General features: G+C 72.3%; 153 protein-coding genes, 4 pseudogenes and 1 riboswitch. Of the genes and pseudogenes, 89 read left to right on the top strand and 68 right to left on the bottom strand.

Annotated elements, in window-relative coordinates; all coding sequences use genetic code 11:
• The 7 genes from ABZ919_RS27730 to ABZ919_RS27700 form a co-directional block, all read left to right on the top strand.
• A partial coding sequence (locus ABZ919_RS27730; RefSeq protein WP_361252906.1) for a YibE/F family protein occupies positions 1 to 204 on the top strand: 204 nt, incomplete at its 5' end.
• Between the two features lie 512 nt (positions 205 to 716).
• Complete coding sequence (locus ABZ919_RS27725) at positions 717 to 848, top strand: hypothetical protein (protein ID WP_361252904.1); 132 nt, start codon at positions 717 to 719, stop codon at positions 846 to 848.
• Between the two features lie 513 nt (positions 849 to 1,361).
• Positions 1,362 to 2,591: an acyl-CoA dehydrogenase family protein gene (locus ABZ919_RS27720; protein ID WP_361252902.1), complete on the top strand. Its 1,230-nt coding sequence runs from the start codon at positions 1,362 to 1,364 to the stop codon at positions 2,589 to 2,591.
• A gap of 415 nt (positions 2,592 to 3,006) precedes the next feature.
• Entirely contained in the window at positions 3,007 to 3,465 is a 459-nt protein-coding gene (locus ABZ919_RS27715) for an Rrf2 family transcriptional regulator (protein ID WP_361252914.1), read from the top strand.
• Between the two features lie 533 nt (positions 3,466 to 3,998).
• Positions 3,999 to 5,105 carry an aliphatic sulfonate ABC transporter substrate-binding protein gene (locus tag ABZ919_RS27710; RefSeq protein WP_361252900.1) on the top strand — a complete coding sequence of 369 codons (1,107 nt, stop codon included), beginning with the start codon at positions 3,999 to 4,001 and terminating at the stop codon, positions 5,103 to 5,105.
• 172 nt (positions 5,106 to 5,277) lie between these two features.
• On the top strand, positions 5,278 to 5,775 hold the full coding sequence (locus ABZ919_RS27705; RefSeq protein ID WP_361252898.1) for a hypothetical protein: 498 nt from the start codon (positions 5,278 to 5,280) through the stop codon (positions 5,773 to 5,775).
• Between the two features lie 334 nt (positions 5,776 to 6,109).
• Positions 6,110 to 6,757 carry a DedA family protein gene (locus tag ABZ919_RS27700; RefSeq protein WP_361252912.1) on the top strand — a complete coding sequence of 216 codons (648 nt, stop codon included), beginning with the start codon at positions 6,110 to 6,112 and terminating at the stop codon, positions 6,755 to 6,757.
• A gap of 171 nt (positions 6,758 to 6,928) precedes the next feature.
• Here ABZ919_RS27700 and ABZ919_RS27695 read toward each other — a convergent pair whose 3' ends face one another.
• A complete protein-coding gene (locus tag ABZ919_RS27695) occupies positions 6,929 to 7,417 on the bottom strand; it encodes a hypothetical protein (protein ID WP_361252896.1) in 489 nt (162 codons plus the stop codon).
• A gap of 76 nt (positions 7,418 to 7,493) precedes the next feature.
• Between ABZ919_RS27695 and ABZ919_RS27690 the strand changes: the two genes are divergently transcribed.
• From ABZ919_RS27690 to ABZ919_RS27680, 3 genes are all read left to right on the top strand, one after another.
• Positions 7,494 to 7,841, top strand: coding sequence for a VOC family protein (locus ABZ919_RS27690; protein ID WP_361252895.1), 348 nt, complete (start codon positions 7,494 to 7,496; stop codon positions 7,839 to 7,841).
• Positions 7,842 to 7,954: 113 nt separating this feature from the next.
• Complete coding sequence (locus tag ABZ919_RS27685) at positions 7,955 to 8,314, top strand: DUF779 domain-containing protein (protein ID WP_361252893.1); 360 nt, start codon at positions 7,955 to 7,957, stop codon at positions 8,312 to 8,314.
• A gap of 84 nt (positions 8,315 to 8,398) precedes the next feature.
• Positions 8,399 to 9,637, top strand: coding sequence for a phosphodiester glycosidase family protein (locus tag ABZ919_RS27680; RefSeq protein ID WP_361252891.1), 1,239 nt, complete (start codon positions 8,399 to 8,401; stop codon positions 9,635 to 9,637).
• 2 nt (positions 9,638 to 9,639) lie between these two features.
• Here the strand turns inward: ABZ919_RS27680 and ABZ919_RS27675 are convergent, their stop codons facing one another.
• The 6 genes from ABZ919_RS27675 to ABZ919_RS27650 form a co-directional block, all read right to left on the bottom strand.
• On the bottom strand, positions 9,640 to 9,834 hold the full coding sequence (locus ABZ919_RS27675; protein WP_361252889.1) for a hypothetical protein: 195 nt from the start codon (positions 9,832 to 9,834) through the stop codon (positions 9,640 to 9,642).
• Positions 9,835 to 9,937: 103 nt separating this feature from the next.
• On the bottom strand, positions 9,938 to 10,801 hold the full coding sequence (locus tag ABZ919_RS27670; protein ID WP_361252887.1) for a phosphatidylinositol-specific phospholipase C/glycerophosphodiester phosphodiesterase family protein: 864 nt from the start codon (positions 10,799 to 10,801) through the stop codon (positions 9,938 to 9,940).
• 176 nt (positions 10,802 to 10,977) lie between these two features.
• Positions 10,978 to 12,060: an acyl-CoA dehydrogenase family protein gene (locus tag ABZ919_RS27665; RefSeq protein ID WP_361252885.1), complete on the bottom strand. Its 1,083-nt coding sequence runs from the start codon at positions 12,058 to 12,060 to the stop codon at positions 10,978 to 10,980.
• A complete protein-coding gene (locus tag ABZ919_RS27660) occupies positions 12,057 to 13,238 on the bottom strand; it encodes an acyl-CoA dehydrogenase family protein (RefSeq protein ID WP_361252884.1) in 1,182 nt (393 codons plus the stop codon). The genes ABZ919_RS27665 and ABZ919_RS27660 overlap by 4 nt, the downstream gene beginning before the upstream one ends.
• A complete protein-coding gene (locus ABZ919_RS27655) occupies positions 13,235 to 14,200 on the bottom strand; it encodes an NADPH:quinone oxidoreductase family protein (protein WP_361252882.1) in 966 nt (321 codons plus the stop codon). The genes ABZ919_RS27660 and ABZ919_RS27655 overlap by 4 nt, the downstream gene beginning before the upstream one ends.
• 149 nt (positions 14,201 to 14,349) lie before the next feature.
• On the bottom strand, positions 14,350 to 14,925 hold the full coding sequence (locus ABZ919_RS27650; RefSeq protein ID WP_361252880.1) for an XRE family transcriptional regulator: 576 nt from the start codon (positions 14,923 to 14,925) through the stop codon (positions 14,350 to 14,352).
• A gap of 173 nt (positions 14,926 to 15,098) precedes the next feature.
• Between ABZ919_RS27650 and ABZ919_RS27645 the strand changes: the two are divergent.
• The 5 genes and pseudogenes from ABZ919_RS27645 to ABZ919_RS27625 form a co-directional block, all read left to right on the top strand.
• Positions 15,099 to 15,269: pseudogene (locus ABZ919_RS27645) on the top strand (thioredoxin reductase); the annotation flags it as partial.
• A gap of 4 nt (positions 15,270 to 15,273) precedes the next feature.
• Entirely contained in the window at positions 15,274 to 16,812 is a 1,539-nt protein-coding gene (locus ABZ919_RS27640) for an ATP-dependent DNA ligase (protein WP_361252878.1), read from the top strand.
• Positions 16,809 to 17,282: an NUDIX domain-containing protein gene (locus ABZ919_RS27635; RefSeq protein ID WP_361252876.1), complete on the top strand. Its 474-nt coding sequence runs from the start codon at positions 16,809 to 16,811 to the stop codon at positions 17,280 to 17,282. Before ABZ919_RS27640 ends, ABZ919_RS27635 begins: the two co-directional genes overlap by 4 nt.
• Positions 17,283 to 17,357: 75 nt before the next feature.
• Positions 17,358 to 18,743: an NADP-dependent succinic semialdehyde dehydrogenase gene (locus ABZ919_RS27630; protein ID WP_361252874.1), complete on the top strand. Its 1,386-nt coding sequence runs from the start codon at positions 17,358 to 17,360 to the stop codon at positions 18,741 to 18,743.
• Between the two features lie 25 nt (positions 18,744 to 18,768).
• On the top strand, positions 18,769 to 19,002 hold the full coding sequence (locus tag ABZ919_RS27625) for a DUF6213 family protein (RefSeq protein ID WP_079048970.1): 234 nt from the start codon (positions 18,769 to 18,771) through the stop codon (positions 19,000 to 19,002).
• On the opposite strand, the gene ABZ919_RS27620 is transcribed toward ABZ919_RS27625, so the two are convergent.
• Positions 18,999 to 19,646, bottom strand: a complete 648-nt coding sequence (locus ABZ919_RS27620; protein ID WP_361252871.1) for a transcriptional regulator — start codon at positions 19,644 to 19,646, stop codon at positions 18,999 to 19,001. The two genes, ABZ919_RS27625 and ABZ919_RS27620, sit on opposite strands and share 4 nt — an antisense overlap.
• Positions 19,647 to 19,830: 184 nt before the next feature.
• On the opposite strand from ABZ919_RS27620, the gene ABZ919_RS27615 reads away from it, so the two are divergent.
• From ABZ919_RS27615 to ABZ919_RS27605, 3 genes are read left to right on the top strand one after another with little or no spacing between them, the layout of a single operon-like run.
• Positions 19,831 to 20,895, top strand: a complete 1,065-nt coding sequence (locus ABZ919_RS27615; protein WP_361252869.1) for a type III polyketide synthase — start codon at positions 19,831 to 19,833, stop codon at positions 20,893 to 20,895.
• 7 nt (positions 20,896 to 20,902) lie between these two features.
• Positions 20,903 to 22,117: a cytochrome P450 gene (locus ABZ919_RS27610; RefSeq protein WP_361252867.1), complete on the top strand. Its 1,215-nt coding sequence runs from the start codon at positions 20,903 to 20,905 to the stop codon at positions 22,115 to 22,117.
• Positions 22,118 to 22,124: 7 nt separating this feature from the next.
• A complete protein-coding gene (locus ABZ919_RS27605) occupies positions 22,125 to 22,646 on the top strand; it encodes a cupin domain-containing protein (protein ID WP_361252863.1) in 522 nt (173 codons plus the stop codon).
• On the opposite strand, the gene ABZ919_RS27600 is transcribed toward ABZ919_RS27605, so the two are convergent.
• On the bottom strand, positions 22,643 to 23,869 hold the full coding sequence (locus ABZ919_RS27600) for an acyl-CoA dehydrogenase family protein (RefSeq protein ID WP_361252861.1): 1,227 nt from the start codon (positions 23,867 to 23,869) through the stop codon (positions 22,643 to 22,645). The genes ABZ919_RS27605 and ABZ919_RS27600 overlap by 4 nt on opposite strands.
• A gap of 170 nt (positions 23,870 to 24,039) precedes the next feature.
• On the opposite strand from ABZ919_RS27600, the gene ABZ919_RS27595 reads away from it, so the two are divergent.
• Positions 24,040 to 24,684 carry a TetR family transcriptional regulator gene (locus ABZ919_RS27595; protein WP_361252859.1) on the top strand — a complete coding sequence of 215 codons (645 nt, stop codon included), beginning with the start codon at positions 24,040 to 24,042 and terminating at the stop codon, positions 24,682 to 24,684.
• A gap of 13 nt (positions 24,685 to 24,697) precedes the next feature.
• Here the strand turns inward: ABZ919_RS27595 and def are convergent, their stop codons facing one another.
• Positions 24,698 to 25,237, bottom strand: a complete 540-nt coding sequence (gene def, locus ABZ919_RS27590; protein ID WP_361252857.1) for a peptide deformylase — start codon at positions 25,235 to 25,237, stop codon at positions 24,698 to 24,700.
• Positions 25,238 to 25,389: 152 nt separating this feature from the next.
• Here def and ABZ919_RS27585 point away from each other — a divergent pair, with 152 nt between their 5' ends.
• From ABZ919_RS27585 to ABZ919_RS27540, 10 genes are all read left to right on the top strand, one after another.
• On the top strand, positions 25,390 to 26,628 hold the full coding sequence (locus tag ABZ919_RS27585) for a MurT ligase domain-containing protein (RefSeq protein WP_361252855.1): 1,239 nt from the start codon (positions 25,390 to 25,392) through the stop codon (positions 26,626 to 26,628).
• Between the two features lie 21 nt (positions 26,629 to 26,649).
• Positions 26,650 to 27,378 (top strand): glutamine amidotransferase, encoded by a 729-nt coding sequence (locus tag ABZ919_RS27580; RefSeq protein WP_361252853.1) that lies wholly within the window; start codon positions 26,650 to 26,652, stop codon positions 27,376 to 27,378.
• Between the two features lie 201 nt (positions 27,379 to 27,579).
• Positions 27,580 to 28,605, top strand: coding sequence for a 6-phosphofructokinase (locus tag ABZ919_RS27575; protein WP_361252851.1), 1,026 nt, complete (start codon positions 27,580 to 27,582; stop codon positions 28,603 to 28,605).
• 136 nt (positions 28,606 to 28,741) lie between these two features.
• Positions 28,742 to 29,692, top strand: coding sequence for a cytochrome c oxidase assembly protein (locus ABZ919_RS27570; RefSeq protein ID WP_361252849.1), 951 nt, complete (start codon positions 28,742 to 28,744; stop codon positions 29,690 to 29,692).
• Positions 29,693 to 29,770: 78 nt separating this feature from the next.
• On the top strand, positions 29,771 to 29,938 hold the full coding sequence (locus tag ABZ919_RS27565; protein WP_107093214.1) for a hypothetical protein: 168 nt from the start codon (positions 29,771 to 29,773) through the stop codon (positions 29,936 to 29,938).
• Positions 29,939 to 29,975: 37 nt separating this feature from the next.
• On the top strand, positions 29,976 to 30,461 hold the full coding sequence (locus tag ABZ919_RS27560; protein ID WP_361252847.1) for an Lrp/AsnC family transcriptional regulator: 486 nt from the start codon (positions 29,976 to 29,978) through the stop codon (positions 30,459 to 30,461).
• Positions 30,462 to 30,614: 153 nt separating this feature from the next.
• Entirely contained in the window at positions 30,615 to 31,424 is an 810-nt protein-coding gene (gene ddaH / locus ABZ919_RS27555) for a dimethylargininase (RefSeq protein WP_361252845.1), read from the top strand.
• Complete coding sequence (rocD, locus tag ABZ919_RS27550; protein ID WP_361252843.1) at positions 31,424 to 32,644, top strand: ornithine--oxo-acid transaminase; 1,221 nt, start codon at positions 31,424 to 31,426, stop codon at positions 32,642 to 32,644. Before ddaH ends, rocD begins: the two co-directional genes overlap by 1 nt.
• 133 nt (positions 32,645 to 32,777) lie before the next feature.
• Positions 32,778 to 35,240: a SpoIIE family protein phosphatase gene (locus tag ABZ919_RS27545; RefSeq protein ID WP_361252841.1), complete on the top strand. Its 2,463-nt coding sequence runs from the start codon at positions 32,778 to 32,780 to the stop codon at positions 35,238 to 35,240.
• Between the two features lie 503 nt (positions 35,241 to 35,743).
• Entirely contained in the window at positions 35,744 to 37,312 is a 1,569-nt protein-coding gene (locus tag ABZ919_RS27540; protein WP_361252839.1) for an amino acid permease, read from the top strand.
• Between the two features lie 26 nt (positions 37,313 to 37,338).
• Here the strand turns inward: ABZ919_RS27540 and ABZ919_RS27535 are convergent, their stop codons facing one another.
• Entirely contained in the window at positions 37,339 to 38,025 is a 687-nt protein-coding gene (locus ABZ919_RS27535) for a helix-turn-helix domain-containing protein (RefSeq protein WP_361252837.1), read from the bottom strand.
• Positions 38,026 to 38,263: 238 nt separating this feature from the next.
• Here ABZ919_RS27535 and ABZ919_RS27530 point away from each other — a divergent pair, with 238 nt between their 5' ends.
• The 6 genes from ABZ919_RS27530 (at position 38,264) to ABZ919_RS27505 (ending at position 46,994) form a co-directional block, all read left to right on the top strand.
• Positions 38,264 to 39,025: an urea amidolyase associated protein UAAP1 gene (locus ABZ919_RS27530; protein ID WP_361252835.1), complete on the top strand. Its 762-nt coding sequence runs from the start codon at positions 38,264 to 38,266 to the stop codon at positions 39,023 to 39,025.
• Positions 39,022 to 39,663, top strand: a complete 642-nt coding sequence (locus ABZ919_RS27525; protein ID WP_361252833.1) for an urea amidolyase associated protein UAAP2 — start codon at positions 39,022 to 39,024, stop codon at positions 39,661 to 39,663. The genes ABZ919_RS27530 and ABZ919_RS27525 overlap by 4 nt, the downstream gene beginning before the upstream one ends.
• Entirely contained in the window at positions 39,660 to 43,247 is a 3,588-nt protein-coding gene (gene uca / locus ABZ919_RS27520; protein ID WP_361252831.1) for an urea carboxylase, read from the top strand. Before ABZ919_RS27525 ends, uca begins: the two co-directional genes overlap by 4 nt.
• Positions 43,244 to 44,896: an allophanate hydrolase gene (gene atzF / locus ABZ919_RS27515; RefSeq protein WP_361252829.1), complete on the top strand. Its 1,653-nt coding sequence runs from the start codon at positions 43,244 to 43,246 to the stop codon at positions 44,894 to 44,896. Before uca ends, atzF begins: the two co-directional genes overlap by 4 nt.
• A gap of 285 nt (positions 44,897 to 45,181) precedes the next feature.
• Positions 45,182 to 45,907: a lysophospholipid acyltransferase family protein gene (locus ABZ919_RS27510; RefSeq protein ID WP_361252828.1), complete on the top strand. Its 726-nt coding sequence runs from the start codon at positions 45,182 to 45,184 to the stop codon at positions 45,905 to 45,907.
• A 61-nt stretch (positions 45,908 to 45,968) separates the two neighbouring features.
• Complete coding sequence (locus ABZ919_RS27505; RefSeq protein WP_361252826.1) at positions 45,969 to 46,994, top strand: NAD(P)-dependent oxidoreductase; 1,026 nt, start codon at positions 45,969 to 45,971, stop codon at positions 46,992 to 46,994.
• Positions 46,995 to 47,045: 51 nt separating this feature from the next.
• On the opposite strand, the gene ABZ919_RS27500 is transcribed toward ABZ919_RS27505, so the two are convergent.
• Positions 47,046 to 48,644 (bottom strand): alpha/beta hydrolase, encoded by a 1,599-nt coding sequence (locus tag ABZ919_RS27500; protein WP_361252824.1) that lies wholly within the window; start codon positions 48,642 to 48,644, stop codon positions 47,046 to 47,048.
• A 568-nt stretch (positions 48,645 to 49,212) separates the two neighbouring features.
• Here ABZ919_RS27500 and ABZ919_RS27495 point away from each other — a divergent pair.
• Complete coding sequence (locus tag ABZ919_RS27495) at positions 49,213 to 49,932, top strand: hypothetical protein (RefSeq protein ID WP_361252822.1); 720 nt, start codon at positions 49,213 to 49,215, stop codon at positions 49,930 to 49,932.
• A gap of 556 nt (positions 49,933 to 50,488) precedes the next feature.
• Here the strand turns inward: ABZ919_RS27495 and ABZ919_RS27490 are convergent.
• From ABZ919_RS27490 to ABZ919_RS27455, 8 genes are all read right to left on the bottom strand, one after another.
• Positions 50,489 to 51,079, bottom strand: coding sequence for a hypothetical protein (locus ABZ919_RS27490; RefSeq protein WP_361252820.1), 591 nt, complete (start codon positions 51,077 to 51,079; stop codon positions 50,489 to 50,491).
• An 809-nt stretch (positions 51,080 to 51,888) separates the two neighbouring features.
• Positions 51,889 to 52,647, bottom strand: a complete 759-nt coding sequence (locus tag ABZ919_RS27485) for an urease accessory protein UreD (RefSeq protein ID WP_361252818.1) — start codon at positions 52,645 to 52,647, stop codon at positions 51,889 to 51,891.
• Entirely contained in the window at positions 52,644 to 53,321 is a 678-nt protein-coding gene (gene ureG / locus ABZ919_RS27480) for an urease accessory protein UreG (protein ID WP_361252816.1), read from the bottom strand. The genes ABZ919_RS27485 and ureG overlap by 4 nt, the downstream gene beginning before the upstream one ends.
• A gap of 102 nt (positions 53,322 to 53,423) precedes the next feature.
• On the bottom strand, positions 53,424 to 54,098 hold the full coding sequence (locus ABZ919_RS27475) for an urease accessory UreF family protein (protein ID WP_361252814.1): 675 nt from the start codon (positions 54,096 to 54,098) through the stop codon (positions 53,424 to 53,426).
• Positions 54,098 to 55,819, bottom strand: coding sequence for an urease subunit alpha (locus ABZ919_RS27470; RefSeq protein ID WP_361252812.1), 1,722 nt, complete (start codon positions 55,817 to 55,819; stop codon positions 54,098 to 54,100). The genes ABZ919_RS27475 and ABZ919_RS27470 overlap by 1 nt, the downstream gene beginning before the upstream one ends.
• A complete protein-coding gene (locus ABZ919_RS27465; RefSeq protein ID WP_361252810.1) occupies positions 55,812 to 56,123 on the bottom strand; it encodes an urease subunit beta in 312 nt (103 codons plus the stop codon). The genes ABZ919_RS27470 and ABZ919_RS27465 overlap by 8 nt, the downstream gene beginning before the upstream one ends.
• Positions 56,124 to 56,131: 8 nt before the next feature.
• The gene (locus ABZ919_RS27460) at positions 56,132 to 56,434 is read right to left on the bottom strand and encodes an urease subunit gamma (RefSeq protein ID WP_361252808.1); all 303 of its coding nucleotides are present in this window, start codon (positions 56,432 to 56,434) and stop codon (positions 56,132 to 56,134) included.
• Between the two features lie 231 nt (positions 56,435 to 56,665).
• Complete coding sequence (locus ABZ919_RS27455; protein ID WP_361252806.1) at positions 56,666 to 56,944, bottom strand: type II toxin-antitoxin system Phd/YefM family antitoxin; 279 nt, start codon at positions 56,942 to 56,944, stop codon at positions 56,666 to 56,668.
• 86 nt (positions 56,945 to 57,030) lie between these two features.
• Between ABZ919_RS27455 and ABZ919_RS27450 the strand changes: the two genes are divergently transcribed.
• The 3 genes from ABZ919_RS27450 to ABZ919_RS27440 all read left to right on the top strand — a co-directional run bounded on the left by ABZ919_RS27450 (position 57,031) and on the right by ABZ919_RS27440 (position 59,029).
• Positions 57,031 to 57,666 carry an ATP-dependent Clp protease proteolytic subunit gene (locus tag ABZ919_RS27450; protein WP_361252804.1) on the top strand — a complete coding sequence of 212 codons (636 nt, stop codon included), beginning with the start codon at positions 57,031 to 57,033 and terminating at the stop codon, positions 57,664 to 57,666.
• A 7-nt stretch (positions 57,667 to 57,673) separates the two neighbouring features.
• On the top strand, positions 57,674 to 57,979 hold the full coding sequence (locus ABZ919_RS27445; protein ID WP_361252802.1) for a hypothetical protein: 306 nt from the start codon (positions 57,674 to 57,676) through the stop codon (positions 57,977 to 57,979).
• Between the two features lie 419 nt (positions 57,980 to 58,398).
• Positions 58,399 to 58,552: riboswitch (cyclic di-AMP (ydaO/yuaA leader) on the top strand.
• Positions 58,553 to 58,555: 3 nt separating this feature from the next.
• Entirely contained in the window at positions 58,556 to 59,029 is a 474-nt protein-coding gene (locus ABZ919_RS27440) for a C40 family peptidase (protein ID WP_361252800.1), read from the top strand.
• A 642-nt stretch (positions 59,030 to 59,671) separates the two neighbouring features.
• Here the strand turns inward: ABZ919_RS27440 and ABZ919_RS27435 are convergent.
• Positions 59,672 to 60,130: an ATP-binding protein gene (locus tag ABZ919_RS27435; protein WP_361252798.1), complete on the bottom strand. Its 459-nt coding sequence runs from the start codon at positions 60,128 to 60,130 to the stop codon at positions 59,672 to 59,674.
• A gap of 213 nt (positions 60,131 to 60,343) precedes the next feature.
• Here ABZ919_RS27435 and ABZ919_RS27430 point away from each other — a divergent pair, with 213 nt between their 5' ends.
• Together ABZ919_RS27430 and ABZ919_RS27425 are read left to right on the top strand one after the other, a co-directional pair.
• Positions 60,344 to 61,204 carry a helix-turn-helix transcriptional regulator gene (locus tag ABZ919_RS27430; RefSeq protein ID WP_361252796.1) on the top strand — a complete coding sequence of 287 codons (861 nt, stop codon included), beginning with the start codon at positions 60,344 to 60,346 and terminating at the stop codon, positions 61,202 to 61,204.
• A gap of 9 nt (positions 61,205 to 61,213) precedes the next feature.
• Positions 61,214 to 61,435 carry a DUF397 domain-containing protein gene (locus tag ABZ919_RS27425; protein ID WP_361252794.1) on the top strand — a complete coding sequence of 74 codons (222 nt, stop codon included), beginning with the start codon at positions 61,214 to 61,216 and terminating at the stop codon, positions 61,433 to 61,435.
• A 116-nt stretch (positions 61,436 to 61,551) separates the two neighbouring features.
• Here ABZ919_RS27425 and ABZ919_RS27420 read toward each other — a convergent pair whose 3' ends face one another.
• Positions 61,552 to 62,679 carry an 8-amino-7-oxononanoate synthase gene (locus ABZ919_RS27420; protein WP_361252792.1) on the bottom strand — a complete coding sequence of 376 codons (1,128 nt, stop codon included), beginning with the start codon at positions 62,677 to 62,679 and terminating at the stop codon, positions 61,552 to 61,554.
• A 147-nt stretch (positions 62,680 to 62,826) separates the two neighbouring features.
• Between ABZ919_RS27420 and bioB the strand changes: the two genes are divergently transcribed.
• From bioB to ABZ919_RS27400, 4 genes are all read left to right on the top strand, one after another.
• A complete protein-coding gene (gene bioB / locus ABZ919_RS27415; RefSeq protein ID WP_361252790.1) occupies positions 62,827 to 64,089 on the top strand; it encodes a biotin synthase BioB in 1,263 nt (420 codons plus the stop codon).
• Positions 64,090 to 64,093: 4 nt separating this feature from the next.
• Positions 64,094 to 65,374 carry an adenosylmethionine--8-amino-7-oxononanoate transaminase gene (locus tag ABZ919_RS27410; protein ID WP_361252910.1) on the top strand — a complete coding sequence of 427 codons (1,281 nt, stop codon included), beginning with the start codon at positions 64,094 to 64,096 and terminating at the stop codon, positions 65,372 to 65,374.
• 1 nt (position 65,375) lies between these two features.
• Entirely contained in the window at positions 65,376 to 66,092 is a 717-nt protein-coding gene (gene bioD / locus ABZ919_RS27405) for a dethiobiotin synthase (protein ID WP_361252789.1), read from the top strand.
• A gap of 183 nt (positions 66,093 to 66,275) precedes the next feature.
• Positions 66,276 to 66,968: a class I SAM-dependent methyltransferase gene (locus tag ABZ919_RS27400; RefSeq protein WP_361252787.1), complete on the top strand. Its 693-nt coding sequence runs from the start codon at positions 66,276 to 66,278 to the stop codon at positions 66,966 to 66,968.
• On the opposite strand, the gene ABZ919_RS27395 is transcribed toward ABZ919_RS27400, so the two are convergent.
• Together ABZ919_RS27395 and ABZ919_RS27390 are read right to left on the bottom strand one after the other, a co-directional pair.
• Positions 66,969 to 67,343: a fic family toxin-antitoxin system, toxin component gene (locus tag ABZ919_RS27395; protein ID WP_361252785.1), complete on the bottom strand. Its 375-nt coding sequence runs from the start codon at positions 67,341 to 67,343 to the stop codon at positions 66,969 to 66,971.
• A 4-nt stretch (positions 67,344 to 67,347) separates the two neighbouring features.
• Entirely contained in the window at positions 67,348 to 67,587 is a 240-nt protein-coding gene (locus ABZ919_RS27390) for a toxin-antitoxin system HicB family antitoxin (RefSeq protein ID WP_361252783.1), read from the bottom strand.
• Positions 67,588 to 67,704: 117 nt separating this feature from the next.
• Here ABZ919_RS27390 and ABZ919_RS27385 point away from each other — a divergent pair, with 117 nt between their 5' ends.
• The 8 genes from ABZ919_RS27385 (at position 67,705) to purB (ending at position 77,523) form a co-directional block, all read left to right on the top strand.
• On the top strand, positions 67,705 to 68,523 hold the full coding sequence (locus ABZ919_RS27385; RefSeq protein WP_361252781.1) for an ABC transporter ATP-binding protein: 819 nt from the start codon (positions 67,705 to 67,707) through the stop codon (positions 68,521 to 68,523).
• Positions 68,524 to 68,527: 4 nt separating this feature from the next.
• A complete protein-coding gene (locus tag ABZ919_RS27380; protein ID WP_361252779.1) occupies positions 68,528 to 71,098 on the top strand; it encodes an FtsX-like permease family protein in 2,571 nt (856 codons plus the stop codon).
• Positions 71,099 to 71,176: 78 nt separating this feature from the next.
• The gene (locus tag ABZ919_RS27375; RefSeq protein WP_361252777.1) at positions 71,177 to 72,061 is read left to right on the top strand and encodes an LLM class F420-dependent oxidoreductase; all 885 of its coding nucleotides are present in this window, start codon (positions 71,177 to 71,179) and stop codon (positions 72,059 to 72,061) included.
• Positions 72,062 to 72,106: 45 nt separating this feature from the next.
• Positions 72,107 to 72,532, top strand: a complete 426-nt coding sequence (locus tag ABZ919_RS27370) for a GNAT family N-acetyltransferase (protein WP_361252775.1) — start codon at positions 72,107 to 72,109, stop codon at positions 72,530 to 72,532.
• Positions 72,533 to 72,684: 152 nt separating this feature from the next.
• Positions 72,685 to 74,028: a hemolysin family protein gene (locus ABZ919_RS27365; protein ID WP_361252773.1), complete on the top strand. Its 1,344-nt coding sequence runs from the start codon at positions 72,685 to 72,687 to the stop codon at positions 74,026 to 74,028.
• On the top strand, positions 74,025 to 75,044 hold the full coding sequence (locus ABZ919_RS27360) for a hemolysin family protein (RefSeq protein ID WP_361252771.1): 1,020 nt from the start codon (positions 74,025 to 74,027) through the stop codon (positions 75,042 to 75,044). Before ABZ919_RS27365 ends, ABZ919_RS27360 begins: the two co-directional genes overlap by 4 nt.
• A gap of 98 nt (positions 75,045 to 75,142) precedes the next feature.
• The gene (locus tag ABZ919_RS27355; RefSeq protein WP_361252769.1) at positions 75,143 to 76,018 is read left to right on the top strand and encodes an SGNH/GDSL hydrolase family protein; all 876 of its coding nucleotides are present in this window, start codon (positions 75,143 to 75,145) and stop codon (positions 76,016 to 76,018) included.
• A gap of 59 nt (positions 76,019 to 76,077) precedes the next feature.
• Positions 76,078 to 77,523, top strand: a complete 1,446-nt coding sequence (gene purB, locus ABZ919_RS27350) for an adenylosuccinate lyase (protein ID WP_361252767.1) — start codon at positions 76,078 to 76,080, stop codon at positions 77,521 to 77,523.
• A gap of 185 nt (positions 77,524 to 77,708) precedes the next feature.
• Here the strand turns inward: purB and ABZ919_RS27345 are convergent, their stop codons facing one another.
• Entirely contained in the window at positions 77,709 to 77,963 is a 255-nt protein-coding gene (locus ABZ919_RS27345) for a hypothetical protein (protein ID WP_361252765.1), read from the bottom strand.
• Between the two features lie 30 nt (positions 77,964 to 77,993).
• Between ABZ919_RS27345 and ABZ919_RS27340 the strand changes: the two genes are divergently transcribed.
• Together ABZ919_RS27340 and ABZ919_RS27335 are read left to right on the top strand one after the other, a co-directional pair.
• Positions 77,994 to 78,293: a hypothetical protein gene (locus tag ABZ919_RS27340; protein WP_361252763.1), complete on the top strand. Its 300-nt coding sequence runs from the start codon at positions 77,994 to 77,996 to the stop codon at positions 78,291 to 78,293.
• Positions 78,294 to 78,413: 120 nt separating this feature from the next.
• The gene (locus ABZ919_RS27335; protein WP_361252762.1) at positions 78,414 to 78,563 is read left to right on the top strand and encodes a hypothetical protein; all 150 of its coding nucleotides are present in this window, start codon (positions 78,414 to 78,416) and stop codon (positions 78,561 to 78,563) included.
• Between the two features lie 177 nt (positions 78,564 to 78,740).
• Here ABZ919_RS27335 and ABZ919_RS27330 read toward each other — a convergent pair whose 3' ends face one another.
• Positions 78,741 to 79,184: a hypothetical protein gene (locus ABZ919_RS27330; RefSeq protein ID WP_361252760.1), complete on the bottom strand. Its 444-nt coding sequence runs from the start codon at positions 79,182 to 79,184 to the stop codon at positions 78,741 to 78,743.
• 30 nt (positions 79,185 to 79,214) lie between these two features.
• Here ABZ919_RS27330 and ABZ919_RS27325 point away from each other — a divergent pair.
• Both ABZ919_RS27325 and ABZ919_RS27320 read left to right on the top strand, forming a co-directional pair.
• Positions 79,215 to 79,853: pseudogene (locus ABZ919_RS27325) on the top strand (response regulator transcription factor).
• Positions 79,854 to 79,944: 91 nt separating this feature from the next.
• Positions 79,945 to 81,102 (top strand): ROK family transcriptional regulator, encoded by a 1,158-nt coding sequence (locus ABZ919_RS27320; RefSeq protein ID WP_361252759.1) that lies wholly within the window; start codon positions 79,945 to 79,947, stop codon positions 81,100 to 81,102.
• A gap of 374 nt (positions 81,103 to 81,476) precedes the next feature.
• Here the strand turns inward: ABZ919_RS27320 and ABZ919_RS27315 are convergent, their stop codons facing one another.
• Together ABZ919_RS27315 and sigJ are read right to left on the bottom strand one after the other, a co-directional pair.
• Positions 81,477 to 82,238, bottom strand: coding sequence for a GntR family transcriptional regulator (locus tag ABZ919_RS27315; protein ID WP_361252757.1), 762 nt, complete (start codon positions 82,236 to 82,238; stop codon positions 81,477 to 81,479).
• A gap of 237 nt (positions 82,239 to 82,475) precedes the next feature.
• Positions 82,476 to 83,360, bottom strand: a complete 885-nt coding sequence (sigJ, locus tag ABZ919_RS27310) for an RNA polymerase sigma factor SigJ (RefSeq protein WP_361252755.1) — start codon at positions 83,358 to 83,360, stop codon at positions 82,476 to 82,478.
• Positions 83,361 to 83,482: 122 nt separating this feature from the next.
• On the opposite strand from sigJ, the gene ABZ919_RS27305 reads away from it, so the two are divergent.
• From ABZ919_RS27305 to ABZ919_RS27290, 4 genes are all read left to right on the top strand, one after another.
• Complete coding sequence (locus ABZ919_RS27305; protein ID WP_361252753.1) at positions 83,483 to 84,136, top strand: NAD(P)-binding domain-containing protein; 654 nt, start codon at positions 83,483 to 83,485, stop codon at positions 84,134 to 84,136.
• A 105-nt stretch (positions 84,137 to 84,241) separates the two neighbouring features.
• On the top strand, positions 84,242 to 85,072 hold the full coding sequence (locus ABZ919_RS27300) for an alpha/beta fold hydrolase (RefSeq protein ID WP_361252751.1): 831 nt from the start codon (positions 84,242 to 84,244) through the stop codon (positions 85,070 to 85,072).
• Between the two features lie 364 nt (positions 85,073 to 85,436).
• Entirely contained in the window at positions 85,437 to 87,020 is a 1,584-nt protein-coding gene (locus ABZ919_RS27295) for an alkaline phosphatase D family protein (protein WP_361252749.1), read from the top strand.
• Between the two features lie 241 nt (positions 87,021 to 87,261).
• Entirely contained in the window at positions 87,262 to 88,710 is a 1,449-nt protein-coding gene (locus ABZ919_RS27290; RefSeq protein WP_361252747.1) for a GNAT family N-acetyltransferase, read from the top strand.
• A gap of 141 nt (positions 88,711 to 88,851) precedes the next feature.
• Here ABZ919_RS27290 and ABZ919_RS27285 read toward each other — a convergent pair whose 3' ends face one another.
• Positions 88,852 to 90,051, bottom strand: coding sequence for a PLP-dependent transferase (locus ABZ919_RS27285; RefSeq protein WP_361252745.1), 1,200 nt, complete (start codon positions 90,049 to 90,051; stop codon positions 88,852 to 88,854).
• A gap of 60 nt (positions 90,052 to 90,111) precedes the next feature.
• Here ABZ919_RS27285 and ABZ919_RS27280 point away from each other — a divergent pair, with 60 nt between their 5' ends.
• Both ABZ919_RS27280 and ABZ919_RS27275 read left to right on the top strand, forming a co-directional pair.
• Positions 90,112 to 90,606: an Lrp/AsnC family transcriptional regulator gene (locus ABZ919_RS27280; protein ID WP_361252743.1), complete on the top strand. Its 495-nt coding sequence runs from the start codon at positions 90,112 to 90,114 to the stop codon at positions 90,604 to 90,606.
• A gap of 52 nt (positions 90,607 to 90,658) precedes the next feature.
• On the top strand, positions 90,659 to 92,350 hold the full coding sequence (locus tag ABZ919_RS27275) for a DUF885 domain-containing protein (protein ID WP_361252741.1): 1,692 nt from the start codon (positions 90,659 to 90,661) through the stop codon (positions 92,348 to 92,350).
• 10 nt (positions 92,351 to 92,360) lie between these two features.
• On the opposite strand, the gene ABZ919_RS27270 is transcribed toward ABZ919_RS27275, so the two are convergent.
• A complete protein-coding gene (locus ABZ919_RS27270; RefSeq protein WP_361252739.1) occupies positions 92,361 to 93,203 on the bottom strand; it encodes an SDR family oxidoreductase in 843 nt (280 codons plus the stop codon).
• Between the two features lie 341 nt (positions 93,204 to 93,544).
• On the opposite strand from ABZ919_RS27270, the gene ABZ919_RS27265 reads away from it, so the two are divergent.
• The 4 genes from ABZ919_RS27265 (at position 93,545) to ABZ919_RS27250 (ending at position 97,291) form a co-directional block, all read left to right on the top strand.
• A complete protein-coding gene (locus tag ABZ919_RS27265) occupies positions 93,545 to 94,222 on the top strand; it encodes a hypothetical protein (protein WP_361252737.1) in 678 nt (225 codons plus the stop codon).
• Positions 94,223 to 94,392: 170 nt separating this feature from the next.
• Positions 94,393 to 94,638 (top strand): ferredoxin, encoded by a 246-nt coding sequence (locus tag ABZ919_RS27260; protein WP_361252735.1) that lies wholly within the window; start codon positions 94,393 to 94,395, stop codon positions 94,636 to 94,638.
• The gene (locus ABZ919_RS27255; protein ID WP_361252733.1) at positions 94,628 to 96,019 is read left to right on the top strand and encodes an FAD/NAD(P)-binding oxidoreductase; all 1,392 of its coding nucleotides are present in this window, start codon (positions 94,628 to 94,630) and stop codon (positions 96,017 to 96,019) included. Before ABZ919_RS27260 ends, ABZ919_RS27255 begins: the two co-directional genes overlap by 11 nt.
• 33 nt (positions 96,020 to 96,052) lie before the next feature.
• A complete protein-coding gene (locus ABZ919_RS27250) occupies positions 96,053 to 97,291 on the top strand; it encodes a cytochrome P450 (RefSeq protein WP_361252731.1) in 1,239 nt (412 codons plus the stop codon).
• 18 nt (positions 97,292 to 97,309) lie between these two features.
• Here the strand turns inward: ABZ919_RS27250 and ABZ919_RS27245 are convergent, their stop codons facing one another.
• Both ABZ919_RS27245 and ABZ919_RS27240 read right to left on the bottom strand, forming a co-directional pair.
• The gene (locus ABZ919_RS27245; RefSeq protein ID WP_361252729.1) at positions 97,310 to 97,825 is read right to left on the bottom strand and encodes an immunity 21 family protein; all 516 of its coding nucleotides are present in this window, start codon (positions 97,823 to 97,825) and stop codon (positions 97,310 to 97,312) included.
• Positions 97,826 to 97,851: 26 nt separating this feature from the next.
• Positions 97,852 to 98,328 carry a rhodanese-like domain-containing protein gene (locus tag ABZ919_RS27240; protein WP_361252727.1) on the bottom strand — a complete coding sequence of 159 codons (477 nt, stop codon included), beginning with the start codon at positions 98,326 to 98,328 and terminating at the stop codon, positions 97,852 to 97,854.
• Between the two features lie 94 nt (positions 98,329 to 98,422).
• On the opposite strand from ABZ919_RS27240, the gene ABZ919_RS27235 reads away from it, so the two are divergent.
• Positions 98,423 to 98,869, top strand: a complete 447-nt coding sequence (locus ABZ919_RS27235) for an Lrp/AsnC family transcriptional regulator (RefSeq protein WP_361252726.1) — start codon at positions 98,423 to 98,425, stop codon at positions 98,867 to 98,869.
• A gap of 5 nt (positions 98,870 to 98,874) precedes the next feature.
• On the opposite strand, the gene ABZ919_RS27230 is transcribed toward ABZ919_RS27235, so the two are convergent.
• The 5 genes from ABZ919_RS27230 to ABZ919_RS27210 all read right to left on the bottom strand — a co-directional run bounded on the left by ABZ919_RS27230 (position 98,875) and on the right by ABZ919_RS27210 (position 105,246).
• The gene (locus tag ABZ919_RS27230) at positions 98,875 to 101,865 is read right to left on the bottom strand and encodes an SMC family ATPase (RefSeq protein WP_361252724.1); all 2,991 of its coding nucleotides are present in this window, start codon (positions 101,863 to 101,865) and stop codon (positions 98,875 to 98,877) included.
• A complete protein-coding gene (locus ABZ919_RS27225; protein WP_361252722.1) occupies positions 101,862 to 103,025 on the bottom strand; it encodes an exonuclease SbcCD subunit D in 1,164 nt (387 codons plus the stop codon). Before ABZ919_RS27225 ends, ABZ919_RS27230 begins: the two co-directional genes overlap by 4 nt.
• Before the next feature lie 107 nt (positions 103,026 to 103,132).
• Entirely contained in the window at positions 103,133 to 103,759 is a 627-nt protein-coding gene (locus tag ABZ919_RS27220; RefSeq protein WP_361252720.1) for a YigZ family protein, read from the bottom strand.
• Between the two features lie 138 nt (positions 103,760 to 103,897).
• On the bottom strand, positions 103,898 to 104,440 hold the full coding sequence (locus ABZ919_RS27215) for a histidine phosphatase family protein (protein ID WP_361252718.1): 543 nt from the start codon (positions 104,438 to 104,440) through the stop codon (positions 103,898 to 103,900).
• A complete protein-coding gene (locus ABZ919_RS27210; RefSeq protein ID WP_361252716.1) occupies positions 104,437 to 105,246 on the bottom strand; it encodes a hypothetical protein in 810 nt (269 codons plus the stop codon). The genes ABZ919_RS27215 and ABZ919_RS27210 overlap by 4 nt, the downstream gene beginning before the upstream one ends.
• A 120-nt stretch (positions 105,247 to 105,366) precedes the next feature.
• Here ABZ919_RS27210 and ABZ919_RS27205 point away from each other — a divergent pair, with 120 nt between their 5' ends.
• The 3 genes from ABZ919_RS27205 to ABZ919_RS27195 all read left to right on the top strand — a co-directional run bounded on the left by ABZ919_RS27205 (position 105,367) and on the right by ABZ919_RS27195 (position 108,917).
• Positions 105,367 to 105,774 carry a CoA-binding protein gene (locus ABZ919_RS27205; protein ID WP_361252714.1) on the top strand — a complete coding sequence of 136 codons (408 nt, stop codon included), beginning with the start codon at positions 105,367 to 105,369 and terminating at the stop codon, positions 105,772 to 105,774.
• A 214-nt stretch (positions 105,775 to 105,988) separates the two neighbouring features.
• Positions 105,989 to 107,629 carry an APC family permease gene (locus ABZ919_RS27200; RefSeq protein WP_361252712.1) on the top strand — a complete coding sequence of 547 codons (1,641 nt, stop codon included), beginning with the start codon at positions 105,989 to 105,991 and terminating at the stop codon, positions 107,627 to 107,629.
• 64 nt (positions 107,630 to 107,693) lie between these two features.
• On the top strand, positions 107,694 to 108,917 hold the full coding sequence (locus ABZ919_RS27195) for a 4-hydroxybenzoate 3-monooxygenase (RefSeq protein ID WP_361252710.1): 1,224 nt from the start codon (positions 107,694 to 107,696) through the stop codon (positions 108,915 to 108,917).
• Here the strand turns inward: ABZ919_RS27195 and ABZ919_RS27190 are convergent.
• Positions 108,911 to 109,273 (bottom strand): metalloregulator ArsR/SmtB family transcription factor, encoded by a 363-nt coding sequence (locus tag ABZ919_RS27190; protein WP_361252708.1) that lies wholly within the window; start codon positions 109,271 to 109,273, stop codon positions 108,911 to 108,913. The two genes, ABZ919_RS27195 and ABZ919_RS27190, sit on opposite strands and share 7 nt — an antisense overlap.
• Positions 109,274 to 109,336: 63 nt before the next feature.
• Here ABZ919_RS27190 and ABZ919_RS27185 point away from each other — a divergent pair, with 63 nt between their 5' ends.
• Positions 109,337 to 110,440, top strand: a complete 1,104-nt coding sequence (locus tag ABZ919_RS27185; protein WP_361252706.1) for a cation diffusion facilitator family transporter — start codon at positions 109,337 to 109,339, stop codon at positions 110,438 to 110,440.
• A 2-nt stretch (positions 110,441 to 110,442) separates the two neighbouring features.
• Here the strand turns inward: ABZ919_RS27185 and ABZ919_RS27180 are convergent, their stop codons facing one another.
• Complete coding sequence (locus ABZ919_RS27180) at positions 110,443 to 111,000, bottom strand: YbaK/EbsC family protein (RefSeq protein WP_361252705.1); 558 nt, start codon at positions 110,998 to 111,000, stop codon at positions 110,443 to 110,445.
• Between the two features lie 32 nt (positions 111,001 to 111,032).
• Entirely contained in the window at positions 111,033 to 111,605 is a 573-nt protein-coding gene (locus ABZ919_RS27175; protein WP_361252703.1) for an XRE family transcriptional regulator, read from the bottom strand.
• 107 nt (positions 111,606 to 111,712) lie between these two features.
• On the opposite strand from ABZ919_RS27175, the gene ABZ919_RS27170 reads away from it, so the two are divergent.
• Complete coding sequence (locus tag ABZ919_RS27170; RefSeq protein ID WP_361252701.1) at positions 111,713 to 112,570, top strand: EamA family transporter; 858 nt, start codon at positions 111,713 to 111,715, stop codon at positions 112,568 to 112,570.
• 1 nt (position 112,571) lies between these two features.
• Here ABZ919_RS27170 and ABZ919_RS27165 read toward each other — a convergent pair whose 3' ends face one another.
• Positions 112,572 to 113,345, bottom strand: coding sequence for an acyltransferase (locus tag ABZ919_RS27165; protein ID WP_361252699.1), 774 nt, complete (start codon positions 113,343 to 113,345; stop codon positions 112,572 to 112,574).
• Between the two features lie 112 nt (positions 113,346 to 113,457).
• On the opposite strand from ABZ919_RS27165, the gene ABZ919_RS27160 reads away from it, so the two are divergent.
• Positions 113,458 to 113,985 (top strand): gamma carbonic anhydrase family protein, encoded by a 528-nt coding sequence (locus ABZ919_RS27160; RefSeq protein ID WP_361252697.1) that lies wholly within the window; start codon positions 113,458 to 113,460, stop codon positions 113,983 to 113,985.
• 65 nt (positions 113,986 to 114,050) lie between these two features.
• Here the strand turns inward: ABZ919_RS27160 and ABZ919_RS27155 are convergent, their stop codons facing one another.
• The gene (locus ABZ919_RS27155; protein WP_361252695.1) at positions 114,051 to 114,698 is read right to left on the bottom strand and encodes a DedA family protein; all 648 of its coding nucleotides are present in this window, start codon (positions 114,696 to 114,698) and stop codon (positions 114,051 to 114,053) included.
• Between the two features lie 252 nt (positions 114,699 to 114,950).
• On the opposite strand from ABZ919_RS27155, the gene ABZ919_RS27150 reads away from it, so the two are divergent.
• On the top strand, positions 114,951 to 116,030 hold the full coding sequence (locus ABZ919_RS27150) for a lysylphosphatidylglycerol synthase transmembrane domain-containing protein (protein WP_361252693.1): 1,080 nt from the start codon (positions 114,951 to 114,953) through the stop codon (positions 116,028 to 116,030).
• 7 nt (positions 116,031 to 116,037) lie between these two features.
• On the opposite strand, the gene ABZ919_RS27145 is transcribed toward ABZ919_RS27150, so the two are convergent.
• From ABZ919_RS27145 to ABZ919_RS27110, 8 genes are all read right to left on the bottom strand, one after another.
• Positions 116,038 to 117,123, bottom strand: coding sequence for a class I SAM-dependent methyltransferase (locus ABZ919_RS27145; RefSeq protein ID WP_361252691.1), 1,086 nt, complete (start codon positions 117,121 to 117,123; stop codon positions 116,038 to 116,040).
• Positions 117,120 to 118,301 (bottom strand): glycosyltransferase, encoded by a 1,182-nt coding sequence (locus ABZ919_RS27140; RefSeq protein WP_361252689.1) that lies wholly within the window; start codon positions 118,299 to 118,301, stop codon positions 117,120 to 117,122. Before ABZ919_RS27140 ends, ABZ919_RS27145 begins: the two co-directional genes overlap by 4 nt.
• The gene (locus ABZ919_RS27135; protein WP_361252687.1) at positions 118,298 to 119,098 is read right to left on the bottom strand and encodes an alpha/beta hydrolase; all 801 of its coding nucleotides are present in this window, start codon (positions 119,096 to 119,098) and stop codon (positions 118,298 to 118,300) included. Before ABZ919_RS27135 ends, ABZ919_RS27140 begins: the two co-directional genes overlap by 4 nt.
• A 3-nt stretch (positions 119,099 to 119,101) precedes the next feature.
• A complete protein-coding gene (locus tag ABZ919_RS27130; protein ID WP_361252685.1) occupies positions 119,102 to 119,422 on the bottom strand; it encodes an acyl carrier protein in 321 nt (106 codons plus the stop codon).
• Positions 119,419 to 124,461 carry a beta-ketoacyl synthase N-terminal-like domain-containing protein gene (locus tag ABZ919_RS27125; RefSeq protein ID WP_361252683.1) on the bottom strand — a complete coding sequence of 1,681 codons (5,043 nt, stop codon included), beginning with the start codon at positions 124,459 to 124,461 and terminating at the stop codon, positions 119,419 to 119,421. Before ABZ919_RS27125 ends, ABZ919_RS27130 begins: the two co-directional genes overlap by 4 nt.
• A gap of 1 nt (position 124,462) precedes the next feature.
• On the bottom strand, positions 124,463 to 131,458 hold the full coding sequence (locus ABZ919_RS27120) for an SDR family NAD(P)-dependent oxidoreductase (RefSeq protein ID WP_361252681.1): 6,996 nt from the start codon (positions 131,456 to 131,458) through the stop codon (positions 124,463 to 124,465).
• A gap of 275 nt (positions 131,459 to 131,733) precedes the next feature.
• Complete coding sequence (locus ABZ919_RS27115) at positions 131,734 to 133,776, bottom strand: RICIN domain-containing protein (protein ID WP_361252679.1); 2,043 nt, start codon at positions 133,774 to 133,776, stop codon at positions 131,734 to 131,736.
• Between the two features lie 488 nt (positions 133,777 to 134,264).
• Entirely contained in the window at positions 134,265 to 134,717 is a 453-nt protein-coding gene (locus tag ABZ919_RS27110; protein ID WP_361252677.1) for a DUF4442 domain-containing protein, read from the bottom strand.
• Between the two features lie 124 nt (positions 134,718 to 134,841).
• Between ABZ919_RS27110 and ABZ919_RS27105 the strand changes: the two genes are divergently transcribed.
• Positions 134,842 to 135,873 (top strand): hypothetical protein, encoded by a 1,032-nt coding sequence (locus ABZ919_RS27105; protein WP_361252675.1) that lies wholly within the window; start codon positions 134,842 to 134,844, stop codon positions 135,871 to 135,873.
• A gap of 141 nt (positions 135,874 to 136,014) precedes the next feature.
• Positions 136,015 to 136,560, top strand: a complete 546-nt coding sequence (locus ABZ919_RS27100) for a hypothetical protein (RefSeq protein WP_361252673.1) — start codon at positions 136,015 to 136,017, stop codon at positions 136,558 to 136,560.
• A gap of 122 nt (positions 136,561 to 136,682) precedes the next feature.
• Here ABZ919_RS27100 and ABZ919_RS27095 read toward each other — a convergent pair whose 3' ends face one another.
• The 4 genes from ABZ919_RS27095 to ABZ919_RS27080 all read right to left on the bottom strand — a co-directional run bounded on the left by ABZ919_RS27095 (position 136,683) and on the right by ABZ919_RS27080 (position 140,272).
• Positions 136,683 to 137,369: an alpha/beta hydrolase gene (locus ABZ919_RS27095; protein WP_361252671.1), complete on the bottom strand. Its 687-nt coding sequence runs from the start codon at positions 137,367 to 137,369 to the stop codon at positions 136,683 to 136,685.
• A gap of 511 nt (positions 137,370 to 137,880) precedes the next feature.
• Entirely contained in the window at positions 137,881 to 138,549 is a 669-nt protein-coding gene (locus tag ABZ919_RS27090) for a nitroreductase (protein WP_361252908.1), read from the bottom strand.
• Between the two features lie 228 nt (positions 138,550 to 138,777).
• Positions 138,778 to 139,506 carry an NAD(P)H-binding protein gene (locus ABZ919_RS27085; RefSeq protein ID WP_361252669.1) on the bottom strand — a complete coding sequence of 243 codons (729 nt, stop codon included), beginning with the start codon at positions 139,504 to 139,506 and terminating at the stop codon, positions 138,778 to 138,780.
• Positions 139,507 to 139,579: 73 nt separating this feature from the next.
• The gene (locus tag ABZ919_RS27080) at positions 139,580 to 140,272 is read right to left on the bottom strand and encodes a nitroreductase (protein WP_361252667.1); all 693 of its coding nucleotides are present in this window, start codon (positions 140,270 to 140,272) and stop codon (positions 139,580 to 139,582) included.
• Between the two features lie 106 nt (positions 140,273 to 140,378).
• Here ABZ919_RS27080 and ABZ919_RS27075 point away from each other — a divergent pair, with 106 nt between their 5' ends.
• The gene (locus ABZ919_RS27075) at positions 140,379 to 141,074 is read left to right on the top strand and encodes an NAD(P)H-dependent oxidoreductase (RefSeq protein WP_361252665.1); all 696 of its coding nucleotides are present in this window, start codon (positions 140,379 to 140,381) and stop codon (positions 141,072 to 141,074) included.
• Positions 141,075 to 141,314: 240 nt separating this feature from the next.
• Here ABZ919_RS27075 and ABZ919_RS27070 read toward each other — a convergent pair whose 3' ends face one another.
• Entirely contained in the window at positions 141,315 to 141,797 is a 483-nt protein-coding gene (locus ABZ919_RS27070; protein WP_361252663.1) for a MarR family winged helix-turn-helix transcriptional regulator, read from the bottom strand.
• 77 nt (positions 141,798 to 141,874) lie between these two features.
• On the opposite strand from ABZ919_RS27070, the pseudogene ABZ919_RS27065 reads away from it, so the two are divergent.
• A pseudogene (locus tag ABZ919_RS27065) lies at positions 141,875 to 142,072 on the top strand (SpoIIE family protein phosphatase); the annotation flags it as partial.
• Between the two features lie 139 nt (positions 142,073 to 142,211).
• Here the strand turns inward: ABZ919_RS27065 and ABZ919_RS27060 are convergent.
• The 3 genes from ABZ919_RS27060 to ABZ919_RS27050 all read right to left on the bottom strand — a co-directional run bounded on the left by ABZ919_RS27060 (position 142,212) and on the right by ABZ919_RS27050 (position 145,306).
• Positions 142,212 to 143,057, bottom strand: a complete 846-nt coding sequence (locus ABZ919_RS27060; protein ID WP_361252661.1) for a fused MFS/spermidine synthase — start codon at positions 143,055 to 143,057, stop codon at positions 142,212 to 142,214.
• 85 nt (positions 143,058 to 143,142) lie between these two features.
• A complete protein-coding gene (gene tuf / locus ABZ919_RS27055) occupies positions 143,143 to 144,315 on the bottom strand; it encodes an elongation factor Tu (RefSeq protein ID WP_361252659.1) in 1,173 nt (390 codons plus the stop codon).
• A gap of 268 nt (positions 144,316 to 144,583) precedes the next feature.
• Positions 144,584 to 145,306 (bottom strand): DNA alkylation repair protein, encoded by a 723-nt coding sequence (locus ABZ919_RS27050; RefSeq protein WP_361252657.1) that lies wholly within the window; start codon positions 145,304 to 145,306, stop codon positions 144,584 to 144,586.
• A gap of 141 nt (positions 145,307 to 145,447) precedes the next feature.
• On the opposite strand from ABZ919_RS27050, the gene ABZ919_RS27045 reads away from it, so the two are divergent.
• Positions 145,448 to 146,599: a glutathione-independent formaldehyde dehydrogenase gene (locus ABZ919_RS27045; RefSeq protein WP_361252655.1), complete on the top strand. Its 1,152-nt coding sequence runs from the start codon at positions 145,448 to 145,450 to the stop codon at positions 146,597 to 146,599.
• 201 nt (positions 146,600 to 146,800) lie between these two features.
• Positions 146,801 to 147,568: a TVP38/TMEM64 family protein gene (locus ABZ919_RS27040; RefSeq protein WP_361252654.1), complete on the top strand. Its 768-nt coding sequence runs from the start codon at positions 146,801 to 146,803 to the stop codon at positions 147,566 to 147,568.
• 3 nt (positions 147,569 to 147,571) lie between these two features.
• Here ABZ919_RS27040 and ABZ919_RS27035 read toward each other — a convergent pair whose 3' ends face one another.
• Entirely contained in the window at positions 147,572 to 148,741 is a 1,170-nt protein-coding gene (locus tag ABZ919_RS27035) for a thiolase family protein (RefSeq protein ID WP_361252652.1), read from the bottom strand.
• 124 nt (positions 148,742 to 148,865) lie between these two features.
• Here ABZ919_RS27035 and ABZ919_RS27030 point away from each other — a divergent pair, with 124 nt between their 5' ends.
• On the top strand, positions 148,866 to 149,330 hold the full coding sequence (locus ABZ919_RS27030) for a helix-turn-helix domain-containing protein (protein WP_361252650.1): 465 nt from the start codon (positions 148,866 to 148,868) through the stop codon (positions 149,328 to 149,330).
• Positions 149,331 to 149,348: 18 nt separating this feature from the next.
• Here the strand turns inward: ABZ919_RS27030 and ABZ919_RS27025 are convergent, their stop codons facing one another.
• From ABZ919_RS27025 to ABZ919_RS27015, 3 genes are read right to left on the bottom strand one after another with little or no spacing between them, the layout of a single operon-like run.
• Entirely contained in the window at positions 149,349 to 150,128 is a 780-nt protein-coding gene (locus ABZ919_RS27025; protein ID WP_361252649.1) for a cupin, read from the bottom strand.
• Positions 150,122 to 151,051 (bottom strand): PmoA family protein, encoded by a 930-nt coding sequence (locus tag ABZ919_RS27020; protein ID WP_361252647.1) that lies wholly within the window; start codon positions 151,049 to 151,051, stop codon positions 150,122 to 150,124. Before ABZ919_RS27020 ends, ABZ919_RS27025 begins: the two co-directional genes overlap by 7 nt.
• Positions 151,048 to 152,205, bottom strand: coding sequence for a Gfo/Idh/MocA family oxidoreductase (locus ABZ919_RS27015; RefSeq protein ID WP_361252645.1), 1,158 nt, complete (start codon positions 152,203 to 152,205; stop codon positions 151,048 to 151,050). The genes ABZ919_RS27020 and ABZ919_RS27015 overlap by 4 nt, the downstream gene beginning before the upstream one ends.
• Positions 152,206 to 152,334: 129 nt before the next feature.
• Between ABZ919_RS27015 and ABZ919_RS27010 the strand changes: the two are divergent.
• Both ABZ919_RS27010 and ABZ919_RS27005 read left to right on the top strand, forming a co-directional pair.
• A pseudogene (locus ABZ919_RS27010) lies at positions 152,335 to 152,472 on the top strand (undecaprenyl-diphosphatase); the annotation flags it as partial.
• A gap of 166 nt (positions 152,473 to 152,638) precedes the next feature.
• Positions 152,639 to 152,818, top strand: a complete 180-nt coding sequence (locus tag ABZ919_RS27005) for a hypothetical protein (protein WP_361252643.1) — start codon at positions 152,639 to 152,641, stop codon at positions 152,816 to 152,818.
• Positions 152,819 to 152,865: 47 nt separating this feature from the next.
• Here ABZ919_RS27005 and ABZ919_RS27000 read toward each other — a convergent pair whose 3' ends face one another.
• The 5 genes from ABZ919_RS27000 to ABZ919_RS26980 form a co-directional block, all read right to left on the bottom strand.
• Entirely contained in the window at positions 152,866 to 153,660 is a 795-nt protein-coding gene (locus tag ABZ919_RS27000) for a WecB/TagA/CpsF family glycosyltransferase (protein WP_361252641.1), read from the bottom strand.
• Positions 153,657 to 154,730 (bottom strand): NAD-dependent epimerase/dehydratase family protein, encoded by a 1,074-nt coding sequence (locus ABZ919_RS26995; protein WP_361252639.1) that lies wholly within the window; start codon positions 154,728 to 154,730, stop codon positions 153,657 to 153,659. Before ABZ919_RS26995 ends, ABZ919_RS27000 begins: the two co-directional genes overlap by 4 nt.
• A complete protein-coding gene (locus ABZ919_RS26990; protein ID WP_361252637.1) occupies positions 154,727 to 156,109 on the bottom strand; it encodes an O-antigen ligase family protein in 1,383 nt (460 codons plus the stop codon). The genes ABZ919_RS26995 and ABZ919_RS26990 overlap by 4 nt, the downstream gene beginning before the upstream one ends.
• A 14-nt stretch (positions 156,110 to 156,123) precedes the next feature.
• Positions 156,124 to 157,323 (bottom strand): glycosyltransferase family 4 protein, encoded by a 1,200-nt coding sequence (locus ABZ919_RS26985; RefSeq protein ID WP_361252635.1) that lies wholly within the window; start codon positions 157,321 to 157,323, stop codon positions 156,124 to 156,126.
• Between the two features lie 268 nt (positions 157,324 to 157,591).
• Entirely contained in the window at positions 157,592 to 159,133 is a 1,542-nt protein-coding gene (locus ABZ919_RS26980; protein ID WP_361252633.1) for a lipopolysaccharide biosynthesis protein, read from the bottom strand.
• A 286-nt stretch (positions 159,134 to 159,419) separates the two neighbouring features.
• On the opposite strand from ABZ919_RS26980, the gene ABZ919_RS26975 reads away from it, so the two are divergent.
• From ABZ919_RS26975 to ABZ919_RS26965, 3 genes are read left to right on the top strand one after another with little or no spacing between them, the layout of a single operon-like run.
• Entirely contained in the window at positions 159,420 to 160,427 is a 1,008-nt protein-coding gene (locus tag ABZ919_RS26975) for a UDP-glucuronic acid decarboxylase family protein (protein WP_361252631.1), read from the top strand.
• A 10-nt stretch (positions 160,428 to 160,437) separates the two neighbouring features.
• Positions 160,438 to 161,466 (top strand): UDP-glucose 4-epimerase GalE, encoded by a 1,029-nt coding sequence (galE, locus tag ABZ919_RS26970; protein WP_361252629.1) that lies wholly within the window; start codon positions 160,438 to 160,440, stop codon positions 161,464 to 161,466.
• A gap of 20 nt (positions 161,467 to 161,486) precedes the next feature.
• Entirely contained in the window at positions 161,487 to 162,905 is a 1,419-nt protein-coding gene (locus ABZ919_RS26965) for a UDP-glucose/GDP-mannose dehydrogenase family protein (protein WP_361252627.1), read from the top strand.
• Here ABZ919_RS26965 and ABZ919_RS26960 read toward each other — a convergent pair.
• Positions 162,878 to 164,131, bottom strand: coding sequence for a glycosyltransferase (locus tag ABZ919_RS26960; protein ID WP_361252625.1), 1,254 nt, complete (start codon positions 164,129 to 164,131; stop codon positions 162,878 to 162,880). The genes ABZ919_RS26965 and ABZ919_RS26960 overlap by 28 nt on opposite strands.
• Positions 164,132 to 164,453: 322 nt before the next feature.
• Between ABZ919_RS26960 and ABZ919_RS26955 the strand changes: the two genes are divergently transcribed.
• Both ABZ919_RS26955 and ABZ919_RS26950 read left to right on the top strand, forming a co-directional pair.
• Positions 164,454 to 165,917, top strand: a complete 1,464-nt coding sequence (locus ABZ919_RS26955) for a polysaccharide biosynthesis tyrosine autokinase (RefSeq protein WP_361252623.1) — start codon at positions 164,454 to 164,456, stop codon at positions 165,915 to 165,917.
• A 49-nt stretch (positions 165,918 to 165,966) separates the two neighbouring features.
• On the top strand, positions 165,967 to 166,497 hold the full coding sequence (locus tag ABZ919_RS26950; protein ID WP_361252621.1) for a low molecular weight phosphatase family protein: 531 nt from the start codon (positions 165,967 to 165,969) through the stop codon (positions 166,495 to 166,497).
• The last annotated feature ends 30 nt before the right edge of the window (positions 166,498 to 166,527 follow it).

Genomic DNA, 166,527 nt, shown 5'->3' with positions numbered 1-166,527 from the left:
AACAGCGAACTGGTCGCCGAAGAGATCGTACGCACCCTGGTCGGATCCATCGGACTGGTCGCCTCCGTACCGGTCACCACACTCCTCGCCGCCCTGGTCGTCTCGGCCGACCGCCCCGGTCCGCAGGCGGAATCGCCAACCGGGGGCGCGGCGGCGGCCGGCCGGGCGACGGCGGGCCGGGGCGGGCGTAGGCGGAAGCGTTGAGAGACGTCCCTTCGGGGACGGACCCAGGCCATGTCATCCATTGCCTGGTCCGCGCGCTGCACCGCACTCCACACGATGTACCCGCGCGGGACTCCTCCGCGAGGTCGACCGCCGGCCGGGCTCGGGCGCAGACGCGGGCCCGGACGGCGTCCTTGCCTTCGCCCGGGCCGGCCTCGACCACCGGCAGTGCGGTGGATGGCGGTCGTCCGCCGGTCACGCCGCACGCTCGGGTCGTGCGGGCGCCGCGGGCCCCGGGACAGCCGCAATTGACACCGCGAAGCCGCGCAAGTTGTCATGAACAGCAGCGGCCACAAGATCGCGCTGCTCGGCCTGGTCCGGCGGCGGTGGCGGCAAGTCCTCGGGCTTCAAGAGGTTCCTGGAGCACGGTCGGCGGCACCAGCGCCGCCGCACCCGAGTGGGCGGCGTTCGCCGCCCTGTACAACCAGCAGGCCCCGGCGGCCGGCAAGGCGGCAAGGCCAACCTCGGCTTCGCCAACCCCGCCCTGTACTTCCGTGAGCGGCACCGGTGTCCACAACATGACCAGCGGCAGCAACGGCGCCCACTTCGCGGCCACCGGCTGGGACTTCACCACCGGCTGGGGCTCGTACAACGCCGCGACGCCGGCGGGCAAGTTGCTCCGGTGAGCCGGAACGAACCGCCTGTGGGCCGGACATCGCACCCCGTCCGGTTCTCGCCGCTCCCCGCGCCGGGCGCGTACGCGACCAGCCGCTCCCACGGTGTGGCGTTCCCTACATTTCCTATCGGTTTACTAGGGAAACATTGACGTTCCCCAGCGCGGTGCGCAGGATGATGCACATGTCCCCCGCGCAGCAACGACTCGTTCGTCGTAGGCATGTCGACTTTGGTCACGTCGCCAGCGCCGCCTGCTGTCGTGCGTAAGGCACACGGCTGACACGTAGCAGCGCGCCGCTCCGCTCCCTCCCGCCCACCCCGGGCGATCAGGCGGGCCCCTTTCCGCTGCACCTGATGTCCCGGCGTACTTCCGAAGGACGACCGCCATGACCACGGCGCTTCCACCCCTATGAGCGCGGCGCACCGACACCGGATCGTCACCGTACGGCGAGTGGGCTCCAGGCACGTGCCCGGCCGGCACCCCAACACCCCTTCGTGTCACTGACCTTGAGGAGGCCTCCGCCATGGGCGTTGCCACTGCGCCGTCCGGCTCCGCTTCGGAGTCCGGCCGGAACGGGCCAGGCCGGGCGCACTGGCTGCGCGTGGCCCGCGAGACGGCGGACGACCTGGCCACGGACGCAGCGGCCCGGGAGCAGGCGGGCAAGGTCCCGTTCGACGAGGTGTGCCGCCTGCGCGAGGCGGGACTGCTGACGCTCCTCGTACCGGCCGAGTCGGGAGGAGGCGGCGCGGACTGGCCCACGGCCTACGCCGTGGTCCGGGAGATCGCCGCAGCCGACGGCGCGATCGGTCAACTGCTCGGCTGTCACTGTTTCCTGTCGTGGAGCGCCCGGTTCCTCACTGATCGCTCTCGCGCCGCTCGACTGGAGCGGCAGTGCGCGACGGAGCAGTGGTGCTGGGGTGGCGGTCTGGCCCGTCAGGAATCGCCTCTGACGTTGAGCAGAGCTCGCGGCGGCCATGTGCTCAACGGCCGGCAGAGCTACTCCACGGGAGTCCTGGTCGCCGACCGCCTCGCCGTACGGGCCGTGCGGGCCGGCAGCGGCGAACCACTCGCCGTCGTCCTCGACCCCGCCCACCCCGGCGTCAGTGTCGATGGCGACGCCGACACCTTCGGCCAGCGCCTCGCGGCCGGTGCGAGCGTGGAGTTCGACGCCGTACCGGTGGCCGCCGACGACGTAGTCGGTTCCCTCTCCGCGGACGAGGACGTCCTGTCTCCCCCGACTGCCCTGGCCTCTCCGGTCGGGCGGCTCCTCTCCGTCCAGCTCCGCCTCGGCATGGCCGAGGGAGTACTCGACGAAGCCCGGGAGTACAGCCGGGCGGGTCACTCGCCCCGGCACCCCGCCCGGACGGGCGACTCCGCCCAGGACCCGCAGGTCCTGGCCGCCTACGGGGAACTCACCGTCCTCACCCGTTCCGCGTCCGCACTCGCCGATCAGGCGCTGGACGCCGTGCGCCACGGGCTGACCCGCGGCGAAGACCTCACCTACGAGGAGTACGCGGACATCTCCGTCCTCGTGGCCATGGCCGAAGCCGCCGCCTCCCGGGCCGCGCAGGAGTCCACCGCCCGCGCCCTCGACATCGTCGGCGCCCGCTCCGCGTCCTCACGGCTCGGCTTCGACCGCTTCTGGCGCAACGCCCGCACCCACACCCTGTATGAGCCGGTCGCTCACCGGCTCCGCGATGTGGGGGACTACTACCTCAACGGCGCGCATCCGCCGTTCGTCCTGCCAGTCTGACCGTTACTGGCCACGTCGTGCTGGTCGGCCGCGCCTTCGCGGCCATGTGGGCTGTGCTCGAGCCGGCGCGACACGGGGCGGACGGGGCCCTCGGCGGCAAGGGCCGCTGCGGCCGGCACCAGCGGCACCACCGCCTCAGCCGGAACCGGCGTCCGGTACGTCCACCGGAGTCCGCCGCGCGGGAGGTAGGCGGCCATGGAGAGCGGGGAAGCCCCGGGCGGACAGACGGCCGACCGGCGCCCGGCCTCACCGGTGTCGACGGCAGCGCCCTCGGCCAGGTCATCAAGGGCGACGACGCCTCCCACTGCACCTCCGCCGCGGCCTGCGGTCCCAGGGCGGACCGGCGGCGGGATCCGCCCGCCCGGCGGCCTGCCCACGGCGGATGCCGACCGAGGCGGTACGGGACAATGGGCACATGCGGATCTCAGCCAGGGCGGATTACGCGGTACGTGCCGCGCTGCAGCTCGCCGCGTCACGGGACGACGGGCCGATGAAGGCCGAGGCCATCGCCGGCGCTCAGGACATACCGCACAAGTTTCTCGAGAGCATCCTGAACGACATGCGCCGGGGCGGTCTCGTCCTCAGCCGGCGCGGTGGCAACGGCGGCTACCGGCCGGCCAGGCCCGCCGAGTCCATCAGCATCGCCGACGTCATCCGCGTCGTGGACGGACCGCTCGTCTCGGTGCGTGGGGTCCGCCCTCCGGAGCTGTCCTACACCGGCCCGGCCGAGTCGCTGCTCCCCTTGTGGATCGCATTGCGGTCCCATGTGCGCGAGATCCTCGATGGCGTGTCACTGGCCGACGTCGCAGACGCCCGACTACCCGCTGAACTGTCGGCGTTGAGCGACGTTCCAGGTGCGTGGGTGAACCCCTGACCCGCTGAGCCGTTCACCCGAATCCCAGAACGCGAGACGCGGTCGTCCATCATGCGAACACCCTCTTGGGGAGGGCGCCGCCTTCTGCCACGATCCCTACCAACCAGCTAGGGAAACCAGGGAATGCGGGGTGAGGTCATGAGAGCACCGGACCGCACACTCCTGTTGCTGCCCCTGCTGACGTCGCGTCGCCACATCGACTTCGGCCGCACGTCCAGTGCCATGTGTCAGCCCGTCTGAGCCGTCCGCACACCTCGCCGGCACCGCACAGAAACCCGGTGCATTCCACCGTCGCGCCGGCTTCGGCGGGTGGGTCACCGTCGCCTGGCAGCGCCGCCCGCATTCCCCACCCGCACGGTCGTGGCGCGGCACGGCCGTGACGGAGGCGCATCACACGCCCCCCACGATCCGCTCCCCGACCCGAGACGGCCTTCCTGCTGCCGCGGGTCGGCGAGTCGAGCACAGGTGCCGCCCACCCGCCGCCTCGCTTTGCCGTATGTCCCTGATGACCCGATCCCTGAGAGGACACCCACGTGTCTGCCCCGAGACCGCTCACCGCCCTGCGCACCATCGCTGTCATGGCGGCGCTCCCCGTCCTGCTGACCGCCTGCGGGTACGGCTCCAAGTCCACTGACGACGGGAAGAAGACCGCAGTCGCGGCGGGTGCCCGGAAGCTCTCCGCCGACGAGGTGAAGATCGGCTACTTCCCCAACCTCACGCACGCCACCGCTCTCGTGGGCGTACAGGAGGGCCTGTTCCAGAAGGAGCTCGGCGGCACCACGGTCAAGACCGCCACCTTCAACGCCGGCCCCTCCGAGATCGAGGCGCTCAACGCCGGGTCCATCGACATCGGCTGGATCGGCCCCTCCCCCGCCATCAACGGCTACACCAAGTCCCTCGGCAAGAACCTGCGGATCATCGGCGGTTCCGCCTCCGGCGGCGTGAAGCTGGTCGTGAACCCGAAGAAGATCAAGTCCCTGAAGGACGTCAAGGGCAAGAAGATCGCCACCCCTCAGCTCGGCAACACCCAGGACGTGGCGTTCCTCAACTGGATCGCCGGCCAGGGCTGGAAGGTCGACGCGCAGAGCGGCAAGGGTGACGTCTCCGTCGTCCGCACCGACAACAAGATCACCCCGGACGCCTACAAGTCCGGCTCCATCGACGGCGCCTGGGTGCCCGAGCCGACCGCGTCCAAGCTGGTCGCCGAGGGCGCGAAGGTACTGCTCGACGAGTCGGCACTGTGGCCCGCGAAGAAGTTCGTGATCACGAACATCGTGGTGCGGCAGGACTTCCTCAAGAAGCACCCGGACGTCGTCGAGGCCGTACTGCGCGGCTCGGTGAAGACGAACGAGTGGATCAACGCCAACCCGGCGAAGGCGAAGGCGTCCGCCAACACGGCGCTGGAGAAGCTGTCGGGCAAGGCACTGCCCGCGGACGTCATCGATCCGGCCTGGAAGTCCATCACCTTCCTCGACGACCCCCTGGCCTCCACTCTCAACACCGAGGCCGAGCACGCGGTGACGGCCGGCCTGCTGGACAAGCCCGATCTGAAGGGCATCTACGACCTCACTCTGCTCAACAAGGTCCTCAAGGCCGAGGGCAAGAGCGAGGTCGACGACGCCGGTCTCGGCACCAAGTAGCGACAGCCCGACCGACGAGTTCCCAGGAGGTGACGACCATGGCCGCCCCTGCCGGCCGCCCCTCGCCCGGCAGGGGCGTGTGCGGCAGGGTCGACCGGCGTGGCTCGCCGAGGTCTGCGCCGGCGGCCACCCCGGAAGCGGTGCTGTCCGTATCGGCTGGGACACTCCCATCATGGACACGACACCCGAGCAGATAAGCTCCCGGACAGCGATCGGATGGACCTTCGCGCTCGCGGTCCTCGGAGGGTTCACCGGCTTCGCCTGGGGCGGACCGTTCCTGGCCGTCGCCTGCGCCCTCTCCCTGGGAGGCGGCGCGGCCCTGGGTACGGCCCTGTCCCGCCGTCGCATGGTCGTGACCATGCGGAAAGGCTGGGGGGAGGCCGTCGCGCTCGGGTACACCGACGGAATCACGGACATGATGCTGCTGGGCATATACGCGTACCGGGCCGCCGTCTTTCCGCTGTCCGGCCCCGGCGCAGTGGATTCCGCCGAGCGCATGGCCCGCCGCAAGGCCGCTTACCACGTCGCGGCCGCGGAAGGACTTCCCCACCACATCCGTGAGGCCGCGGCCGTCGTTCTCGAGGCGATCGACGACGCGCGTGACAAGGACGCCCAGTCCGCCATCGAGGACCTGATGAAGGCCGTCCAGGAGCAGCGCCGCGGCGCATGACCGCAGCCGGAGTGGCACGAAGGTCTTTTTGCCCTCATGGAGACGGACGGATCCGTGGAATCCCCCGGCGCCCCCGCGGTCCAGGTCGGCTGCCGCGCCCGCACCGAAGTCGGCGCCACCTGCGCGTTCACGTCGCCACCGCTTTCGGCTCACCGCCGTCACCGCCCTCGCCGTGCCGCACCGCCGGTCCCCGCCCCGCCGGCCACCACCCCGCCGTTCTCCGCCCGCGCCGGCTCCGCGCCCGTCTCTCCGCCCCCGAGGCGGGCGTTTCACGGTCGGCCGGGTGATGCTGGTGAGCGAGTACCCCTGCGAGGAGGCCAGGAGGCGCGGCGAGGTGATAGCCGTCAACCCGATGAACAGCGCCTCGGTGCTGGCCGCCTTCGGCGCGCTCGGCGTCCTGGTGGTGATCTTCGCGGAGTCCGGTCTGCTGGTCTTCGGCTTCTTCCTGCCCGGTGACACGCTGCTCTTCCCGGCCGGTGTGCTGTGCGCCGGCAGTGCGGACCAGCCGCCCAAGCTGGCGCTGTGGCAGGTGCTGCTGTGCGCGGCGGTGGGAGCGGTGGTCGGCGGGCAGGTCGGCTATCTGATCGGGCGGCACGGCGGACGGGCGCTGCTGTCCCGTACCTCCAACCGGCGGCTGAAGAGGGCGGCCGCCCGGGCCGAGGATCTCCTGGCCCGGTACGGCTACGGGAAGGCGCTGGTCATCGGCCGGTTCGTGCCGTTGCTGCGGACGGTCCTGCACCCCGTGGCCGGTGCGCTGAAGGTGCCCGGGCGAACCTTCACGATCTGGCAGACGGTCGGCGGGGTGCTGTGGTCGCAGGTGCTCGTCCTCGCCGGCTACAGCCTCGGTTCCTCCGTCCCGCACCTCGAGGACTATCTGCTGCCGCTGGTCGCCGTGGTGGTCGTCCTGTCGATGCTGCCCCTTCTGTTCGAGGCCCGCCGGGCCCGCCGCGAACGGCGCCGGTCCTCGGACCGCACTTCCTAGTGCTGCGACCGGGCCCGCCCGCGCCCGCCGTCCACGCACGCCGAGCGACACCCCGGGCCGCAACCGCGACGAGGGCGGCCTCGCCGGCGTCGGCGGGCAGGACCCGAACGGCCGGGGCGCTCGCGGCCGGCGCCTGCTGGAGTCCAGCCACGCAGGACGGCACCGGTCGGGTCAGCGCAGCCTGCGCTCCTTGCGGCGCTTGCGGTTCGGGCGTCGGGGACGGTGGACCGTCTCCAGTTCGCCCACCGCCGCGCGGACGTGGGCCGGGTCAGCGGGCCGGGAGCCGCCGGCGCACCACCAGGACGGCCGTCCGCCCACGTCCCGTGGGTGCATGCCGAGGTCGTGGACGGTGCAGACCGGCCACACCCGCCAAAGACACTCCGTGACCGTCTCCTGGGCAGCGTCGGCCACGGACATCAGGGCTTCGGCGGCGGAGTCCGTCGGTGTCAGGGGATTCCCGTGCGCGTCGCCGTTGGAGAGGGCCACGTAGACCTGCTCGTCCAGGTCACCGGAGTCCGGGTGGGCCATCAGACGCAGGGGAGGCTGGTCGGGCACGGTGGCCGCCAGATCCCGGTTGACGGTCGCCAGCGCCTCGTCCCACAGCGGGTGTTCCCCGTCGGGGACGAAGCGCGGCTCGGGCCGGCCGGACGAAGCGAACATGGACACATCCTCGCAGGCCCGCTGCCGACTACCCTTTCCCGCGTCCACGACAGCCGCCACCCCTCGGAGCCGCGAGATGTCCGTACGCCGCATCGTGCCCAACGTCCGGTCGGCCGCCCTGCCGCAGAGCAGGGAGTTCTACGGAGCGCTGGGGCTGGAGGAGGTCATGAACCACGGCTGGATCGTGACGCTGGCCCCCGCCGGGAACCCGACCGCGCAGCTCAGCCTGATGACCGAGGACCGCACCGCGCCCGTCGCCCCGGACCTGAGCATCGAGGTCGAGGACGTCGACGCGGCGTACGCGGCGATGCGCGAGCGCGGCGCGGAGATCGTGCATCCGCTGACGGACGAGGAGTGGGGTGTGCGACGGTTCTTCGTGCGGGACCCCAACGGCCGGGTGGTGAACGTGCTGGGCCATCGCTGAACCCGTCCCGGCGGGCCGACGACGCGTTCTGGACGGGCCGGTGACGATCCGTGAGACTGGATCGGCGTCTCAGGTCCGACGCACCGCGCCCCGGCACATCAGGACGGTGACCCATGGATGAGAAAATCCCGCGCGTCGAACTCACCCCCCGGGCCGCGGACCTGGTACGGCGGCTGCACGCCGAGCACGGTCCGCTGATGTTCCACCAGTCCGGCGGCTGCTGCGACGGCAGCGCACCCATGTGCTACCCGGACGGCGAATTCCGCACCGGCGGCTCGGACGTACTGCTGGCCGAGCTGGACGTGGACGGCGTGGCCGAGCCCGTCACCTTCTGGATGTCCCGGAGCCAGTACCAGGCGTGGAGCCACACCCGGCTGATCGTGGACGTCGTTCCGGGACGGGGTAGCGGCTTCTCCCTGGAAGCACCCGAGGGGGTGCGTTTTCTCACTCGTTCTCGCGTAGTCGACGGCTAGTCGGCCCGGCGGTCGTCGCGCTCTGGTGCACTGCCCCGTAAAACCCGTACGACAGGGACAGTTGACGAGACATCAGGGGGCACGGTGACCAGACGTCGCAGGCGTTCGGCAGCGGGCAGAGCGGTTCTCACGGTTGTCACGGCGTTCGGCGTGCTGTCCGGTGCGGCCCTGGCGGGGGCCGCGCCGGCCGGTGCGGTACCGGTCGGCAGGCACATCGCGCCGGGTGTCACCTACCGGCAGTTCGACGTCGACGCCGCCGCGGGCACGGCGCACGCCCATCTCCTCACGATCGACCTGGCCGATCCGCACGTCCGTGTGGACCTGCTGTACCCGGGTGCGGTGGCGGCCCGGGCCACCGTCTCCCACATGGCGGACTCCGCGGGGGCTGTCGCGGGGGTCAACGGTGACTTCTTCAACATCACCGAGACCCAGCACCCCGGCGTGGAGGCCACCGGCGCGAGCGTGGGACCGGCGATCGCGGACGGTCAGGTACTCAAGGCGGCGGTGCCCGACGGCCAGCGGTTCGGACCCGCGCTGCCGCCGGGCACCGGCACGCAGGACGTCTTCGGCGTGGGCACCGACCGGCGGGCCCGGCTGGACCGCCTCTCCCTCGCCGGCAGCGTGGACACGCCGGACGGCGCGTTCCCCCTGAAGGGCCTCAACCAGTACGCACTCGCGGAGAACTCCGTCGGCGCCTTCACCGCACGGTGGGGCAGCGCGTCCCGGATGCGTGCCGTCTGCGGCAGCGACACCCAGCGGTCGGCGCCGTGCAGCACCGACACCTACGAGGTGAAGGTGCGGGACGGCCGGGTGGTCTCCGCGTCCGACACGCCGGGCAGCGGCTCGATCCCGGCGGGCACCACGGTTCTGGTGGGACGCGAGGAGGGCGCGCAGCGGCTGCGCAAGCTGGCCGTCGGCGACGCGGTGACCGTGAGGCACTCCCTGGTGGCGGCCTCGTCCGGGGTGCCGTACGCGTTCGCGATCGGCGGCTTCCCGGTCCTCAAGGGCGGCAAGGAGCTGTCCGGTCTGGACAACGGGACCTCGGCGGTGCGCACGGTGGTGGGCTTCAAGGGCGGCGGACGGCAGCTGCTGATCCTGGCTCTGGACGGGGCCGCCGAGTACCGGACCGGGATGACCGTCGCGGAGGAGGCGGGCACCATGCGCTCGCTGGGCGCGTCCGACGCGTTCAACCTCGACGGCGGCGGCTCCACCGAGCTGGTCACCCGTAACGACGGTGCGAGCGCGGTGGCGGTCCGCAACCACCCGAGTGGTGGCGCCGAGCGTCCCGTCGCGAACGGCATCGGGGTGTTCTCGGCCGGCTGAGCTCAGGGCCGCAGGCTGCTCACCAGGTCGGCGGTCGTGGTGAGCCCGCTGCTGATGGTGGGCGCCATGCTGGTACCGGCCAGGAAGAAGCCGAGCAGCATGCAGACCAGGGCGTGGGAGATCTTCAGCGAGCAGTTGCGAATGAAGATCACGGCCAGGATCAGGAGCAGCAGCACCACAGAGATGGAAACGGCCATCGGGAACCTCCTCCGCCACGCCCCTTGAGTGGCGTTTCGGCCGCAAGTGTGGCGTAGCGGAGGGTCCGTCCGGGCGGCTGACGTGTCCCCCAAACGTGTGGTGTTACGGGGTGGGGTGGGCGTCCAGGAAGGTTTCCAGGCCGGCCAGGTCGTCGGTGTTGAGGTAGTCGACACCGGCGGCGAGCAGTTCCGTCCACAGGGCGTCGCGGGCCGGGCCCGCGGCGTCCGGGGTGGCCCAGAACCGCACCTGCTGCGCCCGCGCGTGCGCGGCGGCCGTGATGCTCCGCAGCTTCTGCCGCTCGGCGTCGGGGAACGCGCCCTCGCCCGTCCAGGTGAAGTTCTGCGTCCAGTTGTCGCTGATCAGCGAGATGAAGGTGGCCGGCGCGGTACTTGCGAGGTCGGTGAGCCGACCGTCGTAGAAGGCGCGGCGCTCTTCCTGCGCCTCCATGGGGATGCGGGCGGCGCGGTCGCCGGAGACGACGGCGGTGACCGGCCCGGGGTGCACCCGCCCGTGCGCGCAGCGGGTGAACAGGTGCGGGTAGCGGCGCAGATGGCGGTCGAGTTCCAGGTACGTCGACGAGCCCTCGGTCTTGATGTCGATCAGGAGTTGCAGCGGCCTGCGCCGGCCCCGGTACACCGAGCCGTGCCCGGCGCGGACGCGGGCGGCGAGCGGGTCCAGGTAGAGGGATTCCAGAGTCCGGTTCGGGTCCAGCTCGGAGGAGTCGTGACCGATGAGAAGCTGGTCGCCGACGAGGAAGATGTCGGCCTCGACGCTGCCGAAGCGGTGGTCGAGAGCGTCGAACAGCGGCCGGGGGTGCTCGTAGTCGTTGTGGGCGTGCGCGTTCCACAGCGGGCGCGGACCGCGGTGGGAGCCGGCCGCCCGGGCCTGCGACGCGGGCAGTACGACCGCGCCGGCGAGCGCGGCGCCGAGGGCGCTGAGGGCTCTGCGACGGGTGGTGAGGGCCATGCTCTGCCTCCCTTGAGGTGCCGGATGGGACCGGGGAGAGTATGCGTGGCCTGGCCACTCAACGCGCCTGGTCTCGCGGGGAGTTGGCGCGTTGTTCACCTCGGGGGAGCAGTGCGTGGCGAAGCGGGCGCACGAAGAAGCCCGCCCCGTGCGGGGCGGGCTTCCACGGGCTTGTGTCAGGGCGCCCGGAGGTCGATCAGTTCGGCCAGTGCCGCGCGGTGGGCGCCCGCCGTGCCGTAGGCGATCGAGTCCGCCTTGGCGCGCTTGAGGTACAGGTGGACCGGGTGCTCCCAGGTCATGCCGATGCCGCCGTGCAGTTGCAGTGCCTCCTCGGCGGCGTGGACGGCCACGGGCGCCGCGTAGGCCTGCGCGACGGCGACCGAGACGTCGGCGTCCGTGCCGGAGGCGAGCGCGTCCGCGGCTGCGCGGGCGGCCGCCCGGAGGTTGACGACCTCGAGCCACAGCTGGGCGAGCCGGTGCTTGAGCGCCTGGAAGCCGCCGACCGGCCGGTTGAACTGCTTGCGCTCCTTCAGGTAGCGGACCGTCTCGGTCAACGTCCAGTCGGCGACGCCGAGTTGTTCCGAGGCGAGTAGTCCGGCGGCGGCGCGCAGCGCCCGGCGCACCGCGGGTTCCGCGTCGCCGACGCGGCGGCCGGCGGCACCCTCGAGTCGTACCGTCGCCAGCGGGCGGGTGAGGTCCAGGGAGGTCTGCGGGGTGACCGTCGCGGCGTGGGCGGGGACGGCGTAGAGACCGCCGTCGTCGGCCGGGACGAGCAGGACGTCGGCCACGGCCGCGTCGGCGATGCCGGTCAACTCACCGTGCAGGCCGCCGTTCTCCAGCCGAACCGCCGTGACGGCGGCGTCCGGGGCCGAGTGCAGGGCGACCGCGAGCGCGCCGATGGTGCGACCGGAGGCCAGCTGCCCCAGCAGTTCCTGGTCGCCGCAGGCCAGCAGGGCCTCGGTGGCCACCACCGCGCTGGTGAGGTAGGGCACGGGCGCGACCGCCCGGCCCAGTTCCTCCAGCACGACGGCCACTTCCCGGGCCGAGGCGCCCTGGCCGCCCTGCTCCTCGGGCACCAGGAGACCGGCCAGGCCCATGCCCTCGGCGAGGGACTTCCACAGGGCGAGGTCGTGCGGGGCGTCGGACTCGACGCGGCCGATCACGTCCGCCGGCGCGCAGTGGTCCGTGAGAAGGTCGCGCACGGCGGCGCGCAGCGCCTCTTCCTCCTCGGAGTACAGCAGGTCCGGCGCTTTAGTCATCGGGCCAGGTCCTTCCATGCGACGTCCTTGTCGGTGCGCGGCTCGGCGGGCAGGCCGAGGACCCGCTCGGCGACGATGTTGAGCAGCACCTCACTGGTCCCGCCCTCGATGCTGTTGCCCTTGGAGCGCAGATAGCGGTAGCCGGCGTCACGGCCGGTGAAGTCGACCAGCTCGGGGCGGCGCATGGTCCAGTCGTCGTACAACAGGCCTTCCTCGCCGCGGAGTTCGACCTCGAGGCCGCTGATCTCCTGGTTGAGCCGGGCGAAGGCGAGCTTCATGCCGGAGCCCTCGTAGCCGGGCTGGCCGGCGACGAGCTGCTGGCGCAGGCGTTCGGCGGTGAGGCGGGAGACCTCGGCCTCGACCCACAGCCTGAGCAGGCGCTGGTGCAGTTCGTGGGTGCGCAGCTCGGGGCGTTCGCGCCAGGTCGTGGACACGGGGCCGATCATGCCGCCCTCGCGGGGCAGGGCCATGCCGCCGATGGAGACGCGCTCGTTCATCAGCGTGGTCTGGGCGACCCGCCAGCCGTCGCCGACCTCGCCGAGGCGGCGGGAGTCGGGGATGCGGACGTCGGTGAGGAAGACCTCGTTGAACTCGGCCTCGCCGGTGATCTGGCGCAGCGGCCGGACCTCGACGCCCGGGTCGGTCATGTCGCAGATGAAGTACGTGATGCCCGCGTGCTTGGGCACGTCCGGCTCGGTGCGGGCGATGAGGATGGCCCAGCGGGCGAGGTGCGCGCTGGAGGTCCACACCTTCTGTCCGTTGACGACCCAGTCCTCGCCCTCGCGGACGGCCCGGGTGCCGAGCGCGGCCAGGTCGGAGCCGGCGCCGGGCTCGCTGAACAGCTGGCACCAGACCTCCTCCCCGGTCCACAGCGGCCGCAGAAGGCTCCGCTTCTGCTCCTCGGTGCCGTACTTGAGGATCGTCGGCGCGGCCATGCCGAGGCCGATGCCGAGGCGCCGGGGGTCGTTGTCGGGGGCGCCGGCGGCCTCCAGTTCGGCGTCCACGACGCCCTGCAGGGAGCGCGGGGCACCCAGTCCGCCGAGGCCCTCGGGGTAGTGCACCCAGGCGAGTCCGGCGTCGAAACGGGCGCGCAGGAATTCCAGGCGGCCGGTCCGAGCCGGTGGGTGCGCTGCCAGCAACTCCCGTGTCCGGCGGCGGAGTTCTTCGGCGTCGGTCATGCTGCTCCCTCCATCACGACGGCGATGCGGCCGGTGGACCGGCCGTCCGCCACCTTCTGCACGGCCGCGGCGGCCTCGCCGAGCGGCACCCGCTCGCTCACCAGCGGCTTGATCGCGCCCCGGGCGGCCAGGTCGGTCAGTTCCTCGTGGCAGCGCAGGATGAGCTTGGGGTTCTTGGTGGCGTACAGGCCCCAGTGCAGGCCGAGGATCGAGTAGTTCTTCACCAGGGCGTGGTTGAGGGCCGGGCTGGGGATGGTGCCGCTCGCGAAGCCGACGACGACGATCCGGCCCTCGAAGGCGACGAGCTTGGCGGACTGGGCGTAGGCCTCGCCGCCGACCGGGTCGTAGATCACGTCGGCGCCCCGGCCGCCGGTGGCCTCCTTGACGGCCGCGATCACGTCCTCGGAGCGCCGGTCGACCACCACGTCACAGCCCATTTCGCGGGCCACGGCGGCCTTGTCCGCGCCGCCGACGACGCCGATCACGGTGGCGCCGGCCGCCTTGCCGAGCTGGACGGCGGCGCTGCCGACGCCTCCCGCGGCGGCGTGTACGAGCAGGGTCTCACCGGCCTCCAGCCGGGCACGCCGGTGCAGGGCGAACCACCCCGTCTGGTAGCCGATGTGCAGGGCGGCGGCCTCGGCGTCGTCCAGCGACTCCGGCGCCGGCAGCAGGGCACGGGTGTCGGCGACGGCGTACTCGGCGAAGCCGCCGTACGGCAGAGCGGGGTTGGCGAGCACCCGGCGGCCGTCCTCGGTCTCGCCGCAGATCTCCACACCGGGCGTGAACGGCAGCGGCGGGCGCACCTGGTACTGCCCGCGGCACAGCAGCGCGTCCGGGAAGTTGATGTTGGCGGCGCGCACGCGCAGGAGCACCTGGCCGTCACCGGGCGTGGGCCGCTCCACCTCCGCCAGGCGCATCACCGCGCTCGGCTCGCCGTTCTCGTGCACTTGCCATGCCTGCATGCGGGGCCTCCACGGAACTGCTTCGTCTCTGACCGGGTCCGTCGACATACTAAGCGGTCGCTTGCCGATCAGGGAACAGCCGACCGCGTCACGGTCCGGGTCGGCCGTGTCACTGCCGCGCCGCAGGGTCCCTGCCGGCGGCCGCCGCGTCACTTGCGGGCCGGCCGCGCCCGCACGTGCATCCGCTCGCCCTGCGGCCCGAACAGGCTGAGGAACTCCACCGGCCCCTGCCCCGTCGACCCGAACCAGTGGGGCACGCGCGTGTCGAACTCGGCGGCCTCCCCCGGGGCCAGCACCACGTCGTGCTCGCCGAGGACCAGCCGCAGCCGCCCCGACAGCACATACAGCCACTCGTACCCCTCGTGGGTGCGCGGATCGGGCTCCTGCACGCGCTGCGGCTCCAGGACCTTGAAGGCCTGGAGGCCGCCGGGCCGGCGGGTGAGCGGCCAGTGGGTGCGTCCGCCGCGCACGATCGGCTCGGCCCGCACCCGCGGGTCCCCCACCGGCGGCGCGCCGACCAGCTCGTCCAGCGGCACCCGGTGGACCTGGGCGATCGGCAGCAGCAGCTCGAGGCTGGGCCTGCGCAGGCCGGACTCCAGCCGGGACAGGGTGCTGACCGAGATGCCGGTGGCCTCGGAGAGCGCGGCCAGGGTCACCTCCCGCTCCTTGCGGATGCGGCGCAGCCGGGCGCCCACCTCCGCCAGTACGTCGTCCGTCGTGTTCATGGCCACCATTGCAGAACCGGCAACTATGTTTGTCAATCCGGCATGCTCCGGGCGACCGTCGCGTCATGACCGGCGCCACGGCGTGGAACTGGTCCGGGACCGGGTGGCCGACGCGAGCAGGGAGGGCTCCCCCACAGGGGGTGCCCCCAGCGAGCCGGAGCCCGGTGTGGCCATCCGCCGTGCCCGGCCCGTGGGCGGCGGGCAACGGCGGCGGCTCCGCGGAGCAGGTGATCAACGCGGCGAGTCGGGGCTACCGGGCAGGGGCGGCGATCGACGGGGAGTCGCTGATCGCGGACCGGACCACGCAGCCCGGGTGTGGACCACGCTCCCCCGGTGCACCCTGAGGGCATGTTGCTGACCCGGCTCGCCCAGGTGTCACGGGAGGTCGCCGCGACGGCGGCGCGGTCCCGCAAGACGGAGCTGCTCGCGGAGCTGTTCCAGGAGGCCGGGGCGGACGACGTGCCGATCGTCATCCCGTACCTGGCCGGGCGGCTGCCGCAGGGCCGGATCGGCGTCGGCTGGAAGGTGCTGGGCCGCCCGGTGCCCCCGGCCGCCGAGCCCTCCCTCACCGTCCGCGAGGTCGACGTCCAGTTCAGCGAGCTGGGCAAGGTGTCCGGTCCGGGCTCGCAGGCCGAGCGGGCCCGGCTCGTCGGGGAGCTGATGGGCGCGGCCACCGAGGAGGAGCAGCGGTTCCTGCGAGGCCTGCTCACCGGCGAGGTGCGGCAGGGCGCCCTGGACGCGGTCGCGGTGGAGGGCCTGGCCCGGGCGACCGGCGCCGATCCGGCCGCCGTACGGCGGGCCGTGATGCTCGCCGGGTCGCTGCAGACGGTCGCCCAGGCCCTGCTCGGCGAGGGGCCCGTCACGCTCGACCGGTTCCGCCTCACGGTGGGCCGTCCGGTGCTGCCGATGCTGGCGCACAGTGCGTCCTCCGTCGCCGAGGCGGTGGAGAAGCTGGGTGCCTGCGCGGTGGAGGAGAAGCTGGACGGCATCCGGGTGCAGGTCCACCGGGACGGCGACACGGTCCGGGTGCACACCCGGACCCTGGACGACATCACCGACCGGCTGCCCGAAGTGACCGCTGCAGCACGGGAGTTGCCGGGCGAGCGGTTCATCCTGGACGGCGAGGTGATCTCCTTCGACGCGGCCGGGCGGCCCCGGTCCTTCCAGGAGACGGCGGGCCGGGTCGGATCCCGCACGGACGTCGCGAGGGCGGCCGAGGAGACCCCCGTCTCCCCCGTCTTCTTCGACGCCCTGTCGGTGGACGGCAACGACCTGCTGGACCTGCCCTTCGGCGAGCGGCACGCGGAGCTGGCCCGGCTGGTTCCCGAGCCGATGCGGGTGCGCCGCACGGTCGCCCGGGGGCCGCAGGACATCGCGGAGGCGGAGCGCTTCCTCGCGGACACCCTGACCCGCGGCCACGAGGGTGTGGTGGTCAAGGCGCTGGACGCGCCCTACAGCGCGGGCCGGCGCGGCGCCGCCTGGCTGAAGGTCAAGCCCGTCCACACCCTCGACCTGGTCGTGCTGGCCGCCGAGTGGGGGCACGGCCGCCGCACCGGCAAGCTGTCCAACCTGCACCTCGGGGCCCGCGACCCGGACGGCGGCTTCGCGATGCTCGGCAAGACCTTCAAGGGCATGACCGACGCGATGCTCACGTGGCAGACCGAGCGGCTGCGGCAGCTGGCCGTCCAGGACGACGGCTGGGTGGTCCGGGTCCGCCCCGAACTCGTCGTGGAGATCGCCTACGACGGCCTCCAGCGCTCCTCCCGCTACCCGGCCGGCGTCACCCTGCGCTTCGCCCGCGTGGTCCGCTACCGCGAGGACAAACGGCCCGAGGAGGCCGATACCGTGGAGGCCCTGCTGGCAGCCCACCCGGAGGTCGAGCCGTGACGGCGCGTACGACGAGGCGCAGCGCGGGACTGCTGTTGTTCCGGCACACCGACGAGGGACTCCAGGTACTGCTCGGCCATATGGGCGGTCCCCTCTGGGCGAAGAAGGAGGCCGGGGCGTGGACGGTTCCCAAGGGCGAGTACGAACCCGGCGAGCCGGCCCGGGAGGCCGCCCGGCGCGAGTTCCAGGAGGAACTGGGGCTGGTGCCGCCCGACGGGGAAGCCGTACCGCTGGGCGAGGTCACGCAGAAGAACGGCAAGATCGTCACGGCGTGGGCCGTGCGGGCCGACCCTGACCTGAGCGGCTTCACCCCCGGCACCTTCGCCATGGAGTGGCCCCCGCGGTCCGGCCGGGTGCAGGAGTTCCCGGAGCTGGACCGCGTGGCGTGGCTCGGCCTGGAGCGGGCCCGTGAGGTGATCATCGCGGCACAGACCGCGTTTCTCGACCGGCTGGCGGAGCACTCGGGCTGAAGCGGACCTCACGCGTTGCGGACGGACGTACCGCGCGCGAAGGTCGAAGCAAGCCCGCTCCCAGGGAGGTCAGCCATGCCCATCGCGACGGTGAACCCGGCGAACGGCGAGACGCTCAAGACGTACGAGCCCATGGGCGAGGAGGAGCTGGAGCGCCGGCTCCAGCTCGCCGAGGCCACGTTCCGCACCTACCGGACGACCGCGTTCGCCGACCGCGCCCGGCTGATGAACAAGGCCGCCGACCTGCTGGACGAGGATCAGCAGGAGGTGGCCCGGATGATGACCACCGAGATGGGCAAGCCGATCAGGCAGGCCCGCGCGGAGGCCGCGAAGTGCGCCAAGGCGATGCGCTGGTACGCCGAACGCGCCGAGGGCCTGCTGGCCGAGGAGGAGCCCGCCGAGTCGGACGTGAAGGACTCCGGCGCCCTGCGGGTCCGGGTGCGGTACCGGCCCCTGGGCCCCGTGCTGGCGGTGATGCCGTGGAACTTCCCGCTGTGGCAGGTGATCCGGTTCGCCGCGCCCGCGCTGATGGCGGGCAACGTGGGCCTGCTCAAGCACGCCTCCAACGTCCCCCAGACGGCCCTGTACCTGGAGGACCTGTTCCACCGTGCGGGCTTCACGGAGGGCTGCTTCCAGACGCTGCTGATCGGTTCTGCGGCGGTGGACGACATCCTGCGCGACGAGCGGGTCAAGGCGGCCACCCTGACGGGCAGCGAGCCGGCGGGCCGGGCGGTCGCCTCCACCGCCGGCGAGATGATCAAGAAGACGGTGCTGGAGCTGGGCGGCAGCGACCCGTACGTCGTGATGCCCTCCGCCGACCTGGACCGGGCGGCCGGGATCGCGGTGACCGCACGGACGCAGAACACGGGACAGTCCTGCATCGCCGCCAAACGGTTCATCGTGCACTCCGACGTCTACGACGCATTCGCCGAGAAGTTCGTCGCGGGCATGAAGGCGCTCAGGACCGGTGACCCGATGGACGAGGGCACGGACATCGGGCCGCTCGCGAGCGAGCGCGGCCGGGCCGACCTCGAGGAGCTGGTCGACGACGCCAGGCGGTCCGGTGCCGAGGTGCTGTGCGGCGGGAAACGCCCCGACGGCCCGGGCTGGTTCTACCCGCCCACCGTGATCGCCGGCGTGACCCGGGAGATGCGCATCCACCGTGAGGAGGCGTTCGGCCCGGTGGCCACGCTGTACCGGGCCGGTGACCTGGACGAGGCGCTGCTCATCGCGAACGACAGCCCGTTCGGACTGAGTTCGAACGTTTGGACGCGGGAGGAGAGTGAGATCGAGCGGTTCGCGCGCGATCTGGAGGCCGGGTCCGTGTACGTCAACGGGATGACCGCCTCCCATCCGGCCTTCCCCTTCGGCGGGATCAAGCGGTCCGGATACGGCCGTGAGCTGTCCGGGCACGGTATCCGGGAGTTCTGCAACATCACCACGGTTTGGCAGGGTGCGTGAGCACTGCACGGCTACCATCCCCTTTGTGAACCGCGAAGTGACCCTGCCTCTGATCGTCGACGACCGCGGTACCTTGCAGGTGGCTGCGGCCGACGTGAGTAAGTTGCTGCGGACCGTGGGCGGGCGATGGCTGCGGCTTGTCGAGGCCGGGGAGCAGGGGCTGGACGAGGACACGGTGGCGGCTCTGACCATCGAACTGGCCAAGCTCGCGGATCGCATCGACGTGGCGTGCATCGCGCACAGCAGCGGCGCGCCCTAACCCAGCGACGTCCAGAACATCCCCTCGTAAACCTGGAGCAGACTTCCGTAGGTGCAGGCCCTGTCCGGGTCCAGTGTGCCCGTGTCCAGGCCCTCCTGGACCGCTATCGTCGCCTGCCGGTCGAGGTCCGGCGCCGGTTCGGCGAAGGTGTCGAAGAACCCGCAGGCCTCCGCCGTGAAGCCGTAGGGGGTGCGCAGGCCCTCGGCGACACGGGCGCAGTAGCCGCCCCAGGCGGAGAAGTTGGCCGTGAGGGCCAGGACGACGTCCGCCGGGGAGGCGTTGAGGGCCGGCCAGGAGACGTAGGCGGGGCAGGCCTGGCAGCCGGCCAGGGGGGCGTGGGCGCGCGAGCGGTCCTCCGTCACCCCGCAGGCCCGCGCGAAGGCCTCCAGACGGGTGGCCGCCAGTTCCTCGCCCGCCGCCAGGGTGGTGAAGAAGGCAGCGGACCCGGGGGCGGCACGGTTCGCCAGGCGCTCGAAGGAACGGCGGTCGGCGGGGATCACCCCTTGCTGTTCCAGGGCGAGCCTCGCCAGGCCCTCCACGGGCGCCTCACCGCGCTCCACGCGCGCGACGAAGGCGTTGGCCCCCGGGTCCGGGGCAAGTGCGCCGGTGGTCGTCCGCAGCGGATCCGTGGCCGTCACGGTCATGGTGTTCTCCCTCCCGCCGACGTGCGGCTTCCCGTCCGAGCCTGGCACGGGGGTCCCCGGTCTGGAGTAGTTCGGCGAGAGATCGTCGCCGGCCCGGGTGATCGTGGGTGGACCACCTCTTGAGGTGGACGACTCTCTGACCGGCGGGCTCCGGCCTTCCGAAAGGTGAAAGCAGGCACGGTTCATGGCGACTTTGTGCAGACCCTCGGTGTCGGTTCCGGAACACGTGATCACGATGGAGGAGACGCTGGAGCTGGCGCGCTCCCGCCACGCGGACCACCCTCAACTGCCGCTCGCACTGCGGCTGATAGAGAACACGGGTGTCAAGACGCGGCACATCGTGCAGCCCATCGAGGAGACCCTCAGGCATCCCGGCTTCGAGGAGCGGAACAAGCTCTACGAAGCCGAGGCGAAGGCCCGGGTCCCCGCGGTGATCCAGCGGGCTCTCGACGACGCGGAACTCCTCACCACCGACATCGACGTGATCGTCTACGTCTCGTGCACGGGCTTCATGATGCCCTCGCTCACGGCGTGGCTGATCAACGAAATGGACTTCGACCCCACCACCCGACAGCTCCCCATAGCCCAGCTGGGCTGCGCGGCCGGCGGCGCGGCGATCAACCGCGCCCACGACTTCTGCTCGGCCTACCCGGAGGCCAACGCGCTGATCGTGGCCTGCGAGTTCTGCTCGCTGTGCTACCAGCCGACGGACCTCGGCGTCGGCTCGCTGCTCTCCAACGGCCTGTTCGGTGACGGCATAGCCGCCGCCGTGGTCCGCGGCAAGGGCGGCACCGGCATCGAGCTGGAGCGCAACGGCTCGTACCTGATCCCCAAGACCGAAGAGTGGATCATGTACGACGTCCGGGCGACCGGCTTCCACTTCCTGCTGGACAAGCGGGTGCCGGCCACCATGGAGCCGCTGGCACCGGCGCTGCAGGACCTGGCCGGCATGCACGGCTGGGACGCCTCCGACCTGGATTTCTACATCGTCCACGCCGGCGGCCCCCGCATCCTCGACGACCTGAGCAAGTTCCTCCAGGTCGACCCGCACGCCTTCCGGTTCAGCCGGGCCACCCTCACGGAGTACGGCAACATCGCCTCCGGAGTCGTGCTGGACGCGCTGCGCCGGCTGTTCGACGAGGGCGGCGCCGAGAACCGGGCGCGCGGGCTGCTCGCCGGGTTCGGACCCGGCATCACCGCGGAAATGGCGCTGGGCCGCTGGCGCAGCGCCGACCGAGAAACGGCATGAGTACGGCATGACCGAAGAGACGATCACCGAGACCCTGCCCCCGATCCGGCACTGGCCGGCGCTCGACCTGACCGGGACGGACTTCGACCCGGTGCTGACCGAGCTGATGCGCGAGGGACCGGTCACCCGTATCCAGCTGCCGAACGGCGAGGGCTGGGCCTGGCTGGTGACCCGGTACGACGACGTGCGCATGGTGACCAACGACCCCCGGTTCAGCCGCGAGGCGGTCATGGAGAAGCCGGTCACCCGGCTGGCTCCGCACTTCATCCCGGACCCGGGCGCGGTCGGCTTCCTCGACCCGCCCGACCACACCCGGCTGCGCCGCTCGGTGGCGGCCGCGTTCACCGCGAAGGGTGTGGAACGGGTGCGGGAGAAGGCGCGCGCCATGCTGGAGGAGCTGGTCGACGAGCTCCTCCAGGACGGCCCGCCCGCCGATCTCACGGCCACGATCCTCAGCCCGTTCCCGATCGCGGTGATCTGCGAGCTGATGGGGGTCCCGGCCGCCGACCGGCACACCATGCACACCTGGACCCAGCTCATCCTGTCCTCCTCCAACGGGAAGGAGGTCAGCGAGAAGGCCAAACGGGAGATGGCCGCCTACTTCTCCGACCTCATCGGGCTGCGCGAGAACAGCACGGCCGAGGACGTCACCTCACTGCTCGGCGCCGCGGTGGGCCGGGGCGAGGTGACGCTCGGGGAAGCCGTCGGGCTCGCCGGTCTGCTGCAGATCGGCGGCGAGGCGGTCACCAACAACAGCGGGCAGATGTTCTACCTGCTGCTGACCCGCCCCGACCTGGTGCAGCGACTGCGCGCGGAGCCGGAGATCCGCCCCAGGGCGATCGACGAGCTCCTGCGCTACATCCCGCACCGCAACGCGGTCGGCCTGTCCCGGATCGCCTTGGAGGACGTGGAGATCCGGGGCGTGCGGATCCGCGCGGGCGACGCGGTGTACAACTCCTACCTGGCCGCCAACCGTGACCCGGACGTCTTCCCCGACCCGGAGACCATCGATTTCTCCCGCAGCCCGAACCCGCACGTCTCCTTCGGTTTCGGCCCGCACTACTGCCCCGGCGGCCAGCTCGCCCGGCTGGAGTCGGAGCTGCTGGTGGACACCCTGCTGGACCGGGTGCCGGGTCTGAAGCTGGCCGTGCCGCCGGAGAGGGTGCCCTTCAAGAAGGGCGCGCTGATCCGGGGCCCCGAGGCCCTGCCGGTGACCTGGTGAACGGCCGATGACGGAGACCGAGGGACTGTACGTACCGCCGGGCCACGGCCGTGTCGTCGAAACACCGGCCCAGCGGGTGACGTTCAAGGTCACCGGCACCCATTCGCGGATGGCCTCCACCTTCGAGGTGGAGGTCCCGCCGGGCTTCGACGTGGGTGCCCATGTGCACACGCGCAGCGAGGAGCTGTTCTACGTCCTGGAGGGCGAACTGGACGTCCTCGCCTTCGAGCCACGCATCCGGACCCCCGACAACTGGAAGACGTGGGAGTCGAGTTCGGGCAGCCGGGTGGTGCGGGCGACCCCGGGCACGGTCATCGTCGTACCGCCGGGGTGCCCGCACGCGTTCGCGAACCCGACGGACACACCGGCGAAGATGTTCTTCCAGGCCTCTCCCCCACCCGACCACGAGCGCTACTTCGAGGAGCTGCTGGAGATCCTGGGGAACGGTGGCCCGCCCGATCAGGAGGCCATCGAGGCGCTGCGGGCCAAGTACGACATCGAGCAGCTGACGCCGCTCAGGCATCGTTAGCGAAGGGGCATCCCCGAGAGGGTACGGGCGATCACCAGACGCTGGATCTCGCTCGTGCCCTCGAAGATCGTGTAGATCGCGCTGTCCCGGTGCATCCGCTCGACCGGGTACTCCCGGGTGTACCCGTTGCCTCCGAGGATCTGAACGGCCTGCGCCGTGACCTTCTTGGCGGTCTCGCTGGCGAACAGCTTGGACATCGACCCCTCGGCCGCCGTGAACGGCTTGCCGTTGACCGCCATCCAGGAGGCCCGCCAGACCAGCAGCCGCGCGGCGTCGATCTGCGTCCGCATGTCGGCGAGCTGGAAGGCCACACCCTGGTTGTCGATGATCGGCCGGCCGAACTGCTCGCGGGTCTTGGCGTAGTCGAGGGCGACCTCGTACGCGGCCCGGGCGGTGCCGACCGCCATCGCGCCGACGGCCGGGCGGGACGCCTCGAACGTGGCCATCGCCGCGTTCTTCACGCGCTCCCCGCCCTTGGCGGCCCTCTCCCGGGCGCGGGCGAGACGCTCGTCCAGTTTCTCCTTGCCCCCCAGCAGGCAGGAACCGGGGACGCGGACGTCGTCGAGGATCACCTCGGCGGTGTGCGAGGCGCGGATGCCGTGCTTCTTGAACTTCTGGCCCTGGGCCAGGCCGGGCGTGCCCGGCGGGACGATGAAGGACGCGTGGCCCTTGGAGCCCAGCTCCGGGTCGACGCTGGCGACGACGACGTGGACGTTGGCGATGCCGCCGTTGGTCGCCCAGGTCTTCGTGCCGTTGATCACCCACTCGTCCGTCGCCTCGTCGTACACGGCGCGTGTGCGCATGGAGGCCACGTCGGAGCCGGCGTCGGGCTCGGAGGAGCAGAACGCGGCGACCTTGACGTCGTGGACGTCGCCGTACATCTGCGGGATCCAGGTGCCGATCTGTTCCTCGGTTCCGTTGGCGAGGACGCCCACGGCCGCGAGACCGGTGCCGACGATGGACAGGGCGATGCCCGCGTCGCCCCAGAACAGCTCCTCCATGGCCATCGGGATGCCGAGGCCCGTGGCGTCGAAGTACTGCTGCGCGTAGAAGTCGAGGGAGTAGATGCCGACCTTCGCGGCCTCCTGGATGACCGGCCAGGGGGTCTCCTCGCGCTCGTCCCACTCGGCGGCCGCGGGGCGGATCACGTCGGCGGCGAAGCCATGGAGCCAGTCCCGGACTTCCTTCTGTTCGTCGTTCAGCTCCATGGTGAACTCGGCCATGTCCCCTCCAGCGGCGGCAGTACAGTGTTACTAGCGGTAACACAAGTCTGTTACCGACCGGTAGGAAAAGTCAACCTCCGATGACGCCTCGGTATCCCGTTCGATGTCAGTGGCACAGTCAGTGTTAGTTTGCGCTGGCGTCACCGAATCAGCACGGGTGGGGAGAGCACATGGACACCACACAGCGGACCGATCAGCAGCGGTCCGCCGACCGCCGACGGCGCGAGCTGCTGGAGGCCGCCGACCGGGTGGTGCTCCGCGACGGCCCGCAGGCGTCGATGAACGCGATCGCGGCCGAGGCGGGAATCACCAAGCCGATCCTGTACCGGCACTTCGGCGACAAGGGCGGTCTTTACGCGGCCCTGGCCAAACGGCACACGGATGCGCTGCTCGATTCACTGCGGGCGGCGCTGGACGCTCCGGCGGACCGGCGGGAGCGGGTGGAGTCGACGCTGGACACGTATCTCGCCGCGATCGAGGCACGGCCCCAGGTGTACCGGTTCCTGATGCATCCGGCAGAGGGAAGCGCCGGGGGCGACCAGGGGTTCGACGTCGGCAAGCACTCCGCCCCGCTCCTGCGACGGATGGGCGAGGAGCTGGCCCAGGTGATCGAGGAGCGGGTCGACCTCGGGCCGGAGAGCCAGCAGCTCGCCCGGGTGTGGGGGCACGGGATCGTCGGGATGATGCACGCCGCCGGCGACTGGTGGCTCGGCGAACGGCCCTGCTCCCGGGCCGAGTTGGTGCGCTCGCTCGCGGATCTGCTGTGGGGTCGCCTCGCCGCTGCGGGGGACAGGATGGGAGGTCCGGGGTTCTGACGGCCGGGCCGCTTCACCGGTGCCAGGAAGCTCGCCCGATCTGCCTCAGCAATCTCCGTTTCCGCCACCCCGTGAGGTGGTCCGCGTACACCCGGCCCTCCAGGTGGTCGTTCTCGTGCTGCAGGCACCGGGCGAAGAAGCCCGTGCCGTGCACGGTCACCGGCTCCCCCTCCGCCGTGAAACCCTCGACCACCGCATGGTCGTAGCGCTCGGTCCCCGCCTCCAGGTCCGGCAGGGACAGACAGCCCTCCGGGCCCCGGATCACCACCCCGTCCGTCTCCACCAGACGCGGATTCACCACATGTCCCAGATGCCGCACATCATCGTCATCCGGGCAGTCATAGACGAACACCCGCAAAGGGACCCCCACTTGATTCGCGGCCAGTCCGACTCCCCGCGCCGCGTACATCGTGGCGAAGAGGTCCTCCACGAGGGCCGCCAGTTCGGGGCCGAATTCGGTGACTTCCCGGCATTGCTCGCGCAGCGCCGGGTCGCCGAGCAGGGTGAGAGGCCGGACGCGCCCGTGGGCGCCCGCAATGGAACCGTGTCGCATGGCGGCAAGGGTACGGTTCGTTCAGGTCGCGCCCGCCGCTCAAGGCGTGGGCCGGGATTCGGGTGTGCGAACGGATCTCGATAGGCTGAGGTCCACACCACGTTGCCGGATGGCCCCAGGCGCGGCGCGTACGCAAGGAGGATCGAGAACTGATGGCAGGGAACTCGGACCCGCTCTCGCCGCGGGCCAAGCTGGCCGTGACCGCGGGCAAGGCGGTCGCTGCGGCATCGCGCGCCGCGGGGCGCGGCAGCGGGTCGGTGATCGGTGGCCGGGTCGCGCTGAGACTCGACCCCGACCTGCTCGCGCGGCTCGCGCAGAACCTGGACGTCGTCCTGGTGTCCGCCACCAACGGCAAGACCACGACCACCCGGCTCATCGCCGAGGCGCTGCGCGCCGCGGGTCCGGTCGTGTCGAACGCGCTGGGCGCCAACATGCCGGCCGGTATCACCTCCGCCCTCGCGGGCGGCTCGGACGCGAAGTTCGGCGTCATCGAGGTGGACGAGAAGTACCTGGCCGGTGTGGCGCGGGACACGGACCCCAAGTGCATCGCGCTGCTGAACCTCTCCCGCGACCAGCTCGACCGCGCCGCCGAGACCCGGATGCTCGCCGAGAACTGGCGCGAGGGCCTCGCCGGCTCGAAGGCCGTCGTCGTCGCCAACTGCGACGACCCGCTGGTGGTGTGGGCCGCGTCCTCGTCGCCGAACGTGATGTGGGTGGCGGCCGGGCAGATGTGGAAGGACGACGCCTGGTCCTGCCCGTCCTGCGGTGGCGTGATGCAGCGCCCGGGCGACGACTGGTTCTGCGGTGAGTGCGGGTTCCGTCGGCCGACGCCGACCTGGGCGCTCTCCGGCGACCACGTGCTCGACCCGCACGGCTCCGCCTGGCCCATCCATCTGCAGCTTCCGGGCCGGGCCAACAAGGCGAACGCCGCCTCCTCCGCGGCCGTCGCCGCCGTCTTCGGGGTGCCGCCACAGGTCGCCCTGGAGCGGATGTACCAGGTGCAGGCGGTCGCGGGCCGTTATGACGTCGTGCAGTTCCAGAACCGGGATCTGCGCCTGCTGCTGGCCAAGAACCCGGCCGGCTGGCTGGAGACGTTCTCGCTGATCGACCCGCCGCCCGCGCCGGTGATCCTGTCCGTGAACGCCCGCGGCGCCGACGGCACCGACACCTCCTGGCTGTGGGACGTCGACTACACCCGGCTGACCGGTCACCCGATCTTCGTGATCGGCGACCGGAAGCTGGACCTCGCCGTCCGCCTGGAGGTCGCGAACCAGCACTTCCAGGTCTGCGACGACCTCGACGAGGCCGTGCAGATGTGCCCGCCGGGCCGGATCGAGGTCATCGCGAACTACACCGCGTTCCAGGACCTGCGCCGCCGCGTCGGCAACTGATCTTCGAAGGGCGATCACCTCATGAGCGACAACCAACTGCGGCTGGTGTGGATCTACCCGGACCTGCTGAGCACCTACGGCGACCAGGGCAACGCGCTCGTCGTGGAGCGGCGGGCCCGGCAGCGCGGCCTGGACGTGGCCCGGCTCGACGTGCGCAGCGACCAGCCGATCCCGACCTCCGGCGACATCTACCTGATCGGCGGCGGCGAGGACCGTCCGCAGCGGCTCGCGGCCGAGCGGCTGCGCCGCGACGGGCATCTGCAGCGGGCCGTGCAGAACGGCGCGATCGTCTTCTCCGTCTGCGCCGGCTACCAGATCCTCGGCCACGAGTTCATCAACGACCTCGGTCAGCGTGAGCCGGGCCTCGGCCTGCTCGACGTGGTCTCGGTGCGCGGCGAGGGCGAGCGGTGCGTCGGTGACGTGCTGGCCGACATCGACCCGCAGCTGGGACTGCCCCAGCTGACCGGTTTCGAGAACCACCAGGGCGTCACCCACCTCGGCCCGACCGCCCGCCCGCTCGCCCAGGTGAAGATCGGCCGGGGAAACGGCACCGGGGACGGCACGGAAGGGGCGTACAACGGGACCGTCTTCGGTACCTACATGCACGGCCCGGTCCTCGCCCGCAACCCGCAGATCGCCGACCTGCTGCTGAAGCTGGCACTCGACGTCAACGCGCTGCCTCCGATCGACGACCGCTGGTACGACGCGCTCCGCAACGAGCGCATCGCCGCTGCTCAGCAGCCCGCCTAGGCCTGCCTTCAGCGATATTCCAGCGTGCTGCGGCAGCTTCGCAGCGGGCCCGCCTGACGGCCCGTCCGCTCACATGTGCGGGCGCGTCCAGCAGGCGGACGCCCGCTACGGAGCCACCCCCTCACGCCGGTAGGGTGACCGGGAAACCGCCGGACAACGTGGTCCGGTCTCCCGGCCCACGTTGAGAAGGTATTTCGGGCTATGCGCATTGGTGTCCTCACGTCCGGCGGCGACTGCCCCGGCCTGAACGCCGTCATCCGGTCCGTCGTGCACCGTGCCGTCGCCGACCACGGCGACGAGGTCATCGGTTTCCGGGACGGCTGGAAAGGCCTCCTGGAGTGCGACTATCTGAAGCTCGACCTCGACGCCGTCGGCGGCATCCTGGCGCGCGGCGGCACCATCCTCGGCTCTTCCCGGGTCCGCCCCGAGCATCTGCGGGACGGTGTGGAGCGGGCCAAGGGCCATGTCGCGGAACTCGGTCTGGACGCGATCATCCCGATCGGTGGTGAGGGCACACTGAAGGCGGCCCGGCTGCTGTCGGACAACGGCCTGCCGATCGTGGGTGTGCCCAAGACCATCGACAACGACATCGCCGTCACCGATGTCACCTTCGGCTTCGACACGGCCGTCACCGTGGCGACGGAGGCCCTGGACCGGCTGAAGACCACCGCCGAGTCGCACCAGCGCGTGCTGATCGTGGAGGTCATGGGCCGGCACACCGGCTGGATCGCGCTGCACTCCGGCATGGCGGCCGGCGCCCACGCCATCGTCGTCCCCGAACGGCCCTTCGACATCGAGGAGTTGACGAAGAAGGTCGGCGAGCGGTTCGAGGCGGGCAAGCGGTTCGCCATCGTGGTCGCCGCGGAGGGCGCCAAGCCGAAGGCCGGCTCGATGGACTTCGACGAGGGCGGCAAGGACATCTACGGCCACGAGCGCTTCGCCGGCATCGCCCGGCAGCTGTCAATCGAGCTGGAGCAGCGGCTCGGCAAGGAGGCCCGGCCGGTGATCCTCGGGCATGTCCAGCGGGGCGGGACGCCGACGGCGTACGACCGGGTGCTGGCGACCCGCTTCGGCTGGCACGCGGTGGAGGCCGTGCACCGGGGCGAGTTCGGGATGATGACGGCGCTGCGCGGGACCGACATCGTGATGGTGCCCCTGGCGCAGGCCGTCGAGACCCTGAAGACCGTTCCGGTGGAGCGGTACGACGAGGCGGAGTGCGTCCTGTGATGCGGTAGTCCGGGTAGTTCGGACGAGAACAAACCGCCCCCGGTCACCGTCGTGACCGGGGGCGGTTCTACTCTTGGTGCGGACACAGACAGCTGTGGACAGACACCGCACAACCGCACGAATCAGGAGCCGCCGGATGGATCACAGCGGGCACGGCATGATGATGGATCTGCCGCCGTTCACGCTGGGGCGGGGACTCCAGTGGTCGGCGGATCGGTTCTTCCTCGTGGCCTGCCTCGCCGGGCTCGCCCTGTACGGCTGGGGTGTGGTGCGGCTGCGTCGGCGCGGGGACGCCTGGCCCGTCGGCCGTACGGCGTCGTACGTCGTCGGTGTACTGACCGTCGCCCTGGTGATGTGCACCGAGCTGAACGACTACGGCATGGTGATGTTCAGCGTGCACATGGTGCAGCACATGGTCATCAGCATGCTGTCGCCGATCCTGATCCTGCTCGGCGCGCCGGTCACCCTGGCCCTGCGGGCGCTGCCGGCCGCCGGCAAGGGCCGCAAGGGGCCGCGCGAGCTGCTGCTGGCGCTGCTGCACAGCCGGTACATGCGGATCATCACCCACCCGGCGTTCACGATCCCGCTGTTCATCGCGAGCCTGTACGCCCTGTACTTCACCTCGCTGTTCGACTTCCTGATGGGGTCCAAGGCGGGGCACGTCGCGATGATGGTGCACTTCCTGGCGGTCGGTGTGGTGTTCTTCTGGCCGATCATGGGCGTCGACCCGGGCCCGCGCCGGCCCGGTTACGTGATGCGGATGCTGGAGCTTTTCGCGGGCATGCCGTTCCACGCGTTCTTCGGCATCGCGCTGATGATGGCGTCGACGCCGATGGTGGAGACGTTCAAGAACCCGCCGGCCTCGCTCGGCATCGACGCGCTGGCCGACCAGACCGCGGCCGGCGGCATCGCCTGGGCGTTCAGCGAGATCCCGTCCGTGCTGGTGCTGATCGCGCTGCTGTTCCAGTGGTACCGCTCGGAACAGCGGCAGGCCAAGCGCACGGACCGGGCCGCCGACCGGGACGGCGACAAGGAGCTGGAGGCGTACAACGCCTACCTGGCCTCGCTGAACGCACGCGAGAGCTAGTGCTGCGACCGGAGCCGTCCCGTCCGGGGGGAAATCGGGGCACCATGGTCATGGACGGACCAAGAGGAGGGTGTCGCGATGCCCGGTTCCACGAACGGTTCCACCAAGGCGATGGGGGCTCTCACGGTCGGCGGGCTCGTCGTCGTGACCGCCTACACGGTCGCGCTCGGCAGCAACGGCTGGCTGTGGTTCGGATGGGTGGTCCTGGGCCTGCTGACGCTCGCCATGGTCGTCACGCAGTCGTAGGGACGGCCTTCCGGCGCGGGCTGACTACAGTGCCCGCATGAACAGCAGGACACCCTCCTTCGACGACCTCGACCGCAAGATCGTCACCGCGCTGATGGCGAACGCCCGGACCAGTTTCGCCGAGATCGGCGCGGGCATCGGGCTGTCCGCGACCGCGGTGAAGCGGCGCGTGGACCGGCTGCGGGAGACCGGGGTGATCACCGGGTTCACGGCAACGGTGAAGCCCTCGGCGCTCGGCTGGCGCACGGAGGCGTACGTCGAGGTGTACTGCGAGGGCGCCGCCCCGCCCCGGCGGCTGGCGGAGGTCGTGCGCAACCATCCGGAGATCACCGCGGCCATGACGGTCACCGGAGGCGCCGACGCACTGCTCCACGTGCGGGCACGGGACGTGGAGCACTTCGAGGAGGTGCTGGAGCGGATCCGGGTCGAGCCGTTCATCCGGAAGACGATCAGCGTGATGGTGCTGTCCCACCTTCTGCCGGAAAGCCTGGAAGCGGGCGCCACCCACCCCGCGCCCGAGTGACACGGAGCAGCCGCAGGAACAGTGCGCGCATGCCGCAAGAAACGCAGCGATGCTGCGCATCTACGCAGCTTTTTTTGCTTGTCGGCCGTCTGCCTCCCTTTCTACCGTGGTGTGCACCCCCAGTGACATACCGCAAAGCGGAGGAAACCCTCTGTGTCCGAAAGCCGTGTACAGCGCCCTCGGCGCTTTCTCGTCTGTGAACCCAGACATTTCGCCGTGCAGTACGCGATCAATCCGTGGATGCACCCGGACAAGCCCGTCGACGTGGACCTCGCCCGGGACCAGTGGCAGACGCTGATCCGCACCTACCGCTCCCACGGCCACACCGTCGAGTCGCTCGAGCCGGTGCCCGGCCTGCCCGACATGGTCTTCGCCGCCAACGCGGCGTTCGTGGTCGGCGGCCGGGTGTTCGGCTCCCTGTTCCACGCACCGGAGCGCCGCCCGGAGTCGCTGCACTACGACACCTGGTTCAAGGCAGCCGGTTACGACGTCTACCGCCCGGAAGCGGTGACCGAGGGCGAGGGCGACCTGGTGTGGACGGGCCGGTACGTGCTCGCCGGCACCGGGTTCCGCACCACCCGGGAGGCGCATCGCGAGGCGCAGGAGTTCCTCGGCCATCCGGTGATCGGCCTGACCCTGGTGGACCCGTACTTCTACCACCTGGACACGGCGCTGTTCGTGCTGGACGACGACAACATCTGCTACTACCCGGAGGCGTTCTCCGCGGGCAGCCGCGAGGTGCTGCGGCGCCTGTACCCGGACGCGGTGCTCGCCACCCGCGAGGACGCGATGGCGTTCGGCCTGAACTCCGTCTCCGACGGCCGCCACGTCTTCATCGCCCCCCAGGCCGAGGCGCTCGCCGAACGCCTCGCCGGCCACGGTTACGCCCCCGTCCCCGTCGACCTGTCGGAGTTCCACAAGGCCGGCGGTGGCATCAAGTGCTGCACCCAGGAGATCCGCTGATGACCGCACCCACGCGCACGCGTACGTCCGCCGACCTGATCCGTGCCGAGGAGCCGGTCCTCGCGCACAACTACCACCCGCTGCCGGTGGTCGTCGCCCGCGCCGAGGGCACCTGGGTGGAGGACGTCGAGGGCCGCCGCTACCTCGACATGCTCGCCGGCTACTCGGCGCTGAACTTCGGCCACCGGCACCCGGCGCTGATCGAGGCCGCGCACCGCCAGCTCGACCAGCTGACGCTGACCTCCCGCGCATTCCACAACGACCGGCTCGCGGAGTTCGCCGAGCGGCTCGCGGAGCTGACCGGACTGGACATGGTGCTGCCGATGAACACCGGCGCGGAGGCGGTGGAGAGCGGCATCAAGGTGGCCCGCAAGTGGGCCTACGACGTGAAGGGCGTCCCCGCGGACCGGGCGACCGTCGTGGTCGCGGCGGAGAACTTCCACGGGCGTACCACGACCATCGTCAGCTTCTCCACGGACGAGACGGCCCGGGCGGGTTTCGGCCCCTTCACGCCCGGCTTCCGGATCGTGCCGTACAACGACCTGGCCGCGCTGGAGGAGGCCGTCGACGAGACCACGGCGGCGGTGCTGCTCGAGCCCGTCCAGGGCGAGGCCGGGGTTGTCGTCCCCGACGACGGCTATCTCGCCGGGGTGCGGGAGCTGACCCGCCGCAAGGGCTGTCTGTTCGTCGCCGACGAGATCCAGTCGGGCCTCGGCCGCACCGGACGCACCTTCGCCGTCGAGCACGAGGACGTCGTCCCGGACGTGCTGCTGCTCGGCAAGGCACTGGGCGGCGGGATCGTACCGGTGTCGGCGGTGGTGGCCCGGCGTGAGGTGCTGGGTGTGCTGCACCCGGGCGAGCACGGCTCGACGTTCGGCGGCAACCCGCTCGCGGCAGCGGTCGGCACGGCCGTGGTCGAGCTGCTGGAGACCGGTGAGTTCCAGCGCCGGGCCGCCGAGCTGGGCGTGGTCCTGCGGGACGGGCTGACCGAGCTGGTCGGCCGGGGCGTGGTCGGCTTCCGGTCGCGCGGGCTGTGGGCGGGCGTCGACGTCGACCCGGCGATCGGCACCGGGCGTGAGGTCAGCGAGCGGCTGATGCGCGAGGGAGTCCTGGTGAAGGACACCCACGGTTCCACGATCCGCCTCGCGCCACCGCTGACCATCACGGCCGAGGAACTGCGGTCCGCGCTGGCGGCACTGGAGACGGTGCTGGGCTCGTGACCTCCGGGGGGGCCACAGGCCGCCCCCCCCACTCGGCGGTACGGTGCCCGGTTGTACGCCTCCACCCGATGCCCTGAGGGTGAAGATTGAGCCAAGAGGGGGTAGACCACTCTCAGCTACAGAGAGGTCGGCCGTGAGTGCGTACGAGGAGCAGGACGCCGCCCGGCAGCGGTACGACGTGGCCGATGCCGCTCCTTTGCTGCTCGACGAACAGGGCGTGGTGACGAGCTGGACGGAGGGCGCCCAGCGGCTGCTCGGGTACACGGCCGCCGAGGTGGTGGGCGCCAGGGCGACCCGCCTGCTGTCCGCCGAGGACGCGGCACGGGTGCCCGAGCTGGCCGAGCGGTGCCGCAGGGACGACGGCTGGGCGGGGCTGCTGAACGTACGGCACAAGGACGGGCAGCCGGTCCGGGTGATGGTGCGGATCACACCGGCGACGGATCCCGGTGGCGCGCCGCAGTGGCTGGTTCTGATCTCCGACCTCGCCGAGTCGCGCGGCTGGGACATGAGCCGTGCGGTGCTGGAGCAGATGGTCACCGAGTCCCCCGTCGGCATCGCGATCGTGGACACCGATCTGCGGTGCGTCTGGTCGAACGCAGCCCTGGAGCGGTACGGCGGCGGTTCCGCGCGCGAGCGGCTGGGGCGACGGCTGGCGGAGATCCAGCCGGGCATCGACTCCGAGGGCATCGAGGCGCAGATGCGGCGCGTGCTGAAGACCGGCCGGCCGGTGGTGGGGTACGAGCACGTGGGCCAGGTGAGATCCGCGCCGCACCGCGAGACGGCCCACATGATGTCGTTCACCCGCCTGGACGACGACCAGGGCCACCCGATGGGCGTCTACTACACGGTCGTCGACATCAGCGACCGGCACCGTGCGCGCCGGCGACTGGCCCTGCTCGACCGGGCCGGCGAGCAGATCGGCCGCACGCTGGACATCGTGCGGACCGCGCAGGAGCTGGCCGACGTCTGCGTGCAGGACTTCGCCGACTTCGTCAGCGTGGACCTGCTGGAGTCCGTGCTGCGGGGCGCCGAGCCCGAGCCGGGGCCGGCGCGCGGCACGGACCCGGTACCGCTGCGGCGGGCCGGGCACCAGTCGGTGGACCCGGGGGTCCCCGAGGCCGTCGTGGAGATCGGTGAAGTGGCGACCTACCTCGCCGGATCGCCCCCGGTCCGCTCCCTGGCCACGGGCCGGTCATGGCGCGAGGAGCGGCTCGACCCGCTGGCCGTGGACTGGGCCACGGACGTCCCGGACGGCCGGGCGGCCACCTTCCTGGAGCTGGGTCTGCACAGCGTGATGATCGTGCCCCTCCGCGCGCGGGGCGTCTCGATGGGGGTCACCACCTTCTTCCGGCGCCGGCGCCAGGACCCGTTCGACGAGGACGACCTGAACCTCGCCGAGGACCTGGTGTCCCGGGCGGCGGTCTGCGTGGACAACGCCCGCCGCTACACCCGGGAGCGGGACGCGGCCCTGGTCCTGCAGCGCAGCCTGCTGCCGCACCGGCTGCCCGAGCAGGACGCGGTGGAGGTGGCCGCCTGCTACCGGCCCGCCGACGAACTGACCGGCCTCGGCGGCGACTGGTACGACGTCATCCCGCTGTCCGGCGCGCGCGTGGCCCTGGTCGTGGGCGAGGTGCCGGGGCACGGCATCGACGCCGCGGCGGCCATGGGGCGGTTGCGTACCGGCGTGCGTACCCTCGCGGCGCTCGATCTGCCGCCGGAGGAGGTCCTCGCGCACCTCGACGACCTGGTCACGCGCACGGCCCGCGAGGAAGGGGTGGTCCCCGGCGCCTCGGCGACCGCCGGTGAGCAGGCGGTGGGCTCCGGGTGCGTGTACGTCGTCTACGACCCCGTCGACGGGCAGTGCACGATGGCCGCCGCGGGCCATCCCGCGCCGGCCGTGGTCCGGCCCGACGGCATCGCAGGCTTCGTCGACCTGCCGCAGGGGCCGCCGCTGGGGGCGGGCGGTCCGCCCTTCGAAGCGGTCGAGCTGGCTCTGGCCGAGGGCAGCACGCTGGCCCTGCACACCGACGGGCTGCTGATCCACGGGGACGAGGACGGGACGCTCGCAGCGGGCCGCGAACGGCTGCGCCGCGCGCTGGAACGGCCGGGCGCCACGCTGGACATGCGCTGCCGGGCCGTGGTCGACGCTCTGGTCCCGGACCGGCCGCACGACGACGTGGCCCTGCTGATGGCCCGGACCAGGCTGCTCGGCGCCGATCGGGTCGCCGCGTGGGACCTGCCCGCCGATCCGGCCGTGGTCGCCGACGCCCGCAAGGAGGCCACCCGGCAGCTGACCGAGTGGGGGCTGGGCGAGCTGGCATTCATCACCGAACTGGTCGTCAGTGAGCTGGTCACCAACGCCATCCGGCACGCGGCGGCTCCCGTCCGGCTCCGGCTGATCAGGGGCCGCACCCTGGTGTGCGAGGTGTCCGACGGCAGCGCTACCGCTCCCCATCTGGGCCATCCGCGCGCCATGGACGAGGGCGGCCGCGGGCTGTTGCTGGTCTCCCAGTTCACCGACCGCTGGGGGACCCGCTTCGCACCCGGCGGGAAGGTCATCTGGGCGGAGCAGTCCCTGACCGGCCCGCCGGACTGAGGGACGCGGCGCGTACGCGGACGCCCGGATCGGGCGACCTTCGCCGAGCTCCTGCAGTCCGCGGGCGCGGGTGTACAGCCCGGCCTCCAGGACGCGGACCGGCTGCCGGTGGGGCCGTCGCTTCGAGCGGCCGTGCGCCACCGGCCCGCGGCCGGCGCGCTGGACGTGTGCGGGGAGGGGTACCACCTCGTCGACCTGGCCGGCGGTCACCGCACCGGCGTGGCCGTCGGCGATGAGGACGTCGAGACCGGTCTGGCCCGCCTCGCGGACGCCCGTCCCGCCGGCGCCGGCGGGACGGGCGTGGCGGTGCGCGTCCGCCGTGTCCGCCTGCTCAACCAGTGGGCGGCGGCGCATGCTTGGCGAGGCCGATCGGGTCCGGCAGGCGAAGAGAAGTCACTAACGGCGCGGACACGGTCGCGACACCCGGCGGAAACGGCGCGTTCCTAATTTCTGTCACACGACAGGAACGTTGCAGGACCACGCCTCCGCGACAGGGGACCGACATGACCGTGACCACCGATCCCGCACCGCCGCCGCCTCCGTCCGCCGGCGCCACGGACGACGGCACCCTCGCCACCTTCGGCTACCGCCAGGAGCTGCGGCGGCAGATGGGGCGGTACGCCTCCTTCGCCGCCGGGTTCTCCTTCATCTCCGTCCTCACCACGGTCTTCCAGTTCTTCTCCTTCGGTTACTCCTTCGGCGGCCCGCGGTTCCTGTGGACCTGGCCGGCCGTGCTCATCGGCCAGCTCCTCGTCGCCGCCTGTTTCGCCGAACTCGCCGCCCGTTACCCCATCTCCGGGGCGATCTACCAGTGGTCGACCCGGATGAGCAGCCCGGCCTTCGGCTGGTTCACGGGCTGGGTCATGGTCGTCGGCCAAGTGGTCGTGGTCGCCGCCGCGGCGCTCGCGCTGCAGGTCGTGCTGCCCCCGATCTGGTCCGGTCTCCAGCTCGTCGGCGGCGACGCTGCGCCCACCACCCCGACCGGGGCGGCCAACGCCGCCCTCCTGGCCCTGGTCCTCCTGGTGCTGAGCACGGTCGTGAACGTCCTCGACAACCGCATCATGTCCGCCGTCAACAGGGTCGGCGTCACCGCCGAGATCGTCGGCGCGATCCTCATCGTCGCGCTGCTGTTCACTCACGCCGAGCGTGGTGCCGGCGTCACACTGCGGACGGGCGGCCAGGGCGGCCCGGTGGGGGCGCTGCTAGTTGGCTCGTTCACCGCGGCATACGTGCTCATCGGCTTCGACAGCGCGGGCGAGATGAGCGAGGAGACCCTCAACCCGCGCCGCACTGCTCCGCGCACCATCCTCGGCGCCCTCGCCGCGGCGGGCGCTCTGGGCGGCCTGCTGCTGCTCGGCGGCCTCCTCGCCGCGCCCAGCCTCTCCGACGGCCGCCTCGCCACCGAGGGGCTCAGTTACGTCCTCACCAGCAGCCTGGGCAGCGTCGTGGGCAAGGTGCTCCTCGCCGACGTGGCGGTCGCCATCTGTGTGGCCACGCTCGCCATCCAGACCGCGGGCACCCGGATGCTGTTCTCGATGGCGCGCGACGGAATGCTGCCCTTCTCCTCCCGGCTGGCGAAGGTCTCGCCGCGCACGGGCATGCCCTTCCTGCCCGCCCTGGTGGTCGGCGGCCTGGCCGCGGCGCTCGCGCTGCTCAGCCTCGCATCCCCGGAGGCGTTCGTGGCCATCGGCACCACATGCATCGCGATGCTGTATCTCGCGTACGCCGGGGTCACGGCGCCCATGCTGGTCCGGCGGCTGAAGGGCCGGTGGCCGACGGCGGACGCCGGCGACCGGGACGAGCTCGGCCGGCCGCTGTTCTCCCTCGGCCGCTGGGGCCTGCCCGTCAACGCGCTCGCGGTCGTCTACGGACTGTTCATGACGGTCAATCTGTCCTGGCCCCGCCCCGCGGTGTACGACCCGGCGGGTGGCCACTGGTACTTCCAGTGGTTCACCGTCCTGTTCGTCGCCGCCACCATCGCCGCCGGTGCGGTCCACCGCCGTCGCGGAGGGGCTGCCCCGGCGGCGGAGGGACCTGGCGGCAGGGACCCGGCCGAAGCCGTACGGATCTGACGGGGACACACGCCCCGAGGGCGTCGTCAGCCCAGCGCCGCGAGGAGCCCCTCCCCCTCGCGGCGCAGTCGTGCCAGGGAGCGCTGCGGCACGCCCGCGATCCGCAGCGCCGCGTCGGCCGTCGCCACCGCGAGGGTCAGCGGGGCGCGGGCGGGGTCGGCCCGCCGAACGAGGATCACGCTTTCGGTGAGGCCGAAGACGAGGTCCGTACGGAGCCCGAGCTCCGCCGCACCGAGCGTCCCGCCCGGCTCCGTACCCGCCAGCAACTCGCCGTAGACCGCCTTCAGTTCGGTCCGGATCCGGTGGAAGACGGCGAAACGCTCCGTCTGCGCCTCGGGGAGGAGATAGAGGGCTCCCAGGTTGTGCGGGCCGCGGCACAGCAGCATGACGTCCGAGCGGCACAGGGCCCACAGCCGCGCCTCCGCGGCCGCCGCGGTACGGGCCACCAGCTCGCGCGCGACCTCCAGGGAGGGGCGGACGGTCCCCTCGAGGAGGGCCGCGAGGATCGCTTCCTTGCCGTCGAAGTAGTGGTAGAGCGAGGCCTGGCGCAGACCGGCCCGCTCGGCGACCGCACGGGTGGAGGTCGCGGTGTAGCCCTGCGTGGTGAACAGTTCGGCCGCGACGGCCAGCACCTCTTCCCGCGGCTCCAGCCCACTGGCGGGACGCTCCTGGGCACGTGGGCGGCCGACTCTTCTGCTCGTGGACGGGCTCACCCCGTGATCCTCGCACAGGCCCGCGAGGTCCCCGCACGGCGAGCTGCCCGGGTGAGGTGCCGGTTACCGCGCCGTAACGCCCGGGCAACGGCCGGGACTCGCCGCGCCTCTAGTTTCTGTCGTACGACAGAAATAGCGCCGAGCCGGAGGTTCAGCAGTGACGACACCGTCAGCGACAGCGTCGGCCCGTGGTGCCAGGGACCATGCCCGCGCCCAGGAGGGCACGAGGTCCGCGACCATGCCCGTACTGCCCGCGAGCAGTTGGCCGGCGCCCCCGGAGGGCATCGCCGCCGAGGACCTCGTGTGGGCCGAGACCGTGGCGGGCGGCAACTACACCCACAAGGTCCTCGCGCGGGGCACCGAACTGCGGCTGACCGACCTCACCGGCGACGCGTGCGCTCACGTCCTGCTGTACAGCGCCGACCGCCCCTGGGAACGGCTGAACGTGGCCGACACGGTCAAGGTGCTCTGGAACGCGTACCTCGGCGAGGGGCGGCTGCTCCTGTCCGACCAGGGCCGTGTCCTCGCCTCCGTCACCGAGGACACCTCAGGCCGGCACGACGCCCTCACCGGCACCTCCACCCTCGTCCGCAACACCGTGCGCTACGGGGACGGGTCCTGCCGGTCCTCCTCCCCGGCCGGGCGTGAGCTGTTCAAGCTCGCGGCCCTCAAGAACGGCCTCGGCCCGCGGGACATCCCGCCGTCCGTCTCCTTCTTCCAGGGGGTACGGATCGCCGAGGACGGCACCACCGGGTTCACGGGCTCCGCGGGCGCCGGCACGTACGTGACACTGCGCGCCGAGCAGCCGCTGACCGTGCTGATCGCCAACGTGCCGCATCCACTGGACCCGCGCCCCACGTACGTCTGCGGGCCTCTGGAGGTCCTCGCGTACCGGTCCCGGCCGACCGGCCCCGGCGACGCGCTGTGGGACGCGACGCCCGAGGGCCGCCGCGCCTTCCTCAACACCGCCGAGCACCTCACCGCCAGGGGGATCGCATGACCAGCGCCGCCGCCGGACGCATTCTCGCCGACCGTACCGTCCCCGCCCGCGCCGCCTGGTCCGCCGTCGTCCGCAAGGGCCAACTGCTGGCCATCACCGACCTGTACGGCAACCAGGCCGCGGACTTCCTCGCCTACGACGCGCACGACACCTCCGTGCGCTACAGCGCCCCCGACACCATCCAGGCCCAGGGCGGCATCTTCCTGACCACCGGCTCGGTGCTGCTGTCCAGCGAGCACACCCCGCTGATGACCGTCGTCGAGGACACCTGCGGTCGGCACGACACCGTCGGCGGCGCCTGCTCCAAGGAGTCCAACACCCTCCGCTACGGACACCACACCTGGTCGCAGCACGCCTGCGTGGAGAACTTCCTCGCCGAGGGCGGCAAGCACGGCCTGGGCAAGCGCGACCTGGTGTCCAACGTCAACTGGTACATGAACGTGCCGGTCGAGGCGGACGGCACCCTCGGCATCGTCGACGGCATCTCGGCCCCGGGCCTGCGAGTCGTGCTGCGTGCCGAGACCGACGTGCTCGTGCTGCTCTCCAACTGCCCGCAGATCAACAACCCCTGCAACGGTTTCGACCCGAGCGCCCTGCAGACGACCATCACGGAGCCGGACGGGAGCCGCACCCCATGACGTTCGACACCCTGCTGGTCGCCAACCGCGGAGAGATCGCCTCGCGCATCATCCGCACCGCCCGCCGGCTCGGCCTGCGCACCGTCGCGGTGTACTCCGACCCGGACCGCGGGGCCGAACACGTCCGGCTGGCCGACGAGGCCGTACGGCTCGGCCCGGCACCCGCCAAGGACTCCTACCTCGACGCCGGCCTGGTCCTGCGGGCCGCAAAGGACACCGGAGCGGGCGCCGTCCACCCCGGTTACGGCTTTCTTTCCGAGGACGCCGGCTTCGCCCGCCGCTGCGCCGAAGCGGGCCTGGTCTTCGTCGGCCCCACCCCCGAACAGCTGGAGCTGTTCGGCGCCAAGCACACCGCGCGCGCCGCCGCCCACGCGGCGGGCGTGCCCCTCGCCCCCGGCACCGGGCTGCTGCCCGACGTGGACGCGGCTCTCGCGGCGGCCGAGGAGATCGGCTACCCGGTGATGCTCAAGGCGACCGGCGGCGGTGGCGGTATCGGCATGCAGGCGTGCCACGGCGCCGACGACCTCGCCGGCGCCTGGGAGCGGGTGCAGCGCCTGGCAGCCGCCTCCTTCTCCTCCGCCGGCGTCTTCCTGGAACGGCTCGTCGAGTCCGCCCGCCACGTCGAGGTGCAGGTGTTCGGCGACGGCGAGGGCCGCGTCGTCACCTTCGGCGACCGCGACTGCACGCTGCAGCGCCGCAACCAGAAGGTCCTGGAGGAGGCCCCCGCGCCGAGTCTTCCGGACCCGGTTCGCGAGCAACTGAGCACCGCGGCCCGCGATCTGTGCGCCTCCGTGCGCTACCGCTCCGCAGGCACGGTCGAGTTCGTGTACGACGCCGGCGAGGAAGAGGCGTACTTCCTTGAGGTCAACACCCGCCTCCAGGTGGAACATCCGGTCACCGAGGAGATCCACGGTATCGACCTCGTCGAGTGGATGCTGCGCCTCGCGCAGGGCGACACCGCGGTCGTCACCGCACCCCCGGCGCCGAAGGGCCACGCCGTCGAGGCACGCATCTACGCCGAGGACCCGTCCCGCGACCACCGCCCGAGCGCGGGCCTGCTGACCCACGTCGCCTTCCCCTCCGATGTCCGCGTCGACACCTGGGTGGAGACCGGCACCGAGGTCACGACCTCGTACGACCCGCTGCTCGCCAAGGTCGTCGCGTACGGCGCCGACCGCGCCGAGGCGCTCGACCGGCTGGAAGCCGCGCTCGCCGCGACCCGCCTCGACGGCATCGAGACCAACCTCGGCCTGGTGCGGGCCGCGCTCGGGGACGCCGATGTGCGCCGGGCGGTCCACTCCACCGCCTCGCTCGCCGGGATCAGCGACCCGACGCCGCGCATCGAGGTCGTCGCGCCGGGCACCCTGACCACGGTCCAGGACTGGCCGGGACGCACCGGTCACTGGCAGGTCGGCGTCCCGCCGTGCGGACCGATGGACGACCTGTCCTTCCGGCTCGGCAACACCGCGCTCGGCAACGCCGAGGGCGCGCCCGGCCTCGAGTGCACCCTGCAGGGCCCCTCCCTCCGCTTCACCCACCCGACGACGGTCTGCGTCACGGGCGCTCCCGCACCGGTGACGATCGACGGCGTCGCCGCACAGCAGTGGAAGCCGGTCACCGTGGAGGCCGGGCAGACCCTGGCCGTCGGGGCGCCCGGCGAGCACGGTCTGCGCACCTACCTGCTGTTCGCCGGCGGCCTGGACGTACCGGAATTCCTGGGCAGCGCGGCCACCTTCACCCTCGGCCGGTTCGGTGGGCACGGCGGCCGTGCCCTGCGCGCGGGCGACGTCCTGCACGGCGGCGAACAGCGCCCGGGCACCCGGGCCGTTCCCCTCGACCGGCGCCCGGCCTTCACCGGCGAGTGGCACATCGGCGCGGTCGAAGGCCCGCACGCCGCCCCCGAGTTCTTCACCGACGACGACATCCGCGACTTCTACACCGCGGACTGGAAAGTGCACTTCAACTCGGCGCGCACCGGTGTACGCCTCGTCGGCCCCAAGCCGCGGTGGGCCCGCTCGGACGGCGGCGAGGCCGGCCTGCACCCGTCCAACATCCACGACACGCCGTACTCCGTCGGTGCCGTCGACTACACCGGCGACATGCCCGTCCTGCTCGGACCCGACGGGCCCTCCCTGGGCGGCTTCGTCTGCCCGGCGACGGTCGTGACCGGACAGCGCTGGAAGCTCGGCCAGCTCCGCCCCGGCGACTCGGTCCGCTTCGTCCCCGTCACCACCGAGGCGGCCGCCGTGCTGCGGCGGAACCCGGCCGCGGCACCGCGCGCCGATCGCGGGGCCATCGTCGACGGCGGCATCCTCGCCCGACTGGCGCGCACGGGGACCCGCCCGTCGGTCACGTACCGGCGCAGCGGCGACGACAACCTCCTCATCGAGTACGGGCCGATGCAGCTGGACCTGGCGCTGCGCATGCGGATCCACGCGCTCGCGGAGGCGCTGGCCGGGGAGCGGCTCGACGGCATCGTCGACCTGACCCCCGGCATCCGCTCCCTCCAGGTGCAGGCGGACCCCGACGTCCTGCCGCAGCACGAACTCCTCGAGACGGCCCGGCGGGTGGAGGCGGAACTCCCCGCCACCGACGAGCTGGTGGTACCCAGCAGGATCGTCCATCTGCCCCTGTCCTGGGACGACCCGGCGACCCGGGAGGCCATCGCCCGCTACATGGCGGGCGTGCGCGGCGACGCCCCGTGGTGCCCCTGGAACATCGAGTTCATCCGCCGCGTCAACGGCCTGGAGACGGTCGACGACGTGTACCGCACCGTCTTCGACGCCGAGTACCTGGTCATGGGCCTGGGGGACGTGTACCTGGGCGCGCCGGTCGCCACGCCGCTGGACCCGCGGCACCGGCTGGTCACCACCAAGTACAACCCGGCCCGCACCTGGACCGCCGAGAACTCGGTCGGCATCGGCGGCGCGTACCTGTGCGTCTACGGCATGGAGGGCCCCGGCGGCTACCAGTTCGTCGGCCGCACCACGCAGGTGTGGTCGGGCTGGCAGCAGCGCGGCGCCTTCGAGCCGGGCAGGCCCTGGCTGCTGCGGTTCTTCGACCGGATCAGGTGGTACCCCGTCGAGGCGGACGAACTCCTCGAACTGCGTGCGGACATCACGTCCGGCCGGTTCGTACCGAGAATCGAGGAGGGTTCCTTCTCGCTCGCCGAGTACCAGCGGTTCCTCGCCGAGAACGCCGGGCCGATCGCCGAGTTCCGGGCCCGGCAGAGGGCGGCCTTCGGCGCCGAACGCGACGCCTGGGAGGCGGCGGGCGAGTTCGCCCGTGCCGAGACGGCCGCGGAGGTCGTCCCGCCGGTCACCGATGTCGAGACCCCCGCGGGCGGCCACCTGGTCGAGGCCGAGTTCACCGCCTCCGTCTGGCAGGTCGACGTGGAGGTCGGCGACCGCGTGTCGGCCGGACAGCCTCTCCTCGCGCTCGAGGCGATGAAAATGGAGTCCCGTGTGACCTCCCCCGCCGACGGCATCGTCGCGGAGATCCTGACCAGGCCGGGCAGCCAGGTGGAGGCGGGCGCCGCGCTCGTCGTCCTCGCTCCCGTCGAGACCGTGGAGGCAGCCGCGTGATCTCCGCAGTGGAACGGGTGCGCGCCGCCTACGCGCGCATCGCGCAGGTGGACCGGCCCGAGGTGTGGATCGGCCTGCGCCCGCAGGCCGAGACGGAGGCGGACGCCGCCGCGGTCGACGCGAAGGCCGCCGCCGGTGACCGGCTGCCGCTGGCCGGGACGGTGTTCGCGGTCAAGGGCAACATCGACGTGGCCGGGTTGCCGACCACTGCCGGCTGCCCCGCCTACGCGTACCGGCCGGACGCCGACGCCCCGGCCGTGGCCCGTCTGAAGGCCGCGGGCGCCGTGGTCCTCGGCACCACGAACCTCGACCAGTTCGCGACCGGCCTGGTCGGCACCCGCAGCCCGTACGGCGCTGTCCGCAACGCCGTCGACCCCCAGCGCGTGTCCGGCGGCTCCTCGTCCGGCTCGGCGGTCTCCGTGGCGCTCGGCATCGCCGACATCGCGCTCGGCACGGACACCGCGGGCTCGGGGCGGGTCCCGGCGGCCTTCAACGGCATCGTCGGCCTCAAACCGACCATCGGGCTGGTCCCGGCCGAGGGCGTCGTCCCGGCCTGTGCCTCGCTCGACTGCGTCACGGTCTTCGCCCGCACGCTCCCGGAGGCCGAGCTGGCGCTGTCCCTCGTCTCGGCGCCGTCCGCGCCGGCCCGTCCGGCGCCGGCGCCCCGGCATCCGGGGCCGTGGCGGATCGCCGTTCCCGGGCCCGAGCAGCTCGGCCGGATGGACACGGGCTGGACCGAGGCGTTCGAGACGGCGGCAGGCCGGCTCGCCGACGCGGGCGCCGAACTGCTCCCGGTCGACCTGGCACCGTTCACCGAGGCGGCGGCCATGCTGTACGAAGGCGCGTTCGTCGCCGAGCGCTACACCGCCGTCGGCGCCTTCGTCGACGCGCACGCGGGCTCGGCGGACCTCGATCCGACCGTGGCCGGGATCATCTCCCGGGCCGGGGAGATCCGGGCCCACCAGCTCTACGCCGACCGGGCGAAGCTCGCGTCCCTGCGCACCCGGGCCCTTGCCTCCCTGGGCGGCGCGGACGCCCTGCTCCTGCCGACCGCCCCGGGCCACCCGACGATCGCGGAGGTCGCCGCCGATCCGCTGGGCGCCAATGCCCGGCTGGGCCGCTTCACCAACTCGACCAACCTCTTCGACATGGCGGCGGTGGCCGTTCCCGCGGGCGAGGTGAACGGGCTGCCGTTCGGTGTCATGCTGATCGGCCGGGCCTTCACGGACGAGCGGCTCGTGCGCATCGCCGGGCTGCTCAGCGCCCCGCCGGTGCGGCTCGCGGTGATCGGTGCCCACTTGTCCGGGCAGCCGCTGAACGGACAACTGCTCGCCGTGGGAGGACGGCTGGTCCGTGCCACCACGACCGCTGCCGCCTACCGGCTGTACGCGCTGGACACCCTGCCTGCGAAGCCGGGTCTGGTCCGGGTCGGCGAAGGCGGTGGCGCGATCGAGTCCGAGGTCTGGCAACTGCCCGCCGAGGGACTGGGCGCGCTCCTCGCGGCGCTGCCCCGTCCGATGGCGCTCGGCAGCGTGGAACTCGCGGACGGCAGCTTCGTCACCGGCTTCCTCTGCGAGCCCGAGGCCGTCGAGGGTGCCCGTGACATCACCTCGTTCGGCGGCTGGCGCGCGTACCTGGCGGTTCCCTGAACGCCCTGCTGCGAAGTCCCGTCCCGCTCTGGGCCCGGCGCAGTGACTTCTGTAGGCTCACGCCACCGCTTGTGTGCGGTCGCCACCCCCGGTCTTTGGCCGTCAAGAGTCCAGGGCGGCGCCGGTGCCTGACCGGCCGTCAGTCCACTCGGGAAGGGTCAGCATGAGACCGACCGAACATGGCTACAGATGACCAAGGGTGCGATCGAGCCCCTTTCCGTGATCGCTGCGCTGACCTGGGAGACGTCGGTCTCAAGGGGTGGCTGGTGATGTGAGGAGCGAGCCGTGTTCTACTACCTGCTCAAGTACGTGCTGCTGGGCCCCCTGCTGAGACTCGTCTTCCGGCCCCGCATCGAGGGTCTGGAGCACGTGCCGGCCTCCGGACCCGCGATCGTCGCCGGGAACCATCTGTCCTTCTCCGACCACTTCCTGATGCCGGCGATGCTCAAGCGCCGCATCACCTTCCTCGCCAAGGCGGAGTACTTCACCGGTCCGGGGCTCAAGGGCCGGCTCACCGCGTTCTTCTTCCGCAGCGCCGGGCAGATCCCCGTGGACCGCTCGGGCAAGGATGCGGGGCAGGCGGCGATCCGCGAGGGCCTGAAGGTGCTGGGCAGGGGCGAGTTGCTCGGGATCTACCCGGAGGGCACCCGTTCGCACGACGGCAGGCTCTACAAGGGCAAGGTCGGTGTCGCCGTGATGGCGCTGAGGGCCGGGGTGCCGGTGGTTCCGTGCGCCATGATCGGCACCTTCGAGGCGCAGCCGCCCGGGAAGGTCATCCCGAGCATCCGCCCCGTCACCATTCGCTTCGGCAAGCCCCTCGACTTCTCCCGCTATGCCGGCATGGAGGGGGAGAAGGCGGTCCTGCGGGCCGTCACCGACGAGATCATCTACGCCATTCTGACGCTGTCCGGTCAGGAGTACGTCGACGAGTACGCCGCCGTCGTCAAGGAGCAGCAGGCCGCGCAGAAGGGTGGCAGGGAGCGCAGGTTCCCGCGGACACCGCTGAGCTGACCGCCTCTGCCGTCGGCAGAAGATCCTCGGCTCGGGCGGCCCGCTTGCGTAGGCTCGCCGCATGAAGAGGGCTGTGGTGATCGGGGCGAGCGGGCAGATCGGCCGTCCGACGGTGAACGCGCTGGTGCGGGACGGCTGGGAGGTGACGGCGGCCTCGCGCAGCGGCGGCCGGGACGAGGCGTGGGACGACGGGGTGCGGACGGTCCGGCTGGACCGCACCGACGACGCGGCCCTGGCCCGAGTGATCGGCGACGGCTGCGAGCTGGTGGTCGACGTGGTCGCCTACGACGCGTCCCACGCCCGGCAGTTGACGTCTCTCGGGGGCCGTGTCGGCTCGGCGGTCGTGATCTCCAGTGTGTCCGTCTACGACGACGGCAAGGGCCGGAACTTCGACACGCTGCACGAGCCGGACGGCGTGCCCGCCTATCCGGTGCCGATCCCCGAGAGCCAGCCGACGGTGGCTCCGGGCGAGATGTCGTACAGCACCCGGAAGGCCGCGCTGGAACGTGAACTCCTCGCGGACGGCGCGAGCTTGCCGGTCACCGTGCTGCGGCCGGGCGCGGTGCACGGGCGGCACAGTCCGCTCCCCCGTGAGCTGTACTTCGTGAAGCGGAATCTGGACGGCAGGCGCATGCGGGTGCTCGCCCACCGGGGTGAGAGCCGGTTCCATCCGGCGAGCACCCGGAACATCGCCGAGTTGGTGCGGCTGGCGGCGGCCCGGCCCGGTTCCCGGGTGCTCAACGCCTGCGACGGCGAGGCGCCGACGGTCGCCCAGATCGGCGCGGCGGTCGACGCGGTGATGGGCGTGGAGACGGAGACGACGTTCCTCGACGGTCCGCCCGAGGGTTCCGTGGGCGGGACCCCGTGGACGTCGGCGCTTCCGATCGTCGCCGACATGTCCGCCGCCGAACGTGAGCTGGGCCACCGGCCGGTGGTGTCGTACGCCGGGAGCCTGCCGGAGACGGTGCAGTGGCTGACCGAGGTACTGGCCTCCGGGCGGGACTGGCGGGAGTGCTTCCCGCTCCTCGCCCAGGTGAGTCCGGATCTGTTCGACTACGCCGCGGAGGACGCCTGGCTCGCGGCATGAGTGAGGGGCGGCCGGGTTCTCCGGCCGCCCCTCGTCACCGCACGGGCCCGGTTACGGCTTGGGCGTGGCGTGCGGGCCGCAGGTCACGTCCGCGCCGTCCAGCTTGCCGTCGAGCAGATAGGCCTCGACACGCTGGTTGATGCAGGGGTTGACCAGGCCGGTCACACCGTGCGAGCCGGCGTCCTTCTCGGTGATCAGCCGGGAGCCCTGGAACCGCTTGTGCAGTTCGACGGCACCCTCGTACGGGGTGGCGGCGTCCCGCGTGGACTGCACGATCAGCACCTGCGGCAGACCCTTGTGGGTCTTCACGTCGACCGGGGTCCGCTGCTTGACGGGCCAGGTGGCGCAGGGCAGGTTCATCCAGGCGTTGGCCCAGGTCATGAACGGGTAGTCCTTGTTGAGCCGGGTGTTGTCCCGGTCCCACTTCGTCCAGCTGGTGGGCCACTTGGCGTCGGTGCACTCGACGGCCGTGTAGACGGCGTTGCCGTTCTCCGCGGAGATGTTGCCGGCGGTGTTCGACAGGTCGGGGGCGGCGGCGTCGACCAGCGCCTTGGTGTCACCGGCGACGTACTTGCTGAACACCGTGGCGACCGGCACCCACGAGGAGTCGTAGTACGGCGCGCTCTGGAAGAAGGAGATCAGCTCGGCCGGGCCGACGACCCCGCCGATGGGGCTCTTCTTGGCGGTGGCGCGCAGCTGCAGCCACTTGGCCTGGACGGCGTCGCGGGTGGTGCCGAGGTGGAAGGCGGCGTCGTTGGCGGCGACCCAGTCCTCCCAGTCCTTCCAGCGGCCCTCGAAGGCGATGTCCTGGTTCAGGTTGGCCTGGTACCAGATGTTCTCGCGGGCGGGGTTGACCACGCTGTCCACGATCATGCGGCGCAGGTGGCCCGGGAAGAGGGTGCCGTACACGGCGCCGAGGTAGGTGCCGTAGGACACGCCGAGGTAGTTGAGCTTCTTCTCGCCCAGGGCGGCACGGATGACGTCCAGGTCGCGGGCGGTGTTCGGCGTGGTCATCTGCTGGAGCATCGCGTGGCCGGTGCGCTCCAGGCAGCCGTCCGCGTATTCACGGGCCAGCTTGCGCTGGGCGGTCTTGTCCGCCTCCGTGTCCGGCACCGGGTCCATCTTCGGCGCCTTCACGAACTCCTGCGGGTCCTCGCAGGAGATGGGCGCCGAGTGGCCGACGCCGCGCGGGTCGAAGCCCACGAAGTCATAGGCCTTGGCGACGTTCGCCCAGACGGGGTTCTTGTTGGTCACCCGGGTCGGGAAACGCAGACCCGAACCGCCGGGGCCGCCCGGGTTGTAGACGAGCGAGCCCTGACGCTCACCCTTGGTGCCGGTGTTGCCGATACGGTCGACGGCAAGCTTGACCTGCTTGCCGTACGGGTGGGCGTAGTCGACGGGCACGCTGACCCAGCCGCACTGGATGGGCTTCGCGAACCCCCAGTCGGCGGGGCAGTCCTGCCAGTCGATGCCCGCCTTGGCGGCGCGGGCGGCGGCGATGGCGGCGCCCTGTGCCTCCCGGTCCTGGCCGGTCCGGCCGGCGGCGCTGGCCGCGGGAGCCGAGACGGCGCCGGCGATCAGGGTGGCGGTGACGAGCGCTCCGGCCGAACCGAGCGCCAGCAGGCGGCTCTTCGGTCTGTTGTCCCTCAAGTGGGCCCTCCCCCTACATCAGGATCACTGCGAGTGGTCAGCCCGGGGATCCTCTCCGCTGTGAGCCGTCCGAGAACAGGGGTCGCGGCCCATCTTTACCAATCCGATAACCGGATGATCATGTTCGTGTCGGGAAGTCCGGTCGCCATGGGATGCGCTGCGGGTACCGCGACCGCACCGCCACCGGTTGTGTGAGGCAATTGTCGCTGCGGCAACGGCCGGTGACGTGTCGTCTGCTCCGCCTCGAGGACTTGACGGCCTCGCCGCTGAAGCCGCGTGGGGAGACCTGCACGTGGACCTGGCGGGCAACCGGAGTCGGCGGTGTTCCACACCACGGCCCGCCCTCGGGAAGGCGGCCGCCCCACGGTCCGCCGCCCACCGTGGCGCGCACCCGGAGCCGCCCACGACCCACCAGCGACGCCGACACTGCTGCGGTTGAGTGACAAGGATCGCGGCTCCCCGAAGACGCTCACGGTCTGACGAGCTGATTTCTCTTACCTTCTTGTGAGATTCGGATGTGTCACCCAGCAGGCGGCCGCCTGCGTCCGCCACCCATGGAGGTCATCGGATGAATCTTCGAGCCTGGGTTGCAGCGCCGCTGGCGGGTGCGGTTTTCGCCCTCGTGTCGCCGTCGCCATGCGTCGCCGCGCAGGCCTCTGCTCCGCACGCGTACACCTCCCTGCGGCTCCAGGAAGACGATGACGACGACGGGCCCCACGGCCCATGGCGTCCCTGCCACAGTCCCCGCGGCGTCGTGCTCATCGACAAGACCCTGAGGGCGATTCTGACCAATGGCCGGCGCGGGCCGGAGGCCACCGTCCTCCAAGGGGACACGGGATCGGCCTCGTCACCGGTGGCGCCGTGGACCACCTTTTCCGTCTCGACGTACCTGAACGTCAATTACCCCACCCAGACCACAAGTCAGTACGAGTTCAGGATCCGTGCCTTCTACAGGGTGCACCCGCTCTTCGAGGTGAAGGCCTTCGACAATCACCGGCGGCTCTTTCCCTTCCCGGCCGCCCACTGCGACAGCGGGAAGGACGACGCAGAACGCGGGAACGGCGCTCCTCCGCATGGCGGTGCGACTCCGAACGGGAGGGGCTCGTCCGGCTCCCCGCTGCCCGGGGCGGGCGCCCTTTCCCCAGTTCCCCGTGACAGCACGGCCGCCGGCTGGAGCACCGGCCTGCTGAGCGCGAAGAACATCGCGATCGGGGTCGGCACTCTGCTGGTCCTTCTGGGAACGCTGGCCACGGCCTGGCTTCGCCGACGTCGTTCATCTGCCGACTGATACTCGACCGACACAAGCGGAACCGGCAAGGGGAACCAGCAGCGCCCCGGGCCCCTGACGTCACGTCAGGGGCCGCCCTGACGTGCGCGAAGCCCTCGGCGCCGGTGGGGCGCGCCTGTCACCCGAGCCAGGTCCTGGCCGGTCCGGCTCTTTCGCTCGCCCAGATGCGCGGCCGGGTTGACGAAGGTCCACGTTCCCCTGGCAGGACGTTGCTGCCCGCCGACCGCATCGCGGGGCGACCGTCCTCCACTGCTCCGGCAGGTACGGACGGCACAGCGTGAACGCGCAGCATCTCGCCGCCCTGCCGGGCCGCCTGCTGGTGGCTGCCGCCCACGCCGCCCCCGCCGCCCACACTGCCCGGCGCTGTCCACGACCCCCGTGCCCCCCCGGGAGAGCGGTATCACCCACGCTCTCGTGCAGGCCCGCGCCACCTGCCGGCCGGACAAGGGTTACCGGAGCGCCGGCGGTCCCGTCCGGCCGGCATGGCGACTCCTGCGCCGGCTCCGATGCTGACTTCTGGCCTGACCAGCCGGTTCAATCGGCCTCGCCAGCCGGTTCAATCGTCCTCGTCGTCCGCCTGGCCGGCGACATTCGGCTCGTCGTCCGGTGCCGGCCGGCCGACCCCGGTGTGGCCATCGGAGGGCGAGCCGGGCGGGTTCTCCGCCGACGGCAGCCCCTGTGGGCCGACCGCCGCGGGCGGCTGCGCCTCGTCGCTGCCACTGGTCGCCGGAGGTGTCTCGGAAGGCCCGGCCGGGAGCGAGTGCGGCTTGCGGTGGTGGCGCACGTGGCCCCCGTGGCTGGACGTCACCGTGGGACTGGCCTGCACCATGGGGCTGGGCTCGGCCGTGGCGCTGGGCCTGGCCGAGTGGTGGTGCTTGGACGAGTGCGGGGGTCCGGCCAAACGGCCGAGCGCGACCGAGCCGTCGCTGCTTCCCTCGTTGCTTCCCTCGTTGCTTCCCGCGTTGTTTCCCTGGTTGCCTCCAGAGGAGGCCGAGGGCGACGCGGAGGCGGAGGCGGAAGCGGAGGCGGAGGAACTGGCGCTGGCCGAGGCGCTCGGAAGCGGGTCATGGGGACAGAGCCAATTGGGGTCCTTGACCCCGTAGCTCAGGCCCCACTCCTTGTCGCAGCCGCCCCAGTACGTTCTCACCCAGCCGCAGTAAGGGCCGCCGTAGCTCCAGCAGGGAAGCGCTGATTGCTGCGGGACCGGTTCCGGGGGTGACTGGGACGATTCGGCTCTGCCCCACGAGAGGCCGGCGGCGCTGACCATGCGGACCTGCGTGGCATCGGCACTCCGTGGTGTCCAGTCCGCGAAGAAGAAGGGCACGCCGATGGCTGAGGCGGAAGCCGCCACCGTTGCGGCAGCGAGAACGCCGCGGATCAGGTGCATGACTGTTCCTCTCGGCTTTGTGGTCTGTGGCAGATGCGGACGAAACTCTGTGCGCGGGCGCCCCCGCTGTGAGCGCTGGAGCCGAACGTATGGTTTGCGGACCTTCCCAACAATCAGCGAACCGCCGGTCAGGTGGGCTTGCTCCGCTTTTTTCACTCGAAGAGTCCCGCCAGCTCCACCGTCATGCGACAGTGGCAGGGCCTGCCGGTAGTGCTGGGCCGGGTGCTGGTTGCACCGGCCGGCAGGGATCGACCGCCGGTGGCGGCTGTCGTGCCGAGGTCGTCGTGCCCTTGCTGTCCTGCAGAGGCTCCACGGGCGCAGGCCCGGTGGCGGTCTTCCGGCGCGAGCCGGAACGAGACGCCGCGGCCATGACCGGCATCTGCCACGATCACCGACACCCCCAGCCCCCGGTCAGCCGTCCAGCGGCCCCAGGGCCAGGCGGCTCCCACCCCGCAGGCACGATGCCGCGTCGGTGCCCGCCTGCCCGCCGGCCACGACCCGGCGACCCGGCGAACCCATGCGGTCAGAGCACTGGCTCCGCGCCGTTCCCACGCCCCTCCACGGGCGCTTCAGCTGAGCCCTGCCAGTGCTTCGTCCAAGAGCCGTCGTAGCCTCAGCGCGTCCGGTGCCACGGCGCTCACCAGGGCCGCCGGGCCGGCCAGCGGTGTCAGGGCAGCGCACTCGTCCAGCATCCGAGTCTCGACCGGTCGGTCCTCGTACTCGGGCCGCACGACCACGAGTTGCCCCACCGCCCGGTGCCCCGCCAGCACCGCCGGACCGTCCCAGCCACCCGGCGCCCCAGGCCCACAGGCCAGCTCCTGGTCCAGCACCGTCCGGCCGGCGACCCGCACGGTCAGGCGGCTGGTGAGGCGCCCGGGTTCCTCTCCCACCCGCCCGAGCACCTGCTCCTCGCGCAGCACCAGCCGCGCCCCCGCGGCGAGTTCGGCCCGGGTGGTGACGTGCAGGTCGCTGCCGCGGGCCGCGATCAACTGTTCCGGCAGCCAGCGCAGTTCGCCGCCCTCGGCCACGTCGAGCCGTACGTCGTAGCGGGCCTCGCCCCCGGCCTGGCCGGGCAGGGCGAGGGTGGCGGCGGCCGAGCCGACGTGCAGCCGGGCGCTCTGCGCCACGCTGGCCGTGAGCGCGAGGCGGTCGCCACCGAGCGGGCCGCTCATCGCACCGACGACCATGACCCTCGCCTCGGCACCGCCGGACCGGACGCGGCGCAGGGCCAGCGGGCCCTCGCCCGCCAGCACCGGCAGCGCGGTGCCGCCGCGGCCGTCGGCGCGGGCGACGATCCGGGCGTGCGCCCGCACCCCGGTGGCCGTCATGCCGTCCACGCGGCGAGCCGCCCGCGCACCCAGGCGGCCACTTCCGCGACACCGTCCTCGCTGCGCAAGGACTGCAGGACCACGGGAAGTTCGGCGCGCTGGGCCTTGGCGTCGGCGGCCATCCGGGAGAGGTCGGAGCCGACGTGCGGCGCGAGGTCGGTCTTGTTGACGACGAGCAGGTCGGCGGTGGTGACACCGGGGCCGCCCTTGCGCGGGATGTCGTCCCCGCCGGCCACGTCGATCACGAAGATCTGCGCGTCCACCAGCCCCTTGGAGAAGGTGGCGGTGAGGTTGTCGCCGCCGGACTCGACGAGGATCAGATCCAGGGGGCCGACCGCGTCCTCCAGGTCCTCCACGGCTTCGAGGTTGGCGGAGATGTCGTCGCGGATCGCGGTGTGAGGGCAGGCGCCCGTCTCCACGGCCGTGATCCGCTCCGGCGGCAGTACCGCCTCCCGCAGCAGGAACTCGGCGTCCTCGCGGGTGTAGATGTCATTGGTGACGACGGCGAGCGACAGCTCGTCGCGCAGGGCCCGGCAGAGCGCGGCGACGGTCGCGGTCTTCCCGGAGCCGACGGGGCCGCCGAGGCCGATGCGCAGCGCGCGGGGCGAGCCGTCGGGGCGGTGCGCGTCCGCGCTGAGGGCGGCGGGGCCGTCGTGGGTGTGGTCGAGGTGCATGTACGGCTCCTGGGGTGCGAGAGGCCGGGCCACTCGTTCGGTGGCCCGGGTGGGGCGGTCGCCCGTCGCCCGGGCGAGCGAGTACGGCGACGGGGTGGAAGGTCAGGAGGCGAACAGCCGTACCGGCCAAGCGGCGTGCCCTTCGGCCATGACCTCCAGCAGCGGCGCCGAGGCCGCGGGGAGCGCGTCGACGCCCTCGTCGCGCACGGCGTGTGCCGCCGCCACGGCCCGGTCCACGACACGGTCCAGCTCGGCGGCCAGCCGTGCCAGAACCGCCGTGGCGTCGAAGGGGTCCAGGCTCAGCAGGCGCACGGTCGCCGTCGCCGGCCCGCTCACGCTCTCGTACGCCGCGCAGTACGCCGCGTCCTGCGGGGCGAGGCCGGCCGCCCGCGCGGCGAGCCCGAGGACCACCGGCTGGTGTGCGCCCTTGGGGAACTGCTGGGCCAGCGCGTCGAGTTCGCCCGAGGGCCAGGCCGCCCGGGCGGCCCGCAGCAGCTGCCTCCCGAGCCGGCGAGCGGCGGTCCGCAGGGCCGGAGAGGGCGTGCGGGCGTCCGCCGCCGCGTCCATCTCGCCGGGATCCGCGCCGAGAACGACGGCGGCCGCCAGTGCCGCCGCGACGAGACCGGCGGTGTGCAGCCGGCCCCGGCAGAAGTCCTCCAGGCTCGCGGCGGAGCTGATCCGGCCCGCCCTGACGGCGGCCTCCGCCCCGCCGGAGTGCGCGTGCCCTCCGGCGGGGAAGCGGCCGTCGGCCAGGACGAGGAGTGCTGCCCTGCCCATCAGAAGAGGAAGTAGCGCTGGGCCATGGGCAGTTCTGCGGCAGGCGTCGCCTCGACCAGCTCGCCGTCGATGTGCACGGCGAAGCTGTCGGGGTCGATCCGGACGTCGGGCCGGGCGTCGTTCTCCCGCATGTCGGCCTTGGTCACCGCACGCGTGGACCCGATCGCCCGGAACCGCTTGCCGAGGCCCAGCCGCTCCGGCAGGCCGTCCTCGATCGCCAACTGGCTGACGAAGTTGACCGAGTTGGCGGCCGGGGCCCGGCCGATCGCGCCGTACATCGGGCGGGGCAGGATCGGCTGCGGGGTGGGGATGGAGGCGTTGGCGTCGCCCATCTGCGCGTACGCGATCTGTCCGCCCTTGATGACGAGCAGCGGCTTGACGCCGAAGAAGGCGGGCTCCCACAGCACGAGGTCGGCGAGCTTGCCGGTCTCCACGGAGCCGATCTCGGCGTCGAGGCCCTGGGCGAGGGCGGGGTTGATCGTGTACTTGGCGACATAACGCCGTACCCGGTGGTTGTCCGCCCGTCCGTCCCCCGGCAGTGCGCCGCGCCTTCGCTTCATGACATGGGCCGTCTGCCAGGTGCGCAGGATCACCTCGCCGACGCGGCCCATGGCCTGGGAGTCGGAGGAGATGATGGAGATCGCGCCGAGGTCGTGGAGGACGTCCTCCGCGCCGATGGTGGACGGCCGGATCCGGGACTCGGCGAACGCCAGGTCCTCCGGGACCGCCGGGTTGAGGTGGTGGCACACCATCAGCATGTCGAGGTGTTCCTCGGCGGTGTTGACGGTGAACGGGCGGGTCGGGTTGGTGGAGCTGGGCAGCACGTTGGGCTGCGAGACCACCGTCATGATGTCCGGCGCGTGCCCGCCGCCGGCGCCCTCGGTGTGGTACGAGTGGATGCCGCGGCCCGCGATCGCGGCCAGGGTGTCGCCGACGAAACCGGCTTCGTTCAACGTGTCGGTGTGGATGGCGACCTGGATGCCCGTGCGGTCGGCGACGGTGAGCGCGGCGTCGATGACGGCCGGGGTCGAGCCCCAGTCCTCGTGCAGCTTCAGGCCCGCGGCGCCGCCCCTGATCTGGGAGAGCATCGCCTCGTGCGAGACGGTGTTGCCCTTGCCGAGGAAGCCGACGTTGACCGGGTAGGCCTCCATCGCCTCGAACATCCGGGCCAGGTGCCAGGGGCCGGGGGTGACGGTGGTGGCCTTGGAGCCCTCGGCGGGACCGGTGCCGCCGCCGACCAGGGTGGTGATGCCGCAGGCCAGCGCCTCGTCGGCGATCTGGGGGCAGATGAAGTGCACGTGCGCGTCGATGGCACCGGCGGTGAGGATCCGTCCGTTGCCCGCGATGATCTCGGTCTCGGGCCCGATGACCAGGTCGGGGTGGACGCCGTCCATGGTGTCCGGGTTGCCGGCCTTGCCGATCCCGGTGATCCGGCCGTCGCGGACGCCGACGTCGGCCTTGACGACGCCCCAGTGGTCGACGACGACGGCGCCGGTGATCACGGTGTCCGGGGTGCCGTCGGCGCGGGTCGCGCGGGACTGGCCCATGGACTCGCGGATGACCTTGCCACCGCCGAAGACCGCCTCGTCGCCGGAGCTGCCGGGTCCGCCGGAGCGGTCCTCCTCGATCTCGATCAGCAGGTCGGTGTCGGCGAGCCGGATGCGGTCACCGGTGGTGGGGCCGAACAGGTCGGCGTAGGCGCCGCGGGAGATCTCAGGCATCGAGCGCACCCCCCGTTTCCCCGCGCAGACCGGGCACGACCCGGGCGCCGGCGAGGGGTACGAGTTCGACGTCGGCGGGGATGCCGGGCTCGAAGCGCACGGCGGTGCCGGCGGCGATGTTCAGCCGCTTGCCGCGGGCCGCGGCACGGTCGAACTCCAGGCCGGGGTTGGCCTCGGCGAAGTGGTAGTGGGAGCCGACCTGGACCGGCCGGTCGGCGGCGTTGAGGACGGTCAGACGAGTGACCTCGCGACCGGCGTTGAAGCTGACGGGGTCGTCCGCGAACAGAATCTCTCCGGGAATCATCGCGCCCCTCAGATGATCGGCTCGTGGACGGTGACGAGCTTGGTGCCGTCCGGGAAGGTGGCCTCCACCTGAACGTCGTGGATCATCTCGGCAACCCCGTCCATGACGTCGTCCCTCGTGAGGAGCTTGCGGCCGGAGGACATCAGCTCGGCGACCGTACGGCCGTCACGCGCTCCCTCGAGGATGTGCGACGTGATGAGGGCGACCGCTTCCGGGTGGTTGAGCCTGAGCCCGCGGGCCCGGCGCTTCTCGGCGACGTCGGCCGCCACGTGGATCAGCAGCCTCTCTTGCTCGTGCGGGGTCAGTTGCACGTCCCACCTCACAGTCCTTGCTCCGGACCGTGCGGGGTCCGGTTGCCGCAGCCATCACGACGGGGATAGGTGTAAAAAAAACACGCAGACAAACCCCGGGATCGCCCTCGATCCGGGCAGAAAACCCCTGATGACGTGGATCTGCAGGCTAGTTCGCCGGAGTTTCAGCGACGTTAACCAGACCTTGATCCGCCGATGACCGCGCGATGGGGCCCCCGATACCGGCGCGCATCAGGAGGTGCCGGGACCGCGATGCTCGGCGGCGATCCCGAACCGCTGCTGTTCGCGCCCGGCGGAACGGGCCTCACGGACGCCCGACACCGAGCTGATGACCTGCTCCTCCGCCGGCTCGTCGAGCGCGTCCAGCCGCTCCAGATCGGCGGCCGAGACCAGCGCGACCAGCGGCTTGCCGTGCCGTGTCACGACGACGCGCTCACCGCCGTACACGACGCGGTTGATCAGGTCGGCGAGCTCAGCCCTGGCTTGCGTCACCGGAATTTCGTAGGCCATACCCCCATCATACCGTCACGTACGTCCTGTACATTTTTTACAGACGCCGAGCCGATAGCGGCTGGGCGATGAGAAGGGGTGTGCCCATGTCCCGAGCGTTCGCCCGTCATGTCCTGCCCGAGTTCACCGAGCGCACCGGCGGCGGCGTGCGCACGCTCGACCCCTACGGCAAGCTCTTCGAGGACCGGATCGTCTTCCTGGGAACGCCGCTGGACGACGCGGCCGCGAACGACGTGATGGCGCAGTTCATGTACCTGGAACACGCGGCCCCGGAACGGGACATCACGCTGTACGTCAACTCTCCGGGCGGTTCGTCCAGCGCGCTGACAGCCGTCTACGACACGATGCGCTACGTCAGTTGCGACGTGGCGACCTACTGCCTGGGCCAGGCCGCCTCCCAGGCCGCGCTGCTGCTCGCGGCCGGCACACCCGGCAAGCGGTTCACCCTGCCCGGCGCGCGCGTGGTGATCGCACAGCCCCGGCTCCCCGAGCCCGTTCAGGGCCAGCCGAGCGACCTGCTGATCCAGGCGGACGAATTGGCCCGGGTCCGCGCACTGACGGAGGAGATGCTGGTCCGGCACACGGGGCGCACGGACGAACAGGTGCACCGCGACCTGGAACGGGACTTGGTCCTCGACGCCCCGGCAGCCGTGGCCTACGGCCTGGTCGACGCGATCGTGCCCAGCCGGCGGAGCATCCCCGGCGCACCGGACCCGAGGTGAGCCGACGATGCTGCCGGACCTGCCGCCGCTGCCCGCGCTGACGCGCGCCGAGGGCGAACTGATCGACCGTTACCTGGAGGCGGCCGACCTGCTGGGCCGCGTCAATCCCGCGCACGGCGGGGACACGTATCGCGGGCTGCGCGCGGCCCAGGCGCTGGTGCGCAAGGCCGCAGAGCTGCGTGACGCCCTCGCGTTGATGCACCAGCGGGGCGAGACGGAGGTCCACGGGGACACGCTGGCACGGGCCTTGCGGGTGCTGGACGGTGAACGCCGTACCGCGCGCGTCGCGCTCCCGCCCGACGGCGTCGGCTGAGCCGGACGTCCGACCGGCCGGACCGGACCCGAGTGTCGACACGCTCCGCCCGAACGGGACGTGAAACGACCCGAACGACCTACCGCCGACCGGTGGACGTCGAGATCGTTCTCGCGGCCTTTCGGGTTGCGCACCGTGCACGTCGGACACTCGGAAGCAGGGGCTTCGTCCCAGGTCCGGGGCTACGCCCGGGTTCTGACGTCGTCTCGAACACGGCACTGTCCACCCGAACGGGTGAGTGGTGAGTAATGCCACAAATCCCCGTTTCCATTGGGATTTTCAGACTGCCGTGAGCCAAGATCCCTGTCTGACGACAAGCCCCCGCCACCGCGGCGGGGCGGTCCGGGCGGACGCCGAGTCCTGCCGCCGCCCGGATGACCGGTCGACAGGAGTGGATCGGCAGGAGTGGAGGACCCGAGCAAGACGGGTCGCCGGAGCGGACGTTCGTCTGGCAGTCACAGACGGGCCGAGGTTCCGAGCAGCCCTTGGGGTGAAGCCGCGGCAACGCGGCCGGGCAACTTCGCCAGCCCGAATCCGACAGGTCATCCTTCACAGGCGGCTGACGAAGGGTTGCGCATGACTGCGCTCAATCGTGTCCCGTCGCTCATGGCCCGGGCCGGCACGGCCTCGGCCCTCACCCTTGCCGCCGTCGGTGGCTCGATCGCGGTCCCGGGTCTCGCCACCGATGCCTCGGCCGCGACACTCGCGACGAAAGCACTGCAGGTCGCGGCCTCCAAGAAGGGCTCGCCGTACCAGTACGGAGCCACCGGGCCGCGCCGTTTCGACTGCTCGGGGCTGACGCTCTACTCGTTCAAGAAGGCGGGCAAGACCCTGCCGCGCACCGCCGCCCAGCAGTACAACAAGACGCACCACATCTCCGCCGGCAGCCGCAGGGCCGGCGACCTGGTGTTCTTCCACTCGGGCTCCAGCGTCTACCACGTCGGCATCTACGCCGGCCACGGGAAGATCTGGCACGCGCCGAAGACCGGGTCCGTGGTGAGGCTCGAGAAGATCTGGACCAGGAGCGTCTGGTACGGCCGGGTCAGCTGACTCGCCAGAGGGTGGGAGCAGCTCCGGTCAGAGGGCCGCTCCCGCCCGTCAGCGCCACCCCGGTACCCGCCCGGAGCCCGTGGGCGGCCCCGTGGGCGGCCCGCGGCGCCGCGACCGCCTGCCCGGCGTCGCGGCGGCACGCCGTCCCCTAGGGGCACCGTCTCGCTGGGGCGCCGATCCTCGGGCGCCGTCGACCAGTCACCGCCCCGAACGCCACCAGGCCACTCGTCCTCATGTCCGGCGTCACCGCAGGGACACGACCGCCGGCGCGCCACTCCCCCGGCCCCTTCTCGCCAAGCAGCCGTCACCCCGGCTCCGGCGACCGGCCCCTCACCCGACGACACCCTTCGTACCCGTACCCCATCGCCACCAGCCCGTCGCGACCGGCGTCACCGCGGGCCCCGCGTTCCGATGCCCGACGCTCCGAACCCGCCCGCCCCCACACCCCTCACCGACAGCCCGTCACCCCGCCGCCGCCACCGGCCCTCGCCCCCTGGGCCCCATACCACTCGCCGACGACCCCACACCGACCGCCACGCACCGCCCCGCACGGACCCTCATCCCCGGCGCCGCCGCCCGACACAGGCAGACGGCCCGGAGAGAGCAGCACCGGTCCAGCGCCGCGCCCGCCCCGCCGGGGGGCTACGGCTCCTGGGGGCCAGCTGCCGGGACCGGTTCGGCCGGGGTGGCCCAGGGGAGCTCGATGGAGACCGTCTTGCCGCCCTCCCGGGTGGGGCGGACGCGGAGTTTGCCGCCGCACTCGGCGGTGAGCCAGCGGATGATGACCATGCCGCGGCCGTTGTCCTGCTGGACGGCGGCAGGCAGTCTCTTCGGAAAGCGCGGATGACTGTCCGTGACGCCGATGCGTAGATGTTCGTCACGGTCCAGCGCGATGTCGACCGTGAAGGTGGGTGACTGACCGAAGGTGTGCTGTACGGCGTTCGTGGCGAGTTCGGAGACGATGAGCCGAACCGTGTCGGCCACGTCGGTGTCCGACGGCAGGCCCCACTCCGCGAGCGTGCCCACGACGTAGGTGCGGGCGGCGGACACCGAGGCGGGATCGCTCGGCAGAGTGACGGATGCTTCCAAATGGTCTGCCATGGCGACGTCGTCCCTTTCCCACGGGACCGCAGTCCGACACGGAGCGGATGGTTCGAGTACGGTCCCGGACTGGTGCTTGCTCGTCAGACTGCCATCACCGGGCCGGTGACGGGGAGCGATCCACCAAGATATGCATATATCTGTCGCCCGAAGCGGTGAACTCTACGACGGGAGACCGTATTTGGGCGGCCCGGAAGGAGTAAGGAGGAGCCCATGCAGAACGGGCCGGCAGTGCGCCGCCGCAAACTGGGCGCCGAACTGCGCACGCTGCGTACCAGTGCTGGGCTCACCAGCGGTGAGGCGGCCCGGCTGGTCGGCTGGCACCAGTCGAAGGTCAGCCGAATCGAGACGGGCGCCAGCGGGGTGAAACCAGCCGATGTGCGGTTACTGCTCGACGCCTACGAGGTGCGGGACGGGCAGCTGCGCGAGTTGCTGCTGATGCTGGCGGGGTCCGAGGAGACGGGCGACCGGGACCGCTGGTGGCACGCCTACCGCGGAGTGCTGCCCCCCACCTACCGGGACTTCATCAGCCTGGAGTCGCAGGCGAGCGCGATGCGCACGCTGGAGACCACGGTCGTACCCGGTCTGCTGCAGACGCCCGAGTACGCCCGCGCGGTGACCCGGGCGGCCGTGAAGGACCTGGACGACGAACGCCTGGACACGCTGGTGGAGGTGCGCCTGGCCAGGCAGGACGTGCTCCGCACGAATCCGCCGCTGAGGCTGAGCGCGGTGCTGGACGAGGCGGTGCTGCGGCGCGAGGTCGGCGGCCCCGAGGTGATGGCCCGGCAGCTGGAGCGCCTTACGGAGGCCGCCCGGCTGCCCCAAGTCCGGCTCCAGGTGCTGCCGTTCGGCGCCGGGGCGCATGTCGGCCTCACCGGACCTTTCGTTATCTTCTCATTTCCGAGCACTTCTGATCTGGATGTAGTTGTTCTCGACCAGTTGACGAGTAGCCTCTACCTGGAACGGAAAGAAGACCTCATGGCCTACTCAGAGGCCTTCGACACCCTTCGCATGCACGCCCTTTCACCCGAGGAAACGTTGGATTACATCGCCGGGATAGGTGACGGCGCGTAAGGAGGCACCATGTCAGCTCTGCCTCGGAACGTCCCTGCCAGTACCGACCTGCACGACGTGCGCTGGCTGCGCAGCAGCTACAGCACGGGAGCCAACAACTGCGTGGAGACGGCCCGGCCGCGCTCCGGCCCCTGGGCCGGGCTGCTCGCCGTGCGCGACTCCAAGAGCCCCACCGGACCCGCACTGCTCTTCTCCACCGCGGCCTGGGCCGGATTCGTCACCCTTCTCTGATCAGCGCCCGATCAACGACCGACAACGACCGACAACCGACGGCTATCGATCATCATCCGATCAGAATCGGTCACTCATCATCGTTCTGTTGCGGAGCACGGCCGTGTCACGCCGACTCATGGTCGCGTTTCGCAGATCACCCGTACAGCGCGTTCGATCTCGGCCCCGGACAGGTCGGCCCGGGCGGTCAGCCGCAGCCGTGAGATGCCGTCGGGCACGGAGGGTGGGCGGAAGCAGCCCACGGCCAGCCCGGCGGCGCGGCAGTCGGCCGCCCAGCGCACCGCCTGCTCCGGGGACGGGGCCCGCACGGAGACCACCGCGGCGTCCGGCCGCACCGCTTCCAGACTCGCGGCGGTCAGCCGTGCGTGCAGTTCGGCGGCCACCTCACGGGCGCGCGCCGCGCGTTCCGGTTCGCGGATCAGCAGCTGCAGTGCAGCGAGCGCGGCGCCCGCCGCCGCCGGGGCCAGGCCCGTGTCGAAGATGAAGGTCCGGGCCGCGTTGACCAGATGGTCGATCACCCGCCCCGGGCCGAGCACCACGCCGCCCTGACTGCCCAGCGACTTGGACAGGGTCGCCGTGACGACCACATCCGCGGCACCGGCCAGCCCCGCCGCATACGGCGCGCCCCGGCCGCCGTCCCCCAGCACCCCGAGACCGTGCGCGTCGTCCACCACCAGCCCCGCGCCGTGCTCCCGGCACGCCCCGGCCAGCGCGGCCAGCGGAGCCCGGTCGCCGTCGACCGAGAACACGGTGTCGGAGACCACGATCGCCGCCCCCCGGTGCGTGGCCAGCGCCTTGCGCACGGCCTCCGGGTCGGCGTGCCCGACGACCTGCCGCTCGCCGCGGGCGAGCCGGCAGCCGTCGATGAGGGAGGCGTGGTTGCCGGCGTCGGAGACGATCAGCGAGCCGTGCGGGCCGAGCGCGGTGACCGCGGCCAGGTTGGCGGCGTAACCGGAGGAGAAGACCAGCGCCGCCTCGAAGCCGCAGAAGGCGGCCAGCTCGCGCTCCAGCTCGGTGTGCAGCTCGGTGGTGCCGGTGACCAGACGGGACCCGGTCGAGCCGCCGCCCCAGGTCCGTGCGGCCCGGGCGGCTCCCTCGGTGACCTCGGGGTGGTGGGCGAGGCCCAGGTAGTCGTTGCTCGCCAGATCCAGCAGCGGCGATTCGGCGGGGCGCGGGCGCAGGGTGCGTACGAGCCCGGCGCGGCGGCGCGCCTCGGCCTGCTCGTCGATCCAGCCGAACGCCATGGGTCCTCCGGGGCTTTTGTAGGTAGCGGACAGACACTAGCGGCACGAACGGCCACCCGAGGTGTGGCAATACCCACACGGTGAACCGTCTCCGTTGTGCAAACTCTCCTTGGCCCAGGGCGGTCCGGTAGGACAGGATCAGGCCTCATGGACCTGCTGAACACGCTGGTGGACAAGGGGCTTCGGCGCGAGCTGCCGACCCGCGAGCAAGCGCTCGCCGTTCTGGCCACCTCCGACGACGACCTGCTCGATGTGGTGGCCGCGGCCGGAAAGGTGCGCCGGCACTGGTTCGGGCGACGGGTGAAACTCAACTATCTGGTGAACCTCAAGTCCGGCCTGTGCCCGGAGGACTGCTCCTACTGTTCGCAGCGGCTCGGCTCGAAGGCCGACATCCTGAAGTACACGTGGCTCAAGCCCGACGAGGCCTCCGAGGCGGCCGCGGCCGGCCTCGCGGGAGGCGCCAAGCGGGTGTGCCTGGTGGCCAGCGGACGCGGCCCGACGGACCGGGACGTGGACCGGGTCTCGGAGACCATCAAGGCGATCAAGGAACAGAACGAGCAGGTCGAGGTGTGCGCCTGCCTCGGTCTGCTCTCCGACGGCCAGGCCGAACGGCTGCGCGAGGCGGGTGCGGACGCCTACAACCACAACCTCAACACCTCGGAGTCCACGTACGGGGACATCACCACCACCCACACCTACGCCGATCGGGTGGACACGGTGAACAAGGCGCACGCGGCCGGCCTGTCCGCGTGCTCCGGTCTGATCGCGGGCATGGGCGAGAGCGACGAGGACCTGGTGGACGTGGTCTTCTCGCTGCGTGAACTGGACCCCGACTCGGTGCCGGTGAACTTCCTGATCCCGTTCGAGGGCACCCCGCTGGCCAAGGAGTGGAACCTCACCCCGCAGCGCTGCCTGCGGATCCTGGCGATGGTCCGGTTCGTCTGCCCGGACGTGGAGGTCCGTATCGCGGGCGGCCGCGAGGTCCACCTCCGTTCGATGCAGCCGCTCGCGCTGCACCTGGCCAACTCCGTCTTCCTCGGGGACTACCTGACCAGCGAGGGCCAGGCCGGCAAGGCCGACCTGGAGATGATCGCGGACGCCGGTTTCGAGGTGGAGGGCGCCGGCGAGGTGACGCTGCCGGAACACCGGGCGGCGGCCTCGGGAGGCTGCGGCTCCGTGTGCGGCTCGCACGAGGGCTGCGGCTCGCACGAGGGCTGCGGCTCGCACGAGGGCTGCGGCTCGCACGAGGGTGGCGGCTCGCACGAGGGTGGCGGCTCGCACGAGGGCGCGTGCGGTACGACGGCCGACGCGTGCGGTACGGCCGTGGCGCCGTCCACGCAGGAGCCGCGCACCGACCTCGTGGCCGTACGCCGCCGGGGCGCCGGAACGGATCTCGCGCCCAATGCCTGAGCGGCTGCCCGCTCTGAGGGTGGGCGAGCTGCTGGAGCTGGACCGGCGGCATGTCTGGCACCCGTACGGCCCGATGCCCGGCCGCGGCGAACCGCTGGTCGTGGAGTCGGCGAGCGGGGTCCGGCTGCGGCTCGCCGACGGCTCGGGCGAGCTGGTGGACGGCATGTCCTCGTGGTGGTCGGCGATCCACGGCTACAACCACCCGGTCCTCAACGAGGCGGCGCACGAACAGCTCGGGCGGATGAGCCATGTGATGTTCGGCGGGCTCACGCACGAGCCCGCGGTACGGCTGGCGAAGCATCTTGTCGACATGTCGCCGGAAGGACTCGAGCACGTCTTCCTCGCCGACTCCGGTTCGGTGTCGGTCGAGGTGGCGGTGAAGATGTGCCTGCAGTACTGGCGCTCGACCGGCCGGACCGGGAAGCAGCGGCTGCTGACCTGGCGGGGCGGCTACCACGGGGACACCTGGCAGCCGATGTCGGTGTGCGACCCCGAGGGCGGGATGCACGAGCTGTGGACCGGGGTGCTGCCGCGCCAGGTGTTCGCGGACCCGCCGCCCGCCGCGTACGAGGAGTCGTACGCGGAGCGTCTGCGCGAGCTGATCGCCCGCCACGCGGACGAGCTGGCCGCGGTCATCGTCGAGCCGGTGGTGCAGGGCGCGGGCGGGATGCGCTTCCACTCCCCCGCGTATCTGCGGGTGCTGCGCGAGGCCTGCGACGCGCACCACGTGCTCCTCGTGTTCGACGAGATCGCCACCGGTTTCGGCCGCACCGGCGCGCTGTTCGCGGCGGAGCACGCGGGCGTCACCCCGGATGTGATGTGCGTCGGCAAGGCACTGACCGGCGGCTATCTGACGCTGGCGGCCACGCTGTGCACCGCGCGGATCGCCGACGGCATCTCACGGGGCGAGGTGCCGGTGCTCGCGCACGGACCCACGTTCATGGGCAACCCGCTGGCGGCTGCCGTGGCGTGCGCGTCCATCGAGCTGCTCCTGGGCCAGGACTGGCGGGCGCAGGTCAAGCGGATCGAGGCGGGTCTGTGGGAAGGCCTCGCGCCGGCTCGTGAGCTGCCGGGCGTACGGGACGTCCGCGTCCTCGGGGCGATCGGCGTGGTCCAGCTCGACCACGGGGTGGACATGGCCGCGGCCACCGCGGCCGCCGTGCGGGAGGGCGTCTGGCTTCGCCCGTTCCGCGACCTGATCTACACGATGCCGCCGTACATCACCTCGGACGAGGACGTGGCGAGGATCGCGCGCGCGGTGTGCGCTGCGGCGCGGGAGGGATGACATGCCGGTACTGGTGATCACGGGAACGGGCACGGAGGTCGGCAAGACCGTCACCACCGCCGCCGTCGCCGCCGCCGCGCTCGCGGCGGGGCGCTCGGTGGCCGTGCTGAAGGCCGCGCAGACCGGCGTACGGCCGGACGAACGCGGGGACGCCGACGAGGTCGCGCGGCTCGCGGGCCCGGTCACGGCCACCGAACTGGCCCGCTTCCCCGAGCCGTTGGCGCCCGGCACGGCGGCCCGGCGGGCGGGCATGGCGCCCGTGCACCCGCACGAGGTGGCCGACCGGGCGGCCAAACTGGCCGCCGAGCACGATCTGGTGCTGGTCGAGGGGGCGGGCGGCCTGCTCGTGCGCTTCGACGCGGCGGGCGGCACGCTGGCGGACGCGGCCGGGCTGCTCGGCGCACCGGTGCTGGTCGTCGCCCAGGCGGGTCTGGGCACGCTCAACACCACCGAGTTGACGGCGCTCGAACTGCGGCGCCGGAAGCTGGAGTTGGCGGGTGTGGTCATCGGCAGCTGGCCCGGCTCCCCCGACCTCGCGACCCGCTGCAACGTGACCGACCTTCCGGAGGTCGCGGGCGCACCCCTGCTCGGCGCGATCCCCGCCGGGGCGGGCACCCTGCCCCCGGCCGACTTCCGCACGAAGGCACCGGGATGGCTGGCGCCCCGCCTGGACGGAACGTGGGACGCGGAGGCGTTCCGGGTACGGGAGACGCGGTAGCCCGGGGCGAAGCCGCCCCGCCGGCCGACCGCTTCGCCCGCCTTCCGGCCGGCCGAGCCGGGTGGCGGGTGGGCGAGGCCGGGGGCCGGGGGCGGAAAGTGCGGCGGGCGGCTGACGCGGAGGGTGCGGCGGCGGTGTACGGGGGAGACTGCTCCTAGGCCGTCCTGCCCAGGGAGGTTCGCCATGCGGCTGCTGTCCTCCGGCTCCGACAAGGTGGCGCGGGGTCCCGTCCACCACCCGTTGTTCGCCCGCTGCTACGCCCGCTGCAGCGTGAGCGCCGAGGCCCGGTTCGGCATGGCCGGGGTGCGGGAGCGGCTGCTCGCCGGGCTGTCGGGGCGGGTGATCGAGATCGGCGCGGGCAACGGGCTGAACTTCGCGCGCTATCCGGGCACCGTCGCGGAGGTCGTCGCGATCGAACCGGAGCCGCTGCTCAGGAAGTTGGCGCTCGACTCGGCGCAGCGTGCCCAGGTGCCGGTCGACGTGGTGCCGGGCGCCGCGGAGGCGCTCCCGGTCAAGAGCGAGGCCTTCGACGCGGCCGTACTGTCGCTGGTGCTGTGCAGCGTACGCGACGTGCCCCGGGCGCTGAGCGAGGTGCGGCGTGTGCTCAAACCGGGCGGCCAGGTGCGCTTCTTCGAGCATGGCGCGGGCGGCGGCCCGGTGATGAGGCTGACCCAGCGCGCCCTGGACCGGACCCTGTGGCCCCCGCTGACCGGTGGCTGCCACCTGTCCCGGCAGCCGGTGGCCGCGCTGCGGGCGGCCGGGTTCACCCTCGGCCCGCACCGGCCGGTGATGATGCCGCAGAACGGTCCGGCACTGCCGTCCTCGTACTGCGCGCTCGGGGTCGCCTGGCGGCCGGACGAGCCGAACGCCCGCTGATCACAGGCCCCAGCTGCGCAGTTCGCGCGCGATGTCGTCCACGCCGGCCGCCCCCTCCTTCACCAGGCGGGCGAGGTCCCGCACCTGCTCGGGTGTGGTGACCACTTTCACCCCGCTGGCGACCAGATAGGCGTAGGCGACCGCCGAGGCGAACAGCGCGTTCGACCGCTCCAGCGCCGGCAGGTGGATCAGCAGCTGGAGCAGGGAGGCGGCGCGGGTGTGCGGGTCGTCGTACACGGGCATGCCGAATATCTCGGCGCGGTGCCGTGCGACGGCGGCGACCAGCGCGCCCCAGTCGGTGACCTGCGGGTCCCCGGGCGTCTTCTGTTCCGCGAGCATGAGGAGCCAGGCGAGGTCGATGCTGAGCTCGTTCAAGGGATCAGCGGCCGTCCCCGGTACCGGCGCCGCGGTTCTCGGCGAACTCCTCGGCGAAGACGGACTCGTACTGCTTCATGAAGTCGGCGGCGGCATCGACGAACGTGCGCCCGGCTTCCCCGGTGTCCTGTCTGACCAGCTCCTCGATATAGCGGTTGACGCTGATTCCGCGGGCCAGGGCGCGTTCGCGGGCCGCACGGGCGGTGCCCTCGTCCACGCGCACGTTCAGCTGGGTCTTCGCCATGCCTCGACGCTAGCGCCGCAACGCTAGCAAGGCAAGGGCGTGCTGAACCGCTGCGCCCGGGCCGCCCGTCCCTTACGCTCGCCCGGGACGGGCGGTTCAGGCGACCGGGAGGCGGTCTTGTCCACACCTGCTGCGCAGAACGTACGCGGTCGCGCGCCGAACGACGGGAGCGCGGCCCGCGCCCGCGAACTGACCAAGGCGTACGGCTCCGGCGAGACGGCCGTCATCGCCCTGGACTCGGTCGACGTGGACATCGCGCGGGGCCGTTTCACCGCCGTGATGGGCCCCTCCGGTTCCGGGAAGTCCACACTCATGCACTGTCTGGCGGGGCTAGACACGGTGTCGGCCGGCCAGGTGTGGCTGGGCGACACGGAGATCACCGGGCTGAGGGAACGGGAGCTGACCCGGCTGAGGCGGGACCGGATCGGGTTCATGTTCCAGTCGTTCAACCTCATCCCCACGCTGACGGCGGCCGAGAACATCACCCTCCCCCTGGACATCGCGGGCCGCAGGCCGGACGCGGGGTGGCTGGACCGCGTCATCGACACCCTCGGCCTGCGCGAGCGCCTCTCGCACCGGCCCGCCCAGCTCTCCGGCGGTCAGCAGCAGCGGGTGGCGTGCGCGCGGGCGCTGGCCTCCAGGCCGGAGCTGATCTTCGCCGACGAGCCGACCGGCAACCTCGACTCGCGGGCGGGTCTGGAGGTGCTGGGCTTTCTGCGCGGCGCGGTGGACGATCTCGGGCAGACGGTCGTCATGGTCACGCACGACCCGGGCGCCGCCGCCCACTCCGACCTGGTGCTGTTCCTGGCCGACGGGCGGATCGTGGACGAGATGGAACGGCCCACGGCGGAGAGCGTACTGGAACGGATGAAGAGATTCGACGTGGTCCGGGGCCGGCTCGGCGAAGGCGACGACGGCACCGCCCGAGAGGACTGACCGGGTGCTCAAGGCGACCCTGAGGAGTTTCCTCGCGCACAAGGGGCGGCTCGCGCTGTCCGCGCTGGCCGTGATCCTGTCCGTGGCGTTCGTCGCGGGCAGTCTGATCTTCTCCGACACCGTCACCCGCACGTTCGACCGGCTGTTCGCCTCCACCGCCGCCGATGTGACGGTCCTGCCGAAGCAGCAGGACCTGAGGGCGGCCCGGCTCAGCGGCGCGGTGCAGACCGTGCCCGCCGCACTGCGGGACCGCGTGGCGCAGACCGACGGGGTGGCGGCGGCCCGCGCCGAGGTGTCGGTGCAGAACGCCGTCGTCATCGACAGCCACAACAGGTCCGTCGGCCCGACCACCGGCGCCCCGACCATCGCCCAGGCCTGGTACGTCACCCGTCGCACTCCGGTACGGCTGACCTCCGGGCACGCCCCGCACGGTCCGGGTGAGGCGCTGCTGGACGCCGACACGGCCGGCAAGAGGCACGTACGGATCGGCGACATGCTGACGGTGCAGGCGCAGCCGGGCATGTTCCGCGTGCGGGTCGTCGGCATCGCCACGTTCACCACCACCAATCCCGGCGCGGCCCTGGTCTATCTGGACCCGGCGGTGGCGGGCCGCGAACTGCTCGGGTCGGCCGCGAAGGCGACCAGCATCGCGGTGGACGCGGCCACAGGCGTGTCCGACGCGGAGCTCAAGCTGCGCGTCGGCCGGGCGATCGGCACCGGCGGTTACGACCTGAAGACCGCGAACGAACAGGCCAAGTCGGCGGCGGCCGGCCTCGGCACGTTCCTGGACGTGATCAAGTACGTGATGCTCGGCTTCGCCGGTGTCGCGCTCCTCGTCGGCGTGTTCCTGATCGTCAACACCTTCTCCATGCTGATCGCCCAGCGCACCCGTGAACTGGGCCTGCTGCGGGCCCTCGGTGCGGACCGGCGGCAGGTGCGGCGGTCGGTGCTCACCGAGGCGCTGCTGCTCGGGCTGGTCGGTTCGACACTCGGCCTCGCGGCCGGGATCGGGCTGGCGCTGGGCCTGATCCGGCTGATGACCGCGTTCGGGATGAACCTGAAGGCCACGGAGATGGTCATCGGCTGGGGCACGCCGGTCGCGGCCTATGTGGTCGGTCTCGGCGTCACGTTCGTGGCTGCCTATCTGCCCGCACGGCGGGCGGCCGCCGTCTCGCCCATGGCGGCGCTCGCGGACGCCGAGGTCGCCGGGGTGGGCAAGCCGTTGAAGGTGCGGGCGGCCGTCGGGGCGGTGGTCGGGGCGGTCGGCGTGGCGGCCCTGGCCGGGTGCGCGGCGGCCACGAAGACGGCCGAGGCGGCCTCGCTGCTCGGGGTCGGCGTGGCGCTGACGCTGATCGCGACCGTGGTCGCCGGTCCGCTGCTGGTGCGCCCGGTGATCCGGGTGCTCGGCGCGGCCTTCCCCGTACTGTTCGGCCCGGTCGGCCTGCTGAGCCAGCGCAACGCCCTGCGCAATCCGCGCCGTACGGGCGCCACGGCCGCCGCGCTGATGGTCGGGCTGGCCCTGGTCGGCGGCATGTCGGTGGCGAGCGCCTCGATGTCCGCGTCGTTCGACCGGCAGATCGACAAGAACCTGGGTGCCGACTTCGTCGTCCAGAACGCGAATTTCACCCCGTTCACCCGGCAGGTGCGGAACACCGTGGCCGCGACGCACGGCGTGGGGCTCGTCGTGCCGCAGCGGCTCAGCCAGATCGCCGTTCGGCTGCCGAACGGACAGCGCGTCCAGACGTCCGCCGTCGCCTACGGCCCGGGACTGGACGACGTGGTGCACCTGACGTACGCACAGGGCGGTACGGCGGCCGCGCTGGCGGACGGCCGTCTGGCCATGGACGCCGACTTCGCCAAGGACCACGGCGTGCGCGTCGGCAGCGTCCTCCCGGTCGAGTTCCCCGGCGGGCGGCACGCCGAGCTGACCGTGGCGGCACTCACCGAGCAGGAGACGGCGGAGGGGTTCGGCGCTCAGGGAGGCCTGTACTTCGGCCTCGCGACTCTGCAGAAGTACGTGCCGGACGCGCAGGACTCCGTGCTCTACGTCAACGCGGCCGCCGGCACGAAGCCCCAGGACCTGCGCTCTCGCCTGGACACCGCGCTCAAGCCGTTCCCGCAGGTTCAGGTGCGCAACCAGACCGACTACAAGAAGCTGGTCCACGACCAGATCGCGGTCCTGCTCTACCTGGTGTACGCGCTGCTCGGACTGGCGATCGTCATCGCCGTGCTCGGTGTGGTCAACACCCTGGCCCTGTCGGTGGTGGAGCGCACCCGCGAGATCGGGCTGCTGCGCGCGATCGGGCTGGAGCGGCGGCAGTTGCGCCGGATGATCCGCCTGGAGTCGGTGGTGATCGCGGTGTTCGGCGCGGTCCTCGGGCTGGGGCTGGGGCTCGTGTGGGGCGTGTGCATGCAACAGGTGCTGGCCCTGCGCGGGCTGACCGCGCTGGCCATCCCCTGGAGCACGATCGTCGCCGTCGTGGTCGGATCGGCGGTGGTGGGGGTGGTGGCCGCCTGGCTGCCGGCGCTGCGGGCTGCGCGGATGAACGTGCTGGCCGCGATCGCCCACGAGTGACGGCCCCTGGCCGCGCGCTGCGCCGGCGTGATGCGATCGCGCTGGCGTCTCCAAGTCACCGCCCCGCGAGGAGAGTTCATGTCACGTCCGTTCCGCTTCGGGGTCAGTCTGCTCACGCCCGCGCCCGCCGCCGAGTGGCGAGCGACGTGCAGACGCGCCGAGGAACTGGGGTACGACGTGATCCTCGTCCCCGATCACCTGGGCATGGTCGCCCCGTTCCCCGCGCTGGTCGCGGCGGCCGAGGCGACGCGGCGGCCACGGCTCGGCACGTTCGTGCTCAACGCGGGTTTCTGGAACCCGGCCCTGCTGGCCCGGGAAGTGGCGACGACGGACGCGCTCACCGGCGGACGCCTCGAACTGGGGCTGGGCACCGGGTACGTGCCGGCCGAGCACGAGGCGGCCGGGCTGCCGTTCGGGTCGCCGCGCGAGCGGGTGGATCATCTCCGGCGGACGGTCGAGGAATTGGACCGGCTGCTGGGCTCCACCGGACGCCCTCGCCCCGCCCGGTCCCGGGTTCCGCTGCTGATCGGCGCCAACGGCGACCGGATGCTGCGGCTGACCGCCGAGCACGCGGACATCGCGGCCTTCACGGGAGCCCGGCCGGGTTCTGCTCCGGGGGCGCTGGAGCCGCTCACCGCCGAGGAGCTGGACGAACGGGTGGCGCGGTACCGGGACCTTGCTGCGGGCCGGGCGGAACCGGCGGAGCTGAATCTGCTCCTTCAACTCGTGGCCGTCACGGACGACCCGCAGCCGGTGCTGAAGCCGCTGCTGGAACGGCAGCCGCAGCTCACCCTCGATGGTGCGCTGACCTTGCCCGTCGTGCTGGCCGGTCCGCTCGAGGACGTCGTCGCGCGGGTCCGGGCGCAGCGCGAGCGGTTCGGGTTCTCGTACCTGACCGTCCTGGAGCCGTACATGGAGGCCTTCGCACCGGTGATGGAGCGGTTGCGCGACGAGTCCGCATGACGGAAATCCCCGCACCCCGCACCCCGCACGTGCTCCGATGAGCACATGACTGAACTGCGCATACGCGTCGCGACCCGCGCCGACCTCGACGCCGTCCTGGCCTTCTGGAAGACGGCCGCCGAGGGCACCAGCATCAGCGACGACCGGGACGGGGTCGAGCGGCTGGTCGTCCGTGACCCGGAGGCGCTGATCCTCGCCGAGCTGGGCGGCGAGCCGGTCGGCACGGTGATCGCGGGGTTCGACGGCTGGCGCTGCCATCTGTACCGGCTCGCGGTCCACCCGGAACGGCGTCGGCAGGGCATCGGCTCGGCGCTGCTGGCCGCCGCCGAGGAGCGGTTCCTCCGGCTCGGCGGGCGGCGCGCGGACGCGATGGTGCTGGTCCGCAACGAGCGGGCGCATCACGCCTGGAGCGCGGCCGGTTACGGTGCGGAGGAACACTGGCGGCGCTGGGTGAAACCGCTCAGTCATTGAGACAACGAACGGTCTTTGCCCATCCTTTACCATTGAGGGAGCACTCGGCCCTCTATGAAAGGTTGTGAGCGACCGCCCATGGGCGAGCCTCCCCGTGCGCGCCACCGCGCGTCCCGTCCTGCGCTGTCCGATCATGGGACGGGGGTGACCCGATGACCGAAGTGCTTCTCCTTCTGGTGGCGATCCTGCTGTCGCTCGCCTGCGGCGCCTTCGTGGCGGCCGAGTTCTCGCTGACCACGGTGGAGCGGGGGGAGCTGGAGCGGGCCGCCGAGCGTGGCGAGCACGGTGCCGCGGGCGCCTTGAAGGCCGTACGGAACCTGACCTTCCAGCTCTCCGGGGCCCAGCTGGGGATCACCGTGACCAACCTGGTCGTCGGCATGCTCGCCGAGCCGTCCATCGCCAAGCTGCTCGCCGGGCCGTGCCGGGCGATGGGCCTGTCGAGCGCCACGGCGAATTCGGTGGCCCTGGTGCTCGGTACGGCGCTGTCGACGGTGTTCCTGATGGTCGTCGGCGAGCTGGTGCCGAAGAACTGGGCGATCTCCTCGCCGCTGGCCGTGGCCAAGCGGGTCGGCACGCCACAGCGCTTGTTCAGTGCGGCCTTCCGGCCCTTCATCAGGCACCTGAACAACACCGCCAACCGTGTGGTGCGCAGGATCGGCATCGAACCCGCCGAGGAGCTGGCCTCCGCGCGCGGCCCGCAGGAGCTGGCCGCGCTCGCCCGGCACTCCGCCAAGCAGGGCGCGCTGGAGCCGGACACCGCCGAGCTGTTCGTGCGGACACTGAACCTGGCCGACCTGACGGCGGAGAACGTGATGACTCCGCGCGTCCAGGTCATCGCCCTCGACACGCAGGCGACCTGCGAGGACGTGGCGAACGCCACCCGGGCCACCGGCCTGTCCCGGTTCCCCGTGTACCAGGGCGGGCTCGACTCGGTTGTCGGTGTCGCCCACGTCAAGGACGTCCTGGCCGTGCCGGCCGAGCAGCGGCGCCACCGCCGTGTCTCCCAGGTGATGCGCGAGCCGCTGCTGGTCCCCGAGTCCCTGACCGTGGACCGGCTGCTGGACCGGCTCGGCGGCCGGCGCACCATGGCCGTGGTCATCGACGAGTACGGCGGCACGGCGGGCGTGGCGACCCTGGAGGACATCGTCGAGGAGGTCGTCGGCGAGGTCCGGGACGAGCACGACCCGCACGAGACGCCCGACCTCGCCCCCGCCGGCGCGGACGAGCACGGCCGGGCCCTGTACTCGGCCGACGGCGCCGCCCGCACCGACCAGCTCGCGCGCGTGGGCCTGCGGGTGCCCGAGGGGCCGTACGAGACCCTGGCCGGCCTGGTCGCGACCCTGCTGGGCCGGATACCGGTGACCGGGGACACGGTCGAGGTCGCGGGCTGGCGGCTGGACGTGGTGGACGCCACCGGCCGCCGCGCGGCACGGGTGCTTCTGCACGCGCCGCTGGACGACGAGCAGACCCGCCAGGCCGCGGAGGGGACGCGATGACCGCCGTACAGCTGCTGATCGGCCTGGCGACCCTGGTCGTCAACGCCTTCTTCGTCGGCGCCGAGTTCGCGCTGATCTCCGTTCGCCGCTCGCAGGTCGAGCCGCTGGCCCAGGAGGGCGACCGGCGGGCGAAGGCCGTGGTGTGGGGTCTGGAGCACGTCTCCGTGCTGCTGGCCGCCGCCCAGCTCGGCATCACGCTGTGCACGCTGGTCCTGGGTGTGGTCGCGGAGCCTGCGATCGCGCATCTCCTGGAGCCGGTGTTCCACGCCGTCGGGGTGCCCGTCGGCGCGGGCCACGCCGTGTCCTTCGTGATCGCGCTCGCCCTCGCGACCTATCTGCACATGCTGATGGGCGAGATGGTCCCGAAGAACATCGCGCTGGCGGAACCGGTGCCCAGCGCCCTGCTGCTCGGGCCGCCGCTGGTCACCCTGTCCCGGGCGCTGCGCCCGGTGATCTTCACGGTCAACGCCTTCGCCAACGGGTTGCTGAAGCTGCTCAGGGTGGAGGCGAAGAACGAGGTCGGGGCGACCTTCACGGACGCCGAACTCGCCGAGATCGTCAAGGACGCCAGCGAAGCGGGGCTGATCGACGACCGTGCGCAGGAGCGGCTGCACGACGCCCTGGAGCTGGGCCGCCGGCCCGTGCGCGATGTCGTGGTACCGCTGAAACGGGTGGTGTACGCGCACATGGGGGTCACCCCGGAACAGCTGGAGCGGCTGTCGGCCGACTCGGGCTTCTCCCGGTTCCCGGTCGTCGACGTAGGCCGCCGGATCGTGGGCTATCTGCACGTCAAGGACGCGCTGGACGCCTCTCCGCGGGACGTGCCGTTCCGGCTTCGGGACATGCGGCCCATCGCACGGGTGCGGGAGCGGACCCCGCTGGACGACGTGCTCACCGCGATGCGCGGCAGCCGTACGCATCTCGCGGCGGTCCTCGGAGACGACGGCCGCCTGGCCGGTCTGGTGACCATGGAGGATGTGCTGCGGCAGCTGTTCGGGCAGCCCGCGGGAGCCTGACGGCGGCGCGGCAGGGCCGGCCGGCCCAGGGGGTGATGGCGGGCGATCCCAGGGCGACCGACCGACGGGTATGGAGCCGGGATACCATCGCTCACGCCATGCAGACGAATCCCTCATCTCCCCCGTACAGCAGCCTGGTCACGGTCGGCGACTCGTTCACCGAGGGCATGTCGGACCTGCTGTCCGACGGCTCCTACCGTGGCTGGGCCGACCTGCTCGCCGCGCGGATGGCCGCACGTACGCCGGGCTTCCGGTACGCCAACCTGGCCGTACGCGGCAAGCTGATCGGACAGATCGTCGACGAGCAGGTGGACACGGCGGCGGCCATGAACGCCGATGTGATCACGCTGGTCGGCGGCCTCAACGACACCCTGCGGCCCAAGTGCGACATGGCCCGCGTCAAGGGCCTGCTGACCGAGGCCGTGGAGCGGCTGGCGCCCTCCTGCAGACAGCTCGTGCTGATGCGCAGCCCGGGCCGCCAGGGCCCGGTGCTGGAGCGGTTCCGGCCACGCATGGAGGAGCTGTTCGCCTGCGTGGACGAGCTGGCCGGCCGGCACGGCGCGCTCGTCGTCGACCTGTACGGGGCGCCCGCGCTGAGCGACCCCCGGCTGTGGGACGTGGACCGGCTGCACCTGACGGCCGAGGGACACCGCCGGGTCGCCGAGGCGGCGTGGCAGACGCTCGGGTACGAGCCCGAGGACACCGACTGGCACGTGCCGATGCCGGCCACGCTGCCGCCGGGCTGGATGACGCGCCGGGTGGCGGACGTCCGGTTCGCCCGGCAGCACCTGCTGCCCTGGATAGGCCGTCGCCTGACCGGCCGCTCCTCGGGGGACGGCCGCCCGCCCAAGCGTCCCGAACTGCTGCCGTACGAGGGGCCCGCCGTAGCCGCGCCGCCGGACCGCAGGCACCTTCGCCCGAACTTTCCCGGACAGACCGCACGGGACACGGACGACGTGACGGGCGTCTCGTAGCTTCAGCTGAACCGGAGCATGGCGCTGGCCTGCACAAAGCACCAGTAGAATCCGTACACGTGACTTCCGCCGCGCCCGCCAAGCCCCGCATCCCGAACGTCCTCGCCGGACGCTACGCCTCCGCCGAGCTCGCCACGCTCTGGTCGCCCGAGCAGAAGGTGAGGCTGGAGCGGCAGCTCTGGCTCGCCGTGCTGCGCGCCCAGAAGGATCTCGGCATCGAGGTGCCGGACGGGGCGATCGCCGACTACGAGCGTGTCCTCGACACCGTCGACCTGGCCTCGATCGCCGAGCGCGAGAAGGTCACCCGGCACGACGTGAAGGCGCGGATCGAGGAGTTCAACGACCTCGCCGGGCACGAGCACGTGCACAAGGGCATGACCTCCCGCGACCTGACGGAGAACGTCGAGCAGCTGCAGATCCGGCTCTCGCTGGAGCTGATGCGCGACCGCACGGTGGCCGTGCTGGCGCGCCTGGGCAAGCTGGCGGGCGAGTACGCCGAGCTGGTCATGGCCGGCCGCTCGCACAACGTGGCCGCGCAGGCCACCACGCTCGGCAAGCGTTTCGCGACCGCCGCCGACGAGCTGCTGGTCGCCTACGGCCGCGTCGAGGAGCTGCTGGGCCGCTACCCGCTGCGCGGCATCAAGGGCCCGGTCGGCACCGCGCAGGACATGCTGGACCTGCTCGGCGGTGACGCGGCGAAGCTGGCCGAGCTGGAGAACCGGATCGCCGGACACCTGGGCTTCTCGCAGGCCTTCACCTCGGTCGGCCAGGTCTACCCGCGCTCGCTGGACTACGAGGTCGTCACCGCCCTGGTGCAGCTGGCGGCCGCGCCGTCCTCGCTGGCCAGGACGATCCGGCTGATGGCGGGGCACGAGCTGGTCACCGAGGGCTTCAAGCCCGGCCAGGTCGGCTCCTCGGCGATGCCGCACAAGATGAACACCCGCTCCTGCGAGCGCGTCAACGGCCTCATGGTCGTCCTGCGCGGCTACGCCTCGATGACCGGCGAGCTGGCGGGCGACCAGTGGAACGAGGGCGACGTGTCCTGCTCGGTGGTGCGCCGGGTCGCGCTGCCGGACGCCTTCTTCGCGCTCGACGGTCTGCTGGAGACCTTCCTGACGGTCCTCGACGAGTTCGGTGCCTTCCCGGCCGTCGTCGCCCGTGAACTCGACCGCTACCTGCCGTTCCTGGCCACCACCAAGGTGCTCATGGGCGCGGTGCGCGGCGGCGTGGGCCGCGAGGTCGCGCACGAGGCGATCAAGGAGAACGCCGTGGCCACCGCGCTCGCCATGCGCGAGCAGGGCGCCGAGCGCAACGACCTCCTCGACAAGCTCGCCACCGACGAGCGCCTGCCGCTCGACCGTGAGCAGCTCACCGCGCTGATGGCCGACAAGCTGTCCTTCACCGGTGCCGCCGCCGACCAGGTCGCAGCGGTCGTCGGACGGATCGAGGAGATCGTCAAGCAGCGCCCCGAAGCCGCCGGTTACACCCCCGGGGCGATTCTCTGACCGGCGCTGCCCGCTCACCCTGCCTCACCCCGACGGACTTCGGATGCTGTTCTGGCGGACCGAGTCCCTGAGGGGCGGGGTCGCAGAACATGGCACCGGACCCGCTCGGGATTCAGGCACAAGTTCGAATTGCGCCGCACCTGACTGCGCCCGCCGCCCGGCGAGCGCAGCCGGCTGCCCCCCTGTCACCCGGCCCCGGCGACCCCTTCTGACGCCAGCTGCTTCGCGGCGGCCAGGATGCAGTCGCGCGGCACCAGGACCAGGGATTCGTTCTCGCCGATCGAGGCGCCCAGCTCGTTCATCCGCTCCGCCTCCGGCGCGGTCAGGAGGTGGAGCTTCCCGATCACGAGGAAGTCGCCGTCGTCCAGCTCCAGGACGTCGGGGCAGTTGTTCGCTCCGACGGACCCGCGCTCGGCGGGCGTCGATCCGATGCGGCGCATGAGGCTCCTTGCGGTGACAGGATCGGTGTTATGAACACCAATACGGACTGGGCGTACCGGGTGTTCGAGCCGCACGGCTCTGAGGGCTGGCGCCCCTACGGCACCGACCCCGAACGGTGGCACGGCGCGATCACCGCCCCCGACTCGGCCGAGGGCGCCAAGCACGCCATCGGCCGCATAGTCGCCGACCTGATGACCGAGTGGGAGAAGACCGGCCTGCACCACGCGATGCACGTGCGGGTCTTCCTCTGGCACGACGAGGAGGGCGGCATGAAGGATGCGGACTTCGTCGTGGAGGTCCGGCCCCGGTCGGACTTCGACGCAGAGTGACGGAACGGGACGGACTACGCGCAGGCCGGGATACCGGCCCGCGGATTCGAGACAGACGGATCGAGGAGCGGCAGGGGAATTCTCAGGGGTCCGGGCACGACGCCGGCTCCGATGGCACCCGTGACCGGATCCGCCGTGTCCGGGTTCGCCCCGCCGGAGGCGCGCGGCGTGCTCCCTGTCCAGGTAGGCGTGTGGGACCAGCAGCGGCGCCCGGCGGCTGAGGGCGAAGCCGACCGGGCCGAGACCGCCGTGGCGGCCGTGGTCGGGTGACCGTGCACCGGGCGGCCTGCGGCGACCGGGCGGCCCGGGTCGGGCCTCAGGAGCGGCGCATCGGGGACACGTGAGTGTGGCTGCTGCCCCGTCCGAGCGGCCTGGACGCGCGTCGGCCGACGGCGCCGATGGCGGACGAGTTCGCCCGGCCCAGGGACGCGGCACACGACTGGACGGTCACGGCGGAGGTATCTCCGTGACGGCGAGCAGCAGCCGTATATCGTCCGCCGGGTCCCGGTCGGCGACGCCCAGTGCGACCCAGCGGCCGGCCGGCTCCGCCCGCCAGACGTCCAGGACGTCAGTGCGCAGCCCGAGGCCGGCCCAGGGCTCCGGTATCTCCTCTCCCCTGCCCATGCGGACCCGGACGGTCAGCTGGCCCCACGGCGGCTGCCGGCCCCAGCGGTCGCCGATCCGCTCGGCGAGTGCCTCCCGGTGCGCGTGGAAGTCCGCCGCCGTCCGCTCCCGGAGCTCCGGGTACCCCGCGGCCAGGTCCTGGCCGGCCATTAACTCCACCGTGAAGTAACCCGGTCCCTCCGCGCCCCCGTCGTACCCGCTGTGGTCCGCCGGGAACTCCCGGGCGCACAGCAGGTCGACGAGGGTCAGGCACGTCGCGATGTCCATGTGGTCCAGTAAAGCGGGCGGCACTGACAATTGGCGGACCGTCAGGCGTCCCTGCGGAGGAAGCCGGCGAGAGTCGAGGTGGTGGGCGAGGCCGCCGGCGGCGCAGCCGTCGTCCCGCTGGTGCGGCAACTGCGGCCGGACGTCGTCGTCATGGACGTCCGCATGCCGTTGCTGGACGGCATCGAGGCCACACGCGTGGCGCTGCGCACGGTGGCCGACCCGCCGAAGATCCCGGTGGTGACCACCTTCGAGGACGACGAGTACGTGTACGAGGCGCTGCGCGCGGGCGCCGACGGGTCCTGCTGAAACGGGCCCGGCCGGCCGAGAGCGTGCAATGCGGTGCGGCTGGTGGCGGAGGGGGAGTCGCTGCTGTTCCCGGCGTCCGTACGACGCCTCGCCGCCCGCTACGGCGACGGTGGCCCCCGGCACGTCCCGCGCTGGACCGGGCCCGGCTGACCGACCGTGCGGCGGAGGTGCCGCGGCTCATGGCGCGGGGGCTGTCCGACGCGGAGATCGCCGCAGGGCTGGTCAAGGGCACGGAGACGGTCAACTCGCATGTGCCCGCCGAGCGCCGAGCCGGCCAAGCTCTGCGCGCGTGACCGCACCCAGGCGTTGATCGCGGCGTACGAGCCGGAGTTCGCCGAGCCGGAGTTCGTCGAGCCGGGGTGAGCCGGGCGGTGTCGCGGAACCCGGCACTCGCCGGGGTGCGCCGGGCCGAGTACGATCCGCCCAACACGCCCGCGAGCTGGAAGGACGGACGGTGGGGCAGCTGACCGGCGGCGACCCCTCACTGCTGCGAAGGATCAACTCCGCGGTGGTGCTGCACGCGCTGCGTGCCACGGACTGCGCGACACTCACCGAGATCACCAGGGTCACCGGACTGTCCCGGCCGACCGTCGAGGGTGTCGTCGAAGGGCTCATCGAGGGCGGGCTCGTCGTGGAGACGGCGGCCGACGAGGGCACCGCGCGCCGTCAGGGGCGGCCCGCGCGCCGGTTCCGGTTCCGGGCCGAGGCGGGGCATCTGCTGGGCCTGGAGATCGGGCCGCACCGGGTCGCCGCGCTGCTGTCCGACCTGGACGGACGGGTGCTGGGCGCGCAGGCCAAGGAGGTCGACGAGGCGGCCCCCGCGGACGAGCGGCTGGACCGGCTGCGCGGCGCGGTCGCCGAGTTGCTGCGCCGGGCCGGGGTCGCGCGCAGCTCACTGCGGGCCGTGGGCGTGGGCACGCCGGGCATCGTCGAGGCCGACGGCACGGTGCGGCTGAGCACGGCGCTGCCGCAGTGGACGGGGCTGAAGCTGGGTGAGCGGCTCAGCCGGTCCTTCAAGTGCCCGGTGCTGGTGGAGAACGACGCCAACGCCGCGGCCGTCGCCGAGCACTGGAAGGGCGCGGCGACCGAATCGGACGACGTGGTGTTCGTGCTGGCCGGGCTGAGCCCGGGCGCGGGTTCCCTGATCGGCGGACGGCTGCACCGCGGCTACGGCGGGGCGGCCGGGGAGATCGGCGCGCTGCATCTGCTGGGCCGCGAGGAGACTCCGGAGACGCTGCTGTCCACCACCGACGAGCCGCTGCACCCGCTGGACGAGCAGGCGGTCGCCGAGGTGTTCGCGCTGGCCCGGGAGGGTGACCAGCGGGCACGGGCGGCCGTGGACCGGTTCATCCAGCGGCTGGTGCACGACGTGGCCGCGCTGGTGCTGGCGCTCGACCCCGAGCTGGTCGTGATCGGCGGCTGGGCGGCCGGTCTCGACGGCGTCCTGGAACCCCTGCACCGGGAGCTGGCCCGCTACTGTCTGCGCCCGCCCGAGGTGGCGCTGTCCCTGCTGGGGGAGGCGGCGGTCGCCACGGGGGCGCTGCGCTTGGCCTTGGACCATGTGGAGGAGCAGCTGTTCGCCGTGGACGCCGCGGGGGCTGCTCGACGGTGACGGGGCGCGCGTGGTCATGCCGGCGCGGCCCCATTGTGGTCGGTCGCGCAGTTCCCCGCGCCCCTGGGTCGGCTGCCCCACCCGGCGTCAAGGACTGAGCCCGTCGCGGGCCGGATGCGGCCGTCATGCCGGCGCGGCGCCGTTGCGGCCGGGCCGGTCGCGCAGTTCCCCGCGCCCCTCGGTCAGTCGGCCCGCCCCGAGCCAAAAGCCGAGCCCCCATGGCCCGTGGGCGCGGCCGTCATGCCGGCGCGGCCCCATTGTGGTCGGTCGCGCAGTTCCCCGCGCCCCTCGGTCAGTCGGCCCGCCCGGAGCCGGAAGCCGAGCCCCCGTGGCCGGTCGGCGTGGTCGTTTCGTGAGTTCCGTGTTCCAGGGGGTCAGGAGGCCTGGCGTTCGGGGTCGTGGTGTATTTCCACGTCGGGCGTGTCGCCGAAGGTCAGACGGCAGGTGTCGGCGCGGTAGGTCGCGACGGACAGGGCGGCGGTGCGGCCGGCTGCGAAGAAGCGGGTGGTGACGACGAGGACGGGCGAGCCGGGGAGCCGGTCGAGGTCCTTGGCGTCGTCGGCGCGGGCGGAGCCCAGCTCGACGGCGCGGTCCTGGCCCTCGAGGGTCAGGTGCTGGAGTTCGCGCAGCACCGCACGCGAGCGTGCCGGGGCGGAGGGGGCGTCGATCGCGGTGAGGTCGGGCACCGAGGCCGCCGGGATGTAGAGCAGTTCGGTGGCGACCCGCTGGCCGTGGGACATACGGGAGCGGCGCACGATGTGCACGGGCTCGTCCGCGCCGGTCTGCAGGGCCGTGGCGACGGCGGCGGGCGGCACCGTCCGGTCACAGTCGACGGGCTGCCAGGCGTCCGAGGCGGCGCCCGGCCAGACGTGCTGCTCGGTGCCGACGGCCACACCCACACGCGGGGGCGCGACGGTCGTACCGACGCCGCGGCGGCGCTGCAGCCGGCCTTCCAGCTCCAGCTGTTCGAGGGCCTGGCGGAGCGTGGCGCGGGCCACGCCGAAGCGGGCGGCGAGGTCGCGTTCGTTGGGCAGGATCTCGCCTACCGAGAACTCGGAGTCCAGTGCCTCGCTCAGCACGGTCTTGAGATGCCAGTACTTCGGTTCCGGCACCGATTCCAGCTGCGTGGTCCCCACCCTGTCCTCCGCAAGAGCCGTGGTCCGGCGGTTTTTAGCGCCCTTGTTTATTAAAGGTTGTTGCACTTCTCTGCGACCATAGGGCGGCCTTCACCCTTGGTCAAGACCAATCCTCGATCCCTTGGGCGCCGCACAGCCGGTCCGCCGTGGAGCGTTCACGAGGCGTTCGTGCGCGGCGGAGTGTGTGACATTGCGGCAAAGCCCCCATCGCAGGACGGGGGCTCGTGGCGGAGGGGGTCAGCACTCCGCGAGATGCCCCAGTTTGTCCGGGTTGCGCACGACGTACACGGTGGCGACGCGGCCGTCGGCGATGTCCAGCTGGAGCAGGCTGTCGGGCTTGTCGCCGGACAGGAGCAGCACCGCAGGACCGCCGTTGGCCTCTATGAAGCGATAGGACGGCGCCGCCGGGGGCTTCCGCGCGACACCGAGGAGGAAACGGCCGACCTTGTCGGCGGTGTACAGGATCCGCGCCGGCGCCTTCGCCTTGCCGCCGCTGTCGCCGACCAGCCGGACGTCCGGTGCCAGCAGGGACATGAGCCCGTCCAGGTCGCCGTCGGCCGCTGCGGCGAGGAAACGTTCTGTCAGCTCCCTGCGCTGGACCGCGTCGACCTCGTACCGCGGCCGCCGCTCGTCGACGTGCCGGCGCGCCCGTCCGGCCAGTTGCCGTACCGCCGCCTCGCCGCGGTCGAACAGGGCCGCGATCTCGGCGTATGGGTAGCCGAACGCCTCCCTGAGCACGAAGACGGCCCGCTCCAGCGGCGACAGCGACTCCAGGACGACCAGCACGGCGAGGGAGACGCTGTCGACGAGCACGGCGCGGTCCGCCGCGTCCGGGACGGCGTCACCGAACTCGGTGACGTACGGCTCCGGCAACCACGGACCGACGTACGTCTCGCCGCGGGTCTGCACCTGGCGCAGACGGTCGATGGCCAGACGCGTGGTGACACGTACCAGATAGGCGCGGGGTTCGCGGACCTCCGCGCGGTCGGCGCGGGACCAGCGCAACCAGGCGTCCTGGACCACGTCCTCCGCGTCGGCCACCCGGCCCAGCATGCGGTAGGCGACGCCCATGAGCAGGGTGCGGTGCTCTTCGAAGACATGGGCCGCGGTCTCTGTGGTCACCGCCCCATCCCATCCGACACGCGCGTGGACTGTCCACCCGGAATCGGGCCGACCGCCCTGGGCCGGTATCACAATGACCGCGGACCGCCGGGGGCCGGCGGCCGGTGACCTGGAGGTGGCCGATGCGGTACGCGGTGCTGGGCACGGGCGAGGTGGGCCGCACCCTGGGCGGCAGGCTGGTGGAGCTGGGGCACGAGGTCACCCTCGGCTCGCGCGTCAAGGACAACCCGGTGGCCCTGGAGTGGGCCACGGCCGCGGCCGAGCGGGCCAGAGCGGGCACGTTCGCCGAGGCGGCCGCATCGGCCGAGGTGGTCGTCAACGCGGTGGGCGGCCGGGTGGCGCTCGACGCCCTGCGGGCGGCCGGCGCCGAGCACCTCGACGGCAAGGTCCTGGTGGACGTCTGCAATCCGCTGGCGTTCGAGGACGGTCAACCGCGGCTGGACCCGGTGGAGTCGGACAGTGTGGGAGAGCAGATCCAGCGGGCCTTCCCGCACACGCGCGTGGTGAAGACGCTGAACACGGTCAACTGTCAGGTGATGGTGGATCCGGGCCGGGTGCCCGGCGCGCACCACCTGTTCGTGTGCGGCGAGGACGCCGGGGCCAAGGCGCAGGTCACGGGTCTGCTCGGGGAGTTGGGGTGGCCGGCCGAGCGGGTGCTGGACCTGGGCGGGATCCAGGCGGCGCGGGCGACCGAGATGTATCTGCCCTTGTGGCTGGCTCTGATGCGGCAGTCCGGGAGCGCGGACTTCAACATCGAGGTGCGCCGGGCGGACTGACCGCCACGGCGGCGCGGGACGCGCTCCCACCGGGGGCTACCGGCCGGTAGCAATTGCTGACAAGCTGTCTACGGCGTCCGTCAGCACCCAGACGAGGAGCACCCCATGTCCGCCACCGTCTCCTTCAAAGTCCCCACTCCGCACGGCCGGAAGGACGTGACCGTCTCCTACGCGCGCGTGGGACGCGGCGAACCGCTGGTCCTGCTGCACGGCATCGGCCACCACCGGCAGGCCTGGGACCCGGTCGTGGACATCCTCGCCACCGAACGCGACGTGATAGCCGTCGACCTGCCCGGCTTCGGCGCCTCCCCGGCCCTGCCGGACGGCCTCGCCTACGACCTGCCCACCACCAACGCCGTGCTCGGTGCCCTCTTCGAGGCGCTGGAGCTGGACCGCCCGCACATCGCGGGCAACTCGCTGGGCGGGCTGCTCGCCCTGGAGCTGGGCCGGGAGAAGCTCGTACGGTCCGTCACCGCCCTCTCCCCCGCCGGGTTCTGGACGGAGGGCGAGCGCCGGTACGCCTTCGCGGTGCTCCTCACGATGCGCGGCATCGCCCAGCGGCTCCCGCTGCCGCTGGTGGAGCGGCTGTCGCGGACCTCGGCGGGCCGTACCGCGCTGACGAGCACCATCTACGCACGCCCCGCGCTCCGCGCCCCGAAGGCCGTGGTCGCCGAGACGCTCGCGCTGGTGGGCGCCACCGGGTTCGAGGCGACGCTGAAGGCGGGCACGGCCGTCCAGTTCGCCGACGATCTGCCGGGGCTGCCGGTCACGGTGGCCTGGGGCACCCAGGACCGGCTCCTGCTGCGCCGTCAGGGCGTGCGCGCCAAGCAGCTGATCCCGCACGCCCGCCTGGTGCGGCTGCCCGGCTGCGGCCACTGCCCGATGAACGACGACCCGGCCCTGGTCGCGCGGGTCATCCTGGACGGCAGCCGCTGACACAGGAAGCCGCTGCCACAGGTGGACGTGGGCGGCGAAGCCGACACTGTCCGCGAAGCCGGCGCCGGCCGCGAAGCCCGCACCCGTGGCACACCCCCGCCGGCCGGGCTCGCCGGAGACGGGCCGCCCGGTCGCCGGGGCGCCGCTTCGCCGAAGGGCTGGACAGCCGCCCGTATCGCCCTGCCACTCGGTGCCGGACCGCTCGGCAGGCGGGTCGCGGTCGCCGGTGCCGGGCCGCACGCGCGCGTGGGGGCTCGGCGGTTCCCCAAGGACCGTTGTTCACTTGCGGTTTGCGCGCGCGCCGCAGCGCCCCAGTAGGTGTGGCTCTGCACACTGGCCGGATCCCTTCCCTGGAGGCGCAGCCATGTCACACCGTCCGTCCCCCGGCCGCCGCAGCGTTCTGCGCGGCTCCCTGGCCGCGTCGGCGGCCCTCACCCTGCCCGCCGGACTCGGCGCGGCCCCGGCGTTCGCCCGCTCCGGGCGCCCCCAGGCGAGCTGGGGTGTGCAGGCGGGCGATGTGACGACCGACTCCGGTCTGGTGTGGGTGCGGGCGGACCGGCCGGCCCGGATGATCGTGGAGACCTCGGCCACCGAGTCGTTCCGCAACCCGCACCGATGGTACGGTCCGCTGCTCGGCTCCGGCACGGACTACACCGGCACCACCCGGCTGCACGGCCTGCCGTCGGGCGAGCAGATCCACTACCGCGTGCTGCTCGCCGACCCGGACGACCCGCGCCGCACGAGCGAGCCGGTGACCGGCACCTTCCGGACCGCGCCGGCCCGGCGACGCCAGGGCGTGCGGTTCGTGTGGTCCGGCGACCTGGCCGGACAGGGCTGGGGCATCAACGAGTCCATCGGCGGCTACCGCATCTTCGACGCCATGGCGAAGGTCGATCCGGACTTCTTCCTGTGCAGCGGCGACAACATCTACGCCGACGGCGTGATCCCGGCGGCGCAGGCGCTGCCCGACGGCAGCGCGTACCGGAACGTCACCACCGAGGAGAAGTCGCACGTCGCGATCACGCTGGACGACTTCCGCGGCAACTTCCGCTACAACCTGCTGGACCAGGCGCTGCGCCGGTTCAACGCCCAGGTGCCGAACATCATCCAGTGGGACGACCACGAGGTCCGCAACAACTGGTACCCGGGCGAGGTCATCGGCACCGGCACCCCGTACCCGGCCGGCACGAAGCTGGACGACCTGGCCCCGCGCTCGCGCCGGGCGTTCTCCGAGTACTTCCCCGTCTCCACCATCAGCGGGCGTCCGGACGGGCGCATCTACCGGGTCGTCCACCACGGTCCGCTGCTGGATGTGTTCGTGCTCGACATGCGCACCTACCGCAACGCCAACTCCCCCGACGACCAGACCGTGGATCCTCAGGGCATCCTCGGCCGCGAGCAGCTCGAGTGGCTCGAGCGCGAGCTGGCGAAGTCCCGCGCGGTGTGGAAGGTCATCGCCAACGACATGCCGCTCGGCCTCGTGGTGCCCGACCCGGTCGAGGGCAAGCCGAACTTCGAGGCCGTGGCGCAGGGCGACCCGGGTGCTCCCCTCGGACGTGAGCTGCAGATCGCGGAGCTGCTGCGGTTCATCAAGCACCGGCGGATCACCGGCACGGTGTGGCTGACGGCCGACGTCCACCACACCTCCGCCCAGCACTACGACCCCTCGCGGGCCGCGTTCAAGGACTTCGAGCCGTTCTGGGAGTTCGTCTCGGGCCCGCTGAACGCCGGTGCCTTCCCGGCCGGCGCGCTGGACGGCACCTTCGGCCCGGACCGGGTGTTCGTCAAGGCGCCCACCGCCTCCAACGTCTCGCCGGCCCAGGGCTACCAGTTCTTCGGCGAGGTCGACATCGACGGTGACAGCGGCGAACTGACGGTCCGGCTGCGCGAGTACGACGGCACCGTGCTGTTCACGCAGACCCTGCAGCCGGGCCGGGTCGGCCAGTAGGCACGGGCGGGCCCGCGGGCCGCGTACCCTGGAGCGTGCCGCGCACCGGTGTCATCCCACGGAGCGCGGCACCGCCAACTCCTCCGTTCCACGGTTCTGTGGCGCGCTCCCCGATCATGGTGTCGCCGTCGGCGGACGGCCGACAGGACGTAGAAAATCCAATAAAAGGGACGGAGCATGCTTTACCCATCGGTCACAAACCGTTCGTGATCACGCAACACCCTTCCTTCACAGTGGCTGCATGACTGCAAACATGTCGGATGTGACCCGGGCGAAGCACGGACGCCCCGTGCACCACTGGCGGCGCGACCTCGTGGAGCTCGCCGCCCTCTTCACGGCCGTGGCGGTCGCCGACGGAGTGGCGAATCTGATCGGGCACGGTCCCGGCGGTCCCGCTCTGCTGGTGATCTCGGCGCTGACGCTGGCCGCGACGGCCGGCTTCCACACCTGGTGGGCCCGCCGCCACGGACACGCACCGCCGGCCGGCCATACCGGCGCCCGGCCCGCCGCCGAGACGCGGCCGGCCGGGCCCGCCAGGCAACCGGACGGCACCGCGGAGGACGTGACGGACAGCCGTACGCTGTGGCGGATGCGGACGACGGTGAAGGACGAGCCGGGCACGCTTGCGGCGCTGTGCGGGGCACTGGCCGACCGGCGGGTCGACATCCTGAGCCTGCAGACGCACCCGCTCGCCGACGGCACGGTGGACGAGTTCCTGCTGCGGGCGCCGGGCACGCTGGGGGCGGCCGAGATCACCCGCGCGGCCGCGCAGGCCGGCGGCACGTCCACCTGGATCGAGCGGGCCGACGCCCACGATCTGGTCGACGCCCCCACCCGGGTGCTCGGGCTGGCCGCGCGCACGGCGCTGGACGCGGCCGAACTGCCGCTGACCCTGCGGCAGTTGCTGGGCCGGTGCACGATCCGCTCACTGCCCGGTGCACCGGTCGGCGGAGGCCGCGGGCCCGAGCCGGTGCCGGTCGAGGGCGTGCTGGAGGACACCGTCATGCGGCTGCGGGCGCCGGAGGGCGGAGTGCTCACCGTGGAGCGGCCTTATCTGCCGTTCACGCCCACCGAGTTCGCCCGGGCCCGGGCACTGGTGGAGCTCGACAACCGGCTCGGTCCGCGGATCCCGCGCGGCACGGACGTCCTGACGCTGCCCGAGGGCAACGACATCATCGTCCGCCGGGCCGACACCTCGGACCTGGCCGCCGCCAAGGCGATGCACGAGCGGTGCTCGGCGCGCACCCTGGGCCTGCGCTACCACGGCCCGGTCGGTGACGCGGACCGCTATCTGAACCATCTGCTCAGCCCCCGTTTCGGCCGGACGCTGGCCGCGCAGACCGCCTCCGGCCGCATCGTCGGGCTCGGGCATCTGCTGTGGGACGGCGACGAGACCGAGGTCGCGCTGCTGGTCGAGGACGACTGGCAGCAGCGCGGCATCGGCGGTGAGCTGCTCGGCCGGCTGGTGGCGATGGCCGTGGAGGCCGGCTGCGACAGCGTGTACGCCGTGACCCAGGCGTCCAACACCGGCATGGTCACCGCGATGCGCGGCCTCGGTCTTCCCCTGGACTACCAGATCGAGGAGGGCACGCTCGTCATCACCGCCCGCCTGGACGCCGCGCCGGCCGTCGCCCGGTCGTCGTACGCCACCGGCCACCACCGGCTCGGCGACCCGGCCGGCCGGAACTGACACACCTCCGGCCGCGGCCGGCCCCCACCTCATCACCGCGCGCGTACCGGCCCGGCCCCCACCGCCGGGCCGATACGTCGGTCGATGCGCGGTGGTGTCCGCGGTGCCCATCCCCGCGCCGCCGCGGCCGGCCGGTACGGCTCAGCGCACCGCTTCCCTCAGCGGTACCGGCGTCCGGACAGGCTCCCCCAGGGCCTGGTCCAGATCGGCCCACAGGTCGTCCACGTCCTCCAGGCCCACCGACAGCCGCAGCAACCGGTCGCTCACCCCCGCACCGCGCCGGTCGTCGGCGTCCACGATGCGGTGGCTGATGGAGGCAGGGTGCTGGATGAGCGTGTCGACGCTGCCGAGGCTCACCGCCGGGGTGACGAGCCGGACGCGGGAGATGACCTCGTGCGGATCGCCGTGCACCTCGAAGGCGATCATGGCGCCACCCAGCCGCGGGTAGTGGACGCGGGCCACGCGCGGGTCCGCGGCGAGCCGGCCTGCCAGTTCGGCGGCGCTCGCGGAGGCGGCTCGGACCCGCACCGGGAGCGTGGACAGTCCCCTCAGCAGCAGATAGCCCGCCAGCGGATGCAGGACCCCGCCGGTGGCGAAACGTATCTGCCGCAGCCGGCCCGCGAACTCCTCGTCGCAGGCGACCACTCCGGCCAGTACGTCGCCATGGCCACCGAGGTACTTGGTGGCGCTGTGCAGCACCAGACGGGCGCCGTGCTCGGCCGGGCGCTGCAGCACGGGCGTGGCGAAGGTGTTGTCGGCGAGCAGGGGAACCGAACCGCAGGCGTGGGCGACGGCCCTCAGGTCGACTTCGGCGAGGGTCGGGTTGGCCGGGGACTCCACCAGCACCAGACCGGTGTCCGGGCGCAGCGCGTCGGTGATGCCGGCCGGGTCGGTCCAGGTCACCTCGGAGCCGAGCAGCCCGGCCGTGAGCAGATGGTCGCTGCAGCCGTACAGGGGCCGTACCGCCACCACATGCCGCAGGCCCATGGCGGCGCGGGCCAGGAGGACCGCGCTCAGTGCGGCCATGCCACTGGCGAAGGCGACCGAGGACTCGGTGCCCTCCAGGCGGGCCAGGGCCGTCTCGAAGCGGGCGACGGTCGGGTTGCCGAGACGGCCGTACACGGGCGGTCCCACCGGGTCGGCGCCGTCGGTGGCGAAGGCGTCGATGCGCGCCGCCTCCCCGCGGCTGTCGTACGACGGGTAGGTCGTGGACAGGTCAATCGGCGGGGCGTGCAGACCCTGGCGGGCGAGATCGTCGCGGCCGGCGTGCACGGCCTCGGTGGCAAGGGCTCTCGATGCGGTGCGTACGCCGTCGTAGGCACCGGTGCTCGCTGTGTCCATGCGCGGAAGGGTGAACAGTGAACGGTTCACCGGAAGCGAATGCCGTGCTACGTTCGCCGCATGGCCGAATCTGTCGTACTGGATCCGGTGGATCTCCATCTGCTGCGGCTGCTGCAGAACGACGCCCGGACCACCTACCGCGATCTCGCCTCGCAGGTGGGCGTGGCACCGTCGACCTGTCTGGACCGGGTGACCAGGCTGCGTCGCTCCGGGGTGATCCTCGGGCACCAGCTGCGGCTCGATCCGGCCAAACTGGGGCGCGGGCTGCAGGCCCTGCTGTCGGTGCAGGTGCGCCCGCACCGCCGGGAGCTCGTCGGACCGTTCGTGGAACGGATCCGGGCGCTGGCGGAGGCGCGGACGGTGTTCCATCTGACGGGGCCGGACGACTATCTGGTGCATGTGGCCGTCGCGGACATGGCCGACCTGCAGCGGCTGGTGCTCGACGAGTTCACCTCCCGGCGCGAGGTGGCCCGGGTGGAGACCCGGTTGATCTTCCAGCAGTGGGACTGCGGACCGCTGCTGCCGCCCGGCCACGCCGGCCACGCCCAGAGCTGAATCCCGCGAAACGCGGGTGACGCGCTGATCCTTCTCGTACGAGGATGGGCGCATGTCTGAGACGAAGAGCCCGCTGCCCCGTGAGGTGGCCGACGCGTACGTGGACGGCCTCATCGCCCTCGATCCGGTCACCGGTACCTACCTCGGTGTGAAGGAGAGTTCGAGCCGCCTGCCCGACTACTCGCCCGCGGGCCAGAAGGCCCTCGCGGAGCTGACACGGACGACACTCGCGAGGCTGGACGAGGCGGAGCGCCGGCCCGGGGCGGACACCGACGCCGAGCGGCGCTGCGGTCGGCTGCTGCGGGAGCGGCTGACCGCCGAACTCGCCGTGCACGAGGCGGACGAGTACCTGCGCGCGGTCGGCAACATGGCCACGCCGGGCCACTCGGTGCGGGACATCTTCACCGTCACGCCGGCGCAGACGGAGGAGGACTGGGCGGCGATCGCCGAGCGGCTGCGCGCGGTCCCGGGCGCGCTCGCGGGCTACCGTGAGTCGCTGCAACTGGGCCTCGACCGCAAGCTGTTCGCGGCACCGCGGCCGACCGCGACGTACATCCAGCAGCTCACCGAGTGGACGGACACCGACGGCAAGGGCCGTGGCTGGTACGAGGACTTCGCCGCCGCCGGGCCCGAGGCGCTGCGCGCCGAGCTGGACCAGGCGGCCCGCGCGGCGACCGGTGCCCTGGTGGAGCTGCGGGACTGGCTGCGGGACGTGTACGCGCCGGCGATCGAGGGCGCCCCGAACACGGTGGGCCGCGAGCGGTACGCGCGCTGGTCCCGCTACTTCAACGGCACCGACCTGGATCTGGACGAGGCGTACGCGTACGGATGGTCGGAGTTCCACCGGCTCCTCGGCGAGATGAAGCGGGAGGCGGAGAAGATCCTGCCCGGCGCCGAGACCCCGTGGGTGGCGCTCGCCCACCTCGACGAGCACGGCCGGCACATCGACGGCGTGGAGGAGGTGCGGGAGTGGCTGCAGGGCCTGATGGACAAGGCCATCGAGGGCCTGGACGGCACGCACTTCGAACTCGCCGAGCGGGTGCGCCGGGTGGAGTCGTGCATCGCGCCGCCCGGCGGCGCGGCGGCCCCCTACTACACGCCTCCCTCCGAGGACTTCTCCCGGCCCGGCCGCACCTGGCTGCCGACCATGGGGCAGACCCGCTTCCCCGTCTACGACCTCGTCTCCACCTGGTACCACGAGGGTGTGCCCGGGCATCACCTCCAGCTCGCGCAGTGGGTGCACGTGGCCGAGAACCTCTCGCGCTACCAGGCGACGGTCGGCATCGTCAGCGCCAACGCCGAGGGCTGGGCGCTGTACGCGGAGCGGCTGATGGACGAGCTGGGCTACCTCACGACCCCCGAGGAACGGCTCGGCTACCTGGACGCGCAGATGATGCGGGCGGCCCGGGTGATCGTGGACATCGGCATGCACCTGGAGCTGGAGATTCCCGCGGACTCGCCGTTCCACCCCGGTGAGCGGTGGACACCGGAGCTGGCGCAGGAGTTCTTCGGCGCGCACAGCAGCCGGCCGGCGGACTTCGTGGAGAGCGAGCTGACCCGGTATCTGACGATTCCGGGCCAGGCGATCGGCTACAAGCTCGGTGAGCGGGCGTGGCTGCTGGGCCGGGAGAAGGCACGGGAGCGGCGCGGCGACGCGTTCGACCTGAAGGCGTGGCACATGGCGGCGCTGTCGCAGGGCTCCCTGGGCCTGGACGACTTGGTGGACGAGCTCTCCCGGCTCTGACCGCCCGGCGTCAACGTCGGTAGCCTCCCTCCGAGTTGATGACCTCCCCGGTGATCCAGCCGGCCTCGTCGGTGGCCAGCCAGGCGATGAGGCGGGCCGGGTCGTCGGGGAGGCCCCAGCGTCCACCGGGGAACCGGGCGGCGACGGCCGCGTGGGCCTCGCCGGTGGCGTAACCGGTGTCCACCGGGCCGGGGTTGACGGCGTTCACCGTGATGCCCTGTTCGGCGAGCGCGGTGGCCAGGGAACGGGTGATCGAGGCGAGGGCCCCCTTCTGGAGGGCGTAGGCGATCTCGCCGGTCATCCCGCCGCCCCGATCCTGTCCGGAGGTCATCAACACCACCCGCCCGCCGGGAGTGCCCTCGGGCAGCCGGGCGCGCGAGCGGGCGTGGGCCTGGACGAGCAGCAGGACCGAGCGGGTGTCGACCGCCCAGTGCGCGTCGAGCATCGCGGCGTCGATCTCGTCCAGGGTGCCGTCCGAGCCGCTGAGGGCGTGGTTGGCGACGAGGATGTCCAGGCGCCCGAACTCCGCTACGACGGTGTCGATCAGCCGGGCCGGTTCGGCCGGGTCGGCCAGGTCACCGGGGCCGCAGACGACGCGGCCCCCGGGGTCGCCGAGCGCCGCGCGCACGGAGCCGGCCACGGCCTCCGGACTGTCGGCGCCCCAGGGCGTCGCGGCGTCGTGCGGCACATGGTGGTGCAGATACACACTCGCGCCGTACCCGGCCAACCGCCGCGCCACGCCGTGCCCGATCCCGGCACGCCGACTCGCCCCCGTGACAAGGGCGGTTCGACCGCGCAGAGGCAGCGGATCGCGACGCAGATCTTCCCGGGCCGGGGAGGTGTGTGAAGGCACGGCCGCCGAGCCTAGGGGTACGCGGAGCGCGGGGCGAGCGAATTGCCGACGGTACGCGGGTCACGCGGATGCGGCAGCAGGCCGGCGCCGGGCCGGCCGCATGGACGCCGGTACCGGCGTCCAGCCGAGCGTACGGTGCTGGGGCCGGCGCCGGGCCGACCGTCGAGGCGCCGGGGCCGAGCAGCGTGCACGGGGCACCGGCCCACTGTCGCTGTCGTCCCGCACGGGCACGGGCGTGAAGGCAGGGGGCCGCGCGCTCCGCCGGACGGCCGTGCCCCGGTGGCGTGAGCCGGCGGGCAGCCGCTAGCTTGCCGGAGGCGATGCGGAGGAGGCTGACCGGCATGCAGCGGAAGAGGCCGGCGCAGCAGGCGCTGGAGACGCCGCGGGCCGCCGGACTGGCCGGAGTCGTGTTCGCGCTGCTGCTGGCGGCGGCGATCGTCCTGGTCCGGCTGGGGGTTCCGCAGGGAGCCGACGCGGTCACCGCCCGCGGGTTCACGGACTCCACCCGGCGCAGCGGGCTGCAGGCGGCCCTCGCGCTCGTGCCGTTCGCCGGCATCTTCTTCCTGTGGTTCATGGGCGTCGTACGGGCGCATGTCGGTGTGGTCGAGGACAGGTTCCTGGTCACGGTGTTCCTCGGCAGCGGCCTGGTCTTCACGGCCACGGTGTTCGGCGCCGCCGCGGCGGCCGGTGCCGTGCTCTCGGTCGCGCACCCGGCGGGTGCCGCACCGCCGCCCGCGTCCTGGGACTTCGGCCGCCACTTGGCGTACACGCTGCTGGTGGGGTACGCGATGCGGATGGCGGCGGTCTTCGTGTCCGCCGTGTCGGCGATCGGTCACCGTCTCGGAGTCCTGCCCCGCTGGCTGACCACCGTCGGCTACCTCAGCGTGCTGACCGTGCTGTTCGTCTCGGGCCATGTGCCCTGGGCGGAGCTGGTCTTCCCGGCCTGGTCCCTGCTGCTCAGTGCGCACATCCTCGTCGCTGGCGGTCGCCCCCGGCCGGATCCCGCCCCGCGCGTGTGACGGACCGAGGAGATGCGCCCCGCTGCGGCCGCAGCCCCGGACGGGTTTCCCGGCGCGCGCTCCCGCCGCACCGGACTCATGCTGGCAGACGGGACATGACCGCCGTCCGGGAATGCCGTGCGACACGGCCGGCGCACACCGGACCTGGCCACCGGAAGGGCGGAGCGCCGATGCGGCTCGTCGTCGATCTCAACAAATGTCAGGGCTACGCCCAGTGCGCGTTCCTCGCGCCCGACGTCTTCGCCATGCACGGCGACGAGGCGCTGATCTACAACCCGCACGCACCCGAGGAACAGCGGGAACGGCTGGCCCGCGCCGTCGCCGCCTGCCCGGTGCAGGCCATCACGGCGGACGGGCTGGACGGCGTGGGTGGGACGAGCGGCGAATCGGCCCCGGAGGCGTCGGATGCCCGCTGACCAACTGGCCTGGCTCAGGCGCGAGGGGCGGATCGTGATCGTGGGTGCCTCGCTGGCGGGCCTGCGGGCCGCCGAGACCCTGCGTGCCGAAGGCTTCTCCGGCGAGCTCACTCTGATCGGGGAGGAGCCGTACGAGCCGTACGACCGGCCGCCGCTGTCGAAGTCGGTCCTGCTCGGCATGGCGTCCCCGCACCACACCGAGCTGCCGCACCGCCGGGAGATCGACGCCAAGTGGCGGCTCGGCGTCGCGGCGAGCGGTCTGGACCTGACGACGAAGCGGGTCCGGCTGGCCGACGGGGACGAGGTGGAGTACGACCGGCTGCTGATCGCGACCGGCGTGCGCGCCCGGCCCTGGCCGAAGGAGGAGGAGGCCCGGCTGGACGGCGTCTGTCTGCTGCGGACCCGGGAGGACGCGGCCGATCTCTGCCAGAGGCTCAAGGCGGGGCCGCGCCGGGTGTTCGTCATCGGCGCCGGCTTCGCCGGTTCGGAGATCGCCTCGGCCTGCCGGGAGATGGGCATCGCCGTCACCGTCGCGGAGCGCGCCGGTGCTCCGCTGGTGGGCGCGCTCGGCGGGGTGATCGGCGCGGTCGCCGCCGACCTGCAGACCGAGAACGGTGTGGACCTGCGCACCCATGTCACGGTGACCTCGCTGGAGGGTGACTCGGTCGGCCGGGTACGGGCCGTCCACCTGTCCGACGAGAGCGTCGTCGAGGCGGACGTGGTCGTGGTCTCGCTGGGCTCGCTGCGCAACACCGAGTGGCTGGCCGGGTCGGGGCTGGGCGCCGGCCCCCGGGGCATCGCGTGTGACGCGGGCTGCCGGGCCTTCGACTTCCGGGGCATCGTCACCGACGACGTCTTCGTGGCGGGTGACGTCGCGCGGTCCCCGCACGCGCTGTTCGGCTACCAGTTCCTCTCGCTGGAGCACTGGGGCAACGCCGTGGCCCAGGCGGAGACGGCCGCGCACAACATGATCTGTCACGGGGCCGAGCGGCGCCCGCACCTGTGGATGCCCGCGTTCTGGTCGTCGATGTTCGGCGTGAACATCAAGTCGGTCGGGGTGCCGCCGATGGGTGAGCAGCTCATGATCACGCAGGGTTCGCTGGCCGAACGCCGGTTCGTCGGCGTCTACGGTTACAAGGGCCGTGTCATCGCCGCCGTGACCTTCGACAACACCCGGTGGCTGGAGTTCTACGCACGGCAGATCGAGCAGGGCGCGCCCTTCCCGGTGGAGTTCCCGACGATGGACCGGCGCCCCGAGGGCCGGCAGCCGGTGGCGGCCGACTTCCCCGACCCGTCCCTGCCGACCCACGGCCCGACCGTGACCCTCAGCGGCTACTCGCCGGCCGACCAGCACCTGGTCTTCCACCCCGCCCGGCACTGACCGGCGCCCGGCCCGACGCTCCAAGGACTTGTCATGACGCAGGCCCCGCTGTTCCGCCAGATCACCGACTTCGCCAACCGCGCCAACCCCTACCCGCTGTACGAGGAGCTCCGCAGGACCCCGGTCCTGCACGAGGAGGAGGGCGGTCCCTACGTCTTCAGCTCCTACTACGACATCGAGGCCCTGCTGCACGACCCCCGGGTCAGCTCCGACTCGGCCAACCTCGCCGCAGCCGGGGAGGATCCGCTGGCCCAGTCGGACGAGACGGGCGGACTGCCGCCGTCTTTCCTGCGGCTCGACCCGCCCGAGCACGACCGGCTCCGGCGCATCGCCAACAGCGCCTTCGGGCCGCCGCACCGGCCGCGCCGGGTCGAGAACATGCGCGGCGACATGGTGGCCACCGTCGAGGAGCTGATCGACGGCTTCGGGGACGCCCGGCAGATCGACCTGGTCGACCAGTTCGCCTATCCCTTCCCCGTGACGGTGATCTGCCGGCTGCTCGGCGTGCCCCGGGAGGACGAGCCCCGCTTCCGCGCCTGGGTCGACCCGCTGGTCGCCAGCCTGGACCCGGAGGCACGCGAGAACCCCGACCCCGAGTTCGTGAAGAGGGCGCAGGAAGCGCGGATGCAGCTCGGGATGTTTCTGGCGGCACTGGTCGAGCAGCGCACCAGGGAACCGCAGGACGACATGCTGTCCGACCTGGTCAACAGCCATGGTCCGGACGGTGCCATGACGATGATGGAGGTGCTCAGCACCGCGGTGCTGCTGCTGATCGCCGGTCACGAGACGACGGTCAACCTGATCACGAACGGCATGCTCACCCTGCTGCGCCACCCGGACGTCCTGCAGCGCCTGCGCCAGGACCCGGGCCTGTCGGTGAAGATCGTGGAGGAGCTGCTGCGCTACGAGCCACCCGTGCAGATCGTGCCGCAGCGCACCAGCATCACCGACATCGAGGTGCGCGGGGTCACCATCCCCAAGGGCTCACGCATCTGGCTCGTGCTGGCAGCCGGCAACCGCGACCCCGAGCGGTTCAAGGATCCCGAACGCTTCGACCCGGACCGCGGGGACATCCAGCACCTCGGGTTCGGCAGCGGCATCCACAGCTGTTTCGGCGCTCCGCTGGCCCGGACAGAGACCCAGATCGCGCTGTCCGAACTGGCCCGGCGGCTGGAGAATCCCCGGCTGGTCGAGGACCCGCCGCCGTACCGGCAGAACGCGGTGCTGCGCGGACCCCGGCATCTGAACATCGCCTTCGACGGGCTGCGTTGACGGCCGTAGCCGGTCCGGTCAGTGGTCGAGCCGTCTGAGCTGCACCAGGCCGGCCCAGGTCTCCGGTCCGGGCTGGACGTACGCGGAGCGCACCGCGTACGGGCCGGGTTCCAGCGGGATCCGCAGGTGTTCCTGGCCGGCCGCGGTGCCACCGGGCCAGGCCGAGTCGAAGAGCAGCACCGGACCGGGCACCTGCCAGTGCACCTCGCTCCCCCACACCGCGGTGCCGACCGCGGCAAAGACGCCGGCGAGCAGTTCCGCCTCCGAGTTCGCGGCGGACCAGCGTACGAAGAGGCCGCGGTCCGCCAGGAAGGAGGTGGAGGCGGGTTCGTCGCCGAACACCAGGGCCGCGCTGTCGCCGACGGGCAGCAGGCCGATGTGGCCGTCGACCTCGCACGCGCGGTCGTAGTCCGTGTCGAGTTCCTCGCTGTCGGCGCCCGCCCAGAACGGCAGGACCGTCTCCGGGACGGCTATCAGCGGGCCGCCGCCCGACTCCACCCACTCCAGCGCGCCTGGATCCGCGTATCGAGCCATGGGCAGAGAACCTACACGGGCGTGCGTCAGCAACCGCACGCACCTGCCACGGGCGCGGTCAGCGGATCGGCGTCGCGCTGTTCGCGTCCCTGCCCGGTCTCGTAGGCGAAGCCCTCGCGCGCCCAGTACTCGAAGCCGCCGAGCATCTCCTTGACCTGGTAGCCGAGTTCGGCCAGGGCGAGTGCGGCGCGGGTGGCACCGTTGCAGCCGGGGCCCCAGCAGTACGTCACCACCGGCACGGACCTGTCCAGCAGCTGCCCGGCCTGCTCGGGGACGAGCGCGGTGGGCAGGTGGACGGCGCCGGGGATGTGCCCCTGGTCCCAGGACTCGGTCGAGCGCGAGTCCACGACGACGAAGCCGGGATCGCCGCCGACCGCGAGTGCGGCGGCCACGTCGGAGACGTCGGCGTGGAAGGCCAGAGAGGCCCGGAAGTGGGCGGCGGCCTCGGCCGGGGCGGCGGGGGCGACGCGCAGGACGGGGTTGCCGGAGGTCGTGGTGATCATGCCCGGAAATCTACGGCTCACCACCCCGCCCATGAAGTGAGGATCCACGGCCTTCCCCTTGTCCCGGCCGGGAATCCCCTGCTATCCATCCGGGATGACCGTGTATTCCCCGGACGCCACCGACTGGCGCATTCTCGAGGTCCTCCAGCGGGAGGGGCGCGCCAGCTACGCCGAGCTGGCGCGTGCCGTCTCCATGTCGCCGAGCGCCGTCACCGAACGGGTACGGCGGCTGGAGGAGGCGGGGGTGATCCAGGGATACGCGGCGGTCGTCGATCCCGAGCGGCTCGGGCTGCCCATCCTGGCGTTCGTGCGGCTGCGGTACCCCAACGGCAACTACAGGCCGTTCCACGACCTGGTGGCCGCGACGCCCGAGATCCTGGAGGCGCACCATGTGACGGGCGACGACTGCTTCGTCATCAAGGTCGCCGCACGGTCCATGTCCCATCTGGAGGAGATCTCCGGCAGGATCGGCGCGCTGGGCTCGGTGACCACCAGCGTCGTGTACTCCTCTCCGCTGTCCCGGCGTGCGCTGGGCCGCTGACCCGCTCAGACACCCCGCTGCACGAGCGTCGACCCCGATCTGCCCTTCACCACCTCCAACTGAGCGTGGATCCGGCGCCGCAGGTCGGGGACGTGGCTGACGATGCCGACGCTGCGGTCCCGTTCGCGCAGGGAGTCCAGGACATCCAGGACTTCGTCGAGGGTCTGGTCGTCGAGGCTGCCGAAGCCCTCGTCGATGAACAGGGTGTCCAGGCGGACACCGCCGGCCTCGTCGGTGACGACGTCCGCGAGGCCGAGGGCGAGCGCGAGCGAGGCGAAGAAGGTCTCGCCGCCGGACAGGGTGGCGGTGTCCCGTTCGCGTCCGGTCCAGGCGTCGACCACGTGCAGGCCGAGCCCGCTGCGGCCGCGTCCGGTGCGGTCGTCGGAGTGGACGAGGGTGTAGCGGCCCGACGACATGCGCTGCAGCCGGGCGGTCGCGGCGGCGGCGACCTGCTCCAGCCGCGCCGCGAGCACATACGACTCCAGGCGCATCTTGCGCTCGTTGTCGGCGGAGGTGCCGGCGGTGAGGGCGGCGAGACGGGCGACCCGGTCGTACTCCTCGCGGAGCGGGGCGAGGTGCCGTACGGCCTGGGTGGCGTGTGCGGAGAGGCGGTCCAGTTCGGCACAGCAGCGGGCCGCGGCGTCGCGTGCGGACGCCGCCTCGCGCAGCCGGCGCTCCGCCGTGGCCGCCGCGCGCTCGGCACCGGCCGCGTCCGCGGGCGGGCGCTGGGCGGCGGCCGCGGTGTCGGCCTCCGCCAGCACCGAGCGGACCGCGGCCTCCTCCGTCTGCCACGCGTCCAGGCGGTGCTGCAGCTCGCGGTGGGCGGCCGCGTCGAGGAGGGCGGCGGCCGCGGCCTGCGGGGTGTCGAACCCGGCCCGGTAGGCGGCGTCGGCGAGGCGTGCGTCGGCGTCCTTGAGGCGCTGGGCGGCGTCCTCGGCGGCGCGTACGGCGTCGGCGGCCTCGGTGAGCAGCGCCGCCTGCCGCTCCAGCTGCGCGGCCCGGGCGGCCACGCTGGCGGAGCCGCCGCGCGCCCGGGCCAACTCGGATTCGAGCTGGGCCCGTTCGCGTTCGAGCGTCTCCCGCCGGGTGAGCCGGGAGGCGGCGCGTACGGCGGCCTCCTGACGGTCGGCCAGGCGCCGCTCACGCTCGTGCTCGGCGCGGCGCAGCTCCTCGTGGGCGGCGTGCAGCGCGGAGGCGGCGTGGCGGGCGTGGGCGTACTCCTGCTCCAACCCGGCGGTCGCCTCTTCGAGTTGGGCGGTGGGTGTGTCACCGGCCTCGGCGGTGGCGGCGGCCAGGGCCTCGCGGACCACGCCGAGCCGCCGCGCGTCCTCGGTGTGCTGTTCCTCGGCCCGCCGGTGGGCGGCGAGGGCGCGGTCCTCGGTGTCGCGGTCGACGTGTCCGGCGACCTTGCGGGCCGGTGCGGGGTGTTCGGTGGCTCCGCAGACGGCGCAGGGCTCGCCGTCGGTGAGGTGGGCGGCCAGCTCGGCGGCGATGCCGTTCAGGCGCTGTTCCTTGAGGTCGAGCCAGTGCGCACGGGTGTCGAGGGCGCGCTGTTCGGAGCCGAGCGCCTGCTGCCGTGCCTGCTCCAGGTCCGCGGCCAGCTGGTCCCGGGTGCGGGCCGCGTCCAGGCGCCTGCGCATCGGTTCCCGCTGGACGGCGAGCTGTTCGGCGCGGGTGGCGGCCTCCTGCGCGGAGTCGACGCGGGACTGCAGCGCCGCCCGGGTGGCGTGCCACTCGGCGAGCCACGCCTCGGCCTCGCGGAGCACGTCCTCGTCGGCGCACTCCTGCCGGTCGAGCCCGGCCCCCTCCTCGTCCAGGTCGGCGAGCCGCCGCTCGGCGCGCCGGGCCGCGTCCAGGCCGCCCAGTTCCTCGGCGGCGCGACGGGCGGCGGCGGCGAGCCCTCCCGCGCCCGCGTCGGCGCAGGAGTCGGGCAGCAGGCCCCGTGCGTGTGCCTCGGCCCGGGCCGCCCTGTGGTGCTCCTCCTCGGCGGCGTCCCGCAGCTCGAGGGCGGGCGCGACCGCCTCCGCCTTGCGGGCCCGCTCCATGCGCTGCTGGGCCTCGCGGTGGGCACCGGCCCGCTCCTGAAGCCGTTCGGCGCGCTGCCGGGCCTCGGTGAACCGGGTTTGCAGCCGGGCGAGTTCGCGTACGCCGTCCAGGGCGCGCCGTCCGTCGGCGTGGGCGGACTCGGCGGCGGCGAGCCGGCAGTGGGCGACGGTGAGGCGTTCCCGGGCGGTGGCGCGGGCGACGGCGGCGGCACCGAGCACGGCGTCGGCCAGGCCCGGATCGCCGGGGGCCAGCTCGGGCAGCTCCATGGCGTCGCCGGCCTCCTGCTGCATGCGGTGGGCGTCGGCGAGGAGTGCCGCGTCGCCTTCCCGCACACGGGCCTCGGTGGCGCGGCGGCGTTCGGCGAGGCGCTTCTCGACGTCGGCGAACCGCCGGGTGTCGAAGAGGCGGCCGAGCAGCCGGCCGCGGGCCTCGGCGTCGGCGCGCAGGAAACGGGCGAAGTCGCCCTGGGGCAACAGCACGACCTGGCAGAACTGTTCGCGGCTCATGCCGAGCAGTTGGGTGATCTCCTCGCCGATCTCCTGGTGGGAGCGGCTGCGGTCCTTCCAGGCACCGGCCGCGGCGTCGTACTCGCGCAGCCACGTCTGGGCCTTGTCGACGGTCGTGCCCGTGCCGCGCAGTTTGGGCCGCTCCCACGGCGGCTGCCGGGTGATCTCCAGCCGGCGCCCGGCGACGGTCAGGTCGAGACGGACCTCGGTGCGGGTGCGCGGCTCGGCGTGGTCGCTGCGCAGGTTCATGCCCTGGCCGCTCTGCCGGGCGCCGGGAACGGAGCCGTACAGGGCGTAGCAGACGGCGTCCAGGACGGTGGTCTTGCCGGCGCCGGTCGGGCCGTGCAGCAGGAAGAGGCCGGCGGCGGACAGGGCGTCGAAGTCGACGCCGTGGGAGCCGCCGAAGGGCCCGAAGGCGGTGATGTCGAGCCGGTGGAGTCTCACCGCGCCACCTCCCGCACGGCGTCGTCGGCACGCACGGCGTCGAAGGCCTCGCGCAGCACGGCCGCCTCCCGGTCGTCGGGCCCGGCGCCGCGGACATGGGCGACGAAGTCCTGGGCGATCTGCTGGTCGCTGCGGCCCGCGAGGCGGCGGGCGTACGACACCGAGGGGTCGTCCGGGGCGCGCTCGGGGGCGAAGACGAGGCTGAGGGTGTGCGGGAAACGCTCGGCGAGCCGGGCCATGGGGTCGGCGGGCCGGACGGCGTCGGTGAGGGTGGCCTCGACCCAGGCGTCCTCGTGGCGGGCCAGCTCCGGGTCGGCTAGGAGGTCGTCCAGGACGCCCCTGATGCGGGCCAGCGGGCGCGGCACCGGGCAGTCGAGGCGCTCGGCGGCGACCGTGCCGTCGGCGTCGAGGTCGACCAGCCACATGCTCTTGCGGTGGTCGGCCTCGGAGAAGGAGTAGGCGAGCGGGGAGCCGGAGTAGCGCACGCGCTCGGTGAGGGTCTGGCAGCCGTGGAGATGGCCGAGGGCCACGTAGTCGACGCCGTCGAAGACTCCGGCGGGTACGGCGGCGACCCCGCCGACGGTGATGTCCCGCTCGCTGTCGCTGGCCTCGCCCCCCGTGACGAAGGCGTGGGCGAGGACGACCGAGCGGGTGCCCGGCGGGCGCGTGGCGAGGTCGGCGCGGACGCGGTCCATGGCGGCGCCGAGCACGGATTCGTGGCCGGCTCTCTCCACCGCGAACTCGTCCTTCACGAGGGCAGGTTCGAGGTACGGCAGGCCGTAGAAAGCGACGTCGCCGTGGGCGTCGGCCAGCACGACCGGGAGGCCGGCCGCCGACGGCTCGGTGCGCAGGTGGATGCCGGCCCGCTCGATGAGCCCGGCGCCGACCCCGAGCCGGCGGGCCGAGTCGTGGTTGCCGGAGATCATCACCGTGGGCACGCCGAGGTCCGCGAGGCGGTGCAGGACGTCGTCGAACAGCTCGACCGCGGCGAGCGGGGGCACCGCGCGGTCGTACACATCGCCCGACACGACCACCGCGTCCACCTGGTGCTCGCGCACGGTGGTGACGAGGTGACCGATGAACTCGGCCTGGGCCCCGAGCATGTTCACCCGGTGGAAGGCCCGGCCGAGGTGCCAGTCGGACGTGTGCAGGAGTCTCATGATCCCCGAGACTAACGGCCGGGTCTGACATCACGGGCGGTTACTCCCGTATCAGCCCGTCATGGGCGGCCACGCACGCACCCGTTATGCCGGATTAGGGCAGAACGTCACGCATCTCCGTAGGCTTCGCCGCCCAGTTCGAGCTCCGCCGTGCCCGCCGTCACATCGGCGAGCCAGGCACGGAAGGCGTCCACGTCGGCGTCCGGCAGGCCGATCTCGAGCGTGACGGCCTCGCCGTAGCGGACGTCCCGGACCCCGCGGCCCGTGGCGCGCAGATCGTTCTGGACCTTGCCCGCGCGCTGGTGGTCGACGGTCACCGTGGCCAGCCGGAAGCGGCGCCGGGTGAGCGTGCCGAGTGTGTCGAGGGCCTCACCGACCGCGCCGCCGTAGGCGCGGATGAGTCCGCCCGCGCCGAGCTTGACTCCTCCGTAGTAGCGGGTGACGACCGCGACGACGTAGCGCATCTCACGGCGCAGCAGCATCTGCAGCATGGGGACGCCTGCGGTGCCGCCCGGTTCGCCGTCGTCGCTGGCCCTCTGCACCGAGGCGTCGGCTCCGATCACGTACGCCCAGCAGTTGTGTGTGGCGTCGGGGTGCTCCTTGCGCACGGAGGCGATGAAGTCCTGCGCCTCCTGCTCGGTGGCGGCCGGGGCCAGCGCGCACAGGAAGCGGGAGCGGTTGATCTCGGTCTCGTGCACTCCCGCGCGGGCGACTGTGCGGTACTCGTCCTGCATCCCGTCAGCGTAGGCGCTCCGCCGGGCGCACCGGGACGGAGGTGCCGCCGGTCGCCGTCGTTCGGCTGCGGCGCCGTCCGGGCCGGTCGCGCCGCGCGGCGGAGCCGCACGCCGACACAGCCCCGCGCCCCGGGGGCGCTAGCCCTTCCGCCCGCGTGGCACGGTGAACGACGTCAGCAGAGCCGTGCCGGGGCCGAGGGCGGGCCAGCCGGTGCCGTGCCAGGACAGCAGGGCGATCGCCGAGGTGGGGAACTTCGTCCGCACCCGGTCCAGCGCGTCGTCGAGACCGTCCCCGGCCAGTTCGAGGACCAGCTCCTCCAGCCCTGGGTTGTGCCCGACCAGCAGCAGCGTCTCCACCTCGGGCGGTGCCTCGTGGACCACCTGCAGCAGGTCCGGTACGCCGGCCCCGTACAACCGCCGGTCGTACCGCACCGGCGGCGGGGTGCCCCACTCGGCCGCGGCCAGCTCCCACGTGCGGCGGGCGCGCACGGCCGGCGAGCACAGGGCGAGGTCGGGCAGGCAGTCGGTTTCGGCGAGGGCGCGCCCCGCGGCCGGGGCGTCGCGCAGACCGCGCGGCGCCAGCGGCCTGCGGTGGTCCTCGACACCCTCGGGCCAGGCGGACTTGGCGTGCCGCAGGATGACCAGCCGGCGCAGCGGGCCCGTGCCCGCCCGCGCGATCACGCGAGGCTCCCGAGGTCACGGGCGAGGTCGAGGGCGAGCAGGCGGTCGGCGTAGACGTACGTCTCGAAGCGGGCCCCGTCGGCCGGGCCGGTGCCGGTCTCCACGTCCCGCAGCACGTCCAGCACTCCGGGCAGGTCGAGGTCGTCCTCCCACGCGGAGCGCAGCCGGGTGCGCACCTCGTCGGGCACCGGCCGCGACGGCTGCCGCGCCCACCCGGCCACGGCCCGCCGCCATCGCGCCAGCCGCCCGGCCGCCTCGTCCAGCGCGGCGCAGTCCAGCCGGACGGGCTCGCCGCGCGGAACGGAGAGCAGCGCGAGCCGGAGCGCAGCGGGGTCGTCGAGCGGGACCTGCGGCGCGGGGGGTGCGGCGGGGTCGGGAGTGTGGGCCCCGAGCGGCTCCCCCGTCCACTCCAGCGGCGCGACCCACACCACCGGACCCTCGCCGACGGCATCCGTGTCCTCGGCCGTCACCTGGATCGCCTGGGCCTCGCCCAGTCCCGGCGTCAGGGTGCGGCCGTCCTCGAAGGGGCGGATGGACAGGGTGGCCGCGGCGGCGCGGAGGCCGGCGTGGTGGTGGGCTGCGGTCAGGGTCGTCCAGACCGGGGTGCCGGACAGTTCCAGGGCGCGGACCAGGACGTCGGCGGTGAGCAGCACCCGCAGGGCCGTCGGGTCTAGGCCGGAGGCGCGGGCCTCGACCCGGGTCAGGCCGCGGCGGGCGGGCGCGGCGGGGACGGCCTCACCGGTTCGGGCGTCGAGGATGCGCAGCACGAGGTGAGCGTAGGCGGCCGGGCGGCCGTACGCAGGCATCTCGTGCCGATTACGGACATGGCGGTTGCCGAGACGGCGGTGCGGTGGCGGTACGGGAATCCGGTCCCGAACCAGGCTGTTGCCCCTGCAAAGAGCTCCAGCAGCCACGAGGAGGCGGCCGTGTACGGCGACGAAGCGACGATCCGCAGGATCCTGACCGAGCTGGGTGACACCTGGGCGGTGGTCGGGCTGTCCACCAACCGCAGCCGGGCCGCGTACGGGGTGGCCCAGGTGCTCCAGCGGTTCGGCAAGCGGGTCGTGCCCGTGCACCCGAAGGCAGAGACGGTGCACGGCGAACGGGGCTACGCCTCGCTCGCGGAGATCCCCTTCGCGGTCGACGTCGTCGATGTCTTCGTCAACAGCGAGCTGGCCGGCGCGGTGGCCGACGAGGCGGTGGCGAGGGGCGCGCGAGCGGTGTGGTTCCAGCTCGGTGTCGCGGACGAGGGCGCCTACGAACGGACCCGGGCGGCCGGGCTCGACATGGTCATGGACAGGTGCCCGGCGATCGAAATCCCCCTTCTGCGGTAGCGAATCTCTCCTTCTACTCACAATTCACCTCTGAATATTGACATTCCTAGTACCCTTCTGACCTGTGACAAGGCAGTGACCGAGTGTGCGCCCAAGACACCGAAGATCCCGGGTCAAAATTTGGTTAACACTCTTTTGCTCACTCGGAAAGTCTCCCTAGCCTGTGGCCTCCTTGCCCGTTAACGCTGCGTATAGATCTGAGAGGCCACTAGACATGGCGAACGTCGACCAGGCTGCGCCGGTAGCCACAAGCGACACCGGCGGCGGCCTGCGCCGAGATGTGGGACTCATCGGGCTCATGTGGGCCTCCGTGGGCTCCATCATCGGCTCCGGCTGGCTCTTCGGTGCCGAGAAGGCGGTCACGGCGGCCGGCCCCGCTGCGATCATCTCGTGGGTGATCGGTGCGGTGGCCATCGTGCTGCTCGCCCTCGTGCACGCCGAGCTCGGCGGCATGTTCCCGGTGGCGGGCGGTACCGCGCGCTACCCGCACTACGCCTTCGGCGGCCTGGCCGGCATGTCCTTCGGCTGGTTCTCGTGGCTGCAGGCCGCGACGGTGGCCCCGATCGAGGTCGAGGCCATGATCGGCTATGCCAAGCACTGGCACTTCGCCGACGGCCTGCAGAACACCAACGGCACGCTCACGGTCAGCGGCATCGTCGTCGCGGTGGTCCTCATGGCCGTGTTCGTCGCGGTCAACTTCCTCGGCGTCCGTGTTCTGGCGCACACCAACAGCGCCGCCACCTGGTGGAAGATCGCCGTCCCGCTCGCCGCGATCTTCGTCATCGCCATCGGCAACTTCCACCCGGGCAACTTCACCTCCGAGGGCTTCGCCCCGATGGGCGCCAAGGGCGTCCTGACCGCGATCAGCTCCAGCGGCATCATCTTCGCCCTGCTCGGCTTCGAGCAGGCCATCCAGCTGGCCGGCGAGAGCCGCAACCCGAAGCGTGACCTGCCCCGCGCCACGCTCGGCTCGGTCGCGATCGGCTCCGTGATCTACCTCCTGCTCCAGATCGTGTTCATCGGCGCCCTGCCGCACGTCTCCTTCGCGAAGGGCTGGGCGAACCTGGCCTACGCCGGCATCAGCGGCCCCTGGGCGGGTCTCGCGTCGCTGGTCGGCCTGGGCTGGCTGGCCTGGGTCCTGTACGCCGACGCGATCATCTCCCCCGGCGGCACCGGCCTGATCTACACCACCGCCACCTCCCGCATCTCCTACGGCCTGGCCAAGAACGGCTACGCGCCGAAGGTCTTCGCCAAGACGGACGCGCGCGGTGTGCCGTGGTTCGGCCTCGCGATCTCCTTCGTGACCGGCGTGGTCTGCTTCCTGCCGTTCCCGAGCTGGCAGGAGCTGGTCAGCTTCATCACCTCGGCGAGCGTGCTGATGTACGCCGGTGCCCCGCTGGCCTACGGCGTCTTCGCGGACCGGCTGCCGAACCACGAGCGTCCGTACCGTCTGCCCTTCGGCAAGTTCATCTCGCCGCTGTCCTTCGTGGTCGCCAACCTGATCATCTTCTGGTCCGGCTGGGACACCCTGTGGCGCCTGGGCTTCGCGATCCTGATCGGCTACGTGCTGCTCGGCTCCTACGCCTGGTACGCGATCCGCAAGAACCTGCCCAACGCTCCCCGGCTGGACTTCAAGGCCGCGCAGTGGCTGCTCCCGTACCTGGCGGGCATCGGCGTGATCTCCTACCTGAGCACCTTCGGCGGCACCAACGACCTGCCGCTGTGGTGGGACATCCTGGTCGTCGCGGTGTTCTCGCTCGTCATCTACTACTGGGCCAAGGCGACCGCCTCCAAGCCCGAGCAGATCGAGCGTGACATCGAGGAGGTCGTGGTCACCGACGCCCCGGCGCACTGACCCCTCTCTCACCTGGTGTCCCGTCGGCCGGATGCGGCTGACGGGACACCGTCATAATGCGGGGATGATCTTCCCTTCCCCCCACCTCGGATCCGCGCCCGAGGAACGGCGTACGGTCGTCGTCGTGGGCGCCGGCCCCGCCGGGCTCACCGTCGGCGGCATCCTGCGGTCCGCCTCCGTCGACTGTGTCGTGCTGGAGACCGAGAGCAGGCAGTTCATCGAGACCCGGCCCAGGGCCGGTGTCATCGAGGAGTGGGCGGTGCGCGAACTCGGCCGGCGCGGACTGGCCGAACGGCTGCCGGAGCGGGCCGAGTCGCACGGTGCCTGCGAGTTCCGCTTCGACGGCGAGCGGTACCGCTTCCCCTACGCCGAGCTGACGGGCAGCCGCCACTACGTCTATCCACAGCCGTTGCTGGTGACCGACCTGGTCCGGGAGTACGCCGACGTACGCGGTGGTGACATCCGCTTCGGTGTGCGCGACGTCGCGCTGCACGATCTGGACTCGGACCGGCCGGCGGTGTCGTACCGGTGCCCACAGACGGGTGAACGGCGGCTGCTGCGGTGCGACTTCGTCGTGGGATGCGACGGCGCGCGCGGGGTCACGCGGGACGCGATACCCGCCGGGCGCCGGCGGATCGCGCGCCAGGACGACGGCATCGCCTGGCTGGCGCTGCTCGCCGAGGTGCCGCCGTCGACGGACTGTGTCCTGTTCGGCGTCCATCCGCGCGGTTTCGCCGGGCAGATGCCCCGCAGCCCCGGGGTGACCCGGTTCTACCTCCAGTGTCCGCCCGGCGACGATCCGGAGAACTGGCCGCACGACAGGGTCTGGACCGAGCTGCGCGAGCGGCTCGGCGCGTCCGGAGCGCCCCCGCTCACCGAGGGCAGGCTGACCGAGAAACGCGTCCTGGACATGCACCACTACGTGGTCGAGCCCCTCGCCCACGGGAGGCTGTTCCTGGCCGGGGACGCCGGTCACCTGGTCGCGCCCATCGCCGCGAAGGGCCTGAACCTCGCCCTGCACGACGCCTTCCTGCTGGGCGACGCGCTCGCCGCACAGGTCACCAAGGGCGACGGCACCGGCCTGGACGGCTACTCGGCGGCGTGTCTGCGCCGGGTGTGGGACTACCAGGAGTTCTCGCAGTGGCTGTCGGACATCTATCACGGTGTCGCGTCCGGCGACCCGTTCCGCGCCGGCACCACACTGGCCCGGCTGCGCCGGCTGTTCACCTCACCGGCCGCGGCGGCCGCCTTCGCCGAGCAGTACCTGGGTACGGCGGCCGCCTACTGACCCCCCTCGCGCCTTTCGGCGAGGTGGTGGTCGGCCGTCTTCAGGGCCTCCTGAACGAGCCGGCTCAGATGCCCGTGGGGGAGTGAGTAGATCACCCGGCGGCCCTCCTTGCGGGTCCTCACCAGGCCGGCGAGCCGCAGCCGCGCCAGGTGCTGGCTCACGGCGGGCCGGGCGGCGCCACAGGCCTCGGTGAGCGTCGTGACGTCGGCCTCGCCGGTCGTCAGGGCGTGCAGCAGGGTGAGACGGGTGCGGTCGCCGAGCAGGGCCATGAGCTCGGCGGCGAGCGCGAACTGTTCCTCGCCCGGACTGCGCGGGTGCGCATGGTGTGCAGGTGACAGGTGCATGCGTGCGCTCATACGCACATAATGGTCCGGTGGACGCGACGCGTCCACTCCCGCACACCGGAAGGGGAGCACCACGTGAACGACCGGCACCCTCGTCGGCACGGGCATGACCACGACCACAGCCACGGCCACCCTCCCGCTCACACGCACGCACACGCACACCCGCACGCGCACACGCGTCACCCCCACGCCCCCGGTCTCCGGCACCGCCTCACGCATCTGCTCACCCCGCACTCCCACGACAGCGCGGACAAGCTGGATGCGGCCATGGAGGCCTCGGCGCGCGGGATGCGGGCGCTGTGGGTGTCCCTGGGAGTCCTCGGGGCGACGGCACTGGCGCAGGCGGCCGTGGTGGCCGTCTCGGGGTCGGTGGCGCTGCTCGGGGACAGCGTGCACAACGCCGCCGACGCGCTGACCGCCGTACCGCTCGGAATCGCCTTCGTGCTGGGGCGGCGTGCGGCGAACCGTCGTTTCACCTACGGCTACGGCCGGGCCGAGGATCTGGCGGGGCTGGTGATCGTGCTGACCATCGCCGCCTCGGCGGCCTTCGCGGCCTGGGTGGCCGTGGGGCGGCTGCTCGATCCCCGCCCGGTCGCCCAGGTGCCGGCGGTCGCGGTGGCCGCACTGGTCGGCTTCGTGGGCAACGAGTGGGTGGCCCGGTACCGGATCCGGGTGGGCAGGGAGATCGGCTCGGCCGCGCTCGTCGCCGACGGCCTGCACGCCCGCACCGACGGCTTCACTTCGCTGGCGGTGCTCGTGGGCGCCGGAGGGTCGGCGCTCGGGTGGCGGGCGGCCGACCCGGTCGTCGGGCTGGCGATCACGGCCGCGATCGTGCTGGTGCTGCGGGACGCGGCCCGGGAGGTGTTCCGGCGGATGCTGGACGCCGTCGACCCGGCGCTGGTGGACCGGGCGGAACGGGCGGTGCGGGCGGTGCCGGGCGTGCGCGAGGTGGGCGAGCTGCGGCTGCGGTGGATCGGGCACCGGCTGCGGGCCGAACTTGCGGTCGTCGTGGACGGCGAGGCGACGCTGCGGCAGGCGCACGCGATCGCCGTCGAGGCCGAACACGCCCTGCTGCACGCCGTACCGGGGCTGACGGCCGCCCTGGTGCACGCCGATCCGGCACCGGCGCCGGGCGAGCGGGACCCGCATCTGTCGCTGGCCCACCATCTGCCGGCCTGAGCTCAGCCGACCCCGAGGCCCTCCAGCACCACGGCGCCCGGCAGTTCGGCGAGGGCCTTGCCGGGCACGAGCAGCTTGCCGCGGCGGCGCCCGCTGCCGACGAGCACGTAGGGCAGGTCCACGAGCGCCGAGTCGATCAGCAGCGGCCAGCCGGCGGGCAGTCCGACCGGGGTGATGCCGCCGTACTCCATGCCGGTCTCCCCCGTCGCCGTCTCCATCGAGGCGAAGGAGGCCTTGCGCGCGCCGAGTTGGCGGCGCACGACGCCGTTGACGTCGACCCGCGTGGTGGAGAGCACCAGACACGCGGCGAGGGTCGTCTCGCCGCCCCGCTTGCCCGCGACCAGCACGCAGTTCGCCGACCGCTCAAGCAGGTCGCGGCCGTAGTGCTCGACGAAGACGGCCGTGTCGGCCCAGCGCGGGTCCGTGTCGACGAAGAGGACGCGGTCGGCGGGGGTCGCGCCCTGCCAGTTCCGTACGGCGTCGGCGACCGGGGCGGTCAGCTCCTGCAGGCAGTCCGGGACGGGGGTGGTGGTGTCGAAGTCTCCGATGGGTGCGCGCATGCCGGCACGCTAACAGCCCGCTTGGGCGCGCCTCAGCGCACGGGCGGCACCGAGACGGCCATCACCATCTCCATCGGGACGTCGCCCTCGTTGCCGTACGTGTGCGAGGTGCTCGCCTCGAAGGTGGCGCTGGCGCCCGTCGGCACCAGGTGCTTCACGCCGTCCACGGTGAGGGTGAGTTCGCCGGCGGTGACGTGGACGAGTTCCACCGTCCCCACCGGGTGCGGCTCGGAGGGGCTCTGCTCGCCGGGCATGAGCCGCCAGTCCCACATCTCGACCGGGCCGGGGGCCTCCGTGCCCGCGAGGAGGCGGTTGTAGCTGCCGGCGTCGGTGTGCCACAGGCGTACGGCCTGCTCGGCCGGGACGATGCGGACGCTGGGGCCCTGCTCGTAGTCGAGCAGGGTGGTGATGCTGACGCCGAGCGCGTCGCCGATCTTCACGACGGTGCCGATGCTGGGGTTCGTCCGGGCCTGCTCGATCTGGATGAGCATGCCGCGGCTGACTCCCGCGCGGGCGGCGAGCGCGTCCAGGGTGAAGCCGCGCTCGGTGCGCCAGCGCTTGACGTTGCGCGCCAGGGACTGGGTCAGCAGGTCGAGGTCCGACACATCACGTCCATCGATGAGGGTTCAATATTTGGGATAGCCCAGTTCACTTGATTGAACTACGGTGGGGTGCACCTCACCGTTCACCGAACTGTACTGCGAGGCCGGCCGTGACAGCATTCTTCGCCCTGACCACCAGCCTCCTGTGGGGGCTGGCCGACTTCGGCGGCGGGCTGCTGACACGCCGTACGCCCGCGCTGACGGTCGTGGTCGTCTCCCAGTCCATCGCGGCGGCGGTGCTCGGCGCGATCGTCGTCGCGACCGGCGGCTGGAGCGAGGCCGGTCCCCGTCTGTGGTTCGCGTTCGCGGCGGGGCTGGTGGGACCGGTGGCGCTGCTCTCCTTCTACAGGGCCCTCGCGCTCGGCCCCATGGGGGTCGTCTCGCCCCTCGCGACGCTGAGTGTGGCCGTCCCGGTCGGTGTGGGTCTCGTCCTCGGGGAGCGGCCGGGACTGCTCCAGGTCTGCGGCATCGCGGTCGCCGTCACGGGTGTGGTCCTCGCCGGCGGGCCGCAGTTGCGCGGCGCGCCCGTCCAGCGGCGGGCCCTCCTGCTCACGCTGGTCGCGGCACTGGGTTTCGGCACGGTCTTCGCCCTGATCACGGAGGCCTCGACGACGGTCACCGGGCTGTTCCTCGCCCTGTTCGTCCAGCGGCTGACGAACGTCGCGGCCGGCGGGGCCGCGCTCGCCGTCTGCGTCCGGCGGGGCGGCCGGGCGGTGCCCGAGGGGGGCTTCCCGTGGAATTCGCTGCCCGCGCTGGCCTTCGTGGGACTCGCCGACGTGGCCGCCAACGGCACCTACGCGGTCGCCGCCCAGCACGGCCCGGTCACCGTGGCGGCCGTTCTCGCCTCGCTGTATCCGGTGGTGACCGCGCTGGCCGCGCGAGGCTTTCTCAGCGAGCGGTTGCGCGCTGTGCAGGCGGCGGGTGCGGGGCTGGCGCTGCTCGGCACCCTGCTGCTGGCGACCGGCTGAGTCAGCCTTCCGTCTCGAGTTCGGCGAGCCGGCCGAGCTCGGCCACCGCGTCCTCGTCGAGCTCGGCCAGCGCCCGCAGCTGCGCCGGCGTCATCCCGTCCGGGATCGGCACCGGGGCGGGGGTCCTGAGCGGCGGCTGCCAGCCCTCCTCGGGCGTCCAGCGCCGGACGACCCGGGCCGGCGCCCCGGCCACCACCGCGTGGTCGGGCACCGTGCCGCGGACCACGGCGCCGGCCGCGACGACCACGTTCCGGCCGATCCGGGCGCCGGGCAGGATGACCGCGCCGGTGCCGATCCAGCAGCCCGGACCGATCTCCACGGGCTCCATGCGCGGCCACTGCCTGCCGATGGGCTCGTGCGGGTCGTCGTAGGAGTGGTTGGTGGAGGTGACGTAGACGTACGGGCCGAAGTAGCAGTCGCTGCCGATGGTGACCGTGGTGTCCGCGATGACGTGGCTGCCGCGGCCGAGGACCACGCCGTCGCCGATGCGCAGGATCGGCTCCGGGCCCAGGTCCAGGTCCGGCATCAGACCGGCGGTCAGCGTGACCTGCTCGGCGATGATGCAGTGGGAACCCAGGTGGATCCAGGGTTCGCCGAAGACGGTGCCGAGCGGGAAGGCGAGCCGGGTGGCCTCGCCGATGGAGCCGAACCTCAGACGGCCGGGGTGGTCGGCGCTGACGGAGCCCGTGTGCCGAACCCAGGCCCAGGCCGCGTGCACCGCGCGCTGGGCGAGGCGGCGGCGCCAGGACGAGAACGTGTTCTTGGGCTTCGGCACGGGCTTACGTTACTCAGCGGTCGCCTCGGGGAAGAGGGTGGGCCGCTGTGATCTTTGCCCCACCCCGTGTCGTACCGTGCGGGCGGGTACGTACGGACGCGAGGAGACGGTGATGACGCAGCAGGCGCTGATCGTGGGCATCGGGGGCAGGGAGCCGCAGATCGACCCGGAGGCGTTCGTGGCGCCCACGGCCTCGGTCGTCGGGGACGTCTCGCTCCGCTCCGGGGCGAGTGTCTGGTACGGCGCCGTGGTACGCGGCGACGTCGAGCGGATCACCGTGGGTGCGCAGGCGAATGTGCAGGACAACGTCACGTTGCATGCGGACCCCGGGTTTCCGGTGAGCATCGGTGCGCGGGTGTCCGTCGGGCACAACGCGGTGGTGCACGGCGCGACCGTCGAGGACGACTGCCTGATCGGGATGGGGGCTACCGTGCTGAACGGGGCGGTGATCGGGGCGGGTTCGCTGGTGGCGGCTCAGGCGTTGGTGCCGCAGGGGATGGTGGTGCCGCCCGGGTCTCTGGTGGCCGGCGTGCCGGCGAAGGTGCGGCGGGAGCTCACCGACGAGGAGCGGCAGGGCGTCACCCTCAACGGCACGCTGTACGCCGACCTGGCGAAGGCCCACCGCCAGGTGCACGAGTAGGCCCTCCGGCAGGTGCGGGTGCGTGGGGGCTCCTCGCGCAGTTCCCCGCGCTCCGTCGGGCCGGCTCAGTCACCGGCACTCACTGGTTCCGCGTCCTGGGCGGTCTGCCGCTGGGCCTGCTTCGCCTTGCGCCGGATGATCAGCATCGTGGCCAGGCCGATCACCACCGCTGCCGCAAGTCCCACGTACGAGAACTTCTTCAGCCAGCCCTCGGCGACCACGCCCACGTAGTACACGGCGGCCGTCGTGCCGCCCGCCCAGCAGATGCCGCCGAGGACGTTGGCGATCAGGAACTTCCAGTACGGCATGTGGAGGACACCGGCGAGCGGGCCGGCGAAGATGCGCAGCAGGGCGATGAAACGGCCGACGAAGACGGCCCACATGCCCCACTTCTCGAACGACCGCTCGGCGGTGGCCACATGGCCCTCGCTGAAGTGCCTCGGGAACTTCGCGCCCAGCCAGGCCAGCAGCGGGCGGCCGCCCTTGCGGCCGATCGCGTAGCCGATGGAGTCGCCGATCACGGCGCCGGCGGTCGCGCACGCGCCGAGGACGAACGGGTTGATACCCGAGTGCTGGGAGGACATGAGCGCCGCCGAGACCAGGACGATCTCCCCCGGAAGCGGGATGCCCAGGCTCTCCAGACCGATCACCAGGGCGACCACGGCGTAGACCGCGGCCGCGGGCACCGAGTCGAGCCATTCCTGGACGTGCACCGCCGGGTCCTCCCCTGTCGCCTTCCTCGCCTGCCGGGGTGCCGCATGCACAGCGCGCCCCACGGGAAGGCTACCTGGTCGGCGGTGAACGGCGGCTTGCGTGCACCCGCCCGGCGGCACCGTCCCGCCCTCGCTCCTTCGGTTTTCGGACATCCCGGTGTCACACGGGTGGGGAAGGCTCCCCCCGGTTTCGCCCGACCCGCCTCCCCCAGGTCCCCGCCGCGGGACCCGCCGCGGAAGGACGACGTCCCCGTGTCCTCACTGTCTCCCTCCCCCTCACTGGCTCCCTCCCCCTCGCTCTCCTCTCCGCCGTGTTCCGGGACGGCGGATCCGCTCCCCGTCGGGACCGGTGTCCCGCAGGACGCCGGTCCCGAAGCCGCTCCACGTCCGGCATCCCTCCTCGCGGCCCGGCACATACGGCTGGTTCTGTGCCTGGCTCCCCTGCTGCTGGCCGCCGGCTGGGCCCTCGCCAACCGTCCGGTGATGCACGAAGGGGTACGGCGGCTCGTCGCGGCCGACCCGGGGTGGCTGCTGGCCGGGGCCGCTCTCACCTGCCTGAACTGCGTGGCGGCCGCCTGCGTCCGGCAGGGCGCCCTGCCCGACCGGGTGCCGCCGGGGCTGCTGCTGGCTTCGCAGTTCGCCGCCGGTGCCGCCAATCACGCGCTGCCGGGCGGGCTCGGCGCCCATGCCGTCACCCTGCGGTTCCTGCGCGGCTGCGGGGTGCCGCCGGCCCGGGCCACCGCGTCGATCGGCCTGTACTCGCTGGCCAAGTCCGGCGCGAAGACCCTGGTGCTGCTGGTGTTTCTCGCGGCGTCGCCGGCCTGGCGGCGCCTCGGTGATCTGATCCCCGACGGACGGCTGCTGGTCCCGGTCGCCGCCGTCGCGGGCGGGGCCGTCGCGCTGGCCGGGGTACTGCTCACGGTCGTACGGCCGTTGCGGCGGCCGGTGGCCGGGCTGCTGCGCTCCGCCCTCGCCGACGCCCGCGAGGTGCACACCCGGCCCTGCCGGGTGGCCGCGCTGTGGGGCGGGGCGGTCGCGATGCCGTTGGTGCAGGGAACCACCCTCGCCTGTGTCGGCGCCTCGCTCGGGCTGGGCCTGGCCTGGCAGCACATGGTGCTCGCCTATCTCGCGGCGGGCACGGCCGTGGGAGCGGTTCCGGCGCCGGGCGGGCTCGCGGTAGACGCGGCGCTGGTGTGGACGCTGGTCGCCTTCGGTTCGGGAGCCGGAGTGGCCACCGCGACCGTCATCGGCTACCGGGTGCTGACCGACTGGGTGCCGCTGCTGCCGGGCACCCTGACGCTGTCGGCGCTGATCCGCGCCAAGGTGCTGTGAGCCGGGATCACTCGCGGCGGGCCACCAGCCGGTAGGCGTTGGACACACCGAGACGCCGGGACAGGGGGCGTATCGCGAAGCGGTCGAGGAGCGTCGCGGTGATGAGTGCGGGCACGCCCGCGAGGAGGAGTGCGGTGCGGGCGGCGCGGCGCACGGCACCGGGCGGCCCGGGCAGCCAGGGGACGTCCTCGCGCGGGGCAGCGTGGTCGAGGGCCAGCCAGACGGCGGCGAGCAGGTCGACCGGGTCGTGCGCTTCGGCGTGCTGCTCGGCGACCACCGTGAAGCCCAGCTCGGCGAGCCGCCGCCGCAGGTTGGCGACCGGCATGAAGTGCAGGTGCTGCGGCTGCAGCCAGGGCAGCCACCAGCGGCCGAGCAGCCGGGCGTAACGGCTCTCGGGGTCCGGCACCTCGATCAGCAGGTGGCCGCCGGGGCGTACGGCCGTGTGGGCGGCGCGGAGTTCGCGCTCCGGGTCGGTGCTGTGCTCCAGGTAGTGGAACATGCTCACCACGTCGTAGCGGGCGGCGAGTGCGGGGGCGAGATCCGGGAACGCGCCGCGGTGGGCGTGGTCCACGCGGCCCTCGCGGGCGGCGAGTTCGACGCCGTCGGTGAAGTCGAGCCCGTCGAAGGACGTGCCGGGCAGCACGCCGCGGGCGGTCCCGCAGAAGTGGCCGTGGCCGGTGCCGACGTCCAGCCAGGTCTTCGGGGCGGGGTCGTGGGGCAGCATCGCCTCGGCACGCCCCCGGTACATGGCGCCGCGGCCGCCGAAAGTGCCGCTCATGCGCTGTTCGCCCAGGCCGTCGTAGAAGTCCCGGTAGTAGAACTCCAGGCCCTCCTCGGTGAGTCGGGGGTTCTGGAAGGTGTGGCCGCAGTCGGTGCAGTGGTCGAGCGTGAAGCGTCCGGGCTTGTGCTGGAGCAGGTCGGTGGTGCGCAGGCGGGGGGCGAGCCGGTCCGAGCCGCACCAGGGGCAGCGGGTGCACCGGGGCGCGAGGAAGCGCTCCGGGCCGGCGGCCAGGTCCCTCCGGTAGGCGGGGCGCAGGGCGGCGACCCGGGCCGCCCTGTCGTCCTTGCCGCTGTGGTCGTAGTGATCGCTCATCGGCTCTCCGCTGCGAGTCGCTCGAGGTGGGCCGTCGCAGCCCGGGCGCCGCCCGCCGCGCGGAACGCGGTACGGATCCGGGCGGCGGCGGCCCGGTGGGCGGGGTCGGTCAGGACGGTGTCGAGGGCGGTGCCCAGCCGGTCCGCGTACACCCGGCCGAAGCGGACCCGGACGCCGGCGCCCGCGTCGACGACCTGGCCGGCCACCACCGGCTGATCGTCGCGGATGGGCGCGACGACGAGCGGGACGCCGTGCCACAGGGCCTCGCACACGGTGTTGTGCCCGGCGTGGCAGACCACGGCGTCCATCCGCTCCAGCAGGGGGAGCTGGGGAACGGATGGGAGAACCAGGAGGTCCTTGTCGTCGGGTTGCGCCCCGAGGACGCCGCCCGGGTCGGCGATCACCGCCTGCACCCGGTCGGCGCGTTCCCGCAGCGCGGCGCGGCACTCGGTGAGGAACCGTCCGCCGGTGTCGGTGTTCGCCGTGCCCAGCGTCACCAGGACCTTCGCCCGGACCTGGTCCAGCCGTTCCCAGGGGAAACCGGAACCTGCCGGGCGATCCCCGAGAGAGGGGCCGACATAGTGGATGTGCGGCGCCAACGGTGCCTGGGGTCCGATGAGTTCGGGCGTACTGAAGATCAGCAGCAGATGCGGGGAGGAGCGCGGGTCGGCGGTGCCGGACAGATCACCGATGCGGGCGCGCAGCTCGGCCAGGCGGTGCCGCAGCCAGTCGGCGACCTTCGGCAGACCGTCGTAGGCACCGGTGAACTCGGCCGAGGTGGTGGCCGAGGTGGCCCACGCCAGTCCGAGGCGTTCGGCCACCAGGGCGCCGGCGAAGGCCTGCTGGTCGGCCACCACCACATGCGGCCGGAACGCCTCGGCCGCCGCACGGACCCCGGGTGCCATGGCGTCGGCGAGCGGGAGCAGGTACCACTCCCAGAGGAACTTCAGCGCCTCCGCGCCCCGCAGGTCCGGTGGCCGTACGGCGCCCCGGGCGCCCGGCACCGGGCCCGCGCAGCCGAACACCTGGGCGTCCGCGCCCGCGAGCCGCCGCACCAGTGCCGGGTCGGCGCACACCCAGGCCACGCGGTGCCCGCGTCCGGTCAGCCGCGCGGCCACGCCGACGGCCGGGTTGACGTGTCCGGTCAGCGCAGGCACCACGAAGAGAAAGGCGCTCATGGGACGCCCGCCCCGGCGCCGATCAGATCCAGGATGTGGCCCCCGACGGACGCCGACGCCTCCACCAGCACCGAGTGCTCGTGGCCGGGCAGGACGACCGCCCGGTAGTCCCTCAGCAGCGTCCGCATCAGCGGCACCAGGTCCGCGAGGTCCGACTCGCCGCCGTACACGCCGAGGACGGGGCAGCGTACGGCCCTGATGGCGTCCTCGGTGAGCACCCGGCTGGCGGGGATGTCCCGGCCGAGGGTGGTCTCGCGGGCGAGCCGGGCGGCACCCCGGGCCAGCCGGGCGGTGTTGTGGCCGCGGTGCGCGGTGATCCAGGCGAGGGCGTCGGACTCGTTGTGCGCGAGCTCGGTCATGACCCGGTCCAGGATGCGGCCGAGCTTGGCGGCCCAGGCGGCGGTGGCGGGCTCCGACTCGATCAGCGTCAGGCCGGCCACCCGGTCGGGGTGCCGTGCCGTGTAGCCGAAGGCGATGGTGCCGCCGTAGGAGTTGCCGACGAGGTGCACGGGGCCGGCCACGGCCAGCCGGTCGAGGAGGGCCTCGAGGTCGTCGATGTTGTGGTCCAGGGTGTAGCCCTCGGGCGGGCGTTCGCTGCGGCCGTGTCCACGCAGGTCGTACATGACGACGTCGAGGCCGGCCGCGGCGAAGGCGGGGGCGACGGTGAAGTAGTAGCTGGCCAGGCTGTCGGTGAGCAGGCCGTGCACCAGGACGACCGTGGCGTGCGGGGCGCGGCCGTCGGCCGGTCCCATGCGCTGGACGTGCAGCCGGATCCCGCCGGCCTCGACCATCGCCACGCGTCAGCCCGCCTGCGTGGTCTTCAGGCTCCAGACCACGTACTCCACGAGCCGGCCGACGGTCAGGCCGATGATCTCGTCGAACTCCATGCCGGCCAGGAACTCGGCGAAGTTCACCCGCTGCCCGTAGCGCTCCTCCAGCAGCCCGGCCAGGGTGACGAGGTCGATGCTCTCCAGTTCCAGGTCGCGGTTGAAGGTGGTGGACATGCCGATCGCCACGTCGTCGTCGCCGTACTCCGCCAGCACCGTGCGGAGCATGCCGACGACGTCGGCGAGCACGGTCTCCGCGCCGGGCTGCGCCGGGGCCGGCTGTGTGGGGTTCATCGGGGGTACTCCTCGGCTGCTCGGTCGGGTTGTCCGTCGTCGGCTCCGGGCCCGGTCGTCCAGGCCACCACATAGGCGCGCTCCGGCAGGGCGGGCGGATTGGCCAGCGGCGCGCAGTGCACGGTGTAGGCGCGTTCCAGGCGGCCGGAGACCAGCAGCCGGCTGCCGTCCGGCGAGGTCTCCAGCACCGCGAAGTCCCTCGGCCGCCCGCCGAATCCGGCGCCCTCGGCCTTCGCGACCGCCTCCTTGGCGGCCCAGAACCGGGTGAACCACACGGCCTTTGCGTCGACGCCCGCCGCCGACCGGACGCGCAGCAGGCGCAGTTCGGCCGGTCCGAGCGCGGTGGCGTGGGTCGCCGGGTCGTGTGCGGTGACCTCCTCGATGTCGATGCCGGGGCCGGGCCGCGGGGTGTGCGGCCGTACGATCGCCACGCCGGCCTCGGCGCGGTGGGCGAGGGAGACGTCCAGCGGGGGCAGGGCGCGGCCGTGCACACCGGTGACGTACGGCCGCCCCGACTCGTCGTTGTGCACGCGCAGCTCCGCCGGGAAGACGGGACCTTCACCGTGCCGCCAGAGCCACTGCCGTACGGCGTCCTTGACCGCGATCCGGCCGAGCAGCCACTGCCGGCGACCCCGCGGCGGGCGCTCGGCGTACGCGGCCCGTTCGGCGCCACCGAGCGAGTTGCGCATGATCAGCTCCCGCGAGGCGAGGTCCGGCCAGCGCTCCCGCACGAGCACCCAGCCGCCCGGCCTGGCCTCGGACAGGGTGTGGCGTTCCGGGAAGCGTTCCACGGGCCGGGTGGTCGGGTCGTTGTCGAAGCGGCGGTCCTGCCATCCCCCGATCACCGCCCACACCCGGCCGCCGACGGTGAGCTCCGCGTCGGCTTCCAGCACGGTGTCCGTGAGGGACGTGATCCGCAGCACGCAGCCGACCTTCGTGCCCGGAGCCGGGTGCGGTCCGTGGAACCGCAGGTGCCGCATCCGCACGGGGAAGACGACCGTCCGCTCGGTACGGGTCGCCATGATCCAGTAGCCGAGGAGCTGGCCCACGTTGTCCAGCAGCGCGCCGGGGGCGGCGGGCGCCGAGATCACTCCCCGGATGTGCCGTTCGCCGATGGCGGTGAGGTCGGTCAGGCCCTGGAAGGCGGGACCGTGGAACATCCAGCGCTCCCGGTAGATCTCCGCTGCGGTGTGCTCGGGCCGGTGCTCGGGAGATGCGGGGAGGGGGCTGGGCGGGGGCGCCACGGCATGCTGCCGGGCGAGTTCCACCGTGGCGCGGGCCGTGGGGCCGAAGGCGACGGTGACGCGGTCCAGGCGGCCGGGGACCGGAGTGACGCTCACCTGGACGTCGGCGGGCGGTGCGGCGGTGAGCCAGCGGTCGAAACGGGCGTCGTGCACGGCCACCGCACGCATCCCGGGGGCCGCCGCCTCCGCCGCGTCCATCAGATGCCGGACGATCGTCGTGGCCGGGACCACTGGCCACCGGTCCTCGACGTCCGGCCAGCCTGGGCGCTGCGGGAAGAAGCAGTGGTCCAGGAGGTGGGGCATGGTGCGGGCGGAGACATGGACGGCGGTGGTGACCGACGTCGTAGGGCCCGCGGCCGCGGTGGGCAGGACGGCGGGGGCGGTCGGCCCGGGGGCCGAGGCGGATCGAGCGGACGGGGCGGGGAGCTCGGGTATTGCGGCTGGCCGTCGTGCTGGGGCAGCGGGCGCGGGGGCCGAGGCCGATCGAGGGGATGGAGCGGGAGGCGCGGGAGCCGGGGCACGTCCTGGCGCTGGGGCGGTCGGCCCGGGGGCCGAGGCGGATCGAGCGGACGGGGCGGGGGGCACGGGTACCGCGGCTGGCCGTCGTGCTGGGGCAGCGGGCGCGGGGGCCGGGGCTGCGGCCGTGGGGGCGGTTGCGGCGTCGCCGCTTCCTGCGCGCCGGCCGCTCGCCGCGATCAGCTCCGCCGCCGTGCTCGCCGTGTCCCGCAGCAGCGCCGTAAGCTCGGCGGCGGCCGGGAAGTGCGGGGACATGTGGTCCAGTTCGTCGAGGCCGGGGCCACCCTCGTGGCGCGCGGGCGCCTGGTGCTCGGCGGGCGGCTCCGGGCGATGGACGGGCGCCTGTGCGGCATACGGCTCTGGCCGCAGGACGGACTCGGGGCGCTCGGCGGGCGCCCCCGGCCGGTGAACGGGCCCGGGGTGTGCGGCGGGCGTTCCGGGGCGCAGTTCCGCGCGGAGTGCGTCGAGTACCGGGCCCCGCAGCGAGACGAGGGCGCCGCCGAGGTCGAGTCGGACGGGCCGGCGGCGGTTCGCCGGGGCGTCCGCCGGGGGACGGGACGGCACCGCCGGAGCCACGGAAGCCCCGGCTGCCCACAACGCCGTTGCCACGCACCGCAGTTGGGACACTCCGCTGCGCTCGGGCACGTTGGCGGCGACGGCCAGGTGATCCTGGTCGCCGAGGGTGTCGCCGATCAGGGAGGTGAGCCGGCCGGGGCCCACCTGGACGAAGACGCGGTGCCCGGCGCCGTAGAGAGCCTCGGTCAGCTCGCGGAAGCGGACGGGCTCCAGCAGGTGCCGTACGAACAGTTTCCGCACGGCCGACTCGGCCTGTGGGAAGGGCGCCGCGGTCGTCCCGGACCAGACCGGCACGGTCGGCGGGTGCAGCCGGAATCGGGCGGCGGCCTGCTCGATGGGCGCGAGGTACGGCTCCAGCATCGGCGTGTGGAAGCCGGAGCGGAAGGGCAGCACCTGGCAGACCACGCCCTGGGAGCGCAGGGACCGCACGAGGTCCTCGACCGCCGCGCCGGGACCGCAGACCATGGACTGGCGGGGCGCATTGTCGTGCGAGAGCACGATCCCGGAGTCCGCCCAGGCCCCGGCGAGCACGGCACGGACGTGCGTGGCGGAGGCGCCGAGGGCGGCGAAGGCGAGCCCGGGTACGGTGACCGTGTCCGGGTCGAACTCGGCCATGAAAGCGTCGACCTGGTCCGGCGCGTACAGTCCGGCCGCCGCCATGGCCGTCCACTCGCCGACGCTGTGCCCGGCGACCGCGTCCGGTGCGACCCCCATGCGGCGCAGCGCCCGGTCCAGCAGGCGGCCCACGCCGACGACCCCGAAACCGTGCCGCCCGACGTCACCGACGCGGACGTCCGTGCCGGTCAGTGCGGCGAGACCGAAGTGGGCGGCGATGTCGTCGGTGCGCGGTGCGAAGTCACCTTCCAGGCCGGGGAAGACGAAGGCCAGCCGGCCGCCGGCCCGGCCGAGCAGCGGGCCCGGCCGGAACCACACGTCGCCCCTGCCCTGCCAGGCACGGCCCTTGGCGACCGCACGCCGGGCCAGGGCGAGCCGCCTGGCGGTCGGATCCACGACGCCGAGCCGAACCGGGCCGGCACCGGTGTGCGGCCGCTCCGGGTCGAGGGTGGCGGCGAGGAGGGCGGAGTCGTCGGCACCGAGGAGGGCCGCGAGGTCCGCCACGCTGCCGGCCGCCAGCAGGAGGATCCGCTCGGGTTCCGTGACCTGAACGGAAGTCGGTGCGGCCTCCGAACGCGCATCAGGTGGAACCGAACCCTCCGGCGCGAGATCCACCGCCCTCGAACCGGCACGCGCGGCCCCGGCCGGCAGCGAACCGGCCCCCGGTGCCTCCTCCAGCACCACATGGGCGTTGATGCCGCCGAATCCGAAGGCGTTCACGGCGGCGCGGCGGACCGGCCGGCGCGCGTCCGTCTCCCAGGGGCGGGCCCGGTCCAGGGTGCGGAAGCGGGTGGCGGCGAGCGCGGGGTGCGGGGCGTCGCAGTGCAACGTGGGCAGCAGGGTGCCGTGATGGAGCGCCAGGGCGGCCTTGACCAGGCCGGCGATCCCGGCGGCCGGCATGGTGTGGCCGATCATCGACTTCACCGAGCCGAGGACCGGGCGCACGGTCTCCCGGTCGTCGGCGCGTGCCGGTCCGAACACCTCTGCGACAGTGGCCAGTTCCGCCGCGTCGCCGGCGGGTGTGGCGGTGCCGTGGGCCTCCAGCAGGCCGATGGAGTCCGGTGCGGCGGGGTCGAGTCCGGCGGCCCGCCAGGCCTGCCGCACGGCTCGGGCCTGCCCACCCGGGTCCGGTGTGACGAGGCCCGCCGTACGGCCGTCGCCGGCCACGCCCGTGCCCCGGATCACCGCGTACACCCGGTCGCCGTCGCGTTCGGCGTCCGCGAGCCGCTTCAGTACGACGACGCCCGTGCCCTCGCCGATGAGGATCCCGTCGGCGTCGCGGTGGAAGGGGCGGATGCGCTGGGTCGGGGACAGGGCGCGCAGCTGGGCGAAGACGCTCCAGAGGGTGATGTCGTGACAGTGGTGCACTCCCCCGGCCAGCATCAGATCACAGCGGCCGGTGGTCAGTTCGGTGACCGCCTGGTCCACGGCGACCAGCGAGGAGGCGCAGGCCGCGTCCACGGTGTAGGCGGGGCCGCGCAGGTCCAGCCTGTTGGCGATGCGGGAGGCGGCCAGGTTGGGGACCAGGCCGATCGCGGACTCCGGGGTCGCGGGGCCGAGGCGTTCGGTGAACGCCTGGCGGATGCGGTCGAGTTGGGCGGCGGAGAGGCCGGGCAACAGCTCGCCCAGGGTGCGCGTCAGTTGTCCGGCCGTGCGCACGCGCTGGTCCAGGCGGACCAGGCCGGGGGTGAGGTATCCCCCGCGTCCGAGGGTCACACCGATCCGGTGGCGCTCGGGGAGCCGTTCCTCGCCGCCCGCGTCGGCGAGCGCGGCGGCGGCCACCTCGAGGGCGATCAGCTGGTCGGGCTCGGTGCCCGGCACCGAGGAGGGCATGATGCCGTAGCGGGTCACGTCCACCTCGGCCAGGCCGTCCACGAATCCGCCGCGCCGGCAGTAGATCCGGTCGGGGGCGGTGGGGCCGCCGGCCGCGTCGGGCCGGTAGTAGTCGGCGTCCCAGCGGTCCGCGGGGACCTCGCGGATCGCGTCCACGCCGGCACACAGGTTGCTCCAGTAGGCCGCGAGATCGGGGGCGCCGGGCAGCAGCACCGCCATCCCGACGACGGCGACGGGCGTCTGGGGTGGCGTCATGTCACCAGCCCGACGCGGTGTAGACGACGGCGCGGGTTGACGGCTCGCCCCAGGCGAGTTCCCGCAGCAGGGCCGCGCCGCCCTCGTCCGGGTCGATCAGTTCGACGCCGCGCCGGGCGTACTCCCGGCCGAGTTCCGCGCCGACCATGCCGCCGTGCGTCCCGGACGGCGCCCAGGGCCCCCAGTGAACGGTCAGTGCGCGGGCGCCCGTCCGGGCGGCCCAGTCGGCGCCGAGCGCTTCCAGGGCGTCGTTGGCGGCGGCGTAGTCGGCCTGGCCGCGGTTGCCGAGGACACCGGCGATGCTGCCGAACAGCACGGTGAACGCGGGCGCGTCCGGCAGGCCGTCGAGGGCGGCGAACAGCGCGGCGGCGCCGGCCGTCTTGGTGCCGTACACCCGCTGGAAGGACTCGGGGGTCTTGTCGGCTGTCAGCCGGTCCTCGATCACCCCGGCGGCGAAGACGACCCCGTCGAGCCGGCCGTGTTCGGCGTGGATCTCCTTGACCGCCTGCAGCACGGCGTGCCGGTCCCGGATGTCCACCAAGCGGTAGTGGGCCTCGCTGCCGAGTGCGCCGAGTTCCGCGAGGGTCGTGGTGATCTCCCGCCGGGCGAGGATGAGTTCGGCGGCCCGGTTGATCTCGGCGGGCCCGGACGCGCCGGGCCCGGTGGCGAGCGCCGCCCGCAGCTCGGCGGGGGTGCGGGCCGCCACCGTGTGCGGGTCCTCGGGCGTGGTGGGTGCGGGCGTACGGCCCAGCAGCTCGATGCGGCAGCGGCAGGCGCCGGCCAGGGTGGCGGCGAACTTCGCGGTGATGCCGCGGGCACCGCCGACGAGCAGCACGACGGAGTCCCGGTCCAGGCCGAGCGCGGCCGCTTCGGCGGCGCCGTCCCCGGCGGGTCCGGCGCCGGTGCCGGCGAGCGGGCCCAGGGGTACGGGCACCAGCACCGGCCCCTGCCGGGTTCCGGCCGCCGTGTGCAGGACGACGGGAGCCGGTTCGGGCATGCCGGGTGCGCGCAGTTCGGCGAGCAGGGCGTCGGCGACGCCCGCCGGGGTGGCGTCCGTGACAGCGACGACCCGTGCGAGCAGGTCCGGGTACTCGCGGCCGACGCTGCGGAAGAGGCCGTCCAGTCCGGCGGCCCGCAGTGCCTGCCCGGGCTCGGCGGCGCGGACGGCGAGCAGCCGGCGCGGGCCGCGGGCGAGCGCCGCCCGGAGCACCGGGAAGGCGTCGGGCAGCACCGGGAGGTCCGGGCCGGGGAGCGCACCGAGGTACACGACGTCGTCGACCGGGCCGTCGGCCGCGGTGAGGAGATGGCCCCGGTCGAGGACCACGGTGTCGGCCCCGTGCGCCGCGAGCCGCGCCGCGACCTCGGCGGCCGCGCCCTCGCCGCCCCCGAGGAGGGCGAAGCGCCGGCCGGACAGTTCGGTGCCGTGGCCGGTGGCCGGTTCCGGCTGTGGAAGGGGGACCAGGCGCAGCTCACAGCGTCGGGGCGGCACGCCGGGGACCGGGGTGCACGACGGCTCGGCCCGGCCGGACTCCTCCTCCGTGCGCGCCTCCACACGCGCCGACAGCCAGCCCGTGACCGCCGCGGCCGTACGCGCCTTGGTCAGCTCCTCCAGTGCGGCGTCGTCCAGCACATCGGCGCCCCCGGCGATGCCCAGGCGCCTGGCGAGCTCGCCCGCTATCTCGGCCCGCTTGATCGAGTCGATGCTGAGGTCCGCCTCGAGGTCGAGGTCGGGCTCGATCATGTCGACGGGATAGCCGGTGCGTTCACTGATGATCTCCAGGACGACCCGCTCGACGTCGTCCACCGGCGCCGCACTCCCACCGGGCTCGGGCAACTGCGCCTGGGCCTGCGCCTGCGCAGGGGTGGGCTCCGGTTCGGGTGCCGCTGTCTGCGGGAGCGGCGGCACGGGCGCGACGGGGGCCGGCGCAGGGGCACCGGGCGTGGCACCGAAGTAGGTGAGCAGGACATCGCGCTGGGCCGCGATCATCTCTCTGCTGGTGCGCAGGAATTCGGAGATGAGCGCGTCGCGGTCGGCCGGTGCGCCGTACGGCTGGTCGGTGGTCACGGTCGTCTCCACGACTCGTCGGGCCGGTGCCAGGGCACCGGGCAGGGGTGCTCCGTCGGCGGTGCGGACGAGGTGTCCGTCGACCGTCCAGCCGGGCCGTTCCGGTGCCGGGGTGCGCAGCGCGTCGACGGCGTCGCGGCCGCGCAGCAGCCAGGCGGCGCGCACGGGCTGTCCGGCGACGGCGAGCCGGGCGAGTGCGTCGAGCCAGCCGCGCAGGCCACTGTCGGCGTCCGGTTCGCAGGCGATCGTGCGGTGCGGGCGGTCGCCGAGGATCCGTCCGACCAGCCGGGTGAGGACCGTGCCGGGGCCGGCCTCGACGAAGACGCGCGCGCCGGCCTCGTACATCGCCTCGATCTGGGCGGCGAAGGCGACGGGGGCACCGATCTGGGCGGCGAGTTCGCCGCGCACCTCGTCGGGGTCGAGCGGATAGGGCGCGGCGGTGCGGTTGGCCCAGACGGGGAACTCGGGTGCCCGTACGGTCTTGTCGGCGAGGATCTTGGCGAACCGTTCCCCCGCAGCGGCCACGAGTGGGCTGTGGAAGGCGCACGCCACGGGGATGCGCCGCGCCCCGAGACCGGCGTCACGCAGCAGCCGTACGGCACTCTCCACATCCGCCGTCGGTCCGGAAACCACCGTCTGGTCGGGCGCGTTGAGGTTGGCGACGACGACCGATCCGGGGGCTCGGGCCGTGTGCAGGGCGCGTACGACGGTCTCGGCGGGGGCTCCGACGGCGGCCATGGTGCCCGGGTCGTCGCCCGCCGCCGCGAGGATCGCCCCGGCCCGCTCGGCGCTCAGCTCCAGCAGTGCCTCGGGGTCGAGGGCCCCGGCCGCGGCCAGGGCGACCAGCTCGCCGTAGCTGTGTCCTGCGGCCTGGTCGGGGTGGACCCCGGCCGAGGTGAGGAAGGCGTGCGCGACGAGGCCCGTGATGCCGAGGGCCGGCTGTGCGGCCCGCGTGTCGGTCAGGGCGGCCCGGCGGCGCTCGCGGGCGGTGTCGTCGAAGGCGGCCGGCGGGTGGACGGTACCGGCGTGCGCGCGGCCGAGGTCCAGGTAGTACCGCAGCTCCGGGAGATGGACCAGGAGCTCGGCAAGCATGCCGGGCCGCTGACTGCCCTGACCGGGAAAGAGAAAGGCGACCTCCCCTCCCCCCGGATCCGCCACCTGGGCCGGCGCGGTCATGGTCACGACGTCACCCGGCTCCACGCCCACGCCGACGGACTGGGATTCGGACCCGGACCCGGCCTCGACCGGCGCGACACCCGCGGCCTCATCCGGCGCGACACCCACACCCTCGCCCTGCCCCGCCCCCACGTCCAAGTCGGCGACGTGGATCCCCGCACTCGGATCGTGTGCCCCGGCGAGCAGCCGCCGGAGGTGACCGGTGAGTTCGTCGAGGTCGCGGGCCACGACGGCGGCCCGTACCGGTTCGTGGGAGGTGTCGGCGCGGCGGGCGGCGGCGAGGGCGAGGTCGCGCAGTCGCCAGGGGCGGCCGTCGGTCTCGGCGGCCCTGAGGAGTTCCTCGGCCTCCCGGTGCGCCGACGCCGTGTCGCGGCCGCGGAAGAGGAAGAGTTCAGCCGGCCAGGCGTCCACGGCATGGGGGGATGCCGCGGTACCGGCGTGAGCGGCCAGGACTGCATGGAAGTTCGTGCCGCCGAAGCCGAACGCGCTGACTCCCGCGAGGCGTTCGGCGGGCGCTGCCGGCCAGGGCCGGGCGCGGGTGTGGAAGGCGAACGGGCTGCCGTCCTCCGCCCAAGCCGGGTTGGGCCGCTCCAGGTGCAGGGTGGGCGGGGTGACCCCGGTGTACAGCGCGAGGGCGGCCTTGATCAGGCCGGCGAGTCCGGCGGCGCACTTGGTGTGCCCGATCTGCGACTTGACCGAGCCGAGCGCACAGCCGCCCGTACTGGCGCCCGCCTCGGTGAACACCTCGGCGAGCACGGTCAGTTCGGTGCGGTCGCCCACGACGGTCCCGGTGCCGTGCGCCTCGACCAGGCCGACGTCCGCCGGTGAGACGCCGGCGTTGCGGTAGGCGCGCTCCAGCGCCGCCCGCTGGCCTTCGGGGCGGGGGGCGGTCAGGCCGAGGGACCGGCCGTCGCTCGCGGAGCCCAGGCCCTTGACCACACCGTAGATCCGGTCGCCGGCGCGTTCGGCGTCCGCGAGCCGTTTGAGGACCAGGCAGGCCACGCCCTCGCCGAGGGCGATTCCGTCGGCACCGGCGTCGAAGGCGCGGGAACGCCCCGTCGGGGAGAGCGCGTGGACGGAGGAGAACAGGACGTAGTCGTTGATGCCGTTGTGCAGGTCGGCGCCGCCGCACAGCACGAGGTCGCTGGTCCCGGAGACCAGTTCCTTGCAGGCCACGTCCAGGGCGGCGAGCGAGGACGCGCAGGCGGCGTCGACGGTGAAGTTGGCACCGCCGAGGTCCAGGCGGTTGGCGATCCGGCCGGAGATGACGTTGGCGAGCATGCCGGGGAAGGAGTCCTCGGTCAGCCGGGGCAGCTGCTCCCGCAGACCGTCGGGGACCTCGCCGTAGTACGAGGGCAGGACGGCGCGCAGGGTGACGGCGTTGGACAGGTCGCTGCCCGCCTCGGCGCCGAAGACGACCGAGGTGCGGGCGCGGTCGAACTCCCGCCCCCGGTCGCCGTATCCGGCGTCGTCGAGTGCCCGGCGGGCCGCCTCCAGGGACAGCAGCTGGACGGGTTCGATGCTGCCGAGGGAGGTGGGCGGGATGCCGTAGCGCAGCGGGTCGAAGGGAATCGGGGGCAGGAAGCCGCCCCACTTGGACGCGGTGCTGCCGGCGGTGTGGTGCACGGCCGGGTCCCAGCGCTCGGGCGGCACCTCGGTCACGGCGTCGCGTGCGGTGAGGACCGTGGACCAGAACGAGGCGAGATCGGGGGCCTGAGGGAACATGCAGGCCATGCCCACGATCGCGATGTCCAGCGGGGCGGGCGGCGGCGGTTCGTCCGGGGCGGCCGTGGTCGGGCGGGCGGCCCGGCGCGTGAGGAGGTCTGCGGCGCCGTCCGTGACGGAGTGGTGCAGGTCCGCCAGGGTGGTGGTCGCCGAGCGCAGCACGGCCACCTGGCCGGCCATGAACATCCCGTCCGCCAGTTGCCGTTCCTCGTCCACGCCGGCCAACGCGCCGTCGGCCCCGCGTTCGACGCCCTTGCTGGCGATGCGCAGGCGGCCCACGTTGAGTCGTTCCAGGCCCTCCCAGACCTCGCGGTCGGTCAGCCCCTGCGCCCGCAGAGCGGCCTCGCGGGCGCGGTAGTCCCCGGTGAAGGGGCTCGGGACGCAGCGGGTGGCGTGGCCGGGTGCGGTCCTGAGGAGAGCGGTCCTGGTGGCGGTGAGGACCTGTCGCTGGAACAGGGGCCGGATCGCGCCGTGCGCGACGGCCTCCTCGGTGAACAGGTAGGCGGTGCCCATGAGGACGCCGACCGCGGCGCCCCGGGCGGTGAGCGGCGCGGCCAGGGCGGCCACCATCGCCGCCGACCGTTCGTCGTGGACGCCGCCAGCGAAGAACACCTCCAGCCGCCGGGCCGTCGCGTCGTCGGCGTCCGCCAGGAAGTCCTCCAGTACGGCGAGTTGGGCCTCCCACAGCGGGAAGGAGCCCCGGGGCCCGACATGCCCCCCGCACTCGGACCCTTCGAACACGAACCGGCGCGCGCCCGCCTGAAGGAACTGCCGCAGCAGTCCCGGCGAGGGCACGTGCAGGAAGGTGCGGATCCCGGCCCGCTCCAGCGTCTCGGCCTGGGCGGGCCGTCCTCCGGCGACGATCGCGTGCGTGGGCCGCAGCTCGCGCACGGCGTCCAGCTGGGCGTTTCTGATGTCCTCGGGTGCGAAGCCGAGCACGCCCACGCCCCAGGGCCGCCCGTCCAGCACGGCCCGCGCCTCGGTCAGCAGCGACCGGGTCCGCTCGCCGTCGGCGAGGGCCAGCGCCAGGAACGGCAACGCGCCGTCCTCGGCGACGGCGGCGGCGAAGCCGGCCTGGTCGCTGACCCGGGTCATGGGTCCCTGGGCGACGGGCAGCCGGGTCCCGAGCGCCCGGCTCATGGCCGATCCGGGTCGCAGAGCCGCGGCCGGATCGCCGTCGGCCACGCCGCGCACCGCTGCCGTCACCTCCCGCACCGACCGCCGTACGTTCCCGAAGCGTTCGGCGAACCGGGCGGCGAGGAAGCCGTCCTGGCCCACCGGCAGCAGCCGGCCGCGCAGGTCACCGGCGCCCAGCAGGGACGCGACCGCCCCGGGATCGTCGGCAGGCGGGCGGGGGGCGTCCGGTCCCCGGCGCCGCAGGACCCGGTGGCCGCCCAGTACCACGGTCTCCGAGCCGTCGAGGGAGCGCAGCACCGAGCGAACCGCCTCGGGCAGCCCGGATTCGGCGAGCAGGGCCAGCTGGCTGTCGAGGACCACCCCGACGGCACCGCCGGCCACGGCGGCCGCCGCCGTACGCGGCCCGATGCCGCCGCAGGCCCAGACCGGGACGCGGCTGGACTCCGCGTCGCCCAGCAGCTGTTGCAGCAGCACGAAGGTGCTCGACTCGCCGACGCGGCCACCGCTCTCACCGCCTCGGGCGATCAGCCCACCGGCCCCGGCGCGCACGGCCACGCGCGCCTGCTCCGGGTCGGTGACCTCGGCCAGTACCCGCCAGGAGGAGGGGAGTTCGGAGATGGCCCAGGTCGAGTCCGAGGTGAGGACCACGGTGTCGACGGCATCGCCGACGTCGGCCGGGGGCAGGGCGCAGCGCCCGGTCACGCGTATGCCGAAGGATCTCGGCGCGGCCCGTGTCAGCCGGGACAGTTGTTCTCGTGATCTTCGGTCGCCGGTGCCGAGGTCGAGGACGCCGAGCGCGCCGGCGGCGCAGGCGGCGGCGGTGAGACCGGCGTCGGGTTCCCCGAAGGGGGTGAGGCACAGGATCAGGTCGTGGGCGCGCACAGGCGAGGTCATGATGCTCCGGCACGATCGGCGAGACAGCACGGTGGGGGGTGTGCGGCGGAACGCTCTGGTGCGAGGGCACCGGAAACTAGCCTCGGCCTACTCACGGGTCAATAACGCCGCGCTCTTTTCGCGCCCGGTGACATTGATTCGGCCAGCGGGCCGAATTCCCCGCAAGAACCGGGAAACGCGGTCATTCCTCTCACGGGTGCGGGCGCGGGGACACCCGGGTCCACGTGCCGCACCACCACAACCCCGGCAAAGCGACCACCCGCTTCACCGTGCACTCATCCGGTGGCAACGCCCCGGGACATCCGCTCGAAGTCTGTAAATTCCACATGCCTTCGGCGCCGTGGCTCGATCACGGCCGGCCGGCCGGAAGACGAGGCGCGGCGCGTCGGCCGAGTGGCGCGCCCACGGCCCGCCGGTACGGCGGCGACCGCGCCGGCGACCGGCGGCAGGACGTCGTGCACCGCACGCACCACCCGGGCGGCCGCGACGGACCCGGCACCCCGCCGGTCGTGACCGGCACGCACCTGCGCGATCCGGGGCTCGTCGGCCGTGCCCGACGCCCCGGGACCTCCCGGACCACCGCCGTCACCCTCCGGCCGCACACGCCACAAGTCGCCGTGCGGCGCGCCGTCCACCTCGCCCCGGGACAGGCCCGGCCGCCGGCCGCCGGGCGTGTCCGCCGCGCCCGGGTCGCCGGAACCAGCCGGGCCGGCACCGCCGTCCGGGCCGCCGGGACCGGCCGGATGGGCACCGGCGCCCGCGCCCTGACCGCCGAGGCCGCCCGGACTTGCTCCGGCGCCCGGCCCCAGCACCCAGCGCCGGCCCGGCGAACCGTCGCGGGGCGCCAGCCCGACGCGGGCCGACGCGCCGCCGGTCACCGGGGCGAGCGCCAGGCTCTCGTGCCGGCGCGGGAGGATCTCGCCCCGCACGGTGATGTCGTACACCACGTCCCCGGCGTGCACGACGCATCCGGCCAGCACGACGCTGTCCGTCACGGGGTCGGCGGCCAGACACAGCGAGGGGTCGGCGACGCTGCGCAGCAACCCGTCGTCCTGGTACGACCATTGCTGCGAGGCCGCGGACGAACACGGGGCGAGCCCCACGCCCGCGCCCGCCCGGACGGCGTCGCCACGCACGTCCAGGCAGCGTCCGGAGGCGAGACCGCGCAGGCTGCCGTGGGCGATCTCGACGGGTTCGCCGGCCGAGGCGGCGGAGGGGGACGTCGCGGGGCGCGTACCGGCGCCTCGGGGGTGCGCGGGGGGAGCGGCGGGGGCGCCCCAGGTGACGGGCTTGGGGAGACCGTTGTCGTCGGACCAGCTTCTGACCGCGAGGACGGTGACGAGCAGGACGAGCGAGGTCAGGCCGACGCCGATGACCACCGCCTTGCGGTGGCGGCTGCCGGGCCCGGTGCGGTGCCTGCCGCCGACCGCCGCTCGCGCCGGTTCGGGCGCCGGTTCGGGCGCCCCCTCGGGGGGCGGCTCCTCGGCCCCGCGCCCGGGACGCGAGCCGAGATAGCGGCGGGCTCCCCAGCCGAGCACCGTCTCGGCGAGCAGCAGGCCCAGACCGTCGTCGAACAGTCCGAAGGTCTCGGCGGCGTGCCGGCAGTACGCACAGGCCGTCAGATGCTGCCGCACATCCGGCAGCAGGTCGCCGCCCCGGCGCATGGGAGCCTCCAGCAGCCGGTTGTAGAAGCGGCATTCCCTGGAGGGGGCGAGTTCCCGGTGGGCGCGTACGCAACCGGCTCTGAATTGGTCGCGCGCCTGTTCCAGGGCGGCCGCCGCGGTGTCCGGGTCGATCCCCAGCAGACCGGCTGGTATGTTTATGGGTTCGGCTTCTGCCTCGGTGTGCCACAGAAGGCATTGCGAGGCGCCGGGAAGGGCCTGGAATGCGCGTTCGGCGAGTTGCCGTCTTTCCGGCGTTCCGGGCTTCGTCGCACGCAGTCCGCGACCGCCGGCGGGTTTGCGCAATTCCGGCAGAGTCGCGCAGGCCACCTCGTCGGCGGCCCAGACACGGACGATCTCGCGGACGGCCACCAGTAGCTGAGGGCGCAGGGCGCCGCCGAGCGCGCCGCCCGCCATGCGGCCGAGCACCTCGTGGAAGGCGGCGGTGGCGACGAGTTGGGCCTCGGGCCCGGTGGAGGTCAGACAGACGGCGGCGTAGTCGCGGGCGGCCCGCCAGTGGCGGGCCAGCAGCAGGGCGACGGCGTGGTGACGCGCGGCGTGCGGGCCGCCGAGCCGGGCGGCGAGTTGGCGGTCGGACTCCCCGGTGGGACCGGGTACGGGTGGATACGGCGGGCGTGGGGGGTGGGGGGACTGCACGGAACCATTTCCTTCCAGCCGCAGGACAGCACACGAAATGCCGTCCTGTCGGAAAGCAGTGCCGATTGGTGCATACCTAAAGGGCCGGCCTTGGCGTTCGACGCCCGCCTTTGCCCTCCCGCGGGGAGGCTCACCTTCGCACACGCCGCTCACAGGAAACAAGGAGCTCGATTGACTCGGTTTCAGAATCGGCGAATTCCAGAGCAGTTACCGGCGGTATCACTTCCGCAGCCGGTTCCCATGTCTCTCCGGATGCGCTCCCATCCGCGTCCCGGAGCGCGGCCCGCATGATGCCCGCACTCTCCGGCGCCCCCCGCCGTCCCCCGTCCAGTACATGGTCGAGAAGGCCGCCGCGTCCGGTCCGGACGACATCCTGAGGGTCGCCGGCCGCCACAAGTGGGCCTTGACACCGGGACCGGGCGGCGCAGGGCGGCGGACACGGCGAAGAGGGGCCTGCGACCAGGCCCCTCTCCGGCTTGCCGCCACTCCTAGCCGTTGGGGCGCAGGGTCCAGACGACCGTCATCTCACTCGTCACGGCGCCGTCCGCGCGCCGGATCTCGACCGCCACGGGGAACTCGGGACGCTGTCCGGCGTCCAGTTCGGCGACGACGTCGGCAGCCGGGCGGCCCAGCGTGGCGGTCGCGGTGACGGCGCCCATCGCGAGCTTCTTGTAGGCGATGTCGGCGCGGACCGCGAGCGGCACCGCCCGGGAGAGCTGGTCCCCGAAGGCGGCCAGCACGATGGCCCCGCTGGCCGACTCGCCGAGCGTGAACATCGCACCGGCGTGCGGCCCGCCCACATGGTTGTGATAGGCGTCCTGGTCCGGCAGGGCGACGACGGCCTTGTCCGGAGTGGTCTGCAGGAACTCGAGGTTCAGCGTCCGGGCCATGGGCACGGTGGCGGCGAGCATCTCGCCGATCGACATCTGGTCTGCGCTCATGGCGCCATGTTACTCACGGGTAGCAGAATCTGGCCAGCGACAACCGCCGCTCGCGTCCTCTGCTACGACCCTGACGAGACCCGGTGACCGGATCGTGTCCGTGACCGCACTAGGGTTACTGGCCATGTGGCCAGATCAGCAGCCGCCAGGGGGCGCGCCGAACCCGCAGAACAACCCGCAGCAGAATCCGTATCAGCAGCCGGGTTACCAGCAGCCGAACCCGTACCAGCAGCCCGGGTACCAGCAGTACCCGCAGGCCGGGCAGTACGGCCAGCCGCAGTACGGGCAGCAGCCGCAGTGGGGGCAGCCGCAGCCCACCGGGCCCGCGCCGCAGCCGCAGCCGCCGCAGGGCGGCGGCCGCACGAAGCTCATCGCGATCCTCGCCGCCACGGCGGTCGTGGTCGCCGCCGGGGTGACCGGCTTCCTCGTCATCGGCGGGAAGGGCGGCAAGGACGACCAGGCGGGCGGCGGCAAGCACCCGAGCCAGTCGCCCGCCTCCCAGCCCACGGCCACTTCGTCGGCCACGGACGACCCGCGCAGCGCCACGTCGGAGAAGCCCACCGTCCCCGGCTGGAAGGTCGTGGTGAACCCCCGGTACGGCGTCGCCTTCGACGTGCCCGCGGACTGGGAGGTCCAGTCGCCCGGCCTCAGCATCGGCTTCGAGTTCCCGAAGACCGAGAAGTCCAAGGGCATCACCATGTCGGGCGCGGCCGAGTACAAGTCCTCGTGGTGCACCTCCGACGACGACAAGGACGGCTACACCGACAAGACCGCGCTGGGAGTCGTCGGCGCCAGGGGCGAGAACGGCGCCAAGGACACGGACGAGATCGCGACCGGGTCGGCGGCCACATGGGTCTACGGCGGCTACACCCAGCCCGACAAGAAGCACGTCGCCTGGGACAAGAAGGCGACTCCCTTCACCACCGACTCGGGCGTCAAGGGCAGCTACGCCTGGGCCTGGTCCGTCCACACACCGAAGAAGGGCAAGTGCGTGACGGAGGGCAAGGGTTTCGCATTCGGCTTCAAGAACTCCGAGAACGACTTCGTGTCGTTCGACTTCTACGGGGCCGCGGGCGTGAAGGGCGAGGTACCCAGGGCGACCATTCTGAAGATCCTGCACACGGTCCGGCTGCACGGAACCCCGACGAACGACTGAGCCCACGACGCGTTCCGGCCCGCCGGGAGACGGCGGACCGGGACGCCGGGCCGGCGGTAGGGCCGGTCGGCGCACTCGAAGCAGTGCGCGTCGCGGCGAGTGGGGCGGCGAGTGGGGCGACCGTTCGCCGGAGGAAACCGATTGCCCACAAGGTACCCACGAGCCGCGGCGCTGGGCGGTACGGCGCTCGGCGGTACGGCACTCGGCAGCACGGCACTCGGCGGTACGGCACTCGGCGGCGCCCAGGTCACGGCCGCGGCCCATTCTCAGTGCTCGTGCTCGACGCCCTCCGCTGCCGCCCTCGCCGACGCCCTCCGCTCATGCCTCGACGTGCGCCACACTCCGCCGCGCAGCCCGGGCGAGGGCACGCCGTCAGATCTCTGCGAGAACCGGCGGGAGTTCACCGGCCGCCCCCGACCGTGGGGCGTCGTCCTGCAGTTCCCCATTGTCGACCCAGTGGTCGCCGCGGCCGAGGCGGTCCACGGCCCGCTGATGGCCCGCGACAGCCTCGGCGGCGCGGGCCCCCGCGTTCGGATCGAATTTCCTGTTGAGTTGACGAACATGCCCAGTCCGCCGACGAACGGCAGCATGTCGCAGAGCGAGCCCGCCGCGCAGGGGTTCTCGGGGATGTCATCGACATCCGCCCAGGTGGGGCAGAAGTGCGAGAGTTCCAGGCATCCGCCCTAAGTCATGTCCTGGGTCATGTCCTGGGTCATGTCCTGGGGCAGTCGCCGTACGTGCCGTTGCTGCCGGAGCAGGACGGACAGCACGGGCAGGTGCACGGCCATCTCGGTCGTTGCCGGCTTGGCCTAGGCGCCGAGGGACTCCGCGACCTCACGGATCACACCGAGGACGAAGTCAGGATGCGAGAGCATGGGAACGTGGCTGCTGTCCACGGGACGGATTTGGGCGCCCATGCGCTCGGCGGCGGACCGCTCCAGGTCGGGGGGCACGGTATGGTCGTTGTTGGCGACGATGAACCAGCTCGGCTTCGTCCGCCAGGCGGTGCCGGGAACCTGTTGGTTGAACAGGTCCGCCGCTGGCACAGCGCCCGTCGCCAGGACGAGCTTCTGCTCCGCTTCCGGGAGGTCGCCGCAGAAGTGCGGGACGCCCGAGGGCTTGAGCCACACGCGGCCGTCAGCGACGTCCACGTGCTCGAAGATGGGCGTGCGGGGGAATTTGTCCAGCTGTTCCTGCGACGTCTCGTCCTCGTCCGGGGCGAGCGCGGCGATGTACACCAGAGCGCCGACGCGGTCGTGGGTGCCCGCTTTGGTGATCAGGGTCCCACCGTAGGAGTGACCGACCAGCACGATCGGGCCGGGGACGTGGTTGAGCGTGAAGTTGACGCACGCGACGTCGCTTTCGAGCGAGTCGAGGCCGTGCTGTGACGCGAAGACCTCGTGCCCTTCGGCCTGGAGCGTGGGGATGAGCTTGTTGAAGCACGACCCGTCCGCCCAGAGTCCGTGGGCGAAGACAATGCTGGGCTTGCCCGCCATGGCATTTCCTCCTACGGAGAGATCAAATAGCAAACATTGCACGTTAGGTGCCTATTTGCGCGTGATTGCCAGGCGTGTCGCCCCATCCCCATCGTCGGGCCTACGAGGTTGCACGTGTTGTCGTGGTGGTCATGTGCTGATGATCAGGCCCGTTTGTCCGCCGGTCGCGCAGGTCTCGGCCCCTGGCGGCTCATGGAGAATCCGGCTTCGTCCCCAAAGACCAGCCAGGCTCCACGGGCCGCCACGAGACTTCCGCGCAGGGCCACACCTCCTTGACCCAGCCGGCCGCCGTGTCCTCGTCCCGCTCCATCGCGCGTCGGGCCGGGATCCGGCAGGCCAGCCGTTACCCAGCAGGAGTATCCGAACGCCCTGAATCGTGTAAGCCGGGTGGAAACGCCTCACGGAACTGCTGCCGTTCGGCCGTGAGCCCGCCTCCCTGCGGATACCGCATCCCCGGGCGGTGCCACACGGTCGACATGCCGTCAGCACCTACGACTTCACGAGTTCAACCTCAGTAACTCCCGACGAACGTGACGGTCTCGTCGAGGGCAGCCCGCCCCGTACGGCTGTAGCCCACCGTGACGTCCTCGAACCCGATCGACATGCCACAGAAGAGGATGAGCTCGTCCGGGGGTGACAGGACCTCCTCGACGGTCTTGCGATACACCGACCACGCCATCTGCGGGCAACTGTGCCGTCCTTCCGCACGGAGCAGCAGCATGACGGTCTGCAGATACATGCCGACGTCGGACCACTGCGGCCGTCCCAGGTCGCGGTCGATGTAGCAGAACAGGGCAGCGGGCGCGCCGAAACAGTCCCAGTTCGCCGAAGCGGCCCGCTGGCGCGCCTCCCAGTCCTCATGCGAAATGCCGAGTGCACTGTAGCGCTCATGACCGAAGGCGGATCGGCGCTCGCGATACGGGGACTTCAGGGCGGCCGGGTACATCTCGTACTCCCGCTCGTCCCAGGGGTCGCCCGTAGCCACGCGCTCGCCGGCGCGCCTCTTGAGCTCGGCCAGAGGCCGGCCGGTCAGCACGTAGGCGTGCCACGGCTGGAGGTTCGATCCGGACGGCGCCCACGCCGCGGCGCAGAGCACGCGCTCCAGCACCGCCCGCGGGACTTGTTGGTCGGTGAACCCGCGAACCGCACGCCGGCTCATGACCGCCTCATAGACATCCAAGATCATCTACCTCCCCCATCTGCTCCGAGTGACCCGGAACGGAAAGCCGAGGTGCCGAGTCCGGCAGGCGGCAGTCGGCGAGCCGCATCCGCCGACCACCACGATCGGGGGCCGACGGATGCGGGGTTGCAGGATCGAGCGGCACGTACCGACGTACCGTCCCAGGCCATCGCGCCGAGCGACAGAATGGCTCTTCGCGGTCTGTGCGCCTCAGGGATTGCGAGCGGGTCAGGAGAGCCAGTCGGTGTAGCGGGTGGGGGCGAGTTGGGCGTTCTTGTCGGTGAGGACGTCACCCTTGACGACGGCGAACATGCCGGCGGCGGGGTCGGTGACGACGGTACGGTTGTCGCCCTTGTGGGACAGGGTGATGCGGCCCAGCTCGTCCAGGCTGAAGATCTCGGGGCCGGCGATGTTGCGAATGCCGTTCAGCGGGGCGCCCACGGCGACCTGCGCCACCGCGTCGGCCACGTCCTTGGAGGCGATCGGCTGGATCGGGGTGGCGGGCAACCGGACGGTGTCGCCGTCGGCGGTCCAGGACAGGACGGCATCCATGAACTCCATGAACTGCGTCGCCCGGACGATCGAGTAGGGAACCGGCCCGGCCGCGAGCAGCTTCTCCTGGAGCACCTTGGCCTTGTAATAGTCCAGCTCCGGCACCTGGTCCGCCCCGACGATCGAGAGGACGACGAAGTGCCCGACGCCACCCTTGTGGGCCGCGGCCAGGAGGTTGTCCATCGAGGTCTGGAAGAAGGCCGGAGAGGCTTCGTCGAAGGTCGGGGAGTTCGTCAGGTTGACGACGACATCGGCTCCCGCCACGGCCTGGTCGAGTCCCTCGCCGCTGATGACGTCGACACCGGTGGATTTCGAGTGGGGTACCGCCTGGTGCCCGGCTGCGTTCAGGTCTTTGACGACCTGTGATCCGATCAGCCCGGTACCACCGATGACTGCGATCTTCATGGGATGCCTTTCGTCCGAATTATGTCCATGAATATGGCATATGTGCCAGTATGTGGGCGCGACAACAGGCGCCTCAAGGGACTGAAGAGTGGCGGCGCCAGGGACCGTCGACGAAGGTGACCGTCTCGTCGAGCGGGGCCCGGCCCGTGCGGGCGTCACGGGCCGTGGCGTCTTCGAACCCGATCGACATGCCGCAGAAGAGGATGAGCTCGTCCGGGGGTGACAGGACCTCCTCTACGGTCCTGTGAAACTTCGCCCAAGCCATCTGCGTACAGCTGTGCAGTCCTTCTGCCCGCAGCAACAGCATGACGGTCTGCAGATACATGCCGACGTCGGACCACTGCGGCCGTCCCAGGCCGCGGTCGATGTAGCAGAACAGGGCAGCGGGCGCACCGAAGCAGTCCCAGTTCGCCGAAGCGGCCCGCTGGCGCGCCTCTACGTCCTCGCGCGCGATACCGAGTGCGCGGTAGCGCTGCTCGCCGAAGGCGGACCGGCGCTCGCGGTACGGGGACTTCAGCACCGGCGGGTACTGCTCGTACTCCGGCTCGTCCCAGGGGTCGCCTGCGGCGAGGCGTTCACCGGCGCGCTTCTTGATCTCGGCCAGCGGCGCGCCGGTCACCGCGTAGGCGTGCCACGGCTGGAGGTTCGATCCGGAGGGCGCCCACGCCGCGGCGGAGAGCACGCGCTCCAGCACCTCCCGCGGCACACACCGGTCGGTGAATCCGCGCACCGCCCGTCGGCTCCTGACCGCCTCGTAGACGTCCATGACCGTCCGACTCCTCGCCTGCTCGACGCCCCCAGCTTCCGTTACATTCGAGATGGTATCACGCAATACCGTCTCGCGTTTAACTATCGTCGGGCACGAATCCCCCTTGGCTGCCCCGCATCGGGCACTGCACTTTGAAGAAGGTCCATCGCTGCTGCACATCGACTCGTCCGTGTTTCCCGGCGAGGTGTCCTCGTCCCGCTCGGTCACGGCCGTCTTCCGCAGGACCTGGGAGGAGCAGCATCCGGAGGGCACGGTGATCTACCGCGACCTCGCCGCCGACCCTGTCCCGCACATGACTGCCGACGCCTGGTCCGCCGGATACGCCGCCCCCACCGAGCGCACCCCGGAGCAGCCCGACGCGTTCGCCGCGCGCGTGAAGCTCATCGAGGAACCGGAGCAGGCGGACGTCGTCCTGCTCGGCGCCCCCATGTACAACTTCTCGGTCCCCTCGACCCTCAAGACGTGGCTGGACAGCGTGCTCCTACTCGGCCGCACCGCCGGCGAAGCCCCCTCCGCCCAGGGCACCCCGGCCATCGTCGTCGCCGGCCGCGGCGGCTCCTACGCGCCGGGGACCCCGCGCGCGGGCTACGAGTTCGTACAGAACTACCTCCAGGCCGTCCTCAAGGGCACTCTCGGCCTGGACCTCGACTTCATCGTCCCGGAACTCACCATGGCCCCCCGCAATCCGGCCATGTCCGAACTGGTTCCCCTCTACGAGGCCTCCCGCGAGCGCGCTCTCGAACAGGCGATCACCAAGGCCAAGGAGCTCGCAGCGCCTCACCGTTCGGGAGGGCGGTGACCCGGCTCTGGGAGAGCCGGGGTCTGAGCGCGCCGGTGGGGCGCGCACCGGGACGACGGTTGTGCGTGCGGGGGTGAACAGCGGACCGTCGGCCAGGTGCACCCGGCGGCAGCGGCGCGAACGGCGAACAGCCGTGTCCCTGTCAGTGACGCCTGGCCGCCGCCCGCATTCGCCTCATGCGGTCTTGGCGACGAGCCCGGCTGTGTGCCCACATGGCGGGCAGCCGGCGCGCAGGCGCGCTTACGCCTCACCGCCTGCGGGATAGGCAAGCCGGGTCAGCAGATCCGTCAGCTTCTCGGGCTCGCCGGGACCGAGCTCGGCGACCAGACGCTCGGCCAGCGGCTCCGCCGCCACATGGGCCGCATCGAAGATTTCCACGCCTTGAGGCGTGATCTCCACCGCGCGCACCCGCCGGTCGCCTGGGACGTTCTTGCGTACCGCGAGCCCGCTACGCTCGAGATCGTCCACGATCCTCATGATGCCCGCCTTGTCAGACCCTGTCGCCGCCGCCAAGTCCCGCTGCACCGTGGGCCCACGGTCGACGAGCACGATCAGCACGGCAAAGTGCCGCAACTCGATGCCGAGCGGCCGAAGCGCCTCCTCCATCACAGCAGCCGCGCGCCAGTGCGCCCGGCGCAGCAGCAAGCCGAGAGCGAAGGGGGAGGTGTCCCCGGGGCGGTCGGTCACACGCGAGGGCGTGGTCCTGGGAGGAACGTCGGTCATGATGCCACTGTACGCCATCCACTCGTTCGATACGGTATCATCTGAAACTAAATCCCGGATCCAGGCCGCCGCGGCCTGCCGTTCTCGTGCTCTGCACCGACGGCCTGATCGAACGCCGCGGCGAAGACATCGACCACGGCCTCGCCCGGCTCACCGATTCCCTGGCCCGCCACCAGGCAGACGCTCCCGAGACCCTCGCCGACGCCGTGGTCAACGACCTGTTCCCATCCGGTGACCCCACCGACGACACCGCCCTGGTCGTCGTGCGCCTGTGAACCCAGCCCGCCGCTTGCGTGCCCTCGGTCCGACCTCCACCACGACAGGCACCGCGGGCCCCTCGCGACCGCGCTCGGCGCCCCTCACGACCGTCTTCGTGCGCGCCGCACCCGGCCGGTCGTCGCCGCGTCACCCGCGTCAGCCGATGCCGAACGCCCCGTCGGGGGGCTCGGGTGACGGCACGGCGTCGGCTTCCTCGACCGGGCGCGCGGAACCGGTGAACTCCCGTACCGCCGACCCGTGTTCGACGCGCGCCGGAAAGGCGTCCGCCGCGGTACGACGGGTCAGCGCGGCGGTGTCGAGGGGCCGGTGCGAGGCGACGAGCACCGCGTTGCCGAACCGCCGGCCGCGCAGCACCGCGGGTTCGGCGATGATCGCCAGCTCCTCGAAGACGGCGGCGAACGTGGCCAGTTGGGAGCGCAGGAATCGGAACGGCGCCGCGTCCGCGAGGTTGGCCAGATAGACCCCGTCGGGCCGCAGCACCCGGTCGGCCTCGCGGGCGTAGGCGAGCGTGGTCAGGTGCGCGGGCACCCGGGACCCGCCGAACACGTCGGCGATCAGCACGTCGGCGCGGTCGTCCGGGGCCGCCTCCAGCCAGGCCCGGGCGTCGGCGGTGTGCAGCGTGACGCCCGAGCCCTCCGGCAGCGGCAGATGCTCGGCGACCAGCTCCAGCAGCCCCCGGTCGGCCTCCACCACGTCCTGCCGGGAGCCCGGCCGGGTGGCTGCCACGTAGCGCGGCAGCGTCAGCGCCCCTCCCCCGAGGTGCACCACGTCCAGCGGCCGCTCCTCGGCGGCGGCGGTGTCCAGGACGTACCCGAGCCGCCGCGCGTACTCGAACTCCAGATGGGCGGGATCATCCAGGTCGACGTACGACTGCGGCGCCCCGTCGACCGTGAGCAACCAGGCCCGCTCTCGGTCGACGTCGGGCATCAGCTTGGCGGTGCCGTGGTCGGTGGTGCGGGTCACGGGTATCGATGCGTTCACTCCCTCATTGTGGGTGACCGCGACACCCCGGGGGCGCGGGAACCCCGGGAGCGATCACGCCCCCGGGGTCCCCGCGCACACGGTCTCACTCCACTGCGGTCACGGTCCCCGCTCCCACGGTCCGGCCGCCCTCACGGATGGCGAACCCGAGCCCCGGCTCCAGCGGCACCTCCCGCCCCAGCTCGACGGTCATGTCCACCGTCTCCCCGGGCCGGGCGACGCCCTTCTCCCCCAGGTCGACGTCCCCGACCACGTCCGCCGTACGGATGTAGAACTGCGGCCGGTACCCGGTGGCGACCGGCGTCGTACGACCCCGCTCGCGCTCCGACAGCAGATACACCCGTGCCGAGAACCGCCGGGCCGGCACCACACTCCCCGGAGCCGCCACGACGTGCCCGCGCCGGACCGCGTCCCGGGGCACGCCCCGCAGCAGCACCGCCACGTTGTCCCCGGCCTGCGCCTCCTCCATCGGCCTGCCGAACGTCTCGAGACCGGTCACCACGGTCTCGGTCTCCGCCCCGAGCACGGACACGCGGTCCCCCAGGCGGAGCGTCCCCCGCTCCACCGCGCCCGTGACGACCGTGCCCCGCCCGGTGATGGTGAGCACGTTCTCCACGGGCAGCAGGAACGGCGCCTCCAGGTACCGCTCCGGCATCGGCACGTAGGTGTCGACCGCGTCGAGCAGCGCCTCGACGGACGCCGTCCAGCGCGGGTCGTCCTCCAGCGCCCGCAGCCCCGAGACCCGTACGACCGGTACGGCGTCGCCCGGGTAGCCCTGGGCCGTGAGCAGGTCGCGGACCTCCAGCTCGACGAGGTCGATGAGCTCCTCGTCGTCCGTGCCGTCGGCCTTGTTGAGGGCGACGACGATGTGGTCGACGCCCACCTGCCGGGCGAGCAGCACGTGTTCGGCGGTCTGCGGCATGATCCCGTCGAGCGCGGAGACGACGAGGATCGCCCCGTCGAGCTGCGCGGCGCCGGTGACCATGTTCTTGACGTAATCGGCGTGGCCCGGCATGTCGACATGGGCGTAGTGGCGGGTGTCGGTCTCGTACTCGACGTGCGCGATGTTGATGGTGATGCCGCGGGCGGCCTCCTCCGGGGCGCGGTCGATGCGGTCGAACGGCACGAAGGTGCCGGTGCCGCGCTCGGCGAGGACCTTGGTGATGGCGGCGGTCAGGGTGGTCTTGCCGTGGTCGACGTGACCCATGGTGCCGATGTTCAGGTGCGGCTTGGTGCGCACGTAAGCCGTCTTGGGCATGGCTGTACCTCGAAGCCTGATCGGTTCGTACGGAATGCGGGACCCCGAGGACTGGCCGACCCTCCCCCTGCGGGGTCCGCCGGACGTTCCGGAGAGGGTCAGCTTCGGGCGCCGTCGACAGCGGCCACGAGGATCATGACGGCAGCCTTCGGCGCATCCGCGGCGGCGGATGCTGCGAGAAGGAAGGCGTGCCGGAACATGCCGTCGATCATCGCCGAGCGGGTGCCCGGCGTCGAATGGTTTTCGGACGGGGCGAGTCGAGACGCGTTCAGGCGCCGATGTTCTTCAGCGCTTCCCGGACCGTCAGCGGGGCGAACCGGCCCCGTTCGCGCGCCAGGAAGGCCCGTACGGCCTCGGGGTCGGTCTTGGCGTACTCGCGCAGGGCCCAGCCGATCGCCTTGCGGACGAAGAAGTCGGGATGTCCGGACTGGAGCAGGCAGTAGGTGAACAGCCGGTCGGTGTCGGTGTGTTCCTTGCGGGGCAGCTGGTGCAGCAGGGCCGTGCGCACCAGCCACAGGTCACGGTCGGTGATCCAGGCGTCCATGTCGGCGGTGAGCTTCGGGTCGGCGGCGACGAGCCGTCCGACGACGTGCGCGGCGAGCAGATCGACGGTGTCCCACCAGGGGACGGCGGTGACGAGGTGCCGGGCCACCGGGAGGAAGCCGGAGGAGCACCGGTCCACGTGCCGGCGCAGATAGTCCACCGCGAAGTACTGGTACTCGCGCCCGGGCAGCGCCCAGCAGCGCAGCGCGATCGCGGTGCAGTCCGCCTCGTCCGGGCGCGGGGTGCCCGCCAGAACGGTGCGGGACAGGGTGCGGCGGGCGGGGGTGGGGATGCCGAGGAAGGGTGCCACGTCCTTCATGTAGGCCCGCATCGAGCCGGCCCGCGCGGGATCGGCAGCGGCCGTGTACACGCGCGTCAGCCGTTGCAGCAGGGTGTCGGCGAGAGCACTGCGCGGCACGTTCGGCGGGGCCGCACCTGGGACGGTCATGAACGAACCATACTATCGAACGCACGTTCCCTCATGCGGCCGGAATCGCGGCGCCTGCGGGCCTTTCCACGCCGGTTGCAGCGCCTTCCGCACCGGCGTTACCTGGTAGTACCGGCGGTGGACCGGGCGGAGGTGACAGACGTGAAAGCCGTCGTCTACGAAGAGCCCTTCAGCGTGGTGGTGAAAGACGTCCAGGACCCCGGGATCCAGCACCCCAACGACGTCCTCGTACGCGTCACGTCGACCGCGATATGCGGCTCGGACCTGCACATGTACGAGGGCCGCACGGCGGCCGAGGCGGGCATCGTCTTCGGGCACGAGAATCTGGGGATCATCGAGGAGGTCGGCAGCGGCGTGACGTCCCTGTCCCAGGGCGACCGCGTCGTGATGCCCTTCAATGTCGCATGCGGGTTCTGCAAGAACTGTCTCGCCGGGCGGACCGGATTCTGCCTGACCGTCAATCCGGGATTCGCCGGCGGCGCCTACGGCTATGTGGCGATGGGTCCCTACAAGGGCGGCCAGGCCGAGCTGCTGCGGGTGCCGTACGCCGACTTCAACTGCTTGAAGCTGCCTCCGGGCGACGAGTTCGAGACCGATTTCGTACTGCTCGCCGACATCTTCCCGACGGGCTACCACGGTTGCGAACTCGCTCAGGTGTCCCCGGGGGAGAGCGTGGCCGTCTACGGGGCCGGACCGGTGGGGCTGATGGCCGCCTACTCGGCGCTGCTGCGCGGTGCGGCCAAGGTCTTCTCCGTCGACCGGGTGCCCGAGCGGCTCGCCAAGGCGGAGGAGATCGGGGCCATTCCCATCGACTTCACCAAGGGCGACCCGGCGGAGCAGATCAAGGAACAGACCGGAGGTGAGGGAACCGACAAGGGCGTCGACGCCGTCGGCTACCAGGCGCAGGCACACGACGCCAGCCACGAGGAACCGGCCATCGTGCTCAACGCGCTGGTCGACACGGTACGGCCGACGGGCATGCTCGGTGTGCCGGGTCTGTACGTGCCCTCGGACCCGGGCGGCCCCGACGAGCATGCCAAGCACGGCCAGCTGCTGGTCTCCATAGGCAGGATGTTCGAAAAGGGCCAGCAGATGGGCACCGGTCAGTGCAACGTCAAGCGGTACAACCGCCAGTTGCGCGACCTGATCATCGCCGGGCGCGCCAAGCCCAGCTTCGTGGTCTCCCACGAACTGCCGCTGGACCAGGCGCCGCAGGCGTACGAGAAGTTCGACAAGCGGGTCGAGGGCTACACCAAGGTGGTCCTGCACCCCGGTCACACGCTCGCCGCGTGAGCGGGACCCACGGGTCCGGGCGCCATGAGCACCCGGACCCTGCGCCCTGTCCGCCCGGCCGGCGGGATGCCTCCGCCTGGGGACGACGGTGACGGTGCAGGGACATCGGTGCGGCGACATCGATTGCGGGACATCGCGGGGATATCTATGCGGGGACGTCCTTGACAGCGATCACACGCGTTCGTCGGTTAATGTCACCGGATGCTCGATGCCAACCGCTCTGGCACCGCCACGGCCTCCCCCCGGGCCGCCGCCACGGAGCTCGCCGTACCCGTGCCACCGACGCCCCGCGCCGGATCCGCGTGGCGTTGCGCGCGGATCGCGGCGTCTCCCCGTGCGCGGCTGACCCTGTTGCTCACCCTGCTGGCCGGCGCCGCCGCGTGCGTGCTGGCCTTCGAGCCGCAGCGGCTGCTGACGCACGGGTGGCCGCCGCAGCTGGGTGGGGCGACGGCGGCCGTGGTGTTCGCGGTGGCGTACGGGCTGTGCACGGTGGCGTTCGTGCCTCGGCCCTTGCTGAATCTGGGGGCGGGCGCGTTGTTCGGGTCGCAGCTGGGGCTGGCGACGTCGCTGGTGGGCACGGTGCTCGGGGCTGGTGTGGCGTTCGGGCTGGGGCGGCTTCTCGGGCAGGACGCGCTGCGCCCGCTGCTGCGGGGCCGCTGGCTGAAAGCGGCCGACGGTCAGCTCAGCCGGCACGGCTTCCGGTCGATGCTGGTGGCCCGGCTCTTTCCGGGTGTGCCGTTCTGGGCTGCGAACTACTGCGCCGCCGTCTCCCATATGCGCTGGTGGCCGTTTCTGCTGGCCACTGCCGTCGGGTCGGTCCCGAACACCGCCGCCTACGCGGTCGCCGGAGCCCGCGCCGCCGCGCCGACGTCTCCCGCCTTCCTGATCGCGTCGGCCTGCATCGCGGCACCGGCGCTCCTGGGCGCGGTGGTGGCCTGGCGCAAGCGCCACCACCTGCGCCGCCGGTAGGGGTCAGACGCTCTCCAGGATCATCGCGTTGGCCAGCCCGCCCGCCTCGCACATGGTCTGCAGGGCGTAGCGGGCGCCGCGTTCGCGCATCGCGTGGACCAGGGTGGTGGTCAGCCGGGTGCCGCTGGCGCCGAGCGGGTGGCCGAGGGCGATCGCGCCGCCGTGCACATTGACCTTGTCCAGTTCCGCGCCGGTCTCCTGCTGCCAGGCCAGGACCACACTGGAGAAGGCCTCGTTCACCTCGAAGAGGTCGATGTCGGCCACGCTCAGCCCCGCCTTGCGCAGCACCTTCTCGGTCGCCGGGACGACACCGGTGAGCATCAGCAACGGGTCGGAGCCGGTGACGGCGAAGCTGTGCAGGCGGGCGAGGGGGCGCAGGCCCAGGCGGGCCGCGGTCTCGCTCGAGGTGATCAGGACGGCGGAGGCGCCGTCGTTGACGGGACTGGCGTTGCCCGCGGTGACGTTCCACTCGATCTGCGGGAAGCGCTCGGCGAACCCGGGGTCGTGGTAGGCGGGCTTGAGACCGGCGAGGATCTCCGGGGTGCTGTCGGGGCGGACGCACTCGTCACGGGCCACGCCGTCCAGCGGCGCGATCTCGGCGCCGAAGAGGCCGGCCTGCCACGCGGCGGCGGCCTTGCGGTGCGAGGAGACGGCGAACTCGTCCATCCGCTCCCGCGTGAGGGACCACTTGGCGGCGATCAGCTCGGCGCTGATGCCCTGCGGGACCAGCCCCTCCGGGTAGCGCTCGGCGACGCCGGGCCCGAACGGGTCCTTGCCGGCGGGCACGTTGGACCACATCGGTACCCGGCTCATCGACTCCACACCGCAGGCGATCACGAGGTCGTACGCCCCTGACATGACGCCCTGAGCGGCGAAGTGCACGGCCTGCTGGGAGGAGCCGCACTGCCGGTCGACCGTGGTCGCCGGGACCGTCTCGGGGAAACCCGCGGCGAGGACGGCGTACCGGGTGGTGTTCATGGCCTGCTCGCCGACCTGGTCGACGGTGCCGCCGATGACGTCGTCGATCAGCGCCGGGTCGACGCCGGAGCGCTCGACCAGGCTGCGCAGCGTGTGGGCGAGCAACTGCACGGGGTGGACGTGGGCGAGGGAGCCGTTCGGCTTGCCCTTGCCGATGGGGGTGCGTACGGCTTCGACGATCACTGCGTCGCGCATGGCGCGGGCCTCCTTGGCCGCCTGGCTGTCCGTGGCGGTGACGGCAGCTACTGGTGAGTAGGAAATCCGAACTCACCATAACTCGCTAAGTTGGAAAATCAAACCCTCCTTTAGACTGGGGCGCATGGCCGCCCCGAAAGACCCGCGCCCCTGCTCCATCGCCGACGCCCTCGCACTGGTCGGCGAGAAGTACTCCCTGCTCGTACTGCGCGAGGTGTCCCTGGGTAACGGTCGCTTCGACCAGCTCGTGCGCAACACCGGCGCCCCCCGCGACGTCCTGGCCACCCGGCTGCGCCGGCTCGTCGACGCCGGGATCCTCACCAAGCGCGTCTACAGCGAGCGCCCGCAGCGCTTCGAGTACCGGGCCACCCAGGCGGGCGTCGAGCTGGAGCCGGTCCTGATGACGCTCAAGGAGTGGGGTGACCGCCACATCCGCAAGGGCGCCGACCTGCCCATGGCCCTCGAGCACCGCTGCGGCAACGAACTGATCCCGGTCGTCACCTGCCGGGCCTGCGGCGACGAGGTCCACCACGGGGACGTCACGGCCCACCCGCAGGCGCCGGGCTGGACGATGACCGGACCGGCGTAGACACCTCGCCGGGGGCCGTCACAGGCCGCCGGTCGTCCGCGGTGCCGGCGTGGCCGGTCGCGCGGTTCCCCGCGCGCGTTCATCGCACTCGTACACGTCCAGCCATCCGCACATCCCCAACCGGCCCTGCTCAGACGGCAGTCCGGCCCGTACGACGGCGTCGGCGAGGTGCGCCGCGTCCCCGGCCGCCAGCCGGTCCAGATGCCGGCCCGTGGCTTCGGCCGCCGCCAGCGCCCCCCGCGTCCAGCGCTGCCGCCACTCCTCGATCCGGGGCCGTACGAGCGCCGCGGCAGCCCGGTGGAAGGCGGCCAGCGCCTCCGGGCCGGAGCCCTCGCGCAGCGACCGATAGCCCTCCAGCGCCAGATCGCGCCGCGCGCGGGCGACCCGCTCCCGCTCGGCCTCCGGGGCATCGGCCGGGATCGTGGTCGCGGCGGCGTACGCCTCCGGGTCGGCCAGGTACTCGGGCGGCAGCGTGAGCACCGCGTCCCCGGCCTCCGGCAGCCCGCTGTTCTGCATGAGGACGGTGATGCGCAGATCGTCCTCGTTCACCAGCCGGTGGACGGTGCCCGGGGTGAACCAGGCGACCGTGCCGGGCGCGAGCGGCGTGAGCTGGTGACCGGACGCGGTCAGCGTCTGGACCGCGCCCCGGCCGCCGGTGACGACGTACGCCTCCGAACAGGCCAGATGCACATGGGGAGTGCCGCTTCGGACTCCGTCGGCGGCGGGCCAGTCGTACACGCACAGCCGCGACACGGCGACCCCGCCCGGCAGACCCGTGAACGCGCCCGCGTTCACCACGGATGCGACTCCAGGTACGCGAGCACGTCCTCCCGCTGCCAGACGCCGTCCGCCACGACGACCCGGTAGCGGCGCCGGAGCGTGTCACCGGGGGCGAGTGCCAGTTCCTCGAAGAAGGACCAGGACGCCGCGACGGCGGCGAAGGGGTCGTTGCGGACGAACCAGTGGGCGGGATGGGTTCCGCCCGCGCCGGAGTGGTCGTTCTCCGGGGCGTGCGCGAAGACCAGGGTGGCGTGGCCGTCCATGCCGTCGTGCTCGCCGCAGTACGCGAGCCAGGGCGCCTGTCTGCCCATCAGTGCGGGGCCCTCCCCCTCCGGCCCGATGACCCGGCCCGCCCGGAAGGCGCGCGGGCCTCGCCAGAACAGGCCGGTGTAGCCCGCGAGTTCGCGCCCGGCGGTGGTCGGGCTGCCGAAACGGAGCGGCTCGGCGCGCCGGTTGGTGATGCCGCTGGTCCAGGTGAGCGCCCAGCAGCCGGAGTCCGGGTGGACGTCGTGGACCTCGATCCGCCGCTCCTCCTCGGCCCACAGCTCACCGTCGTACGGATGCCAGGTGAGCCGCTCGGCGATCAACGCCCGGCCGCCGGCCGCCGAGACCTCCTCGAAGCCGGCGTGCCGCATCGAGCCGACCCGCTCGGGCAGCCGCCGGTACCCCTGCCCGTGCACATAGGTGTTGCCGCCCCACAGGTTCGCCCCGGACAGATGCGAGGCGGTCAGGGACAGCCCCTTGTGCCAGCGGTGGTCGTGGGGGCGGTAGTCGGTGACGACGGCGCCGGCGAGGGTGCGGACCGGGTGCAGGTAGGGCCGGGGCGCCTCCCAGGCGGCTTCGGGACGGTAGACGTAGGCGAACAGCTCGACGCCGGTGGCCCGCTCGGAGACGGTGACCCGGTCGCCGTACGCGTGGACCACGCGCGGTGCGCCGGTCACGCCGGGACCTCCTCGGCCGCCACGGGCGCCCAGCCCGGGGCGCCGCCGTGCAGGGCGGTGTAGAAGGGGTCGCCGGGGCCGATCCCGCCGGCGCGGACGGTCGTGTCCGTGAAGGCCGACTTGTACAGGGCCGTGATCAGCTCGAGACTCGTCCGCCCGTCCGCGCCACTGCTGCGCGGCCGCTCACCGGCCCGCATGCTCGCGACCAGCTCGCGCAGCTGCGCGAGGTGCGAGCTCGGCACGTCCGGGCCGAAGTCCCGCCATTGCGCCGTCCGTTCGGCGGGCACGCCGGGGGCCGGTGTGATGCGCCAGTCGTCGTTGGCGTGCCCGTACAGGTGGGTCAGCTCGACGGTGGCGCGCTCGCAGTCGACGCGGATGCGGCTGACCTCGTCGGGACTGAGAACACTGTTGACCACGGTCGCGAGGGCGCCGCTCACGAAGCGGACCAGTGCGGTGGAGACGTCCTCGGTCTCGACGTCGTGCACCAGGCGCCCGGCCATGGCCCGCACCTCGGTCCACGGGCCGAGCAGGTCCAGCAGGAGATCCATCTGATGGATCCCGTGGCCCATGGCCGGGCCACCGCCCCCGGTGTGCCAGCGGCCCCGCCAGGGCACCGCGTAGTACGCGGTGTCCCGGTACCAGGTCGTCTGACAGTGCGCCACCAGCGGTCGGCCCAGGGCGCCTTCGGCGAGCAGCCCGCGGACATGGCGCGAGCCGGAGCCGAAACGGTGCTGGAAGACGATCGCCGCGTACGGCCCGCACGCGTCCCCCTCCTCCGCCTCGATCGCGTCGAAGTCGGCGAGCGAGGGCACCGGCGGCTTCTCGCACCACACCCAGGCGCCGGCGCGCAGCGCGGCCACGGTCTGCGCACGGTGCAGGGTGGGCGGAGTGCAGACGCTGACCAGGTCGGGCCGCTGCTCGGCGAGCATCCGGTCGAAATCGGTGTAGGCGTGCGGGATGCCGCTCCCGGCGCACAGCGCCTCGACGGCACCCTCGTCGATGTCGACGGCGGCGACGATCTCCGTCTCGCCCTCCCGGGCGAGCCGGGCCAGCGCCGGGAGATGGGATCCGCGCCCGACGGCACCGGCGCCGACGAGGGCCACCCGGATGCGCCTGCCGGCGAACGGAGGGGAAGAGCGGGGAGAGCGGGGCATGGGCGGTCAGCACTCCTCCGGTACGGCGGCGGGCGCGCGGGAAGACCCAGGGGACCAGCAAACGCTTTCTCCTGCGCTGCAACGTAAGCGGCGGCGCCGGGGCCGGTCAACACCGGGGGCGGAGCGGCCCGTTCGGAGGAGCCGTTTTGCGATCCGCGGATCACCGCCCCCGTGCTTGTCGCCTTCGGCCTGGTCATCGGCATCGCCGACCGTCCGGCCGCCCGCGACGAGACCGGCGGACGGCACCGAGCGCCCAAGCGGCGCAGGACGCGGGAACGCACCCGCGCCGCCACCGCCAGGGCCGCCCCACGGGGCATTGTGCGGGTGGCTCCGCTCGGCTCGGGACACGGCGCCCGGTGACGGTGACCAAGCCCATACGTTCTCCGTAGCCGGGCGGTAGCGCACTGTCAGTGCTTACCCCTAGGCTGTCCGCATGTCCCCCGATTTCCCGCCCTCTGGTTCCGCGCGGTCCGCCGCCGAGGTGAACGAGCAGATACGGGCGCTGTGGCTGCGCGCGGGCGGCACCCTGTCGGCCCAGGAGCGTGCGGAGTACGAGCTGTTGGTGGTCGAGTGGGCCGAGGCGATCCGCGGCGAGGTCATCGAGGCGGCCTGACGCGCGGCAGCGGCGCGCACGGGAAGAACGCGGCCGCGGTCTGCGGATCAGGCGGGAAACACCGTCGGCCTGTCCGTCACGGGTGCCGGCGGGGACAGCGGCCGCAGCCGCGTCCACTGTGCGGCGAGAAGCGCCAGGTAGTGCGGGTTGAGCAGGAGATAGCGCCGCCACAACCGACGCGGTTCGGCGCCCAGCCGCCACAGCCACTCCAGTCCGGCCTTCCGCATCCACACCGGCGGCCGGCGCAGGTTCCCCGCGTGGAAGTCGAACGCGGCACCGACGGCGAGCAGCGGCATCGGCAGCAGCGGCCGCATGGCGTGCACGAAGACCTCCTGGCGTGGGCAGCCGAGCCCGACCAGCACGATCCGTGCCCCGGAGCCGGCGATCCGGTCAGCGATCTCCACGTCCTCGCCGGGGCGGGTCATGCGGAACTTGGACGGCTCGTGACCGGCGATCTTCAGCGCGGGCAGCCTGTTCTGCAGGTTCAGCATCAGCAGGTCCAGCGTCTGCCGCGTCGAGCCGTACAGGTACACCGGGATGCCCTCGTCGGCCGCTGCCTGGAGGACGTGCAGCGTCAGATCAGGGCCGCACACCGGCTCGGTGAGGGCCGCTCGGTGGAGCAGGTTCAGCGCCCACCGCACGGGCTGCCCGTCCGGGGTCACCAGGTCGAAGGAGTTCAGGCGAGCACCGTGCTCCCGGTCCAGCACGCCCGTCATCACGCCGTGCACGGCGAGGGCGGTCACCCCGAAGGGGCGGCGTTCCCGGGCCGCGGCGAGCACGGCGTCCAGCGCATTGTCGTGGCGTGTCGCGTCGACGAGGACGCCGAGGACGTTCCTCTTCACCGGGCCGGGACCCATCTGTCCGCGTTGGCCTCGTAGATCTCGTTCATGATGAGGGGCACGTCGTACGTCACCTGCCACTGCGGGTAGTGCTCCTGAAAGCGCGCGTTGGAGCTGATCCACCAGATGTGGTCACCGGTCCGGGGCGTGTCGACGTGCTCCACGAGCATCTCGTTGCCCGAGATCTTCTCGGCCAGTGCGATCGCTTCGAGGTTGGAGGCGTTGGAGTGCCGGCCGCCGCCCAGGTTGTACACCTCGCCACTGCGGGGACTGCGGAAGAAGGCCTCGAACGCGGCGACCACGTCACGGCTGTGGATGGCGTCCCGCACCTGCTTGCCCTTGTACCCGATGAGCTTGTACGTCCGCCGCTCCATGGCGCAGCGCATCACGTAGGCGAGGAAGCCGTGCAGTTCCGTGGCGGAGTGGCCCGGGCCGGTGAGGGTGCCCCCGCGGAAGCATGCCGTCCTGAGTCCGAAGTAGCGGCCGTACTCCTGGACCATGATGTCGGCGGCCACCTTCGAGGCGCCGAACACCGAGTGCAGGCAGGCGTCGACGGACATGTCCTCGGTGATGCCGGCCGCATAGCGGTGCCCGGGGGTGATCTCCCAGCGTGTGTCCTGCTCCACCATCGGCAGGGTGTTGGGGCGGTCGCCGTAGACCTTGTTGGTCGAGCAGTGGATCAGCGGGGCGTCGATGCAGTGCTCGCGGACGTTCTGCAGGACGTTGAGCGTCCCCGCCGCGTTGATGTCGAAGTCCATGTACGGGTCGCGTGCCGCCCAGTCGTGGGACGGCTGGGCCGCGGTGTGGATCACGACGTCGATGTCCCGGCCGTAGTGGCGGAAGACGGACGCCAGCCCGTCCCGGTCACGGATGTCCACGTCGTGGTGCACATAGGCTTTGCCGAGCTCCGCCGACAGGCGATCGACGTTCCACGCGGTCGACGCCTCCGGCCCGAAGAACCGCGAGCGCATGTCGTTGTCGACGCCGACGACGACAAGGCCCAGGCAGGCGAAGTGCCGCACCGCTTGGGAGCCGATCAGCCCCGCCGAGCCCGTCACTACAGCCACGCTCATGCCGTCACTTCCTTAGGAGATCCGCCGAAGGTGTTCTGTTCCGGTTTCCGCCAGAGGCGGGCCGGCTGGGATCGCGCGCCGGCCAGCAGGATTCCGGCCGCCCAGAAGAAGGGAGTCGCGCCGAAGGGTGATTCGAGGATGACGCCCAGCAGCGCGACGATGAGCAGGGAGAGCACCATCAGGACACACAGGGACGTCAGTTCGTCGGGCGGCCCTGTACGCACCGTCCGAACCACCACTGCCATCAGGCTGGTCAGCAGGGCTACGACGATCGTGAGACCGATGATGCCGAGACGGGCGAACGTACTGATCAAGTAGTTGTGGGGGGAACGCACCCCCATGCCCCGGCCGATGGGGAGGTCGCCGTTGGACAGTTGCAGGAAGTCGGGTCCGAAGCCCACGCCGAACACCGTCCGTGCCGGATCGTCGAGCGTGTACGTCACGACCCGCTCCCACGCGATCAACCGTGCGCGCTCGGTGCCCTGAGCGTTCACCACGAGCTCCGAAGACGTGGACTCCTGGGCGTGGAGCGCAATGAGGCGCTGGCCGGCCGGAGACATCGGAAGCACCACGACCACCGACAGCACCGAGGCCGCTGCGAGCAGCATCGCGCGGGGGGTCATCCGGCCGGCCCTGACGAGGACGGCCACCAGCACGCAAGCGCAGCACGAGAAGATACCGGCCCTGTTCACCTGGGCCAGGGCCGTGGCGAGGGCTGCGGCCGCCACCGGCGCATGCAGCCAGATCCGTCCTCGGCGCAGCCGCAGTACCGACATGCCCGCCAGCAGGCCCAGTACCGCCACGTCGAAATCGGTCCTGATCTCGAAGATGCGGGTGGTGCCCACCTCGGGCAGTGTCGCGACGAACTGCGGTGCGAGCGTCGCCACCACCATCCAGCCCAGGTGCAGCAGCAGTGCGCCGTGGATCACCCGGACCGTTCGCGCTCTGCCTCGAGGGCTTACCTTCTGGCAGGAATGCGCAGACAGGTAGGCGATCACGGCATAGGCGTAGGGCGCCGCGTCACGGGCGGCCGTCCGCATGTCGCCCTGCACGTCGAGCAGGTGAAATACCGTCACCAGCAGCAGCAGCCCGATCAGGATCCCGGGCCCGAAGAATCGACCGTGCCGTTTGCCGGACAGCGCGCTCGTCCAGGCGGCGAGCAGGAAAGCCCCGGCCAGCAGCGCGTCCCCGATGTACAGCGGTCCCACATGCACATGGGACATCCAGCGCCCGCCGGTGAGCAGAACGGCGACCACCGCGACTCCGGCGACCAGCCGATGGTCGCCGCAGGCCTCCTCTCCGGACACCTGGTGCCCGGACGCACACCGGGTCCGTGTCCCCTCCGTGCGCACCGTCACGTCAGTGGTGGGGTACGCCATGAGCACGCTGGTCCTCAACGGCTCACGCTGCCCTTCCAAGCCGCCCCGCGCTCCTCGGTCGCGGCCGGGAGCCGGCCGTCGGCGACCTGGGTCGCCTCCGCGTAAGCCAGACCGATGCGACGGAGCCAGGCGCGCTCCGTGAAGTGGTCGGCGTACACCTGACGGCAGTGAGCACGGAGCGTCGGGAAGAGGGCGGCCGCCTCCGCGAGGACCTGGGCGAGCGGTTTGTCCCACTGTGTAACCAGACCGGCACCGTGTTCCCGTACCGACTCGGCCACCGACGAGCCCTCGAAAGCCAGCGTCGGGAGCCCTGCCGCCAGAGCCTCGATCTGGACGCAGGGCTGAACCTCGTACCAGCGACTGGGGAAGACCAGGCCGCGCCAGGAAGGCATCCGCCGGCACAGTTCGGAGCGGTCGAGCTGGCCGAGGAAGCGGACGCAGGACGGGGCGGCCGCCCGGCAGTCGGCGAGCAGCTCGCCGTCACCGATGACATCCAGGGGTTCGTGAGCCGGCCATTGACGCAGCAGCTCCAGGACGCCCTTCTCGGGCGAGAGCCGCGCGGCGACGAGCCAACGGCCCGTGTCACCTGTCTGCTCCTCACCCGGGCCCGGGGCGTCGACGAAATTGGGTACGTACACCAGCCGCTCGGCGCATACGCCGGCCCGCCGGTACGTACGCTCGCTCAGGCGGGAGTTGACCACGAGCCGGTCCGCGCGAGCCAGCAGAGGATCTGCCGCCAGGCCGTGCCGCCCGGCCCAGGCCAGGGGCAGCGTCGCGGCCCGCGAACCCCGGTAGCAGCCGTACCGCAGGGCCGCCCAGGACTCACCGTCCGGGCATCGCGTGCACACGGCGCCCGCCCGGTAGAGCGTGGCCGCTGCGCACATGGGCCGGTAGTTGTGCAGGGTCGCCACGAGCGGGCCGGCCCAGTGGCGTACCCAGGAACGCCCGAAGTTGGGAAACAGGTTGTGGACGTGCACCAGGTCGGGGGCGTAGTCCCGCAGCAGGGCGAGCGGGTTGTTGCCCCGCCCGGAGGCCACGCGGGCGGCTGCCCGCAGCGGATAGAACGGGTCCCGGGCCAGTTCGTCGGTGTGCGCGGCGAACAGTTCCACGTCGTGGCCTGCCGCGCCCAGCGCACGCACCTGGTCGCGGACGAGGGCGTTCTCCCCACTGGGTTTTCCGGCCGTATAGAAGCTGTGTACTACCGCGATCTTCATGACGGGTTGCCTTCGGTCGTCGCCAGCCGGAGCCCGCATGCTCCACGGCAAGAGTTAAAGTCGCGCAACTGGTGGTCCGCGGCGGCGGTTTGGAGACAGGGCTGTGCCGAGCCCACCCGTCTGGCGCATCGATGTACCACCTGGACGGACCTGACCCCCGGCTCTCGACGATCCGGCCGGCCGGCTCGCGCGCCGTACGGACCTGGAGTTCGTCGCGCTCCGGGTGCCCGGCGACGGACGGTGCGGGCCCTCGTCGGGGCAACGGCGCCTACTGGTCGGAATGCGCCGGCCGCCCTTGAGCGGCCGACGGGACGAACTGGTCGACAGGCCTGTCGGTATCTCCACCGGACAGCTTCCCGGGCAGCAGTCCGCGGTCACGGGCGACCCGCATGCCGTGCAGTCCGGCCCCGAACCGTACGCACCCCAGCAGCAGCACACCCGCGGCCGCCCACTTGGCCCCGAGGATCAACACCGGTGGGTACGTGCCTTCCAGCGCCTGACCGACGGCCCACAGGGCGAGCCAGATCAGTGCGGTGAGAGCAGCGGCCTGTGCGTACGCCTGCGCAACCAGCTGCCGCGTGGCCGGGAAGAGCCGGCTGAGCCAGGCGTGGAACAGGGCCTGCTTGACGAGATAGCTGACCAGTACCGCCACCATCAGCCCGTGCACTCCGCCCCCCAGAGACAGGGCGACGGCGGTGCCGGCGATCAGAACGATCAACTGCACGAGGTGGATGATCACCTTGCCCCCCACCGCGCCCAGCGCCTCCACGAGCGTGCCGGAGAACTGTGTCACCAGGCCGACCGCGCTGATCAGGCCGAGAATCGGTACCAGTGCAGCACTGCCACCCCACTGACCGCCGAGCAGCAGGGCCACCAACTGCTTGCTGCTCGCGCCGATCACCGCCCACAAAGGAAAGAGAATCAGTGTGGTCAGGGAAATGCAGTCCGCGTGGGAGGCGCCGAGCCGGCCGGCCTCGTGCTGGATGCGACTGTAGGCGGGCAGGAGGACCTTGCTCGCAGCCTGCTGGATCTGCAGCAGCGGAAGCGACGCCAGGAGTCCCGCGCGGTCGTAGAGCCCGGCGGCGGTGACGCCGACGTAGCGGCCGATGGTGAGCTTGCCGAAGTCCTCGGTCAGGTATTCCAGGAAACCGCTCACCGACACCTTGCCGCCGTACCGCATGATCTCGCGCATGGCCTGCACATCGAACAGAGGCCACAGCGAGTGCCGGACCAGGAGGTAGGGCAGCAGAGCCTGCAACCCGTACCACCCGAGTGTGCCGAAGACGAGGCTCCACACCCCGGCGCCAAGGAGCGCGGAGACGATTCCGGTGACGCAATAGCCGACGACGAAAGAGAAGAAGTCGGTGACGGCGACGGCGCGGTACCGCATGCCGCGGCTCAGTAGTCCGCCGGCGGGGGCACCCAGGGCCATGAACAGGAGCATGAGCGCGGTCGTCCGGATCATGCTGGTCAATTCGGCTGGACTGTTCACCAGTTCTGTGGCGTACGGCGCGATGATCCACATCGCCGTGAACGAGCAGGCGCCGACGGCCAGCGCCAGCGTGAAGACCACCCGCACATCGCGGTCGGTGAGCGAAGGACGCTGTACCACCGCGGACCGCAGACCGCCCTGAGCGAAATTGTGGGCGAAACGCAGAATCAGGTGGGCCAGTGCCATCAGCCCGAAGTCCTGGGGGGTGAGCAGCCGGGCCATCGCCGCCGCGTAGGGGATCTGGACGGCGATGCCGGCCGCGCTGGCGAGGTAGGTCCAGCGCACACCTCTGACTGTGACGGAGGTCAGCCGCGTCATGGCCAGGACCTTCTCACGAGGTGGCCCGCTGGTACGTGCGACGCGCGAGGCGCTCCATTCACACCTGAGAGTGAAGATCTACACATGGATTTGACGGCCTGGCTCCTGCGGCCGACTCAGACGACAGCGGCCCCTTTCCCCGCTCGACCGAATTTCCGTCCCCTTCCACGATGCGTCCGAACAGTGCACGGCTCGAGTTGCGCACACGAGACGGAGGAGGCATACACACATATCCTTTGCGCAGCTTTGACAAAAAAGGCAGATTAATGCATTCCTGGAGAAAGCCATGCGCGTTGTCGTGACAGGTGGCGGCGGTTTTCTGGGCTCACACCTCTGTGAAGCATTGCTGCGACGCGGAGACGCCGTCGTGTGCCTGGACAACTTCAGTACAGGCCGGCCGGCAAACGTCGCACACTTGCGGACACACCCCGCCTTCGAACTCATCCACGCAGATGTGAGCATGACCGCGGACGTGCCCGGCCGGATCGACGCCGTCGCCCATCTCGCCAGTCCCGCGTCACCGCCGGACTATCTTCGATTGCCTCTCGAGACGCTCGCCGTCGGAAGCCGAGGGACCGAGAACGCTCTGGAACTGGCCCGGTTCCACAACGCCCGGTTCCTGCTCGCCTCGACGAGTGAGGTGTACGGCGACCCGTTGGTCCACCCTCAGGACGAAGGGTACTGGGGAAACGTCAATCCAGTCGGACCGCGCAGCGTGTACGACGAGGCGAAACGGTACGCCGAGGCTGTCGCCATGGCCTATCGACGCACTCTGCGCGTCGACGTGGGAATCGTCCGGATCTTCAACACGTACGGCCCGCGCATGCGCCGGCACGACGGCCGGGTCGTGTCCAGCTTCATCGCCCAGGCGCTGGGCGGCGAACCGCTGACCATCTACGGTGACGGCAAGCAGACCCGCAGTTTCTGCTACGTGGACGATCTGATCCGTGGCCTGACGGCGATGCTGGACACGTCCGAGACGGGGCCGGTCAATCTCGGCAATCCGGAGGAGTGGACCGTGTCGGACCTCGCCGAACTCGTGCGCGACCTGACGGGTTCGGACTCGGAGATCCGGTACCTCCCGCTCCCGACGGACGACCCGGCCCGCCGCCGCCCGGTCATCACCCGTGCCCATGAGCGCCTCGGCTGGTACCCCGAAGTCCCGGTCGCGGAAGGAGTGAGCCGGACCGTGGACTGGTTCAGGAGCCGCCCGCACGAGGACGCCACCGAGGGCAACGTCCCCCATCCGCACGGCGACAGTCCGCTCCTGACCTCCGCGGACTCCACCGTCTGAGAGGAAGACCATGCCCGGTCGCACCACCGTGCTGGTGACCGGTGGCGCCGGTTTCATCGGCAGCCACACCTGCGTCGAACTCCTCGACCACGGCTATGACGTGGTGGTCGTCGACAACTACTCCAACAGCTCGCCCGGCGCACTGGAACGCGTGACGAAGATCGCCGGGCGTCCGCCGGCGGCCGTGCACGAGGTCGACCTGCTCGACCGGCAGGCGCTCTCCCAAGTGTTCGACCAGCACGACATCGACGCCGTCATCCACTTCGCCGCGAAGAAGGCCGTCGGGGAGTCGGTGGACCTGCCCGTCGAGTACTACGACACCAACGTCGGCGGCACCACGGCACTGATGCGCGCCATGCACGACCACGGAGTCCGTCGTCTGGTGTTCTCCTCGTCCTGCTCGATCTACGGCGACGCCACCAAGGTGCCGCTGGCCGAAGGGGACCCGGCAGGGCCCACCAACCCGTACGCCACCTCGAAATGGCTGTGCGAGCAGGTCCTCGCCGACATCTGCCGTCACCTGGACGGACTTTCCGTCCTGGCACTGCGCTACTTCAACCCCGTCGGCGCACACCCCAGCGGACTGCTCGGAGAGGTACCCCGGGGAGTGCCCAACAACGTGATGCCGTATCTCGCCCAGGTCGCCGCCGGCCGGCGTCCCAGGCTCAGCATCTTCGGGGACGACTATCCGACCTCCGACGGCACCGGCGTCCGCGACTACATCCACGTGATGGACGTGGCCGAAGGGCACCGCGTCGCGCTGGAACACCTCGACGACGGGACCGGCATGCGGGTCTTCAACCTCGGTACGGGACAGGGCACATCGGTCCTCCAGCTCCTCGCCGCCTTCGAGCGCGCCTGCGGTGTGCCGATCCCGTACGAGATCACCGGCCGCCGTGCCGGTGACGTTCCGGCCCTCGTCGCGGACCCGGGCGCCGTGTCCCGGGCCTGGGACTGGACCGCGACGCGAGACCTCACCGCGATGTGCGAGGACGCATGGCGGTTCCAGGAACTCAATCCCTCGGGCTACCCGAACTGACACAGCATGGGGCGAGCAAGATGCGACTGACCGTCATCGGAACGGGATACCTCGGGGCCGTGCATGCCGCATGCATGGCGGAGATCGGGCACGAGGTCCTCGGCGTCGACGTCGACGCCGAGAAGATCGCGGCCCTCGGCGAGGGCCGGGTCCCGATCTACGAGCCCGGCCTGCAGGAGATCGTCGGCAGGACCGTCACGTCGGGGAGGCTGCGCTTCACCACCTCCCTCAGCGAGGCGGCCGAGTTCGGCGACGTGCACTTCGTGTGCGTGAACACCCCGCAGCGCCCTGACGCGCCGGCCTGCGACCTGCGGGCGGTCGACGCCGTCGTCGACGGGCTGGCACCCCGGCTGCGCCGCCGCTGCCTGATCGTGGGCAAGTCCACGGTGCCCGCGGGAACGACGGCCCGGCTCGCCGCGCGTGTCCAGGAGCTCGCTCCGGCAGGGGCGGACGTCGAGGTCGCCTGGAACCCGGAGTTCCTCAGGGAGGGCTACGCGGTGCGGGACACGCTCCGCCCGGAGCGCCTGGTGGTCGGGGTCATGTCGCAGCGGGCCGACCAGATCCTCCGCGAGGTGTACGCACCCATGCTGAGCGACGGCGTGCCCTACATCAGCACGGACCCGGCGACCGCCGAGCTGGTGAAGGGCGCGGCGAACTCGTTCCTCGCCACGAAGATCTCGTTCATCAACGCCATGGCGGAGGTCTGCGACGCCGCGGGTGCCGATGTCACCACCCTGGCCGACGCCCTCGGCTACGACAGCCGCATCGGCCGGCGCTTCCTCTCCGCGGGCCTCGGCTTCGGTGGCGGGTGCCTGCCCAAGGACATCAGGGCGTTCGCGGCCCGTGCCGGCGAACTCGGCGTCGGTTGCGCGGTGTCGTTCCTCGACGAGATCGACGAGATCAACTCGCGGCAGCGACGGCGCACCGTCGACATCGCGCGGGACATGCTCGGCGGAGGTTTCGCCGGCCACCGCGTCGCCGTTCTCGGGGCCACGTTCAAACCGGACAGCGACGATGTGCGCGACTCGCCCGCGCTGGCCGTGGCCGGTGCCATCCACCGGGAAGGCGCGGACGTACGGCTCCACGACCCGGAGGGTATCGACAACGCCCGGGCCGTTCTGCCCCAGCTCGAGTACGTCCACGACGTGGAGAAGGCATGTGCGGGCGCCGGTCTCGTCCTTCATCTGACCGACTGGGCCGAGTACCGGCGCATCGATCCCGCCGCGCTCGCCGTCGTGACACCCGCACGGAAGATCCTCGACGCGCGCAACGCCCTCGACGCCTCGCTGTGGCGGTCGGCCGGCTGGACCCTCCGGGCGCTGGGCCGGCCGACGCCGCCCGCTGTGCCGGGCCAGCAGGCGACCGTCGGGCAGCGGGCGTCCGCCGGCCGGGGCTGTGCCCCGGGGCAGCGTCATCTCCCTGCGGACAGGACGGCGTGATAGAGCCTTTCGGCGGTTTCCGCCTTGGCCATGTACGTGTGCTGCCGTGCCCACGACAGCGCAGCGCGTTCCATGCAGTGGCGTGTCTGCTGTTCCTTGAGCACCCCGCTGAGCGCCCAGGCGATGCGCTTCGGCAGATCCGCGGGGTTGCCGAGGGGTACGGAGATCGCCCCGCCCGGCGCCGAGAAATCACTGATGCCGTGGTGGCCGAGATGGACGACGGGAAGACCTCTGGCCCACGCTTCCAGCGTCTGGGTACTGGAGGAATCCCGCAGGCTGGTCATCAAGAACGCATCGGCGTCGTCGCAGGCCTGGAAAACCTGTGTCCGGGGAAGCAGACCGCGGAATTCGACGGATCCCCCCACCCCGAGGCGGTGAGCGAGTCGTTCCAGAGGCTGCCGCAGCGGCCCGTCACCGAGGACCACGAGGCGGGCGTCCGGGAATTCCGTACGAAGATGCGCAATCGCCCGCACCGCGAGTTCGGGAGTTTTGCGTGGATGCAGCCTGCCGACCCACAGAACGGTGGGCGGACGGTCCGGGCGGGCCGGCCGAGCCTCCGCCGGCTCACGGATCAGCGCTTCCTGGATGCCGTCGGCCAGCATCAGATGAGTGGTGGTACGGCTCAGCCGCCGGGCCAGCCGTTCGGTGTCCCGGTTCGTGGCCAGGACCACCGCGGCCTGGCGGAGCGTCCTGCGGCACGACGGCCGACGGCTGAGGCAGCCGACCCACACGAGAGTCCGCAGCGCCTCCTGCCAGTAGGCGGTGCCCATGAAACGCCGGTGACTGTGCGGGGCGATCTGGCCGCCGCCGACGGGCCCGAACACCAACGGAGGTCCCAGGTGACGCAACGCGCTGCCGCCCTGCAGGGAGCCGTAGGAGACATGGTGCACGAGGTCGGCGCGGTCGAGGCCGCGGCTCCGGGCGTAGGCCAGGGCCTCGCGCTGCCAGCCGTCGTAGCACTTGACCTCCTTGGCCATGTCGCTCAGGCAGCCGGGCAGCAGCCCGGTCCACGAAGGGGCCCGCGGCAGGGGGACGACGTGCACTCGGATGCGTTCGCCGACCGGCCCCAGTTCCGCCACCCGCTGTCCGATGTTCCGTTCGTTGTCGAACTCGGGGTGGGTCAGGACGTCCACGGTGTGCCCGCGTTTCGCCAGCGATTCGGCCCAGCCCCACCCGATGGCCGGTTCACTGCCGCGCGTCGGGTCGCAGGCGAAGGAGACCAACACGATATGCAGTTTGCGTGATGCGGTACCGGATTCAGGTCCGGTCTCGATTGCGATTGTCCTACGCATAAACCCCTGCTCCATCAGAATGCCCTCCTGACATCAGGCATATTGTCGCTATGCGGGGTGCGATTCAGCGGTGAAACGTCTCGGCCCGCTGCGTTTTCGGGGCCATTTCCCCCGATCGGCTCACGAATCCATGCATTCCGTACGGTCGCTCTGTCGTGGCTTCCGGACGCATGAGGCGCCCACACTTATTCTGGCCTGGCTATTCTCTGCCGAATTTCTCAAAAGGTGACATCATCAGTTTTCTGAGGGGTGCACGTTGGACCTTCGTGGATATCTCAAAGTACTGGCCAGACGCTGGCCGACCATCCTGATCTGCCTGATGGTCGGTGTCGGCGCGGCCGAAGGGGCGATCTCCCTGAGCACGCCGGTCTACGCGGCCCACACCCAGCTCTTCGTGGCCACCCGGTCCGGTGTGGACACCGCTGACCTCAACCAGGGGCAGTCCTTCTCCCAGGCGCGCGTCCAGTCGTATGCGGCGATCGTCGCCACTCGGCAGGTGACCGCGCCCGTCATCCGCGAACTACGGCTGAAGGACACGCCGGAGCAGCTGGCGTCCCGGATCACCGCCGAGGCCCCGCTCAACACCGTGCTCATCAACATCACGGTGCGCGACAGGAATCCGTCACGTGCGGCGCGCATCGCCGACGCCGTCGCGAAGCACTTCGCCGGCGTGGTCGAGCGCTTGGAGACGCCGAAGACGAACCGCGCCCCGCACAAGGGCGCCGCCGCTGCCGCGCCCCTCGCGTCACCGGTCTCGCTCGGCGTGACCGAACAGGCGAACGTCCCGAGGCATCCCGTCTCCCCGAAGCGGCTGCTCGACCTCGCCGCCGGGGTGCTCGGCGGCCTGCTGCTCGCCGCCGGACTCGTCGCGCTGCGCGAGGCCCTCGACACCACGGTCAAGACGAGTGACGCCCTCGGAGAGGTCACCTCGCTGCCGGTGCTCGGCTCCATCCCCTACGACAAGGGCGCGGCCCTGCAGAGGGTCGCGATGGACAGCCTCAGCGGCTCCGCGCGTGCCGAGGCCTTCCGCAAACTGCGCGCCAACCTGCAGTTCGCGCAGGTCGACGACCGGCCGCGGGTGATCGTCGTGACCAGCCCGGTGCCCGGCGAGGGAAAGACCACCACCTCCGTCAACCTGGCGCTCTCGCTCACCGACGCGGGTATGCGGACCTGCCTGATCGACGCGGACCTGCGCCGTCCGTCCGTCGCCACTACCTTCGGGCTGGTGGAGGGGGCCGGACTGACCACGGTGCTCATCGGCCAGGCCGCCGTGGAGGACGTCGCACAGCAGGCGGGCGGCAGGCTGACGGTGCTCACCAGCGGCCCCCTGCCGCCCAATCCGACCGAACTGCTCTCCTGCGGCCGGATGGCCGAGTTGTTGCGCGAACTCGCCGACAGCTACGACGTGGTCATCGTGGACAGCGCCCCCGTGCTGCCGGTCGCCGACACCATCGGCCTGGCCCCGCTCGCCGACGGTGTGCTGCTCGTCGTACGGGCCTCCAAGACCGGCAGGGACCAGATTCGCAACGCGGCCGACTCGCTGAGCCGGATCGGTGTACGCGTCCTGGGCGCCGTCTTCAGCATGGCCCCCTCCTTCAAGGGCAAGGGGTACGGCTACGGCTACGGCTACGCCGCGGCCGAAGTGCCCGTGCCCCGTCCGCCGGCTCAGGACGAGAGGCCGGCCGAGTCCGCCCCGCTGTCCTCCACCGCAGAGCAGTGAGCCGTCCTGCCGACGGTCTCCCGGCCGTCGTTCATGAGGGGACGGCCCGGTGACCGCCTTCGAAGTGCTGTTCGTCTGCACCGGCAACCGGCACCGTTCACCGGTCGCGGAACGGCTCCTGGCCGCCGCGCTCCCGGAGTCCGGCTTCGAGGTCCGCAGTGCGGGCACCGAGGCCCGGCCGGCTCAGTTGGACGCCGTGACGCGCGCGATCATCGCCGAACTCGGCGGAAAGACGGAGGACTTCACCGTGCGGCGACTGCACGCCGGTCATGTGGAGCGGGCCGACCTGGTGCTGGGCCTGGAGCGGTGTCACCGGGAGGCGGCGGTGCAGTTGTTCCCCGTGGCGCTGCGCCGGTGCTTCACCCTCCGGGAGTTCGTCCGGCTCACGGAGGGGACCAGATCCGGCACGCCGCGTGAAGCGGTCCGGCTGGCTGCGTCTCGGCGCGGCGTGGTCGTGCCCCCGCCGCAGGAGTCGGACGGCATCGCCGACCCGGTCGGCGCCCCACCCGACGTGCACACCGAGCGCGCCCTCGAGGTTCGCGAGGCGGTCCTGGCGCTCGCCGGGATCCTGGCGCCCTGAGAGCCGTCGGGGGGGGGGGGGGGGCGGGGG

Origin of the sequence: Streptomyces sp. NPDC046759 (genome assembly GCF_040645475.1) — a bacterium.
Classification (GTDB): domain Bacteria; phylum Actinomycetota; class Actinomycetes; order Streptomycetales; family Streptomycetaceae; genus Streptomyces.
The sequence above is the reverse complement of the archived record's forward strand: the minus strand, read 5'-3'. Positions and strand labels throughout refer to the sequence as shown.

Coding starts and splice junctions, on each gene's coding strand:
- ABZ919_RS27485 (WP_361252818.1), bottom strand. CDS start 52,647: ATGACGGCCACCGGGGTGCGGGCGCACGCCCGGATCGTCGCCCGCGCC.
- ABZ919_RS27540 (WP_361252839.1), top strand. CDS start 35,744: ATGACCGTGACCACCGATCCCGCACCGCCGCCGCCTCCGTCCGCCGGC.
- ABZ919_RS27640 (WP_361252878.1), top strand. CDS start 15,274: ATGTTGCTGACCCGGCTCGCCCAGGTGTCACGGGAGGTCGCCGCGACG.
- ABZ919_RS27220 (WP_361252720.1), bottom strand. CDS start 103,759: ATGCAGGACGAGTACCGCACAGTCGCCCGCGCGGGAGTGCACGAGACC.
- ABZ919_RS27560 (WP_361252847.1), top strand. CDS start 29,976: ATGAACAGCAGGACACCCTCCTTCGACGACCTCGACCGCAAGATCGTC.
- ABZ919_RS27445 (WP_361252802.1), top strand. CDS start 57,674: ATGCTGCCGGACCTGCCGCCGCTGCCCGCGCTGACGCGCGCCGAGGGC.
- ABZ919_RS27370 (WP_361252775.1), top strand. CDS start 72,107: ATGACTGAACTGCGCATACGCGTCGCGACCCGCGCCGACCTCGACGCC.
- ABZ919_RS27455 (WP_361252806.1), bottom strand. CDS start 56,944: ATGGCCTACGAAATTCCGGTGACGCAAGCCAGGGCTGAGCTCGCCGAC.
- ABZ919_RS27095 (WP_361252671.1), bottom strand. CDS start 137,369: ATGGCGGGCAAGCCCAGCATTGTCTTCGCCCACGGACTCTGGGCGGAC.
- ABZ919_RS27525 (WP_361252833.1), top strand. CDS start 39,022: ATGACCAGCGCCGCCGCCGGACGCATTCTCGCCGACCGTACCGTCCCC.
- ABZ919_RS27035 (WP_361252652.1), bottom strand. CDS start 148,741: ATGCGCGACGCAGTGATCGTCGAAGCCGTACGCACCCCCATCGGCAAG.
- ABZ919_RS27040 (WP_361252654.1), top strand. CDS start 146,801: ATGCTCGATGCCAACCGCTCTGGCACCGCCACGGCCTCCCCCCGGGCC.
- ABZ919_RS27670 (WP_361252887.1), bottom strand. CDS start 10,801: ATGGCCCTCACCACCCGTCGCAGAGCCCTCAGCGCCCTCGGCGCCGCG.
- ABZ919_RS27295 (WP_361252749.1), top strand. CDS start 85,437: ATGTCACACCGTCCGTCCCCCGGCCGCCGCAGCGTTCTGCGCGGCTCC.
- ABZ919_RS27610 (WP_361252867.1), top strand. CDS start 20,903: ATGACCGAAGAGACGATCACCGAGACCCTGCCCCCGATCCGGCACTGG.
- ABZ919_RS27275 (WP_361252741.1), top strand. CDS start 90,659: ATGTCTGAGACGAAGAGCCCGCTGCCCCGTGAGGTGGCCGACGCGTAC.
- ABZ919_RS27085 (WP_361252669.1), bottom strand. CDS start 139,506: ATGAAGATCGCAGTCATCGGTGGTACCGGGCTGATCGGATCACAGGTC.
- ABZ919_RS27125 (WP_361252683.1), bottom strand. CDS start 124,461: ATGACGCCACCCCAGACGCCCGTCGCCGTCGTCGGGATGGCGGTGCTG.
- uca (WP_361252831.1), top strand. CDS start 39,660: ATGACGTTCGACACCCTGCTGGTCGCCAACCGCGGAGAGATCGCCTCG.
- ABZ919_RS27225 (WP_361252722.1), bottom strand. CDS start 103,025: ATGAGACTCCTGCACACGTCCGACTGGCACCTCGGCCGGGCCTTCCAC.
- ABZ919_RS27280 (WP_361252743.1), top strand. CDS start 90,112: ATGGCCGAATCTGTCGTACTGGATCCGGTGGATCTCCATCTGCTGCGG.
- ABZ919_RS27530 (WP_361252835.1), top strand. CDS start 38,264: ATGCCCGTACTGCCCGCGAGCAGTTGGCCGGCGCCCCCGGAGGGCATC.
- ABZ919_RS27235 (WP_361252726.1), top strand. CDS start 98,423: ATGACCGTGTATTCCCCGGACGCCACCGACTGGCGCATTCTCGAGGTC.
- ABZ919_RS27465 (WP_361252810.1), bottom strand. CDS start 56,123: ATGATTCCCGGAGAGATTCTGTTCGCGGACGACCCCGTCAGCTTCAAC.
- ABZ919_RS27345 (WP_361252765.1), bottom strand. CDS start 77,963: ATGCGCCGCATCGGATCGACGCCCGCCGAGCGCGGGTCCGTCGGAGCG.
- ABZ919_RS27475 (WP_361252814.1), bottom strand. CDS start 54,098: ATGGGCAGGGCAGCACTCCTCGTCCTGGCCGACGGCCGCTTCCCCGCC.
- ABZ919_RS27015 (WP_361252645.1), bottom strand. CDS start 152,205: ATGCCCCGCTCTCCCCGCTCTTCCCCTCCGTTCGCCGGCAGGCGCATC.
- ABZ919_RS27685 (WP_361252893.1), top strand. CDS start 7,955: ATGGATGAGAAAATCCCGCGCGTCGAACTCACCCCCCGGGCCGCGGAC.
- galE (WP_361252629.1), top strand. CDS start 160,438: ATGCCCGGTCGCACCACCGTGCTGGTGACCGGTGGCGCCGGTTTCATC.
- ABZ919_RS27420 (WP_361252792.1), bottom strand. CDS start 62,679: ATGGCGTTCGGCTGGATCGACGAGCAGGCCGAGGCGCGCCGCCGCGCC.
- ABZ919_RS27255 (WP_361252733.1), top strand. CDS start 94,628: ATGCCCGCTGACCAACTGGCCTGGCTCAGGCGCGAGGGGCGGATCGTG.
- ABZ919_RS27195 (WP_361252710.1), top strand. CDS start 107,694: ATGATCTTCCCTTCCCCCCACCTCGGATCCGCGCCCGAGGAACGGCGT.
- ABZ919_RS27030 (WP_361252650.1), top strand. CDS start 148,866: ATGGCCGCCCCGAAAGACCCGCGCCCCTGCTCCATCGCCGACGCCCTC.
- ABZ919_RS26975 (WP_361252631.1), top strand. CDS start 159,420: ATGCGCGTTGTCGTGACAGGTGGCGGCGGTTTTCTGGGCTCACACCTC.
- ABZ919_RS27660 (WP_361252884.1), bottom strand. CDS start 13,238: ATGACCGACGCCGAAGAACTCCGCCGCCGGACACGGGAGTTGCTGGCA.
- ABZ919_RS27210 (WP_361252716.1), bottom strand. CDS start 105,246: ATGCCTGCGTACGGCCGCCCGGCCGCCTACGCTCACCTCGTGCTGCGC.
- ABZ919_RS27250 (WP_361252731.1), top strand. CDS start 96,053: ATGACGCAGGCCCCGCTGTTCCGCCAGATCACCGACTTCGCCAACCGC.
- rocD (WP_361252843.1), top strand. CDS start 31,424: ATGACCGCACCCACGCGCACGCGTACGTCCGCCGACCTGATCCGTGCC.
- ABZ919_RS27290 (WP_361252747.1), top strand. CDS start 87,262: ATGACTGCAAACATGTCGGATGTGACCCGGGCGAAGCACGGACGCCCC.
- ABZ919_RS27130 (WP_361252685.1), bottom strand. CDS start 119,422: ATGAACCCCACACAGCCGGCCCCGGCGCAGCCCGGCGCGGAGACCGTG.
- ABZ919_RS27595 (WP_361252859.1), top strand. CDS start 24,040: ATGGACACCACACAGCGGACCGATCAGCAGCGGTCCGCCGACCGCCGA.
- ABZ919_RS27440 (WP_361252800.1), top strand. CDS start 58,556: ATGACTGCGCTCAATCGTGTCCCGTCGCTCATGGCCCGGGCCGGCACG.
- ABZ919_RS27495 (WP_361252822.1), top strand. CDS start 49,213: ATGAATCTTCGAGCCTGGGTTGCAGCGCCGCTGGCGGGTGCGGTTTTC.
- ABZ919_RS26985 (WP_361252635.1), bottom strand. CDS start 157,323: ATGAAGATCGCGGTAGTACACAGCTTCTATACGGCCGGAAAACCCAGT.
- ABZ919_RS27600 (WP_361252861.1), bottom strand. CDS start 23,869: ATGGCCGAGTTCACCATGGAGCTGAACGACGAACAGAAGGAAGTCCGG.
- ABZ919_RS27285 (WP_361252745.1), bottom strand. CDS start 90,051: ATGGACACAGCGAGCACCGGTGCCTACGACGGCGTACGCACCGCATCG.
- ABZ919_RS27425 (WP_361252794.1), top strand. CDS start 61,214: ATGTCAGCTCTGCCTCGGAACGTCCCTGCCAGTACCGACCTGCACGAC.
- ABZ919_RS27705 (WP_361252898.1), top strand. CDS start 5,278: ATGGACACGACACCCGAGCAGATAAGCTCCCGGACAGCGATCGGATGG.
- ABZ919_RS27570 (WP_361252849.1), top strand. CDS start 28,742: ATGGATCACAGCGGGCACGGCATGATGATGGATCTGCCGCCGTTCACG.
- ABZ919_RS27650 (WP_361252880.1), bottom strand. CDS start 14,925: ATGAACACGACGGACGACGTACTGGCGGAGGTGGGCGCCCGGCTGCGC.
- ABZ919_RS26990 (WP_361252637.1), bottom strand. CDS start 156,109: ATGGCGTACCCCACCACTGACGTGACGGTGCGCACGGAGGGGACACGG.
- ABZ919_RS27585 (WP_361252855.1), top strand. CDS start 25,390: ATGGCAGGGAACTCGGACCCGCTCTCGCCGCGGGCCAAGCTGGCCGTG.
- ABZ919_RS27655 (WP_361252882.1), bottom strand. CDS start 14,200: ATGCAGGCATGGCAAGTGCACGAGAACGGCGAGCCGAGCGCGGTGATG.
- ureG (WP_361252816.1), bottom strand. CDS start 53,321: ATGCACCTCGACCACACCCACGACGGCCCCGCCGCCCTCAGCGCGGAC.
- ABZ919_RS27305 (WP_361252753.1), top strand. CDS start 83,483: ATGCGGTACGCGGTGCTGGGCACGGGCGAGGTGGGCCGCACCCTGGGC.
- ABZ919_RS27365 (WP_361252773.1), top strand. CDS start 72,685: ATGACCGAAGTGCTTCTCCTTCTGGTGGCGATCCTGCTGTCGCTCGCC.
- ABZ919_RS27260 (WP_361252735.1), top strand. CDS start 94,393: ATGCGGCTCGTCGTCGATCTCAACAAATGTCAGGGCTACGCCCAGTGC.
- ABZ919_RS27330 (WP_361252760.1), bottom strand. CDS start 79,184: ATGGACATCGCGACGTGCCTGACCCTCGTCGACCTGCTGTGCGCCCGG.
- ABZ919_RS27435 (WP_361252798.1), bottom strand. CDS start 60,130: ATGGCAGACCATTTGGAAGCATCCGTCACTCTGCCGAGCGATCCCGCC.
- ABZ919_RS27375 (WP_361252777.1), top strand. CDS start 71,177: ATGTCACGTCCGTTCCGCTTCGGGGTCAGTCTGCTCACGCCCGCGCCC.
- ABZ919_RS26980 (WP_361252633.1), bottom strand. CDS start 159,133: ATGACGCGGCTGACCTCCGTCACAGTCAGAGGTGTGCGCTGGACCTAC.
- ABZ919_RS27620 (WP_361252871.1), bottom strand. CDS start 19,646: ATGACCGTGACGGCCACGGATCCGCTGCGGACGACCACCGGCGCACTT.
- ABZ919_RS27265 (WP_361252737.1), top strand. CDS start 93,545: ATGCAGCGGAAGAGGCCGGCGCAGCAGGCGCTGGAGACGCCGCGGGCC.
- ABZ919_RS27565 (WP_107093214.1), top strand. CDS start 29,771: ATGCCCGGTTCCACGAACGGTTCCACCAAGGCGATGGGGGCTCTCACG.
- ABZ919_RS27050 (WP_361252657.1), bottom strand. CDS start 145,306: ATGACCGTCCCAGGTGCGGCCCCGCCGAACGTGCCGCGCAGTGCTCTC.
- ABZ919_RS27665 (WP_361252885.1), bottom strand. CDS start 12,060: ATGACTAAAGCGCCGGACCTGCTGTACTCCGAGGAGGAAGAGGCGCTG.
- ABZ919_RS27505 (WP_361252826.1), top strand. CDS start 45,969: ATGAAGAGGGCTGTGGTGATCGGGGCGAGCGGGCAGATCGGCCGTCCG.
- ABZ919_RS27470 (WP_361252812.1), bottom strand. CDS start 55,819: ATGCCTGAGATCTCCCGCGGCGCCTACGCCGACCTGTTCGGCCCCACC.
- ABZ919_RS27005 (WP_361252643.1), top strand. CDS start 152,639: ATGTCCCCCGATTTCCCGCCCTCTGGTTCCGCGCGGTCCGCCGCCGAG.
- ABZ919_RS27140 (WP_361252689.1), bottom strand. CDS start 118,301: ATGAGCGCCTTTCTCTTCGTGGTGCCTGCGCTGACCGGACACGTCAAC.
- ABZ919_RS27675 (WP_361252889.1), bottom strand. CDS start 9,834: ATGGCCGTTTCCATCTCTGTGGTGCTGCTGCTCCTGATCCTGGCCGTG.
- ABZ919_RS27450 (WP_361252804.1), top strand. CDS start 57,031: ATGTCCCGAGCGTTCGCCCGTCATGTCCTGCCCGAGTTCACCGAGCGC.
- bioB (WP_361252790.1), top strand. CDS start 62,827: ATGGACCTGCTGAACACGCTGGTGGACAAGGGGCTTCGGCGCGAGCTG.
- def (WP_361252857.1), bottom strand. CDS start 25,237: ATGCGACACGGTTCCATTGCGGGCGCCCACGGGCGCGTCCGGCCTCTC.
- ABZ919_RS27400 (WP_361252787.1), top strand. CDS start 66,276: ATGCGGCTGCTGTCCTCCGGCTCCGACAAGGTGGCGCGGGGTCCCGTC.
- ABZ919_RS27180 (WP_361252705.1), bottom strand. CDS start 111,000: ATGCGCGCACCCATCGGAGACTTCGACACCACCACCCCCGTCCCGGAC.
- ABZ919_RS27695 (WP_361252896.1), bottom strand. CDS start 7,417: ATGTTCGCTTCGTCCGGCCGGCCCGAGCCGCGCTTCGTCCCCGACGGG.
- ABZ919_RS27070 (WP_361252663.1), bottom strand. CDS start 141,797: ATGACCGACGTTCCTCCCAGGACCACGCCCTCGCGTGTGACCGACCGC.
- ABZ919_RS27390 (WP_361252783.1), bottom strand. CDS start 67,587: ATGGCGAAGACCCAGCTGAACGTGCGCGTGGACGAGGGCACCGCCCGT.
- ABZ919_RS27580 (WP_361252853.1), top strand. CDS start 26,650: ATGAGCGACAACCAACTGCGGCTGGTGTGGATCTACCCGGACCTGCTG.
- ABZ919_RS27190 (WP_361252708.1), bottom strand. CDS start 109,273: ATGAGCGCACGCATGCACCTGTCACCTGCACACCATGCGCACCCGCGC.
- ABZ919_RS27105 (WP_361252675.1), top strand. CDS start 134,842: ATGTGGCCAGATCAGCAGCCGCCAGGGGGCGCGCCGAACCCGCAGAAC.
- ABZ919_RS27160 (WP_361252697.1), top strand. CDS start 113,458: ATGACGCAGCAGGCGCTGATCGTGGGCATCGGGGGCAGGGAGCCGCAG.
- ABZ919_RS27690 (WP_361252895.1), top strand. CDS start 7,494: ATGTCCGTACGCCGCATCGTGCCCAACGTCCGGTCGGCCGCCCTGCCG.
- ABZ919_RS27080 (WP_361252667.1), bottom strand. CDS start 140,272: ATGGACGTCTACGAGGCGGTCAGGAGCCGACGGGCGGTGCGCGGATTC.
- ABZ919_RS27340 (WP_361252763.1), top strand. CDS start 77,994: ATGAACACCAATACGGACTGGGCGTACCGGGTGTTCGAGCCGCACGGC.
- ABZ919_RS27720 (WP_361252902.1), top strand. CDS start 1,362: ATGGGCGTTGCCACTGCGCCGTCCGGCTCCGCTTCGGAGTCCGGCCGG.
- bioD (WP_361252789.1), top strand. CDS start 65,376: ATGCCGGTACTGGTGATCACGGGAACGGGCACGGAGGTCGGCAAGACC.
- ABZ919_RS27240 (WP_361252727.1), bottom strand. CDS start 98,328: ATGATCACCACGACCTCCGGCAACCCCGTCCTGCGCGTCGCCCCCGCC.
- ABZ919_RS26965 (WP_361252627.1), top strand. CDS start 161,487: ATGCGACTGACCGTCATCGGAACGGGATACCTCGGGGCCGTGCATGCC.
- ABZ919_RS27355 (WP_361252769.1), top strand. CDS start 75,143: ATGCAGACGAATCCCTCATCTCCCCCGTACAGCAGCCTGGTCACGGTC.
- ABZ919_RS27615 (WP_361252869.1), top strand. CDS start 19,831: ATGGCGACTTTGTGCAGACCCTCGGTGTCGGTTCCGGAACACGTGATC.
- ABZ919_RS27605 (WP_361252863.1), top strand. CDS start 22,125: ATGACGGAGACCGAGGGACTGTACGTACCGCCGGGCCACGGCCGTGTC.
- ABZ919_RS27630 (WP_361252874.1), top strand. CDS start 17,358: ATGCCCATCGCGACGGTGAACCCGGCGAACGGCGAGACGCTCAAGACG.
- ABZ919_RS27430 (WP_361252796.1), top strand. CDS start 60,344: ATGCAGAACGGGCCGGCAGTGCGCCGCCGCAAACTGGGCGCCGAACTG.
- tuf (WP_361252659.1), bottom strand. CDS start 144,315: ATGCCCAAGACGGCTTACGTGCGCACCAAGCCGCACCTGAACATCGGC.
- ABZ919_RS27145 (WP_361252691.1), bottom strand. CDS start 117,123: ATGAGCGATCACTACGACCACAGCGGCAAGGACGACAGGGCGGCCCGG.
- ABZ919_RS26995 (WP_361252639.1), bottom strand. CDS start 154,730: ATGAGCGTGGCTGTAGTGACGGGCTCGGCGGGGCTGATCGGCTCCCAA.
- ABZ919_RS27110 (WP_361252677.1), bottom strand. CDS start 134,717: ATGAGCGCAGACCAGATGTCGATCGGCGAGATGCTCGCCGCCACCGTG.
- ABZ919_RS27245 (WP_361252729.1), bottom strand. CDS start 97,825: ATGGCTCGATACGCGGATCCAGGCGCGCTGGAGTGGGTGGAGTCGGGC.
- ABZ919_RS27575 (WP_361252851.1), top strand. CDS start 27,580: ATGCGCATTGGTGTCCTCACGTCCGGCGGCGACTGCCCCGGCCTGAAC.
- ABZ919_RS27120 (WP_361252681.1), bottom strand. CDS start 131,458: ATGACCTCGCCTGTGCGCGCCCACGACCTGATCCTGTGCCTCACCCCC.
- ABZ919_RS27200 (WP_361252712.1), top strand. CDS start 105,989: ATGGCGAACGTCGACCAGGCTGCGCCGGTAGCCACAAGCGACACCGGC.
- ABZ919_RS27360 (WP_361252771.1), top strand. CDS start 74,025: ATGACCGCCGTACAGCTGCTGATCGGCCTGGCGACCCTGGTCGTCAAC.
- ABZ919_RS27300 (WP_361252751.1), top strand. CDS start 84,242: ATGTCCGCCACCGTCTCCTTCAAAGTCCCCACTCCGCACGGCCGGAAG.
- ABZ919_RS27715 (WP_361252914.1), top strand. CDS start 3,007: ATGCGGATCTCAGCCAGGGCGGATTACGCGGTACGTGCCGCGCTGCAG.